The organism is Nocardioides hwasunensis (assembly GCF_014779665.1).
GTDB classification, from domain to species: domain Bacteria; phylum Actinomycetota; class Actinomycetes; order Propionibacteriales; family Nocardioidaceae; genus Nocardioides; species Nocardioides hwasunensis.
The window spans coordinates 165,929-375,706 of the sequence record NZ_JACXYY010000006.1; the positions used below are offsets into that span (position 1 = coordinate 165,929).

209 protein-coding genes, 4 tRNA genes, 1 pseudogene and 1 riboswitch (1 of these 215 running past the window's edge) are annotated in these 209,778 nt (G+C 71.7%); of the genes and pseudogenes, 134 read left to right on the forward strand and 80 right to left on the reverse strand.

Features of this window, described 5'->3' with window-relative positions; translation table 11 throughout:
* The 3 genes from IEZ25_RS15295 to IEZ25_RS22485 all read left to right on the forward strand — a co-directional run.
* Positions 1-69, forward strand: the end of a protein-coding gene (locus tag IEZ25_RS15295) for a sigma-70 family RNA polymerase sigma factor (RefSeq protein WP_191200316.1). 597 nt of this gene lie to the left of the window's left edge; 69 of the gene's 666 nt are visible here — the last part of the coding sequence; its start codon lies off the left edge, out of view; it ends in the stop codon at positions 67-69.
* Positions 66-338, forward strand: coding sequence for a mycothiol system anti-sigma-R factor (gene rsrA, locus IEZ25_RS15300; protein WP_191200317.1), 273 nt, complete (start codon positions 66-68; stop codon positions 336-338). Before IEZ25_RS15295 ends, rsrA begins: the two co-directional genes overlap by 4 nt.
* Positions 339-415: 77 nt before the next feature.
* Positions 416-490 carry a 50S ribosomal protein bL37 gene (locus tag IEZ25_RS22485; protein ID WP_369759046.1) on the forward strand — a complete coding sequence of 25 codons (75 nt, stop codon included), beginning with the start codon at positions 416-418 and terminating at the stop codon, positions 488-490.
* Positions 491-557: 67 nt separating this feature from the next.
* On the opposite strand, the gene IEZ25_RS15305 is transcribed toward IEZ25_RS22485, so the two are convergent.
* Positions 558-932: a thioesterase family protein gene (locus tag IEZ25_RS15305; protein ID WP_191200318.1), complete on the reverse strand. Its 375-nt coding sequence runs from the start codon at positions 930-932 to the stop codon at positions 558-560.
* A gap of 85 nt (positions 933-1,017) precedes the next feature.
* On the opposite strand from IEZ25_RS15305, the gene IEZ25_RS15310 reads away from it, so the two are divergent.
* The 5 genes from IEZ25_RS15310 (at position 1,018) to IEZ25_RS15330 (ending at position 6,110) form a co-directional block, all read left to right on the forward strand.
* On the forward strand, positions 1,018-2,028 hold the full coding sequence (locus IEZ25_RS15310; protein ID WP_191200319.1) for a glycosyltransferase family protein: 1,011 nt from the start codon (positions 1,018-1,020) through the stop codon (positions 2,026-2,028).
* Positions 2,025-3,266, forward strand: a complete 1,242-nt coding sequence (locus tag IEZ25_RS15315; RefSeq protein ID WP_191200320.1) for a glycosyltransferase — start codon at positions 2,025-2,027, stop codon at positions 3,264-3,266. Before IEZ25_RS15310 ends, IEZ25_RS15315 begins: the two co-directional genes overlap by 4 nt.
* A complete protein-coding gene (locus IEZ25_RS15320) occupies positions 3,259-4,134 on the forward strand; it encodes a WcbI family polysaccharide biosynthesis putative acetyltransferase (protein ID WP_191200321.1) in 876 nt (291 codons plus the stop codon). The genes IEZ25_RS15315 and IEZ25_RS15320 overlap by 8 nt, the downstream gene beginning before the upstream one ends.
* A gap of 81 nt (positions 4,135-4,215) precedes the next feature.
* Positions 4,216-4,713 (forward strand): SigE family RNA polymerase sigma factor, encoded by a 498-nt coding sequence (locus tag IEZ25_RS15325; protein ID WP_318152261.1) that lies wholly within the window; start codon positions 4,216-4,218, stop codon positions 4,711-4,713.
* Positions 4,710-6,110, forward strand: coding sequence for a hypothetical protein (locus tag IEZ25_RS15330; RefSeq protein WP_191200323.1), 1,401 nt, complete (start codon positions 4,710-4,712; stop codon positions 6,108-6,110). The genes IEZ25_RS15325 and IEZ25_RS15330 overlap by 4 nt, the downstream gene beginning before the upstream one ends.
* Here the strand turns inward: IEZ25_RS15330 and IEZ25_RS15335 are convergent.
* The 3 genes from IEZ25_RS15335 to IEZ25_RS15345 are packed head-to-tail and all read right to left on the reverse strand — an operon-like array spanning position 6,107 to position 9,152.
* Positions 6,107-6,586, reverse strand: a complete 480-nt coding sequence (locus IEZ25_RS15335; protein ID WP_191200324.1) for a GNAT family N-acetyltransferase — start codon at positions 6,584-6,586, stop codon at positions 6,107-6,109. The two genes, IEZ25_RS15330 and IEZ25_RS15335, sit on opposite strands and share 4 nt — an antisense overlap.
* An 11-nt stretch (positions 6,587-6,597) precedes the next feature.
* On the reverse strand, positions 6,598-8,277 hold the full coding sequence (locus tag IEZ25_RS15340; protein WP_191200325.1) for an acetolactate synthase: 1,680 nt from the start codon (positions 8,275-8,277) through the stop codon (positions 6,598-6,600).
* 20 nt (positions 8,278-8,297) lie between these two features.
* A complete protein-coding gene (locus IEZ25_RS15345) occupies positions 8,298-9,152 on the reverse strand; it encodes a DUF2785 domain-containing protein (RefSeq protein ID WP_191200326.1) in 855 nt (284 codons plus the stop codon).
* A gap of 50 nt (positions 9,153-9,202) precedes the next feature.
* Here IEZ25_RS15345 and IEZ25_RS15350 point away from each other — a divergent pair, with 50 nt between their 5' ends.
* Positions 9,203-10,672, forward strand: a complete 1,470-nt coding sequence (locus IEZ25_RS15350; RefSeq protein ID WP_191200327.1) for a sensor histidine kinase — start codon at positions 9,203-9,205, stop codon at positions 10,670-10,672.
* A gap of 70 nt (positions 10,673-10,742) precedes the next feature.
* Here IEZ25_RS15350 and IEZ25_RS15355 read toward each other — a convergent pair whose 3' ends face one another.
* Positions 10,743-10,994 carry a WhiB family transcriptional regulator gene (locus tag IEZ25_RS15355; RefSeq protein WP_090969765.1) on the reverse strand — a complete coding sequence of 84 codons (252 nt, stop codon included), beginning with the start codon at positions 10,992-10,994 and terminating at the stop codon, positions 10,743-10,745.
* Between the two features lie 235 nt (positions 10,995-11,229).
* Here IEZ25_RS15355 and IEZ25_RS15360 point away from each other — a divergent pair, with 235 nt between their 5' ends.
* On the forward strand, positions 11,230-11,586 hold the full coding sequence (locus IEZ25_RS15360; RefSeq protein WP_191200328.1) for a hypothetical protein: 357 nt from the start codon (positions 11,230-11,232) through the stop codon (positions 11,584-11,586).
* Positions 11,587-11,606: 20 nt separating this feature from the next.
* On the opposite strand, the gene IEZ25_RS15365 is transcribed toward IEZ25_RS15360, so the two are convergent.
* From IEZ25_RS15365 to IEZ25_RS15375, 3 genes are all read right to left on the reverse strand, one after another.
* The gene (locus IEZ25_RS15365) at positions 11,607-12,437 is read right to left on the reverse strand and encodes an RNA polymerase sigma factor SigF (RefSeq protein ID WP_191200329.1); all 831 of its coding nucleotides are present in this window, start codon (positions 12,435-12,437) and stop codon (positions 11,607-11,609) included.
* 1 nt (position 12,438) lies between these two features.
* Positions 12,439-12,855, reverse strand: coding sequence for an ATP-binding protein (locus IEZ25_RS15370; RefSeq protein WP_191200330.1), 417 nt, complete (start codon positions 12,853-12,855; stop codon positions 12,439-12,441).
* A 79-nt stretch (positions 12,856-12,934) separates the two neighbouring features.
* A complete protein-coding gene (locus IEZ25_RS15375; protein WP_191200331.1) occupies positions 12,935-13,531 on the reverse strand; it encodes a TetR/AcrR family transcriptional regulator in 597 nt (198 codons plus the stop codon).
* Between the two features lie 23 nt (positions 13,532-13,554).
* Between IEZ25_RS15375 and IEZ25_RS15380 the strand changes: the two genes are divergently transcribed.
* Entirely contained in the window at positions 13,555-14,403 is an 849-nt protein-coding gene (locus IEZ25_RS15380) for a CPBP family glutamic-type intramembrane protease (RefSeq protein WP_191200332.1), read from the forward strand.
* Positions 14,404-14,473: 70 nt separating this feature from the next.
* Here the strand turns inward: IEZ25_RS15380 and sodN are convergent, their stop codons facing one another.
* The gene (gene sodN / locus IEZ25_RS15385) at positions 14,474-14,875 is read right to left on the reverse strand and encodes a superoxide dismutase, Ni (protein WP_121141370.1); all 402 of its coding nucleotides are present in this window, start codon (positions 14,873-14,875) and stop codon (positions 14,474-14,476) included.
* Positions 14,876-14,924: 49 nt separating this feature from the next.
* Here sodN and IEZ25_RS15390 point away from each other — a divergent pair, with 49 nt between their 5' ends.
* Positions 14,925-15,305, forward strand: coding sequence for a S24/S26 family peptidase (locus IEZ25_RS15390; RefSeq protein WP_318152262.1), 381 nt, complete (start codon positions 14,925-14,927; stop codon positions 15,303-15,305).
* A 20-nt stretch (positions 15,306-15,325) separates the two neighbouring features.
* On the forward strand, positions 15,326-16,498 hold the full coding sequence (locus IEZ25_RS15395; RefSeq protein WP_191200333.1) for an NAD(P)-dependent malic enzyme: 1,173 nt from the start codon (positions 15,326-15,328) through the stop codon (positions 16,496-16,498).
* 5 nt (positions 16,499-16,503) lie between these two features.
* Here IEZ25_RS15395 and IEZ25_RS15400 read toward each other — a convergent pair whose 3' ends face one another.
* Together IEZ25_RS15400 and IEZ25_RS15405 are read right to left on the reverse strand one after the other, a co-directional pair.
* Complete coding sequence (locus IEZ25_RS15400) at positions 16,504-17,967, reverse strand: hypothetical protein (RefSeq protein WP_191200334.1); 1,464 nt, start codon at positions 17,965-17,967, stop codon at positions 16,504-16,506.
* Positions 17,968-18,159: 192 nt separating this feature from the next.
* Complete coding sequence (locus IEZ25_RS15405; RefSeq protein WP_191200335.1) at positions 18,160-18,834, reverse strand: hypothetical protein; 675 nt, start codon at positions 18,832-18,834, stop codon at positions 18,160-18,162.
* Between the two features lie 385 nt (positions 18,835-19,219).
* Here IEZ25_RS15405 and IEZ25_RS15410 point away from each other — a divergent pair, with 385 nt between their 5' ends.
* A complete protein-coding gene (locus IEZ25_RS15410; protein WP_191200336.1) occupies positions 19,220-19,951 on the forward strand; it encodes a hypothetical protein in 732 nt (243 codons plus the stop codon).
* Complete coding sequence (locus tag IEZ25_RS22490) at positions 19,879-20,112, forward strand: phosphotransferase-like protein (protein WP_191200523.1); 234 nt, start codon at positions 19,879-19,881, stop codon at positions 20,110-20,112. The genes IEZ25_RS15410 and IEZ25_RS22490 overlap by 73 nt, the downstream gene beginning before the upstream one ends.
* A gap of 194 nt (positions 20,113-20,306) precedes the next feature.
* On the opposite strand, the gene IEZ25_RS15420 is transcribed toward IEZ25_RS22490, so the two are convergent.
* Entirely contained in the window at positions 20,307-20,996 is a 690-nt protein-coding gene (locus IEZ25_RS15420) for a hypothetical protein (RefSeq protein WP_191200337.1), read from the reverse strand.
* 204 nt (positions 20,997-21,200) lie between these two features.
* Positions 21,201-22,442: a GNAT family N-acetyltransferase gene (locus tag IEZ25_RS15425; RefSeq protein ID WP_191200338.1), complete on the reverse strand. Its 1,242-nt coding sequence runs from the start codon at positions 22,440-22,442 to the stop codon at positions 21,201-21,203.
* Between the two features lie 69 nt (positions 22,443-22,511).
* Here IEZ25_RS15425 and IEZ25_RS15430 point away from each other — a divergent pair, with 69 nt between their 5' ends.
* The gene (locus IEZ25_RS15430) at positions 22,512-23,480 is read left to right on the forward strand and encodes a zinc-binding dehydrogenase (protein ID WP_191200339.1); all 969 of its coding nucleotides are present in this window, start codon (positions 22,512-22,514) and stop codon (positions 23,478-23,480) included.
* Positions 23,477-24,172 carry an SDR family oxidoreductase gene (locus tag IEZ25_RS15435; protein WP_191200340.1) on the forward strand — a complete coding sequence of 232 codons (696 nt, stop codon included), beginning with the start codon at positions 23,477-23,479 and terminating at the stop codon, positions 24,170-24,172. Before IEZ25_RS15430 ends, IEZ25_RS15435 begins: the two co-directional genes overlap by 4 nt.
* A gap of 20 nt (positions 24,173-24,192) precedes the next feature.
* Here the strand turns inward: IEZ25_RS15435 and IEZ25_RS15440 are convergent, their stop codons facing one another.
* The 3 genes from IEZ25_RS15440 to IEZ25_RS15450 are packed head-to-tail and all read right to left on the reverse strand — an operon-like array spanning position 24,193 to position 28,858.
* Positions 24,193-24,822, reverse strand: a complete 630-nt coding sequence (locus IEZ25_RS15440; protein WP_191200341.1) for a TetR family transcriptional regulator — start codon at positions 24,820-24,822, stop codon at positions 24,193-24,195.
* 41 nt (positions 24,823-24,863) lie between these two features.
* A complete protein-coding gene (locus IEZ25_RS15445; protein WP_191195116.1) occupies positions 24,864-25,040 on the reverse strand; it encodes a DUF6104 family protein in 177 nt (58 codons plus the stop codon).
* Positions 25,041-25,048: 8 nt separating this feature from the next.
* Positions 25,049-28,858 (reverse strand): multifunctional oxoglutarate decarboxylase/oxoglutarate dehydrogenase thiamine pyrophosphate-binding subunit/dihydrolipoyllysine-residue succinyltransferase subunit, encoded by a 3,810-nt coding sequence (locus tag IEZ25_RS15450; protein WP_191200342.1) that lies wholly within the window; start codon positions 28,856-28,858, stop codon positions 25,049-25,051.
* Between the two features lie 196 nt (positions 28,859-29,054).
* On the opposite strand from IEZ25_RS15450, the gene IEZ25_RS15455 reads away from it, so the two are divergent.
* Complete coding sequence (locus tag IEZ25_RS15455) at positions 29,055-29,675, forward strand: hypothetical protein (RefSeq protein WP_191200343.1); 621 nt, start codon at positions 29,055-29,057, stop codon at positions 29,673-29,675.
* Positions 29,672-30,595, forward strand: a complete 924-nt coding sequence (locus tag IEZ25_RS15460) for an LCP family protein (protein WP_191200344.1) — start codon at positions 29,672-29,674, stop codon at positions 30,593-30,595. The genes IEZ25_RS15455 and IEZ25_RS15460 overlap by 4 nt, the downstream gene beginning before the upstream one ends.
* Positions 30,596-30,689: 94 nt before the next feature.
* Here the strand turns inward: IEZ25_RS15460 and IEZ25_RS15465 are convergent, their stop codons facing one another.
* The 3 genes from IEZ25_RS15465 to IEZ25_RS15475 all read right to left on the reverse strand — a co-directional run bounded on the left by IEZ25_RS15465 (position 30,690) and on the right by IEZ25_RS15475 (position 32,864).
* On the reverse strand, positions 30,690-32,099 hold the full coding sequence (locus tag IEZ25_RS15465) for a choice-of-anchor P family protein (RefSeq protein WP_191200345.1): 1,410 nt from the start codon (positions 32,097-32,099) through the stop codon (positions 30,690-30,692).
* A gap of 119 nt (positions 32,100-32,218) precedes the next feature.
* Positions 32,219-32,291 (reverse strand) — tRNA-Arg (locus tag IEZ25_RS15470).
* A 75-nt stretch (positions 32,292-32,366) separates the two neighbouring features.
* A complete protein-coding gene (locus IEZ25_RS15475) occupies positions 32,367-32,864 on the reverse strand; it encodes a thioesterase family protein (protein ID WP_191200346.1) in 498 nt (165 codons plus the stop codon).
* Positions 32,865-32,939: 75 nt separating this feature from the next.
* Between IEZ25_RS15475 and argS the strand changes: the two genes are divergently transcribed.
* The 22 genes from argS (at position 32,940) to IEZ25_RS15585 (ending at position 53,977) form a co-directional block, all read left to right on the forward strand.
* Positions 32,940-34,610 (forward strand): arginine--tRNA ligase, encoded by a 1,671-nt coding sequence (gene argS, locus IEZ25_RS15480; protein ID WP_191200347.1) that lies wholly within the window; start codon positions 32,940-32,942, stop codon positions 34,608-34,610.
* A gap of 7 nt (positions 34,611-34,617) precedes the next feature.
* Entirely contained in the window at positions 34,618-36,036 is a 1,419-nt protein-coding gene (gene lysA / locus IEZ25_RS15485) for a diaminopimelate decarboxylase (protein ID WP_191200348.1), read from the forward strand.
* Positions 36,036-37,346, forward strand: coding sequence for a homoserine dehydrogenase (locus IEZ25_RS15490; RefSeq protein ID WP_191200349.1), 1,311 nt, complete (start codon positions 36,036-36,038; stop codon positions 37,344-37,346). The genes lysA and IEZ25_RS15490 overlap by 1 nt, the downstream gene beginning before the upstream one ends.
* Positions 37,343-38,428, forward strand: a complete 1,086-nt coding sequence (gene thrC, locus IEZ25_RS15495; protein WP_191200350.1) for a threonine synthase — start codon at positions 37,343-37,345, stop codon at positions 38,426-38,428. Before IEZ25_RS15490 ends, thrC begins: the two co-directional genes overlap by 4 nt.
* Complete coding sequence (gene thrB, locus IEZ25_RS15500; protein WP_191200351.1) at positions 38,425-39,324, forward strand: homoserine kinase; 900 nt, start codon at positions 38,425-38,427, stop codon at positions 39,322-39,324. The genes thrC and thrB overlap by 4 nt, the downstream gene beginning before the upstream one ends.
* A 137-nt stretch (positions 39,325-39,461) precedes the next feature.
* Entirely contained in the window at positions 39,462-41,312 is a 1,851-nt protein-coding gene (gene rho / locus IEZ25_RS15505; RefSeq protein ID WP_318152263.1) for a transcription termination factor Rho, read from the forward strand.
* Positions 41,313-41,439: 127 nt separating this feature from the next.
* Positions 41,440-41,679, forward strand: a complete 240-nt coding sequence (rpmE, locus tag IEZ25_RS15510) for a 50S ribosomal protein L31 (RefSeq protein WP_191200352.1) — start codon at positions 41,440-41,442, stop codon at positions 41,677-41,679.
* A gap of 95 nt (positions 41,680-41,774) precedes the next feature.
* Complete coding sequence (gene prfA, locus IEZ25_RS15515; protein WP_191200353.1) at positions 41,775-42,848, forward strand: peptide chain release factor 1; 1,074 nt, start codon at positions 41,775-41,777, stop codon at positions 42,846-42,848.
* Complete coding sequence (prmC, locus tag IEZ25_RS15520) at positions 42,845-43,687, forward strand: peptide chain release factor N(5)-glutamine methyltransferase (protein WP_191200354.1); 843 nt, start codon at positions 42,845-42,847, stop codon at positions 43,685-43,687. Before prfA ends, prmC begins: the two co-directional genes overlap by 4 nt.
* Positions 43,684-44,349 (forward strand): L-threonylcarbamoyladenylate synthase, encoded by a 666-nt coding sequence (locus tag IEZ25_RS15525; RefSeq protein ID WP_191200355.1) that lies wholly within the window; start codon positions 43,684-43,686, stop codon positions 44,347-44,349. Before prmC ends, IEZ25_RS15525 begins: the two co-directional genes overlap by 4 nt.
* A gap of 9 nt (positions 44,350-44,358) precedes the next feature.
* Positions 44,359-45,603: an MraY family glycosyltransferase gene (locus IEZ25_RS15530; protein ID WP_191200356.1), complete on the forward strand. Its 1,245-nt coding sequence runs from the start codon at positions 44,359-44,361 to the stop codon at positions 45,601-45,603.
* Between the two features lie 111 nt (positions 45,604-45,714).
* Positions 45,715-46,173: a hypothetical protein gene (locus tag IEZ25_RS15535; RefSeq protein WP_191200357.1), complete on the forward strand. Its 459-nt coding sequence runs from the start codon at positions 45,715-45,717 to the stop codon at positions 46,171-46,173.
* 26 nt (positions 46,174-46,199) lie between these two features.
* Positions 46,200-46,466 carry an AtpZ/AtpI family protein gene (locus IEZ25_RS15540; RefSeq protein WP_191200358.1) on the forward strand — a complete coding sequence of 89 codons (267 nt, stop codon included), beginning with the start codon at positions 46,200-46,202 and terminating at the stop codon, positions 46,464-46,466.
* Positions 46,463-47,251: a F0F1 ATP synthase subunit A gene (atpB, locus tag IEZ25_RS15545; protein WP_318152264.1), complete on the forward strand. Its 789-nt coding sequence runs from the start codon at positions 46,463-46,465 to the stop codon at positions 47,249-47,251. The genes IEZ25_RS15540 and atpB overlap by 4 nt, the downstream gene beginning before the upstream one ends.
* A 69-nt stretch (positions 47,252-47,320) precedes the next feature.
* Positions 47,321-47,530 carry an ATP synthase F0 subunit C gene (gene atpE, locus IEZ25_RS15550; protein ID WP_030482691.1) on the forward strand — a complete coding sequence of 70 codons (210 nt, stop codon included), beginning with the start codon at positions 47,321-47,323 and terminating at the stop codon, positions 47,528-47,530.
* A 41-nt stretch (positions 47,531-47,571) separates the two neighbouring features.
* The gene (locus IEZ25_RS15555) at positions 47,572-48,129 is read left to right on the forward strand and encodes a F0F1 ATP synthase subunit B (RefSeq protein ID WP_191200359.1); all 558 of its coding nucleotides are present in this window, start codon (positions 47,572-47,574) and stop codon (positions 48,127-48,129) included.
* Positions 48,129-48,923 carry a F0F1 ATP synthase subunit delta gene (locus IEZ25_RS15560; protein WP_191200360.1) on the forward strand — a complete coding sequence of 265 codons (795 nt, stop codon included), beginning with the start codon at positions 48,129-48,131 and terminating at the stop codon, positions 48,921-48,923. The genes IEZ25_RS15555 and IEZ25_RS15560 overlap by 1 nt, the downstream gene beginning before the upstream one ends.
* Before the next feature lie 71 nt (positions 48,924-48,994).
* Positions 48,995-50,635 carry a F0F1 ATP synthase subunit alpha gene (atpA, locus tag IEZ25_RS15565; protein WP_191200361.1) on the forward strand — a complete coding sequence of 547 codons (1,641 nt, stop codon included), beginning with the start codon at positions 48,995-48,997 and terminating at the stop codon, positions 50,633-50,635.
* Between the two features lie 3 nt (positions 50,636-50,638).
* The gene (locus IEZ25_RS15570) at positions 50,639-51,556 is read left to right on the forward strand and encodes a F0F1 ATP synthase subunit gamma (RefSeq protein WP_191200362.1); all 918 of its coding nucleotides are present in this window, start codon (positions 50,639-50,641) and stop codon (positions 51,554-51,556) included.
* Positions 51,557-51,558: 2 nt separating this feature from the next.
* On the forward strand, positions 51,559-53,013 hold the full coding sequence (gene atpD, locus IEZ25_RS15575) for a F0F1 ATP synthase subunit beta (RefSeq protein WP_191200363.1): 1,455 nt from the start codon (positions 51,559-51,561) through the stop codon (positions 53,011-53,013).
* Positions 53,013-53,417, forward strand: a complete 405-nt coding sequence (locus IEZ25_RS15580) for a F0F1 ATP synthase subunit epsilon (protein WP_191200364.1) — start codon at positions 53,013-53,015, stop codon at positions 53,415-53,417. Before atpD ends, IEZ25_RS15580 begins: the two co-directional genes overlap by 1 nt.
* A gap of 116 nt (positions 53,418-53,533) precedes the next feature.
* The gene (locus IEZ25_RS15585) at positions 53,534-53,977 is read left to right on the forward strand and encodes a DUF2550 domain-containing protein (RefSeq protein ID WP_191200365.1); all 444 of its coding nucleotides are present in this window, start codon (positions 53,534-53,536) and stop codon (positions 53,975-53,977) included.
* A 128-nt stretch (positions 53,978-54,105) separates the two neighbouring features.
* On the opposite strand, the gene IEZ25_RS15590 is transcribed toward IEZ25_RS15585, so the two are convergent.
* On the reverse strand, positions 54,106-55,095 hold the full coding sequence (locus IEZ25_RS15590; protein WP_191200366.1) for a LacI family DNA-binding transcriptional regulator: 990 nt from the start codon (positions 55,093-55,095) through the stop codon (positions 54,106-54,108).
* An 85-nt stretch (positions 55,096-55,180) separates the two neighbouring features.
* On the opposite strand from IEZ25_RS15590, the gene IEZ25_RS15595 reads away from it, so the two are divergent.
* Entirely contained in the window at positions 55,181-56,350 is a 1,170-nt protein-coding gene (locus IEZ25_RS15595; RefSeq protein ID WP_191200526.1) for an MFS transporter, read from the forward strand.
* A gap of 9 nt (positions 56,351-56,359) precedes the next feature.
* Positions 56,360-56,935 (forward strand): hypothetical protein, encoded by a 576-nt coding sequence (locus IEZ25_RS15600; RefSeq protein ID WP_191200367.1) that lies wholly within the window; start codon positions 56,360-56,362, stop codon positions 56,933-56,935.
* 10 nt (positions 56,936-56,945) lie between these two features.
* On the opposite strand, the gene IEZ25_RS15605 is transcribed toward IEZ25_RS15600, so the two are convergent.
* From IEZ25_RS15605 to IEZ25_RS15615, 3 genes are all read right to left on the reverse strand, one after another.
* A complete protein-coding gene (locus IEZ25_RS15605) occupies positions 56,946-57,758 on the reverse strand; it encodes an ArsR/SmtB family transcription factor (protein WP_191200368.1) in 813 nt (270 codons plus the stop codon).
* A gap of 38 nt (positions 57,759-57,796) precedes the next feature.
* Positions 57,797-60,949, reverse strand: coding sequence for a DEAD/DEAH box helicase (locus IEZ25_RS15610; RefSeq protein WP_191200369.1), 3,153 nt, complete (start codon positions 60,947-60,949; stop codon positions 57,797-57,799).
* A 70-nt stretch (positions 60,950-61,019) separates the two neighbouring features.
* The gene (locus IEZ25_RS15615) at positions 61,020-61,604 is read right to left on the reverse strand and encodes a cob(I)yrinic acid a,c-diamide adenosyltransferase (protein ID WP_191200370.1); all 585 of its coding nucleotides are present in this window, start codon (positions 61,602-61,604) and stop codon (positions 61,020-61,022) included.
* A 132-nt stretch (positions 61,605-61,736) separates the two neighbouring features.
* Here IEZ25_RS15615 and IEZ25_RS15620 point away from each other — a divergent pair, with 132 nt between their 5' ends.
* The 5 genes from IEZ25_RS15620 to IEZ25_RS15640 all read left to right on the forward strand — a co-directional run bounded on the left by IEZ25_RS15620 (position 61,737) and on the right by IEZ25_RS15640 (position 66,002).
* A complete protein-coding gene (locus tag IEZ25_RS15620; RefSeq protein ID WP_191200371.1) occupies positions 61,737-62,045 on the forward strand; it encodes an STAS domain-containing protein in 309 nt (102 codons plus the stop codon).
* Between the two features lie 89 nt (positions 62,046-62,134).
* Entirely contained in the window at positions 62,135-64,165 is a 2,031-nt protein-coding gene (locus IEZ25_RS15625; RefSeq protein WP_191200372.1) for a protein meaA, read from the forward strand.
* Between the two features lie 32 nt (positions 64,166-64,197).
* Complete coding sequence (locus tag IEZ25_RS15630) at positions 64,198-65,127, forward strand: FAD-dependent oxidoreductase (protein WP_191200373.1); 930 nt, start codon at positions 64,198-64,200, stop codon at positions 65,125-65,127.
* Positions 65,120-65,734, forward strand: coding sequence for a histidine phosphatase family protein (locus tag IEZ25_RS15635; protein WP_191200374.1), 615 nt, complete (start codon positions 65,120-65,122; stop codon positions 65,732-65,734). Before IEZ25_RS15630 ends, IEZ25_RS15635 begins: the two co-directional genes overlap by 8 nt.
* 43 nt (positions 65,735-65,777) lie before the next feature.
* A complete protein-coding gene (locus IEZ25_RS15640; RefSeq protein WP_191200536.1) occupies positions 65,778-66,002 on the forward strand; it encodes a hypothetical protein in 225 nt (74 codons plus the stop codon).
* 119 nt (positions 66,003-66,121) lie between these two features.
* Here IEZ25_RS15640 and IEZ25_RS15645 read toward each other — a convergent pair whose 3' ends face one another.
* The 3 genes from IEZ25_RS15645 to nucS form a co-directional block, all read right to left on the reverse strand.
* Complete coding sequence (locus IEZ25_RS15645) at positions 66,122-66,571, reverse strand: DUF952 domain-containing protein (RefSeq protein WP_318152265.1); 450 nt, start codon at positions 66,569-66,571, stop codon at positions 66,122-66,124.
* A 38-nt stretch (positions 66,572-66,609) separates the two neighbouring features.
* Positions 66,610-67,404 carry a chitinase gene (locus IEZ25_RS15650; RefSeq protein WP_191200375.1) on the reverse strand — a complete coding sequence of 265 codons (795 nt, stop codon included), beginning with the start codon at positions 67,402-67,404 and terminating at the stop codon, positions 66,610-66,612.
* A 128-nt stretch (positions 67,405-67,532) separates the two neighbouring features.
* Positions 67,533-68,219, reverse strand: coding sequence for an endonuclease NucS (gene nucS, locus IEZ25_RS15655; protein ID WP_191200376.1), 687 nt, complete (start codon positions 68,217-68,219; stop codon positions 67,533-67,535).
* Positions 68,220-68,243: 24 nt separating this feature from the next.
* Between nucS and IEZ25_RS21560 the strand changes: the two genes are divergently transcribed.
* Both IEZ25_RS21560 and IEZ25_RS15670 read left to right on the forward strand, forming a co-directional pair.
* Entirely contained in the window at positions 68,244-69,338 is a 1,095-nt protein-coding gene (locus tag IEZ25_RS21560; protein ID WP_318152266.1) for a GNAT family N-acetyltransferase, read from the forward strand.
* A gap of 68 nt (positions 69,339-69,406) precedes the next feature.
* Positions 69,407-71,212, forward strand: a complete 1,806-nt coding sequence (locus tag IEZ25_RS15670; protein WP_191200377.1) for a 3-hydroxyacyl-CoA dehydrogenase family protein — start codon at positions 69,407-69,409, stop codon at positions 71,210-71,212.
* 7 nt (positions 71,213-71,219) lie between these two features.
* On the opposite strand, the gene IEZ25_RS15675 is transcribed toward IEZ25_RS15670, so the two are convergent.
* Both IEZ25_RS15675 and IEZ25_RS15680 read right to left on the reverse strand, forming a co-directional pair.
* Positions 71,220-71,681, reverse strand: a complete 462-nt coding sequence (locus IEZ25_RS15675; RefSeq protein ID WP_191200378.1) for a VOC family protein — start codon at positions 71,679-71,681, stop codon at positions 71,220-71,222.
* 55 nt (positions 71,682-71,736) lie between these two features.
* Positions 71,737-74,157, reverse strand: coding sequence for a LuxR C-terminal-related transcriptional regulator (locus IEZ25_RS15680; protein WP_191200379.1), 2,421 nt, complete (start codon positions 74,155-74,157; stop codon positions 71,737-71,739).
* Positions 74,158-74,363: 206 nt separating this feature from the next.
* Between IEZ25_RS15680 and IEZ25_RS15685 the strand changes: the two genes are divergently transcribed.
* A complete protein-coding gene (locus IEZ25_RS15685) occupies positions 74,364-75,164 on the forward strand; it encodes an alpha/beta fold hydrolase (RefSeq protein ID WP_191200380.1) in 801 nt (266 codons plus the stop codon).
* 7 nt (positions 75,165-75,171) lie between these two features.
* Here the strand turns inward: IEZ25_RS15685 and IEZ25_RS15690 are convergent, their stop codons facing one another.
* Complete coding sequence (locus IEZ25_RS15690; RefSeq protein WP_191200381.1) at positions 75,172-75,708, reverse strand: CGNR zinc finger domain-containing protein; 537 nt, start codon at positions 75,706-75,708, stop codon at positions 75,172-75,174.
* 38 nt (positions 75,709-75,746) lie between these two features.
* Here IEZ25_RS15690 and IEZ25_RS15695 point away from each other — a divergent pair, with 38 nt between their 5' ends.
* On the forward strand, positions 75,747-76,730 hold the full coding sequence (locus tag IEZ25_RS15695; protein WP_318152267.1) for an EamA family transporter: 984 nt from the start codon (positions 75,747-75,749) through the stop codon (positions 76,728-76,730).
* Here the strand turns inward: IEZ25_RS15695 and IEZ25_RS15700 are convergent.
* From IEZ25_RS15700 to IEZ25_RS15720, 5 genes are all read right to left on the reverse strand, one after another.
* The gene (locus IEZ25_RS15700) at positions 76,708-77,799 is read right to left on the reverse strand and encodes an AI-2E family transporter (protein ID WP_191200383.1); all 1,092 of its coding nucleotides are present in this window, start codon (positions 77,797-77,799) and stop codon (positions 76,708-76,710) included. The two genes, IEZ25_RS15695 and IEZ25_RS15700, sit on opposite strands and share 23 nt — an antisense overlap.
* 206 nt (positions 77,800-78,005) lie before the next feature.
* Positions 78,006-79,340, reverse strand: coding sequence for a coiled-coil domain-containing protein (locus IEZ25_RS15705; protein WP_191200384.1), 1,335 nt, complete (start codon positions 79,338-79,340; stop codon positions 78,006-78,008).
* Between the two features lie 145 nt (positions 79,341-79,485).
* A complete protein-coding gene (gene ccrA, locus IEZ25_RS15710; protein ID WP_191200385.1) occupies positions 79,486-80,826 on the reverse strand; it encodes a crotonyl-CoA carboxylase/reductase in 1,341 nt (446 codons plus the stop codon).
* Between the two features lie 97 nt (positions 80,827-80,923).
* Positions 80,924-81,379, reverse strand: coding sequence for a methylmalonyl-CoA epimerase (mce, locus tag IEZ25_RS15715; protein WP_191200386.1), 456 nt, complete (start codon positions 81,377-81,379; stop codon positions 80,924-80,926).
* 64 nt (positions 81,380-81,443) lie between these two features.
* Positions 81,444-82,199, reverse strand: a complete 756-nt coding sequence (locus IEZ25_RS15720; RefSeq protein WP_191200387.1) for a LamG domain-containing protein — start codon at positions 82,197-82,199, stop codon at positions 81,444-81,446.
* A 241-nt stretch (positions 82,200-82,440) separates the two neighbouring features.
* On the opposite strand from IEZ25_RS15720, the gene IEZ25_RS15725 reads away from it, so the two are divergent.
* Together IEZ25_RS15725 and meaB are read left to right on the forward strand one after the other, a co-directional pair.
* On the forward strand, positions 82,441-83,622 hold the full coding sequence (locus tag IEZ25_RS15725) for an acetyl-CoA C-acetyltransferase (protein WP_191200388.1): 1,182 nt from the start codon (positions 82,441-82,443) through the stop codon (positions 83,620-83,622).
* 19 nt (positions 83,623-83,641) lie between these two features.
* Positions 83,642-84,601 carry a methylmalonyl Co-A mutase-associated GTPase MeaB gene (meaB, locus tag IEZ25_RS15730; RefSeq protein WP_191200389.1) on the forward strand — a complete coding sequence of 320 codons (960 nt, stop codon included), beginning with the start codon at positions 83,642-83,644 and terminating at the stop codon, positions 84,599-84,601.
* Here meaB and IEZ25_RS15735 read toward each other — a convergent pair.
* The 3 genes from IEZ25_RS15735 to IEZ25_RS15745 all read right to left on the reverse strand — a co-directional run bounded on the left by IEZ25_RS15735 (position 84,592) and on the right by IEZ25_RS15745 (position 86,702).
* A complete protein-coding gene (locus IEZ25_RS15735) occupies positions 84,592-85,104 on the reverse strand; it encodes a hypothetical protein (RefSeq protein ID WP_191200390.1) in 513 nt (170 codons plus the stop codon). The two genes, meaB and IEZ25_RS15735, sit on opposite strands and share 10 nt — an antisense overlap.
* 184 nt (positions 85,105-85,288) lie before the next feature.
* Complete coding sequence (locus IEZ25_RS15740; protein ID WP_191200391.1) at positions 85,289-86,023, reverse strand: SDR family oxidoreductase; 735 nt, start codon at positions 86,021-86,023, stop codon at positions 85,289-85,291.
* A 91-nt stretch (positions 86,024-86,114) separates the two neighbouring features.
* A complete protein-coding gene (locus tag IEZ25_RS15745) occupies positions 86,115-86,702 on the reverse strand; it encodes a GtrA family protein (RefSeq protein WP_191200392.1) in 588 nt (195 codons plus the stop codon).
* A 59-nt stretch (positions 86,703-86,761) separates the two neighbouring features.
* Here IEZ25_RS15745 and IEZ25_RS15750 point away from each other — a divergent pair, with 59 nt between their 5' ends.
* Positions 86,762-87,706, forward strand: coding sequence for a tetratricopeptide repeat protein (locus IEZ25_RS15750; protein WP_191200393.1), 945 nt, complete (start codon positions 86,762-86,764; stop codon positions 87,704-87,706).
* On the opposite strand, the gene ppdK is transcribed toward IEZ25_RS15750, so the two are convergent.
* From ppdK to IEZ25_RS15780, 6 genes are read right to left on the reverse strand one after another with little or no spacing between them, the layout of a single operon-like run.
* Complete coding sequence (gene ppdK, locus IEZ25_RS15755; RefSeq protein ID WP_191200394.1) at positions 87,703-90,381, reverse strand: pyruvate, phosphate dikinase; 2,679 nt, start codon at positions 90,379-90,381, stop codon at positions 87,703-87,705. The two genes, IEZ25_RS15750 and ppdK, sit on opposite strands and share 4 nt — an antisense overlap.
* Before the next feature lie 14 nt (positions 90,382-90,395).
* On the reverse strand, positions 90,396-91,136 hold the full coding sequence (locus IEZ25_RS22315) for an NUDIX domain-containing protein (RefSeq protein ID WP_191200395.1): 741 nt from the start codon (positions 91,134-91,136) through the stop codon (positions 90,396-90,398).
* Between the two features lie 30 nt (positions 91,137-91,166).
* Positions 91,167-93,059 carry a 1,4-alpha-glucan branching protein GlgB gene (gene glgB / locus IEZ25_RS15765; protein WP_224749082.1) on the reverse strand — a complete coding sequence of 631 codons (1,893 nt, stop codon included), beginning with the start codon at positions 93,057-93,059 and terminating at the stop codon, positions 91,167-91,169.
* The gene (locus IEZ25_RS15770) at positions 93,056-94,444 is read right to left on the reverse strand and encodes a maltokinase N-terminal cap-like domain-containing protein (protein ID WP_318152268.1); all 1,389 of its coding nucleotides are present in this window, start codon (positions 94,442-94,444) and stop codon (positions 93,056-93,058) included. Before IEZ25_RS15770 ends, glgB begins: the two co-directional genes overlap by 4 nt.
* Positions 94,441-96,180: a maltose alpha-D-glucosyltransferase gene (treS, locus tag IEZ25_RS15775; RefSeq protein ID WP_191200529.1), complete on the reverse strand. Its 1,740-nt coding sequence runs from the start codon at positions 96,178-96,180 to the stop codon at positions 94,441-94,443. Before treS ends, IEZ25_RS15770 begins: the two co-directional genes overlap by 4 nt.
* Positions 96,181-96,191: 11 nt before the next feature.
* Positions 96,192-98,150, reverse strand: a complete 1,959-nt coding sequence (locus IEZ25_RS15780; RefSeq protein WP_397184127.1) for an alpha-1,4-glucan--maltose-1-phosphate maltosyltransferase — start codon at positions 98,148-98,150, stop codon at positions 96,192-96,194.
* A gap of 131 nt (positions 98,151-98,281) precedes the next feature.
* On the opposite strand from IEZ25_RS15780, the gene glgP reads away from it, so the two are divergent.
* On the forward strand, positions 98,282-100,864 hold the full coding sequence (gene glgP, locus IEZ25_RS15785) for an alpha-glucan family phosphorylase (RefSeq protein WP_191200399.1): 2,583 nt from the start codon (positions 98,282-98,284) through the stop codon (positions 100,862-100,864).
* Between the two features lie 10 nt (positions 100,865-100,874).
* On the opposite strand, the gene IEZ25_RS15790 is transcribed toward glgP, so the two are convergent.
* Positions 100,875-101,243 carry a hypothetical protein gene (locus tag IEZ25_RS15790; protein WP_191200400.1) on the reverse strand — a complete coding sequence of 123 codons (369 nt, stop codon included), beginning with the start codon at positions 101,241-101,243 and terminating at the stop codon, positions 100,875-100,877.
* Here IEZ25_RS15790 and IEZ25_RS15795 point away from each other — a divergent pair.
* Entirely contained in the window at positions 101,242-102,144 is a 903-nt protein-coding gene (locus IEZ25_RS15795; RefSeq protein ID WP_191200401.1) for a helix-turn-helix domain-containing protein, read from the forward strand. The two genes, IEZ25_RS15790 and IEZ25_RS15795, sit on opposite strands and share 2 nt — an antisense overlap.
* 17 nt (positions 102,145-102,161) lie before the next feature.
* Here the strand turns inward: IEZ25_RS15795 and glgX are convergent, their stop codons facing one another.
* A complete protein-coding gene (gene glgX, locus IEZ25_RS15800) occupies positions 102,162-104,342 on the reverse strand; it encodes a glycogen debranching protein GlgX (protein WP_191200402.1) in 2,181 nt (726 codons plus the stop codon).
* A gap of 85 nt (positions 104,343-104,427) precedes the next feature.
* On the opposite strand from glgX, the gene IEZ25_RS15805 reads away from it, so the two are divergent.
* From IEZ25_RS15805 to IEZ25_RS15825, 5 genes are all read left to right on the forward strand, one after another.
* Positions 104,428-105,204: an enoyl-CoA hydratase/isomerase family protein gene (locus IEZ25_RS15805; RefSeq protein ID WP_191200403.1), complete on the forward strand. Its 777-nt coding sequence runs from the start codon at positions 104,428-104,430 to the stop codon at positions 105,202-105,204.
* A 48-nt stretch (positions 105,205-105,252) separates the two neighbouring features.
* A complete protein-coding gene (locus IEZ25_RS15810) occupies positions 105,253-105,555 on the forward strand; it encodes a hypothetical protein (protein ID WP_191200404.1) in 303 nt (100 codons plus the stop codon).
* Entirely contained in the window at positions 105,552-106,226 is a 675-nt protein-coding gene (locus tag IEZ25_RS15815) for an Ig-like domain-containing protein (protein WP_191200405.1), read from the forward strand. The genes IEZ25_RS15810 and IEZ25_RS15815 overlap by 4 nt, the downstream gene beginning before the upstream one ends.
* A gap of 155 nt (positions 106,227-106,381) precedes the next feature.
* The gene (locus tag IEZ25_RS15820; protein WP_425572748.1) at positions 106,382-107,164 is read left to right on the forward strand and encodes an electron transfer flavoprotein subunit beta/FixA family protein; all 783 of its coding nucleotides are present in this window, start codon (positions 106,382-106,384) and stop codon (positions 107,162-107,164) included.
* A 30-nt stretch (positions 107,165-107,194) separates the two neighbouring features.
* Entirely contained in the window at positions 107,195-108,148 is a 954-nt protein-coding gene (locus IEZ25_RS15825; RefSeq protein ID WP_191200407.1) for an electron transfer flavoprotein subunit alpha/FixB family protein, read from the forward strand.
* Positions 108,149-108,282: 134 nt separating this feature from the next.
* Here IEZ25_RS15825 and IEZ25_RS15830 read toward each other — a convergent pair whose 3' ends face one another.
* Positions 108,283-109,782, reverse strand: coding sequence for a lysyl oxidase family protein (locus IEZ25_RS15830; RefSeq protein WP_191200408.1), 1,500 nt, complete (start codon positions 109,780-109,782; stop codon positions 108,283-108,285).
* Positions 109,783-109,838: 56 nt separating this feature from the next.
* Here IEZ25_RS15830 and IEZ25_RS15835 point away from each other — a divergent pair, with 56 nt between their 5' ends.
* The 8 genes from IEZ25_RS15835 (at position 109,839) to rocD (ending at position 114,992) form a co-directional block, all read left to right on the forward strand.
* Positions 109,839-111,089 carry a glutamate-5-semialdehyde dehydrogenase gene (locus tag IEZ25_RS15835; RefSeq protein ID WP_191200409.1) on the forward strand — a complete coding sequence of 417 codons (1,251 nt, stop codon included), beginning with the start codon at positions 109,839-109,841 and terminating at the stop codon, positions 111,087-111,089.
* A 33-nt stretch (positions 111,090-111,122) separates the two neighbouring features.
* Positions 111,123-111,269, forward strand: a complete 147-nt coding sequence (locus IEZ25_RS15840) for a hypothetical protein (protein ID WP_191200410.1) — start codon at positions 111,123-111,125, stop codon at positions 111,267-111,269.
* An 8-nt stretch (positions 111,270-111,277) separates the two neighbouring features.
* On the forward strand, positions 111,278-111,916 hold the full coding sequence (nadD, locus tag IEZ25_RS15845; protein ID WP_397184180.1) for a nicotinate-nucleotide adenylyltransferase: 639 nt from the start codon (positions 111,278-111,280) through the stop codon (positions 111,914-111,916).
* The gene (gene rsfS, locus IEZ25_RS15850; RefSeq protein WP_191200411.1) at positions 111,913-112,272 is read left to right on the forward strand and encodes a ribosome silencing factor; all 360 of its coding nucleotides are present in this window, start codon (positions 111,913-111,915) and stop codon (positions 112,270-112,272) included. The genes nadD and rsfS overlap by 4 nt, the downstream gene beginning before the upstream one ends.
* Positions 112,273-112,279: 7 nt before the next feature.
* Positions 112,280-112,909, forward strand: coding sequence for a histidine phosphatase family protein (locus IEZ25_RS15855; protein WP_191200412.1), 630 nt, complete (start codon positions 112,280-112,282; stop codon positions 112,907-112,909).
* The gene (locus IEZ25_RS15860; RefSeq protein ID WP_318152271.1) at positions 112,906-113,376 is read left to right on the forward strand and encodes a DUF4112 domain-containing protein; all 471 of its coding nucleotides are present in this window, start codon (positions 112,906-112,908) and stop codon (positions 113,374-113,376) included. Before IEZ25_RS15855 ends, IEZ25_RS15860 begins: the two co-directional genes overlap by 4 nt.
* 83 nt (positions 113,377-113,459) lie before the next feature.
* Positions 113,460-113,535: transfer RNA gene (locus IEZ25_RS15865), tRNA-Ala, on the forward strand.
* A gap of 206 nt (positions 113,536-113,741) precedes the next feature.
* Positions 113,742-114,992 carry an ornithine--oxo-acid transaminase gene (gene rocD, locus IEZ25_RS15870; RefSeq protein WP_191200414.1) on the forward strand — a complete coding sequence of 417 codons (1,251 nt, stop codon included), beginning with the start codon at positions 113,742-113,744 and terminating at the stop codon, positions 114,990-114,992.
* On the opposite strand, the gene IEZ25_RS15875 is transcribed toward rocD, so the two are convergent.
* From IEZ25_RS15875 to IEZ25_RS15890, 4 genes are read right to left on the reverse strand one after another with little or no spacing between them, the layout of a single operon-like run.
* Positions 114,979-115,266 (reverse strand): ankyrin repeat domain-containing protein, encoded by a 288-nt coding sequence (locus IEZ25_RS15875; RefSeq protein ID WP_191200415.1) that lies wholly within the window; start codon positions 115,264-115,266, stop codon positions 114,979-114,981. The genes rocD and IEZ25_RS15875 overlap by 14 nt on opposite strands.
* A gap of 3 nt (positions 115,267-115,269) precedes the next feature.
* Positions 115,270-116,031: an SDR family NAD(P)-dependent oxidoreductase gene (locus tag IEZ25_RS15880; RefSeq protein ID WP_191200416.1), complete on the reverse strand. Its 762-nt coding sequence runs from the start codon at positions 116,029-116,031 to the stop codon at positions 115,270-115,272.
* Between the two features lie 9 nt (positions 116,032-116,040).
* Positions 116,041-117,291: an MFS transporter gene (locus IEZ25_RS15885; RefSeq protein WP_191200417.1), complete on the reverse strand. Its 1,251-nt coding sequence runs from the start codon at positions 117,289-117,291 to the stop codon at positions 116,041-116,043.
* On the reverse strand, positions 117,288-117,827 hold the full coding sequence (locus IEZ25_RS15890; protein WP_224749083.1) for an ArsR/SmtB family transcription factor: 540 nt from the start codon (positions 117,825-117,827) through the stop codon (positions 117,288-117,290). The genes IEZ25_RS15885 and IEZ25_RS15890 overlap by 4 nt, the downstream gene beginning before the upstream one ends.
* Positions 117,828-118,030: 203 nt before the next feature.
* Here IEZ25_RS15890 and IEZ25_RS15895 point away from each other — a divergent pair, with 203 nt between their 5' ends.
* From IEZ25_RS15895 to holA, 6 genes are all read left to right on the forward strand, one after another.
* Positions 118,031-118,540, forward strand: a complete 510-nt coding sequence (locus IEZ25_RS15895) for a DUF4870 domain-containing protein (protein ID WP_224749084.1) — start codon at positions 118,031-118,033, stop codon at positions 118,538-118,540.
* Between the two features lie 182 nt (positions 118,541-118,722).
* A complete protein-coding gene (leuS, locus tag IEZ25_RS15900) occupies positions 118,723-121,224 on the forward strand; it encodes a leucine--tRNA ligase (RefSeq protein ID WP_191200418.1) in 2,502 nt (833 codons plus the stop codon).
* A 28-nt stretch (positions 121,225-121,252) separates the two neighbouring features.
* A complete protein-coding gene (locus tag IEZ25_RS15905; protein WP_191200419.1) occupies positions 121,253-122,122 on the forward strand; it encodes a DegV family protein in 870 nt (289 codons plus the stop codon).
* Between the two features lie 91 nt (positions 122,123-122,213).
* Positions 122,214-123,074, forward strand: a complete 861-nt coding sequence (locus IEZ25_RS15910) for a ComEA family DNA-binding protein (RefSeq protein ID WP_191200420.1) — start codon at positions 122,214-122,216, stop codon at positions 123,072-123,074.
* A 12-nt stretch (positions 123,075-123,086) separates the two neighbouring features.
* A complete protein-coding gene (locus IEZ25_RS15915) occupies positions 123,087-125,354 on the forward strand; it encodes a ComEC/Rec2 family competence protein (protein WP_191200421.1) in 2,268 nt (755 codons plus the stop codon).
* A 12-nt stretch (positions 125,355-125,366) separates the two neighbouring features.
* Positions 125,367-126,353 (forward strand): DNA polymerase III subunit delta, encoded by a 987-nt coding sequence (gene holA, locus IEZ25_RS15920; RefSeq protein ID WP_191200422.1) that lies wholly within the window; start codon positions 125,367-125,369, stop codon positions 126,351-126,353.
* 222 nt (positions 126,354-126,575) lie between these two features.
* Here holA and rpsT read toward each other — a convergent pair whose 3' ends face one another.
* The 3 genes from rpsT to IEZ25_RS15935 form a co-directional block, all read right to left on the reverse strand.
* The gene (rpsT, locus tag IEZ25_RS15925) at positions 126,576-126,836 is read right to left on the reverse strand and encodes a 30S ribosomal protein S20 (RefSeq protein WP_191200423.1); all 261 of its coding nucleotides are present in this window, start codon (positions 126,834-126,836) and stop codon (positions 126,576-126,578) included.
* Positions 126,837-127,049: 213 nt separating this feature from the next.
* The gene (locus tag IEZ25_RS15930; RefSeq protein ID WP_191200424.1) at positions 127,050-127,994 is read right to left on the reverse strand and encodes an aminoglycoside phosphotransferase/kinase family protein; all 945 of its coding nucleotides are present in this window, start codon (positions 127,992-127,994) and stop codon (positions 127,050-127,052) included.
* Positions 127,991-128,953, reverse strand: a complete 963-nt coding sequence (locus IEZ25_RS15935; protein WP_191200425.1) for a protein kinase family protein — start codon at positions 128,951-128,953, stop codon at positions 127,991-127,993. The genes IEZ25_RS15930 and IEZ25_RS15935 overlap by 4 nt, the downstream gene beginning before the upstream one ends.
* Before the next feature lie 140 nt (positions 128,954-129,093).
* Between IEZ25_RS15935 and IEZ25_RS15940 the strand changes: the two genes are divergently transcribed.
* Positions 129,094-129,624, forward strand: coding sequence for a GNAT family N-acetyltransferase (locus IEZ25_RS15940; protein WP_191200426.1), 531 nt, complete (start codon positions 129,094-129,096; stop codon positions 129,622-129,624).
* 63 nt (positions 129,625-129,687) lie between these two features.
* Here the strand turns inward: IEZ25_RS15940 and IEZ25_RS15945 are convergent, their stop codons facing one another.
* Positions 129,688-130,611 (reverse strand): DMT family transporter, encoded by a 924-nt coding sequence (locus IEZ25_RS15945; RefSeq protein WP_191200427.1) that lies wholly within the window; start codon positions 130,609-130,611, stop codon positions 129,688-129,690.
* Positions 130,612-130,720: 109 nt separating this feature from the next.
* On the opposite strand from IEZ25_RS15945, the gene lepA reads away from it, so the two are divergent.
* From lepA to IEZ25_RS15960, 3 genes are read left to right on the forward strand one after another with little or no spacing between them, the layout of a single operon-like run.
* Entirely contained in the window at positions 130,721-132,595 is a 1,875-nt protein-coding gene (gene lepA / locus IEZ25_RS15950; protein ID WP_191200428.1) for a translation elongation factor 4, read from the forward strand.
* Entirely contained in the window at positions 132,592-133,086 is a 495-nt protein-coding gene (locus tag IEZ25_RS15955) for a HutD/Ves family protein (RefSeq protein ID WP_191200429.1), read from the forward strand. Before lepA ends, IEZ25_RS15955 begins: the two co-directional genes overlap by 4 nt.
* A 49-nt stretch (positions 133,087-133,135) precedes the next feature.
* Positions 133,136-134,098, forward strand: coding sequence for an alpha/beta hydrolase fold domain-containing protein (locus IEZ25_RS15960; protein ID WP_191200430.1), 963 nt, complete (start codon positions 133,136-133,138; stop codon positions 134,096-134,098).
* Here the strand turns inward: IEZ25_RS15960 and IEZ25_RS15965 are convergent.
* Positions 133,987-134,547, reverse strand: coding sequence for a TIGR03086 family metal-binding protein (locus tag IEZ25_RS15965; RefSeq protein WP_191200431.1), 561 nt, complete (start codon positions 134,545-134,547; stop codon positions 133,987-133,989). The genes IEZ25_RS15960 and IEZ25_RS15965 overlap by 112 nt on opposite strands.
* A 52-nt stretch (positions 134,548-134,599) precedes the next feature.
* Between IEZ25_RS15965 and IEZ25_RS15970 the strand changes: the two genes are divergently transcribed.
* Genes IEZ25_RS15970 through IEZ25_RS15980 form a run of 3 tightly spaced genes read left to right on the forward strand, consistent with a single transcriptional unit; the run spans position 134,600 to position 136,384 of the window.
* Positions 134,600-135,433 carry a helix-turn-helix domain-containing protein gene (locus IEZ25_RS15970; RefSeq protein WP_191200432.1) on the forward strand — a complete coding sequence of 278 codons (834 nt, stop codon included), beginning with the start codon at positions 134,600-134,602 and terminating at the stop codon, positions 135,431-135,433.
* Positions 135,434-135,465: 32 nt separating this feature from the next.
* Positions 135,466-135,813 (forward strand): hypothetical protein, encoded by a 348-nt coding sequence (locus tag IEZ25_RS15975; RefSeq protein ID WP_191200433.1) that lies wholly within the window; start codon positions 135,466-135,468, stop codon positions 135,811-135,813.
* Positions 135,806-136,384 carry a hypothetical protein gene (locus tag IEZ25_RS15980; protein ID WP_191200434.1) on the forward strand — a complete coding sequence of 193 codons (579 nt, stop codon included), beginning with the start codon at positions 135,806-135,808 and terminating at the stop codon, positions 136,382-136,384. Before IEZ25_RS15975 ends, IEZ25_RS15980 begins: the two co-directional genes overlap by 8 nt.
* A gap of 57 nt (positions 136,385-136,441) precedes the next feature.
* On the opposite strand, the gene IEZ25_RS15985 is transcribed toward IEZ25_RS15980, so the two are convergent.
* On the reverse strand, positions 136,442-136,894 hold the full coding sequence (locus IEZ25_RS15985) for an XdhC family protein (protein ID WP_191200435.1): 453 nt from the start codon (positions 136,892-136,894) through the stop codon (positions 136,442-136,444).
* Positions 136,895-136,917: 23 nt separating this feature from the next.
* On the opposite strand from IEZ25_RS15985, the gene IEZ25_RS15990 reads away from it, so the two are divergent.
* From IEZ25_RS15990 to hemW, 4 genes are all read left to right on the forward strand, one after another.
* Positions 136,918-137,850: an aminoglycoside phosphotransferase family protein gene (locus tag IEZ25_RS15990; RefSeq protein WP_191200436.1), complete on the forward strand. Its 933-nt coding sequence runs from the start codon at positions 136,918-136,920 to the stop codon at positions 137,848-137,850.
* 222 nt (positions 137,851-138,072) lie between these two features.
* Complete coding sequence (locus IEZ25_RS15995) at positions 138,073-139,893, forward strand: AMP-dependent synthetase/ligase (protein ID WP_191200437.1); 1,821 nt, start codon at positions 138,073-138,075, stop codon at positions 139,891-139,893.
* A gap of 137 nt (positions 139,894-140,030) precedes the next feature.
* Positions 140,031-140,942 (forward strand): intradiol ring-cleavage dioxygenase, encoded by a 912-nt coding sequence (locus tag IEZ25_RS16000; protein WP_191200438.1) that lies wholly within the window; start codon positions 140,031-140,033, stop codon positions 140,940-140,942.
* Positions 140,943-140,985: 43 nt separating this feature from the next.
* Complete coding sequence (gene hemW / locus IEZ25_RS16005; RefSeq protein WP_191200439.1) at positions 140,986-142,203, forward strand: radical SAM family heme chaperone HemW; 1,218 nt, start codon at positions 140,986-140,988, stop codon at positions 142,201-142,203.
* Between the two features lie 12 nt (positions 142,204-142,215).
* On the opposite strand, the gene IEZ25_RS16010 is transcribed toward hemW, so the two are convergent.
* From IEZ25_RS16010 to IEZ25_RS16025, 4 genes are all read right to left on the reverse strand, one after another.
* Entirely contained in the window at positions 142,216-143,064 is an 849-nt protein-coding gene (locus IEZ25_RS16010) for a DUF3097 domain-containing protein (protein ID WP_191200440.1), read from the reverse strand.
* Between the two features lie 59 nt (positions 143,065-143,123).
* Positions 143,124-143,429 (reverse strand): hypothetical protein, encoded by a 306-nt coding sequence (locus IEZ25_RS16015; RefSeq protein ID WP_191200441.1) that lies wholly within the window; start codon positions 143,427-143,429, stop codon positions 143,124-143,126.
* 68 nt (positions 143,430-143,497) lie between these two features.
* On the reverse strand, positions 143,498-144,181 hold the full coding sequence (locus IEZ25_RS16020; protein ID WP_191200442.1) for a DUF2470 domain-containing protein: 684 nt from the start codon (positions 144,179-144,181) through the stop codon (positions 143,498-143,500).
* Positions 144,182-144,232: 51 nt separating this feature from the next.
* Entirely contained in the window at positions 144,233-145,105 is an 873-nt protein-coding gene (locus IEZ25_RS16025; protein ID WP_191200443.1) for an MBL fold metallo-hydrolase, read from the reverse strand.
* Between the two features lie 78 nt (positions 145,106-145,183).
* On the opposite strand from IEZ25_RS16025, the gene hrcA reads away from it, so the two are divergent.
* From hrcA to IEZ25_RS16040, 3 genes are read left to right on the forward strand one after another with little or no spacing between them, the layout of a single operon-like run.
* Positions 145,184-146,206: a heat-inducible transcriptional repressor HrcA gene (hrcA, locus tag IEZ25_RS16030; protein WP_191200444.1), complete on the forward strand. Its 1,023-nt coding sequence runs from the start codon at positions 145,184-145,186 to the stop codon at positions 146,204-146,206.
* Positions 146,203-147,378 carry a molecular chaperone DnaJ gene (gene dnaJ / locus IEZ25_RS16035; protein ID WP_191200445.1) on the forward strand — a complete coding sequence of 392 codons (1,176 nt, stop codon included), beginning with the start codon at positions 146,203-146,205 and terminating at the stop codon, positions 147,376-147,378. Before hrcA ends, dnaJ begins: the two co-directional genes overlap by 4 nt.
* Positions 147,378-148,118 (forward strand): 16S rRNA (uracil(1498)-N(3))-methyltransferase, encoded by a 741-nt coding sequence (locus IEZ25_RS16040; RefSeq protein ID WP_191200446.1) that lies wholly within the window; start codon positions 147,378-147,380, stop codon positions 148,116-148,118. Before dnaJ ends, IEZ25_RS16040 begins: the two co-directional genes overlap by 1 nt.
* Before the next feature lie 144 nt (positions 148,119-148,262).
* On the opposite strand, the gene IEZ25_RS16045 is transcribed toward IEZ25_RS16040, so the two are convergent.
* From IEZ25_RS16045 to IEZ25_RS16055, 3 genes are all read right to left on the reverse strand, one after another.
* Complete coding sequence (locus IEZ25_RS16045) at positions 148,263-149,279, reverse strand: GerMN domain-containing protein (RefSeq protein ID WP_191200447.1); 1,017 nt, start codon at positions 149,277-149,279, stop codon at positions 148,263-148,265.
* Positions 149,276-149,806 (reverse strand): SigE family RNA polymerase sigma factor, encoded by a 531-nt coding sequence (locus tag IEZ25_RS16050; RefSeq protein WP_318152272.1) that lies wholly within the window; start codon positions 149,804-149,806, stop codon positions 149,276-149,278. The genes IEZ25_RS16045 and IEZ25_RS16050 overlap by 4 nt, the downstream gene beginning before the upstream one ends.
* A gap of 75 nt (positions 149,807-149,881) precedes the next feature.
* On the reverse strand, positions 149,882-150,826 hold the full coding sequence (locus IEZ25_RS16055; RefSeq protein ID WP_191200449.1) for a Gmad2 immunoglobulin-like domain-containing protein: 945 nt from the start codon (positions 150,824-150,826) through the stop codon (positions 149,882-149,884).
* 99 nt (positions 150,827-150,925) lie between these two features.
* Between IEZ25_RS16055 and IEZ25_RS16060 the strand changes: the two genes are divergently transcribed.
* From IEZ25_RS16060 to IEZ25_RS16110, 11 genes are all read left to right on the forward strand, one after another.
* Complete coding sequence (locus IEZ25_RS16060; protein WP_191200450.1) at positions 150,926-151,378, forward strand: DUF2695 domain-containing protein; 453 nt, start codon at positions 150,926-150,928, stop codon at positions 151,376-151,378.
* A gap of 9 nt (positions 151,379-151,387) precedes the next feature.
* Entirely contained in the window at positions 151,388-151,738 is a 351-nt protein-coding gene (locus tag IEZ25_RS16065; protein WP_191200451.1) for an HIT domain-containing protein, read from the forward strand.
* Between the two features lie 260 nt (positions 151,739-151,998).
* Positions 151,999-153,039, forward strand: coding sequence for a PhoH family protein (locus IEZ25_RS16070; RefSeq protein WP_191200452.1), 1,041 nt, complete (start codon positions 151,999-152,001; stop codon positions 153,037-153,039).
* Entirely contained in the window at positions 153,036-153,497 is a 462-nt protein-coding gene (ybeY, locus tag IEZ25_RS16075; RefSeq protein WP_191200453.1) for an rRNA maturation RNase YbeY, read from the forward strand. Before IEZ25_RS16070 ends, ybeY begins: the two co-directional genes overlap by 4 nt.
* A 13-nt stretch (positions 153,498-153,510) precedes the next feature.
* Positions 153,511-154,824 (forward strand): hemolysin family protein, encoded by a 1,314-nt coding sequence (locus IEZ25_RS16080; protein WP_191200454.1) that lies wholly within the window; start codon positions 153,511-153,513, stop codon positions 154,822-154,824.
* 66 nt (positions 154,825-154,890) lie between these two features.
* Positions 154,891-155,244, forward strand: a complete 354-nt coding sequence (locus tag IEZ25_RS16085; RefSeq protein WP_191200455.1) for a cytidine deaminase — start codon at positions 154,891-154,893, stop codon at positions 155,242-155,244.
* Positions 155,245-155,326: 82 nt separating this feature from the next.
* Complete coding sequence (locus IEZ25_RS16090) at positions 155,327-156,691, forward strand: FAD-binding oxidoreductase (RefSeq protein ID WP_318152273.1); 1,365 nt, start codon at positions 155,327-155,329, stop codon at positions 156,689-156,691.
* A complete protein-coding gene (locus IEZ25_RS16095) occupies positions 156,688-157,989 on the forward strand; it encodes a class I SAM-dependent methyltransferase (RefSeq protein ID WP_191200456.1) in 1,302 nt (433 codons plus the stop codon). The genes IEZ25_RS16090 and IEZ25_RS16095 overlap by 4 nt, the downstream gene beginning before the upstream one ends.
* A gap of 19 nt (positions 157,990-158,008) precedes the next feature.
* On the forward strand, positions 158,009-158,797 hold the full coding sequence (locus IEZ25_RS16100) for a siderophore-interacting protein (RefSeq protein ID WP_191200457.1): 789 nt from the start codon (positions 158,009-158,011) through the stop codon (positions 158,795-158,797).
* Positions 158,790-159,869: a GTPase Era gene (gene era / locus IEZ25_RS16105; RefSeq protein ID WP_191200458.1), complete on the forward strand. Its 1,080-nt coding sequence runs from the start codon at positions 158,790-158,792 to the stop codon at positions 159,867-159,869. Before IEZ25_RS16100 ends, era begins: the two co-directional genes overlap by 8 nt.
* Before the next feature lie 58 nt (positions 159,870-159,927).
* Complete coding sequence (locus IEZ25_RS16110) at positions 159,928-161,469, forward strand: alpha/beta hydrolase (protein WP_191200459.1); 1,542 nt, start codon at positions 159,928-159,930, stop codon at positions 161,467-161,469.
* Between the two features lie 21 nt (positions 161,470-161,490).
* On the opposite strand, the gene IEZ25_RS16115 is transcribed toward IEZ25_RS16110, so the two are convergent.
* Positions 161,491-162,312: a septum formation family protein gene (locus IEZ25_RS16115; protein ID WP_191200460.1), complete on the reverse strand. Its 822-nt coding sequence runs from the start codon at positions 162,310-162,312 to the stop codon at positions 161,491-161,493.
* Entirely contained in the window at positions 162,309-162,794 is a 486-nt protein-coding gene (locus IEZ25_RS16120; RefSeq protein ID WP_191200461.1) for a flavodoxin family protein, read from the reverse strand. The genes IEZ25_RS16115 and IEZ25_RS16120 overlap by 4 nt, the downstream gene beginning before the upstream one ends.
* 74 nt (positions 162,795-162,868) lie before the next feature.
* On the opposite strand from IEZ25_RS16120, the pseudogene IEZ25_RS21570 reads away from it, so the two are divergent.
* The 7 genes and pseudogenes from IEZ25_RS21570 to IEZ25_RS16150 form a co-directional block, all read left to right on the forward strand.
* Positions 162,869-163,186: pseudogene (locus tag IEZ25_RS21570) on the forward strand (class I SAM-dependent methyltransferase); the annotation flags it as partial.
* A gap of 70 nt (positions 163,187-163,256) precedes the next feature.
* Entirely contained in the window at positions 163,257-163,589 is a 333-nt protein-coding gene (locus IEZ25_RS21575) for a hypothetical protein (RefSeq protein ID WP_224749171.1), read from the forward strand.
* A 177-nt stretch (positions 163,590-163,766) separates the two neighbouring features.
* A complete protein-coding gene (leuA, locus tag IEZ25_RS16130) occupies positions 163,767-165,494 on the forward strand; it encodes a 2-isopropylmalate synthase (protein WP_191200462.1) in 1,728 nt (575 codons plus the stop codon).
* Positions 165,495-165,581: 87 nt separating this feature from the next.
* Positions 165,582-166,457, forward strand: coding sequence for an alpha/beta fold hydrolase (locus IEZ25_RS16135; protein WP_191200463.1), 876 nt, complete (start codon positions 165,582-165,584; stop codon positions 166,455-166,457).
* A gap of 43 nt (positions 166,458-166,500) precedes the next feature.
* Positions 166,501-167,229 carry a DNA repair protein RecO gene (recO, locus tag IEZ25_RS16140; protein WP_191200464.1) on the forward strand — a complete coding sequence of 243 codons (729 nt, stop codon included), beginning with the start codon at positions 166,501-166,503 and terminating at the stop codon, positions 167,227-167,229.
* A 302-nt stretch (positions 167,230-167,531) separates the two neighbouring features.
* The gene (locus IEZ25_RS16145; RefSeq protein ID WP_191200465.1) at positions 167,532-168,686 is read left to right on the forward strand and encodes an LCP family protein; all 1,155 of its coding nucleotides are present in this window, start codon (positions 167,532-167,534) and stop codon (positions 168,684-168,686) included.
* 35 nt (positions 168,687-168,721) lie between these two features.
* Positions 168,722-169,507, forward strand: a complete 786-nt coding sequence (locus IEZ25_RS16150; RefSeq protein ID WP_191200466.1) for an isoprenyl transferase — start codon at positions 168,722-168,724, stop codon at positions 169,505-169,507.
* A gap of 3 nt (positions 169,508-169,510) precedes the next feature.
* Here IEZ25_RS16150 and IEZ25_RS16155 read toward each other — a convergent pair whose 3' ends face one another.
* From IEZ25_RS16155 to IEZ25_RS16170, 4 genes are read right to left on the reverse strand one after another with little or no spacing between them, the layout of a single operon-like run.
* On the reverse strand, positions 169,511-169,930 hold the full coding sequence (locus IEZ25_RS16155; RefSeq protein ID WP_191200467.1) for a Fur family transcriptional regulator: 420 nt from the start codon (positions 169,928-169,930) through the stop codon (positions 169,511-169,513).
* Positions 169,917-170,921, reverse strand: a complete 1,005-nt coding sequence (locus IEZ25_RS16160; RefSeq protein WP_191200468.1) for a metal ABC transporter permease — start codon at positions 170,919-170,921, stop codon at positions 169,917-169,919. Before IEZ25_RS16160 ends, IEZ25_RS16155 begins: the two co-directional genes overlap by 14 nt.
* The gene (locus tag IEZ25_RS16165) at positions 170,918-171,736 is read right to left on the reverse strand and encodes a metal ABC transporter ATP-binding protein (RefSeq protein WP_191200469.1); all 819 of its coding nucleotides are present in this window, start codon (positions 171,734-171,736) and stop codon (positions 170,918-170,920) included. The genes IEZ25_RS16160 and IEZ25_RS16165 overlap by 4 nt, the downstream gene beginning before the upstream one ends.
* On the reverse strand, positions 171,733-172,701 hold the full coding sequence (locus IEZ25_RS16170; RefSeq protein WP_191200470.1) for a metal ABC transporter substrate-binding protein: 969 nt from the start codon (positions 172,699-172,701) through the stop codon (positions 171,733-171,735). The genes IEZ25_RS16165 and IEZ25_RS16170 overlap by 4 nt, the downstream gene beginning before the upstream one ends.
* A gap of 109 nt (positions 172,702-172,810) precedes the next feature.
* Between IEZ25_RS16170 and IEZ25_RS16175 the strand changes: the two genes are divergently transcribed.
* The 8 genes from IEZ25_RS16175 to IEZ25_RS16210 all read left to right on the forward strand — a co-directional run bounded on the left by IEZ25_RS16175 (position 172,811) and on the right by IEZ25_RS16210 (position 181,231).
* Positions 172,811-173,194: an antibiotic biosynthesis monooxygenase family protein gene (locus IEZ25_RS16175; RefSeq protein WP_191200471.1), complete on the forward strand. Its 384-nt coding sequence runs from the start codon at positions 172,811-172,813 to the stop codon at positions 173,192-173,194.
* 41 nt (positions 173,195-173,235) lie between these two features.
* On the forward strand, positions 173,236-174,636 hold the full coding sequence (locus tag IEZ25_RS16180) for a glycine--tRNA ligase (protein WP_191200472.1): 1,401 nt from the start codon (positions 173,236-173,238) through the stop codon (positions 174,634-174,636).
* A 65-nt stretch (positions 174,637-174,701) separates the two neighbouring features.
* Positions 174,702-175,778, forward strand: coding sequence for a hypothetical protein (locus IEZ25_RS16185; protein ID WP_191200473.1), 1,077 nt, complete (start codon positions 174,702-174,704; stop codon positions 175,776-175,778).
* Between the two features lie 53 nt (positions 175,779-175,831).
* Positions 175,832-176,017: riboswitch (cobalamin riboswitch) on the forward strand.
* A gap of 55 nt (positions 176,018-176,072) precedes the next feature.
* Positions 176,073-177,101 (forward strand): ABC transporter substrate-binding protein, encoded by a 1,029-nt coding sequence (locus IEZ25_RS16190; RefSeq protein WP_191200474.1) that lies wholly within the window; start codon positions 176,073-176,075, stop codon positions 177,099-177,101.
* The gene (locus IEZ25_RS16195) at positions 177,101-178,129 is read left to right on the forward strand and encodes a FecCD family ABC transporter permease (protein ID WP_191200475.1); all 1,029 of its coding nucleotides are present in this window, start codon (positions 177,101-177,103) and stop codon (positions 178,127-178,129) included. Before IEZ25_RS16190 ends, IEZ25_RS16195 begins: the two co-directional genes overlap by 1 nt.
* On the forward strand, positions 178,126-178,896 hold the full coding sequence (locus tag IEZ25_RS16200) for an ABC transporter ATP-binding protein (RefSeq protein WP_318152274.1): 771 nt from the start codon (positions 178,126-178,128) through the stop codon (positions 178,894-178,896). Before IEZ25_RS16195 ends, IEZ25_RS16200 begins: the two co-directional genes overlap by 4 nt.
* Positions 178,897-178,952: 56 nt before the next feature.
* Complete coding sequence (gene dusB / locus IEZ25_RS16205; RefSeq protein WP_191200476.1) at positions 178,953-180,092, forward strand: tRNA dihydrouridine synthase DusB; 1,140 nt, start codon at positions 178,953-178,955, stop codon at positions 180,090-180,092.
* A 281-nt stretch (positions 180,093-180,373) separates the two neighbouring features.
* Positions 180,374-181,231 carry an SH3 domain-containing protein gene (locus IEZ25_RS16210; protein ID WP_191200477.1) on the forward strand — a complete coding sequence of 286 codons (858 nt, stop codon included), beginning with the start codon at positions 180,374-180,376 and terminating at the stop codon, positions 181,229-181,231.
* 25 nt (positions 181,232-181,256) lie between these two features.
* Here the strand turns inward: IEZ25_RS16210 and IEZ25_RS16215 are convergent, their stop codons facing one another.
* A complete protein-coding gene (locus IEZ25_RS16215; RefSeq protein WP_191200478.1) occupies positions 181,257-181,724 on the reverse strand; it encodes a DUF5994 family protein in 468 nt (155 codons plus the stop codon).
* A gap of 116 nt (positions 181,725-181,840) precedes the next feature.
* Here IEZ25_RS16215 and IEZ25_RS16220 point away from each other — a divergent pair, with 116 nt between their 5' ends.
* Positions 181,841-183,121 (forward strand): deoxyguanosinetriphosphate triphosphohydrolase, encoded by a 1,281-nt coding sequence (locus IEZ25_RS16220; RefSeq protein ID WP_191200479.1) that lies wholly within the window; start codon positions 181,841-181,843, stop codon positions 183,119-183,121.
* Between the two features lie 3 nt (positions 183,122-183,124).
* On the opposite strand, the gene IEZ25_RS16225 is transcribed toward IEZ25_RS16220, so the two are convergent.
* Genes IEZ25_RS16225 through IEZ25_RS16235 form a run of 3 tightly spaced genes read right to left on the reverse strand, consistent with a single transcriptional unit; the run spans position 183,125 to position 184,164 of the window.
* The gene (locus IEZ25_RS16225; protein ID WP_191200480.1) at positions 183,125-183,463 is read right to left on the reverse strand and encodes a YtxH domain-containing protein; all 339 of its coding nucleotides are present in this window, start codon (positions 183,461-183,463) and stop codon (positions 183,125-183,127) included.
* A gap of 43 nt (positions 183,464-183,506) precedes the next feature.
* On the reverse strand, positions 183,507-183,764 hold the full coding sequence (locus tag IEZ25_RS16230) for a DUF3618 domain-containing protein (RefSeq protein WP_191200481.1): 258 nt from the start codon (positions 183,762-183,764) through the stop codon (positions 183,507-183,509).
* Positions 183,757-184,164 (reverse strand): phage holin family protein, encoded by a 408-nt coding sequence (locus IEZ25_RS16235; protein ID WP_191200482.1) that lies wholly within the window; start codon positions 184,162-184,164, stop codon positions 183,757-183,759. Before IEZ25_RS16235 ends, IEZ25_RS16230 begins: the two co-directional genes overlap by 8 nt.
* 141 nt (positions 184,165-184,305) lie before the next feature.
* Between IEZ25_RS16235 and dnaG the strand changes: the two genes are divergently transcribed.
* The 3 genes from dnaG (at position 184,306) to IEZ25_RS16250 (ending at position 186,838) form a co-directional block, all read left to right on the forward strand.
* A complete protein-coding gene (gene dnaG / locus IEZ25_RS16240; RefSeq protein ID WP_191200483.1) occupies positions 184,306-186,216 on the forward strand; it encodes a DNA primase in 1,911 nt (636 codons plus the stop codon).
* The gene (locus tag IEZ25_RS16245) at positions 186,213-186,713 is read left to right on the forward strand and encodes a hypothetical protein (protein WP_191200484.1); all 501 of its coding nucleotides are present in this window, start codon (positions 186,213-186,215) and stop codon (positions 186,711-186,713) included. The genes dnaG and IEZ25_RS16245 overlap by 4 nt, the downstream gene beginning before the upstream one ends.
* 52 nt (positions 186,714-186,765) lie before the next feature.
* Positions 186,766-186,838 (forward strand) — tRNA-Asn (locus tag IEZ25_RS16250).
* Between the two features lie 56 nt (positions 186,839-186,894).
* Here the strand turns inward: IEZ25_RS16250 and IEZ25_RS16255 are convergent.
* Positions 186,895-187,641 (reverse strand): hypothetical protein, encoded by a 747-nt coding sequence (locus IEZ25_RS16255; protein WP_191200485.1) that lies wholly within the window; start codon positions 187,639-187,641, stop codon positions 186,895-186,897.
* 262 nt (positions 187,642-187,903) lie between these two features.
* Between IEZ25_RS16255 and IEZ25_RS16260 the strand changes: the two genes are divergently transcribed.
* On the forward strand, positions 187,904-188,749 hold the full coding sequence (locus tag IEZ25_RS16260) for a hypothetical protein (protein ID WP_191200486.1): 846 nt from the start codon (positions 187,904-187,906) through the stop codon (positions 188,747-188,749).
* Between the two features lie 5 nt (positions 188,750-188,754).
* Here IEZ25_RS16260 and IEZ25_RS16265 read toward each other — a convergent pair whose 3' ends face one another.
* Complete coding sequence (locus IEZ25_RS16265) at positions 188,755-189,507, reverse strand: PIG-L deacetylase family protein (RefSeq protein ID WP_191200487.1); 753 nt, start codon at positions 189,505-189,507, stop codon at positions 188,755-188,757.
* Between the two features lie 98 nt (positions 189,508-189,605).
* Between IEZ25_RS16265 and IEZ25_RS16270 the strand changes: the two genes are divergently transcribed.
* Positions 189,606-190,811, forward strand: coding sequence for a molybdopterin-dependent oxidoreductase (locus IEZ25_RS16270; protein ID WP_191200488.1), 1,206 nt, complete (start codon positions 189,606-189,608; stop codon positions 190,809-190,811).
* Between the two features lie 16 nt (positions 190,812-190,827).
* Here the strand turns inward: IEZ25_RS16270 and IEZ25_RS16275 are convergent, their stop codons facing one another.
* Both IEZ25_RS16275 and IEZ25_RS16280 read right to left on the reverse strand, forming a co-directional pair.
* On the reverse strand, positions 190,828-192,117 hold the full coding sequence (locus tag IEZ25_RS16275) for a DUF1501 domain-containing protein (RefSeq protein ID WP_191200489.1): 1,290 nt from the start codon (positions 192,115-192,117) through the stop codon (positions 190,828-190,830).
* A 1-nt stretch (position 192,118) separates the two neighbouring features.
* Positions 192,119-193,567 carry a DUF1800 domain-containing protein gene (locus IEZ25_RS16280; protein WP_191200490.1) on the reverse strand — a complete coding sequence of 483 codons (1,449 nt, stop codon included), beginning with the start codon at positions 193,565-193,567 and terminating at the stop codon, positions 192,119-192,121.
* A 127-nt stretch (positions 193,568-193,694) separates the two neighbouring features.
* On the opposite strand from IEZ25_RS16280, the gene IEZ25_RS16285 reads away from it, so the two are divergent.
* Entirely contained in the window at positions 193,695-194,690 is a 996-nt protein-coding gene (locus tag IEZ25_RS16285; protein WP_191200491.1) for a GNAT family N-acetyltransferase, read from the forward strand.
* Here IEZ25_RS16285 and IEZ25_RS22320 read toward each other — a convergent pair whose 3' ends face one another.
* Entirely contained in the window at positions 194,691-196,415 is a 1,725-nt protein-coding gene (locus IEZ25_RS22320; protein ID WP_191200492.1) for a sensor histidine kinase, read from the reverse strand.
* 139 nt (positions 196,416-196,554) lie between these two features.
* On the opposite strand from IEZ25_RS22320, the gene IEZ25_RS16295 reads away from it, so the two are divergent.
* The 4 genes from IEZ25_RS16295 (at position 196,555) to IEZ25_RS16310 (ending at position 200,765) form a co-directional block, all read left to right on the forward strand.
* Positions 196,555-196,628 (forward strand) — tRNA-Ile (locus tag IEZ25_RS16295).
* A 68-nt stretch (positions 196,629-196,696) separates the two neighbouring features.
* Positions 196,697-197,551 carry an ABC transporter ATP-binding protein gene (locus IEZ25_RS16300; RefSeq protein ID WP_191200493.1) on the forward strand — a complete coding sequence of 285 codons (855 nt, stop codon included), beginning with the start codon at positions 196,697-196,699 and terminating at the stop codon, positions 197,549-197,551.
* A 6-nt stretch (positions 197,552-197,557) separates the two neighbouring features.
* On the forward strand, positions 197,558-198,604 hold the full coding sequence (locus IEZ25_RS16305; protein WP_191200494.1) for an iron-siderophore ABC transporter substrate-binding protein: 1,047 nt from the start codon (positions 197,558-197,560) through the stop codon (positions 198,602-198,604).
* 31 nt (positions 198,605-198,635) lie between these two features.
* Positions 198,636-200,765, forward strand: a complete 2,130-nt coding sequence (locus IEZ25_RS16310; RefSeq protein ID WP_191200495.1) for an iron ABC transporter permease — start codon at positions 198,636-198,638, stop codon at positions 200,763-200,765.
* 16 nt (positions 200,766-200,781) lie between these two features.
* Here the strand turns inward: IEZ25_RS16310 and IEZ25_RS16315 are convergent, their stop codons facing one another.
* On the reverse strand, positions 200,782-202,239 hold the full coding sequence (locus IEZ25_RS16315) for an MFS transporter (protein WP_191200496.1): 1,458 nt from the start codon (positions 202,237-202,239) through the stop codon (positions 200,782-200,784).
* 143 nt (positions 202,240-202,382) lie between these two features.
* On the opposite strand from IEZ25_RS16315, the gene IEZ25_RS16320 reads away from it, so the two are divergent.
* The 6 genes from IEZ25_RS16320 (at position 202,383) to IEZ25_RS16345 (ending at position 206,543) form a co-directional block, all read left to right on the forward strand.
* On the forward strand, positions 202,383-203,084 hold the full coding sequence (locus IEZ25_RS16320) for a TetR/AcrR family transcriptional regulator (protein WP_191200497.1): 702 nt from the start codon (positions 202,383-202,385) through the stop codon (positions 203,082-203,084).
* A gap of 169 nt (positions 203,085-203,253) precedes the next feature.
* Positions 203,254-203,709 carry a hypothetical protein gene (locus IEZ25_RS16325; protein ID WP_191200498.1) on the forward strand — a complete coding sequence of 152 codons (456 nt, stop codon included), beginning with the start codon at positions 203,254-203,256 and terminating at the stop codon, positions 203,707-203,709.
* The gene (locus IEZ25_RS16330; protein ID WP_191200499.1) at positions 203,706-204,032 is read left to right on the forward strand and encodes a transcriptional regulator; all 327 of its coding nucleotides are present in this window, start codon (positions 203,706-203,708) and stop codon (positions 204,030-204,032) included. The genes IEZ25_RS16325 and IEZ25_RS16330 overlap by 4 nt, the downstream gene beginning before the upstream one ends.
* 67 nt (positions 204,033-204,099) lie before the next feature.
* A complete protein-coding gene (locus tag IEZ25_RS16335; RefSeq protein ID WP_191200500.1) occupies positions 204,100-204,582 on the forward strand; it encodes a hypothetical protein in 483 nt (160 codons plus the stop codon).
* A 21-nt stretch (positions 204,583-204,603) separates the two neighbouring features.
* Positions 204,604-205,881 (forward strand): sensor histidine kinase, encoded by a 1,278-nt coding sequence (locus tag IEZ25_RS16340; protein WP_191200501.1) that lies wholly within the window; start codon positions 204,604-204,606, stop codon positions 205,879-205,881.
* On the forward strand, positions 205,878-206,543 hold the full coding sequence (locus IEZ25_RS16345; RefSeq protein ID WP_191200502.1) for a response regulator: 666 nt from the start codon (positions 205,878-205,880) through the stop codon (positions 206,541-206,543). The genes IEZ25_RS16340 and IEZ25_RS16345 overlap by 4 nt, the downstream gene beginning before the upstream one ends.
* Positions 206,544-206,554: 11 nt before the next feature.
* Here IEZ25_RS16345 and IEZ25_RS16350 read toward each other — a convergent pair whose 3' ends face one another.
* Positions 206,555-207,937: a serine/threonine-protein kinase gene (locus IEZ25_RS16350; RefSeq protein ID WP_191200503.1), complete on the reverse strand. Its 1,383-nt coding sequence runs from the start codon at positions 207,935-207,937 to the stop codon at positions 206,555-206,557.
* 72 nt (positions 207,938-208,009) lie between these two features.
* Between IEZ25_RS16350 and tyrS the strand changes: the two genes are divergently transcribed.
* A complete protein-coding gene (tyrS, locus tag IEZ25_RS16355) occupies positions 208,010-209,275 on the forward strand; it encodes a tyrosine--tRNA ligase (protein ID WP_318152275.1) in 1,266 nt (421 codons plus the stop codon).
* Positions 209,276-209,778 lie beyond the last annotated feature (503 nt).

Genomic DNA, 209,778 nt, shown 5'->3' on the forward strand with positions numbered 1-209,778 from the left:
TACGTCCGCGCCAACGACCTCCTGCCCGCCTCGTCCCTCCCGGGCGGTTCCGAGGGGAGCGGGTCGTGAGCGCACACGAGCACGGACGCGACGACTGCGTCGACTACATCGAGCGCATCGTCTACCTCCTCGACAACGAGCTCGACCAGGCCGACTGCGCCGTCGTCGAGATGCACCTGCGCGAGTGCGGGCCCTGCCTCGAGCGCTACGACCTCCAGCGGGCGGTCAAGCAGCTCGTCGCCCGCTCGTGCTCGGAGGCGGCACCGGAGGCGCTGCGCGACCGCGTACGCCTCCAGCTCCGAGAGGTGCGGATCCAGATCGCCGAGGGCGGGGCCTGAGCCGCACCCTCACCCGATTCGCCGCACCCGCGCGAGTTTGAGACACTGCTCCGAGCACCGACTCCAGGAGGACCACCATGGGCAAGACCGGACGCAAGCGCCGCGCGCGCAAGAAGAAGGGCGCGAACCACGGCAAGCGCCCCAACGCCTGATCCGTCTCTGACGCATCACGCCGCCGAAGTCCCCGCCAGAGGCGGGGACTTTTGCATGTCCGGGACCTCAGAGCCGGGACATGAACCGCTCGGCGTCGACCACGACCCGGGTGATCTCACCGGCCGCGAGCACCTTGCCGGAGTCCGTGTCGCGGGCGCTCACCGTGAACCGGTGGAGCCTCCCGTCGACGTACGCGCTGGAGGCGCTCACCTCCACCTCGGCGCCGACCACGCTGGCGGCGAGGTGCTCGACCTGCACGCGGGTGCCGACACTGGTCGATCCGCTGTCCAGCAGCGGCTCGAGGCAGGCGCACGTCGCGGCCTCGAACCAGGCCAGGAGCCGGGGCGTGCCGAGGACGGGCAGCGAGCCACTGCCGACGGCGGCGGCGGTGTCGTCCTCGGTGACGCGGAAGGTCAGGCTGGCCGGCTCGGGACGTTCCATGCGGGGAAGCCTTCCACAGTCCTGTTGGGACGGGCATGCCTTTGGGGGGAGGCTCGACCGGGCCCGGGCCGGGCAGGATGTCGTGGTGACGACCTCCACCACCCGCACCCGGACCGCGACCCAGGTGCCCCAGCACCTGCTGATCGGGCCCGACACGCACGGGGTCACGCGCTATGCCGCTGAGGTGGCGGGGGCGGCCGGCGCGCTGGTCGCCCGCGACGCTCGCCTGCTGACCGACGGTGGGCTCGCGCACCTGCACGTGACCGACCGGCTGATCTCGCCCGACCCCACGGCCGCGGCCGAGCTGGTCGAGCTGCTCGCCCGGCGCGTGCGGCTGACGGTGACGCTGCACGACGTCCCGCAGCCGACCGACGGGCCGCGCTTCCGGGAGCGCACGGCGGCCTACGAGCGCATCGTGCGGGCCAGCCGCGCGTGGGCCACGAACTCGTGGCACGAGCACGCGCTGATCAGGCGGTGGTGCGTCGCCGACGCGCACGGCGCGGTCATCCCGCTGCCGATCCAGGGCTCTGTCGCGCCGGGGCCGGAGGTCCTGGGCGACACGGACGCCCACGTGCTCGGAGTCTTCGGCTTCATCTACCCCGGCAAGGGACACCGCCAGGTGGCGAGGGCTGCCGCAGCACTGCGTCGCGGCGGGCTCCCGGTGTCGGTGCTGGTGCTGGGTGGTGCGGCGACGGGTCACGCGGAGGAGATCGACCAGCTGATGAGCACGAGCCACGACCGCGGTGTCCCCGTCGAGGTCGCGGGACGCGTGCCCGAGGACGAGGTGCGCGGCGCCCTGCGCCGGGTCGGCGTACCCGTCGCCGCCCACCGCAACATCTCGGCGTCGGGGAGCGTGAACTCGTGGATCGCGGCGGGTCGCCGTCCGCTCGTCCGGGACAGCGCGTACGCCCGCGAGATGGCGACGCTCCGGCCCGGGACCCTCACCCTCTTCGACGACTCCACGCTGGTGCCGCGTCTCCAGGAGGCGATCCGCCGCCCCGGGTCCACGTGGATCGAGCCCGGGACCGACCTCGGTCCGCGGCTCGAGGACACTGCCGCCGCCTACCGGTCGTGGTGGGCGTCGGTGGCCGGATGACGACGCCGCCCTTCGGCACCAGCGTCGTCGGCAACCGCTGGGACCTCGCGCCGACCGACGCGCCGCGACGTACGGTGTCCGTCGTCGTGGCCCACTTCGAGCAGCAGGCGCAGCTCGACCGGACGCTCGCAGCCCTGCGGCGCCAGACACGCGCACCCGACGAGGTCGTCGTCGCCGACGACGGCTCCAGGCACGCGCCGGTCGTGCCGGACGGCGTGCGGCTGGTGCGCCAGGAGGACGACGGGTTCCGGGTCGCCGCGGTGCGCAACCTCGGCGTCGCGGCCAGCACCGGTGACGTCCTCGTCCTGCTCGACGCCGACACGACCCCGGAGCCCGAGCTCGTCGAGCGCATCGTCGCGCTGCCCGAGGCGCTGCCGGAGGCGCTGGTCGTCGGCCGCCGGCGCCACGCCGACCTCTCCGGGACGGGGGAGGAGCTGCCCGAGCCGGAGTGGCTGCGCACGGCGTACGCCGAGACCCGCAACCTCCTCGACGTCGACGCGACCGGTCACCGGTTCCTCATCGGGGCGGTCCTCGCGTGCAGCCGGTGGTGGTACGACGAGGTCGGCGGCTTCGACGAGACCTTCCGGGCCTACGGCGGCGAGGACTGGGAGCTCGCGCACCGATCCTGGACGGCCGGTGGTCTGCTGGCCCACCGCGCCGACGCCGTCGCGTGGCACGACGGACCGGACGCGGGCGGTCGGGACCGGAACCCTGCCGCCCGACTGGACGAGACCGTCGCCGTCGCCGACCGGACCTCGGCCGCGGGCACGACGTGGCGCGGGCTGCGCCGCGGGCCGGCCGAGCTCGTCGCGACCCTCGCCCCGACGATGGCACCCACCGAGATGCTGGTGACGCTCGACTCCCTGCTGGCCGCGTTCCCGTGCGCCGTGGTCCGGCTCGGCGAGCAGCACCGGGCGCTGGCCGGCAGCGACCCGCGGGTGCTGCGGTCGGAGGAACCGACACCGACGACTGCACGGACCCACCTCACCGTCCGGCACGGGTTGTACGGCGATCAGCGCGCGTGGACGCGGCTCGTCGCGAGCCTGGACGGAGAGGTCGGCAGCCACGAGGTCGCCGACGGCGCAGCGGTGCTGGAGGACCTGCGCCTCCTGCGCCGCGCCGCCCGATGGGACCGTCCCGAGCTCGCGCCCGTCGGCCGACCGCTCGACACCGACCTGCTGGCGTGGAACGACGACGTGACCCTCGAGTCGTGGCTGGGCGGGTGGTCCGGTGGGTGAGGACCGGCCGCTGCTCGTCGTGGTGGGCAACTGCCAGGCGGAGTCGTTCCGCCTGCTGCTCGATGCCGGCGACGTCCGCACCCAGCGGGTCCCGGCACTGCACGAGCTCACTCCTGCGGACGTCGCGCCGCTGCTCGAGCTGATCGCGCGCACCGACCTGCTGGTGAGCCAGCCGACGGTCGACGACTACCGCGGCCTCCCGGTCGGCACCCGCCAGCTCCATGCGGCACTGCCGGGCAGCGCCCGTGCGGCCCTGGTGCCGAGCCTGCGCTACTCGGGCCTCCACCCGTTCCACCTGCTGGTGCACCCGCCGGGTCTGGACCGCCCCGACCCGCCACTGGTGCCTTACCACGACGTCCGCACCGTGCTGGCCGCCGACGACGAGCGACGGGGTCGGCCCGCCCGGGAGCCGATCGAGCTCACCACGGAGGCCGTCCGGACGGTCGCGGCAGCCTCGGTCGCCGAGCTCGTCAGGCGCGAGCAGCTGCACGACACCGTCGTCGTGAGCGACCTGTTCGACATCCCGACCGCGGATGCGATGCGGACGATCAACCACCCCGGCAACGCCGTGCTGGTACCGGCGGCCGCCCGGCTGCGCCACGCCCTGGGGCTCGAGGCCCGGGCTCCCGGGGTCGACCGTCCGCTCCTGGCGTCGGTCCGGGCGCCACTGCTGCCGGCCGTCGTGGTCGCGCACGGGCTCGACGTCCCTGCGACCCACCACTGGACGATCGACGGCCGGACGGTGACCGCCGAGGAGGTGGCCGCCACCCACCTCGCGTGGTACGCCCGCCGACCCGAGATGCTCGACGCCGCGCTGGAGCGTGCCGCACCCCTTCTCGAAGATCTCGAGGTGGATGGGGCAACCTGAGGGACGCGAGCACGTCTACCAGACATGGGCACGAGGAACGCGGAGGACCGGTTGGCGACGGGGTCGGGCACGGAGCCGGCAGTGGACATCACCGACCTCTACGCCGCCCACCGCCTGCAGCTGGTCCGCATGGCTGTGCTGCTGGTCGACGACTTCGGGGCAGCCGAGGACGTCGTGCAGGACGCGTTCGCCGCGCTCGCCCGTCGTCCCGACGCGGTCCGGGACCCGTCCAAGACGCTGGCCTACCTGCGGGTGTCGGTGCTCAACACCGCACGCTCTGCGCTGCGCCGGCGGCGTACGGCACGGGCGTACGCACCACCCGACGACGTCGCCCCACCCGGGCCGGAGGACGCCGCGGTGCTCGCCGAGGAGCACCGCGAGGTCATCGTCGCGCTGCACACCCTGGCGCCCCGCCAGCGCGAGGTGCTGGTGCTGAGGTACTGGTCGAACCTCTCCGAGGCCGAGATCGCCCGGACGCTCGAGATCAGCACGGGGACCGTGAAGTCGACCGCCAGCCGCGCGCTGGTGGCGCTGGAGAAGGCCATGAGCGGCACGACCGCAGGGAAGGAGGAGCGATGAGCACCCACGAGACCAGCATGATGGAAGAGCGACTCCGTGCCGCCCTGTCGGCCCGCGCCGAGCAGGTGCAGCCCGAGCACCTCGCGCCCCTCGCCCCGGTGGTGCCGCTGCGTCCGCGGTGGCAGTCGCCGTGGGTGCTGCTGGCCACCGCCGCAGTGGTCATGCTGATCCTCGGCGTAGCGTTCCGGGGGATCGGCTCGGACCCGCGGTCCGACGACCTCGCCCCGAAGCCCGACGAGCCGCAGGTCACCCTGCCGGCCGACGTCGGCCGCGACTGGTCGAAGAGCCCCGAGTCGACGCCGGCTCGGGTCGACCTCGATGGCGACGGCACCAAGGAGAAGGTCGAGTTCCTCGCCGAGGAGGCCGAGGAGCACGACGGCCGAGTGCGGTTGCAGACGACACTGAGCAGCACGGGGGAGGAGGCCTGGGGCGTCATGCAGGTGGCTTCGACGAACATCGGGATGACCGCCGAGGGGGTGATCGACGCAGACGACGACGGCGACGAAGAGCTGGTCGTGTTCGACCCGGGCGTCGATCCCTCGGGCGGGTTCCCGGTCGTCTTCGACCTGCGCGACGGTCTGCTGGTCCAGGCCGCGCCCGAGGACCCCGACCTTCTCCTGCGGGGCCAGGTGCAGGTGCCCGGGAGCGAGACCGAGTACTACGACCTGGTGCGTACCTTCCAGTACTGGATCGACGACGGAAGCCTGTTCTCGGGACGCTCGGTGGAGTCGTTCGCGCGAGCCGGGGAGTTCTGGACGTCTCCCCTGGAGGTCGAGCTCGAGGCCTGGGAGTGGCGACTCGGTCCCGACGGCGTCCTGCGCCGCGAGGCCGCCGGCTGCCGGGAGCTGATGTTCGAGGTCCGGGCGTGCGACGACGATTCGAGCGACCGCCTCCCCGTCGTCGGCCCCGCCGCGACGGAGAGCTTCGGGATGGGCGAGGAGTTCACGTGGGACGACGGGTACACGCTCACCGCACGCCTGGAGGCCGGGGCCGACCCCGCACTCGTCGTCGAGGGATCGGACGCACGCACCATCAACCACTCGCTCGAGGTCCGCGATCCGGTTGTCCTCACCACCCGCCCCACCGGTGTCTTCGGCGACGGCGCGTCCTTCGTGGTCCGCTCGGCGTCGGACCCGGGCTACCTTCAGGTGCTGTACCAACGCGGCGACCAGCTCCAGGCGCTCGCACCGGTCGGAGAGGTGCCGCTGACCGACGACGAGACCCACCGCACCTGGCTGACCACGGACGGCTCGCTGGTCACCGTGGTGGCCGCGGACGACGGCAGCTGGCGGGCCTGGTCCTGGCAGATGGTCTCGCGCTCGGAGATGGCCGCCATTCCCGGCGGGATCCTCTGCTTCGACGACGCGACCGACCCGACGACGGGTCGCGCCTGCTAGAGCTGCTTCGAGAAGGCCAGCAGCTCGACGCCGGGCATCGGGGTCCAGTCTCGCTCGTGGTCGCGGACGTAGCCGAGCCGCTCGTAGATGCGGTGTGCCGTGGTCATCTCCGCCAGCGAGGACAGCGCCATCCCGACGGCTCCGTGCTCGCGCGCCCGGTCCTCGCAGAGCCGGGCCAGTGCGGTGCCGACGCCGAGCCCGCGGGCGACGGGGTCGACGGCGAGCATCCGGAACTCGCCCTCGTCGTCACGGCCGATCTCGCGCCACGGCGAGCCCGGCATGCAGGACGTGACCAGGCCGAGCACCCGACCGTCCTCGACCGCTACCCAGACCTCGGCCTCCGCGTCGCGCGTGCCCACGTCGCGCAACCGGTCGCGGTAGTCGTCCTCGGCGCCGCCGAGGAACGGCTCGTACGCCGCCACGCACACGTCACCGGCGGTGGCGTGCTCGGCCGGCCGGATGCGCCGGATGTCCACCTGGTGCCTCCTCAGATGCCGAAGGTGTTGCGTGGGTAGGCCGCCTCGACGTCGGTGATCACGTTGACGAGGTAGGGCACGCCGGAGGCGTAGGCACGGTCCAGCGCCGGGCCGATCTGCTTCGGGTCCGTGACGGTCTCACCGGCTCCGCCGAGCGCCGTGACCACGTCGTCGTACGGCGTGCGCTGGGCGAGGTCGGCGACGACGTCGTAGCCGTAGAGCATCTGCATCGGGCCCTTCTCCAGGCCCCAGGCGGAGTTGTTGCCCATGACCATGACGACCGGCAGGTCGTGGCGGACGAGGGTGTCGACGTCCATCAGCGAGAAGCCGGCGGCACCGTCACCGAGGAGCAGGGTGACCTGGGCGCTGGGCCGGGCGATCCGCGCGGCGATGGCGGCGCCGAGTCCGGCGCCGAGGCAGCCGTAGGGGCCCGGGTCGAGCCAGCCGCCGGGTCGCTGGGGCTCGACGTACTTGCCGGCGAAGGAGACGAAGTCGCCACCGTCGCCGATGACGACCGAGTCGTCGGCCAACCGGGGGACCAGCTCGCCGTAGATGCGGGCCGGGTGAATGGGGTCGGCCTCGGCGGTCAGGAGCTGCGCGTCCCGCTCCACGGCCGCCCGCACGTGGTCGCGGAGCCCGTCTGCCCAGGCACGCCAGTCGGGCTTGTCGCCGCGCTCGATCGCGGCCTGCAGGCCGTCGAGGACGGTCGTCAGGTCACCCGCGACCGACCCGGCGAGATCGGCGTGCCCGGAGACCTGGGCGGGGGAGTCGGCGACGTGGACGACCCGCGCGAACGCGCCGTCGGGGTTCTTGTCCGGTCCGCCGAAGACTCCGTAGCCGAGCCGGAAGTCGAGCGGCGTGCCGACCACCACGACGAGGTCGGCGCCGGACAGCGCAGCGCCCCGGGCCTTGGTGACGAGCGAGGGGTGGCCGCCGGGGATCACGCCACGGCCCATGCCGTTGGTCAGGGTGGGGATGCCGAGGTCCTCCACGAAGCGCAGCGCTGCCACCTCGGCGCCGTCGGCCCACACGTCGGTGCCGAGGATCAGGACCGGCCGCCGGGCCTGGGCGAGCAGCCGGGCGACGGCCTCGATCGCGTCGTGGTCGGGCTCGACACGTGTGCCCGCGCCGGAGCCGACCGTGCCCGAGGACGAGTTGAAGAACTCGTCCATCGGCACGTCCACGAAGACCGGGCCGCGGTGGCTGGAGCGGGCCAGGGTGAACGCCTCGTCCATCCCGGCGGCGACGTCGCCGGCGGTCATCAGCGTCCTCGCCGCCTTGGCGACCGGCGCGATGATCGGCGGCTGGTCGAGCTCCTGCAGCGACCCGGTGCCCCAGCGGTTCTGCGGGGCCCGCCCGCCGACGACGACCATCGGCGACCCGGCGAACTGGGCCTGCGCGATCGCACTGATGCCGTTGGTGACGCCCGGGCCGGCGGTGAGGACCGCGAGGCCGGGGACGCGGGTCAGCTTGCCGGTGGCCTCGGCGGCGAAGGCGGCGGTCTGCTCGTGGCGGACGTCCAGCAGGCGCACCGCCGGTCCCTGGCCCTCCTGCTGCGTCCTCACCGCACCGTCGTACATCGGGAAGACGTGGGCGCCGGAGAGGGTGAACATCGTCTCCACGCCGTGGGCGCGGGCGACGTGCACCGCCAGCTCGCCGCTGTGACCGGTGATCTCGTGAGGCTCGCTCATGTCCCGCAGGCTAGCGGGAATTACCTGCGAGTAGGGGCTTGCAGGTAGGGAGCGTTGGTCATCCGCAGCGCGTCGATGACGACCAGCAGCAGGTCGGGACGGACCGTCGGCGGGTCCGGCGCGAGCGAGAGGTGGACGAAGAGCGCACGGAGGAAGGCCTGCGGCGTCGAGGCCGGACCGAACGGGTCGCCCTGGACGAGGCCGTAGGCGTCGGCGGCCGCGCCGATGCGATGCACCCACGGCTCGAGGGCCTCGACGCTCAGCGTGTTGCGGCGCAGCACGCGCATCGCCGCGGCCGCGATGCGATCGGGCTCGCCCGAGGTGAGCGGGGCCTCGGCGGGCTGCTGCACCACGCGCTCGGCGAGCACGTCGAGCAGCACGGCGTGCTCGGGCCCGGCCAGGTGCGGGGACTCGGCGAGCGCGCCGATCGTGTCGGCGCCGTGGGCGAGGGTGTGCGCCCAGCCCTTGCCGGGCACGAAGCCACGGGTGTCGACCTCGCTGAGGAACCACACCGCGATCCGATCGCCCCAGTCGAGGACCTTGGCGCCCGGCAGCAGGTGGTGCTGGTTGGTGCGCTCGAGGCACTCGGCCACGATCAGCGCGCTGAAGCTGCGCCGGAAGACGGTGTCGGTGCCGCTCTCGCCCAGGCCGACCGACAGCCCGGCGACCATCCCGTCGCCCAGTCCGGCGAGCAGATCGTCGTAGACGCCGCGCTCGATCCAGGTCGCCAGGGCGGGATAGGCCGTTCCGTCGCGCACCTCCGGTCGGGTGGACCCGAGCATCGTCGTGAGCTCGGCCGTGAGGTCGTCGAGCGGGCGGTCCGAGGGGACCTCGAACCCGGCTCTCTGCACCTGGTCCCAGTACCCGAGCGACATGCGACCCATCCTGCCAGCCGCCTCCGACACGCTCTCACTAGGCTGACCGGGTGCCGTCCCTCAGCGAGCTCGTGAGAGCCCACACCGACCTCGTCGAGGACGACGTCACGTGGCTGCAGCTGCTGATGGCGGACTGGCAGATCCTGGCCGACCTCTCCTTCGCCGACCTGGTGCTGTGGCTCCCGGACCGCGAGGGCAAGGGCTACTGGGCCGGTGGCCAGATGCGTCCGACGACCGGTCCCACCGCTCTCGTGGACGACGTGCTGGGCACGTTCATCCCCGTCGGGCGCCGCCGGATGCTCGACACCGCCTTCGAGACCGGGCGGCTGGTGCGCGAGGGCGACCCCGAGTGGCGCGACGACGTGCCGGTGCGGGTCGAGGTCATCCCCGTACGCCGCGCGGGCCGGGTGATCGCCACCATCGCGCGCAACACCAACCTGCTCGGCGTACGCACTCCCAGCAGGCTCGAGCTGAGCTATCTGCAGACCGCCGCCGAGCTCACCCAGATGATCGCCTCGGGCTGGTTCCCACTCCCGGGGCAGCGCAGCGACCACGCCGACTCACCCCGGGTCGGGGACGGCTTCGTCCGTCTCGACCCGGCCGGACGGGTGGTCTACGCCAGCCCCAACGGGCTCTCGGCCTACCGACGTCTCGGGCTCCAGGGAGACCTGGCGGGAGTGGTGCTCACCGACCTCACCCGCGACCTGGTCCCGGCACGCAGGCGTCCCGACGAGGAGACGCTCAGCGCGGTGCTCGGGGGTCGGGACGGTCGCGCCACCGAGGTCGGCACCGAGGAGGTCACCCTCATCGTCCGCAGCATCCCGCTGCGCCTCCAGGGGGACCGCAGCGGCGCGCTGCTGCTGATCCGCGACGTCACCGAGCTGCGCCGGCGCGACCGCGAGCTGGTCACCAAGGACGTGACGATCCGCGAGATCCACCACCGGGTGAAGAACAACCTCCAGACCGTCGCGGCGCTGCTGCGGCTGCAGGCACGGCGCACGCAGGCCGAGGACGCCAAGTCGGCGCTCGAGGAGGCCGTGCGCCGGGTCGGGTCGATCGCGATCGTGCACGAGACCCTGAGCCAGGCGGTCGAGGAGAGCGTGGACTTCGACGACATCGCCGACCGTCTCGGCGCGATGGTCGCGGACGTGAGCGGTGTGGAGGTGCCGGTGCGGGTCGTGCGCGAGGGCTCGTTCGGCAAGCTGCCGTCGGAGGCGGCCACCCCGCTGGCGATGGTGCTCACCGAGGTGCTGCAGAACGCCGTCGAGCACGGCTACGCCGACGCGCCCGAGGCAACGACCGGACGTGTGGTGGTCACCGCGCGCCGCATCGTCGGGCGGCTCCACGTGGTCGTCGAGGATGACGGACGTGGGCTCCCCGACGACTTCGACCTGGACGGCTCGACCCAGCTGGGCCTGTCCATCGTGCGCACGCTCGTCGAGTCGGAGCTGGGCGGCGTGCTGGACATCGGTCCCGGGTCGCACGGCACCCGGGTGCAGGCCGACCTGCCGATCGACTGACCGACCAGGACGCCTCAGGCGGCGCTGATCAGGCGGCGCTGATCAGGCGGCGCTGATCAGGCGGCGCTGATCAGGCGGTGCGGATGCGGGCGCGGGCGTTGCGGCGCTTCAGCGCGCGACGCTCGTCCTCGCTCAGGCCACCCCAGACACCGTGGTCCTGTCCGGCCTCCAAGGCCCAGGCCAGGCACTGCTCGCGCACGTCGCAACGTCGGCACACCTGCTTGGCCTCCTCGATCTGGAGGATCGCGGGCCCGGTGTTGCCGATCGGGAAGAACAGCTCAGGGTCCTCGTCGAGGCAAGCTGAGCGACTGCGCCAATCCATGGGTGGGGGATTCCCTCTTTCTCAGTTCACAGGCGGGTGCTGTTGCGGACGTTCAGCTGGGCCCGGGCGCCGCGCAGTGCTGTGACCGCACGGGCAGCGTCAAGACTCGCAAGACTTGAACGTTCACACAACCCCTCGCGGTGGTCGTGTCGGTCACAACTACTCTTGCCAAGTGCCCGTTACGCCTTCGGTTGATCCCCCGACCAGCAACCCTACCCCGCCACCCCCACTCGTGGTGGCCGCCTCGCTGGTCGCCGTCGAGGCGCTGGTCCTGGTCCTGCTCGGCGTGCTCGAGCTGGCGAACCTGCGCTCGACCCGCCTCACCATGGGCGTGACGACCACCCTGTTCTTCGTCGCCGCGGCAGCCGGGCTCGCGTGGTGCGCCTGGTCGCTGCGGCAGGTACGCCGCTGGGCGCGCGGCCCCGTGGTGATGGCCCAGCTCATCCAGCTCGGGCTGGCCTGGAACTTCCGCGACGTGGGCGGCCTGCTGCTGCCCGTCAGCATGGCGGCGGTGGCCGTCGTGGTCATCGTCGGCCTGGTGCACCCGGCGTCGACGAAGGCGCTCGAGACGGCCGACGGGACCTACGCCTGACCGCGCGCCCCTGCGGATCGCTACTCGGCCTCGAGCGAGGTGCGCAGCTGCGCGAGGGTGCGGGTCAGCAGGCGGGAGACGTGCATCTGCGAGACGCCGATCTCCTCGGCGATCTGCGACTGCGTCATGTTCTTGAAGAAGCGCAGCAGCAGGATGCGCTTCTCACGCTCGCCGAGGCCCTCGAGCAGCGGCTTGATCGACTCCCGGACCTCGACGTGCTCGATGTTGGCGTCCTCGACACCGAGCGTGGCGAGCATCGCCGGCGGACCGTCGTCGCTGTCGTCGGAGGCGTCGAGCGAGAGCGTGGCATAGGCGTGGGAGGACTCGATGCCCTCCATGATCTCCTCCACCGAGCAGCCGATGACCTCGGCGAGCTCGCGGGGCGTGGGGGAGCGGCCCAGCTTCTGGGTCAGCTCGCCGGTCGCACCGCCGATCTGCATCCGCAGCTCCTGGAGCCGGCGGGGCACCCGGATCGCCCAGCCCTTGTCGCGGAAGTGGCGCTTGATCTCGCCGATGACGGTCGGCGTGGCATAGGTCGAGAACTCGACTCCACGGTCGGTCTCGAAGCGGTCCACCGCCTTGATGAGGCCGATCGTGCCGACCTGCACCAGGTCCTCGAACGGCTCCCCGCGGTTGCGGAAGCGCCGGGCGCAGTGCTCGACCAGCGAGAGGTGCAGGTGCACGAGGTCGTCGCGCGCCACCGAGCGGGACGCCTCGGACGCGCTGTCGTCGCGCAACACCCCGAACAGCTCCGCGCTGCGCGCGCGCACCTGCTCCAGGCCCCGGGGTACGTCGTCGTACTCCGTGTCCTCGGCGGTCCCCACCGCCTCGTCCCCCGTGATGTCGCTCATGTCAGAGCTCGGCACCCGTCATTCCCGCAGCGACGGACGACGTCACCGTGAAGCGGACCCGGAAGTGTCCGTCCTCGGAACCCGCCGACGCGTCCTGCGCCATCGTGTCGAGCACCTGCCACGCGAAGCTCTCGGTGTCGAGATCTGGGTCGTCCCTCGCCTCGGTCTCGAGCGCGACCGTCATCGAGCCCTGTCCGATGAAGAAGCCGGCGACGAGGTCGGTGCCGGGGTCCGCGGCCGGGATCGCGAGGGCTGTCGCCTCACCGATCGCGATGCGCAGGTCCTCGATGTCGTCGATCGTGAAGTCCAGTCGCGCGGCCAGGCCGGCGGCGGTGGTGCGCACGACCGTGGCGTACGCGCCCTCCGCGGGCAGCCGGAGCTCGACGTCGGCGCGGGCGCTCCCCGTGTGATCTGCCATCTGCGTCCAAGTCCCGTCCGTCGAGGCCGATGTGCTGGGGCACACACTAACCGGGCCCGGCCGCCGTCGCGCTGTGACCTCAGGGTCGCTCGCCGGCGAGGGCGAGCGCCACGTCCACCTGACGGGCTGCCAGGCGCTCGGCCTGCTCGACCGACACGCGTCCCTGTTCGGAGACGAGTGCCACGGCCAGCCCGTCGAGCGTCGCGAGCAGGAGTGCGGCTGCGTCCGCGCACGCTCGCGCAGGGGCCGACGACCCCACCGCGTCGGAGACGAGGGAGGTGAGCGCCTCCTCGAGCAGGCGCCACGAAGCAGAGTGGGTGCGGCGGATCACCGGGTCCACGGTGGAGCGCGCAGCGACGGCGACCCACACCCGCGCCTCGACGGCACGATCGTCGTCGAGCGGAAGCAGCTGCGCCGCCAGGGCCCTCAGCTGCTCGACGGCCGGTGCCTCGTCGTTGCGGAGCAGGAGGCTCAGGCGCTCGGCGAAGCGGGCGTCCACGCGTTCCATCGCCGCCGTCAGCATCACCTGCTTCGACGCGTAGTAGTGCTGCACCAGCCCCGCGCTGACCCTCGCCCGCTCGGCGACCTTCCGCACGCTCACCGCCTCGAAGCCCTCGTCGGCCACGAGGGAGACGAGCGCATCGGCGATCGCCTCGCGCGGTGTTGAGCTGCTCATGGGTTCACGCTAACGTCGTCGGCATGAGGCAATACAGTCGTATTGGGTCGCTGCGAACCGTCGCGTGTGCCTGGGGTCTTCTCGTCGTCGGCCTCGCTGCTGCCGCCACGGCTGCGGGCGTGGTCAGCGCCGCAGGCGTGGCGGACGGTCTCGGCGCCAAGGTGGCGCCCGCCGTGGTGATGAGCCTCGTCGTGCTTCCCGCACTGCTCTGGTTCGTGCGTCCGGCGCGTCGGCGACTGGCTCTCGTGCGGCCGCTCCAGGGTGTCGCGCTGGGCGGGGCTGTCACCGGGGCCGCCGCAGGAGCCTCGTTCGGCGCGCTCGCGCTGGCGGGCCACCTACAGGTCGACGTCGTCGACGGCGGCCAGCTCGCGCTGTTCCTCGTGGGCAACCTGGTCGTGGCCGCTGCCCTCGAGGCGCTTCCCGAGGAGCTGACCCTGCGCGGCGCGGTCTATGGCGAGCTCGCCACGCGGACCCGGGCGGCTCTCGCCGGAGTGGTGACCACGGTGCTGTTCCTCGCCGCACCCGCGTGCGGGATCTCCCTCGCTGCTCTCGCAGGCGGCGTCGTCGGCCTCGACCTGGGCCGGCCGGGGCTCGCCCCCGAGGGTCAGGATCCGGTGGCCTACCTGGTCCTGCTCGCATGCTTCGGCACGATGCTGGTGAGTGCACGCGCCGCGACCGGGTCGGTGTGGACGTGCGTGGCGGCCCATCTGGTCTTCCTGACGGTCAACCGTGCCCTCGTGTCCTCCGGGAGCTGGCAGACCGGGCTGCAGGTCGACGCAGCGGCCGGGCACGAGCTCCTGGTGCTGGTCTACCTCGGGCTCGCGACGCTGGGGTTCGCGTGGATCGGACGCCGGCGGGCGGGGCGGGCATGACATCGGGCCCGGCCGCCACGTGTGGTGGCAACCGGGCCCGGTCGGGGTGTCGCAGTCGGACTGAGCGTGCTCAGGCCTTCTTCGTCTCCCAGAAGATCTCGGCGATCTCGTCGATCTTGGCGAGCAGCTCGTCGGCCTTCGCCGCGTCGAGCTCGCCCTTGGTGCCGGAGGCGCCGGCCAGCTTGGTGGCCTCGTTGACGAGGGTGTGCAGCTGGGGGTACTTCTCGAAGTGCGGGGGCTTGAAGTAGTCGGTCCACAGCACCCACAGGTGGTGCTTGACCAGCTCCGAGCGCTGCTCCTTGATCAGGATCGCGCGGGTGCGGAAGTCGGGGTCGTCGTTGTCGGCGACCTTGGCGATGACCGCCTTGATCGACTCGGCCTCGATGCGTGCCTGGGCGGGGTCGTAGACACCGCAGGGCAGGTCGCAGTGGGCGGAGACCTCGACAGTCGGGGCAAGCAGGTGGCGAAGCATCGGGTTCCTCTCGATCGGGAAGGTTCGTCCGCCTGCGACACTACTCCGCGTGCAACGGCGTCGACAGCGGGGTCTCGCCCGTCGGGGTGGGCGTCCGGCCGCCCCTTTCGGCACGGCCCGCGTCCGCGGTCGCTCGATGCTCCCGACGCTGCAGGAGGGCGACCTGCTGCTCGTCCGCAACGGCGCCGCGCCCCGGCCCGCAGACCTCGTCGTCGCCCGGTTCGCAGACGGGACGGTGGCGGTCAAGCGCGCCGTCGAGCGACGTCGTACGCGGACCGGTGACGAGGGGTGGTGGCTGCTGAGCGACAACCCCGAGGAGGGCGTCGACTCCCGGCACCGCGGGGTGGTGGCGGACGACCGGGTGCTGGCCGTCGTACGCCTGCGGGTGTGGCCCATGCCACGTCTGGGACGGCGGCTCCGGGCGCGCTGAGCTGTGCCAGTATCGCCCGCATGGCTTCGCACCCGCACTCCGGCGATCCCGTGTTCGACCTGCACGTCGGCGGCAAGATGGAGACCGTCTCGACGGTCGCCCTCACCGGCCCCGACGAGCTCTCGCTCGCCTACACGCCCGGTGTGGCGCGGGTCTGCGAGGCCATCGCGGCCGACCCGTCGATGACGCGGCACTACACGTGGGTGCCCAACACGGTTGCGATCGTCACAGACGGCACCGCGGTCCTCGGCCTCGGTGACATCGGCCCGGCCGCGGCCATGCCGGTCATGGAGGGCAAGTCGGTGCTCTTCAAGCAGTTCGGGGGCGTCGACGCCGTGCCGATCTGCCTCGACACCACCGACGTCGAGGAGATCATCGAGACGGTGGTCCGGTTGGCGCCCAGCTTCGGCGGGATCAACCTCGAGGACATCTCTGCCCCTCGCTGCTTCGAGATCGAGGCGCGGCTCAAGGAGCGCCTCGACATCCCGGTGTTCCACGACGACCAGCACGGCACCGCCGTCGTCGCGCTCGCCGCGCTGACGAACGCGCTCCGGCTCACCGGCCGCGACGCCGCGACCGTCCGCGTCGTGGTCCAGGGGGCCGGTGCCGCCGGCGTCGCCGTCGCCCGGATCCTGCTGGAGGCCGGCGTGCGCGACGTGGCCGTCCTCGATCGCAAGGGAGTGCTCCACTCGTCGCGGTCGGACCTCACGGAGGTCAAGGCGGCGTTGGCCCGCGACACCGCCGACCGCACTGGCCGCAGTGGCAGCCTCGCCGACGTGATGGCGGGGGCGGACGTCTACATCGGCGTCTCCGGCGGCCAGGTGCCCGAGGAGGTCGTGGCCTCGATGGCCGACGACGCCATCATCTTCGGCCTCGCCAACCCGACGCCCGAGGTGCACCCCGACCTCGCGCACAAGTACGCCCGGGTCGTCGCCACAGGTCGCTCGGACTTCCCCAACCAGATCAACAACGTGCTCGCCTTCCCGGGGATCTTCCGCGGTGCCTTCGACGTGCACGCCAGCGCCATCACCGAGGGCATGAAGGTCGCCGCCGCCACGGCGCTCGCCGAGCTCGTGGTCGACGACCTCCGCGAGGACCTCGTCATCCCGTCGCCCTTCGACACCCGCGTGCCGGGTGCGGTGCGGGAGGCGGTCGCTGCCGCCGCTCGCGCCGACGGGGTCGCGCGCGCCTGATCCGCTCAGGCCGGCTCGTAGGCGAGAGAGTGGCCGACGTAGATCTCCACCCCGTCCTGAACGCTGTCGGCCATGGTCTCGGCCTGCTCGGCGTCGATCCTGCTCGTCCCGGTGTGGTCGACGAGGTAGGCGAGCCCTGACGGCGTACGCCAGAGATGACGGCCCGGGCCCACGACGCGCGAGGAATATCCGCCGAACGTCTTGGTGCGGTGGTGCTGGCGTCGAAGCGGGCCGGAGTTGTGCGGGCCGGTCTGGCCGGGTGAGCCGCCGGTGTCGGGAGAGCGGTAGGGGACCGCGTGGTCGAAGTCGACGCCGTCGCGGACCGCGGTGCGCGGGGTGAAGGGGAAGCAGTCGCCCCCGGTCTGGAGCCAGACGTGGTCCTTGACGTCCTCGGGATGCTCGTAGGCGTCGACGCGGCGGCGTCCGCGGAGGTCGAGGACCGGGGTGACGGTGACCTCGGCGTTGCCGAGGACCTCGTGCAGCTGGCGTACGTCGACGGGGCCGACACCCTCGACCCGCGCGACGCCCCGACCGGCGCGGAGGACAGCCTCGGAGACGTGCACGAAGAGCTGGCCGCGGTTGCGGAGCCTGGCGAGTCGTCGGGCGGGGAGGGTGCAGAACCTCTCGACGGTGGCCAAGGCGTCCTCGGGCATCCACGCGGGGCGGACGACCTCGCCGGTCTCGTCGTCGGTGCCGATCTCGGTGTGCTCGAGGAGCAGCTTGAGCAGCTCGACCGGGCGGGCGAGCCAGCCCAGCGCGACCGAGCGGAGCTCGTCGTGGTTGTGGTCTGCGCCGAGCGTGGTGCGGAGGATCTGGGCGACCCGCTCGACCATCGCGTCGATCCACGCGGCATCGCCAGCGGTGACCTTGGCGATCACGCAGCGGTAGCCGTGCTCGTCGGCACGGGAGAGCGTGACGTAGCGGGCGCGGCGCGCCTGCTCGCGTGCGGCCGCGTGGCCCTCGGGGTCTGCCTCGATTGCCTTGGCGCGAGCGATCTCCAGGACGGTGGAGGGGGCGTGACCGCGAATGGCTCGGGACACCGCGCGGTCGACCGTGCCGATCGACTCCGCGGTGACGCCCCGGGTGATGGTCGCGACCTTGCGAGCGACCCACGGCTCGCACTCGCCGGCCCGGACGACCGCCCACGTGAGCGGCAGGCGGTGGGCGAGGTCGAGGCCGTCGGCGATGAGGGCTCGAGTGGTGAGGGGGTGCGTCTCCCGCGCCATGGCCAGCTCGGGGATCGCGTGCTCGCGGAGCGCCGGAGTGCCATTGCCGGCCGGCTCGACCATCGGGTCGCGGTCGTCGCGCGGCTGGCCATGGATCACCGCCCACTGGATCGCGAGCTCGATCTCGGCCACCTCGCCCATGCGGCGCGCCCGCAGCGCCTGCGACGCCAGCTCCAGCAGCTCGCGCGCCGAGGCTCCACCCGCCGCATCGGGCGGCTGGGGGAGTGTGGTGGGTTCGGCCATACCCGATGTTATCGAACTAGTGTTCGAAAGATCTACCAAGGCGATATCAGGGTTCTATCAAGCCTCAGGGCGCAATGGCGGCGAAATGACCCACCCACAGTCGAGCGCCTCTACGCGACGTGGATGCTCGGTCGTTGCCACTTGGCGAAGATCCCGTACGGACACAGGACGGCAGGCACGCCGACTGCCCGATCATGGGGCTCCGCGCACCCTCAACGTGTGGTTGTACTTCCCGAGCCAAATCAGGTCCCATCGACGTTGCGATATGCGCGGCCGACGGCGGGAGCTCGAGGAAGGGAACATCTCCAACCGGCGGGTGAAGCCCGTGCTGCGGAACGTGGCAATCTGCCCACTCTGGTACTCCACGATGTACCCGGCATGTCCCGCTTGGATGAGTTGCAACACCGCTTCACCGGACGGCTGCCCTATCCTCCAGTACTCCAGCAGGTTCCTTAGGTGTGACCACCCGTAGTGCTCCTCTGGCACCCACACTGATGTCACCCTCCAGAGATCTGTCTCAAGATCTTCGGCAGCGATTGCTTCTCGGCTTGCGGCGGTCAGCGCAGCACTCTTTGGATCGTCCATCTCGACGACCGCAGTCATCTTCATGAGCCAGCGGGCAAGCACGTGTGTTTCCTCGGGCGAAAGGACGTCTTCGCGGTGGAACATCTGCCGGCGAAGTAGTGGCTGGACTGCGCCCTCGAGTCGAGACATCCAGCCTGAGTTGCAACTTCTGCACGCTGCCTTCACGACGTGGTCGGCGGCCGACCCGCCCTGGCCTTTGTCGTCGTCCCAGTCGCGAAGCCACTCGAACAGGATCGGCTCGCCGTCCAACTCGAATCCGACGCGGTCGGTGCGCCACCGCATCAGAGGTCGCGTTGGCTCGTCCTTCCTCTCGTGCAACTCTGGGTGTGCGACTTCGCGGGTCAGCCACTGTGGCCAGACGTGTTCTCTCGAAACAGGCGTGGATCCGCAGAAGATGCAAGCGCGCGTTGTCTGGGCTAGGGGCACTTAGGCAGTATCCGCTGAGCTCGCCCCTATGTTCCGGATCTTCACAGAGCGACATGACCGGCGTCCCCGGGCGAAGGCGGCGGAATGCAGCAGTCGTCGCATGCTCGAGCGACGCTTCGTCGGGAGCGTACGCGGTCGGCGAGTCTCTCGAGGTCGCCTCAAGAAATCCAGGTTCTCGTTCTCTGGGTGGTTGTCATCCTCTAGCGTCGGCACTCGTTCCGTTCGAGAAGAGAGACGTCTGATGTTGCGCGCCGGCATTCTCCGTGTGGTCCTTGCCGCTGCGGCGGTCCTCGTAACTTCCCTGGCGGTTTCCGTCAGTCCCGCATCAGCGCTCATCGCCACAACCACCACGGTTGCCGTCGCCCCTCACCCAACCCTCGCCGGCTACTGGACGGCGACTCCGACTATCACCTACGCCGGCGGCCAGATCACCAAGGGTGAGTGCACTACCTACCTCGACGGCGTACGCGTCGGCTTGACCCTGAACTGCAGCGGAGAGTCGTTCCCGACTCCTTCGCCAGGCGCACACACGGTTCGAGTCGAGTACGTACCAGACCCGTACGGCATCCCCAGCGACCGCGAGACCTACGCCTCCAGTGAGGGGTCGACCAGCTTCATCGTGGCTGCTCCTCCTGTGACCACGACTCCGCCCGCCCCTACGCCGGCGAGTCCGGTCACCTCCGTTGCGAAGGTGTCCACCGCCAAGAAGAGCGTGGCGAAGAAGAGGCGGACCTTCACCGTCACCGTGACCGCCACTGACGGCACGCCCCTGTCCGGCACGGTCTTCCTTGTCATCGCCGGGCCACAGAAGATCACACAGAAGTTGTCGGTCAACGCCGGACACATGGTGACCAGCCTCGTCCTGAAGAAGACTGGCAACTACACAGCAACAGTGAAGGTATCGAAGACGACGACGTTCGACTCGTCCACGTCACCTGCCGTGCGATTCAAGGTGGTAGCACCGAAGCGGTAGACGGCTCTCACGTGGCAGGCGGTCGCCGCACGCGAGCCTCGCCCTCGTCAGTCGGGCAGGCGACAGCGGTTCACCATGGTGTCGCCTGCGACCTTGTCGTGGACAGCAGCACCGCCTCACCCAAGGAGTGCGCCTGCCTCATCGCGGCTCGGACGACCTGAACCCCCGGTGGGCTTGTGCCCAGCGATCCGCTCGCACATAGGGATGTCCCGACGTCCCCCGACACGTGGCGGGATCATGTGAGCTCGCGCCGTCCGCTCATTGGCACAGCCGCCGGCCGCGTGCGAAGCGGGGTAGGTCCCGTCGCCGTCACACCCAGATCTCCCGCCCGTGGTCAACAGGAGCCACGTCGCGCTCAACCCTGCACGAGCGCGATCAGGACGATCGCCACGCAGAGGAGAGCGACAGATCCGAAGCCGACCCCCAGCGCGAACGTCAGGGGATGGAGCTCGCGAAAGCTCATCGCACCCGGTATCGCCTCGTTCACCTGCCGCGCCGTGCTCACGACGTCCGAGACCTGACCGTTGGCGGCCTCCGCCACCACCCTGAGGTCGCCCGTTTCCCAGTCACTTCCGGCTATTCGGACCTGACGGGTGCTGTCGGCGATGAACAACTGCAGCGTCTTGGGCGGAAACACTCCTCCGGACGGGAGGGCGGTCGGCTCGACCCACGACAGCAGCGAGGTCAGGGTGGGGTCGCTGCGGTCGAACGTGGTCGACCGGCCACGGCGGTCGACGTGCGTCACGGCCTCGGGCGTCACGGTGAGGGAGCTGTTGGTGAGCAGCATCCGGTTGCGGACCGACAGCACCACGACGATCGGCGCGGCGATCAGGCCGGCCACGGCGAGCAGCCCGCCGTACGCCAGCAGCGCGTCGCTCCGGTCGTCGGCGGACAGCACCCCCGCGGTAGCACCGCCGATCATCAACAGCGAGGGCAGGACCGCGATGTAGCGGAGCCGCGTGTTCTCCTGCTGCTGGCTGGCGCGCGACGGACGGAACGTCACCACGCGGGGTGGCTCATCGTGTCGCCTGCGGCGGAAGAACATCGTGCACCTGGTCAATCGTCGAAGGACGGAAGCATCGTGCCACTCGCCCTCATGTCCTTCAGCGTCTGGGGGTGTCCAGCGCTACCACGTGCGGGCGTTCCCCTGCGTGTGACGTGGGCGGTCGAGAGGACGAGCACGGGACAACCGGGTGATGCTGGCCATCGTCTCCTGCCGCATTCCTCATTCGCGGCGGATCGCCGCACCTCAGAACCCCAGCGACGGCTCTGGCTCCCGAGCCGTCCGGAGCGCACGGGCCAGCTCGGCGTACGCGCCCGGTCGGTGCTCCTGCACGACGCCCGCGCGAAGCAGGTTCACCACGTTGCGGCCGAGGTAACCGGCGCCGAGGACGGCCGTGTCGAGCCTGACCTCGGCCGGCGCGTCGGTGCGTGAGGCCGTGGCGGATCCTCCGGAGGCGACCAGCCGCCAGCGACCAGCGTTCCACGGCGCGTGGCGGTCGGTGACCTCCACGACGACGTCGCAGTCGTCCTCGTAGGCACGCAGGGGCCAGGCCGCGGCGAGGTCCACGACTCGCATCCACGTGCTGTCCCACGTCTTGATGTCACCGGTGGCGCGCGGGCCGCCCGCCCAGGCGAGCACCGGGTCGTCGGGTGCGAACGCCTCGACCCTCGTGGTGGCCATCAGGTCGAGGTCGACGAGGCGGCGGAGCAGTGCGAGGCGGGCCGCGGCACCACCGCAGAGCAGGCCGGCGGTGACCTTGCCCGCTGGGCGCCCGTCGTTCCACGCGTGCTCGCGGCGGAAGGCGACGGCGCCGACGTCGTGCCCGTCGCGGCGGGCGAAGAGGAAGCGGCGCCGCTCCTTGTCGCGGAGCTCGGCGGGGGACTCGGAGCCGTGGAGGCGGAAGAAGTCCGCCGACGCCACGATCGTGCCCGGTGCGTCGGGAGCGGCGTCCGTGAAGCACGCTCGCAACCGGTCGGTCGCACCAGGTGTGTTGCTGTCGACGAGGTGGGTCGTGATGCCGGCGACGTCGTCCTCGAGGTGGGGCGCGGTGAGGGTGGTGCCGCGGCCGAGGTGCACCTGGAGCTGGACGGCCGCGTTGCCATAGCCGAAACGGCCGTAGATCGCCGGCTCGCTCGCGTGCAGCGCCGAGAGCGCGAGCCCAGCCTCGCGCGTCCGCTCGAGGTGGTCGGTCATCATCGCGCCCAGCACGCCGCGCCGACGCACGTCCGGGTGGACGCCGACCCACGTGAGGCCGGCGACCGGGACGACCGCGCGGCCCGGGAGCGACATCTCGAGCGGCCGGACGCCGTAGATCCCGCTGTGCAGGTCGTCGGGGCCGTCCGGCAGGTCCACCGTGAACCGTTGGTCGAGCGGGAGTCCCAGCCGCAGGTGTTCCTCGTCGGCGTCGCCGACCTCGCCGAACCACACCAGCTGGTCGGTGGCCAGGAACCGGGCGGCGTCCTCGGACGGGCGTACGTCGATCGTCATCTCGCCAGCCAAACGTCCGCGGCGAGGACGTGCAACAGGGTTTCGACGACCACTCGCTAGGGTCGATCCATGTTCGCCGTCTACGCCGAGTCCTTCTCCTCCGACGACCCGCTGAGCAGCCTCGTGGTGGGGGAGCGGCCGGACCCGGTGGCCCCCGACGGGTGGGCGACGGTGAGCGTCAAGGCCGCCAGCCTGAACCATCACGACCTGTGGTCCCTGCGCGGCGTCGGCCTGCGCGAGGAAGCGCTGCCGATGATCCTCGGCTGCGATGCGGCGGGTCTCGACGAGGACGGCAACGAGGTCGTCGTGCACGCCGTGATCGGCGACCCGGCGTGGGGTGGCGACGAGACCTACGACCCCCGTCGCTCCCTCCTCTCGGAGAAGCACCAGGGCACGCTCGCCGACCAGGTGATCGTGCCGCGGCGCAACCTGGTCCCGAAGCCGGCGTCGCTGTCGTTCGAGGAGGCCGCGTGCCTGCCGACCGCCTGGCTGACCGCCTATCGCATGCTCTTCACGCAGGGCGGGCTCAAGCCCGGCGAGACCGTGCTCGTGCAGGGCGCGGGCGGTGGCGTGGCGACAGCACTGATCACCCTCGGCCGGGCCGCCGGCCTGAAGGTGCTCGCCACCAGCCGCGACGAGGCCAAGCGCGCGCGGGCGCTCGAGATCGGTGCGCACGAGGTGTTCGAGTCCGGCGCCCGGTTGCCGGTGAAGGTCGACGCCGTCATGGAGACCGTCGGCCGTGCGACCTGGAGCCACTCGATCCGGTCGCTGCGTCCGGGCGGCCGCATCGTCATCAGCGGCACGACCTCGGGCCCGAAGCTCGACGATGCCGAGCTCACCCGCATCTTCTTCCTCCAGCTCGCGGTGATCGGCTCGACGATGGGGACCCGCCACGAGCTCGACGGCCTGGTGAAGTTCCTCGACGCCACCGGCGCCCGCCCGCTGCTGGACCGCACCCTGCCGATGGAGCAGGCCCGCGACGGCTTCGCGGCCATGGCCGAGGGCGACGTGTTCGGCAAGGTGGTCTTCACCCGATGAGGCACGTGATCACCGGTGCCGGGTCGGGCATCGGCCTGACCCTGGCGCACCGGCTCGCGGACCGTGGCGACGACCTGGTCCTGGTGGCGCGCAGCGAGTCACGCGCGACCGACCTGGCCGACACCTTCCCGAGGGCGCAGGTCCTCGTGGCCGATCTCGGCGATCCCGGCACCCTCAACGGCATCGGCCGGCAGGTCGACGGTGGGCTCGACTCGGTGGTCCACGTGGCCGGTGTCGTCGAGCTCGGTCGAGTGGACCGGCTGCGGCTCGCCCAGTGGGAGGAGCAGCTGACCGTCAACCTCACCGCGCCGGCGGTCCTCACCCGCGAGCTCCTGCCGCACGTGCGCACCGGGCGCGGCACGATCCTCTTCGTGAACTCCTCGGCGGGCCTCACCGCCAACGCCGAGTGGTCGGCGTACGCCGCCTCGAAGTTCGGCCTGCGCGGGTTCGCCGACGCGCTCCGTGCCGAGGAGGTCGACCACGGTGTCCGGGTGAGCACCGTCTACCCGAGCCGCACCGCCACCCCGATGCAGGAGAAGGTGCACGAGCAGGAGGGCCGCACCTACGACTCGTCGCGCTGGATCAGCACCGACACGGTCGTCGACACGATCCTCCACGTCATCGACCTGCCGCCCGACGCCACGATCCCCGACGTGACCGTACGCCCGGTGGTGCCGCGGCCCGGCACCTGAGCCGGCCGACGAGAAGCGGGTCAGTCCTCGCGCGAGCGCCAGTTCACCGCGCCGACCAGCAGCATCCGCAGCTGGGTGCGTGCCTCGTCGAGGGTGCGCGCCTCGGCCGCGGGGTCCTCGACGAGCCGCTCGGCCGTGGTCACCACGAAGGAGACGACCAGGTCGGCGAGCAGCCGGATATCGGCGCTGGAGTACTGACCGGCGGCACCGCTGCGGGCGATGTCGGTCGACAGCTCACGGGTGATCAGCTCGATCTCGTGACGGATCGCCTGGCGCACGCGTGGCGGGCCGGCGACCCGCTCGCGGGCGATGAAGGCGTAGTGGGCGCGATCGTCTCGGACGTGCTGGGCCACGATCGGCAACGACCCGTCGATGAAGTCGCGGTACTCCGGCGCGTGGCGCCACACGTCGAGCAACATCGAGCGCAGCGACCGGAAGCTCTCGTCGACGAGTGCGAGCCCGAGCGCCTCGAGCGAGCCGAAGTGCCGGTAGAACGCCGTCGGCACCACGCCGACCTGCCGGGCCACCTGTCGCAACGAGACGGCGACGAGGCTCGAGTCGGCCGCCAGCGCCAGTGCGGCGTCGAGGATCGCGCGGCGTGTGCGCTCCTTGCGATCCGCCCGCGACTCGGCGCCGGGCTCGGTGGCCATCTCGTGATCGTAGGCCCACGAGGTCGACGGCGGGAGCCGGTTCAGTCCTCCGGGTCGTCGAGCCGCGCCAGCCAGGTGGCCAGGCGCTCGACCGGCACCTCGAAGTCGGGGTGCGCGTCGACGAAGGCCTGCAGCTGCTCGGCCAGCCACGCCAGGGTGACCTCCTCGTCACCCCGGCGCCGCTCGAGCTCCTCGATGCCGCGGTCGGTGAAGTACACCGTGCCCCTCAGTAGTCCGTGCCGCGGCCGTCGGGTGAGGCGAAGGCGGCGTCGATGAGTGTCTTCTGCTCCTCGACGTGTCGCTTCACCGTGCCGACCGACGGCGACGCGGACGCCGGCCGGGTGATCGGCTCGACCGGGCGGTCCAGCTCGGGCCACACGTTGAGCTGGTAGTGCGGCCACGGGCCCATGTTGCGGGGCTCGTCCTGCACCCAGCGGATCGCCTTGAGGTTGGGGTACTTCGCGACCTCGGCCCTGATCTCCTCGAGCGGGTTCGGGTAGAGCCGCTCGACGCGACCGATCGCGAACTTCGCCCCGTCCTCCCGCTTGGCACGCTCGACCATCAGGTCCCAGGTGACGCGACCCGAGCACATGATGAGCGTCTCGACCTGCGAGGCGTCCGCGTCGTCGTCACCGATGAACGGGCGGAACGTCGACGACCCGGTGAAGTCGTCGGGCCGCGAGGCCGCCTCCTTGCGCTTGAGCATCGACTTCGGGGTGAAGACGATCAGCGGGCGGTGCTCCTCGCCGAGCGAGTGGCGACGCAGCAGGTGGAAGTACGACGCGGGCGTCGACGGCTGCGCGACGACCATGGCGTCCTCGGCGGACATCGTCAGGAAGCGCTCGATGCGGGCCGAGGAGTGGTCGGGTCCCTGGCCCTCGTAGCCGTGAGGGAGCAGCAGCACGACGCCGGACTGCTGGCGCCACTTCGTCTCGCCGGCGGAGATGAACTCGTCGATCACGGTCTGCGCGCCGTTGACGAAGTCGCCGAACTGGGCCTCCCAGAGGACCAGCGCCTCCGGCCGCGCGACGGAGTAGCCGTACTCGAAGCCGAGCGCGGCGTACTCCGAGAGCAGCGAGTCGTAGACGTGGAACTTGGCCTGGTCCTCGGTGAGGTTGGTCAGCGGAGTCCACTCGTCGGCGTTGACCCGGTCGATGATCGTGGCGAACCGGGAGACGAACGTGCCACGGCGCGAGTCCTGGCCGGCCAGCCGCACCGGTCGGCCGTCCATCAGCAGGGAGCCGAAGGCCAGGATCTCGCCGGTGCCCCAGTCGATCGGGCCCTCGGTGATCGCGGCCGAGCGACGCTGCAGCTGCGGCATCACCTTCGGGTGGACGGTGAAGCCCTCCGGCGGGGTGACGTAGCTGTCGGCGATCCGCTTGAGGACCTCGAGGCTCACCGCGGTCGAGGTGTCGCCGGCGGGCTTGTCCGGGTAGTCGGGGACGGTCGTCCACTCGGTCGGCGCCTCGGAGCTGGCCTCGCGCACCTCGGTGAAGACCCGCTCCAGCTGCTGCTGGTAGTCCTTGAGGACCTGCTCGGCCTCCTCGATCGTGATGTCGCCACGACCGATGAGCGACTCGGTGTAGAGCTTGCGCACCGAGCGCTTCTGCTCGATGAGGTCGTACATGAGGGGCTGGGTGTACGACGGGTCGTCGCCCTCGTTGTGACCGCGGCGGCGGTAGCAGACGAGGTCGATGACGACGTCCTTGTTGAACGCCTGGCGGTAGTCGAACGCGAGCCGGGCCACGCGGATGCAGGCCTCGGGGTCGTCGCCGTTGACGTGGAAGATCGGCGCCTGGACCATCCGAGCCACGTCGGTGGCGTAGAGCGACGAGCGCGACGAGCCGGGCGCGGTGGTGAACCCGACCTGGTTGTTGATGACCACGTGCACGGTGCCGCCGGTGCGGTAGCCGCGCAGCTGGGACAGGTTCAGCGTCTCGGCGACCACGCCCTGGCCGGCGAACGCGGCGTCGCCGTGGACCAGCAGCGGGAGGACCGGGAACTTCTCACCCTGGTCGAGGATGTCCTGCTTGGCGCGGGCGATGCCCTCCAGGACCGGGTTGACCGCCTCGAGGTGCGAGGGGTTCGCGGCCATGGAGACCTTGATCTTGTCGCCCGAACCGGCGAGGAACTCGCCCTCGGCGCCGAGGTGGTACTTCACGTCGCCGGAGCCCTGGACCGTGCGGGGGTCGATGTTGCCCTCGAACTCCCGGAAGATCTGGCTGTACTTCTTGCCCACGATGTTCGCGAGCATGTTGAGGCGGCCGCGGTGGGCCATGCCGATGGTGACCTCGTCGAGGCCGGTCTCGGCGGCGGCCTCGCAGAGCTCGTCGATCAGCGGGACGGTGGTCTCGCCTCCCTCGAGGCTGAACCGCTTCTGGCCGACGAACTTGGTCTGCAGGAAGGTCTCGAACGCCTCGGCCTGGTTGAGCTTGAGCAGGATCCGCAGCTGCTCCTCGCGGGGCGGCTTGACGTGCGGCAGCTCGACGCGCTCCTGGATCCACTTGCGCTGCTCGGGATCCATGATGTGCATGTACTCGATGCCGGTCGTGCGGCAGTAGGAGTCGCGCAGGATCCCGAGGATGTTGCGCAGCTTCATGAAGCGGCGTCCCTCGCCGCCGAAGGAGCCCGTCGCGAACTCGCGGTCGAGGTCCCAGAGGGTGAGGCCGTGCGACTCGATCTCGAGGTCGGGGTGGCTGCGCTGGCGGTACTCGAGCGGGTCGGTGTCGGCCATCAGGTGGCCGCGGACCCGGTAGGCGTGGATCAGCTCGAGGATCCGGGCCTGCTTGACGATGTCGTCGTCGTGGCTGGCGACGACGTCGCGCGCCCAGCGGATCGGCTCGTAGGGGATGCGCAGCGAGCGGAAGATCTCGTCGTAGAAGTCGTTCTCGCCGATCAGCAGGCCGTGCACGCGCTTGAGGAACTCACCCGACTGCGCGCCCTGGATGACCCGGTGGTCGTAGGTCGAGGTCAGCGTCATCGCCTTGCTGATGGCGTTGCGGTTGATGGCCTCCTCGGAGGCGCCCTGCCACTCGGGGGAGTACTCCATGGCGCCGACGCCGATGATCGCGCCCTGGCCGGCCATCAGCCGCGGCACGGAGTGCACGGTGCCGATGCCGCCGGGGTTGGTCAGCGAGATCGTGGTGCCCTGGAAGTCGGTGACGGCGAGCTTGCCGTCGCGGGCCTTGCGGACCATCTCCTCGTAGGCGGTCCAGAAGGCGGCGAAGTCCATCGCCTCCGCACCCTTGATGCTCGGCACGAGCAGCTGGCGGGTGCCGTCGGGCTTCTGCATGTCGATCGCGAGGCCGAGATTGATGTGGGCCGGCGTGATCAGGTTGGGCTTGCCGTCGACGACCTCGAAGCCGACGTTCATCTCCGGCATCGACCGCAGCGCCTTGACCAGCGCGTAGCCGATGATGTGGGTGAACGAGACCTTGCCCCCACGGGCACGGGCGAGGTGGTTGTTGATGACGGTGCGGTTGTCCCACAGCAGCTTGACCGGCACCGAGCGCACCGACGTGGCCGTGGGCACGGACAGCGAGGCGTCCATGTTGGCCGCGGTGCGGGCCGGGGCCCCCCGCAGCACGGTGTACGTCGGCTCGTCGCTCGGCGCCTCGGCGGGCTCGGCGGGCTCGGCGGCCTTGGAGGGCTTCGAGGTCTGGCCGGCAGGCGCGGAGGTCTTGGCCGGGGCGGAGGTCTTGGCCGGCGCGGAGGTCTTGGCCGGGGCGGCGGCGGTCTTGGCGGGCGCGGCGGTGGCCGCTCGGGGTGCGGGCGAGGCGGTCCGGGCGGGCGCCTTCTCCGGTGCCTTCTCCGGTGCCGTGGTCGCGGTCGCGGTGCTGGCGGGGCTGGCCGCCTGCGCAGGAGCGGCCGGGGCCCTGCCGTCACCGAAGTACTTCACCCACTCCGGGCCCACGCTCGCGGGGTCCTTGTCGTACTGCTCCTTCATCTCCTCCACGAGCCACTCGTTGGCTCCCAGGTCAGATGACGGTGCAACCGAGGACTGGTTGCCGGACTTCCCGTTCGGGGACTGCGCCACGCTTCTTTCGCCTCTTCCAGATCTCTTCGCGCAAGGGTTTGACAACGGTGCCTAACTAGGGCGCTGACAAGGCTAGTCGCACACGCACGCAAATGCAGGGGCGGGCTCGCGGTTTGAGGCATGGTGTGGCCCACACGGCCGAAGCGCCGGTCGAGAACGTCGTTCCAACCAGTCCTGCACCCGCCTTGGAGTCGTCATGCCAAGCCCCGCACCGGGCCGCAGCACGTGGGTCATCCGCTGTGCCTCGCTCGTGCTCGCCCTGCTCGTCCCGCTCGTCGCGGGTGGCTGCCGATCCGGCTCCGAGCCGTCCGCCTCGCCGGTGCGGCCGAGCCAGGACGCCGCCCAGGTGAGGCTCACCTCGCATCCGGTGACGACCAAGACCAAGATCCACCGCGTCTTCGGTCGCCTGCCCGAGGCCCGCCGCAAGGCCGTGCGCCGGCAGGTCGGCGAGGTCGTCGACCAGTGGTGGGAGGCCTCCTACCTCGGCGGCTCCTATCCCCGCAGCAGCTTCCCGGCGGCGTTCCCGGGCTTCACGAAGGCGGCGGAGAAGCGGGCGCGTGCCGACAAGGCGCTGCTCACCAACCAGACGCGCGGCTCGCGGATCGACGCGGTGACGGCCCGGCACCGGACGATCTCGCTCGACATCCTCGCCACCGACGGTCGCGCCCGCACGGCGACGGCCGCCTTCGTCCTGAAGTTCGACACCGACGGCGAGCTGGTCGGCACCACGACCGTGCGCGGTCGCCTCTTCCTCGTCCGCCGCGACGGTGCCTGGCGGATCTTCGGCTACGACGTCGCGAAGGGATCCCAGCGATGACCCCTCCCTCCGTACGACGCCTGCGCCGAGCGGCCCGGGCGATCGGCCTCGCGGCCGTGCTGGCCGTCACGGCCCTCGTGGTGCCGCAGTCGGCGGTCCAGTCCACGGAGGTGAGCCTGGTCAAGATCCGGCACGCGCAGGGCGTCGCGGTCGGTCCGAAGGACGTCGTGTGGATCCTCGCCGTCGGCTCGGACGCCCGCCCCGGGGAGTCGATGACCCGTGCCCGCGGCGACGCGCTCCAGATGGTCGGCATCAACACCCGCACGGGGTCGGCGACCGCCATCGGCGTACCCCGCGACTCGTGGGTCGCGATCCCCGGCCACGGCCGTGAGAAGATCAACTCCGCGCTCTACTTCGGCGGTCCGCGCGGCATGGCGGGGGCGATGCGCAACCTGGTCGGCATCGAGCCCGACTACGTCATGGTCACCCGGTTCCCGTTCTTCGAGGACATGATCGACGACATCGGCGGCATCACCGTGACCAACCCGCGCCGGTTCTCCGACCCGAACCTGAAGAAGGAGGGGTTCGCGAAGGGACGGATCCGCCTCCGGGGCTACGACGCGATGGCCTTCTCACGCATCCGCAAGGGCCTCGTCGGCGGTGACTTCGACCGGTCGGCCAACCAGCAGCGCACGCTGCGCGGCATCCACGCCAGCATCCGCGCGCAGGCCGACGAGCCCGGTTTCATCGAGCGCGGCGTGATGACCGTGATGCAGCACACCGACACCAATGCCTCGCCGGCCGAGCTCTTCCAGCTCGCCCAGGCGGTCGCCCAGGTCGACCCGTCGAAGATCAGCACCTGCGTGGTGCAGGGACGGGTGGGCTACGTCGGCGCGGCGAGCGTGGTGTTCCCCGATGTCGCCCAGGCCCGCAGGCTGGGCCGCGACGCACGTCCGGACGCCGCTCTCGAGCGCTGCTGACGAACGCGACGTCGGGCCGAACCCCATGGCCGGCCCGACGTCACTGCCGCGACTGTAACCACGCCGCGCCCCTGGCGGGAGGGGGCAGCGGGTCTCAGTGCGCGTAGATGCGCCCGGACGTCCGGGCGAGGTCGATGACGACGGCCTCGGAGTAGAGCTTGATCCGGAGGCCGATCACCTGTGAGCCGCGGTAGCCCGTGTCGACCAGCTGGCGCTGGATCTCGCCGACCCCGTTGGGCAGCTCGACCACCCCGCCGGGTGCCGGGACCTCGATCGCCTGCCCGCCGACGGTGATGGAGCCGACCGCGGTGGAGACCTTCGACCCCACGCGCTTGCCGGTCTTCTGCCGCATCGCGGCCCGCGAGCTGACGTCGGTGATGACGAGCTGGGCCGAGGGGATGCTCACCGACCGGATCGCGGTGCGGGACCAGCCCTTGGCCACCTTCTTCGCCCGACGCTGGTCGCCATTGACCTGGTAGGTCACGCCCTCGAGCAGGACCGGCACCGGCACGAGCTGGCTCGCACCGGGCACCTGGTAGGTCTGGGTCCTGCCGCGCGAGCCCTGGCACGGGAGCGCCTTGTGCTGCACGCCGCCGAACGTCAGGGCCCCGTCGAGGGCCTGGTAGTCCATCGCGGTGCCGCCGGAGCGGAACACGCCGACGGGCGCCGGTCCGCCCATCCGCACCCGGGCCGTGCCGAGCTCGACGAGCTGGCGGCGGCCGCCGGCGGTGACGTCGATGCGGAGCGCGGACGCCTGCGACTGCGCGTTGTGGGCGTTGGCGCGACCGTTCTCGTAGCCCAGCGCGATGCTGCCCAGGCCGGGGATCTCGATCGGCGCCGTGGCGTCACCGAGGACCTGGAAGACCTGCTGGGCGGCCTGCTGGGTGCCGGTGAAGACGGTGTCGGTCACCTGGTCGAGCGGCGCGAGGAGCTGCTGCAGCTCGGGCGGCAGGTTCTGCGTGACCGTGTCGTCGAGCAGCTCGAGGGAGATGCTCGCGAAGGTGAAGGTCTCCGCGTGGCCGTAGCCCTGCGGCGTGTTGAACGCGTCGGCCGTGGTCTGCAGGCCCTTGATCACCAGCTTCGGCGTGGTCAGGGGGCCGACGGTGCCGCCGATGCTGATGTCGCCGATCGTGTTGGTGCCGCGTACGCCGTGCCGGTCGCCCTCGGCGTAGGTCTCGGTGCGGCTGGTGCTGGCCGAGACGGTGATGAGCGGGTTGTCCGGCACCGACGCGACGCTGCTCCTCTCCACGACCTGCCCGACGGCGCGGGTGCAGAGCTGCTGGGCGTGGGCGTCCTTGAGGTCGAGCGCCTCGACGCTGTCGGTCACCAGCTTCACGCCGTAGACGTCGCCGCGGTAGCCGAAGTTCGTGAGGCCGGCCCGAGCCTGGGCGCTGGAGCCGCCGGCGGCCTGCGCTGGAGCCGCGAGACCGGCCGACAGTGCGAGCGCGGTGCTGAGCGCGAGGCCGACGGCCGTCGAGCGGCGGCGGTGGTGCGTGTGGTGCATCTGATGTCCCTCCCGAGGTCGTTCGTCCTCGGCTCAACGAGACGAGCGCCACATGGTCACGCCGACGATGGTCGACGCGCCGGGCGGATCCTCGGGTGGAGTGACAAGCGGATCGGGGGCGCCTCCGGCAGGATTCGAACCTGCGGCACCTGGTACCGGAAACCAGTGCTCTATCCCCTGAGCTACGGAGGCCAACGCTGTCCCGGGGCGACCCGGGTCAGTGCGCGGTGAAGACTACCGGTCGGCCGACGTGGCCGTGAATCCGCCTCAGCGCAGGGCGAGCGAGCCGGAGGTGTGGGCGGCGAAGGGGAGGCCCGCGTGCTCGGCGATGCGGGCGTCCATCTTCTCCGCGACCTCGGCCGGCCACGGTGCCGTACGCCGCGTGGAGAGGTCGATGTGGAGGAAGATCTCCTCGACCACGCAGGCGACCTCCCGCTCGGTCTCGTCGAGCAGGTAGACGAGTGCGTGTGCCGCGCGCTCCGAGCGCCCCAGCAGCCGCACCCGCGCCGACATGGTGTCGCCGGTGCGCAGCTCGTTGAGGTAGGTGACGTGGTGCTCGGCGGTGAAGCACGCCTGCTGGTGGGTCAGCGGCCACATCTGCGGGATGCCGACCTCGACCAGCGACTCGTCGAGCCCCTCGCTGGCGATGCCGACGTAGTGGCGGACGTTGAGGTGGCCGTTGATGTCCTCGAAGGGCATGGGCACGGGCTGCTCGACGTAGGCAGGCAGGTCGATCAGCTGGTCGTAGGTCGGGTGCGTCGTCACAGGCCGAACCCTAGGGCAGACCCACGGCGTGAAACCGGTTCGGTCGGCGGCACCTGCCGCCGATAGGCTTGGACGGTGAACCCCCAGCAGCTCTCCGAGACCATCGTCGACGCGCTGACGGCCCTCGTGGCCGACGGCGCGATCACGCTTCCTGACGGCGTGCCGACCGAGGTCACGGTGGAGCGACCCCGGCAGAAGGGTCACGGCGACTACGCCACGAACGTCGCGATGCAGCTGGCGAAGAAGGCTGGCACCAACCCGCGCGCGCTCGCCGAGCTCGTCGCCGACAGGCTGCGCGTCTCCGACGGTGTCAGTGGCGTCGAGGTGGCAGGTCCGGGCTTCCTCAACGTGAGCGTCGAGGCCGGCGCCCAGGGCCAGGTCGCGGCCGACATCGTCGCGGCCGGGGCGGCGTACGGATCCGCCACGACCCTGGCTGGGGAGAAGATCAACGTCGAGTTCGTCTCGGCCAACCCCACCGGCCCGCTCCACCTCGGTGGCACCCGCTGGGCCGCCGTCGGCGACGCGCTGGTGCGGATCCTGCAGTTCTCCGGCGCCGAGGTCACCCGGGAGTACTACTTCAACGACCACGGTGCGCAGCTCGATCGCTTCTCGAGCTCCCTGCTGGCCTCGGCCCGCGGTCGCGAGGTCCCCGAGGACGGCTACGGCGGCGACTACATCAGCGAGATCGCCGACCAGGTCGTCACCCAGCGCCCCGACGTCACCGACCTGCCCGACGACGAGGCGCAGGAGGTCTTCCGCCAGGTCGGCGTCGACCTGATGTTCGAGGAGATCAAGTCCGACCTGCACGACTTCGGGGTCGACTTCGACGTCTACTTCCACGAGAAGTCGCTGCACGACTCCGGCGCCGTCGACAAGGCCATCGAGCGGCTCACCGCGATGGGCAACACCTACACCGAGGACGGTGCGCTGTGGCTGCGCACCGAGAAGTACGGCGACGACAAGGACCGCGTGATCGTCCGGTCCAACGGCACCCCGGCCTACATCTCCGGCGACCTCGGCTACTACCTCGACAAGCGCGAGCGCGGCTTCGACCGCTGCTTCATCCTGCTCGGCGCCGACCACCACGGCTACGTCGGCCGGATGATGGCGATGTGCGCGGCCTTCGGTGACGAGCCGGGCAAGAACCTCGAGATCCTCATCGGCCAGATGGTCAACCTGCTGCGTGACGGTCAGCCGCTGCGGATGTCGAAGCGCAACGGCACGGTCATCTCGATGAACGACCTCGTCGAGGCGATCGGCGTGGACGCCTCGCGCTACGTCCTCGCGCGCTACACCAACGACACGACCATCGACATCGACCTCGAGCTGTGGGCCAAGGCGTCCAACGACAACCCGGTCTACTACGTCCAGTACGCCCACGCGCGCACCTGTCGGATGATCGGCAACGCCACCGACCTGGGGATGAAGCTGCCGGGCGACGGATTCGACCCGGCGCTGCTCGCCCACGAGCGCGACGGCGACCTGCTGCGCGCCCTGGCCGAGTTCCCCCGGGTGGTCGCGAGCGCGACCGACCTGCGCGAGCCGCACCGCGTCGCGCGCTACCTCGAGGACACCGCGTCCGTCTTCAACAAGTGGTACGACACCAAGGAGTGCCGCATGCTGCCGCAGGGGGACGAGCCGGTCACGCCGGCCAACGAGGCCCGGCTGGTCCTGGTGCACGCGACGCAGACGGTGATCGCCAACGGCCTGCGCCTGCTCGGCGTCTCCGCCCCCGAGAGGATGTGAGGCAGCCGTGCCGACCGCCCACCCCTCCGGCTGGGCGCACGCCGACGGTGCGCTGCGCTCGACCAGGCCCGGTGGCCCGCACTGGCTGCGTGAGCCGGCCGACCCCAACGCGCTCGTCGCCCACCTCTGGTCGCAGACCGCGGCCAAGGAGGGCGGCGTGCTCAGCGTCGGGGGAGTGCCGCTGCCCGACCTGGTGCGTGAGCACGGCTCGCCGGCGTACGTCCTCGACGAGGCCGACTTCCGCGACCGGGCCCGCGCCTTCCGCGACGCGTTCTCCGACTACGCCGTCTTCTATGCCGGCAAGGCCTTCCTCTGCACCACCGTGGCGCGGTGGCTCGCGGAGGACGGTCTCTCGCTCGACGTGTGCTCGGGCGGCGAGCTGACCGTCGCCGAGCGGGCCGGCTTCCCCATGGAGCGGGTCGGCTTCCACGGCAACAACAAGACCCTGGGCGAGCTCGAGCGGGCCGTCGAGCTCGGCGTCGGGCGGATCATCGTCGACTCCTTCCACGAGATCGAGCGCCTGGCCGCGGTGGCCCGTGAGCTGGGCCGCACCGTCGGCGTGATGGTGCGGGTGACCGCCGGCGTCGAGGCGCACACCCACGAATACATCGCCACCGCCCACGAGGACCAGAAGTTCGGCTTCTCCATCGCCAGCGGCGACGCGCTCGAGGCCGTACGCCGCGTGCACGCCGCCCCGGGCCTGCGCCTGCTGGGCCTGCACTCCCACATCGGCAGCCAGATCTTCGACACCTCCGGATTCGAGGTCGCGGCCCGTCGGGTGCTCGCCCTGCACGCGCAGGTGAGCGAGGAGGTGGGCGTCGAGATGCCCGAGATGGACCTCGGCGGGGGCTTCGGCATCGCCTACACGACCCAGGACGACCCCTCGGACCCCTCCCGGCTGGCCACCGAGATGTCGAAGATCGTCGAGCACGAGTGCCGGGCACTGGGCATCGCGGAGCCGGCGCTGTCCATCGAGCCCGGTCGCGCGATCGTCGGACCGGCCATGTGCACCGTCTACGAGGTGGGCACCGTCAAGGAGGTCGCCCTCGACGGCGGGCTGGTGCGGTCCTACGTCTCGGTCGACGGCGGCATGAGCGACAACATCCGCACCGCCCTCTACGACGCCGACTACTCCGCGACCATCGCCTCGCGCGGGTCCGACGCCGAGCCGACGCTCGCTCGGGTCGTGGGCAAGCACTGCGAGGCCGGCGACATCGTCGTCAAGGACGAGTTCCTGCCCGGCGACGTACGTCCCGGCGACCTCGTCGCGGTGCCTGGGACCGGTGCCTACTGCAGATCCATGGCGTCGAACTACAACCATGCGTTGCGTCCTCCGGTGATCGGAGTTCGGGACGGGAAGACTTTCACCGTGCTGCGACGAGAGACTGTCGCCGACCTGTTGGCGACCGATGTGGGTGTTCTCTGATGAGTGAGGGTGACAAGCGGCTCCGTGTCGCTGTCCTGGGCTGTGGCGCGGTCGGCTCGCAGGTGGTGCGGCTGCTCACCGAGCAGCGCGACGACCTGGCCGCACGGGTGGGTGGCCCGGTCGACCTGGTGGGTGTCGCCGTACGCCGGCTCGACGCCCCGCGCGACGTCGAGGTCCCCGAGGGGCTGCTGACCACCGACGCCTCCGGGCTGGTGGCTCGCGACGACGTCGACGTGGTCGTCGAGGTCATCGGCGGCATCGAGCCCGCGCGCTCGCTGATCCTCTCCGCGCTCGACAACGGCGCCAGCGTCGTCACCGCCAACAAGGCGCTCCTGGCCGAGGACGGGCCGACCCTCTTCGAGGCCGCGGCGAAGGCCGAGCGCGACCTCTACTACGAGGCGGCCGTGGCCGGTGCCATCCCGATCGTGCGACCGCTGCGCGAGTCGCTCGCCGGCGACAAGGTCACCCGGGTGCTCGGCATCGTCAACGGCACCACCAACTTCATCCTCGACAAGATGGACACCGCGGGCAGCGGCTTCTCCGAGGCCCTCGAGGAGGCCCAGGAGCTGGGCTACGCCGAGGCCGACCCGACCGCCGACGTGGAGGGCTTCGACGCCGCCGCCAAGGCCGCGATCCTGGCCAGCCTCGCCTTCCACTCGCGCGTCACGGCCTCCGACGTCTATCGCGAGGGCATCTCCGAGGTCACCGCGGCCGACGTCGCCAGCGCCCGCGACATGGGCGCGGTGGTCAAGCTGCTCGCCATCTGCGAGCTCCGGCCCGGCCCGAACGGCGACCAGGTCGCCGCCCGCGTCCACCCCGCCATGATCCCGCGCTCGCACCCGCTGGCCAGCGTCCGCGAGGCCTACAACGCGGTCTTCGTCGAGTCCGAGGCGGCCGGTCAGCTGATGTTCTACGGCCCCGGAGCCGGTGGGTCCCCGACGGCGAGCGCCGTGCTCGGCGACCTCGTCACCGTGGCCCGCAACCGCCTCGCAGGCACCCGCGGCGCGGGTGAGTCGGCGTACGCCGACCGCGCGGTGCAGCCGATGGGCGAGACCCGCACCCGCTACCACGTCGCGATCGACGTCGACGACCGCGCGGGCGTGCTCGCGGCGGTCGCCAACGCCTTCGCCGACCACGACGTGTCGATCCAGACAGTCAGGCAGGAGGGCCGCGGGGCCGACGCCCAGCTCGTCGTCGTCTCCCACGCCGCCTCCGACGCCGCGCTGAGCGCGACGGTGCAGCAGCTGCGCGAGATGGAGATCGTCCGCGAGGTCACCTCGGTGATGCGCGTCGAGGGAGGCGAGGAGTGAGCACCACGTCCACCACCAACGGCCAGTGGCGCGGCGTCATCGAGGAGTACCGCGACCTGCTGGAGATCCCCGAGGGCCTCGAGGCGGTCACCCTCCGCGAGGGCGGCACCCCGCTGGTGCACTCGGAGTGGCTCACCGGCGTCACCGGCGGCCAGGTGTGGCTCAAGGTCGAGGCCAACAACCCCACCGGGTCGTTCAAGGATCGCGGGATGACCGCGGCGATCTCGGTCGCGAAGCACGAGGGCGCGCAGGCGGTGGTCTGCGCCTCGACCGGCAACACCTCGGCGTCGATGGCGGCCTATGCCGCCAAGGCCGGGCTCAAGCCGCTCGTGCTGATCCCCGAGGGCAAGATCGCCGCCGGCAAGATGGCTCAGGCGGTCGTGCACGGTGCGCAGATCATCATGGTGCGCGGCAACTTCGACCACTGCCTCGACCTCGCGCGCGGGCTGGCCCGGGACTACCCGGTGGCACTGGTGAACTCGGTCAACCCGGTCCGGCTCCAGGGCCAGAAGACCGCCTCCTTCGAGGTGGTCGACTTCCTCGGCGACGCCCCTGACTACCACCTCCTGCCCGTCGGCAACGCCGGCAACATCGCGGCCTACTGGCTCGGCTACCAGCAGTACGCCGAGCTCGGCCGCGCGACGAGGCGTCCGGTCATGCGGGGCTTCCAGGCCGAGGGCGCCGCCCCGCTGGTGACCGGCGAGCCCTTCCCCGACCCCGAGACCAAGGCGACCGCGATCCGCGTCGGCAACCCGGCCTCGTGGCACCTCGCCGAGATGGCGGCCAAGGAGTCCGAGGGCCGCTTCGCGGCGGTCTCCGACGCCCAGATCCTCGCCGCCCAGGTCGAGCTCGCCCGACGTGACGGGGTGTTCGTCGAGCCGGCGTCGGCGGCCGGCGTCGCCGGCCTGCTGGCCGAGCTGGCAGCGGGGGAGAGCTATGCCGGCAGGACGGTCGTCATCACCGTGACGGGCCACGGGCTCAAGGACACCGCCACCGCGCTCGAGTCGTTCACCGACATCGTGGACAACGTCGTGGACGCCGACGTCGAGGCCGCCGCCGCGGCGGCCGGCCTCGTCCGATGACCCAGTTCGTCGACGGCCCGGTCCGGGTCTCGGTCCCGGCGACCTCGGCCAACCTCGGCCCCGGCTTCGACTCCCTCGGCCTGGCCCTCTCGCTGCGGGACGAGCTCGAGGCGGAGGTGCTGCCCGAGGGCCTGGTCGTCGAGGTGACGGGCGCCGGCGCGGACGGCGTGCCCCGCGACGAGTCGCACCTCGTCGTGCGCTCGATGCGTGCGGCCTTCGAGCTGATGGGGGAGCAGCCGCCCGGCCTCCGCGTCTCGTGCGCCAACGTCATCCCGCACGCCCGGGGTCTGGGCTCGTCCTCGGCCGCGATCGTCGCCGGAGTGGTGCTGGCCCGGGCGCTCGTCGCCGGGGGACAGCTGCTCGCCTCCGACGAGGCGCTCTTCGACCTCGCCGCCGACCTCGAGGGACACCCCGACAACGTGGCGCCCGCGTTCTACGGCGGGTTCGTCGTCTCTGGCCGGGAGGACGAGCACTGGTACGCCGTGCGCGTCGGCGTCGACCCGCGGATCACCGCGGTCGCGTTCGTGCCCCCCACCGGTGTCGAGACCAAGGTCGCCCGCGGGCTGCTCCCCGAGGTCGTCCCGCACGCCGACGCCGCGGCCAACGCCGGCCGTGCGGCCCTGCTCGTCGCGGCGCTCGCCGGGCAGCCCGAGCACCTGCTCGCGGCCACGCGCGACTGGCTGCACCAGGAGCAGCGCGAGCCAGCGATGCCCGAGACGCTCGCGCTCGTACGCCGCCTGCGTGCCGACGGCGTCCCGGCCGTGGTCTCCGGCGCCGGGCCCACGGTGCTGGCCTTCGGCTCGAGCGACACCTCCGCGGTGACCTCGGCCTGTCCCGACGCCTGGGTGTGCCACGACCTCGCCATCGAGCCCAGCGGCGCCGTCCTGCTAACCTGACCGCGCGCCGTTCGGCGTACCCCTGCCCGTCCCGGGCCTCGTGCTCCGCTCGAGGCCTGCGTGCCCGGGCCGACCACCATCCGCCTCGTGGGTCGCTCGTTCGGCCTCGCAGGCGACGCAACGTGCGAAGGATCCACGTGACCGAGACTCCCTCGAAGCCTGCCAAGAAGGCCGCCAAGTCGGGCGGCCTGAGCTCGATGCTGCTGGCCGACCTCAAGTCGATGGCCGCCGGCCTCGGCGTCGCCGGCGCCGGCTCGATGAAGAAGGCCCAGCTCGTCGAGGCGATCAAGGCGGTGCAGTCGGGCGCCCCCAAGGCAGAGTCCGCTCCGCAGGCGGAGGCCCCGAGGTCGGAGGCCCCGCAGGCCGAGGCGCCCCGCGCTGCCGCGCCGGCCCCTGAGCGGACCGAGCAGCCCGAGCAGCCCGCGCTGCCGACCGCGGACGACGCGCCTGCCCCCCAGACGACGGTCCGCACCCGCACCCGCAAGCAGCGCCAGGCCGAGAAGGCCGACCAGGCGGGCGAGGGCAAGCAGGACCAGAAGCAGGACCAGAAGCAGCGGTCCGGCAAGCGCGACCAGAGTGCTGGGGCCCAGAACGCAGTCGCCCAGGACGCGCAGGACCGCTCCGACCAGCAGCAGCAGGACAAGCAGCCGTCGGACCAGCAGTCCGGCAAGCAGGACCGCCAGGACCGTCAGGACCGCAAGCAGGCCCAGCAGAACAAGCAGGGCCAGAACCAGCAGGGCGGCCAGCAGAACCAGAACCAGAACCAGAACCAGAACCAGGCCCAGCAGAGCCAGAACCAGCAGGACGACGACGAGGACGGCGAGGGCGGCAGCCGTCGCAACCGTCGTCGGCGTGGTCGCGACCGCACGACCGTGCGCCCGGGCAGCCGCAACGAGCCCGACACCACGATCCTCGAGGACGACGTGCTGGTGCCGGCCGCGGGCATCCTCGACGTGCTCGACAACTGCGCGTTCGTGCGGACGTCGGGCTACCTGCCCGGTCCCGAGGACGTCTACCTGTCGCTGTCGATGGTCCGGAAGTACCACCTGCGCCGCGGGGACGCGGTGGTCGGGCAGGTCCGCCAGCCGCGTGAGGGCGAGCGGCGCGAGAAGTTCAACCCGATGGTCCGCATCGACAGCGTCAACGGCACCGAGGCCGACGGGGCCAAGGAGCGCCCGGAGTTCGCGGACGCGGTGCCGGTGCACCCGCACCAGCGCCTGCGCCTGGCCACGGGCGACGACGACCTGACCGGCAAGATCATCGACATCGCCGCGCCCGTCGGCAAGGGCCAGCGCGGTCTCGTGCTCACCCCGCCGCGCACGGGGGCGACGTCGCTGCTCCAGTCCATCGCCCGCTCGGTGACGACGAACAACCCCGAGTGCCACGTCATGGTGGTGCTCGTGGACGCCCGCCCGGAGGAGGTCACCGACTTCCAGCGCGCGGTCAAGGGCGAGGTCGTCGCCTCGACCTTCGACCGCCAGCCCGCCGACCACACCCTGGTCGCCGAGCTCGCCATCGAGCGCGCCAAGCGACTGGTCGAGCTCGGCCACGACGTGGTCGTGCTGCTCGACTCGCTCACCCGGCTCGGTCGCGCCTACAACCTGGCCGCGCCGGCCAACGGCCGCGTGCTCGCGGGCCTGGTGGACGCCTCCGCGGTGCACCCGACCAAGGAGTTCTTCGGCGCCGCCCGCAAGATCGAGGACGCGGGGTCGCTGACCGTGCTGGCCACGGTCGCGGTCGGCACCGGGTCGGCGACCGACGAGTTCTTCCTCGAGGAGATCGCCGGCACCGAGAACCTCGAGCTGGTCCTCAGCGCGGACCGGGCGGCGAAGGGCATCGTGCCCGCCGTCGACGTGACCTCGTCGGGGACCCGGCACGAGGAGAAGCTGCTCGCGCCCGCCGAGGGCGCGGTGGTCGGCGACCTGCGCAAGCAGCTCGCCGCCGCCGACTCCCCGCAGGCAGTGGCGAAGGTCATCGGCTCCCGCTGAGCCGTCGGCGACCTCCGGGAATCCCCGGATTGGCGCCGTTGTTCAGACCGGTGGCACACTTTGCGCCGGTTCCGGTTCACGTCAGATGCGATCCGCGCAGGCGACCCGGAGCAATCGAGAGGACACCATGAAGAAGGACACGCACCCCGACTACGTCGAGACCGCCGTCACCTGCACCTGCGGCGCGTCGTTCACCACCCGCAGCACCGCGACCTCCGGCTCGATCCACGCCGACGTGTGCTCGCAGTGCCACCCGTTCTACACCGGCAAGCAGAAGATCCTCGACACCGGCGGCCGCGTCGCCCGGTTCGAGTCCCGCTACGGCAAGAAGGCTGCTGCCTCGACCGAGACGGCCGAGAGCAAGTAGTCCACGTCAGGCGCCGGTCGCCCGCTCCGTGCGGGTGGCCGGCGCCTTGTCGTCTGTCCGTGTGGGTGGTGCCGAGAAGCAGCAGGAGAGCCGAGATGTTCGAAGCCGTCGAGGGCATGCGTGCCGAGCACGCCGAGCTCGAGCAGCGACTGGCGCTCCCCGAGACCCACGCCGACCAGCGCCTGGCCAAGCAGCTCAACCAGAGGTACGCCGAGCTGACCGCGGTCGTCACCACGTGGCAGGAGTGGCTGCAGCTGGGCGACGACGTCGAGGCGGCCCGCGAGCTGGCGTCCGACGACCCGGCCTTCGCCGAGGAGGCCGAGGACCTGTCGCACCGCCGCGAGGTCGCGAGCGAGCGCCTGCGCCGGTTGCTCGTGCCGCGAGATGCCGCGGACGGCAAGGACGCGCTGCTGGAGATCAAGTCGGGGGAGGGCGGTGAGGAGTCGGCGCTGTTCGCCGGCGACCTGCTGCGGATGTACTCCCGCTACGCCGAGACGCGGGGCTGGAGCGTCGAGGTCCTCGACGCCACCGAGTCCGACCTCGGCGGCTACAAGTCCGTCACCGCCGCCGTCAAGGCGAAGGGCACCGTCGAGCCCGGCCAGGCGCCGTACGCCCTGCTCAAGTTCGAGGGTGGCGTGCACCGCGTGCAGCGGGTGCCCGTCACCGAGTCCCAGGGGCGCGTGCACACCTCCGCGGCCGGCGTCCTGGTGATGCCGGAGGCCGAGCAGGTCGACGTCGAGATCAACGACAACGACCTGCGCATCGACGTCTACCGCTCCAGCGGCCCCGGCGGCCAGAGCGTCAACACCACCGACTCCGCCGTCCGGATCACCCACCTGCCGACCGGCATGGTGGCAAGCTGCCAGAACGAGAAGAGCCAGCTGCAGAACAAGGAGCAGGCGATGCGCATCCTCCGGGGGCGCCTGCTGCAGGCAGCCCAGGACGCCGCGGACGCCGAGGCCAGCGACGCGCGGAGGTCGCAGGTGCGCACGGTCGACCGCTCCGAGCGGATCCGCACCTACAACTACCCGGAGAACCGCATCTCCGACCACCGCACGGGCTACAAGTCCTACAACCTCGACCAGGTGCTCGACGGCGACCTCCAGCCGGTGCTCGACTCGTGCGTCGAGACCGACATGGCCGCCCGGCTCGAGGCCCTCGAGTCGTGAGCGACCCGCGGACCGCCCGCCGGGCCGCCGCCGACCGGCTGCGTGCCGCAGGCGTCGCCTCCCCGGAGCGCGACGCCGACCTGCTCCTGGCTCACGTCCTCGGCGTGCCCCTCGGCAGGCTGCCGCTGGTCGAGGGCCTGGGGGAGCCCGAGCACGAGCAGTACGCCGACCTGGTGGCGCGCCGCGCGGCCCGTGAGCCGCTGCAGCACCTGACCGGCAGCGCGGCCTTCCGGCACGTCGAGCTGGCCGTGGGCCCCGGCGTGTTCGTGCCGCGGCCCGAGACCGAGCTGCTGGCCGGCTGGGCGATCGAGCAGGCCTCCCGCCTGGCCGCCCCGGTCGTGGTGGACCTCTGCACCGGCTCCGGAGCCATCGCGAGGGCGGTCGTCGACGAGGTGCCGCACGCCGACGTGCACGCGGTCGAGCTCGACGAGGGCGCCCTGGCCTGGGCCGAGCGCAACCTGGCCGGCACCGGCGTCGACCTGCGCCACGGCGACCTGGCCACCGCGTTCGACGACCTCGCCGGCACGGTCGACGTCGTCGTGTGCAATCCGCCCTACATCCCGCTCGAGGCCTGGGAGTCCGTGGCCGCCGAGGCCCGCGACCACGACCCGCACCTGGCGTTGTTCTCCGGACAGGACGGCCTCGACGCGATGCGCGTGCTGGAGCAGCGCGCGGCGCTCCTGCTGCGGCCCGGGGGAGTGGTGGGGGCCGAGCACGCCGACGTCCAGGGGGAGTCGGCGCCGGCCGTCTTCGCCGCGACGGGCCGCTGGCTCGACGTCACCGACCACCGCGACCTCGCGGGTCGGGCGCGCTACCTGACCGCAGGACTGGCACGATGAGCGACGTGGACAGGTTCAGGACCTCGACCGAGGAGGAGCGGGAGGCGGCAGTGACCGCCGCCGCCGGCGCCGTACGACGCGGAGACCTGGTGGTCATCCCCACCGACACCGTCTACGGCATCGCCGCCGACGCGTTCTCTCACGACGCGGTGCGTGCGCTGCTCGAGGCCAAGGGCCGCGGTCGCGACATGCCGCCGCCCGTGCTGGTCTCCGCTGCCACGACCCTCGACGCGCTCGCAGAGGGCGTCCCGCCGTGGGCACGCACCCTGGTCGAGGAGTTCTGGCCGGGCCCGCTCACCCTCGTGTGCCGCCAGCAGACCTCGCTCATGTGGGACCTGGGGGAGACCCGCGGCACGGTCGCGGTCCGGATGCCCGACGACGAGGTCGCCCTCGCCGTCCTCGAGCGCACCGGGCCCCTCGCGGTCAGCTCGGCCAACCTCACCGGTCGCGCAGCAGCGACCGACGCCGACCAGGCCGAGGAGATGCTGGGTGACGCGGTCGCCGTGATCGTCGACGCCGGCACCTCGCCGGGTGGCGAGGCCTCCACGATCATCGACTGCACCGTGCCGGAGGGCCGGCTGCTGCGCCTCGGCGCGCTCTCGCTCGAGACGCTCAACAGTGCCATCGAGGAGCACGGCGTGGTGCTCGAGGACGAGGGCTGACGGCGGCCCGTGCGGGAATACCTGCTCGTCTTCCTCGTCGCGCTGTCGGTGACCTACCTGCTCACCGTCGTCGCCCGGGAGATCGCCCTGCGCACCGGTGCGGTCGCGCAGGTCCGCGACCGCGACGTGCACGCCGAGCCGATCCCGTACCTCGGCGGCCTGGCGATGCTCGGCGGCCTGTCGGCGGCCTACCTGGTCGCCCAGCAGCTCCCGTTCCTCTCCCGCAGCGAGTACTTCGTCTTCGACGACGCGGGGGTGGTGCTCCTGGCCGGTGCGCTCGTCTGCGCGGTGGGCGTCATCGACGACATCTTCGACCTCGACGCCCTCACCAAGCTGGGGGGACAGGTGCTCGCCGCGGGACTGCTCGTCGCCATGGGCGTGCGCTTCTACTACTTCCCGGGCGCCGACGGCACGCAGTTCTCCCTCGACGACGCCCAGGGTGCGCTGCTCACGCTCTTCGTGGTCATCGGCACGATGAACGCCGTCAACTTCGTCGACGGGCTCGACGGCCTCGCGGCCGGCGTCGTGGGGATCGGCGCGGCGGCCTTCTTCTTCTACTGCTACATGGTCTCCGACCAGAACAACCTCACGCTCGCCACGACCGGCGCCCTGCTCAGCGCCGCGCTCGCCGGCGCGTGCGCGGGCTTCCTGCCGCACAACTTCCACCCGGCCCGGCTGTTCATGGGCGACTCGGGCTCCATGCTCATCGGGCTGGTGCTCTCCGCCAGCGCACTGACCCTGACCGGCCAGTTCGCCGGGATGCCCAGCACCGAGGGCAACAGCCTCTTCGTGACCGTGCTGCCGGTGCTGCTGCCGATCTCGTTGCTGATGGTCCCGATCGTCGACCTCGTGCTCGCCGTCGTACGTCGCACGCGTGCCGGCCGCTCGCCGATGAGTGCGGACAAGCAGCACCTCCACCACCGCCTGCTGGAGATCGGGCACTCCCAGCGCCGGGCGGTGCTCATCATGTGGATGTGGGCCTTCACCATCGCCACGGGAGCGGTGATCGTCAGCCTCTTCAGCGACCCCTGGGTGTGGTGGAGCGTCGGCTCGATGCTGGCGCTGACGGTGACCCTCACCTTCGTCCTGCCCAAGGTGCACCGTCCTCGCAAGACCGGGCTGGGCAACACCGGGCTCCCGGAGAACGCCGCGATCGAGGGGCGCGCGGAGGACGAACCCGGCGAGGACTTGACCGGCGCGCCGGAACACGGTGTCGTGGAGCCTGCCGAGGGCACCGGGGAGACGGTCGCCTGACCCCCGGATGGAGGCCCTCGGCGACTTTGTGATAGTTTTCACGAGCAGCGACAGAGGGCCGCCAGCGGCCCTCGCCACCCCCGCAAGCCCCTCCACAGAACGGCCGCCGCCATGACGACCGAGAGCAGCGTGAGCACGCGCCGCAGCCTCGTGCCGGGCGTGCAGGTCGTCGGTCGGGCAGCGGGGCTCACCGCCCTGTCGGGAGTGGTGATGACCGGCGTCGCCGCGCTGGTCCACGGCGCCGAGCCGGCCGCCGCAGCAGCCGTGGGCGCCGCCCTGGTCACGCTGGTCGTCTCCTTCGGCACCGCCTCCCTCCACGTCGTCGCGAGCGCCATGCCGACCGCGTCGTTGCTGGTCGCGCTGGTGACCTACCTGACGCAGCTGGCGATCGTGCTGCTGGTCTTCCTCGCGATCACCCGGGGCGACCTGTTCGCCAGCGTCGCCTCGCGCGGGTGGCTGGCTGCGTCCATGGTCCTCGCGACCCTGGTCTGGACGGCCTCCCACCTGGTCCTGACGGCCCGGCAGCGGGTGCCCTACTTCGACCTCCCCACCGGTGGTGAGGGGCGATGACCACGACTGCTAAAGTCCGCAGCGCCATGGCCGAGTCCGGTGCCTCGCCCTCCAACCCCTCGCGCAGCAGTGCCCCCAGCTACCTGGTGGCCGGAGTGCTGTTCTACGGGTTCGTCGGCTGGCTGCTTGACCAGTGGCTGGGCACCCGCTTCCTGGTGGCGGTGGGGATCCTGGCCGGTGGCGGTCTCGGCACCTACATGATGATCGTGCAGCTCCGGCGTCAGACCGAGGCAGCGGACGCGCGCGACGGCAGCACCAGCAGCAACCAGACGAGCAGCGAGGAGTCGGAGTGAGCATCACCCAGCCTGTGGCAGCAGAGGGCGGTTCGGGCTTCCACCCCCCGGGCCCCGGAAGCTTCGAGCTGCCGCCGATCTTCGGCGACGTCACCAAGCCGATGGTGCTGCTGGTGTTCTCCGCGGTGCTGATCTTCGGCTTCTTCTACCTCGCCTCGCGCAAGGCCGCGTTGGTGCCGGGTCGTCTGCAGTTCGCCGGTGAGATGGTCTACGGCTTCGTGCGCAACGGCATCGCCCGCGACAACATCGGGTCCGAGCACTACATGAAGTTCGTGCCCTACCTCTTCTCGTTGTTCACCTTCATCCTGGTCAACAACTACTACGGCCTCATCCCGTTCCTGCAGTTCCCGAGCTTCTCGCGCATCGGCTTCATCGTGCCCCTGGCGCTGCTCACGTGGCTGGTCTACGTCGGCGCCGGCGTCTGGAAGCACGGCCCGCTCGGCTACCTCAAGCACGCGACGATGCCCAGCGGCGTCAAGGGCCCGATCCTGCTGCTGCTGGTGCCGCTGGAGTTCTTCTCCAACATCATCATCCGGCCCGTCACGCTGACGCTGCGACTGTTCGGCAACATGTTCGCCGGTCACCTGCTGCTGATCCTGTTCGCCACCGGCGGCTGGGCGCTGCTCTCCAGCGGCAACCTGCTCTACGGCGGCGTCGGCGTGCTGTCCTTCGGTCTGGGCATCGGCGTCAGCTTCCTCGAGATGCTGGTGATGTTCCTCCAGGCCTACGTCTTCACCCTCCTGACCTCCATGTACATCGGTGAAGCGCTCGCCGACGAGCACTGATCCGCACCAACCCCACAAGTTTCGCCAAACAGCGGCGCGAGAGACGCGTCGCCGACGAAAGGAAAAGCCGTGGAAGGCTCCATCAACCTGGTCGGTCTCGGCCTGTCCGCCATCGGTCCCGGCGTAGGCATCGGCCTCATCTTCGCCGCGTTCATCTCCGGTGTCGCCCGCCAGCCCGAGGCGCAGAGCCGTCTGCAGTCGATCGCCATCCTTGGCTTCGTCCTTGCCGAGGCGCTCTTCATCATCACCGTCGCGCTCGCGTTCGTCCTGCCTCTCTGACGGCCCGTCGCACCCAGCTCTAGACCGTAGGAGTTCGACTCATGGACCACATCGTCCTGGCGGCGGCGGAGGGCGAGACCCACAGCCCGGTGCTGCCGGTCTGGTCAGAGGTCATCCTCGCCTTCATCGTCTTCGCGATCCTCGCTGTGCTCATCACGAAGTTCGTCGTCCCGATGTTCGAGAAGACGTACGCCGAGCGCACCGCGGCGATCGAGGGCGGCCTCAGCGCGGCCGAGTCCAAGCAGGCCGAGGCCGACGCCAAGCTCGCCGAGCTCGAGAAGCAGCTCGCCGACGCCCGGCACGAGGCCGCGCGCATCCGTGAGGAAGCACGCGAGCAGGGTGCCGCGATCATCGCCGAGATGCGGGAGCAGGCCCAGGCCGAGTCCACCCGCATCGTCGAGCACGGCAAGACGCAGATCGAGGCCGAGCGCCAGCAGGCGGTCACCTCCCTGCGGGCCGAGGTGGGCGCCCTCGCGACCGGCCTGGCCGGTCGCATCGTGGGCGAGAGCCTCGACGACGAGGCTCGTCAGAGCCGCGTCGTCGACCGCTTCCTCTCCGAGCTCGAGGCCAACGGCACCACGTCCGGGAGCGTCAACTGATGTTGCGAGGAGCGTCCGCAGACGCCTACGCCGCAGCCGCCGCGGCCCTCCCGGGCTCCGGCGACCTGGGCGCGGTGGCTCAGGACCTGTTCGGGATCTCCGACCTGGTCCGCTCCGAGCCCGGCCTGCGCCGGGTCGCCACTGACGCGTCCCTGCCCGGCGAGGCCAAGGCGGACCTGCTCCGCGGCGTGCTCGCCGGCAAGGTCACGGCCGAGGCGCTCGACGTGGTGACGGCGGCGGTCTCCCAGCGCTGGAGCGCCGGGCGCGACCTGCCCGACGCACTCGAGGAGCTGGGGGTCGTCGCGGCGGTCCGCTCGACCGGCGGCGACGTCGCCCGCCTCGAGGACGAGATCTTCGCGGTGGGACGTCTCGTGCAGGCCAACCCGGAGCTGCGCGACGCGCTCTCCGACCCGGCCCGCAGCCGCGACGACAAGTCCGGGCTCATCGTCGGCCTGCTCGGCGACAGGGTCCTCCCGGCGACCGTCGCGCTCGTGCAGCAGTCGCTCTCGGGCAGCCACCGCACGGTGACGGTGGCCCTGGCCAGCTACCAGAAGGTGGCCGCGGAGGTCCGTGGGCAGGGTGTGGCGACCGTCCGTGTCGCGCAGCCGCTCGCGCAGCCCGAGCGGGACCGGTTGGCCGCCGCCCTCGAGCGCACCTATGGTCGACAGGTGCACCTGAACGTCATCGTCGACCCCGACGTCATCGGTGGCATCCGCGTCGAGATCGGTGACGACGTCATCGACGGCACCGTCTCGTCCCGCCTCGACGAGGCCGGTCGCAGGCTCGCCGGCTGAGTCGTGACCACCATCCATGAACTTTTCGAGCCCCAGGCAAATGGGCCACAGCAGAGAACAGGTGAGATGAAATGACGGAGCTGTCCATCCGTCCGGACGAGATCCGCGACGCTCTTCAGCGCTTCGTGTCGGACTACAAGCCCGAGTCGGCCAGCAAGGAAGAGGTCGGCACCGTGGCCGAGGCCGCGGACGGCATCGCCCGCGTCAGCGGCCTGCCGTCGGTCATGGCCAACGAGCTGCTCGAGTTCGAGGACGGCACGCTCGGCCTCGCCCTCAACCTCGACACCCGCGAGGTCGGCGTCGTCGTGCTGGGTGACTTCGACAAGATCGAGGAGGGTCAGGTCGTGCGTCGCACGGGCGAGATCCTCTCGGTCCCCGTGGGCGAGGGCTACCTCGGCCGCGTCGTCGACCCGCTCGGCACCCCGATCGACGGCCTGGGCGACATCGCCTCCGACGAGCGTCGTGCCCTCGAGCTCCAGGCGCCCGGCGTGATGGTGCGCAAGTCGGTGCACGAGCCCCTCGCCACCGGCATCAAGGCCATCGACGCCCTGACGCCGATCGGCCGTGGTCAGCGCCAGCTCATCATCGGCGACCGCGCGACCGGCAAGACGACGATCGCGATCGACACGATCATCAACCAGAAGGCCAACTGGGAGTCCGGCGACCCGGACAAGCAGGTGCGCTGCATCTACGTCGCCATCGGCCAGAAGGGCTCGACCATCGCCTCCGTGCGTGGTGCTCTCGAGGAGGCCGGTGCCCTGGAGTACACCACCATCGTGGCCTCCCCGGCGTCCGACTCGGCCGGCTTCAAGTACCTCGCCCCCTACACCGGCTCGGCCATCGGCCAGCACTGGATGTACGACGGCAAGCACGTCCTGATCGTCTTCGACGACCTGACCAAGCAGGCCGAGGCCTACCGCGCCGTGTCCCTGCTGCTGCGCCGCCCGCCGGGTCGCGAGGCCTACCCGGGTGACGTCTTCTACCTGCACAGCCGGCTGCTCGAGCGCTGCGCCAAGCTCTCCGACGACATGGGCAAGGGCTCGATGACCGGCCTGCCGATCATCGAGACCAAGGCCAACGACGTCTCGGCGTTCATCCCGACCAACGTCATCTCGATCACCGACGGCCAGATCTTCCTCCAGTCCGACCTGTTCGCGGCCAACCAGCGCCCCGCCATCGACGTGGGTGTCTCGGTCTCGCGCGTGGGTGGCTCGGCGATGACGAAGGCGATGAAGCAGGTCACGGGCTCGCTGAAGGTTGACCTGGCGCAGTTCCGCGCCATGGAGGCGTTCGCGATGTTCGCCTCCGACCTCGACGCCGCCTCGCGCCAGCAGCTCGACCGCGGCCAGCGCCTGATGGCCCTCCTCAAGCAGCCGCAGTACTCGCCGTACCCGGTCGAGGAGATGACCGTCTCCCTGTGGACCGGCACCTCGGGTCGCCTCGACAAGGTCCCGACCGACGACGTGCTGCGCTTCGAGAACGAGTTCCTCGACTACCTGCGTCGCAGCCACGAGGGCATCCTCGCCGGCATCCGCGAGAGCCTGAAGTTCGAGGACTCCACCGAGGACCAGCTCGCGTCGGCCTACGACTCCTTCCTCGACCAGTTCGAGACCTCCGACGGCCAGAGCATCAAGGCCGGCAAGGAAGAGCACGTCGCCCTCGAGGACGAGGACGTCGAGCAGGAGCAGATCGTCAAGCAGAAGCGGGGCTGACCCATGGCTCTCTCGGTACGCGAGTACCGCGCGCGGATCAGGTCGACGGAGTCGATGAAGAAGATCACGCGTGCCATGGAGCTCATCGCTGCGTCCCGCATCATCAAGGCGCAGCAGCGGGCCCAGGCGGCAGCGCCGTACGCCCGTGAGCTCACCCGCGCGGTGTCGGCGGTGGCGACGTTCTCCAACGTCGACCACGCGCTGACGCTCGAGCCGGAGAACCCGAAGCGGGCCGCGATCCTCATCGTCACCTCCGACCGCGGTCTCGCGGGCGCCTACTCCTCGAGCGTGCTCAAGGAGGCCGAGCGCCTCGTCGAGAAGCTCAAGGGTGAGGGCAAGGACGTCGACCTCTACACCAGCGGTCGCAAGGGCGAGGCCTACTTCAAGTTCCGCCAGCGTGCGGTGGCGCAGTCGTGGACCGGCTTCTCCGACCAGCCGACCTACGACGTGGCGGCCGAGATCGGTGCCACGCTGATCGAGGCCTTCCTCGCCGAGACCGGTGAGGAGGCACGGGCGGTCGACGAGGTCCACGTGGTCTACACGCGGTTCCGCTCGATGCTCAGCCAGGAGCCCACCGCCGTACGACTCCTCCCGCTGGAGGTCGTCGAGGGCACCGAGCCTCCCGAGCAGAACGACCTGCTGCCGCTCTACGAGTTCGAGCCGTCCCCCTCGGAGGTGCTCGACTCCCTGCTCCCGCGCTACGTCCAGAGCCGGATCTTCTTCGCCCTGCTGCAGGCGGCCGCCTCCGAGCTGGCCGCGCGTCAGAAGGCGATGAAGTCCGCGACCGACAACGCCGACGAGCTCATCAAGAAGTACAAGCGCATCGCCAACCAGGCACGCCAGGCTGGCATTACCCAGGAAATCAGCGAGATCGTCGGTGGCGTCAACGCCCTTGCCGACGCACAAGCCGGGAGTGAGTGAACATGACTGCCACTGTTGAAGAGACGACCACCACGGGTGGCGGCGCGGTCGGCCGCATCGCCCGGGTCATCGGCCCCGTCGTGGACATCGAGTTCCCGACCGACTCGATGCCCCCCATCTACAACGCCCTCACCTGCGACTTCGCTCTGAGCGGCGAGACCAAGTCGATCATCCTCGAGGTGGCCCAGCACATCGGTGACGGCATGGTCCGTGCCATCTCGATGAAGCCGACCGACGGCCTGGTCCGCGGCGGCCAGGTCACCGACACGGGTGAGTCCATCACCGTGCCGGTGGGCGACGCGACGCTCGGCAAGGTGTTCAACACGACCGGCGACGTGCTCAACCTCGCCGAGGGCGAGACCTTCGAGCCCGCCGAGCGCTGGGGCATCCACCGCAAGGCGCCGGCGTTCGACCAGCTGGAGTCCAAGACCCAGATGTTCGAGACCGGCATCAAGGTCATCGACCTGCTCACCCCCTACGTCCAGGGCGGCAAGATCGGCCTGTTCGGTGGTGCCGGCGTCGGCAAGACCGTGCTCATCCAGGAGATGATCGCGCGAGTCGCCAAGGACCACGGTGGTGTGTCGGTGTTCGCCGGTGTCGGCGAGCGCACCCGTGAGGGCAACGACCTGATCGTCGAGATGGAGGAGGCCGGCGTCCTCGGCCAGACCGCCCTCGTCTTCGGCCAGATGGACGAGCCGCCGGGCACGCGCCTGCGCGTCGCCTTGTCGGCCCTGACGATGGCGGAGTACTTCCGCGACGTGCAGAAGCAGGACGTGCTGCTCTTCATCGACAACATCTTCCGCTTCACCCAGGCCGGCTCCGAGGTCTCCACGCTGCTCGGCCGCATGCCGTCCGCCGTGGGCTACCAGCCCAACCTGGCCGACGAGATGGGCCAGCTGCAGGAGCGCATCACCTCGACGCGTGGTCACTCCATCACCTCGCTGCAGGCCATCTACGTGCCTGCCGACGACTACACCGACCCGGCCCCGGCCACGACGTTCGCGCACCTCGACGCGACGACGGAGCTGTCGCGCGAGATCGCCTCGCTCGGCATCTACCCGGCCGTGGACCCGCTGACGTCGACGTCGCGGATCCTCGACCCGCAGTACATCGGTGACGAGCACTACCGCTGCGCCGTGCGGATCAAGCAGATCCTGCAACGCAACAAGGAGCTCCAGGACATCATCGCGATCCTCGGTGTCGACGAGCTCTCCGAGGAGGACAAGATCATCGTCTCCCGGGCCCGCCGCATCCAGCGCTTCCTGTCCCAGAACACCTACGTCGCCAAGCAGTTCACCGGCATCGAGGGTTCGACCGTCCCGGTGGCTGACACCATCGAGGCGTTCAACAAGATCGCTGACGGCGAGTACGACCACGTGGCCGAGCAGGCCTTCTTCATGTGCGGCGGTCTGGACGACGTCGAGCAGAAGTGGGCCGAGATCCAGAAGAGCCTCTGATGGCTCAGTCGACCGACAAGGTCCTCCAGGTCGAGCTGGTCGCTGCCGACCGGCTCGTCTGGTCGGGCCAGGCCACCATGGTCATCGCCCGCACGACCGAGGGCGACGTCGGCATCCTGCCGAACCACGCTCCGCTGCTGTCCTCGATCATCGAGGGCGTCGTGGACGTGCAGACGGCGGACGGCGAGACCTGGATCGCGGCGGTCGACGCCGGCTTCCTGTCCGTCGCCGACAACCGCGTCTCGATCCTCGCCGAGCGGGCCGAGATGTCGCACGAGATCGATCTCGAGCACGCCCGCCGGGAGCTCGAGCGCTGCAAGGAGGCGGGGGAGAACGACGACGAGGCGCGGGAGAAGGTACGCCGCGCCGAGGCGCGCGTCCGGGCTGCCGAACGGGCCTCCTGACCGGGCTTCCCACGCGACCGCTAGGGTGTGCGCACGAACCTCCCGGGGTTCGTGCGCACACCTGATTTCAGGGTCATGTTTCGTCGCCGGCGCTCCGCGTCGCAGGGAGGGTGTGGATGCCGGTCTGGGCGTGGGCGCTCGACGGGGTCGGGCTGGTCCTCCTTCTCGCCCTGCTCTACGGCATAGCCCTCATCGTGCGACGTCGTCTGCTCGCCCGCCACGGCGGCACCTTCGAGCTGAGCTACCGAGCACGCTCCGAGCACCCCGGTCGTGGCTGGCTCCTCGGCATCGGCCGCTACTCCGGGCAGTCGCTGGAGTGGTTCCGGATCTTCTCCCTCTCGCCGCGCCCCAAGCGGGTCTGGGCCCGCGACCTGCTGGAGTACTCCGGTCGGCGCGCGCCGGCCGGAGCGGAGGAGATGTCGCTCTACGACGGACACCTCGTGGCCTCGTGCCACTACGCCGGTGAGCCGCTGGAGATCGCGATGAGCGAGGCCTCGCTCACGGGCTTCCAGTCGTGGCTCGAGTCAGGACCGCCCGGCACCGACTGGAACCGGCGCTAGCAGGCCCACGTGTCTGGGATGTCGCCCCCGCGACGCTGGGCGGGGGGCGATCGCTCGGACACGTGTCTGCGGTCTCGCCCGCGCGATGATGAGCGGGGGGCGATTGCTCGGACACGTGTGAGTGCTTGTCAGGTGGAGACCCGGCCGGTCGAGGCGCCCACGTGGAGCGTCACCGGGAGCACCACGTCGTCCACGGCCTCGCCCTCGATGCGGTGCAGGGCAGCCGTCGCGGTGGCGCGGCCCTTCTCGGCGAAGGGCTGGACGACGGTCGTGAGCTCCAGGTCGAGCCAGGGCGTGGGCACACCGTCGAACCCGGCGACGCTCAGGTCGTCGGGCACGGTGAGCCCGCGCCGTCGCGCCTCGATCACCACGGCCGCCGCCTGCACGTCGCTCTGGCACACGACGGCGGTGACGTCGGTCGGCTCGGAGAGGAAGGCCGACGTGAGCTCCTGGGCAGCGGTCAGGTCGCTCACGCACCGGCCGATCCTCACCGCGTCGGGGAACACCTCGCGCAGGCCCGCCTCGCGCTCGCGCTGCGGGTGAGACTCCTGCAGCGTCAAGGTGGCGACCCGTCGGTGACCGAGGTCGTGGAGGTGGGTGGCCACCTCGGCGGCGCCACGGCGGTGGTCGATGTCGATGAACGTCGCGCCGGGCCAGGCGGGGCCCTCGACGACGACGAGCGGCACGCCGCGTGCCACCAGGTCGTCGTACGCCGCCCAGGTCTCCTGGCCGCAGATCTGGTAGATCACCGCGTCGAGGGGGAGCCGGGCGTGCTCGGCGCTGTCGCCCATCAGGAGCAGGCCCAGGCCCTCGTCCTCGAGGACCTGCGAGACCGCGTCCATCATCGGCAGCGCCGCCGGGTCGCGGAACGCCGTGCTCAGCGGGCCGACCGCGATGCCGACCACACCGCTGCGGCCCTGGCGCAGGTTGCGCGCGAGCGGGTTGGGTCCGGTGTAGCCGAGGGACCCGGCCGCCGACAGCACCCTCCCGCGGGTCGCCTCCGAGACCGGCTTGTTGCCGGAGAAGGCGAGGGACGCCGTCGAGAGCGAGACCCCTGCGGCTGCCGCGACGTCGGCCAGCGTCGGGGTGCGACTGGGCTGACGGATTGGACCGGACACAGGGGAGAGGCTACCATCGAATCGATTCGATCGAAACGTTTCGCCTGCCGGGGCGAGACCGTCCGCAAGGAGTGCCGTGGCCACCATGACCGCCGCCCGCAACGCCGTGGGGCTGTCGTTCTTCCTCAACGGCCTGGTCTTCGCCAGCTGGGTGTCGAGGATCCCGGAGGTGCGGTCGAGCTTCGAGCTGAGCAACGGCCAGCTCGGCCTGGTCCTGCTGAGCATCGCGGTCGGTTCGGTCGTCGCCCTGCCGACGACGGGCGCGCTGATCAACGCCTGGGGCACCGTGCGCATCGTGCGCGTCGGTGCCGCCGCGGCCACGCTCGGCATGCTGACCGCTGCGCTCGGACTCGGCCACGTCCTGCCGCTGACGGTGGCGGGCCTGCTGGTCTACGGCCTCGGCATCGGGGTGTGGGACGTCGCGATGAACGTCGAGGGTGCCGAGGTCGAGCGCGGCCTCGCGCGCACGATCATGCCGCGCTTCCACGCCGGCTTCAGCGGCGGCACCGTCGTCGGTGCGTTGCTCGGCGTGCTCCTGATCGAGCTCGGTGTTCCGGCGTCGGCGCACCTCATCGGCATCGTCGCTCTCGCCGTCGTCCTGGTCTGGACGACCTCGCCCTCGTTCTTGCCGGTGGCCGAGGCGCACGAGGAGCAGAAGGTCTCCGCCGCCCGGGCCTGGCTCGAGCCTCGCACCCTGATGATCGGCGTGATGGTGCTGGCGCTCGCGATGACCGAGGGCACCGCCAACGACTGGCTCGCCGTCGCCCTGGTCGACGGGCACGACGTCTCGCACGCGCAGGGGGTCGCCGGGTTCGCGGTCTTCGTGCTGGCCATGACCGCGGGCAGGTTCGCCGGCACGGGCCTCATCGACCGGTTCGGGCGGGTCACGGTGCTGTGGGCGACGATGGCGCTGGCCGGCGCCGGCGTGCTCCTGATCGTCTTCGCCGAGCAGCCCGTGCTCGTCGTGACCGGCATCGTGCTGTGGGGTGTGGGCGCCTCGCTCGGCTTCCCGGTCGGCATGAGCGCCGCTGCGGACGACCCGGTGCGCGCCGCGTCGCGGGTGAGCGTGGTCTCGACGATCGGCTACGCCGCGTTCCTGGCCGGCCCGCCGTTCCTCGGCTTCGTCGGTGACGAGGTCGGCACCCTCAAGGCGCTGCTGGTGGTCGCCGTGCTGCTGATGCCGGCGGCGCTGGTGGTGCCGTCCGCCCGGGAGCAGGGTGCGCGGAAGACGGTCGCAGGACACGCCGCGGGTTAGCGTCACAGGGTGACCACCTCGCGACGAGCCGTCCTCTGCGCACTGCCCGCCCTCGTGCTCGCGGTCGCCGGGTTGTTCCACCCGCACTCGCTGACCCACGCCTCGGCGCCGCGCTGGACGATGCTGCACGTCGCCGGGCTGTTCGTCTTCCCGCTGGTCGGGGTGGCCCTCGCGGCGCTCGTGCGCGGACGGCGGGATCCCGTGGCGTGGTGCGTGGTCCTGACGGCGTACGTCTACGCGACGGCGTACTCCGCACTCGACGTGATCAGCGGGATCGGGGCCGGCTACGTCACCTGGCGGCTGGGGGAGGGTGCTGCGAGGCCCGACGAGGTGCGCTTCCTCTTCGTCATCGGCGGACGGCTCGGCGAGGTGGGCTCGCTGGCGCTGATCGCGTGCGCCGTCGTCGTCGCGGCCGATGCGATCCGACGTCTGGGCATCGCCGCGGCTCCCGGGCTCCTGCTGGTGCCCGGCGCCCTCCTTGTGCACGTCGGGCACATCTTTGCCCCGACCGGCGTCGCGGGGATGGCGATGATCGGGCTGGCGACCGGATGGCTCGCGTGGTGCGCACGTCCCGACCGGGTGTGAGGCCCGCGCGTCAGGTCCGGGAGTACATCAGGGAGCCGGGGGTGTCGAGGCTGTCGCCCGTCTCGAGCAGGGTCTTCAGGCCGGACAGGATCATCGGCCAGCCGCCGTAGAGCTCGGGGTTGGCCTGGTCGGGCAGGCCGTCGTGGATGACGGTCAGTCGGCACGACGTGCCGACGGGCACGATCTGCCAGGTGACCCGCGTGGTGCCCTGGGCCTTCACCTCGTCGCTCCAGAGCGCGTCGAAGCTCTGCACGAGCAGGCGCGGCGGATCGACCTCGATGTTGGTGCCCGACGAGATGTCGACGACTCCGGGGACCCCGGCGGTGTAGTCGGAACCGGGGGTCCAGTCGCTCGAGGTCTGCACGCCGAAGCTGTAGATCGCCCGCTGCTGCGGGTCGGTGATGGCCTCCCACAGCCGCTCGGGCGTGGTCTTGATGTAGACCTCGAACACGGCGGTGCCGGCGGCGACGGGGGCGGTGCCCTCGTGCCAGGAGACGGTCTTCACGTCACTCATGTCCTCATCCTCCAGATAGCTCTTGAGCCCGCTGAGCGTGGCCGCCCAGGGCTCGGCGTACTTGCTCACCCACCGGTCGTGGACGAGGCGGATCGGGACGGGGTTGAGGAAGTGCAGCTTCTCGCGGCCCTGCTTGCGGGTCGTGACCACGCCGGCCTCCTCGAGCACCTTCAGGTGCTTCATGACGCCGAACCGGGTCATCGAGAGCCGCCCCTCGAGAGCTGTGAGGGTCTGGCCGTCCTCCTCGAAGAGCGCGTCCAGCAGTGCCCGACGGGTCGGGTCCGCCAGTGCCTTGAACACCTCGTCCATGGTGCGAAAATAGGTGACCAAATAGTCACATGTCAAGGTCAGTCGTCGAACAGGCTTCGGATGTCGGCAGCCGTGATGCCGGTCGCACTCGCGCCGCCGCCGTCAACCACCTTGGCGAACAGCTCGGCCTTGCGGGCCTTGAGCGCCATCACCTTCTCCTCGATGGTGTCGGTGGCCACCAGCCGGTAGACGTGCACGTGTTTGGTCTGCCCGATGCGGTGGGCGCGGTCGACGGCCTGCGCCTCCGCGGCCGGGTTCCACCAGGGGTCGAGCAGGAAGACGTAGTCGGCCTCGGTGAGGGTGAGCCCGGTGCCGCCGGCCTTGAGGCTGATCAGGAAGACCGGCGCCTCCCCGGCGCGGAACGCCTCGATCACCGCGTCGCGGTCACGGGTCGTGCCGTCGAGGTAGACGGTCGCGATGCCCTCCTCGGTCAGGCGGTCACGCACCCGGCGCAGGAAGCTCGTGAAGGTGCTGAACACCAGCGCACGGTGGCCCTCCGCGGTGATCTCGGCCAGGTGCTCGGTGAGCAGGTCGGTCTTCGCCGAGCCGACCTGCAGGTGGTCACCGTCGACGAGGGCCGGGTCGAGGGCGAGCTGGCGCAGTCGCGTCAGCGCGCTGAAGATCGCGACCCGGTTGCGGTCGAAGTCCTCGACGAGCCCGAGGATCTTCTGTCGCTCCTTGGCCAGGTGGGTGTCGTAGATCCGGCGGTGGCGAGGCGCGAGGTCGACGTCGAGGACCTGCTCCTGGCGCGGTGGGAGCTCGGAGGCGACCAGGTCCTTGGTGCGGCGCAGGAGGAACGGGCGGATCCGGGTGCGCAGACGCTCCAGCGCCAGCTCGTCGCCGTCCTTCTCCACCGGCGTGACCACGACCTCCCGGAACCGCCGGGGGGTGGGGTAGAGGCCCGGCGCGGTCAGGGAGAGCAGCGACCACAGCTCCATCAGCCGGTTCTCGAAGGGGGTGCCCGTCACCGCCAGGCGGAAGTCGGCATCGATGGAGCGCGCCGCGGCGTAGGTCTTGCCCTGGTGGTTCTTCACCTGCTGCGCCTCGTCGAGGACCAGGCCACCCCACCGGCGGGCGGTGAGCTGGTCGCGCTCGAGGCGGAGCATGGCGTAGGTGGTGACCACGACGTCGTGGGACGCGGCGATCGCCGCCACGTCGTCGGTGCGGCGGCGTACGACGCCCACGCGCAGGCCGGGGGTGTGGGTGATCGCCTGCTGGCGCCACGCGGACACGACGCTCGTCGGTGCGACCACCAGGAACGGGTCCGCGGCGCCGCCGGCCCGGGCGTGCTGCACGAGCGCCAGGACCTGCAGCGTCTTGCCGAGCCCCATGTCATCGGCGAGGATCCCGCCCAGCCCGTGCTCGTGGAGGAACGCCAGCCACCAGAACCCGTCGAGCTGGTAGGGGCGCAGGGAGGTGACCAGGCCGACGGGGTCGGGCCGGGGCAGGTCGGTCAGGTCGCGCAGGGCGGTCGCGCGCTCGACCCAGGTGGCGGCCTGTCCGTCGACCACCCCGAGCTCGCCCAGCTCGGCCCACACGCCGAGGTCCGACGTGCCGACGCTGAGGCGGTCGCCGTCGCGCTCGCGCAGCTGGGCGGCCAGCGCCACGAGCTCGTGGAGCCGGGTGAACTCCGCGCGGTCCAGCGAGACGTAGAGCCCGCTGGGCAGGACCAGGAACTCCTCGCCGCGCGTGACCGCCGCCAGCACGGCGGGCAGCGGCACCTGCTCGCCGTCGACGCTGACCTGCACCTCCAGGTCGAGCCAGTCGGTGTGGTCGGGCTGCACCTCGGCGAGCGTGAACGCGACCTCGGGGTCGGAGGTCGACTCCCGGAAGTCGGGGGGCGCGACCTCCTCGACGTCGACGTCGTCGAGCGTGCGGAGGTGGGGGAGGTCGTGCAGGGCCAGGGCGAGCGCGTCCCCTCCGGCGACGGACGTGCTCTCCAGCAGGGCGGCCGGCACGGGTGCCGCGACCTCGCGCTCCCGGTCGAGGTCGCGGAGTCCACCCAGCACGTCGGTGGCGGTGAGGGGGCAGCGCTGGTCGCCGTAGGCCCACCTCCACCCGAGGTCGGCGAGCGTCGAGGAGCGCCACGTGACGACGAGCTCGAGCCGCGGCCGGACCGGGGGCGGCAGCTCCAGCGAGCCGTCGGACGACTCCACCCGCACCCGGCGGGTCAGCGGCGCGACGGCCTCCACGAACGCCTCGCGGTCCTCGGCCTCGGCGACGACCGGGCTCCCGAGCACCAGCTCCAGCACGGACTCCGGACACGGCTCGGACAGCTCCGCCAGCAGCACGTGGTCGCCGTCCACGAGTGCCACGGAGGTGACCGGACGGCCGATCGGGACGACGGTGTCACCGCGGCTGCGACGCTCGCCGAGGCGGATCCAGGCGGCGAGGGTCGGCAGTCCGTCGACCTCGCTGAGGTCCACCACGACCTCGGCCGGCCCGGCGCTGAGCTCGACCGAGGTGATCCCGGCACCGGCGACGAGGGTGACCCCGGCCGCCACCGCTGACCGGAGCGCCGGCACCAGCCGGTCGCCGTAGTCGTCGAGCATCGGAGCCGCTCCCGCCACCAGGTAGGTGTGGCGGGAGACCAGCCCGCGGTGCAGCACCTGCAGCGCCTCGGCCTGCGCGGGCACGAACCGCGACGTCGCGACGGGGCCGGTGAGGTCGCTCCACTCCGCGCCGCTGCGCGCCCAGCCCCGCCGGGCGCCGGGCCGGACCGGCCGCATGGTCAGGTCGCCGGCGGCCCCGCGCGACCACCGGGTGGCGGGTCGCCGGACGAGCTCCAGGCCCAGGCGCTGGCCGGCGAGCGTGGCCCGCGCCCGCGCCTCGAGCTCGTCGCCGAGGCGGTCGAGCCGTCGGCGCCACGGCGACGCCCCGGCCGGCTCGTCGGTGGTGGCGCCGCGCAGGCGGTGGGCCACGGCGGCGCCGTGCTTGCACATCCGTGCGACGGGGCACGTGCACGCGCTGAACACCCAGTCGTCCTCGACGTCGACCTCCGCGTGGAACTGCACGTGGTAGGGCTGCGGAGCGGTGCCGCGGACCAGGGCGGTGGCCGTGAGGCTGCCGTCGGTCTCGTGGACCACGTCGAGCTCCTCCACCGCGTCGGCGTAGTCCCGGGCGCGGACCAGCGTCCCGGCGTCGAAGAACCCGCTCAGGTAGGCGTCGGTGAGTGCGTGTCGGATGTCCATGCCGCGCCCATCGTGGCACCCGACGCCGACAGCCGGCGGGCGTCCTCCACAGGCGTGGCGGGTGTCGGTGTCAGCGCTCGCCGCCGGGCACCCAGAGCACGTCGCCGTCGGCGCGGTTCGCGTGACGGGCGAGGATGAAGAGGAGGTCGGAGAGCCGGTTGAGGTAGGTGATCGCGAGCAGGTTCATCGAGTCCTCGTGCTCGGCCCACGCCGCCCACCCGGCCCGCTCGGCACGGCGCACGACGGTGCGCGCGACGTGGAGGTGGGCGCCACCCAGGGTGCCGCCGTTGAGGATGAAGGAGCGCAGCGCCGGCAGCTCCTCGTTGTAGTGGTCGCACCACGCCTCGAGCCGGTCCACGTAGTCCTGCTCGACGCGCAGCGGCGGGTACTTCGGGTCCGGGACGACGGGGGTGGAGAAGTCGGCGCCGACGTCGAAGAGGTCGTTCTGCACGCGGGTGAGCACCGCGACGACGTCGTCGTCGAGGCTCCCGTCGACCGCCGCATGGGCCAGGGCGACGCCGATGTGGGCGTTGCCCTCGTCGACGCACGCGTAGGCCTCGAGCCGCAGGTCGGTCTTCGAGGTCTCGCTCATGTCGCCGAGCCGGGTCCGACCGGCGTCGCCGGTACGGGTGTAGATGCGCGTCAGGTTGACCATGCTCGGAGCCTACTGGCGAGGACTCGCCGGAAAAGATGAGGCGTGGATGCAACCGTTCGGGGTACAACAACGTCAGTAGGAGTGACAGCAGTCACGCTCGCGGCGTCGGGGGACGTCGGGAAGGGGCACCCGGTGGACATCATCTCGGACGGTCACACCCTGGTCCTGCAGGGCTCCTTCGACGTGCGCAGCACGTGGGAGGTCCGCAACGCGATCTACGAGCGCCTCGAGGCGTTCGACGACGACGTCGTCATCGACATGACCGACGTGACCACCATCGACGCCACCGCCCTGCGCCTGCTCGCCGTCGCCACGCGCGCCGCCTGGCTCTCGGGGCACCACCTCACGGTCCGCAACCCCGGTCCCGCCGTGCGCCGGATGGCCCACCTGACGCGGCTGGCGCACGCGATCGAGGTCGAGCGGGTCGCCGCCACCGCCTGAGGACGGGCGCGCGTCCAGTGGTCGACCCTGAGGTTGTTGTCACACCTCGCACCGGTGACTGATCGTTAACCGCGTCCTACATTGACCCCATGACGGATGCTCCGGCGCAGCACGACCGCCCCGCCAAGGACCGGCCCTGGGTGATGCGCACGTACGCCGGCCACTCCACGGCCGAGGCGTCCAACGCGCTCTACCGCACCAACCTGGCCAAGGGGCAGACCGGCCTCAGCGTGGCCTTCGACCTGCCCACGCAGACCGGCTACGACCCCGACAGCCCGCTCAGTAGGGGCGAGGTCGGCAAGGTCGGCGTACCCGTCCCGCACCTGGGGGAGATGCGCAAGCTGTTCGACGGCATCCCGCTCACCGAGATGAACACCTCGATGACGATCAACGCGGTCGCGATGTGGATGCTGGCGATGTACCAGGTCGTCGCCGAGGAGCAGGCTGGAGCCGTTCCGGGGGGCGACGTCGCCCCCGAGGAGGTCGCCGCCCAGCTGGCCGGGACCACCCAGAACGACATCATCAAGGAGTACCTCTCGCGCGGGACGTACGCCTTCCCGCCCGAGGCGTCGATGCGGCTGATCGCCGACATGATCGCCTACACGGTGCACCAGATCCCGAAGTGGAACCCGATCAACATCTGCAGCTATCACCTGCAGGAGGCCGGGGCGACGCCGACGCAGGAGCTCGCCTACGCGCTGAGCACCGCGATCGCCGTGCTCGACCAGGTCAAGGACGCCGGCCAGGTCTCCGACGACGACTTCGAGAAGGTCGTCGGCCGGATCTCGTTCTTCGTCAACGCCGGCGTCCGCTTCGTGGAGGAGACCTGCAAGATGCGGGCCTTCGTCCGGCTCTGGGACGAGATCACCGCCGAGCGCTACGGCGTCCAGGACGAGAAGATGCGCCGCTTCCGCTACGGCGTGCAGGTGAACTCGCTCGGGCTCACCGAGGCCCAGCCGGAGAACAACGTCCAGCGCATCGTGCTGGAGATGCTCGGCGTGACGTTGTCGAAGAACGCCCGGGCCCGCGCGCTCCAGCTGCCGGCGTGGAACGAGGCCCTCGGCCTCCCGCGACCGTGGGACCAGCAGTGGTCGCTGCGCCTGCAGCAGGTCCTCGCCTTCGAGTCCGACCTGCTGGAGTACGACGACATCTTCGACGGCTCGCACGTGATCGAGGCCAAGGTCGCCGAGCTGGTCGAGGGTGCGCGGGCCGAGATCGACCGGGTGCAGGCGATGGGCGGTGCGATCGCGGCCGTCGACTACATGAAGTCCGAGCTGGTCTCCTCCCACGCCGCTCGCCGGGCCCGCATCGAGTCGGGCGAGGAGGTCATCGTCGGCGTCAACGCCTACGAGACGACCGAGCCCTCTCCGCTCACCGCCGACCTGGACGGCGCGATCATGGCCGCCGACCCCGAGGCGGAGCGGACCGCGCGCACCAGCGTCGAGGCCTGGAAGGCGCAGCGTGACGAGACCGAGGTCGGCGCGGCGCTCGAGGCGCTGGCCGCGGCCGCGAAGACCGACGCCAACCTGATGGCCCCGACCCTCGTCGCGGCTCGCGCCGGCGCGACGACGGGGGAGTGGGCAGCCACCCTGCGCGGCGTCTTCGGGGAGTACCGCGGCCCGACGGGGGTCGCCGGGGCCGTGGTCGCCGAGGCCGGCGCCGAGCTCGCGGCCGTCCGCGAGCGCGTCCGGGCCACCGGTGAGGAGCTCGGCGGGCGGCTGCGGCTGCTGGTCGGCAAGCCGGGCCTCGACGGGCACTCCAACGGTGCCGAGCAGGTCGCGGTCCGGGCCCGCGACGCCGGCTTCGAGGTGATCTACCAGGGCATCCGGCTCACCCCTGACCAGATCGTCGCCGCGGCCGTCGCCGAGGACGTGCACTGCATCGGCCTCTCGATCCTGTCCGGCTCGCACATGGAGCTGGTGCCCGACGTGCTCGACGGGCTGCGCGAGGCAGGCATCGAGGACGTGCCGGTCATCGTCGGCGGGATCATCCCCGACTCCGACGGCAAGCGGCTGCGCGAGCTCGGCGTCGCCGCGGTCTACACGCCCAAGGACTACGGCCTCACCCAGATCATGGACGGCATCGTCGACGTGATCCGCTCGGCCAACGATCTGGACTGAGCCGAGTCGGCGGGACTGGCACACTGCAGCCCATGTCCTCCAGTGCACGACGCGTGATCGTGGTCGGCGCCGGCGTGGTCGGCCTGACGTGCGCGGTGCGCCTGCTCGAGGCGGGGCACCGGGTCGACGTGGTCGCCCGCGACCTGCCGCTCGAGACCACCTCCGCGGTCGCGGCGGCGCTCTGGTACCCCTACCGGGCACTGCCCGAGGACCGCGTGACCGCGTGGTCCGCGACGTCGTACGCCGCGCTGGAGCAGCTGGCCGCCGACGAGGCCTCCGGCGTCCGGATGCTCACCGGCACCGAGGTCCTGGCCGACCCGCAGCCAGACCCGTGGTGGCGCGACGCGGTGCCTGAGCTCGACCGGGAGACCTCGCTGCCGCCGGGGTACGCCGACGGCTGGACGTTCGTCAGCCCGGTGCTCGACATGCCGGTCCACCTGCGCTGGCTCGTCGCCCGGATCGAGGAGCTGGGCGGCACGCTCACCCGGATGAACCTCTCCGCGCTGCCCGACGACGGCAGCCTGGTCGTCAACGCGACCGGACTCGGGGCGCGCCACTTCGGTGCCGACCCGTCGGTCACGCCCGTGCGCGGCCAGGTCGTGGTGCTCGAGCAGGTCGGGCTCGAGCGCTGGACCCTCGACAGCGGCGCGGGCGGTGGCGGCCCGATCTACGTCGTGCCGCGCGGATCCGAGATCGTGGTCGGCGGGACGGACGTCGAGGGGGAGTGGAGCCGTACGCCCGATCCCGCCGTCGCCGACGAGATCCTGCACCGGGCGACCGCGCTCGTGCCCGAGATCGAGGGAGCTCGGGTGGTGCGGCACAAGGTGGGACTGCGACCGGCGCGGCCGTCGGTCCGGCTGGAGCGGGTGGGCGAGGTGATCCACTGCTACGGCCACGGCGGCGCCGGGGTCACGATGGCGTGGGGGTGTGCCGACGACGTCGCGGACCTGGCCGGTGGCTGACCTGCAGTGTGCGGCGCGCGTGCTCGTGGCGCGGCACGGTGCAGCCGACTACGAGACCGAGCTGCTCAGCGACGACGGCGGCTGGCTCAGCACGGTGGGCAGGGAGCAGTCGCGCGAGCTGGGGACGTCGGTCGCCGGAGAGCGGATCGCCGCGGTGTGGTGCAGCTCGATGTCCCGGGCGGTGCAGACGGCCGAGATCGCGGCCGGCGTCCTGGGCGTCGCCGTCGTCGTGCGCGAGGGCCTGCGCGAGATCAGCGTCGGTGACCATGCGGGTGAGACGGGTGACCCCGACCCGTTTCGCGCGGCGTTCGGCTCGTGGCTCGCCGGCGACCTCGAGGCCCGGATCCGTGGCGGCGAGAGCGGCGCGGAGGTGGTCGGCCGGGTGGCCCGGGTGCTCGACGAGATCGCCGACACGCATCGAGGGGAGGCCGTGCTGGTGATCAGCCACGGCGGCGCGATCTGCTCGGCCGTACCGATGCTGGCGACGAATCTGGTGCCGGACCACGCGCTCGACCAGCCGCTCGGCAACTGCGCGGTGGTGGCGCTCGAGGGTCATGAGGGCGGTTGGGTCGCGCGCTCGTGGGCCGGCGCCGATCTCGACCGGTGACGAACAGGTAAGCCTTGCCTAACCGTCGTGTACGCTGCCGGTCGTGGGATCCAAGAGTGCTGCGAAGAAGGGCAAGGCGAAGGTCGCCAAGCTGCCCAAGAAGAAGTGCTGCGTCTCCACCACCCGCTGCAAGCGCTGCCCCATCCGGATGCTCAAGGAGGGCACGCTGCCCTCGGGCTACACCGTGAAGAAGCGCAGGCTGGTGAAGGTCGAGGTCACGACCGGCTCGAAGAAGTCCGGCAAGAAGGGTGCCACGAAGGCTGCTTGAGCCCGGCCCGGCCACGTCCTGGGCGGTGGTCGTCCGTAGGACCGACCGCGCACCATGACGTCACGACGTAGCGTCATGGCGGTCGGTTGCTCGGACGCCCCGTGGCCATGACGTCCCGGTCAGCGCTGGAGAGCGACGGCCCACAGCACGGCCGCGATGACCAGCATGACGGCCAGCGCGATGCCCATGCGGCGGGCCATCCCCTTGATCCACAGCGACATCACCGTCTCGGGCTGCCCGGTGCGGCTCAGCGGCACGGCATCGACCACCGCCCGCGGCTCGATGGGCCCGTAGACGTGCGGATAGGTGTCGTCGCCCACCGGGTCCATCCGCACCTCCGACGTGAGCCGGGTCGGGTCGATCGTGAGCAGCACCAGGTCCTCGGCCAGTGACCGGTAGTAGCGCTCGAACACGCCCGGCACCTGGTCACGCCTGCTGGCGTGGATGAAGCCCTCCTCCTCGAGCGTCCGACCGACGGTCGAGGTGGCGTAGGTGCCGGTGCCGAGCGCGGTCCTCCACTCGGAGGCCGTGGCGATGTGGAAGATGCGCTCGGGCACGGCGTTGCTCACCGGGCGAGACTAGCGCCCGCCCCGACCAGTCCGGGACCTCAGCAGTAGAGGTTGCCGCCCGGGTCGACGCCGAGGATCTGGGCGAACCGGAGGTAGGTGTCGACGCGGCTCTGGACCTGGCCGGGGTTGCCGCCGTCGCACTCGAGGGACCCGTTGATGCTGCGGATCGTGCCGCCGAACCCCTGGGCGCTGATGGCGTCGTGGGCAGGCATGTTGTTGGGTCCGGACTGCGTCATCCAGTACCAGACGCCGGTCTGCCAGGCGACGGACGCGTCGTTCTTGACCAGGTCGGGGTTGTTGAGCAGGTCGATGCCGAGCGCGTCGCCGGCGGCCTTGTAGTTGAAGTTCCAGCTCAGCTGGATCGGCCCGCGACCGTGGTACGCCGATTGGCCGGCGGGGCAGCCGTAGGGCTGGGTGGTGTCGCAGTAGAGCGGCCAGTTGGACTGGTCGATCTCCTCGACGTAGCGCAGCTGACCCGACTCGTGGTCGATGTTGGCGAGGAACGCGGCCGCCTCGCGGAGGCGCTGGGTGTCGTCGCCGGTGCCGGTGAAGGCGGGGAACTTCCCGGCCGCGTCGAGCAGACCGGAGTAGGTGTAGAAGGCGATGCGCGAGGGGAACATCTCGTTGAACTGGGCCTCGCTCACCGGGAACCCGGCCAGCTGCGTGCTGGCGACCGGCGCCGGGGCGGACGCCGCCCCGTCCGGAGCGGCGCTCGAGCTCGACGCTGAAGCGAGGGGTGCGGACAGGGCTGCGGCGAGGGCCAGCGCCGAGAGCACCCCGGTGCGTCGGTGCGGGCGAGAGAGGCGGGTCGTGGGTCGGTCGTGGCGTCGCATGAGCGATCTCGCTTCCGTCAGGTGGTGGACCCGAGATGGCCACCACGTCGACCGTAGCGGGGATCGAGCACGTGCGCGGGACCGATTACTGCAGAGCCCTGACGAACCCCCGGGCGGAGCGAGTGCCGTCAGAAGAGGCGGTGCTCGGCGTCGTCCATGCCGCGCAGCGCGTCGTAGTCGACGAGGGCGCACGCGATGCCGCGGTCGGTGGCCAGCACCCGGGCCTGCGGCTTGATCTCCTGCGCGGCGAAGATCCCGCGGACCGCTCCCTTGCGGGTCAGCGCGGGGTCCCGGTTGAGCAGGTCGAGGTAGCGGGTGAGCTGCTCGACGCCGTCGATCTCGCCCCGCCGCTTGATCTCCACCGCGACCGACAGGCCGCCGGCGTCGCGGCACATCAGGTCGACCGGGCCGATGGCGGTCATGAACTCGCGGCGGACGAGGGTGAGGCCTTCCGCGAGGGTCGCGGGGTGCTCGGCGAGCAGCTCCTGGAGGTGCTTCTCCACCCCGTCCTTCTGCAGGCCGGGGTCGACGCCGAGGTCGTGCGAGGTGTCGTGCAGGACCTCGTCGATGAGGATGCGCAGGGTGTCGTCGGACTTGGTCGCCGAGACCAGCCACTCCGCGCGACCGTCCTCCGCGACACCCTCGCGCACCGTGCACGGTGGCGACATCCAGTTGAGCGGCTTGTAGGAGCCGCCGTCGGAGTGGATCAGCACCGAGCCGTCCGACTTGAGCATCAGGACACGGGTGGCGAGCGGCAGATGGGCCGAGAGCCGTCCGGCGTAGTCCACCTGGCAGCGTGCGACGACGATCCTCACGACGGGCGAATCTACAGTGGCCGTGTGAGCGAGCCCGCGACCCACCACGACGTACGCCCGGCGCGTGCGCGCGACCTGCCGCTGCTGGCCGCGATCGAGGACTCCGGCGTCCCCGTGTTCGAGGCCGTCCTCGGTGACCTCGCCGGCGACCCGCTGGCGGCGCCGGCGAGCAGCGGCGAGGACCGCGCTGCCCAGCCCGGCTTCGTGCTGGTCGCGGGCGATCCGGCGGTCGGGTTCGCCCACGTGCGCTTCCTCGAGTCCCACGCGCACCTCGACCAGCTCTCGGTGCACCCCGACCACGCACGCCGGGGTGTGGGTGCCGCGCTGCTCGAGGCCGCGGCCGAACGGGCGGCCGTGAAGGGGCACGGCTCGCTCACCCTGACGACGTACGCCGACATCGCATGGAACGCGCCCTTCTACGCGCGCCACGGGTTCGTCGAGCTCGCCGACGACGAGCCGCGCACCGCCACCCAGCTCGCCATCTCCGAGGCCGAGGAGCGCCTCGGCCTGGGCCGGCACGGTCGTCGGGTCTGGATGCGCCGCGTGCTGCGCTCGCACCGCACCACCGCCGAGCTGACGGCGTTCCTGCCGGTCCTCGACTCCCGGCCCCGCGACGTCGGGGTGCTGCGCGCGGTGGTCCGACGTCCGGCCACGGGGGAGCGCGAGGTGCTGGAGGTGGGACACCTCGACGTGGCCGACGGTCTCGTCGGGGACAGCTGGGCGGCGCGCGGCAGCCGGCGTACGCCGGACGGCTCGGCGCACCCCGACATGCAGCTCAACGTGATGAGCCACCCGCTCGCGGAGTTCCTCGCCCGCGACCCCGAGCGCGAGCGGCTCGCCGGCGACCAGCTGTTCGTCGACCTCGACCTCTCCCACGACAACCTGCCGGCGTGGACCGAGCTGCGCATCGGTGGAGCCGGCGGCGCGGTGATCGTGGTGACCGACCAGCCGCACAACGGCTGCGCCAAGTTCATCGCGCGCTTCGGCAAGGACGCGATGAGCTTCGTCAACGGCCCCGCGGGCAAGCCGCGGCGCCTGCGCGGGCTCTGCGCCAAGATCGTCCGGTCGGGCTCGATCCGCCCGGGCGACGAGGTCGTGGTGGTGCGTCCGCAGGGCTGATCGCAGCGGCCCGAGACGTGACGGGTACCACATCCCAGGGGGCACGTCAGCGTGGGAGCATGCGGGACATGACTGACGCTACTCGCGAGTTCGGCACTGTCGGCGTGATCGGCCTCGGCACGATGGGCGCCGGCATCGCCGAGGTGTTCGCCCGCAACGGGCACACGGTGATCGGGGTCGAGGTCAACGTCGCCGGGGTGGACCGCGGCCGCCAGCACCTGGAGCACTCGACGGCGCGTGCGGTGAAGCGCGAGAAGATCACTGCGGCCGAGCAGGCCGAGATCCTGGGCCGGATCACGCTCACCACCGAGATGGCCGAGCTCGCGTCGGCCGACCTGGTGGTCGAGGCCGTCGTCGAGTCGCTCGAGGTCAAGAAGTCGATCTTCCGCACGCTCGACGGCATCGTCGGTCCCGACGCGGTCCTCGCGACCAACACCTCCTCGCTCAGCGTCACCGAGATCTCCACCGCCAACTCGAGTCCCGGCCGGGTGGTCGGCGTGCACTTCTTCAACCCCGCGCCCGTGCAGGACCTCGTCGAGATCATCCGCACCGTCGTGACCGAGCCCGACGTGCTGGCCGACGTGCACGCGCTCCTCGTCAGCCTCGGGAAGAATCCCGTGGTCTGCGGCGACAAGGCCGGCTTCATCGCCAACACCCTGCTCTTCGGCTACCTCAACCACGCGGTCTCGATGTACGAGGGCCGGTACGCCTCGCGCGAGGACATCGACGCCGCCATGCGCTTCGGCTGCGGCTACCCGATGGGACCGCTCGCGCTGCTCGACCTGATCGGTCTCGACACGGCCTACGAGATCCTCGACACGATGTACAAGCAGGGACGTGACCGGCTGCACGCACCGGCGCCGATCCTCAAGCAGTACGTCACGGCCGGGCTGCTGGGCCGCAAGTCGGGGCGTGGCTTCTACACCTACGAGGCCCCGGACTCGCCCGTCGTGGTCGCCGACGCCCAGACCCCCGGGGAGGACGACAAGCCGCAGCTGCGCCACGACATCTCGCTCGTGGGTGTCGTCGGCACCGGCACGATGGCCTCGGGCATCGTCGAGGTCTTCGCCAAGGCGGGCTACGACGTGCTCTTCGCCGGTCGGGGCCAGGACAAGGTCGACGGTGTGGTCGCCACGATCACCCGCAGCTTCGACAAGCAGATCCAGCGGGGCCGCGCGACCGAGGAGCAGAAGGCCGAGGTGCTGGGTCGGCTGCGCGGCACGACCTCGCTCGACGACCTCGCCGACGTCGACCTGGTCGTCGAGGCGATCGCCGAGGACCTCGCGATCAAGACGACGCTGTTCGAGAACCTCGACGAGATCTGCACGGGGGGCCGGGGCGGCACCGGCGCGATCCTGGCCACGACCACGTCGTCGCTGCCGATCATCTCGATGGCGACCGCCACCAAGCGGCCCCAGGACGTCATCGGCATGCACTTCTTCAACCCCGCCGCGATCATGAAGCTGGTCGAGGTGGTCTCGACGGTGGCGACGGACGAGTCCGTCACCGAGACCGTGCTCGCCCTCTGCGACCGGGTCGGCAAGGTGGCGGTGCGGTGCGGTGACCGGGCAGGGTTCATCGTCAACGCGCTCCTCTTCCCCTACCTCAACGACGCGGTGAAGATGCTCGAGGCGCACTACGCGACCGCCGACGACATCGACACCGCGATGAAGCAGGGCTGTGCGCTGCCGATGGGCCCCTTCGAGCTGCTCGACGTGGTCGGCAACGACGTCTCGCTGGCCATCCAGAGGGAGCTCTACCTCGAGTTCCGCGAGCCGGGCTTCGCGCCCGCTCCGCTGCTCGAGCACCTGGTCACCGCCGGCTACCTCGGTCGCAAGACCGGCCGCGGCTTCCGGGACTACAGCGCGCGCTGACGGCGCCTCAGTCCAGGCAGAACTCGTTGCCCTCGGGGTCGGCCATCACGAGGTGGCCGTGCGTCATCGGTGGCGCCGGCTCGTGCCGCGCGACGCGGGTGGCCCCGATCGCCACGAGCCGCTCGCTCTCGGCCTCGAGGGCGGCCATCCGCTCCTCGCCCTGGAGCCCGGGCGCGGCGCGCAGGTCGAGGTGGACGCGGTTCTTCGCGACCTTGTCCTCGGCCACCTGCTGGAAGAACAGTCGAGGCCCGACGCCGTCGGGGTCCTCGGCGGCCGAGGCCGAGTTCCACTGCGACTCGGGCACGCCCGCCTCACGGAGGAAGTCGTGCCACGCGTCGAACGGGTCCTGGCCGGCCGCGAGCTCGCGCCCGGGCGGCGGGGGGTTGACGTAGCCCATCGCGTCGGCCCAGAAGCGCGAGAGCCTCTCGGGGTCGTGGGCGTCGAAGGTCACCTGGATGGTCCGGCTCATGCGCTCATCCTGCCGCGACCCCCCGACAGTCGGCCCACGCGAGCGGTGGTCGCGCTCAGCGGTGATCGACGACGAGGGCCGCGAGGCGGGCGCGGGTGTTGATGTCGAGCTTGCGGTAGATGTGGGTGAGGTGGGCATCGACCGTGCGTGGTGACACGAAGAGCTCCTCGGCGATCTGCCGGCTGGTCAGTCCGTGCGCCACTCGCTCGGCGACCTGTCGCTCGGCCGCGGTCAGGGTGTCGAGCACCGACGCGGGCGCAGAGGTCGGACGCGTGAAGACGGCGGTGACGAGCCCGACCGCGTCGGCGGACAGGTCGTCGCCGTCGATCCATGCCTCGGGAGCACGGCTCGCCGCGACGACGTCGAAGTCGGCGGAGTAGCCCCATCGCACGGCCATCCGCGGGGCCCGCAGGGCGAACGCGGCCGCGGCGAGGGAACGGGCCTCGGGGAGCTCGCGCGCCCGGGCGACCGCCGCCAGACCGTCCAGGACGTCGGCCGCACGCAACGGCAGCCTCATGACGCGACAGCTGTCCAGGGCGGTGAGGTACGTCGTGGTCGCCTGGTCGAGGTCGCCGAGCTGCACGAGCGCACGACCGAGCAGCAGCCGAGCCTCGACGGCGTCGCGACCCAGGCGGGCAGAGTCGGCCAACGCCACGACGTCGGCAGCGAGGCCGGCCGCCTGGCGGGCCTCGCCGCGCAGGAGCAGGTCACGCCCGTCCTGCGCCAGCACGGGGAGACGGACCGCCCAGGGCAGCGTCTCGCGCACCACGTCGGACCCCGGCCAGGTCGGGTCGATGCCCCGCAGCAGCGTCTCGGCGAGCAGGCCGACCCGGTCCTCGGCGAGCTCGCGTGCCTCGAGCACCACGGCGCGGGCGCCCGCCACGGCCTCCGCGGTGCGGCCCTGCTCGAGGGCGATCCGCGCCAGGACCGTGCGCGCGGACAGGTCGATCCACCGCTCGTCACGTGAGATGCGCGCCGGCATCGCGTCGGCGGCGGCCTGGGTGGCCTCCGCGAAGCGACCCTGGGACGCATAGAGGTCGGCAAGGGTGCGCGTGGCCTGGCGGCTGATCGATCCCTCGGGATCGAGGCTGATCGCGCGCCGTGCCTCGCTCTCGGCACTCTCCAGGTCGCCCGCGTCGAGGTGCATCTCGGCGCGGATCGACGCGGTCTTGGCGAGCTGCTCCTCGGGGCGCGGCGCGGCGGAGGCGTGCTGGTCGGCGCGGTCGAGCAGCCACAGCCCCTCGTAGGTACCGCGCACCTCCGAGGCCGCGATGCCGGCGCGGCGGGCGACCTGGGCGCCGATGTCCGAGGGACCGTCACCGCTGGCGAGCGCGCCCTCGAGGATCTCGACCGCCTCGCGCGCCCGCATCGAGGTGTAGAGGGAGGAGAAGATCCGGTTGGCCACCGAGTAGCCCTCGGCCCGCGTCTCCGGCCGCGCGCACGCCGTCAGCACCGCGTGCCGCATGGCGGGCAGGTCTCGCAGCCATGCGGCGTCGGCGGCTCCGTAGTTGTCGTGCGCGGGTGCATGGGCCTGCGCCCAGGTGAGCAGCCCGGCGTCGACGCAGGCGCGGTCCTCGGGACGCGCCAGCGCGCGCGCCCGGCCGCGGATGGGGGAGAGCATGTCGAACTGGCCGCGCTGGTCGACCTCGAGCAGGCTGCGGCGGACCAGGTCGCCGGCGAGCTCGGCCGCCTCCGGGACAGGGACGTCGAGCACCCGGGCGAGCACCTCGAGCCCGACGGGGAAGTCGAGCACGCCGATGCGACGCAGGGCGGTCGCGCTCGCGTCGTCGAGCAGGTCGTGCGCGGAGTCGACGGCCTGGTCGAGGCTGACGGTGGACATCGCGTTGCTGAGGCCCACCAGTGCCGACTGCACGGCGACCTGCTCGATCAGCAGCGGCAGGCCACCGGTGGCGCTGAGGAGTCGGTGCACCTCGTGCGCCTGCGTCACCAGGTCGACCCGCTGTCCGCCCGCGGACCGGATCCGGCGCAGGAACAGCTCGACGGCGGGGCCCTCGAGCGGTGCCAGGACGTGCGGCACCGGCAGCGGCCCGACGCGGACGACGGACTCGTGGGGCTGACCGGCGGTCGTGCGCGCGGTCACCACCACACGCGCGTGCGTCGTCCGGTCCAGCATCGCCTGGAGCACCGGGCCGGCGCCGGTCGCGTCGAGGTCGAGCCCGTCGAGGACGAGCAGGCAGTCCTGCCCGTCGACCGCACGGCCGAGCGCCCCGCTGAGGGAGTCACCCGGCGCGGTCTCGGCGTCGAGGCTCGCCAGCGCCGCAGCGAGCACGTCGTCGAGGCCGTGCAGGCTGCGGGCGTCGACCCACGACACGGCCGCCGCACCGGCGATCGCGTGGCGCACGACGAGGGTCTTCCCGCTGCCGGGCGGCCCCACGACGGTGACCCACCGCGACTCCTCCAGGGCCTCGCCCAGCGCGCGCTGGACGTCGTCTCGACCGAGGCACGGGGACAGCACGGAATGAATCTATCCCGCGACGTAGGCCAGATAGGTAGGACTACGGATGCTGTCACCGGTGGTTTCGCGGGAGCCTTCTCGTACGCCGAGGGCGACGGGACCGCACGAGGGGATGGTCCCGCGGCCCACCGGCCGCTTCTCAGAGCAGGCCGCACACCATCGGGGGGTGGTGGGCGGCCTGTTCTTTGCGTCCGTACCCTGTGGCGATGGAGCGACTGCACACCACGGTCCTGGGCGAGCGCGGACCGGTCGTCGCGTTCTGCCACGGTCTGTTCGGCCAGGGGAAGAACTGGACGCAGATCGCCAAGGCGCTGAGCACCGACCACCGGGTGCTGCTCCTCGACATGCCCAACCACGGGCGCTCGCCGTGGACGGAGAGCTTCGACTACCTCGAGCTCGCCGACCTCGTCGCCGCGGAGCTCGAGGCGCAGGCGGACGGGGGCGGGGCCGTCGCCCTCGTCGGGCACTCGATGGGCGGCAAGATCGCGATGTGCCTGGCTCTGCGCCGTCCCGACCTCGTCGAGCGGCTCGCCGTGGTCGACGTCGCGCCCGTGGCCTACGACAGTGGGCGGGAGTTCGTGGGCTACATCGAGACGATGCGCGGGCTGGACCTCACCGCTCTGGAGAGCCGCGGCCAGGCCGAGGAGGCGCTGCGCGAGGCCGTGCCCAACCCGGTCGTGCGCAGCTTCCTCCTGCAGAACCTCCGCCGCACCGACGACGGCTGGCACTGGCAGGTGAACCTCGACCTGCTGGGTGCGCGGATGGACGACCTGGTCGGCTGGCCGCGCGAGGCGCTCGGCGAGGCGACGTACGACGGTCCGGTGCTGTGGGTCGGCGGTGCGCGATCGGACTACATCGACGACGCGCACGCCGGCGAGATGGACCGACGTTTCCCGCGCAACCGACGGGTGCTGGTCAAGGACGCGGGCCACTGGGTGCACTCGGAGCAGCCGGAGGTCTTCCTCGAGGTGCTGCGCCGCTTCCTGCCCCAGTCGTCGCCGTCGTGAGGTCCGCTCAGGCCCGCTGGCGCGCCCGGTAGGCGGCCACCGCCTCGCGGTTGCCGCAGGTCGTCGAGCAGTAGCGACGCGAGCGGTTGCGGGACAGGTCGAGCACCACGTCGTCGCAGTCGTCGGCCGCGCACCAGGCCAGGCGCGACATCTCGTCCGAGCGGATCACGTCGACCATCGCCATCGCCGTCTCGACCACGAGCCGCTGGTCGAGCGGCCGGTCGGGGTCGACGGCGTGCAGGTGCCAGTCCCAGGTGTCGTGGCGGCGCAGCTGGGGGAGGGCCCGCGCCCGGGCGAGCATGTCGTTGACCAGCTCGGCCGCCTCGTCGCGCTCGGCGAGCAGCAGGGTGCGCAGCGCAGGACGCAGGCGGCGTACGGCGTCGAGCTCGGCCGAGGTCCGCTCGTGCCGACCGGTGAACCTCCAGCCCTCCACGAAGGCGGTGAGGTCCTCCACCGAGCCGAGCGGCTGACCGGGCTCGTCGGTGGAGTTGACCACGGCGACCGCTGCCTGCAGCGCCGCATCGGTGTCATCCGTGAAAAGCATGTTGACACATTACACGAACCACGCCTAGCGTCATGACCGTGACGCTCTTGACTCATGACACGGCCCGCTCTCGGACGTCCGTCGGCCTGACCCTGGCCGTGGCGTCGGCGACGTCGTTCGGGCTGTCCGGCGCCCTGGCCCGCGGACTGCTCGACACCGGGTGGAGCGCGGGCGCGACGGTCGGTCTCCGGATCGGCCTGGCGGCTCTCGTGTTGCTGGTTCCGGGGGTGCTGGCCCTGCGCGGGCGGTGGCACCTGGTGCGTGCCAACGCGGGCCTGATCGGGATCTACGGCCTGGGTGCCGTGGCCGGAGCACAGCTGTGCTTCTTCTACGCCGTGACCTACCTGCAGGTGAGCGTCGCGCTGCTGCTCGAGTACACCGCACCGGTCGCCGTCGTGATGTGGCTGTGGCTGCGCCACGGTCACCGCCCCGCCCGCCTCACGGTGGTGGGTGCGGCGATCGCCGCGGCCGGGCTGGTGCTCGTGCTCGACGTCGCCTCTGGCGCGGAGCTCAGCACCGTCGGCGTCCTGTGGGCGCTCGGCGCCATGCTGGGCGTCACGACGTACTTCATCATCTCCGCCGACGAGGACAACGGACTGCCCGGCATCACCCTCGCTGCGGGTGGCCTGCTGGTGGGCGGGGCGATCCTCCTGGCGGCGGGCGCCAGCGGCGTGCTGCCGTTCCACGCCTCGACGGCAGACGCGGTCTACGACGGACGCACCGTCGTGTGGTGGGTCCCCGTGGTGGCGCTCGGCCTGGTGACCGCCGCCTTCTCCTACGTCACCGGGATCGCCGCCGGGCGGCGGCTCGGCAGCAGGCTGGCCTCGTTCGTCGCGCTCGGCGAGGTGCTGGCGGCGGTGGTGTGGGCGTGGCTGCTGCTCGGTGAGCTCCCGCGACCGGTCCAGCTCGCCGGCGGCCTGCTCGTGCTGGCCGGAGTGGTCGTGGTCAAGCTGGGGGAGGGGCGGGCGCCGCTGGCGGTCGAGCCCCTGCCGGAGACCGTCAGCGAGCGTCCTGTCGGGTGAGGAACACCTCGCGGTGCAGCACCAGGAGGGCCGCCGCGACCGGCACCGCCAGCAGCGCTCCGACGATCCCCATCAGCGAGCCGCCGACGAGCGCGGCGATCACCGTGATGGCGCCCGGGATGTCGACCGCCCGCTTCATGATCCGCGGGGAGATGAGGTAGGACTCGAGCTGCTGGTAGGCGATGTAGTAGATGGCGGCGACCACGGCGACGGTGGGGGAGACCGTCAGGGCCAGCAGCGTCATGATCACGCCGCTGACGATGGCGCCCAGGATCGGGATGAGGCTGAGCAGCCCGACGATGAAGGCCAGCGCGAAGCTGTAGTCGCCCAGGCCCACGACCCAGGTGAAGAGCAGCGTGCTGATGCCCGCGCACGTCGCGACGAGGAACGCGCCCGAGACGTAGGCGCCGGTGCTGCGGATGATCTTGTCGCCCAGCTCGCTCACGCGCGGCCGGCGCGAGGCAGGGGCGAGGCTGTAGCCGGCGTGCTTGATGCTCGGCAGCGAGGCCAGGAAGTAGATCATCAGCACCAGCACGATGAAGGTGTTGGTGAGCACCGAGAGGACGGCGAGGCCGAAGCCGAGCGCGCCGCCGAAGACCCGCTGGGTGAAGTCGGCGTCGGTGACGTAGGCCTGCAGCCGGTCGATGACGTCGTAGCGCTCGTCGAGCTGCTGGATGGAGTCGTTGCGCTGGAGCTCGCCGAACCAGCCGGGCGCGTTGCGGGTGATGAGCGCGATCTGCTCGCTGATCACCGGTGCGACGGCGCTGACGAAGAGCCACAGCACGCCGAGGACGACCGACAGCACGAGCACCACCGAGATGCCACGTCGTACGCCGCGGCGCATGAACCACTCGACGACCGGGTTGAGGCCGACTGCCAAGAACATGGCCAGCACCAGCAGCACCAGGATGGAGGAGATGCTGAAGAGCTGGTTCATCAAGAACACCGCGACCAGCACCCCGAGCGCTCCGAAGAAGCCGATGTTGAACGGGGAGTGGCGCAGCAGGGTCACCGCAGGGACCAGGTGCTCCGGGGGCGGGGCGGGGTAGGACGGCGCGGACGGGCTCACCACCAGGTCGGTGGCGTTGTCGATCTGCTCGGCCAGGGCGGCGGCAGACTCGACGGTCTCCTCGGCGGCCTCCTGGGCGATCTCCGCCGCGGTGTCGGCCCGCTCGGCAGCCGACTCCGCGCGCTCCGCGGCCTCGACCGCCTCGGCGGCGACGGCCTCGTCGCCGGCCTCCCCGGCCTCCCCGGCCTCGTCGGGCGGCGCGTCGCTCAGGACTCGTCCTCGCCGAATCCTGCGACGACGTCGCGCAGGGCGCCGAGCTGGGCGGTGATGGCGTCGCGACGCCGGGTGACGCGGTCGACCTCGGCCTGGATGTTGGCCAGCTCGCGCTCGGCCTCGGCTGCCTTCGTGGCGGTGATGGAGTCGGCCTGGGTCCGGGCGGAGGCGACGACCTGCTCGGCCTCGCGGCGGGCCCGGGTGAGCAGGCCCTCGGCCTCGCTCTGCGCCTGCTGACGGTGCGTGTTGGCCTGGGAGGTGGCCTCCCGCGCGCGCTGCTCGGCGGCCGTGGCCCGGCCCTCGGCCTCGGTGACCAGCCGCTGGGTCTCGGCGGTGGCGCTGCTGTGGTGCTCGGCGGCCTCGCGTGCGAGCCGCTCCTTCTCCACGGCGAGGATCCGGCGGGCCTCCTGCACCTCGCGGTCGGCGGCCGCACGGGCCTGCTCGGCCTCGCGGGTCGTGGTCACGCGCAGCTCGTTGGTCTCCTGCTGGGCGGCGAGCCGCAGCTGGTCGGCCTCACGGCGGGCGGAGGCGAGGAGGTCCTCGGCCTCGGCCTTGGCCAGCGAGCGCTCGGTCTCGGCGTCGGCGGTCAGGCGCGCGCGCATCTCGTCGAGCTCCTTGAGCTGCACCAGCCGCATGTCGTCGGCCTCACGGGCGGCATCGGCACGGATGCTGGTCGCGTCGCGATCGGCGCGCTGGCGGATCTCCGCGGCCTCGCGGTGGGAGGCCTCGCGCACGTCGGCGGCCTCGTCCTCGGCCAGCTTGAGCATGGAGGTGGCGCGCCCACCGAGTCCGGCGTACGTCGGGTTGGCGTTCTCGTGCAGCTCGGCGCGCGCCCGCTCCAGCTCGGTCTCGAGCTCGATGACGCGCTGCTCGCTGCTGGCCAGGCTGGTGGCCAGCCCGGACTTCTCGGTCTGCAGCTGGCCGACCCGCTGCTCGACGGCGGCCTTGTCGTAGCCACCGCGGCGCACGACCGGCAGCGGCTCGGCAGGGGCCGGGGTCGCGGCCGGCATCGGCGCCGACGTCGGCCTCGGCGCGGGTGCGGACGTCTGCGTGGACCTCGGGGCGGCAGGCGGGATCACCGGGTTCTTCCGGGTGGCGTCGGCCGGTGCGGCCGGAGCGGGGGCGGCCATCGGCGAGGGGCTCGCGGGGGGTGCGGTCTGCTCGACGGGCCTGGTCGCGGTGTCGGCGCTCGCATCAGCAGGTCTCGCGGCGGGCTGGGCCTGCTGCGGAGCGTCCTGCGGGACCACCGGCAGCACCTGGGTCTCCTCGCCTCCGTCGTCGGAGGACTCCGGCTCGTCGAAGATGGACAGGCCCTTGTCGGAGCTCATGCGGGGCACCCTCTCTCAGGTCGTGCGGACTGCTCGTGCTGTGCAGCCCCAGTGTTGCCGATGCCCCTCAAACATCACACCCCGGCTCGCGGGCACTCGGTGTTTGTTGGCGCGAGCCGGGGTGTGAGGAGGTGTAGCCGGTGGTTCAGACCCCGCGGAACCGGTTGATCGCGGTCTCGTGGCGCGCGCGCATCTCCCCGTCGAGGACACCGAGACCCGGCTCGGGCGCCAGGCACAGCACGCCGACCTTGCCCTGGTGGGCGTTCTGGTGGACGTCGAGCGAGGCCTGCCCGACCTCGTCGAGGGTGTAGGTCCGCGACAGGGTCGGGTGGATCTTGCCCTTGGCGATGAGGCGGTTGGCCTCCCACGACTCCCGGTAGTTGGCGAAGTGGCTGGAGATGATGCGCTTGAGGTTCATCCACAGGTAGCGGTTGTCGTACTCGTGCATGTAGCCCGAGGTGGAGGCGCAGGTGGTGATGGTGCCGCCCTTGCGGGTGACGAAGACCGAGGCGCCGAAGGTCTCGCGGCCCGGGTGCTCGAAGACGATGTCGATGTCCTCGCCGCCGGTGAGCTCACGGATGCGGGCGCCGAAGCGCTTCCACTCCTTCGGGTCCTGCTGCGTGTTGTCGTCGTTCCAGAACTTGTAGCCCTCCTCGGAGCGGTTGATGATCAGCTCCGCGCCCATGCTGCGGGCGATGGCGGCCTTCTCCTCGTTGGAGACCACGCAGACCGGGGTGGCGCCGCCGTTGAGGGCGTACTGGGTGGCGAACCCGCCGAGTCCGCCGGAGGCGCCCCAGATGAGGACGTTGTCGCCCTGCTTCATGTCGCCGCCGTTCTTGCTGACGAGCTGGCGGTACGCCGTGCAGTTCACGAGGCCGGGGGAGGCGGCCTCCTCCCACGTCAGGTGCTCGGGCTTGGGCATCAGCTGGTTGGCCTTGACCATCGCCACGTCGGCCAGGCCGCCGAAGTTGGTCTCGAAGCCCCAGATCCGCTGCTCGGTGTCGAGCATCGTGTCGCCGTGGCCATCGGGACCCTCGAGCTCGACGGAGAGGCAGTGGGCCACGACGCGGTCGCCCGGCTTCCACCTCGTGACGCCGGGGCCGGTCTTGAGGACGACGCCGGACAGGTCGGAGCCGACCACGTGGTAGGGCAGGTCGTGGCGCTTGGTGAGCTCGGAGTTGCGGCCGTAGCGCTCGAGGAATCCGAAGGTGGAGACCGGCTCGAAGATCGAGGTCCACACCGTGTTGTAGTTGATCGCCGAGGCCATCACGGCCACGAACGCCTCGCCCGGTCCGAGCTCGGGCAGCGGGACCTGGTCGACGTGGATCGACCTGCGGGGGTCCTTGTCCTTCGAGGCCACCCCCTCGAACATGTCGACCTCGTCCTTCTTCACGAAGGCCGCGCGATAGGACTCGGGCAGCTCGAGGGACGCGAAGTCCTCCGAGGTGGCGGTGCCGGACTGGATGGCGTCGAGGATGTTCTGCACGGGCGTCTCCTGAAGGGGCAGCGGTCGCGGTGGGCTCAAGTTAGCGGTCACTAACCCCGCGTGGTGCGAGGTGTGACGTACGTCGCCCCCGGCCGGCTCAGTGGCCGTGCCGGGCGGGCTCGACGAGCTCGACCAGCACGCCGCCGGCGTCCTTGGGGTGGATGAAGTTGACCCGGCTCTCGGAGGTGCCGCGCCGCGGGGCGTCGTACAGCAGGCGCAGGCCGCGCCCGCGCAGCACCTCGGCCACGTGCTCGACGTCGTCGACCCGGAAGGCGAGCTGCTGGATGCCCTGGCCGTTACGGTCGAGGAACTTGGCGATGGTCGACTCGGGAGTGAGGGGCGCGAGCAGCTGGATGCACGAGCCGGAGTCGCCGACGCCGACCATCGCCTCGCGGACGCCCTGCTCCTCGTTGACCTCCTCGTGGAGGACGCGCATGCCGTAGGCGTCGCGGTAGAACGCCATCGCCTCGTCGAGGTCGGGCACGGCGATGCCGACGTGGTCGATCGCGGTGAAGAGGTGCTGGAGGTCTTCGGGCAGGTCCGGGGTGCTCATGGCGCACATCGTGCACTCCGGAGTCGCACCGCGCGAGGAGGTGTGACCGCCGCCACTCGAGAGGTCAGAGGACGTTCGGGTTCGACTGGTAGCGCCCGAGGACCGCCGCAGCGTCGATGTCGCCCACGAAGCCGAGCGGGTTCCCGCACGACCCGGCGTAGTCGCCGAGCAGGAGGTCCTGACCGTCGGGCAGGCCGTAGCGGATCGAGATCGACGACGGGACCGGCGCGCCGACCTGACGTCCGTCGACCCACAGCCGGACCGACTGACCGTCGTAGGCGCCGACGATCGTGTGCCACGCCCCGTCCCAGACCTGTGCTCCGACGTCGTTGGACAGGGTGTAGGTGGTGCCGTCGGAGACGTAGAAGCGGGCGCCACCGTCGGCCCCGGTGTAGAGACCGTAGGACGCGGTGTCGCAGGCCAGCGAGCCCTTCGAGGCGATGTAGCGGTACCCACCGCCGGCGGTGCCGCGCACCCGCACGGCCAGCGTGACTCCCGCGGGCTCGAGCGACGGCGCGTTGGGGACCGTGACGCGCTGGGCGCCGGAGAAGCGGAGACCCGCCTGCTTGAGGAAGAGCAGGCGGGGCAGCTGCACCCAGGACGGGTCCGCGGCGTCCACGTCGGGCGTGGACCCGAGCTGGGCCCGGTTGCCGTTGAGCGACCAGTCGTTGGCCACCTGGCCGCTGCCCTCGTCGAACGTCCACAGCCCGGCGAGGCTCGTCGCACGGGCGGAGGCCGGCGGTGCCGTCACCACCACGGCCAGCAGTGCGGTGGTCGCGAGAGCGACGGCGGCGGTCAGGATGCGGCGGGCTGGTGCCATGGAGGTGCTCCTCGGGTCGACGGGCGGCCCCGAGGCCGTGACAGGAGGAGCCCATCACCTGGGCTGCGTCCACCCGGTCCACGCGCCTCACGACTCCCACAATTTGGGGACTCGGGCGGTGCGCTGTGACGTGTGCCTCACAGGTGAATGGACGTTCACCCTGCCGGTCGGATGCCGTCGGTGGGTATCGTCCGAATCGGCAGACAGATGCCGGCCCGACCCCGTACGCCTGGAGGAAACCATGTCCACTTCCGTGATAGTCGCCGGCGCTCGCACCCCGATCGGACGCCTGCTCGGAGGCCTCAAGGACCAGTCCGCCGCCGACCTCGGCGGGGTCGCCATCAAGGGCGCGCTGGACAAGGCCGGTGTCACGGGCGACCAGGTCGACTACCTGATCATGGGTCAGGTCATCCTCGCCGGCGCGGGCCAGAACCCCGCGCGTTCCGCCGGCATCGCCGCGGGCCTGCCGATGAGCCTCCCCTCGATCACCATCAACAAGGTCTGCCTCTCCGGCATCAACGCGATCGCGATGGCGGACCAGCTGATCCGCGCCGGGGAGCACGAGATCGTCGTCGCCGGCGGCATGGAGTCGATGACGCAGGCGCCGCACCTGCTGCCGAAGAGCCGTGAGGGCTTCAAGTACGGCGACACCGCGCTGGTCGACTCGATGGCCTACGACGCCCTGTTCGACCAGTCGACGAAGCAGGCCATGATCAACCTCACCGACGGCACCAACGCCGCGGGCGCCGACCTCAGCCGCGAGGAGCAGGACGCTTTCGCGGCCCAGTCGCACCAGCGCGCTGCGCTCGCGTGGAAGAACGGGCTCTTCGACGACGAGGTCGTGCCGGTCACGATCTCGACCCGCAAGGGCGACGTCACGGTCGCCGAGGACGAGGGGGTGCGCGGCGACACCACCGTCGAGACCCTCGCCGGCCTGCGTCCGGTGTCCCAGGGCGGCACCATCACCGCGGGGTCTGCCTCGCAGATCTCCGACGGTGCGTGCGCGGTCGTCGTGATGAGCAAGGCGAAGGCCGAGGAGCTCGGCCTGACCTGGATCGCCGAGATCGGTGCGCACGGCCAGGTGGCCGGTCCGGACTCCTCGCTCCAGCTCCAGCCGGCCAACGCGATCGCCAAGGCCGCGGAGAAGGAGGGCATCGCCGTCTCCGACATCGATCTCTTCGAGCTCAACGAGGCCTTCGCCGCCGTCGGCATCGAGTCGGCACGCCAGCTCGGCGTCGGCGAGGACAAGGTCAACGTCAACGGCGGAGCGATCGCGCTCGGTCACCCCGTCGGCATGTCCGGTGCTCGCATCGTGCTGACGCTCGCCCTCGAGCTCAAGCGCCGCGGGGGCGGCGTGGGTGCGGCTGCCCTGTGCGGCGGCGGCGGTCAGGGCGACGCTCTGATCATCCGCGTCCCCGCGTGATCACGGGCGCGAGGCACGCATGACCCGTCGGGCCGCCCGCAGGGTCCCCGAGCTGGTCGCGCGTGCCCGCGAGGGCGATCCTGCCTCGGTGGCCCGCCTCATCACGCTCGTCGAGGATGGCTCACCGATGCTGCGCGAGGTGATGACGGCGCTGCGCGAGCACGCCGGGGGCGCTCACGTCCTCGGGATCACCGGACCCCCGGGGGTCGGCAAGTCGACCTCCACCAACGCCCTGGTCGCCGGCATGCGTCGCGCGGGCAAGAGGGTCGGCGTGCTGGCGATCGACCCGTCCTCGCCCTTCTCCGGCGGTGCGCTCCTCGGCGACCGGGTCCGCATGGGCGACCACGCCCTCGACCGCGAGGTCTTCATCCGCTCCATGGGCGCGCGCGGTCACCTGGGCGGCCTCGCCTGGTCGACCCCGCAGGCGGTGCGCGTGCTGGATGCGGCCGGGTGCGACGTGGTGGTCGTCGAGACCGTCGGTGTCGGCCAGAGCGAGGTCGAGGTGGCCGGGCTCGCCGACACGACCCTGGTCCTCGTGGCACCGGGCATGGGCGACGGCATCCAGGCGGCCAAGGCCGGGATCCTCGAGATCGGCGACGTGTACGTCGTCAACAAGGCCGATCGCGACGGCGCCGACCGCACGCGGCGCGAGCTCCGCACCATGCTCGCCATGGCGGAGCGACACGACGGCGTCTGGCTCCCTCCGGTCGTCCGGACGGTCGCCAGCACCGGGGAGGGCATCGACGCCCTGCTGGCCGAGGTGGATCGTCACGCCGACTGGCTCGCCGAGTCGGGAGAGCTGGCCCGCCGTCGGACGCTCCGCGCGCGGCGCGAGGTGGAGGCGATCGCCCTCGCCGCCCTGCGCGAGCGCTGGGACCAGCCGGGTCGCGGGGCCGACCTCGACGACCTGGCCCGCCGCGTCGCGGCGGGCGAGCAGGATCCCTACTCGGCGGCTGAGGAGCTGCTCGCTCAGGACTGAGTCAGCAGCACGGTCCGCAGCTGGTCGGCGGCCTCACGCGTCCAGGCCTCGAGGACGGGCATGCTGACGTCGTCCGCGGCGACCGAGAGCAGGTAGCGGTCCTGCCCCGCGCTGATCGAGGCGATCACGGACTGGGTCGGACCGGTCGTGTGCTCGACCGTCTCGACGCCCGACTCGGCGCCGGCGTGGCGGGGCGACGCGGCGTTGACGTCCTGCCTGCGCTCGAGGAACATCCGGCCGGTGAGCCGGGCGACGTGGACGAGGTCGGCGCGGACGTAGCCGTGGCTGGCCACCGGGAAGCCGTCCAGCGTGCACAGCATCGCCGACGCGGGGGAGTCCAGCGTGCTCAGCACCTCGGTGAGCGAGGCCCAGAGCTCCTGCACGGGCGTTCCGCCGCCGTGGGTGCCGGCCATGACCTGCTGGCGGCGGAGGCGGGATGCCCGTCCGGGCCATGCCGGCTGGGTCGCCCAGCGGCCCGGGTGGGGGATCCGTTCGGTCGTCACGTGGGTGCTTCCTTCCGATTCGGCACGGGAAGCGACGGAGCCCGAGGCGGCGCCGATGTGGCCTTCTGTTGCGATCTTGTTGCTCTGTGTAGGAGAAACGTAGATGACGACCGCGGGATCCGGACGGCTTCCCACGCGGTCCGGCCCAGAACCCCCCAGAAGTACTAGCCCGGGTCGTGCGGCGTCAGCCGAGGCGCAGGGTCTGGCCGGTGATCCGCGACGCCGAGCTGCTGGCCAAGAAGAGCACCGCGTCGGCGACGGCGTCGCTCGTGCGCTGCTGCTGGGTGCGCACGAGCGTCCCGCCGGCCGCGCGGCTCCCGCCGGCCGGCGCCCACGACGGGGCGTACTGACGGGGGAGCACCGAGCGCGGCACCGGAGAGACGGAGTTGACCCGCACGCCCAGCCCTGCCCAGTTCTCGCCCGCGCGTGCCGTGGCGTCCACGAGCTCGGCCTGAGCGGCCTCCGGCGTCGACGAGAGCTCCAGCCACGCACGAACGGCGCCGGTGTTGACGACGCACCCGCCGCCCAGCGCCGGGCTCTGGCCGAGCTTGAGGCGCAGCCGGGTGGTGAGGAACGTCGGGCCGAGGAGGCCGGAGCGAGCGGCTTCGGCGACGAACGCGCGCTCACCGGCAGGCAGGGAGTGGGGGAGGTGGCAGGTCGCGGCCAGCACGAGCACGTCGATGTGGTCGACCATGGCGGCCAGGTGGTCGATGGACTCCTGGCGCGCCAGGTTGACCGACTCGTAGTCGAACGCGGAGAGGTCGGTGTCGTAGAGGGACCGCAGCATCATGGTGCCGGTCACCGTGACGGCGGCTCCGGAGGCCGCGAACGAGGACGCGATCGCGTGACCTTCCCCGCGGGTGCCGCCGACGACGAGCACCTGGTAGCCGGTGAAGTCGTACGACCCCGCTGTCGTCATCGCGCGCCGCCCTCCCGTCGAAGTACGGGGCACTTTCTACCACGCGTCAAGGCAACGATGACAGGCCGGAGGACTCAGGGTTCGGACAAGCTCAGGTGAGGTCCTCGCTCGTCAGGACCTGCTCCTCGCGCAGCGGGTCGGCCAGGTCGGGCCGACCGCCGCGGACCGCCGCGAAGGTCCACAGCTTGTTGAGCACGAACGACAACGGGGTGACCAGGACGATGACGATCAGCTGGGACCAGTAGAGCCGGTTGCGCAGGCCGGTCGAGTCGTCGAAGACGTCGGTGGGCAGGCTCACCGGCGAGTGCGGGTGCATCAGCAGCGTGAGCAGGGCCAGCCCGATCACCTGTCCGCCGAGGCCGACGACGAGGAACGGCCAGTACTCGCGCCACCAGCCGGCCGCTCGTGAGCTCTGGAAGGTCCAGGTGCGGTTCAGCTGGAAGTTGGACAGGTTGGCGACGAGGAAGGCCACGGTCGAGTAGACGTGGTACCACCGGATGTTGAAGTCGGTGGCGACGAGCCCGACGACCGCGTCGTCGAAGTGGGGGCCGACCTTGCGCAGCAGGATCAGCGTCAGCATGTTCACGAGGACACCGGTCGCCCCGACCGCCCCGAACCGTGCCAGCAGCACCAGGTTGCGACGGTGGCGCACCAGGAGTGCGCCGCCGCGAGATGTCATGCAGCCGAGGCTACCGACCCGTGGTGCCGAGCGTGGGAGGTCTCTCTAGGATTGTGCCCATGACGCAGCAGCCGTTCAGCCGTCCAGGTGCCATCGACCTCTCCGGGCTCGGCCAGCCCGCCCCGCAGCAGCCCGCACCCCGACCGGCAGCTCCTGCGGGCGGGGGAGCGGCGAGCGGGTCCTACTCGGTGACGATCACGCAGGAGAACTTCCAGCAGGTCCTGCAGGAGTCGATGACCGCGCCCGTGGTGATCGTGTTCCACTCCGCCCAGCAGGCACCCGGCAGCGAGCAGTACGCCGCCGACGTCGCGGCCGAGGCCGAGCGCCAGGAGGGTCGGCTGCTGGCCGCTCTCGTCGACGTCGACGCCCAGCCCGAGATCGCACAGGCGATGCAGATCCCGCAGGTGCCCCTGATGATGGTCGTCCTCGACGGCCGACCCGCGACCCAGCCGATCCCCGGCGCGCTGTCCGGCGAGGAGCTCTCGACCCTGTTCGCCCAGCTCGCGCAGCAGCTGACGGCGCAGGGAGTCACCGGTCGTCACCAGCCACGCTCGAGCGCCGCGCCTGTCGCGGAGGGCGAGGAGGAGGCCGTCGACCCGCGCTACGCGCCCGCCCAGGACGCACTGGCGTCGGGCGACATCGACGGTGCCGTCGCTGAATACCAGAAGCTCGTCGACGCCAACCCCGCCGACGTCGAGGCCGCCGGTGGTCTGGCCATCGCCAAGGTGATGCAGCGCACCCAGGGTGTGGACCTCAACGAGGCGCGTGCGGCGGCCGCCGCGAGCCCCGACGACGTCGACGCGCAGACGATGGTCGCCGACCTCGACATGCTCGGCGGTCACGTCGAGGACGCGTTCACCCGCCTGGTCAACCTCGTCGCTCGCACGAGCGACAAGGACCGGGACAAGGCGCGCGACCACCTGCTCGCCCTCTTCGCCGCGGTCGGCAACGACGACCCGCGCGTGCTGGCGGGCCGTCGCAACCTGGCCTCGGCACTCTTCTAGCGCTTGCCGAGGACCGAGCGGCCGGCCTCGAGCCGGGCGACCGGCACCCGGAAGGGCGAGCACGAGACGTAGTTCAGCCCGACCTCGTCGAAGAAGTGGACCGACCTCGGGTCGCCGCCGTGCTCGCCGCACACGCCGACCTTGAGGTCGGGCTTGGTCTCGCGCCCCTTCGTCGTACCCATCTCGACCATGCCGCCCACGCCTCGCTGGTCGAGCGACTCGAACGGTGACACGTCGAAGATGCCGTGCTCGAAGTAGCGCGAGAAGAACGACGACTCCACGTCGTCGCGCGAGAAGCCCCACGCCATCTGGGTCAGGTCGTTGGTGCCGAAGGAGAAGAAGTCGGCGTCGCGCGCGATCCGGTCGGCGAGGAACGCTGCTCGCGGCAGCTCGATCATCGTGCCGATCGCGATGTCGAGCTTGATCCCGCGGTCCTCCTCGACCTCGGCGATCTGCTGGTCGAGCTCGGCCCGGACGATCTCGAGCTCCCGGACGCTGGCGACGAGCGGCACCATGATCTCGGGCCGCGGGTTGCCGTGCTCGGCCATCCGGTCGGCCGCTGCCTCGGCGATCGCTCGACCCTGCATGCGGAACAGCCCGGGGATCTGGATGCCGAGGCGGACGCCGCGCAGGCCGAGCATCGGGTTGCTCTCGTGGAGTCGGCGCACGTGGGTCAGCAGCGTGGCCCGGTGCTCGTCGACCTCGCCGCGCTCCTCGGCGAGGGCGACCTCGACGCTCAGGTCGGTGAGGTCGGGGAGGAACTCGTGCAGGGGCGGGTCGAGCAGCCGGATGGTGACGGGCAGGCCGTCCATGGCCTCGAGGATCTCGGTGAAGTCCTGGCGCTGGAGGGGGAGGAGGGCGTCGAGGGCTGCCTCGACACCGGCCTCGTCCTCGGCGACGATCAGCTTCTCGACCAGCTCGCGGCGCTCGCCGAGGAACATGTGCTCGGTGCGGCACAGGCCGATGCCCTGGGCGCCGAAGCGGCGGGCCCGGGCGGCGTCGTCGGGGGTGTCGGCGTTGGTGCGCACCCGCAGCCGGCGCGCGCCGTCGGCGTGGGCCATGATGCGGGAGACCGCGAGAGCGAGGTCGTCGTCGAGCTTCTCGCCCTCGAAGTGGCGTACGACGACGGAGTCGGCGACCGGGACGGCGCCGGAGAAGACCTCGCCCGTGCTGCCGTCGATCGAGATCACGTCGCCCTCGCTGATCGTCTCGCCGTCGCGGACGGTGAACCTCCGGGCCTTGACGTCGACGTCGAGCGACTCGGCGCCGCAGACGCAGGTGCGGCCCATGCCGCGGGCCACGACGGCGGCGTGGGAGGTCTTGCCGCCCCGGCTGGTGAGGATGCCGCGGGCGGCCACCATCCCGCGCAGGTCGTCGGGGTTGGTCTCCTTGCGCACCAGGATGACGTCCTCGCCCCTCGCCGCCCACTCCACGGCAGTGTCGGAGTCGAAGACGGCCTTGCCGACGGCCGCGCCTGGAGAGGCGTTCATGCCCGTGGCGAGCAGGGTGCGCTCGGACTCCTCGTCGAAGCGGGGGAACATGAGCAGGGCGAGCTGCTCACCGGTGACGCGCAGGACGGCCTCGTCCATCTCGATGAGGCCCTCGTCGACCATGTGGACGGCGATGCGGAACGCGGCCTCGGGCGTGCGCTTGCCGACACGGGTCTGGAGCATCCAGAGCTTGCCGCGCTCGACGGTGAACTCGATGTCGCACATGTCGCGGTAGTGCCGCTCGAGCCGCGTCATGATGTCCATCAGGTCGTCGTGCGAGCGACGGTCGATCTCGGCCATGTCGGCGAGGGAGACGGTGTTGCGGATGCCGGCGACGACGTCCTCGCCCTGGGCGTTCTGGAGGTAGTCGCCGTACTGTCCCTGCGAGCCGCTGGCCGGGTCGCGGGTGAAGGCGACGCCCGAGCCGGAGTCCATGCCGAAGTTGCCGAACACCATCGCCTGCACGTTGACCGCGGTCCCGAGGTCCTCCGGGATCCGCTCCTGGCGGCGGTAGAGCCGCGCCCGGTCGGTGTTCCACGAGTCGAAGACCGCGCGGATCGCCAGGTCCATCTGCTCGCGCGGGTCCTGCGGGAAGTCGCGACCGGTCTGGTCCTTGATGATGGTCTTGAAGCTCGCGACGACTCCCTTGAGGTCCTCGGCGTCGAGGTCGAGGTCGTTGTCGGTGCCCTTGGCCCGCTTCACCTCGTCGAGCGCGTCGGAGAACAGGCCGGAGTCGACGTGCAGCACCGTGCCGCCGAACATCTGCAGCAGCCGCCGGTAGGAGTCCTGCGCGAAGCGCTCGGACTCGCTGCGGGCGGCCAGGCCCCCGACGGAGGTGTCGTTGAGGCCGACGTTGAGGACCGTCTCCATCATCCCGGGCATCGAGAACTTGGCGCCCGAGCGCACCGACACCAGGAGCGGGTCGTCGGCGTCGCCGAGCTTCTTGCCCATCGCCTCCTCGAGCGAGGCGAGGTGCTCGGTGACCTCCTCGGCCAGGCCCTCGGGCTCGACGCCCACACCGCCGTCGCCCTCGGCCAGGTAGGCCCGGCAGGTCTCGGTCGAGATCGTGAACCCCGGCGGGACCGGCAGGCCGAGGTTCGTCATCTCGGCGAGGTTGGCGCCCTTGCCGCCGAGCAGGTCCTTCTGGTCCTTGTTGCCTTCTGCGAAGTCGTAGACCCAGGTCATGGAGGCATCCTGCCTCAGCGACCGGACTCCGTATACCGCTGGTCGCCGCCGACGGCCGATCGGACACGTCGGGCGGTGAAGTCGGCTGCGAGCTCGTCGACCTCCTCGAGGCTGCAGAAGCGAACGTCGCGGATCTCCCGCTCCTGCTTGACCACCTGGTCGAGGACGGCAGGATCGAGCGTGCCGCCGTCGAAGACCAGGCACACCGCGTCGTCCCACCCGCCCCACGGGGGCAGCCAGTCGGCGAGGACCAGCTCGCCGGCCGCGACCGTGAGGCCGAGCTCCTCGGTGACCTCGCGCTCGACCGCCAGCCTGGGGGACTCGCCCACCTCGACCACGCCCCCCGGCAGGTCCCAGTCGCGCTTGTAGGTGAGCTGGCACAGCAGCACCCGAGCCTCGGGGTCGCGCACGAGCATCTGCGCGATCGCTCGCTTGCGGGGGAGGAAGGAGTTGAGCAGGGAGCGGAAGCCTCCCGGCTCGGTCACGGGGGCGTCGGTCACGAGGCGTGCGAACACGAACCGGTCCCGCGGCTCCCCGCCGGGCCCGAGCCCGCGACGTACGCCCTCGCGGTGGAGACCTGCCCACGTGGCCGCGCGGTGTCCGGCGGTGTCGTCGACCGCGACCAGCGCCTCGACGCGGGGGTGCTCGGTCAGGGCCGAGGCGACCTCACGCCGCAGCTCGTCGGTGTTGACGTCGCCGTCCCACTCGAGCCGGGCGACGCCGTCGCCGGAGGACACGGAGATCGGGTTGGTCACCCGGCAACCCTAGCGAGCGCTCACACGCCCTCAGGCGTCCTTGCGGAACCAGACGGTCGCCAGGGGCGGTACGACGATGTCGGCGTGGGCCGGCTGCTCGTGGTGGTCGCCCGCCGTGGCGGTGATCGAGCCGAGGTTGCCGACCCCGGATCCGGAGTAGGTCCCCGCGTCGGTGTTGAGCACCTCCGACCACGTGCCTGCCGACGGCAGGCCGAGGCGGTAGCCCTCGTGAGGGGTGCCGGCGAAGTTGGCCACGCAGACCAGGTCGGGGTGGCCGGGAGCCTTGCGGACGAAGGAGAACGTGTTGCGACCGGCGTCGTTGGCGTCGATCCAGGCGAATCCCGCGGGGTCGTTGTCGCGGCCCCAGAGGGCGCCGGTGTCGGTGTAGGCGGCGTTCATGTCGCGCACCATCGCGTGGACGCCGGCGTGCTCGGGGTGCTCGAGGAGCCACCAGTCGAGCTCGCGGCTCTCGGCCCACTCCGACTCCTGACCGAGCTCGCACCCCATGAAGAGCAGCTGCTTGCCGGGGTGGGCCCACATGTAGGCGAGGTAGGCGCGCAGGTTGGCCAGCTGCTGCCAGCGGTCGCCAGGCATCTTGCGCAGCAAGGAGCCCTTGCCGTGCACGACCTCGTCGTGGCTGATGGGCAGGACGTAGTTCTCCGCGAAGGCGTAGACCAGCGAGAAGGTCATCTCGCCGTGGTGGTGGCTGCGGTAGAGCGGGTCCTTGGCGACGTAGTCGAGCGTGTCGTGCATCCAGCCCATGTTCCACTTGAAGCCGAACCCGAGGCCGCCGTCGCTGGTCGGCCCCGTGACGCCCGGCCAGGCGGTGGACTCCTCGGCGATGGTGACGATGCCGGGCACGCGCTTGTAGACGGTGGCGTTCATCTCCTGGAGGAACTGGACGGCCTCGAGGTTCTCGCGACCGCCGTGCTTGTTGGGCGACCACTCGCCCTGCTCACGGGCGTAGTCGAGGTAGATCATCGAGGCGACGCCGTCCACGCGCAGGCCGTCGGCGTGGTACTCCTCGAGCCAGAAGACCGCGTTGGCGTAGAGGAAGTTGCGCACCTCGTGCCGGCCGAAGTTGAAGATGTGGGAGCCCCACTCCTTGTGCCATCCGCGCTGCGGGTTGGGGTCCTCGTAGAGCGGGGTCCCGTCGAAGCGGGCCAGCGCCCACTCGTCGGTGGCGAAGTGGCCGGGCACCCAGTCGAGGATCACACCGACGCCGGCCTGGTGGAGTCGGTCGATCAGCCGCTTCAGGCCGTCGGGGTCGCCGAAGCGGGAGTCGGGGGCGAAGTAGGAGGTCACGTGGTAGCCCCAGGACCCACCGAACGGGTGCTGCATGACGGGCATGAACTCCACGTGGGTGAAGCCCAGGTCGGCGACGTAGGGCACGAGCGCGTCGGCGATCTCGTCCCACGAGTAGAGCTCGCCGGAGTAGTGCTTGCGCCACGAGGCCAGGTGCACCTCGTAGGTCGACATCGCCTCGTCGACCGGCTGCCTGGTCCGGCGGGCCTCGATCCAGGCGTCGTCGCCCCACTCGTGCTCGGACTTCCAGACCACCGACGCCGAGCTCGGCGGCTTCTCGGCGTACTGGGCGAGCGGGTCGGCGCGGTCGGCCCACTGCCCGTCCGCGCCCCGGATGCGGTACTTGTACTGCGCGCCCACGTCGGCGCCCTCGACGTAGGCGTGCCAGACGCCCGAGCCGTCGAGACGGGTCATCGGGTGCGCCGCTCCGTCCCAGCCCGCCCACTCGCCGGCGACCTGGACCTCCATCGCGTTCGGCGCCCAGACGCGGAACGAGGTGCCCCCGTCGCCGGTGACCTGGGCCCCGAGCACCGTCCAGAGCTCCTCGTGCCGGCCCTCGCCGATCAGGTGCAGGTCGAGCTCGCCGGGTGCGTGGTCGGTGCCGGGCTGTGTGCTCATGAGGACTCTTCCAGTGCGGACAGGGGGATGGACAGCCATCCCGGACGGTTGCGCGCCTCGTAGACCGCCTCGTAGACGACCTTGTCCGCGAGGTAGGCGTCGAGCAGCGTGGCGGACGCCGTGCCGACGACCTCGCCGCGCTCCTCGGTGTAGGCGTCGAGGAAGGCGGTGCGGTTGCGCTGCGCCCACTCCGCGGCCCGGTAGGAGCGCTGCTCGGCCTCGGCGTCCAGCTCGAGCGACCCTCCGCTCAGGGCGACCACGCGCGGTGCGTAGTCGAACGAGCGGAGCATGCCGGCGACGTCGCGCCAGACCGAGTCGGGCTCGAGGCGTACGGCGAGGGGCTTGGCCGGCTCGCCCTCGAAGTCGACGATCTTCCAGCCCCGCACGGTGCGCAGCGTCTGGCCCAGGTGCAGGTCGCCGTGGACCTGCTGGACCTCGACGGCGTCGAGGCCGCGGAGCGCGGCGAACCGCTCGCGGAGGCCGTCGGCGTACGGAGCCAGGTCGGGCACCACGACGAGCGCCTCGTCGAGGCGCGCCTCCATCGCCTCGGCGAGGTCGTCGATCGCGGCTGCGTCGCGTCGCTCGACCGGGAAGTGGGCGGCCAGGTCGGCGTGCACCTCGGCCAGCGCGGCGCCGAGGCGAGCCGCCTCGCCGGCGAAGTCGCCGCCGACCTCGTCGGCGTGCAGGTCGGCCTCGGCGAAGAGGTTGCGCACGCTGGCCAGGGCCAGGTCCCACCCGTCGCTGGCGGTGCGCAGGAACTGCTGCAGCATCGCGAGCTGGATGGTCGTGTTGGTCTCCTCGTCGACCAGGTCGAGCCAGCCGTAGAGGGCGGCGACGTGGGTCGAGGCGGCCTCGGTGAGGACCTGGTGGATGGCGATGTCGGGGTTCACCCCGGGGGTCACCTTGCGGAACACCTTCATCAGCGCGTCCTCGCCGAACGCCACCGAGGAGTTCGACTGCTCGCCGGAGAAGAGCGTCGAGTGGGCCTCCAGGTCGAGCTCGTGCCCGGGGAGGGTGTGGAAGTCGAGCAGCCCACGGGCGGTGCTCGACGGGGGAGCGGCGAACGCCCGCAGCCACAGCGCCATCGACTCGCGGTCGTGGAGCGCGTCGTAGACCCACGCCCGGCCGAGGTCGTCGTCGTGCCACTCACCGACCAGGGCGTGCCCGAGCCGGTCCTGCGGCTCGGCGTAGTAGGCGAGTGGCAGCTGGTAGAGCTCGGTCCCTCCGTCGGCGTAGCTGATCTCGGCGAGCTCGATCCTCACGCGGAGGCCGGCGGGGGCGTCGGGCAGCTCGCCCACCCGGCGTACGTCGCCCAGGGTCCACTCGCGCCCCTTGCCGCCGAACCAGCGCGCCTCGCCGACCCAGCGTCGGATGTCGTCGTTCACTGCTGCTCCATCCCGGTCGTCGGGTCGGTCAGCCTCAGCCACAGGAAGCCGTAGCCGCCGAGCGTCAGCAGGTAGGGGAGCTCGCCGATCGCGGGGAACGGGACGCCACCGAGCAGCTCGATCGGCACCATCCCCTCCCACTGGCGCAGGTCGAGCTCGACCGGCTGCGGGAACCGCGAGAGGTTGTTGACGCAGAGGATGATGTCGCGTCCGTCGGCCTCCGCGCCGTCGGGGGAGTGCTCGCGGATGTAGGACAGCACGCTGCCGTTCGACCCGCCGAGGTCGGTGAACTCGCCGAGGCCGAACGCCGGGTGCCGCCGTCGGGCGTGCACGAGCCGGCGGGTCCAGTGCAGCAGGGAGGAGGTGTTCTCCAGCTGCGCCTCCACGTTGACCGACTGGTAGCCGTAGACCGGGTCCTGGATCGCGGGCAGGTGGAGCTTGCCGGGGGTCGCGGCGGAGAACCCCGCGTTGCGGTCGGGCGTCCACTGCATCGGCGTACGCACTCCGTCGCGGTCGCCGAGCCAGATGTTGTCGCCCATCCCGATCTCGTCGCCGTAGTAGAGGACGGGGGAGCCGGGCAGCGAGAGCAGGAGCGCGGTGAACAGCTCCATCCGGTTGACGTCGTTGTCGAGCAGCGGCGCGAGGCGACGGCGGATGCCGATGTTGGCCTTCATGCGGGGGTCGTGGGCGTACTCGGACCACATGTAGTCGCGGTCCTCGTCGGTGACCATCTCGAGGGTGAGCTCGTCGTGGTTGCGCAGGAAGATGCCCCACTGGCAGCCGTCGGGGATCCGCGGGGTCTGCTCGAGGATCTCCGAGATCGGGAAGCGGGACTCCCGGCGCACGGCCATGAAGATGCGCGGCATGACCGGGAAGTGGAAGGCCATGTGGCACTCGGTGCCGACCCAGCGGCCGTCCTCGGTCTGCTCGGGCCCGAAGTACTCGACGACGTCGGCGGGCCACTGGTTCGCCTCGCACAGCAGCACCCGCCCGGGGTAGTTCTCGTCGACGAAGCGGCGGCACTTCTTGAGGAACTCGTGGGTCTCGGGAAGGTTCTCGCCGTTGGTCCCCGGGCGCTCGTAGAGGTAGGGCACGGCGTCGAGGCGGAAGCCGTCGAGGCCCATGTCGAGCCAGAAGGCCATCGCCTCCAGCATCGCGTCGTGGACCAGGGGGTTGTCGAAGTTGAGGTCGGGCTGGTGGTGGAAGAACCGGTGCCAGAAGTACTGCTGGCGCACCGGGTCCCACGTCCAGTTCGACGGCTCGGTGTCGACGAAGATGACCCGCGCGTCCTGGTAGAGCTCGTCGTTGTCGGACCAGACGTAGAAGTCGCCGTAGGGGCCGTCGGGGTCGCTGCGGCTGGCCTGGAACCACGGGTGTGCGTCACTCGTGTGGTTCATGACGAAGTCGATGATCACCCGGATGCCGCGCTGGTGGCAGGCGTCGAGGAACTCATGGAAGTCGTCGACCGTGCCGCACTCGGGAAGGATGTTGTTGTAGTCGGCGACGTCGTAGCCGCCGTCGCGGAGGGGCGAGGTGAAGAACGGCGGCACCCACAGGCAGTCGACGCCGAGCCACTCGAGGTAGTCGAGCTTCTCGATCAGGCCTTGGAAGTCACCGGTGCCGTCGCCGTTGGAGTCGCGGAAGGACCGGACCAGCACCTCGTAGAAGACCGCTGTCCTGAACCAGTCCGGCTCGGCGTTGAGGACCGCCGTGGCGGCTCCGGCGTCCGTCGGCATGGGCTGCTCGGTCAACGGGTGCTCCTCACGGTGATGATGTGGGCGGGTTCGTAGCCCGGGTCGAGCCGGACGTAGTTGTGCTGGCTCCAGCTCCAGTCGGCGCCGGTGATCTCGTCGTGGGCGACGAACGAGTCGTGCCAGCCCAGGCCGAGAGCGGCCATGTCGAGGTGGAGCATCGTCTCCCTGGTGCCGTGCGGATCGAGGTTGATCACGCTGATGACGACGTCGTCGCCCGCCCGCTTGGAGAACACCAGGACGTGGTCGTCTTCGCTCTCGTGGATGGTGATGTTGCGCAGCAGCTGCAGCGCGGGGTGCTGGCGGCGGATCTCGTTGAGGCGGGTGAGGTAGGGCGCCAGGGTGGTGCCGTCCGCGTCGTGCTTCTTCCAGTCGCGGATGCGGATCTGGTACTTCTCCGAGTCGAGGTACTCCTCCGAGCCGGGCTTGACCGCGACGTGCTCGAACAGCTCGTAGCCGGCGTAGACGCCCCAGCTCGGGGACCCGGTCGCGGCGAGCGCGGCACGCACCTTGAAGGCCGCCGGACCGCCGTACTGCAGGTAGGCGTGGAGGATGTCGGGGGTGTTGACGAAGAAGTTCGGTCGCATCAGGTGGTCGGACTCGGACGACACCTCGAGGAGGTAGTCCTCGATCTCGCGCTTGCCGGTGCGCCAGGTGAAGTAGGTGTAGCTCTGGTGGTAGCCGACCGCGCCCAGGCCGTGCATCATCGCCGGCTTGGTGAAGGCCTCGGAGAGGAAGAGGACGTCGGGATCGGTGCGCCGCACCTCGGCGAGCAGCCACTCCCAGAAGGCGAGCGGCTTGGTGTGGGGGTTGTCGACGCGGAAGATCCGCACACCGTGCGACATCCAGAGCCGCACGACCCGCAGCACCTCGCGGCAGATGCCCGCGGGGTCGTTGTCGAAGTTGATCGGGTAGATGTCCTGGTACTTCTTGGGCGGGTTCTCGGCGTAGGCGATCGTGCCGTCGGCGCGCGTGGTGAAGAACTGCGGGTGGGTGGTCACCCACGGGTGGTCGGGCGCGGCCTGCAGGGCGAGGTCGAGGGCGACCTCGAGGCCGAGCTCACCCGCTCGCGCCACGAACGCGTCGAAGTCGTCGAACGTGCCGAGATCGGGATGGATCGCGTCGTGGCCACCGTCCTTGCTGCCGATGGCCCACGGCGAGCCGGTGTCGTCGGGGCCGGGCGTGAGCGTGTTGTTGGGACCCTTGCGGTTGACCTCGCCGATCGGGTGGATCGGGGGCAGGTAGACGACGTCGAACCCCATCTCCGCCACGCGGTCGAGACGCTCGGTCGCGGTGAGGAACGTGCCGGTGGTGACCTTGCCGGTCAGCTCGTCGCGCACGGCGCCCTCGGAGCGCGGGAAGAACTCGTACCAGCTGCCGAACAGCGCCCGCACCCGGTCGGCGCGGAAGCGGAAGGGTCCGCTGGTCGAGGTGAGCTCGCGCAGCGGGTGGGCCAGCAGCACGGCGTCGAGGTCGGGGTCCTGGAGCGCTGCGAGGCGGGCGCCGACGGGGCGCTCGGTGTCGGACGCCGCGGCGACCGCACCGCTCACCAGCGCTGCGGAGGTCTTGTCGAGCTTGTCCTCGCCGGTGCCGGCGGCGACCCGCTCGAGCAGCAGCCGTGCCTCGGTGAACATCAGCTCCACGTCGACACCGGCCGGGATCTTGATGCCCGCGTCGTGCTGCCACGTCGCGACCGGGTCGGACCACGACTGGATCTCGAAGGTCCACTCGCCCTCCACGTCGGGAGTGACGTGCGCGACGTAGCGGTTGGGCTCCTCGCCGTAGGGCTGCATCCGCACCGGCTGCCGCCGCGACCCCCTCGGATCGATCGCCACCACCTCGACCGCGAGCTGGTCGTGGCCCTCCCGGAAGACCGTCGCGCGGACCGGCATGGGCTCGCCCACGGTGGCCTTCGCCGACTGCCGACCGAGGTCGACGACGGGGGAGACGTCCATGACGGGTATGCGTCCAACCATGCACCCACACTTGCGAACACCCGGGGGCGACGCAAGCCGGACGGGGTCTGGTCTCACCCCTGCGACCGAATTGTTGGATCGATCCAAGAAATGCCCTACGGTCGGGAAGCGTGCGAGCGTTCAGACGATTCACGGTCCGTCCCGTCCTGCCCGAGCCGCTGGGAGCGCTATCCGTCCTGGCCGGCAACCTCCGCTGGTCCTGGCACCCGCCCACCCAGGACGTCTTCGCAGCGATCGACCCCGACCTGTGGCGCGAGGTCTCCGGTGACCCGGTGCGCTTCCTCGGCGCGGTCGGTCGCCAGCGGCTCGACGAGCTGGCCGAGGACGGCGACTTCCGCAACCGCCTCGACGCCGCCCACGCCGACCTCCAGCGCTACCTCTCCGAGGACCGCTGGTACGCCCGCAAGGCCGGTGCCGACGCACCCCGCGCGATCGCGTACTTCTCCTCGGAGTTCGGCATCACCTCGGTGCTGCCGCAGTACTCCGGCGGCCTCGGCATCCTCGCCGGCGACCACCTGAAGGCGTCCTCCGACCTCGGCATCCCGCTGGTCGGCGTCGGCCTGTTCTACCGCCACGGCTACTTCAAGCAGGCGCTGGACCGTGACGGGTGGCAGCAGGAGAGCTATCCCGTGCTCGACCCCGACGAGCTGCCGCTGACCGTGCTCCGCGAGGCCGACGGGTCGCGCGCCACCGTGTCGCTCGCCCTGCCCGACGGCCCCGACCTGGTGGCCCGCATCCTCGTGGCCCACGTCGGCCGCGTCCCGCTGCTGCTGCTCGACACCGACATCGAGGAGAACAGCGCCCACTACCGCGACGTGACCGACCGGCTCTACGGCGGGAACTCCGAGCACCGGCTGCGCCAGGAGCTGCTGCTCGGCGTCGGCGGCGTCCGCGCGCTGCGGGTGTGGTCGCGCATCACCGGGGCCCCGGCCCCGGAGGTCTTCCACGCCAACGAGGGTCACGCCGGCTTCCTCGGCATCGAGCGGATCCGCGAGCTCACCGTCGACGAGCAGGGCCCCCGCGTGGACTTCGACACCGCACTCGAGGTCACGCGTGCCGGCACGGTGTTCACCACCCACACCCCGGTGCCTGCGGGCATCGACCGCTTCCCGCGCGAGCTCGTGTCCCAGTACTTCGGTGGGAGCTCGCCGACCCCGGGCGTCCCGGTCGAGCGCGTGCTCGCGCTCGGCGCGGAGGACTACGACGGCGGCGACGCCGGCGTGTTCAACATGGCGGTCATGGGCTTCCGGCTGGCCCAGCGCGCCAACGGCGTCTCCCAGCTGCACGGCCACGTGTCGCGCGGGATGTTCAACGGCCTGTGGCCGGCGTTCGACGAGGCCGAGGTGCCGATCAGCTCGATCACCAACGGCGTCCACGGCCCGACCTGGATCGCGCGCGAGGTCATCGAGCTCGCCGCGAGCCGCGGCGCCGACATCGACGGCGACGACACCGACGCCCTCTGGCCGCTGGTCGACCAGATCGGCGACCGCGAGATCTGGGACCTCAAGCGCACCCTGCGCACGCGCTTCATCGACGACGCACGCGACCGGATGCGCCGCTCGGCGTCGAAGCGCGGCTTCGCGCCCGCCGAGACCACCTGGATCGACACCGCGCTCGACCCCGACGTGCTGACCATCGGCTTCGCGCGTCGCGTGCCGACCTACAAGCGGCTCACGCTCATGCTGCGCGACCCCGACCGCCTCAAGAAGCTGCTGCTCGACCCCGAGCGCCCGATCCAGCTGGTCATCGCCGGCAAGGCGCACCCGGCCGACGAGACCGGCAAGCGGCTGATCCAGGAGATGGTGCGCTTCGCCGACGACCCGGAGATCCGGCACCGCATCGCGTTCCTGCCCAACTACGACATCGCGATGGCGCAGCCGCTCTACCCCGGCTGCGACGTGTGGCTCAACAACCCGCTGCGCCCCTACGAGGCGTGCGGCACGTCCGGCATGAAGGCCGCGCTCAACGGCGGTCTGAACCTCTCGATCCTCGACGGCTGGTGGGACGAGTGGTACGACGGCAACAACGGCTGGGCGATCCCGTCGGCCGACGGCATCGACGACACCGACCGCCGCGACGACCTCGAGGCCAACGCGCTCTACGCCCTTCTCGAGAACGAGGTCGCACCGCGCTTCTACGAGACCAACCACGAGGGCGTGCCGCCGCGCTGGCTGGAGATGGTGCGCCACACGCTGAAGTCGCTGGGCCCGAAGGTGCTCGCCACGCGACAGGTCCGCGACTACGTCCGCGAGCTCTACGCCCCGGCCGCCCACACGGCGCGCGCCCTCAACAGCGACTACGCCGGCGCCCGCCAGCTGTCGGGCTGGAAGCAGACCGTCCGCGCGGCCTGGCCCGGCGTCCGGGTCGAGCACATCGACTCCGAGGGTGTCGGCGACCAGGCCGAGGTCGGCGCCACGCTCGCCGTGCGCGCCTGGGTCGCCCTGGGCTCGCTCTCGCCTGACGACGTCACGGTCCAGGTCGTGCACGGCCGGATCGGGGCGGACGACGTGCTGACCGCCACCGCGGCCACGTCGATGACGGTGGGGGAGTCCTACGACGGCAACCGGCACCGCTTCGACGCCACGGTCTCGCTGCAGAACTCCGGTGCGTTCGGCTACACGGTGCGGGTCGTGCCCCGCAACGACTCGCTCGCCTCGGTCGCCGAGCTGGGCCTGGTGGCCGAGCCCGCCTGACGGGCCCGGCTCAGCCGAAGGTCAGCCAGAGCCCGACCAACGTCGGGAGGACGCCCAGCACCAGCCAGGGCGACAGGACGCGCCTGCCGTGGATCGCGCAGAACGCGGCGACCGCGAAGGAGCCGAAGACCCCCGCGATCACGTTGAGCCCGACCTTCGAGGAGGTCGGTGCGTCGTCCAGCATCACGGCGGCCACGACCAGGCCCACGACGAGGTGCAGGATCGTGGTCACGGCGAGCACGGACATCACCCACCGCTGCACCTGGGCGAGGTCGCGGGCGTCCTTCTCGGGATCCTGGACGATGGTGCGCGGCGCGTTCATGTCGAGGAGGTGGCCGCGACCCTTCTCCTGACGACGGGACGGAACGCTGCTGGCCATGGGGACATGGTCCCAGAGCCGGGCGGCCGACGGCGTCCCGGGTGCAGACTGCGCAGGTGCGATCAAGCGCGCGGAGCGCCTCCACCTCTCCCGCTTCCACCTCGACCGGGTGGTCTCGGCGGTGGGCGGCGAGCCTCCGGAGCGGCTGCGCCGACGGCTGCTGCTGGAGCGGGCGGCGTACCACCTCGTGACGGGCGACCGGCCGGTGGTGGATGTCGCGTTCGCCGCGGGCTACGGCTCGCACGAGGCGTTCACCCGGGCGTTCGCACGGGAGTACGGCGTCGCCCCGAGCCGCTGGCGTCAGCACCCCACCCGGACCCAGATCGAGGGCCCGAGCGGCGTGCACTTCCACCCGCCCGGCAGCCTCCGGCTGCCGACGTCACGAAAGGTGACCCCGATGGACCTGATGACGCGCATGATCGAGCACCACCTCTGGCTGACCGGCGAGATGCTCGAACGGGCCGCCCGACTCCACGACGAGCAGCTCGACGCCCCCATCGAGGTGCCGATCGGCACGATCGACGACGACATGTCGATCCGGTCGGTCCTCGGCCGGCTCGTGGGCCAGCTCGCCCAGTGGAACGCGGCCGTCTCGCAGCGCTCCTACGACTGGGAGCAGGAGCGCGGCAAGTCGATCACGAGCCTGCGCCGCGAGCTGGGCGAGGAAGGCCCGGCGTTCCTCGCCCAGGTGCGTACGACGGTCGACGAGGGCCGCCTCGACGACACCTTCCTCGACGTGACCTGCGACCCGCCGAGGGTCTTCACCTACGGCGGGATGATCGCCCACGTCCTCACCTTCGCCGCCGTACGCCGCCTCGTCGTTCTGGGTGCGTTCGAGAGCCTCGGGATCACCGACCTCGACGCCGGCGACCCGGCGGAGTGGGTCGCCGAGCCCGTCTGAGCAGGGCGACCGGCCGCTCAGGTCTCCCGCAGCACCAGCACCGAGTGCGCCTGGAGCGACATCGTGCCGCCGGCGGCGACCGGGGTGCCCACGGCGACGTCCCGGTTGGTCGACAGCACGACCTCGCCGCTGTGGACCCAGTGGTTCTCGGGCAGCGTCAGCTCGACGTCGTGGCCCCCTGCGTTGAGCCAGATCATGAAGGACGTGTCGCGGACCTGCTCCCCGCGCGGGCCCGGCGAGCGCAGGGGCGCGCCGTTGAGGAACATCCCGACCGTGCGGATGGAGCTGTCGTGCCAGTCGTCGGTCGTCATCTCGCGGCCGTCGGGGTGCACCCAGACGAGGTCCTTGATCCCGCCCTTGATGGTCGGCCGGCCCTCGAACCAGTGCCGCTGGCGCAGTGCCGGGTGCTCGCGACGCAGCCGCAGGGCGGTCTTGGTGATCTCGTAGACGTCGAGCCAGGCGTCGTCGGGACGCCAGTCGATCCACGAGGTCTCGTTGTCCTGGCCGTAGGCGTTGTTGTTGCCACGCTGGGTCCGGCCGCGCTCGTCGCCGGCGGTGAGCATCGGCACGCCGCTGGAGAAGCACAGGGTCGCCATCAGGTTCGCGGCCTGGCGACGGCGTACGGCGATGATGGCCTCGTCGTCGGTCTCGCCCTCGACGCCGTGGTTCCACGACCGGTTGTTGTCGGTGCCGTCGCGGTTGTCCTCGCCGTTGGCCTCGTTGTGCTTCTCGTTGTAGGACACGAGGTCGCGCAGGGTGAAGCCGTCGTGCGCGGTGATGAAGTTGACCGACGCGTAGGGGGAGCGGCCGTCGTCGGCGTAGAGGTCGCTCGACCCGGCCAGCCGCGTGGCGACCGTGCGCACGCCGCCGGAGTGGCCGCGCCAGAAGTCGCGCATCGTGTCGCGGAACTGGTCGTTCCACTCGACCCACGGCGGCGGGAACTCGCCGACGCGGTAGCCGTCCATCGACGCGTCCCAGGGCTCGGCGATCAGCTTCACGTGCCGCAGCACCGGGTCCTGCCCGATGGCGGTGAGCAGGTGGCTGCCCATGTCGACGACCTGGTCGGTGCGGGTGATGGCACTCATCAGGTCGAAGCGGAAGCCGTCGACGTGCATCTCGTTGACCCAGTAGCGCAGCGAGTCGAGGATCAGCCGCAGGCTCTGGGTGTGGGTCGAGTCGACGGTGTTGCCGCAACCGGTGACGTCCCAGTAGGTGACCGGCTCCGGCTCCTCGCCCTCCTCGGGCGCCGGCGGCACGACGCGCTGGTAGTAGCCACGGTCGTCGAGGCCGCGGAAGCACAGCGTCGGGCCGCGCGGGCCGGCCTCGGCGGTGTGGTTGTAGACCACGTCGAGGATCACCTCGAGGCCGGCGGCGTGGAAGGCCTTCACCATCTGCTTGAACTCGGTGACCTGCTGGCCCCGGTCGCCGGCGTGGGAGTAGGCGTTGTGCGGGGCGAAGAAGCCGAGGGAGTTGTAGCCCCAGTAGTTCACCAGCCCCTTCTCGGCCAGCGGCGGCTCGGAGAAGAACTGGTGGATCGGCAGCAGCTCGACCGCCGTGACGCCGAGGTCGCGGAGGTAGTCGGTCACCGCGGGCGTGGCGAGGCCGGCGTACGTGCCGCGGAGTGCCTCGGGCACCCGGTCGTGCAGCGCGGTCATGCCCTTGACGTGCATCTCGTAGATGACCGTGTCACGCCAGCGCCGGGCGGGGGAGGTGTCGCCCTCCCAGTCGAAGTCGTCATGCACGACGACGCTCCGCGGGACGTACGCCGCCGAGTCCAGGTCGCTGATGGTCGCCGGGTCGCCCTTGGTGTAGCCGTAGATCGCGGCGTCGACGACGAGGTCGCCCGAGACGGCCCTCGCATAGGGGTCGAGCAGCAGCTTGGCGGCGTTGAAGCGCAGACCGGCGGCGGGGTCCCACGGTCCGTGGGCGCGGTAGCCGTAGCGGGTCCCCGGGCGCAGGCCCGGCAGCGCACCGTGCCACACGCCCAGCGAGTGCTCGGTGAGCCGGTGGCGGACCTCGGTGCCCTCGTCGTCGAAGACGCAGACCCACACCGCCTCGGCGGCTGGTGCGTAGACGGCGAAGTTCGTCGACTCCTCCGACCACGTCGCACCGAGCGGTTGGTTGCGGCCGGGCCAGACCTCCATGGTCTCGCCGTCGTGCTTCCACACAGTCGTCTCGGGGGGCGTCACGCGGGTCATTGTGGTGGAGGGATCCGCGCACGGCACAATGCGGCACGCAGACCCGTCCAGCCGACCACGCCGCAACCGCCGCTGAGGAGCCACCATGGAGTTCGTCTCGATCGAGGTCACCGACGGAGTCGCCGTCCTGCGCCTGGACCGCCCCAAGATGAACGCGATCAGCGTCCAGGTGCAGGCCGACCTGCGCGAGGCCGCGGCCGAGCTCACCGAGCGCGACGACGTCCGCGCCGTCGTCCTCTGGGGCGGCGAGCGCGTGTTCGCCGCCGGCAACGACGTCAAGGAGATGGCCGACCTCTCCTACGCGGAGATGGTCAAGGTGGCCACGTCCGCCACCTCGGCCACCGCGGCGATCGCCGGGATCCCCAAGCCCGTGGTCGCGGCGATCAACGGGTACGCCCTGGGTGGCGGCTGCGAGCTCGCGCTGGCCGCAGACCTGCGGTTTGCCGCCGAGGACGCGGTCCTCGGCCAGCCCGAGGTGCTGCTCGGGATCATCCCGGGTGCCGGCGGCACCCAGCGCCTCACCCGGCTGGTCGGGGTGCCCACGGCGAAGGACCTGATCTTCACCGGGCGCTTCGTCAAGGCCGACGAGGCGCTGCGCATCGGCCTGGTCGACCGGGTCGTCCCCGCCGACCGGGTGCTCGAGGAGTCGGTGGCCTACGCCGCCCAGTTCAGCGGCGCGGCCGCGCTCGCGATCCGCGCGGCCAAGGAGTGCATCGACCGGGGGAGCGAGGTCGACCTCGCCACCGGTCTGGAGATCGAGCGTCAGCAGTTCGCGGCGGTCTTCGCGACCGAGGACCGTACCCGCGGCATGACCTCGTTCGTTGAGAACGGACCGGGCAAGGCGACCTTCGTCGGTCGCTGAGCCCGCAGGTCCAGGCAACCACCGGAGACGACGAAGGAGAACGGCACTGTGGGAACGAAGATCCGGGCGACCGTGGCCCAGCTCCTGTGGCTGGCGTGCGCGCTCGCCGCGCTGGTGCTGGCGGTCGGTGCCCTGCTGGTCGCCCTGGACGCCAACCGGTCCAACGCCCTGGTCGGCTTCGTCCTCGATGCTGCGAACCTCGCCGACCTCGGTGTGTTCTCCCGGGTCGACGGGATCAAGCAGTTCCGCGGGCAGGGCGCCGACGTGAAGAACGCGCTCTTCAACTGGGGTCTCGGAGCGGTGGCGTGGCTCGTGGTCGGCCGGGTCCTCGACCGGATCATCAAGCCGTGAGCACACGGCGCCTGCTCGCCGGCTCCCTCGTCGTCCTCACGACGGGCGCGGCCGGGCTGGCGCCGCCCGCCGCCGCGGCCGTCTCGACGACGTCGACCTCGCTGGTGCTCAGCAGCACGCGCTCGACCTACGGCCAGACCGTCACCGCCGCGGCCTCGGTGACCTCGACCGCGGAGCCTGCGGTGGGCGCCGTCTACTTCTCGGTCGACGGGGTGGCCTTCCGGGCCAACGTCGCCGCCACGGGCAACGCCACGCTGGTGCTCCCTGCCGCGGACGTCGGGCAGCACACGGTCACCGCCACCTTCGTCCCCCAGCTCCCGGACAGCCAGCAGGGCAGCACCTCGTCCGCGCAGGCGTGGACGGTCGACCGGGTGCGCACCCGGCTCGAGGTGCGGGTCACGGGGCGCGGCGCCCGGATCCCGACCTCGGTCCGGGTGCGGGCCGCCGGCGAGTACGGCAGCCGGCCCACCGGTCGGGTGCGGGTCGTCCTCAAGCGGGCCGGCACCCGCGGCACCACCGTCGACTCGCAGGTGCTGGCCCCGGACGGGGGCGTGGAGACCCGGCTCGGCACGCTCCCCCGTGGCCGCTACCGCGTCACGGTGACGTACGCCGGGGACGGCCGGCACCTGCGCGAGAGGCGCGTCCAGTGGTTCCGGGTGGTCAAGCGGTGACGTCGGGGGACCGCGACCGACCGTGACAGTGTCACTGTGAGCGACCACACCCCGGTCGCCGTTCCGGTCCGGGGTGAGCGACTTGTAACCTCGCCAGCACATCCCAATGCACAGGAGGGGCCGCAAGGCCACACGCCATGAACATTGTTGTCTGTGTGAAGCACGTGCCGGACGCCACGGCCGACCGCAAGTTCGAGGACGACAACACCGTCGACCGCGTCGGGGTCGACGGCCTGTTGTCCGAGCTCGACGAGTACGCCGTGGAGCAGGCGCTCCAGTTCCGCGAGAAGCGCGAGGGTGAGGAGATCACCGTCACCGCGCTGACCGTGGGCCCGGAGAAGGCCGTCGACGCGGTCCGCAAGGCCCTGCAGATGGGTGCCGACTCCGGCGTCCACGTCAGCGACGAGGCCATCGCGGGTTCGGACTACCTCGCGACCTCGCTGGTCCTGGCCAAGGCGATCGAGAAGATCAAGGCCGACGCCGGTGCTGATCTGGTGATCTGCGGCATGGCCTCGACCGACGCCTCCGGGTCGGTCGTGCCGGCCATGGTCGCCGAGCGCCTCGGCCTCCCGCAGGTCACGCTGGCCTCGGTGGTGGAGTCGCAGGGCGACCAGGTCCGCATCAAGCGCGACAACGAGGGGTCGACCGAGGTCATCGGCGCGACCCTGCCGATCGTGCTGAGCGTGACCGACCAGTCGGGCGAGGCCCGCTACCCCTCTTTCAAGGGCATCATGGCCGCGAAGAAGAAGCCGCTGGAGACCTGGTCGCTGTCCGACCTGGGTGTCGACGCCGGCGAGGTCGGTCTGTCGGTCGCCTACTCGCAGGTCGAGTCGACCGAGGCCCGCCCGCCGCGCACCGCCGGCGAGATCGTCACCGACGAGGACGGCTCGGGCGCCGGCGCGCTGGTCGAGTTCCTCGCTTCGAAGAAGTTCATCTGAGCCGGCTGCTGAGACTGGGGAGAAACAGACATGTCTGAGGTTCTTGTTGTCATCGACCACGCCGACGGCGAGGTCAAGAAGCCGACCTTCGAGCTGCTGACGATCGCGCGCCGCCTGGGCGAGCCGTCGGCGGTGTTCTTCGGCTCGCCCGACCAGGGTGACGCCGTGGCGGAGAAGGTGAAGAAGTACGGCGCGGCGAAGGTCTACGTGATCGACGACGCGCAGATCAAGGGATTCCTCGTCGCGCCGAAGGCCGAGGCGCTGCAGCAGCTGGTCGAGAAGACCGGCCCTGCCGCGGTCCTGCTGCCCTCGTCGTTCGAGAACAAGGAGGTCGGCGCCCGCCTCGCGATCAAGATCGGCTCGGGTCTGATCACCGACGCCGTCGACGTCGCGGACGGTGGTGTGACCACGCAGAGCGTGTTCGCGGGCAACTTCACCGTCCAGGCGAAGGTCACCACCGGCACCCCGATCATCACCGTCAAGCCGAACTCTGCCGCTCCGGAGGAGTCCGAGGGTGCCGGTGCGGTCGAGGCGTTCGCCGCGACCGTGTCGGACGCCGCGAAGGGTGCGCAGATCGTGGCCACCCAGCCGCGCCAGTCGACCGGTCGCCCGGACCTGACCGAGGCCGCGATCGTGGTCTCCGGCGGTCGTGGCACCGCTGGGAACTTCGAGCCGGTCGAGGGCTTCGCGGACAGCATCGGTGCGGCCGTGGGCGCCTCGCGTGCCGCGGTCGACTCGGGCTGGATGCCGCACGCGTTCCAGGTCGGCCAGACCGGCAAGACGGTCTCGCCGCAGCTCTACGTCGCCAACGGCATCTCGGGTGCGATCCAGCACCGCGCGGGCATGCAGACCTCGAAGACCATCGTCGCGGTCAACAAGGACCCGGAGGCGCCGATCTTCGAGCTCGTCGACTTCGGGGTGGTCGGCGACCTCCACGCCGTCCTGCCCGCCGCCACCGAGCAGATCACGGCTCGCAAGGGCTGAGCAGCCTCGCACGACCACGACGCCCCGGCAGGATGACCTGCCGGGGCGTCGCGCATCTGGAGCCGGTGGGTGCGCACGCGCGAGAACGCAGGGGACCACGACACGCGGACGCGGTCCCCGACGACCTGGTCGCGTCAGCCCACGTGGGTCCGGTAGAAGCCGTCCGGCTCGACGATGTCACCGACGGGCGCGGCCCTCACCCATCGCTTCGCGCCCTGCCCGCCGATGCGGATCCGGCGGTCGGCCACGTTGTTGGTGGTGTCGGACTCGGTGAGGTTGCGCTCGGGGTTGCCCTCGACGCGGATGTAGTAGACCCCGTTGGGGAGGTCGCCGATCTTGAAGGCCTGCCCGGCGCGGTACTGCGCGTAGGTGTCGCCGGAGCCGGCCGCCAGCACCTCCCGGATCGAAAGGGCGCCCTCGTCGCCGCACGCGGTGGCGAGGTCGGTGTTCTCCGGCTGCCAGTCGGCGCCGGGCACGGTGTAGTCGACCGCGTCGGTGTTGGCGAGGCAGAACGACTGCTTGCGCGACTTGGACACGTAGTTCTTCTGGGCGTCGAGCAGGTCGTAGCGGGCGAAGTCCTCAAAGTGCCAGTGGTTGTGGTTGGCGTGGTGGAACTCCATGGTCCCGACCTGCTGGTAGCCGGTCTGGTTGCCGTCGGTGTCGAAGAAGTACTGGTAGGCGTCCATGATCTCGGCGCCCTTGCGGCGGAAGCCGTCGATCACCAGCGGGCTGTCACCGGCGTTCCACACGGTCGCCGAGAAGCGGAGCGTGGTGCCCTTGCCGTTGAGCTGGATGCCGAAGGCCGGCAGCGAGCGCAGGTCGGGGACCGGTCCGGCCACCCGCCCCGCGGACCGCTGGGTGGGACGGGTGCCGGGCGTACGCGCGTGGTGGCCCGTGGTGGGGGCGGGCCTGCCCTCCATGCCCTCGCACCCCTCGACGCAGGCGTCGGTGACCGTGAGCCGGGTGGTCGCGCTGGCGGTCTCCTCGGTGAGGCCGAAGGCCGGCCAGAACTTGCGCGCGACCCGGCTCTCGACGACGTAGCGGCCCGGGTCGAGGTCGAAGGGCCGCAGCCCGGAGGACTCGAACACGCTGGAGGCCCATCCCTGCTGCACGCCCATCACCGAACCCACCGTGTAGGGGTTGTAGGGGCAGTAGCGGGGGTAGGGCGAGGTCGGTGCGGCCGCCGGCTGCACCCGCTCGCCGGTGCTGTTGAGGCACGTCGTGACCGTGCGGTGCACCAGGGGCTTGCTGCTGCCCGGCTTCCGGATGTCCAGGACGATGAAGCCCTTGAGCCCGGAGAAGTCCTTCAGCGATCCCGCCGGCAGCGGCGTCGTCCCGGCCGAGGTCCGCAGCTCCGACGTGATCGGCTGGTCGTAGGACGCGCGGTGCGACCAGATCTCGACGTCGGAGCCCGTCGCCACCACCCGCAGACCGAGCGAGGGGTAGACCTTGCCGCCCTCCGAGAAGGCCTCGAGGCGGTCGGGGGCGAAGAGCTCGATCGCGCCCTGGGCGGCGGCACGCGGGTGGGAGGCGGCGGGTGCCGACGAGGCGGCGGGAGCCGCGACGGCGGCTGCGAGTCCTGCGGTGGCGAGCCCGAGGCCGGCCAGTGTCGAGATGAGGGCACGAGGGGTCATGTCCACTAGACGCGCACCACGGCGACTTGGTTGCCACCCGGCCTACCCTCATCTGCATGAGCACCGAGGAGTCCGTCCGCGAGGTGGCCGTCCGGGCCAGGGCCGCGAGCCACGAGCTGGCCACGGCGACCCGGGCGACGAAGGACGCAGCCCTGCACGCGATGGCCGACGCCCTGCTGTCCGACGCGTCGGCGATCCTGGCCGCCAACGCCGAGGACGTCGTGCGTGCGGAGTCCGGCGGCACGCCGGCCAACATCGTCGACCGGCTGCGCCTCGACCACGACCGCCTCGAGGGGATGGCGCAGGGGCTGCGCGACGTGGCCGGGCTGCCGGACCCGGTGGGGGAGGTGCTGCGCGGCAGCACGCTCGCCAACGGGCTCGAGCTGCGCCAGGTCCGCGTGCCGTTCGGCGTCGTCGGGATGATCTACGAGGCGCGCCCCAACGTCACCGCCGACGCGGCCGGGATCTGCCTCAAGGCGGGCAACGCCGTGCTCCTGCGCGGCTCGTCCAGCGCACGATCGAGCAACGCCGCGATCGTCGAGACGATGCGCGGCGCGCTGGCGGCCGGCGGACTGCCGGAGGACGTCGTACAGCTCGTGCCCGGCGACACCCACGACAGCGTGAAGGCGCTGATGCGCGCCCGCGGGCTCGTCGACGTGCTCATCCCGCGTGGTGGCGCCGGCCTCATCCGCAGCGTCGTCGAGGAGTCGACGGTGCCGGTGATCGAGACCGGCGTCGGCAACTGCCACGTCTACGTCGACGCCTCGGCCGACCTGCAGCAGGCGCTCGCGATCGTGATGAACTCCAAGACCCACCGCACGAGCGTGTGCAACGCGGCCGAGTCCCTGCTCGTGCACGAGGACGTCGCCGACGAGTTCCTGCCGCTGGTCGTGGAGGCCCTGCAGGCGGCGGGAGTGCTCGTCCACGGAGACAGTGCCTTCGCGGAGTACGACGACGTCGTGCCGGTGACCGACGAGGACCACGCGGCCGAGTTCCTCGGCCTGGAGATCTCCGCGGCCGTCGTGGCCGACGTCGAGGGCGCGATCGACCACATCCGTCGCTTCTCCTCGGGCCACACCGAGGCGATCCTGGCGCGCGACCAGGCCACCATCCGGCGCTTCGTCGCGGCGGTCGACTCGGCGGCGGTCATGGTCAACGCGTCCACCCGCTTCACCGACGGCGGCGAGTTCGGGTTCGGCGCCGAGATCGGCATCTCGACCCAGAAGCTGCACGCCCGGGGGCCGATGGGCCTGCCCGAGATGACCTCGAGCAAGTACGTCGTGGTCGGCGAGGGCCACGTGCGGTGAGGTCTCCCGAGCGCAGGCGATAGGATCGAGCCCATGCTGAACACCCTGACCATCCTGGCCGCCGAGGCGGAAGCCGAGGGCTCTGCCACCCCCTACCTCGTGGGGGGCGGCATGCTGATCCTGCTCCTCGTGCTGCTCATGGCCGTGGTCTCGTTCGGCGGCGGGCGCGAGCACAGCTGAGCCGGCCGATCTCCGTGACTGACCCTGCGGTCGGACGTCGCGTCGGGGTGATGGGTGGCACGTTCGACCCGATCCACCACGGCCACCTCGTCGCCGCCTCCGAGGTCCAGGCCTGGTTCGACCTCGACGAGGTCGTCTTCGTGCCGACGGGCGACCCCTGGCAGAAGAGCGACCGCGACGTCACGGAGGCCGAGCACCGCTACCTGATGACCGTCGTGGCGACGGCGGCCAACCCCCGCTTCAACGTCTCCCGCGTCGACATCGACCGCGAGGGCAAGACCTACACCATCGACACGCTGCGCGACCTCAAGGCCGAGATGCCCGACGCGGAGCTGTTCTTCATCACCGGCGCGGACGCGCTCGCCGACATCTTCACCTGGCGTGACGCCGACGAGCTCTTCGAGCTCGCCAACTTCGTCGGGGTCACCCGGCCGGGCTACGCCATGGACCCCGAGGCCCTGGCGAACATCCCCTCTGACAGGGTCACCATGGTCGAGATCCCGGCGCTCGCGATCTCGTCGACCGACTGTCGCTCACGCAAGCGCCGTGGCGAACCCGTCTGGTACCTCGTGCCCGACGGCGTCGTGCAGTACATCGCCAAGCACGACCTCTACGCATCACCTGCAACCAGCAAGGACACCGCATGACTGCCACCGACCACGCCATCGAGCTCGTCGCCGTCGCGGCGCAGGCCGCCCACGACAAGAAGGCCGAGCAGGTCCTCGCCTTCGACGTCAGCGACCAGCTCGCGATCACCGACGCCTTCGTGCTGGCGAGCGCCAGCAACGAGCGCGCGGTCGGCGCCATCGTCGACGAGGTGGAGGACAAGCTGCGCGAGTCCGGCGCCAAGCCCATCCGTCGCGAGGGCCACAAGGAGGGACGCTGGGTGCTGCTCGACTACGGCGAGATCGTCGTGCACGTCCAGCACGAGGAGGAGCGCTCCTTCTACGCCCTCGAGCGCCTGTGGAGCGACTGCCCGCTCATCCCGCTGACGCTCACGTGAGCCGACGGTGACCCGTCGGCTCGTCCTCCTGCGCCACGGGAGGACGGCGTGGAACCGGTCCCTGCGCGCGCAGGGGCACGCCGACGTCCCGCTCGACGACGAGGGTGAGGCGCAGGCGAAGGCCGTGGCGCCTGCGCTGGCCGCGATGCGGCCGGTCGCACTCTGGTCCTCCGACCTGGCCCGCGCAGCCGGCACCGCACGCCGCGTCGCCGATGAGGCCGGTCTCGACCCGGTGCTCGACGACCGGCTCCGTGAGTTCGCCGTCGGCACCCACCGCACCGGCCTGACGCTGGAGGAGTACGCCGATCAGCACCCCGTCGAGCACGCCGCGCTCGTCGCCGGCGACATCGCGGCCATCCCGGGCCGGGAGTCCGACGCCGACGTGCTGGCGCGCTTCCTGCCCGCCCTGACGTCGTACGCCGAGGGGCTGGCCGACGGCGAGACCGGCATCGTGGTCTCCCACGGTGCCGCGATCCGCGTCGCGGTGCCCGCCTTCCTGGGCTGGCCGCCCGGCGTCGACCAGACGCTGGGGGTGCTCGACAACTGCGGATGGGTCGAGCTCGAGCACGCGGCCGGCACCTGGACGCCGGCCGAGGCGCGCTGGCGGCTGAGGGCCTGGAACCGCGTGACCTCGTGAGCGAGCGCGCCCGCGAGGTCGACGTACGCCTGAGCCGGCAGGTGGCCCGGATCATGGACGACGCGGTCACGGTCCCGGGCACCCGGGTCGGGGTGGGGCTCGACGCGCTGATCGGCCTGGTGCCGGGGATCGGCGACGCGCTCGGCAGCGCACTGTCCGGCATCCTGGTGCGCGACGCCATCCGGGCGCGCGTGCCGATGCCGGTCCTCGCGCTCATGGGCCTCAACCTCGTCGTGGACGCGCTGCTCGGGCTCGTGCCCGGGGTCGGCGACCTCCTCGACGTCGCCCACCGGGCCAACCGCAAGAACTTCCGGCTGCTGGTCCGCGAGCTCGACAAGGAGCCCATGCGCGAGCCGCCGAGCCCGGCGTACGTCGTCGGCGCGGCCGCCCTGATGCTCGTCCCGCTGCTCGCCGGCGTGGCAGCGGCGGTGCTCGGCATCTGGCTCATCTGGCGACTCCTCACCTGACGCCGGACCCCGATTTCACCTCCGCGCGGGCGTCGGCTAGTGTTCTCGGCGTTGTCCTTCCGGCTCCACGGAAGGGCGATGTTGGGGCTGTGGCGCAGCTGGTAGCGCATCTGCATGGCATGCAGAGGGTCAGGGGTTCGAGTCCCCTCAGCTCCACCAACCAGAAGGTCCGGCGCTCTGCGCCGGACCTTCTGTCGTTCTGTCGTTCTGTCGTTCTGTCGCTCCACATGCCACACGTGTCCGAGATGTTGTCCTCGGATCGGCGGTCGAGGGGCGGCATCGCGGACACGTGTCGAAGGACCGCCCGAGAAGGGCTCGGCCCTCGTCGGCTCCACGATTCCGGTGACCGGTGGCACCATGTGCCCATGACCGCGAACGACGTCTCCACCAGCACCGGCTCGGACACCGCGCTCGAGGGCACCGCCGCCCACATCGAGGCCACCGAGCGCTGTGCGGCGCACAACTACCACCCGTTGCCGGTGGTGCTGTCGGAGGGTGAGGGTGCGTGGGTGGTCGATGTGGACGGCAAGCGCTACCTGGACTGTCTGGCGGGGTACTCGGCGTTGAACTTCGGTCATTCCAACGAGCGGTTGGTGGCGGTGGCGCGTGAGCAGCTGGGTCATCTGACGTTGACGAGCCGGGCGTTCTTCAACGACAGGTTGAGCGGTTTCGCGCAGGCGCTGACCCGGTTGACGGGCAAGGACATGATCTTGCCGATGAACTCGGGTGCTGAGGCCGTCGAGACGGCGATCAAGGTGAGCCGCAAGTGGGGCTATGAGGTCAAGGGTGTGCCGGCCGGGCAGGCGTCGATCATCACGATGGAGGGCAACTTCCACGGCCGTACGACGACGATCGTGAGCTTCTCCGACGACGACGTCGCGACCTCTGGCTACGGGCCGTTCACGAGTGGGTTCCGCAGCGTGAAGTACGGCGATGTCTCCTCGGTGGCCGCGGCGATCGACGACACGACGGTGGCGGTGCTGTTCGAGCCGATCCAGGGTGAGGGTGGTGTGGTGATGCCGCCGGAGGGGTTCCTGCGCGACCTGCGGGCGCTGTGCACCGAGCGGAACGTGCTGATGGTGGCTGATGAGATCCAGTCGGGTCTCGCGCGGTCGGGGCGGACGTTCGCGTGTGACCACGAGGACGTGGTGCCTGACATCTACATCCTGGGCAAGGCCCTCGGTGGGGGGATCTACCCGGTGTCGGCGATCGCGGCCGACCGTGACGTGATGGACGTGATCACGCCGGGTTCGCACGGTTCGACCTTCGGGGGGAACCCGCTGGCTGCGGCGATCGGGACCGAGGTCGTCGCGATGCTCGAGGAGGGCACCTTCCAGGCCCGTTCGGCCGAGATCGGTGAGCTGCTGCGGACCGGGTTCGAGCCCCTCATCGGCCGGGGCCTGTCCGACGTACGCGTGCGGGGTGCGTGGGCGGGGATCGACATCGACCCCACGCTGATGTCGGGTCGTGAGATGTCCGAGGCGCTGATGGTGCGGGGGATCCTGGCCAAGGACACCCACGGCTCCACGGTCCGGTTCGCGCCGCCGCTGGTGGCCAGCGACGACGACATCGCCGGCCTGGTCGCCGCGGTCGCCGAGATCCTCAGCGCGGGCTGAGCCGCTCCACCACGCGCTCCAGTCCGGCCGCGCGTGCGGCCTGCAGGGGCGTCATCGCCTCCAGCGGGCTGGGCAGCGTCGGCGACGCACCCCGGTCGAGCAGGAGGAGGGCGACGTCCTCGCGGCCCTCCTCGACAGCCGCGACGAGAGCGGTGGACTGCAGCTCGGGATGGATGAAGTCGACGTCCACGCCGGCGTCGAGGTGGTGCTCGACGAGGTCGACGTCGCCGGCGAACGCGGCGGCGAAGAACGCCTTGTAGTCCCCGTGCGACATGGCTCAGGCGATGGTCAGGCCGCCGTCGACCGGGATCATCTGCCCGGTGACGTAGCCGGCGGCGTCCGAGGCCAGCCAGACCGCGGTCGCGGCCAGCTCGCGCGGGTCGCCCTTGCGCCCCGCGGGCACGCGCGCCATGACCGTGTCGAGGTAGCCGTCGGGGTAGGAGTCGGTCATCTCGGAGGCGAAGAAGCCCGGCGCCAGCGCGTTGACCCGGATGCCCTTGCGGCCGGTCCACTGCTGGGCGAGATCTCGGGTGAGACCACCGAGGCCGGCCTTGGAGGCGGCGTACGCCGCCTGCGGGAGTCCGCCGGTGGTGATGCCGAGGATGGAGGAGATGTTAATGATGCTCGACCCGGGCTGCATCACCCTTCCGCAGGCCTGCGCCATCCAGTAGCAGCCGTTGAGGTTGACGTCCACGACCGAGCGGAACTGGTCCGGGGTCTCGCGCGTGGCCGGCACCGCGGTGCCGACACCGGCGTTGTTGACGAGCACGTCGACCCGGCCGAACTTCGCCATCGCCTCGTCGACGAGCCGCTGGCACTGCTCGGGGTCGGCCACGTCGGTCTCGACCGTGTGCACGCGACGGCCGGTCGATCGCACGGAGTCGGCGACCCGCTCGAGCCTGTCGACGCGCCGCGCACCGAGCACCACGTCTGCCCCCGCCTCGGCGAAGCAGTGGGCGAAGGCGACGCCCAGTCCGCTCGAGGCGCCGGTGACGATGACGACCCTGTCGTCGAGACGGAACTGGTCGAGGACTCCCATGGCGGGACCCTACGGCGTGGCGGTCGTCATGTCCTGCGCCGGGGCGTGGGGGGCTCGCTGGAGGGTGCGCACCGAGCGGGAGCAGAGGACGAGCCCGCAGATGGCGACGTACGCCACCCCGGAGGCGACGAGCACCTCCTCGTTGCCGAGGAGCTCGCCGAGCGGGCCCCACAGCAGCTGGCCGATCGGCATGGCGATGAAGGAGCCGAGCATGTCGTAGGAGTAGGCGCGGGCCAGCATGTCGTCGTCGATGTTCTCCTGCATCGCGAGTGCCCAGCCCATCGAGAACACCTCGATGCCCATCCCGCCGACGAAGGCGGCGGCCACGAGGGCGACGACGACCGGTTCGATGCCGAGCATCAGCATCGGCAGGGCCATCGCCGAGATCGAGGCCATGCCCCACAGCAGGGGGCGCTCGAGCCGGAAGCGCAGCAGGACCACCGCCATCACGAGCAGCCCGAGGGCCTCGGCGGACAGCACGAACCCCCAGGCCTGACGGCCGATCGTGTCCTCGGCCACCACAGGACCGAGCGTGAACAGGGCTCCGTTGTGGATCATGTTGAGACCGCCGAAGCCGAGCACGACGACCCACAGCCAGGTGACGCTGCGGAAGAACGTCCAGCCCTCGCGGAGGTCCTGCCAGGTCGAGGTGGCCTCGGCCTTCGCCGGCTTCGGCGGGATCCTCACCGGCGCGAGCAGGACCGCGGCGGCGACCCAGGTGAGGGCATCGACGGCGAGCGCCCAGCCCGGACCGGAGGTCACCACGATGAAGGCACCGAGGGAGGGGCCGAGGACGGTCAGACCGTTGCGGGTCAGCGACAGCAGGGCGTTGGCCTGCTGGAGGGCCTCGCGCGGGACGAGCTGGGGCACGAGCCCGGCCATCGCGGGCATCGAGACGGCCGAGACGGCACCGTGGGCGGCGGCCAGCACGATGATCATCCAGAGCTCCGCGGTCCCGGTGAGCACCAGCACCGCGATCGCCCCCTGGGAGAGCGCCGAGAGCACGTTGGAGACCTGCAGGACCACCGCGCGCGGGAAGCGGTCCGAGATCACGCCGCCCCACAGCAGCAGCAGGATCATCGGGATCGTGTGCGCGGCCAGCACCTGACCGATCGCGATCGCGCGGCCGTCGATGTCGAGCACGGCGAAGGTCAGCGCGATGTTGGCCATCATCGCGCCGAGGGTGTTGACCAGGCGCGAGGAGAAGTACCAGGCGAAGTTGCGCTCGGCGAGCGGAGCGAGGGAGGCGGACCAGCTCACGAGGTCTCCGTCATGACGAATCCCTGGCTCGAGGCGCTCACGTGGATCGCCCCCTCGGTGCCGGGCGGCACGGCTCGTTCGTGCAGCAGGTTCATCGCGGCCGACACGGCGTCCATGGCCTCGCTCCAGACCTCGGGCGCGACCCAGGTCTCGATGTCCGCCGACGTCCCGGGTCCGCGGGTGGCGCTGGCCAGACGACGGACGATCTCGCTGTGGGTCGCGGTCTGCCACGCGATCCGGTCCTCGGTGGAGGAGCGCGGAGTGCCCGGACGATCGGGATCGCCGCCCACGCGGTAGCGGTAGCGCTTGGCCATCCCGCCGCGGATCTTGTCCTCGCTCTCCACGACCAGCTCGCCGGCCTCGTGCAGCACCCGCAGGTGGTACGACGCGTTGGCGTGCGTGAGCGCGAGGGTGCGGGCCACCTCGGCCGCGCTCATCGCCTCCGCGGTCAGCAGCGACAGGATGCGCAGCCGCACCGGGTGGGCGACCGAGCGCAGCGCGGAGACCGCGCGCGGGTCGGTGAGCTCTCCGGTCAACGTCGTACCTCCCCAAGAGTTCTTGGGGAGTGAGTCTGACGGTCGCGCCGCAGATCGTCAACCAGCTTCGCGAGCCCGCCGTGGTGGCCCGGAAGCACCCCTGACGCGACCCTGGCTCGACCCCGGAACGGGATGAAACGACGGCGGCGACGTGCTTGGCTTGAGGCACACGCAGGGCACCCGGCCCACGAGGAGTGAGTGAGATGTCCGACCAGTACCCGAACTACCCGCAGAACCCGATGGACCCCGCCTACCAGGCCTACGAGGCCGAGCGCGCCCAGCGGGCGCAGGGAGACGGCGGCTACGCCAGGCCCCAGCCGACCGGCGGCGCCGGCATCTCGCCCGACGAGGAGCGCACCTGGGGCGCGCTCAGCCACGCCGGCGCCCTCGCCGCGATGATCTTCTCGGTCGGGTTCCTGGGCTTCGTGGCCTCGATCGTGGTGTTCGTCCTCTACAAGGACCGCGGCCCGTTCGTGCGCGCGCACGCCGCCAACTCGATCAACGTGCAGATCACCATGTTCATCTGGTGGCTGGTCGTCGGCGTCCTCTACGTCGTGCTCGGCGTCCTCACCCTGGGCATCGGCTTCTTCGTGTTCCTGCCGGTGCTCGCCGCGCCGCCGGTGATCGCCGGCGTCATCCACGCGATCGGCGCGTGGAATGCCTACCAGGGCGAGTGGTGGAGCCCGCCGCTCACCGCGCAGTTCGTGAAGTGAGCGTCCTGCTCGGGCCGGACCCCCAGGTCCGGCCCGAGCGCGGTAGCATGTGGCCATGCGGTCGCAGATCCTGCTTCTTCGACAGCCGCGCTGACTCACCGTCCAGGCAGTCACCGCGGCCACCCCTCCATGCGTGAGGGGTTTTTTCATGTCGGGAGCAGGACCTACCAGGAGCGAGAGAGATGAACCCCGAGCAGAGCACCCCCGAGTCCGGCCACGGCGAGACGGCGACGTACGACATCGAGGCCACCGAGGCCAAGTGGCAGCGCGTGTGGGAGGAGCTCCAGCCGTTCCGGGCCGACGACGACAGCCCGCGCGAGAAGCGCTACGCGCTGACGATGTTCCCCTACCCGAGCGGTGACCTGCACATGGGTCACGCCGAGGTCTTCGCGCTGCACGACGTGGTGGCGCGCTACTGGTGGCAGCGCGGCTACGAGGTGCTCAACCCGATGGGCTTCGACTCCTTCGGCCTGCCGGCGGAGAACGCCGCCATCCGCAACGACGAGCACCCCGACACCTACACGCGCGCCAACATCGCGCGCTCGATCGAGTCGTGCCGGAAGTACGCCGCGTCGTTCGACTGGACGCGCACCTTCAACACCAGCGACCCGGAGTACTACCGCTGGACGCAGTGGCTGTTCCTGGAGTTCTTCAAGCGCGGGCTGGCCTATCGCAAGAACAGCCCGGTCAACTGGTGCCCCAACGACCAGACCGTGCTGGCCAACGAGCAGGTCGTCAACGGTGCGTGCGAGCGCTGCGGGGCGGAGGTGACCAAGAAGGAGCTGACCCAGTGGTACTTCAAGATCACCGACTACGCCCAGGAGCTGCTGGACGGCCTGGACGAGCTGGAGTCGACGTGGCCCGACCGCGTCGTCACCGCGCAGCGCAACTGGATCGGCCGCTCGGAGGGCGCCCACGTCACCTTCGCGCTGCACACCGCGTCGGGTGAGCGCGACATCGAGGTCTACACGACCCGGCCCGACACGCTGTACGGCGCCACCTTCATGGTCGTGGCGGCCGACGCCGCGCTGGCCGCCGACATCGTGCACCCCGACCGTGCGCAGGCGCTGGAGGACTACCTGGTCGAGGTCCGCAAGGCCTCCGACATCGACCGCCTGGCCACCGACCGACCCAAGACCGGCGTCGACCTGGGCATCACCGCGACCAACCCGGTCTCCGGCGAGCAGGTCCCGGTCTGGGCGAGCGACTACGTCCTGGCCGACTACGGCACGGGCGCGATCATGGCGGTGCCCGCCCACGACCAGCGCGACCTGGACTTCGCCCGCGAGATGGGCCTGCCGGTGCGGCGCGTCATCGACGTACCCGGCGCGGAGGACCCGGAGGAGTCGGGCGTCGCGACCTCGGGGGACGGGGCGTACGTCAACAGCGGTCCGCTGGACGGGCTGAGCGACAAGGCGTCTGGCATCCGCTCGATCATCGAGCGGCTGGAGGCCGACGGTCGTGGCTCCGGTGCGGTCAACTTCCGCCTGCGCGACTGGCTGCTGAGCCGCCAGCGCTACTGGGGCGCTCCGATCCCGATCATCCACTGCCCGGTGGACGGCGAGGTCCCGGTGCCCGAGGACCAGCTGCCGGTCACGCTGCCGATGCTGAAGGGCGCCGACCTGAAGCCCAAGGGCACCTCTCCACTGGGCGGGGCGACCGACTGGGTCAACGTCGCCTGCCCGACCTGCGGCGGCCCGGCGACGCGCGACACCGACACCATGGACACGTTCGTCGACTCGTCCTGGTACATGTTCCGCTACTGCTCCCCGCACGACGACACCCAGGCGTTCGACAGCGCGAAGGTCAACGCCTGGATGCCGATCAACCTGTACGTCGGTGGGGTCGAGCACGCCGTGCTGCACCTGCTCTACGGCCGGTTCTTCACCAAGGTGCTGAACGACATGGGCCTGGTCGACTTCCGCGAGCCGTGGTCGGCCCAGCTGAACCAGGGCTTCGTGATCAACCAGGGCAAGAAGATGAGCAAGTCGCTGGGCAACGGCGTCGACCTGGGGGACCAGCTCGGCGCCTTCGGCGTGGACGCGGTGCGGCTGACCCTGGTCTTCGCCGGTCCGCCGGAGGACGACATCGACTGGGCCGACATGAGCCCCGCGGGGTCGCTGCGCTTCCTGCAGCGGGCCTGGCGACTGTCGGGCGACGTCACCTCGGCGCCCGACGTGGACGTCACGACCGGCGACGTCGCGCTGCGGCGGACGACCGCACGCACCGTGCACGACGCGGCGGGGCTGGTCGAGACCTACCGCTTCAACGTGGTGGTGGCCCGGGTGATGGAGCTGGTCAACGCGACCCGCAAGGCCATCGACTCCGGGTGCGGTCCGGCCGACCCGGCGGTGCGCGAGGCCACCGAGGCCGTCGCGATCCTGCTGTCGCTGGTCGCGCCCTACACCGCCGAGGAGATGTGGGAGCGGCTGGGCCACCAGCCGACGGTCGCCCGGGCGGGCTGGCCGGTCGTCGACGAGGCGCTGCTGGTCGAGGACACCGTCACCGCGGTCGTCCAGGTCAAGGGCAAGGTCAAGGGCCGGCTGGAGGTGTCGCCCGACATCTCCGAGACCGACCTGGAGGCCGCCGCCCTGGCCGACGAGGCCGTGCAGCGCGCAATCGGCGGCGCGGTCGTGCGCAAGGTGATCGTGCGTGCGCCGAAGCTGGTCAACATCGTCGTGTGACGCTTCCGCCTGCCGTTAGGGTCTCGACATGCCTCGTGTGGTGGTCGTCACCGACTCGACCGCGAGCCTGCCCGCCGAGCTGGCGGAGGCTCGCGGCATCCGCGTCGTGCCGCTGCAGGTGGTGATCGGGGCGCGCGTGCTCGACGAGGGACCTGGTGGCGCGACGCCCGAGGTGGTCGCGGAGGCGCTGCGTGACTTCGTGCCGGTCAGCACCTCACGGCCGGCGCCGGCGCTCTTCGCCGACCTCTACCGCTCCCTCGGGGCCGACGGGGTCGAGGAGATCGTCTCGGTGCACCTGTCCGGCGAGATGAGCGGGACCTTCGAGTCCGCGCAGCTCGCCGCGCTCGAGGTCGACCTGCCGGTGCACGTGGTCGACTCCGGCCAGGTCGGGATCGCGACCGGCTTCGCAGCCCTGACCGCGGCCGACGTGCTGGACGCGGGTGGGTCCGGCGAGGACGCCGCCAATGCGGCCCTGGCCCGCGGCGAGGCCGCCTCGTCGCTGTTCTACGTCGACACCCTGGAGTACCTCCGCCGGGGCGGGCGCATCGGCGCCGCCGCCGCGATCTTCGGCAGTGCGCTCTCGGTGAAGCCGCTCCTGGAGATCGCCGACGGTCGGGTGGTGCCGCGCGAGCGCGTGCGTACGGCCTCGCGTGCCCTCGCCCGGCTGGCCGAGCTCGCGGTCGAGGCCGCCGGCGAGGAGTCGGTCGACGTCAGCGTCGCCCACCTCGCCAACGCCGAGCGCGCCGAGGAGCTCGCGACCGCGCTCACCGAACGCCTCGCCGACGGCCTCGAGGGCCGCGAGGTGATGTGCGGCGAGCTCGGCGCCGTGCTCGGCGCCCACGTGGGCCCGGGCATGGTCGCGGTCTGCGTCTCGCCGCGTCCGCCCGCCTCGCCCTGACGCCCCTGGTGGACCCACACCGGCGCGCGGCTGTCCACAGATGGGCGTTCCGGTCTTTCGGAGGCCCGTAGGACGTTCCTAGCGTGGGGACATGCGCCGATCGCCGTCGTCCTCCGAGCACGCCGAGGCGGTGTCGCGACGGCTGGCGACGCTGAGCGCCGAGCTCGCCGCGGTGTGGGAGGGGAGCACGGCGCCCGACCTCGACGGGCACACCCGGGTCCGACCGCGACCCGACGACGAGGCGCCGGTGCCGCCACCCGTGGTGGTCCCGGTCCCCGGGCGGCACGCCTCGCGGCGGATGCGGATCGGCGGCCTCCGGCTCGGCCCGGTGCACCTCGCGGTCGTCGCGGTGGTGGCGGCCGTCGCCGTGGGACTGGCGTCGTGGTGGGCGGTCCGCGACCAGGCGGAGGTGGTGCCGCTCGACCCCGCAGGCGCGCTCACCTCGCCCGAGGAGTCACCCGAGCCGCTCACGGAGGTGGACCGGGCGGAGCCCGACGGCTCGACGCCCGACCCCACCGGCGAGCTGATCGTCGACGTCGCCGGCGAGGTACGCCGCCCCGGGATCGCGGTGCTGCCGGCGGGGTCACGGGTGGTCGACGCCCTCGAGGCGGCCGGGGGAGCCCGGCGCGGGGTCGACCTCACCGCGCTCAACCTGGCCCGGCCGATCGTCGACGGCGAGCAGATCCTGGTCGGGGTGGCACCCGCCCCCGGCGTCGCAGGCGGCGTCGGCTCGACGCCGGACGCGTCGCCCGCGGGTGGCTCCCTGGTGAACCTCAACACCGCCGACGAGGCGGCGCTGGACACCCTTCCGGGCGTCGGTCCGGTCACCGCTGCCGCGATCTTGTCGTGGCGGGACGCCAACGGCGGTTTCACGTCGGTGGACGAGCTGCTCGAGGTGAAGGGCATCGGCCCGGCCACCCTCGAGGAGATCGCCCCCCTCGTGACGATCTGATCCGACCGAGCCGTGCCCGACCTGCGCGCGGTCGCCCTCGGTGTGGGCGCCTGGATCGGTGCCCTCCTCGTCCTGCTGCTCCCGGGGCGGGTCGCCCTGGCGACGGTGCTGGTGCTGGTCGTCGCCTGCGTCGGGCTGATGCTGGGACGGACGATGGCCCTCGCCTGGCTCGGGCCCCTCGCCGCCCTCGTCGCGGTCGCGGGCGTCGCCGCGCTGCAGCAGACGGTGGTGGCGACCTCGCCGCTCGCGCGCCTGGCCGACGACGGCGCGGTCGTCACGCTGCGGCTCGCGACCACCTCGGACGTACGCGTCGTGGCAGGGCAGTACGGAGACCTGCAGATCGCGCGGGCGACGGTCTCGCGGGTCGAGGGACGCGGCACGGCGTGGACGCTCGACGCGCCGGTGGTGCTGATGGCGGGGGAGGACTGGCCGCGCCTGCCGCTCGGCACGACGCTCGAGACGACGGCCAGGCTCGTCCCGGCCGACGACGGCGTCGCAGCACTGGTCCGACCGATGGGCGACCCGCGGGTGGTGGCCGAGCCCGACGTGTGGTGGGACGCCGCCACAGCCGTACGCCGGTCGGTGCGGGCCGCGGTCGCCGGACGTGACGTGGACGCCCGCGAGCTGGTGCCGGCGCTGGTGGTCGGCGACGACGGCGGGATGGCGAGCGACCTCGCCGACGATTTCCGCACGACCGGCCTGACCCACCTCCTCGCGGTGAGCGGGTCGAACCTGACGATCGTGGTCGGCGCGGTGATCATCCTCGGTCGCTCGCTCGGTGTGCGGGGGCGGCTGCTGCACGTGCTCGCGGCCCTGGGGATCGCCGGCTTCGTGCTGACCGCACGCACCGAGCCCAGCGTCGTACGCGCTGCCGCGATGGGCACCGTGGCCCTCATCGGCATGGGGACCAACGGCCGGTCGCGGGGCACCCGCTGCCTGGGGGTGGCGGTGCTCGTCCTGCTGCTCCTGTGGCCCCGGCTGGCGACCACCGCGGGCTTCGCGCTCTCGGCGATGGCGACGGCCGGCATCCTGCTGCTCGCGCCGGTGTGGCGCGACGCCCTGATGCGGTGGACCCCGCGCTGGGTGGCCGAGGCGGTGTCGGTGCCGCTGGCGGCGCAGGTGGCGTGCACGCCGGTCGTCGCCGGCCTCTCGGGGCAGGTGAGCCTGGTGGCGGTCGGCGCGAACCTGCTGGCGGCGCCTGCCGTGGCCCCGGCCACCGTGCTCGGTCTCTCCGGCGGGCTCATCGGCCTGCTCTGGGCGCCCATCGGTGTCGTGGTGGCGGCACCCGCGGCGTGGTCGGCCGGCTGGATCATCGCGGTCGCGCGCTGGGGCGCGGACATCCCGACCGCGGCGGTCGACTGGGGCACGGGCCCGCTGGCGATGGTCGGACTCACCGCGCTGTGCCTGCTCTCGGTCCCGCTGGCGCCGCGGGTCCTCGGCCGGCCCGGATCGACGCTCGCCTGCACCGGGCTCCTCGTCGTGGTGATGCTGGTCCGCCCGCCCTCGCCGGGATGGCCGCCGGACGGCTGGGCGCTCGCGATGTGCGACGTGGGCCAGGGCGACGGGCTCGTGCTCAGGTCCGGGCCGCGGTCGGCGGTCGTCGTCGACGTCGGCCCGGACCCGGCGCTGATGGACGCCTGCCTCGACCGGCTGCGCGTCACCTCGGTGCCGCTGGTGGTGCTGACGCACTTCCACGCCGATCACGTGGACGGGATGGCCGGGCTGCTCGAGGGTCGCGACGTGGGGGCCATCGAGTCCACCGGCCTGCTCGAGCCGGCCGGTGGCGTCCGGGTGGTCGAGGAGGCAGCCGGACGCGACCCCGGCATCGCGGCGTACGGCGAGACGCGGCGGTTCGGGCAGGTGACCCTGCAGACGGTCTGGCCCCGGCCCGGCGCCGGCGGCGGTGGCGCCGGCGAGAGCGAGCCCAACAACGCCAGCGTCGTGCTGGTGGCGGAGGTCGAGGGGATCCGTGCGCTGCTGACCGGCGACGTCGAGCCGTCGGCCCAGCGCGCGATGTCACGCGACCTGGCCGGGCTGCAGGTCGACGTGCTCAAGGTGCCCCACCACGGCAGCCGGCACCAGGACGTGGACTGGCTCACCTCCCTCGGCGCGCGGCTGGCACTGGTCTCGGTGGGGGAGGACAACGACTACGGCCACCCGGCCGCCGACCTGCTGGCGGCGCTGGCCGGCTCGGGTGCCCGGGTGTGGCGCACGGACCTCTCCGGCGACGTGGCGGTGGTCGTGCGGGACGGCGAGGTCGGTGTCGTCACCCGTCGATAGAGTGGGCGCACCATGGCACGCACCCCCACCGCCGCGCAGGTCCTCGGCCACGTCGTCCTCGTGACGGGCAAGGAGGAATACCTCTCCGCGCGCACGGTGACGTCCGTGCGCGAGGCGGTCCGGGCCCACGACGCCGAGGCGGAGCTCGCCGACTCCCCGGCCTCCGACCTGACCCTGGCCTCGCTGGGCGAGATGTCCGCGCCCTCGCTGTTCTCCTCGATCCGGTGCGTGGTCGTGCGCGGTCTCGAGGACCTGCCCGACGAGTCCGTGGACGGCCTGCTCGCCTACTGTGCGGCTCCGGCCGAGGACGTCGCACTCGTGCTGGTGCACTCCGGCGGCCAGAAGGGCAGTGGGGTGCTGACCAAGCTGCGCAAGCTCGGTCCGGTCACCGAGGTGAAGTCGGAGGAGGTCCGCGCCAGCGAGATGCCGGGCTTCGTGAGCGCCGAGGTCGCCTCGCACGGCGCGAAGATCGACGCCGACGCGGCGACCTTCCTGGTGCAGGCCGTGGGCACCGACCTGCGCTCGCTCGCGGCGGCGGCCGACCAGCTCACCCATGACTTCCACGGCGAGCCGCTGACCGTCGAGAAGGTCCAGCGCTACTTCGGTGGCCGGGCCGAGGCCAAGTCGTTCACCGTCGCCGACGCCGCCTTCGCCGGTCGGCGTGCCGTGGCGCTGGAGGAGCTGCGCTGGGCCCTGGACTCCGGGACCTCGCCGGTCCTGGTGACCTCGGCCATGGCGGCCTCGGCCCGGAGCCTGGCCCGCTACCTCGGCGCCTCCCGCGGAGCGCGCGACGCCGACCTCGCCCGCGACCTCGGCGTACCTCCCTGGAAGGTGCGCACCGTCCGCGACCAGTCACGCTCGTGGAGCACCGAGGGCATCGCGCAAGCCGTGCGAGCGGTCGCCGTGGCCGACGCCGACATCAAGGGGCAGGCTCACGACGCGTCCTACACGCTCGAGCGGCTGGTGCTCACCGTCGCCGGCCTGCGCGAGGCCCGCTGACCCGCTCGGTCGTCGGGCGGCACGGCGACCGCGCCACGACGCCCGCCCGGAGCGTCATGGCCGGTGGTCGTCGGCGCAGCCGGTCGCCATGACGCCAGCTCGGTACGTCATGGGCGCCGGTCGCGGGAGCGGCCGCCCGCCATGACGTCGGCACTGCGGGAACGGCGCCCTGAAATGCGAAACACCCGCCACGTGGGCGGGTGCTCGGCGGGAGGACCGGACTCAGAGAGCGGCGGTCTTCTTGGCGATCGACGACTTGCGGTTCGCGGCCTGGTTGGCGTGGATGACGCCCTTCGAGGCGGCCTTGTCGAGCGCCTTCATGGCGTCGCGGCCGGCGGCGGTCGCCGCGGCCTTGTCGTCGCCCTCGGACAGCTCGCGGAAACGGCGCACGGCGGTCTTCAGGCGCGACTTCACGGCCTGGTTGCGCTGGCGCGCCTTCTCGTTCTGCTTGTTGCGCTTGATCTGGGACTTGATGTTCGCCACGTGTGGATCCTCGGATGCTCGAACTGGTCAGGACAGAAGTCTGTGCTTGTCGGCTGCCTGGCAACCCCCCGCTCGCGAGAGTGAGGGTCGGGTGCCGGACATGCAGGGATGAACACTACCGTCCGGCGCGGCGGGCGCCCAAATCGTGCTGGAGCGGTGAGCGAGGCACGATCTCGGGCCGCGGATCCTGCGCCACGCACCGCTCGCTCACGCTCAGCGGCCGGTGCGGCGGGCGACCGCCCCCAGCATGCGACGCGACTCGGTCCGGCGGAAGTCCCGCAGCGTCGGCAGGTTGACGTCGACGGCGGTGACGGAGCGCTCGGCCAGGTGGGCACCGAAGCCCGCCAGGAACGCGGTGACCACGTCGTCGCCGACCTCGCGAAGCGCGGGGGAGTCGGCGATCGAGGTGTCGAACCACGGCTCCTCCATCCGCTCGAGCCGCACCAGCAGGGGATCGGCCCATGCGGGCCCGCGCGCTGCCATGCCCCAGTCCACGAACACCACGTCGCCACCCGGACGGCGCAGCAGGTTGTCGACACGGATGTCCCAGTGGACGACGTGCTCCATCGGCCGGTCGGCGTGCTCGCGCAGCACCGCCGCCCAGCCGTCGGGGTCGTCGCGCAACCAGTCCGGCACCGGCACCTCCGGCGGCGCGTCGGGCAGCCCCGCCAGCGAGTCCGCCCAGACCCGGAACCGGTGGCCGACGTCGACCAGGTCGACGCCGTCGGGCGCCCCGCGCTCTTGGAGAGCTGCGGAGAGGCGATCGGTCCCGACGAGCACCGCCTCGAGCTCGGCGGGGTCGGTGAAGTCGGGGTGCCGGCCCTCGACGTCCTCGATCAGGAGGGCCACCCAGGCCCCGTCGTCGTACGACGCCAGCAGCCGCGCCCAGAGCCCGTGCTCGCCGAGGTGCTGCAGGACGCCGACCTCGCGGCGCAACAGGTCCGGGGTGTCGGGGTTGAGCTCGGCGCCGACCGCCTTGACGAACGCCCGGGTGCCGTCGGCGCAGGTGAGCCGGGTGGCGCACCCGGGCGACATCCCGCCGACCTGCTCGGCGGTCCCCACCACCGCGGAGCCGAGGGTCCGCTCGACCCAGTCGCGCACGGGGGCGGGCACCTCGTCGTAGGCGAGGCGTACACCGACCGCGCGCGGCGCCGTCACGACCAGCCCCGCCGCTCCGCGAGCCAGTCCCAGCACACCTCGCCCTGCCAGCGCTGGTGGTCGCGGATGTGGGGCGAGGTCGGCGGGACCGGCAGCTCGCACTGGGTGAGGAAGTAGCCGACGTAGAGCGCGAGGTTGATGTCGAGCGCCTCGGCGTCGACGTCGCGCAGCAGGCGGCGCTCCGCGATCACCCGGTCGACGTCGATGCCCTCGCCCCGGGGAGCGATCAGGGCGGCGAACGAGTCGAACCACGCGGCGCCGCGCACCGGCCAGTTCCAGTCGCAGACCACGGCGCGACCGTCGGCGCCGATGAGGACGTTGTCCGAGCGGATGTCGGTGTGCACGAGGGTGTCGCCGCCGACCACCTCGGCGTAGCGCCGGGCGAGCGCCTCGGCCTCGGCGAGGTGGGTCGGGTCGAGGTCGGTCCGGTGGTCGCGAAGCGCGGCCCAGTGCTCCAGGAGCGGCGCGAAGTCGTCCGCGGCGGTGTCGAGCGCGAGACCGGCCGGGGGAGGGGTGAGCGCCTCGGCGGCCTGCTCGAGCGCGTCCAGGACGGCGTCGAGCTCGTCGGCCTGCCACGGACGCTGTGGCGGACGCCCGTCGACGTACTCCGTGCCGAGGACGACCCAGTCGTCGTCGAGGTGCCACAGGAGGCGCGGCGCGGGCACCGACGCGGGGAGGGCGGCGAGCTTGCGCGCCTCCTCGCGGTAGGAGTCGGCGAACACGCGCTGGGCCTTGACCGACGCCGCCTTGGCGAAGTGACGCGACCCGTCCTCGCACACCAGCACGGAGGCGAACCCGGGAGTGAAGCCGGTCGTCTGCGAGATCGCCCTGACCACCGGCGAGCCGCACTTGCGCTCGATCCATGCGCGCAGGTTCGGCGGGAGGAACTCCCACTCCAGGCGCCGGGCGGTCGCGTCGTGCGGGACGGGGTAGGGCGCGATCGGCGGACGGCGAGACATGGCGGCATCCTCCCGCACTGGTCCTGCGGCCCACGAACGGATATCTGGGGACGTGACGTACGTCAACCGGCTCCGATCCCGTCCACCACGTCCTCAGATATCGGGTGGAGGTGCGACCCTGCGCGGGCGAGACTGGCGTCATGCCCGAGCTCGTCCTGCCGACCCCGTCCGTGCGTGAGTCTTTCCTCGAGGCGATGGACGAGTTCGTCGCGGAGGGTGTGGAGCTGAGCCAGACGGCCGCCTGGATCGACGTCAACGCACCGGGCTGGCAGGACCCGGGGGTGTTCGCGACCTTCGTCGGGGCCGTGCGGGTCGACGCGCAGGAGGACAACCCGCGCCCCGAGTGGCACGTGCCCTGCACGACGCTCTGGTGGATCGACGGCGAGACCTACCTGGGCCGGCTCGCGATCCGGCACCGGCTCAACGACTTCCTCCTCGACGTCGGCGGGCACATCGGCTACGACGTACGCCCGACCCGTCGCCGCGAGGGGCACGCGACCGCGATGTTGCGGGCCGCCCTGCCGTGGGCCGTCGGCCTCGGGATCGACCCCGCGCTGGTCACCTGCGACGACGACAACGTCGGCTCGACCAGGGTGATCGAGGCGGCGGGCGGGGAGCTCGAGGACGTGCGGGGGATCAAGCGCCGCTACTGGGTCCCCACCTCGGGGTAGTCCAGTGGCAGATGGTCGTGAGATCGCCGCCGCGACAGCCGCCTGTCACTGGACTACCCCGGCTCAGGCCGGGGGTGGCGGTGCGGCCGCGGGAGCCTCGGGCGTACGACGCGTGCGCGTCGCGGCGCCGACGCCGACCACCGCGACCGCGAGCCCGACCAGCTGGGCCACCGAGAGGGTCTCGTCGAGCACCAGCCAGGCGGGGACCGCGGTCACCGGCGGGCTGAGGAAGAACAGGCTGGCCGCCGCACCCGACCCACCGCGCAGGACGAGCAGCGACAGCAGCACGAGCCCGATGATCGAGTTGACGATCGCGAGGAACAGGACGGCCGCGACCGCCCGCCCGGTGTCGGTGACGGGCCACGCGCCCTCGGTCGTCCACCCCAGCACGAGCATCGGGGGCGCCGACACCGCGAACTGCACCGCCGCCGACCACAGCAGGTCGGGCTGCGCGCCGATCCATCGCTGACCGAGGGTGCCGAGGCTGAGGGTGAGCATGCTGAGGCAGCCGATGCCCACCGCGATCGGGCCGCCGGCGTGGCCGAGGTCGGCGCCGAGGACGAGCAGCACGCCGAGGACGCCGACGACGAACCCGCCCACCTGCAGCGCCGAGATCCGCTCCCCGAGCAGGACCGCGGCGAGGATGGCGGTCAGCACCGGGCTGAGCGCGTGGAACAGCGACGCGAGGGTGGCGCCGAGACCCAGGTCGAAGGCGACGTACATCATCCCGAACATCAGGGCGTTCATCACCAGCCCGACGAGAGCCACACGGCCCAGGACCGCGCGGTCCATCCGCGTCGGACGCCGCAGGGCCAGTGCGAGACCGGCAGCCAGGACCGCGGCGACCACGAAGCGCCAGCCCAGCACGGAGAACGGCGCGGCGGCGTGCACGGCGGCGGGGCCCGAGATGTAGCCCGACGACCAGACCAGGACGAACGCGCCCGCCGGGACCAGCGGCAGTCGCAGCGCATCGGTCCGGGAGGTCACAGAGGCGCACGCTAGCGGGCACGGCGGGCAGGCTCGTCGCCGGTTCGGTGGGGCGTGGTCAGCGTGGAAGAATGATCCGACCCCGCCGTCGTACAGCCGAAAGTAGTCCGTGAGCCTCAAGAACGCGCCGCAGCCAGGCTCGACCGACCCGTCGATCATCCGCAACTTCTGCATCATCGCGCACATCGACCACGGCAAGTCGACCCTGGCCGACCGCATGCTGCAGCTCACCGGCGTCGTGGACGAGCGGGCGTCGCGCGCGCAGTACCTCGACCGGATGGACATCGAGCGCGAGCGCGGCATCACGATCAAGTCCCAGGCGGTGCGGATGCCGTGGACCGTCCCGGCCGACAACGCCGCGGGTGCCGAGCCCGGCACCTACGTGCTCAACATGATCGACACCCCGGGCCACGTCGACTTCACCTACGAGGTCTCCCGCAGCCTCGAGGCCTGCGAGGCCGCCGTCCTGCTGGTCGACGCGGCACAGGGCATCGAGGCGCAGACGCTCGCCAACCTCTACCTCGCGATGGGCGCCGACCTCCACATCATCCCGGTGCTCAACAAGATCGACCTGCCCAGCGCCAACGTCGAGAAGTACGCCGCCGAGCTCGCCGGCCTGGTCGGCTGCGAGCCCGAGGAGGTGCTGCTCACCAGCGCCAAGACGGGCGTCGGGGTCGAGGCACTGCTCAACGAGATCGTGAAGCAGACCCCGGCGCCGGTCGGCGACGCGGACGCGCCGGCGCGCGCGCTGATCTTCGACTCCGTCTACGACACCTACCGCGGCGTGGTGACCTACGTCCGGGTCGTCGACGGCAAGCTCAGCCACCGCGACCGGATCAAGATGATGTCGACCAACGCGGTCCACGAGATGCTCGAGGTGGGCGTGATCAGCCCCGAGCCCGTGAAGGCCGGCGAGATCGGCGTCGGCGAGGTCGGCTACCTGATCACCGGCGTGAAGGACGTCCGCCAGTCGCGCGTCGGTGACACGGTCACCTCGCAGCACCGCGGCGCGACCGAGTCGCTCGGCGGCTACAAGCACCCCAACCCGATGGTCTACGCCGGCCTCTACCCGATCGACGGCGACGACTACCCGACGCTGCGCGACGCCCTGGAGAAGCTCCAGCTCAACGACGCGGCGCTGACCTACGAGCCGGAGACCTCCGGCGCGCTGGGCTTCGGCTTCCGCTGCGGCTTCCTCGGCCTGCTCCACATGGAGATCACCCGCGACCGCCTCGAGCGCGAGTTCAACCTCGACCTCATCTCGACCGCGCCCAACGTGGTCTACGAGGTCGCCCTCGACGACGGCACCGAGGTCGAGGTGACCAACCCGAGCGAGTACCCCGACGGCAAGGTCGCCGAGGTCCGCGAGCCCGTCGTCAAGGCGACGATCCTCGCGCCGTCGGACTACATCGGCACGATCATGGAGCTGTGCCAACTCAAGCGCGGCAACCTGCAGGGCATGGACTACCTCTCCGAGGACCGCGTCGAGATGCGCTACACGCTTCCGATGGGCGAGATCGTCTTCGACTTCTTCGACCAGCTGAAGTCGCGCACCAAGGGCTACGCCTCGCTCGACTACGAGCGCTCCGGGGAGCAGGCCGCCGACCTGGTCAAGGTCGACATCCTGCTCCAGGGCGAGCCCGTCGACGCGTTCAGCGCGATCGTGCACCGCGACGCCGCCTACTCCTACGGCGTGATGATGGCCGGCAAGCTCAAGGACCTCATCCCGCGCCAGCAGTTCGAGGTGCCGATCCAGGCCGCCATCGGAGCGCGCGTCATCGCCCGCGAGACCATCCGCGCGATCCGCAAGGACGTCCTCGCCAAGTGCTACGGCGGTGACATCAGCCGCAAGCGCAAGCTGCTCGAGAAGCAGAAGGCCGGCAAGAAGCGGATGAAGAACATCGGCTCCGTGGAGGTGCCGCCGGAGGCCTTCGTCGCCGCGCTCGCGACCACGCAGCCGGCGGAGAAGTCCGGCAAGAAGTGACGCTCGTCCGCGCGGCCGACGTGACCCCGCAGCCGTGGGCCAACGGAGGCGGTACGACGCGTGAGCTGGCGTGGGCCGACGACGGGGCGTGGCGGATCAGCCTGGCCGAGGTCGCGGGCGACGGACCGTTCTCGACGTTCGCGGGGCGGCACCGGCTGCTCACCGTGGTCGACGGCCCGGTCCTCGACCTGTCCGTCGACGGCGAGTCGCACGTCGTCGAGCCCGCACGCCCGTTCGCCTTCTCCGGCGACGCCGCCGTCCTCGCCTCGGTGCCCGAGGGTGCGGTGGTGGCACTCAACGTGGTCGTCGACCCGATGGTCGTGTCCCCGTTCGTGACCGTCCTCGAGCTCGGTCGGGGCTCGGCCCTGCCGCTCGCCGCCGACCAGGCGGCGTACGTCGTCACGGGCGAGCAGCGCGGCTGCCTGGTCGTGGGTCCTGACGAGGTCGCCGGGCGATGCGCCATCGCCGTCGTCACCCTCGAGCGCGGCTGAGGCGATCCGCCGACCAATCCGGCTGCCGACGCGGCCGCGAAGCCCCGGCATGCGACTGGCTGACCGGCTCCGGGTCGAGGCGATCCGCGCGAGCGCGCCCTTCACCGTGCGCTACGGCGACCACCTGCGCTTCGCCGGCCAGGACCTGGCCGCACCGAGGCGGATCCACGTCCGCACGCGGCACGGGCGGATCCCGGTGCACCTCTACGGACCGACGGGGGAGGCCCGGCCGGTCCACGTGCACCTCCACGGCGGGGCGTGGCTGATGCGCCACCCGCAGATGGACGACTGGTGGTGCCGCTACCTCGCCGCGACCGCCGGTGTCGTGGTCGCGAACGTCGACTTCGAGGTGGCCCCGCGCGTGACCTACCCCGTGGCGCAGCACCAGGCCCACGACGTGGCGGCCGCGCTGGCCGCCGACGGCGCCCCGGTCTCGGTGGGCGGCTTCAGCTCCGGCGGAGGCATGGCCGCCTCGGTCGCCCTGCAGGCCCGCGACACCGGCTCGTTCACCCCGACGCTGCAGGTGCTGGGCATCCCGGCGCTCGACCTGTCGGCGGAGCCACGCGACGGCGACCGCGGCATGATCTCGCCGGACCTGCGCCGGCTGGTGCGCCGCGTCTACCTGCCGGATCCCGTCACCCGGCGCGAGGCGTACGCCTCACCGCTCCTGGCCGCCGACCTCGCCGGGCTGCCACCCGCGGTCGTCCTGACCGCGGAGCGCGACGTGCTCCGCGCCGAGGGCGACGCGTACGCCGGCCGACTGAGCGAGGCCGGCGTACGCGTCGTGCACCACGTCACGCCAGGGGTCGACCACTACTTCCTCACCGAGGACCCGGTGCGCGCCCGCACGACGATGGCGATGGTGGCGGACGAGATCGCTGCCGCCGGTCGGGTGGGAGATCAGGCGGCCGGCGCCCAGCCCGGGTCGCGGCCGAGCCGGGCCAGCAGCCGGTCCGAGGCCGAGGCGTCGTCGGGCACCGGGACCGCCTCCGCGCAGACCCCCTCCGAGTAGAGGGCGTCGCCCCAGCCGTCGGCGGTGGCGTGCAGGGCTGCCGCCTCCTTCTCGCTGACCGACCACTGCTGGCCGGTGGCGCGGGCGATGTCGGAGCCGTGCACGACGAGGTCCCAGCCGTAGAAGTCGGCCATCGTGGCCGCGATCGTGGTGCGGCCGAAGTAGCCGTCGTACTCCCGCTCGGCGACGCCGTCCGCGGAGAGCACCTCGGCCACGGCCGATGCGTGCTTGCGCCACGCGGCAGGTGGGTCGGACTGGTCGGGCGAGGGACCGGGGGAGAGGTCCTGGCGCTCGAGGAACTCCCGCTCGGTCTCGATCGCGTGGACGACGACGTCGCGGACGGTCCAGTCGTCGCACGGTGTGGGTGCGTCCCAGCGCCCCTCGGCTCCGTCGAGGATGGCGGCGAACGCGTCGGCTCGCGCGGTGAAGCTCTCTGCACTCGTGGTCATGACCGTGACTCTCGCAGCGCTCCTGTCGGTGGCGCTTGTGATAATCCGACACATGGCCGGTCCTCGTCCCAGCGATCCGGTGGACCGTGCCCACCTGACCGGGGTCAGTCGGCCCTCGCCGCCGATCCACCGATACTCGCCCAGCGCCCACCTCGCCGACCTCGTCGACCGCTACTGGATCCCGGTCTGGTCGCTGGCCGAGCCGTCCACGCAGAGCACGCTCCAGCACCCGGTCTGCCTCGTCGTGGTCAGCGACACCTACGCCCGCCTCTACGGCGTGACCAGGGGCCGGTCCAGCGTGACCCTCGAGGGGGAGGGGTACGCCGTCGGGACGATGCTCATGCCCGCCGCCGGTCGGCTGCTGCTCGGTCGCCCGGTGGCCGGCCTCACCGACACCTGGACCGACCTCGCCGAGGTGCTGCCCGACGGACGGCTCGTCGACGCCGTGCGCGCCGCGATGGACGCCGGCCCGCACGACCCCGGCTCGCACCTGCGGGCGATCGCGCACCTCGAGGCGTGGTTCACCACGTTCCTCCCGGTCGACGAGCAGGGGCTGCTGGTCAACCGGCTCGTGGCCTGGCTGCGCGAGCATCCCGAGGTGACCCGGGTGGGCGAGATGGCCGCCGAGGTCGGCCTCACCGAGCGCAGCCTGCAGCGGCTCGTGGAGCAGCGGCTCGGGATCAGCCCGAAGTGGTTGGTGCAGCGTCGGCGCCTCCACGACGCTGTCGAGGCGCTCAAGGCCGGCGCGACCAGCCTCGCCCAGATGGCTGGGGACCTCGGCTACACCGACCAGGCGCACTTCACCCACGACTTCCGGACCGTGACCGGCATGACGCCGGGGGAGTACCTCAGGGACCAACCGTCGCGAGCGTCAACCAAAAGTTGACAGACGTCGCCGCGGTGTCGCATCGTGGAGCCATGTCGCCCGTGCTCGGTCACCTGCTCACCGCCGCCGTCATCACGCTCGTCGTGGGGTTCGCCTCCGGGGGAGGCTGGGCCTACTTCGTGGTCGGCGCGGTCCTCGCGCTGTCGCTGTGGGTGATGCTCTTCGCGGGCTCCTACGCGACACCGGGCCCGGCGGAGGGCAACGGCCGCACCTCGTCGCGTCAGTACGCCCTGGCCGGCGCGTGCGCGCTCGTGCTCGGATACGTGATGTACGCCGTGGGCGACGGGGCGGTGTGGTGGTCGGTCGGCTTCATCATGGCCGGTGCGATCATCCCCGCCGCTCGCGCCGCGGGATCCCAGTCCCGGACCGGCGGTGCCTGAGCGGGGTGAGCCGCTCGGACGCCTGCGCACGGCGGCCACGACCTTGGCACTCGCCGAGCGCGCGCTGGCCGACCGGGTGCGTGAGGCACACGCGGCGGGGCACAGCTGGGCCGACATCGGAGGCGTGCTCGGCACCACGCGGCAGGCGGCGTTCAAGAGGTTCGGCTCCGCGAGGGACCCGAGGACGGGGGAGCAGATGAGGTCCGTGGGGACCGAGGACGTCGGGCCGATCACCGAGCGGGTCTTCGCGCTCGTCGACCAGGGCGACTACGACGCTCTCCGCGCGCAGATGCCCGACGACGTGGCCCGGGTGCTGTCCCGCGACGTGGTCCTCGACCTGTGGGCGAGGGTGGTCGCCGACACCGGCAACCTGGTGCGCTGCGAGGACACCGTCGTCGAGATGCCCGGCGGCCGAGAGGTGCCGCGCGACACGGCTCTGGGCACCGTGGTCGGTGTCACCACGCTGGTCTGCGAGGCCGGCGAGTGGCAGGGCCGGGTGGCCGTCGGGCAGGACCGGCAGGTCCTGGGGCTGCTCGTCGTGCCGCCAGGTGCTCGCGACCTGCCGTTCTAGGGCGCTGCTGACTCCAAGTTCACTCGCACCAGCGACGAGCGAGCTTCGACCTACCGATCAGCCCCGCATCGGGCCGCCGGGCCGGCCGTAGGACTCGGCGACGATCTCGGCGACCACGGAGAGCGCGATCTCGCCAGGCGCCTTGCCGCCGAGGTTGTGGCCGGCCGGCACGTGCAGCGTGCCCGTGTCGACGCCCTCTGCGCTCAGCTCCGCGACCAGGCCCTCGGCCCGGCGACGGCTTGCCATCATCGCGACGTAGACGGCCTCGGAGGCGAGTGCGGCGCGCAGCACGGCGGGCGCGTCCGGCGCGTCGTGGTCGCAGAGCACCACCGCGTCCCCCGGCTGCGGCTCCAGGCCTGGCCCGCCGTCGTCGGCCGACTCGACCAGCACGGTGCGGCCGACCGCGGAGGCGATGACCGCGATCGCCCGGGCGATCGGGTTGTCGCTCAGGACCAGGATGCGGCCGGTCTGCTCGGGCTCGGCCACCCACGGCTGCTCGCGCGGAGTCATGTCCGTCACCCTAGGCTCGCCGCGTGCCCGTCACCATCCCTGCAGGACTGCTGGCCCAGCGCGGCCTCGGCGACGACTGGTCGGCCTGGCTCGACCGGCTGCCCCGTCTCGCCGAGGAGCTGCTCGAGGAGTGGCACCTCACCCCGACCGCCGGGTCGCTGCACGGCCACGTCTCGCTGGTCGTGCCGGTGGTGGACGCGGACGGCGTGGCCGGCGGGCTCAAGGTCGGCTTCGACGGGGACGAGGAGTCGCTCCACGAGGCACTCACGTTGCAGCACTGGGGAGGGCGAGGTGCCGTACGGCTGCGGCGGGCCGACCCTCGCCGGCGTGCGCTCCTGCTGGACTGGCTGGCCGGGCCCGACCTCGGCGACCTGTGGGACGTGGAGGCGTGCGAGGTCGTGGGCGGGCTCTACGAGCGGCTGCACATCGCGGCGCTGCCGCAGCTCGCCACGGTCACGTCGTACGTCGAGCAGTGGCTGCGCGACCTCCGTGACCTGGGGCGCGACGTCCCGATCCCGCGGAGGTACGTCGACCAGGCGCTCTCGCTCGGTCGCGACCTGCTCGCCGACGACGTGCCGCCCGTGGTGGTGCACGGCGACCTCCACTACGCCAACGTGATGGCCGACGACGCCGGGGAGTGGCTGGCGATCGACCCCAAGCCGATGGCCGGCGACCGGCACTACGAGCCGGCGCCGATGCTCTGGAACCGGATGGACGAGCTCGACGGGCCGCTGGCGGTCGGGTCGGTCCGCGACGGGCTCCGTCGTCGCTTCCACGCGCTGGTCGACGCCGGCGACCTCGACGAGGACCGGGCGCGCGACTGGGTCGTCGTGCGGATGATCGTCAACGCGTCCTGGACCGCGCAGGACGCGCGGGCGGCCGGTCGCGGTCTCGACGCCGAGGAGCGGGACTGGATCACCCGCTGCATCGCCGTCGCCAAGGCCGTCCAGGACTAGCCAGGACCAGCCAGGACCAGCCAGGACTAGACAGTGTCGGACGAACGAGCCCGGCAGATGGGTCGAAAGTCGCAACCTGCGCGAGTGGAGCGCTCAAAACGCCCGGATTGCTACCACCCGGTAGACCACGTGACCTAGGTTACAGCCCAAGTCTCCGAGCTTCCCGCCACGTGGCGCGCCGCGCCACGCTCCCCGGAACCAGATCGAATGAGTAGGTAACAGATGCCGATCACCGTCGACACCTCCTTCCTCGACACGATGCCGCCCAACGTGGCCGTCCAGTTCTTCGACCGTGTCGCTGCCTCCGCCGACAGCGAGGCCTTCCGCTTCCCGCGCGGCGAGGCGTGGGAGTCCGTCACCTGGAAGCAGGCCGGCGACAAGGTCGAGGCGCTCGCCGCGGGACTGATCGCGCTGGGCGTCGAGCCCGAGCAGCGGGTGGGCATCGCATCCGGGACGCGCTACGAGTGGATCCTGGCCGACCTCGCCATCATGTGTGCCGCCGGTGCCACCACCACGGTCTACCCGACCACCAACGCCGAGGACACGACGTACATCCTCGCCGACTCCGAGAGCCGCGTCGTCTTCGCCGAGGACGACGAGCAGGTCGCCAAGCTGACCGTGCACCGCGCCGAGCTGCCCCACGTGAGCAAGGTCGTCACCTTCACCGGGAAGACCGACGGGGACTGGATCATCTCGCTCGACGACCTCGCCGCGCTGGGGGCGGAGAAGCTGGCTGCGGAGCCCGACGTGGTGCGCACCACCTCGCAGGCGATCGCGCCCGACCAGCTCGCGACCCTGATCTACACCTCCGGGACCACCGGCCGCCCCAAGGGGGTGCGGTTGCGGCACTCGTCGTGGGTCTACGAGGGCGAGGCGATCCGCGTGCAGGGGATCCTCTCCGAGAGCGATCTCGAGTTCCGCTGGCTGCCGATGGCGCACTCCTTCGGCAAGGTGCTGATGTCGACGCAGATGGCGTGCGGGTTCGCCGCGGCGATCGACGGTCGCGTGGACAAGATCGTGGACAACCTCGGCGTGGTGAAGCCGACCTTCATGGGGGCGGCCCCCCGCATCTTCGAGAAGGCCCACGGCCGCATCGTCACCATGCAGGCGGCCGAGGGCGGTGCCAAGGAGAAGATCTTCAAGAACGCCTTCAAGGTCGGCCTGGAGGTCGAGCGCCTCAAGCGCGCGGGGAAGTCGGTCCCGCTGAGCCTCAGGGTGCAGCACGGGCTCTTCGACAAGCTGGTCTTCTCCAAGATCCGCGACCGCTTCGGCGGCAACGTCCGCTTCTTCATCTCCGGCGCCGCGGCGCTCAACAGCGACATCGCCGAGTGGTTCGGCGCCGCCGGCATCACGATCCTGGAGGGCTACGGCCTCACCGAGACGTCGGCGGGCTCCTTCGTCAACCACCCTGACCGCAACAAGTTCGGCACCGTCGGCCCGGTCATCCCGGGCAGCGAGGTCAAGCTCGGCGACAACGACGAGATCATGATCAAGGGTCCCGGTGTGATGGACGGCTACCACAACCTCCCGGAGGAGACGGCCAGGACGCTGACCTCCGACGGCTGGCTGCACACCGGTGACAAGGGCGCCCTCGACGAGGACGGTCACCTGGTCATCACCGGGCGCATCAAGGAGCTCTTCAAGACCTCCGGCGGCAAGTACATCGCCCCGCCCGCGATCGAGTCGAAGTTCAAGGCGGTGTGCCCCTACGCCAGCCAGTTCATGGTGTTCGGTGAGGACCGCAACTACTGCGTCGCCCTCGTCACCCTCGATCCCGATGCGATGGCGGGCTGGGCAGAGGAGAACGGGATGAGCGGCGCGTCCTACACCGAGATCGTGCAGTCCGACGCCGTGCACGCGATGGTCCAGGGCTACGTCGACGACCTCAACAGCCACCTCAACCGGTGGGAGACGGTCAAGAAGTGGAAGCTCCTCGACCACGACCTCACGATCGAGTCCGGCGAGCTGACCCCGTCGATGAAGGTGAAGCGCACCGTGGTCCAGGACAACAACAAGGCGGTCCTCGAGGAGCTCTACGCCTGAGCCGCCAGGCCTGGACGAAGGTCAGATCGAGTTGCTGGGCGGCTCACAGGAGCCGCACAGGACGCACCGGGTGAATGGGTGCCAGTGGGAGACCACTGGCACCCATTCGCATCTCCCGACCCGCCCAGGAGCACGTCATGACCGCAGACGACCACCCCCACCGCCACGCCGCTGACGAGGTGCACGAGCACGACCTCGGCCTCCAGCACGACCTCGGCACCCTCGAGCGCCGCGGCTTCTCCCGGTGGGGCCGGCGCGGCGTGCTCGGGATGCTCGGCGGCCTCGGCGTGGCGACCGTCGCCGGGTGCTCCAGCGACGGCACGTCCGCCAGCGCGAGCGATGCGCAGGGCGGGCCGCCGAGCGGCGGCCCGGGCGGCGCGCCCCCCGGTGGGATGGGCGGTGACTCGTCGGTCGAGGTGGCCGACGGCGAGATCCCCGAGGAGACGGCCGGCCCCTTCCCCGGCGACGGCACCAACGGCCCCGACGTGCTCTCGGAGAGCGGGGTGGTGCGCTCCGACATCACCACCAGCTTCGGCTCGGCCTCCGGGGTCGCCGAGGGCGTGCCCCTCACCCTGCGGCTCAAGGTCTACGACCTGACCGGCGACGACGTCCAGATCCTCTCCGGGGCCGCCATCTATGCCTGGCACTGCGACCGGGCCGGCAGCTACTCGATGTACGACGGCGACGCCGCCGACGAGAACTACCTGCGCGGGGTCCAGGAGACCGACGCGGACGGCTGGGTGGAGTTCACCTCGATCTTCCCCGCCTGCTACTCGGGTCGATGGCCGCACGTGCACTTCGAGGTCTACGAGTCGCTCGACGCCGCGACCAGCGCGTCGAACAAGCTGCGCACCTCGCAGCTGGCCTTCCCGCAGGACGTGTGCGAGGAGGTGTACGCCACCGAGGGCTACGAGGACTCGGTGACCAACCTCGCCCGGGTCAGCCTCGACACCGACGGGATCTTCAGCGACGGCTACTCCCTGCAGATGGCCACCGTGAAGGGCAGCGCGAGCGAGGGCTACACCGCGACGCTCAACGTGCCCATCTGATCGGGCGTCCCGGCCCGCGGGCCACGCGTGGTTGGATACCGGCGTGCCCCCCGCTCAACCCGATGGCGACCTCGCGCCCGAGGACGGACTCCTCCCGGACGAGGCGTGGGCGGAGTTCGGGAGCAGGCCCTTCGGGCTCTACGTCCACGTGCCGTTCTGCACGGTCCGCTGCGGCTACTGCGACTTCAACACCTACACCGCTCACGAGCTCGGCGACGAGGTCGGCGCCAGCCGGTCGTCGTACGCCGAGGCGGCGATCAAGGAGATCCGGTTCGCGCGTGAGGTGCTGGGCCACCGCGACGTGAAGATCGAGACGATCTTCTTCGGCGGCGGCACCCCGACGCTGCTCAGGGCCGCCGACCTCGGCTCGATCGTCGCGAGCGCCGCCGCGGAGTTCGGCCTGGCCGACGACGTCGAGATCACCACCGAGGCCAACCCCGACAGCGTCGCCGCGTGGGACCTCGAAGAGCTGCGCACCGCCGGCTTCAACCGCATCAGCTTCGGCATGCAGTCCGCCGTCGACCACGTGCTGCGCACCCTCGACCGCACGCACGACCCGATGCGCGTGCCCGCGGTCGTCGACTGGGCCCGCCAGGCCGGGTTCGACGACGTCAGCCTGGACCTGATCTACGGCACGCCGGGGGAGTCCCTCGCCGACTGGGAGACCTCCCTCGACGCGGCCCTCGCGTGTGGGCCCGACCACGTGTCGGCGTACTCGCTCATCGTCGAGGAGGGCACCGCCATGGGCCGTCAGGTCAGGCGCGGCGAGCTGGCGATGCCCGACGAGGACGACCTCGCCGACAAGTACCTCCTCGCCGACGAGCGGCTCGGCGCCGCCGGGTTGAGCTGGTACGAGGTCTCCAACTGGGCCACGTCCTCCGAGCACCGGTGCCGCCACAACCTCCTCTACTGGACCGGCGGTCACTGGTGGGGCGTCGGGCCCGGCGCGCACTCCCACGTCGGCGGGGTGCGGTGGTGGAACGTCAAGCACCCCGCGGCCTACGCCGAGCGGATGGCGCGTGGCGTCTCCCCGGCCCAGGCGCGCGAGGTGCTCGGCTACCGCGACCAGCGGGTCGAGCGGATCCTGCTGGAGATCCGGCTCGTCGACGGCCTCCCCGTCACCGCCCTCGAGGCCACCGGTCGCTCCCACGTCGCCCGGATGGTCGCCGACGGGCTGGTCGAGCTCGCCACCGAGCGCCTCGTGCTCACCCAGCGCGGCCGGCTGCTCGCCGACGCGCTCGTGCGCGACCTCGTCGACTGAAGCAGAGGCCCGTCAGGGCGCGGTGGTGAAGTCGATGAGCTCCTCGACCCGGCCGAGGAGCTCGGGCTCGAGGTCGGCAAAGGAGGACACCCGCCCGAGGACGTGCTTCCACGCGCGGGCGATGTCGGCCTGGTTGCGGTGCGGCCAGCCCAGCTGCTGACAGGTGCCGGTCTTCCAGTCGATGCCCTTGGGCACGTGGGGCCACCGGGCGATGCCGAGCCGGTCCGGCTTGACCGCCTGCCAGATGTCGATGAAGGGGTGTCCCACCACCAGCACGTGCTTGCCGATGGGGGAGCGCGCGATCCCCTGGGCGATCCGCGCCTCCTTCGACCCGGGGACCAGGTGGTCGACCAGCACGCCGACGCGGCGCTGCGGGCCGGGCTTGAAGTCGCGCAGGTGCTCGGCGAGGTCGTCGACGCCACCGAGGTACTCCACGACGACGCCCTCGATCCGCAGGTCGTCGCCCCACACCTTCTCGACCAGCTCGGCGTCGTGGCGGCCCTCGACGAAGATCCGACTGGCGCGGGCGACGCGAGCGCGGGCACCGGGCACGGCGACCGACCCGGACGCCGTACGCGTGGGGGCGGCCGGTGCTCCGCCGCGGACGGGTCGGGTGAGGATCACCGGCTTGCCCTCCAGCAGGAAGCCGGGGCCGAGCGGGAACGTACGTCGCTTGCCGCGCCGGTCCTCCAGCGTCAGCGTGTCGATGTCGCGGTCGATCGCGACCACCTCACCGCACCAGTCGGTGGTGACCTCCTCGACGACCATCCCGAGCTCGGTCGGCACCTCCGTGGCACGCCCGTTCCTCGGCGCTCGCCAGTCGGAGTTGAGGACGTCGGTTCCGTAGCGATCCTGGGGCACCGGTCAACGCTAGGTGGCGATGGCGCCGACTCCGGGCTGACGCGCCGGGATCGAGGCGATCAGACCTCGTCCTGGTCGGGGGCCGTGCTGGCGCCGTCGTCGTTGCCCAGGTCCTCCTGGGTGGCGTCCATCTCGAGCTCCTCCTGGCTCTTGGTCTCCTCGTCGTCGGGGTCGAGGGGCTCGGCGAGCGGGTTGTCGTCGCCGGGCTGGAGGTCGTCGGGCAGCTGGTCGTCGGAGATCCCGCTGATGGTCGCGGAGTCGGGAGACGCGGTGTCGCCGGAGTGGTCGGAGTCGGCCTCGCTCGTGCTGCTGCCGGCCTGCGGGGTCTCGCCGTGCTCGGACTGGGACGCGCTGTTGTTGGTCATCCTCCAGTCCTACCCAGTGGGGGAGCCGGCGGCCAGCCCCCTGTGGGTGGGAGTGCGGGCGGACGGGGTCAGCACATGCCGGCGTGGAGGTGCGAGCGGAGTGCGGCGCCGAGCTCCTGGGGCGAGCTGACCGGTCGCACGAAGTCGAGGCGGTGCGGGTGTGCGCCCTCGGCATCGAGCCAGGCCACGTCGACGCCGCACGGGTCGACGCCCATCAGGCTCGCGGCGAGCATCGACTGGAGCGGGATCCCGAAGGTGGAGGCCATCGCACTGCGCAGCTCCGGCTCGTGCGCGGTGTTGGCGTGCTCGACCGTGCGCTGGAGGTAGCCGGGATTGAGCACGTGGCGGTGGTCACGGAACCGCGAGACGTCCACGGTCACGGTGGCGTCGTCACTGAGCAGGTCGACCGAGGTCAGCTCGAGGGCGACGAGCGAGCGCGGGTCGCCGCAGCACCGGCAGCCGGTGTCGCGCTGCGTGAGGGTGCCCTGCAGCACGAGGCTGAGGTCCCGGTGCGCCGAGGTCGGGTCGCCGAGGCCGCTGGCGATCTCGACCATGCCCACGGCCCCGCCGTGCGCCGCGGCGAGCAGGGCCGAGTCGTCGCCAGCGCTGAACACGGGCGCTCCGTGCATGTCGCAGGTGACGTCGTAGACCTCGTCGGCGATCGCCTCGCGTGCCTGGCCCACCCACAGGGTGATCGCCTCGGGGCAGGACAGCACGCTGCGGGCCAGCAGGGCGGCTTCGGCCGGGTTCATCACGCCTCCACGAGTGATTAGGTAAGGCAACCCTAACCCGTCCCGGGCGGATCAGACCAGCGGGAGCCGTTTCTGGGACCGCGGCAGGTGCGCGTAGCCGAGGCGGACCGCGCTGGTCAGCAACGCCGGGTCCCATGGCCACTCGCCCTGCTCCAGCGCCTCGGACTCGGGCACGCCACGGCCGGCGAGGTCGCGGATCGTCTCCGCGATCGTCCCGAGCTCGGTGCGCTGGTCCTGCACGAAGTCCTGGTCGACGACCTGGCCGTGTCCGGGCACCACGACCGTGCGGTCGGTCATCAGCCCGAGCACGAGGTCGAGGGTCATCGGCCACTCCATCGGCCACGAGTCGTCGCCGATGAACGGCGGGTCGGACTCCTCGACCAGGTCGCCGCCGAGCAGCACGTCGGCGTCCGGGACGCGTACGACGAGGTCGCCGGCCGTGTGCCCCCGGCCGGGATGGATGAGCTCGACGGCCCGGTCGCCCAGGTCGATCTGGACGGCCGAGGAGAAGGTGCGGTCGGGGAGGCGCAGCGTGGTCTCGAGGATCTCCTCGCGGCGCGGGTGGTCGCCGGCGCGGTAGAGCTCGTGGGTCCGCGCCGCCGACTCCTCGATGTGGTCGCGCGCCCAGTCGGTGGCGTGGATCGGCATCTCGCCGAACTGCTCGACCATCGTGGCGTTGCCGAAGTGGTGGTCCCAGTGCTCGTGGGTGTTGACGAGTCCGGTGAGCGGCCCCGCGCCCAGGCGGCGTACGTCGTCGGCCACCCGGCGTGCCTCGGCGGCCGAGCCGTGCGTGTCGACCATCAGCAGCCCGTCGGAGCCGCCGATCAGGGTGATGTTGACGTGCATCCACTCGTAGTGCGCCACCCACACCCGCGGCGCGACCTCGGTGAACCGGGGTGGGGAGTCGGGGGACGAGTCGGCCATGTCCGCGACCCTACGGCGAACGAGTAGTCTTGGCACTCGAGGCGAACGAGTGCCAGAGAGACGTGCAGAGGAGGGCTCATGGTCGACGACCGCAAGCTCGACGTGCTGCGCGCGATCGTGGAAGACTACGTCGCCACCGAGGAGCCGGTGGGATCCAAGGCACTGGTCGAGCGCCACGGGCTGGGCGTGTCCCCGGCGACCGTGCGCAACGACATGGCCGCGCTCGAGGACGAGGGCTACATCCACCAGCCCCACACCAGTGCCGGGCGGGTTCCGACGGACAAGGGCTACCGGCTCTTCGTCGACAAGCTCGCCACCCTCAAGCCGATGAGCACGGCCGAGCGCCGGGCCATCTCGACCCTGCTCGACGGGGCCGTCGACCTCGACGACGTCGTGCAGAAGTCGGTGCGGCTGCTCAGCCAGCTCACCCGGCAGGTCGCGATCGTGCAGTACCCCTCGCTCTCGCGCTCCACCGTCCGCCACATCGAGCTGGTGCTGCTGACGCCGACGCGGGTGATGGTGATCCTCATCCTCAGCACCGGGCGGGTCGAGCAGCGGCTCGTCGAGCTCGACGAGGAGATCGCCGACACCGAGCTCGCCGAGGTCCGCGTCGCGGTCAACCAGGCGACCGCGGGCGTCCAGATCGCCGCGGCCACCACGGCGCTCGGCGAGCTGCCCGACGCGGCCCGGCCCGAGCTGGCCGACTGGCTGCGCTCCGTCGTGGGCGTGCTCACCGAGGCGATGTCCGACCACCGCAGCGACGAGCGGCTCGCGGTCGGCGGCACCGCCAACCTGGCCCGCTACGGCGACTTCGACACCGCCGTCCGCCCCCTCCTCGAGGCGCTGGAGGAGCACGTCGTGCTGCTCAAGCTGCTGGGGGAGTCGGGCATCGACGCCCTCACCGTCCGCATCGGGCACGAGGGCCCCTACTCCGAGCTCGCGGCCACCAGCGTGGTGGCCACCGGCTACGGCCCGCAGGAGCTCCACCTCGGCTCCCTCGGCGTGGTCGGACCGACCCGCATGGACTACCCCGGATCCATGGCAGCCGTGCGCGCGGTCGCGCGCTACGTCTCCCGGATCCTCGATGAAGGAAACCAGTGACCCAGGACCCCTACGAGATCCTCGGCGTCTCGCGCGAGGCGAGCGCCGACGAGATCAAGAAGGCCTACCGCAGGTTGGCCCGTCAGCTCCACCCCGACGTCAACCCCGACCCGGAGACCCAGGAGCGCTTCAAGGACGTCTCACGCGCCTACGAGGTGCTGAGCGACCCGGGCAAGAAGGCGGCGTACGACCGTGGCGGCGACGCGTTCAGCCAGGGCTTCGGCGGTGCCGGCCAGGGCTTCTCGTTCACCGACATCATGGACGCCTTCTTCGGGGGCGGCGCCGCCGGTGGCGGGCAGACGCGCGGTCCGCGCTCGCGCGCGCGACGCGGCCAGGACGCGCTGATCCGGCTCGACACGACGCTGGCCGAGGCGGGCTTCGGCGTCACCCGCGACATCAAGGTCGACACCGCCCTGCGGTGCGAGGCGTGCGAGGGCGAGGGCACGGCCCCCGGCACCTCGCCGATGACCTGCGAGACGTGCCACGGGCAGGGCGAGGTCGCGGTGGTCCAGCGCTCGTTCCTGGGCGAGATCCGCACCCTGCGTCCCTGCGCCGCGTGCCGCGGCTACGGCTCGGTCATCCCCGACCCGTGCCGCGAGTGCTCCGGCGACGGTCGCGTGCGCTCGCGCCGCACGCTCACCGTGAAGATCCCGGCCGGCGTCGACCACGGCACCCGCGTGCAGCTCACCGGGCAGGGCGAGGTCGGCGCGGGCGGCGGTCCCGCCGGCGACCTCTACGTCGAGATCCACGTCGAGCCCCACAAGACCTTCACCCGCGACGGCAACGACCTGCACACCACGGTCTCCCTGCCGATGACCGCGGCCGCGCTCGGCACGCACCTGACGCTGCCGCTGCTCGAGGCCGATCTCCCGCAGTCGGCCGACACCGACGCGGCGGAGAAGCCGGTCACGACCTACGACATCGAGGTCCGCCCCGGCACCCAGTCCGGCAGCGAGCAGGTCATCCGCGGGTTCGGCGTGCCGAGCCTGCGCGGCGGTCGCGGCGACCTCATCGTCAGCGTGGTCGTCGACACCCCGACCCGGCTCGACGCGCGCCAGGAGGAGCTGCTGCGCGAGCTCGCCGCGATCCGCGGCGAGGAGCAGCCCGACGGCCAGGTCGAGGCACCCCACAAGGGCATGTTCGGCCGGCTGCGCGACGCCTTCCAGGGCTGATGTCCCTCCCTGTCCACCTGGTCGAGTCGCTGGCCGGCGTGGTGGTCGGCTCGGTCGTCGAGGTGACCGGCGACGAGGCCCACCACGCCGTGGCCGTACGCCGGCTGCGCGAGGGCGAGCACGTCGTGCTGACCGACGGCCGGGGGACCTCCGTCACCGGTGAGGTCGCCTCCACGGGCAAGCGGCTCTTCACCGTGCGCGTCGTCTCGGTCGACGTCTCGGAGCGTCCTCATCCCGCGATCACGGTCGTCCAGGCGCTCCCGAAGGGCGATCGCGGCGAGCTCGCGGTCGAGGTGCTCACCGAGGTCGGGGTGGACCGCATCGTCCCGTGGGCGGCGTCGCGCTCCGTCGCTGTCTGGAAGGGCGAGCGCGCTGCGAAGTCGCTCGCGAAGTGGCAGGCCACCGCCCGCGAGGCGGGCAAGCAGTCGCGCCGCTCGTGGCTGCCCACGGTGACGCCGCTCGCCACGACCGACTCCCTGACCGACGTCGTGCGCGAGGCCGACCTCGCCGTGGTGCTCCACGAGGACGCGACCGCCCCCCTGAGCGCGCTCGACGTGCCCGCCTCCGGTCGGATCGTGGTCGTGGTCGGGCCCGAGGGCGGCATCACCCCCGACGAGCTCGCTCTCCTCGAGGGCGCCGGTGCCCTCACGGTCCGGCTCGGCGACGAGGTGCTGCGGACGTCCACCGCCGGCGTGGTCGCCGTCGCCGCGCTGCTCTCGCGCACCGAGCGCTGGGCCTGACGCCGCTCGCCGGCCTGCGTCCGGCGGCGTCCTCGGCCCCGTCCTCGGCGCGGCTCGAGCGGACCATGGGCCGCCTGACGCACGGCATGCCGTGCGACAAGCGTCCACCGCCGGCCACCAGTCCCGCATCGGTTGCCCGGCGAGTCAGTCCGTCACGGTGATCCGTCGGGTGTCGGAGTCGACGGTCCCGTCGGCGTTGCGCACGCGCGCGATGACGTCGTAGTCGCCGGGCGGCAGGTTCGGGAGGGCGAAGGTCTCCGCGAACGGCGTCAGCCGGTCGGGGGAGAGCGTGCTTCGGATCGTGCGGTCAGCCACCGTCGCGGTGCTCTCCCAGCGCTGCACGAGCACCTGCACGCTGCCGTCCGGGCTCGACCCGCGACCGCGCACCCGGATGGTCTCGTCGCCGGCGACGACGAGACCCTCCGACGGGTCCGAGAGCGAGACGGGTGCGAGCACGTCGGCGTCGGGAGAGCCGGTCAGCGGTGCCGTGGTCCGGACGCCGAGGACGGTGTCGGTCACCTGTCCCTCGACCTGCACGTCGACCGGCACCTTGCCTTGGCCCTGGACGGCCTGCGCCGTGCGGACGAGCTGCTCCAGCGCCAGGCGCGCGTCCCCCTCGCTCATTCCTGCGGGACGCCCGGCGGGGGCGCCGTCGAGGATGACAGTGATGACGTCCGGGCCCGGGATCCACTGTCGCAGGACCACGCCGGCCGGCCAGGCGGAGCGGTAGTCGGGGTCGAGGGAGTCACCCCGGAGGGCGGCATCGATGGCGGACACGGCCGGGGCGGCGGATACGGCCGGTTGGAACTCCCGGTAGAGCCTCGGGCCGTCCGCCGTGTCGCCCACGAAGTAGACCGCCACCGGCTCGGACGGCGCCTCGTCGTCCGTCGCTGTCGTGTCGGAGGTCGTCGGGCCGGCCGGGGCCGGGCCGACCGGCTCCGAGGAGCCACCGGTGGTGAGTGCGAGTGCCGCCACCACGGAGGCGGCGACGAGACCGAAGCCTCCGGCCGCCCACCACCCCCGCCGCGTACGACGTCCGCTCGACGCGGTGGTGGATCGGGGGGCGGATCGGGTGGCGGCCCGGATGGCGTCGAGCCGGTCGTCCGGCTCGATGTCGTCGGCGACGTCGAGGAGGAGGTCACTGATCAGCTGGTCGTTCACGACGGGTCCTCCCACCAGTCGCCGAGCAGCTCGCGCAGGGCGGCGCTGCCTCGGGACGCATGTGACTTCACGGCGCCTCGCGAGACCCCGATCGCCTCGGCGATCTGTGCCTCGGACCAGTCCAGGTAGTAGCGCAGCACGAGCACCTCGCGCTGCCGCTCGGAGAGCTGGCACAAGGCGTCGCGCACCGCGTCGCGCCGGGCCCCGCCCAGGCTCGGTCCGTCGACCACGCCCTCGCCGGGCGGGGTCGTGCGGACGTGCCGCTCGACGACGGCCCGGTGCCGCAACGCCGAGCGCGAGCGGTTCACCACGGCCTGGCGCAGGTAGGCGAGGGCCTTGTCGGGGTCGCGCAGCCGGGTCCACTTGCCGTGCATCGCGACGAACGCGTCCTGGACGACGTCCTCGGCCGCCCCCTGGTCGTGCACGAGCAGCACGGAGAGCCGGACGAGCTGGCGCCAGTGGGCGGCGTACAGCTGCTCGACGGCCTCGTCCGCGTCGGCACCGACGAGGCTGAGGTGCTCGGGCACCGGCACCCTCCCTCGTCGAGGTGTGGTCTGGATGGTCACGCAAGGGGACGCGTGGCGAGGCGACCCGGTTGACACCTAGCGGACGGTGATGGACTTCGTGTCGATCGACGGCCCGTTGCCCTCCGCCCCGCCGCTGGGATCGTCGGTCTCGCACCGGACGACGAGCTCGCCCGTGGCGCCCTTCAGCGGGATCTCGACCTCGAACGGGAAGAGCCGGTCCTCGGTCCAGCCCTCGAGCTGGTAGGGGACGAGGGCGAGCTCGCGATCGCCCTGGAGCAGTCGGCACGGACCGGAGGCCTCGAAGGAGTTGGCCACGCCGGTCACCCTCACCGTCGTGCCGGTGACCGTGTCACCCTCGGCGGGCGAGGTGATGCTGACGTGGTTGAGCGTGCGCAGCGGGCTGGCCGCGGTGAAGTTCCTGGCGGTGGAGAGGCCGAACAGCCGCGCATCGGTGTCGGGTCGCTCGATCCGCACCGGGACGCGCTCCTGCTGGACGCCCTGCAGCGAGTAGACGAGCTGCTGCACCGCGAGCCTGGCCTGCCGCCCCGTCATGCCGTCGGGGCGCTCGGTGAATCCGTCTGACGGCACCTCCACGAGCAGGACGCCGTCGGTGGCGGTCACCGAGGCGATCTCCACCTGGGGCCAGAGCGTGCGGTAGTCGGGGTCGTCGGCCCCGCCGCCTCCGGCGACGATCCTCGCCGCCTCGGTCAGCGGGTCGCCCGTCACGCGCTGGAACTCGCGGAAGAGCATGGGCCGCCCGCCGGGACCGTCCCCGGCGAAGTAGATCGGCACCGTGGTGCCGGCCCGTGCCGACGACGACGGCGACTCCGAGGCGGACGGCGCGTCCGACGTCGGCTCGTCGGTGGGAGCGGGCTCCCCGGACCGCGGGGGCTCGTTCGTCCCACCGGACGCGGGCGTCGGGTCGTCGGAGCTGTCGCTGCACCCGGCGAGGGCGAGGCTGCTCGCGACGACGACGGCGGTCGCGCCCGCCCAGCGTCGTACCGAGAGGGGGAAGGTCATGGCCGTCACGGTAGTGGGGCGGAGGCGGCGATCGGCCGCCTCACACGCCGCCGGCGGGCCTCGAGGGCCGCTGTCGGCGGGGGCCGTCACGATGGCGCCATGTCCTCCATCGACACCGAGGTCGAGTCGTGGCTGCAGGGCCTCGCCACCGACCTCACTGACCCGCGACCGGGTGAGTGCCTGCGGTGCTTCGTGCATCGGATGCTGGCGGAGTTCGGCTGTCGCACGACCCTGCGCTTCGCGACGCGCTATCGCGACGGGTGCGCTCCCCGAGCCCTGGGGCTCGAGTGCCGGCTGGGTGATCGGGGTGGCTTCTGCGACTGCGAGATCTTCGTCAACGGGTGGGAGGTCGACCGGCGCCTGTGGGCTCCCGAGGTCGTGGTCGAGCACGACGGCCGGACGGAGGTCGTGGAGGAGGCCGATCCGCCCGCCTCGTTGCCCGCCTGCGGCGGGGCGCGGCGCGGCTCGACCCAGCCCTGCGCGCTGTGGCGGGTGCGTCGGCGATGGTCACGGACCATGGCGTCCGCTTCCACGCCGGACGTGGCGCCCTAGGCTGGCCCGATGAGCGACTCGTCCGACTGCATCTTCTGCAAGATCGTCGCCGGCGAGGTCCCGGCCGACGTGCTGGCCCGCAACGACCACGCCGTCGCGATCAGGGACCTCAACCCCCAGGCGCCCTTCCACGCGCTGGTGATCCCCGTCGTCCACCACGAGAACGCCGCCGCGTCCGCCGCGGCGGACCCGGCCGTGATCGGCCACCTGGTGGGGCTGGCCGACGAGGTGGCCAAGGCGTCGGGCAACGACGACTACCGCTTGATCGCCAACACCGGCGCCGGCGCCGGGCAGACGGTCTTCCACACCCACCTCCACGTGCTCGGCGGCTCCTCGCGGATGACCGAGTCCCTGATCTGACGCCTCACCCGATCCCGGCCCCCCGGGATCTGCCCGGCCAGGGTGGCGGCGTACGACATGAGATCGGCGTGCGTCGGTGTCGTACGCCGCCAGGGTGGCGGCAGACGGCCCGCTCGCGTCCGCCGGAGCTGCGATGTGCCGCCACCCCCAGGGAGGGGACGGGGGAGAGGCGACGACAACCGGGTGGGCCGCACGCCGACCGCTCGGTAGCATGGAGGGGCTCTGCCACCGACCCGGAAGGCCGCCCGTCACGGGCATCCATGACTGACACCACCACCCCGCAGGAGAAGCCGACCCACACGGTCGTCGTCCCCAACAGCATCGACATGGTCTCGGTCCTGGGGCCGGGCGACGAGCACCTCCGGGTCATCGAGCGGGCCTTCAAGGCAGACGTCCACGTCCGGGGCAACCGCATCACCCTCGCCGGCGACTCCGCCGAGGTCGCGATGGCCGAGCGTCTCCTCGACGAGGTCGTCACGCTCGTGCGCACCGGCCAGGGCGTGACCGGCGAGACGGTCGAGCGGATCGTCCAGATGCTGCAGACCGAGACGCAGGAGCGCCCGGCCGACGTGCTGAGCCTGAACATCCTGTCCAACCGCGGACGCACCATCCGGCCCAAGACGCTGAACCAGAAGCGCTACGTCGAGTCGATCGACAAGTCCACGATCACCTTCGGCATCGGCCCGGCCGGCACCGGCAAGACCTACCTCGCGATGGCGAAGGCGGTGCAGGCGCTCCAGGCCAAGGAGGTCAACCGGATCATCCTGAGCCGCCCGGCCGTCGAGGCGGGGGAGCGGCTCGGCTTCCTGCCCGGCACGCTGAGCGAGAAGATCGACCCCTACCTGCGCCCGCTCTACGACGCGCTGCACGACATGGTCGACCCCGAGACGATCCCCAAGCTGCTGGCGGCCGGCACCATCGAGGTCGCCCCGCTGGCGTTCCTGCGAGGTCGCTCGCTCAACGACTCGTTCATCATCCTCGACGAGGCGCAGAACACCACGCCCGAGCAGATGAAGATGTTCCTCACCCGCCTCGGCTTCGGCTCGCGCATCGTCGTCACCGGTGACACCAGCCAGGTCGACCTGCCGTCGGGCACCAAGTCCGGCCTGCGGGTGGTCGAGGGCATCCTCGACGGCGTCGAGGACATCACCTTCTGCCGCCTCACCGGCACCGACGTCGTACGCCACCGGCTGGTCGGCCGCATCGTCGAGGCCTACGAGGTCTTCGACGCCAGCGCCGAGGCCCCGCAGGCGCAGCGTCCGCGCACCGGTCCGAAGTCGAGCGACCGGGGGCCGCGATGAGCATCGAGGTGCTCAACGAGTCGGGCACCGAGCTCGACGTGCGTCGCCTCTCCCGGCTGGCGCGCTTCGTGATGGACGAGATGCGCGTCCACCCGCAGGCCGAGCTGTGCATCAAGGGCGTCGACGAGGACACCATCGCCGAGCTCAACGGAAAGTGGATGGAGAAGGACGGCCCCACCGACGTCCTCGCCTTCCCGATGGACGAGCTGCGCCCCGGCAGGATCAACGAGGAGCCCGAGGAGGGCGTCCTCGGCGACCTGGTGCTGTCGCCGGCGGTCGCCGAACGGCAGGGCGAGGAGGCAGGTCACGGCCGGGAGGCCGAGATCGACCTGCTCACCGTGCACGGCATCCTCCACCTGCTCGGCTACGACCATGCCGAGCCCGAGGAGCACGCGGTGATGTTCGGCCTCCAGGGCGAGCTGCTCGACAAGTGGCGCGCCGCACCCGAGACCGCCTGATCGGGGCGACGACGTGACCGCCGACATCTGGCAGCTCGGATCGGCCGCGCTGCTGGTCCTCCTGGCCGGCCTCTTCTCCGCCGCCGACGCCGCCCTCAACGGCTTCTCGCGCGCCCGCGCCGAGGAGCTGAAGGCCGAGGGCCGGGCCGGTGCCACCCGCCTGGTGATGATCCTCGACGACCCGCCGCGCTACCTCAACACGGCACTGCTGCTGCGCCTGCTGTGCGAGATCAGCGCGATCGTGCTGGTCAGCACGTGGGCCCGCGACGCCTACCACGACGCGCTCGTGCCCAGCGTGCTCACCACGATCGGCGTGATGCTGGTCGTCTCGTTCGTCGTGATCGGTGTCGCCCCGCGCACCCTCGGCCGTCAGCACGACGTCACCGTGGCCCTCGCGTCCGCGGGACCGCTCTCGCTGGTCACCACGATCCTCGGCCCGATCCCCGCGCTGCTGATCCTGCTCGGCAACGCGATCACCCCCGGCAGGGGATTCAGCGAGGGACCGTTCTCCACCGAGACCGAGCTGCGCGAGCTGGTCGACATGGCCGAGGCCTCCGCCGTCATCGAGTCGGGCGAGCGCCGGATGATCCACTCGGTCTTCGAGCTGGGCGACACCATCACCCGCGAGGTGATGGTGCCGCGTCCCGACGTCGTCTACATCGAGCGCCACAAGAACATCCGCCAGACGCTCTCGCTCTTCCTCCGCAGCGGCTACTCCCGCATCCCGGTGATCGAGGAGAACCTCGACGACATCGTCGGCATGGCCTACCTCAAGGACCTCGTCCGTCGTGACTTCGAGGCGCCCGACGTGGAGTTCACCCAGCGCGTCGACGAGGTCATGCGCCCGGTCCACTACGTCCCCGACTCCAAGCCGGTCGACGCCCTGCTCACCGAGCTCCAGGCCAGGAGGCAGCACATCGCCGTCGTCGTCGACGAGTACGGCGGCACCGCCGGGCTCATCACGATCGAGGACGTGCTGGAGGAGATCGTCGGTGAGATCACCGACGAGTACGACGCCGACGAGGACGAGGTCGAGCACCTCGAGGGCGCGGTGCGGGTGTCCTCGCGCTATCCCGTCGACGACCTCGACGAGATCGTCGGCTTCGCCGTGGAGGACGACGACGTCGACAGCGTCGGCGGGCTGATGGCCAAGCACCTCGGCAAGGTCCCGATCCCGGGCTCCGTCGTGGAGTGCCACGGCCTGCGGCTCGAGGCCGAGCGGGCCACGGGGCGTCGCAACAAGATCGAGACCGTGCTCGTCTCGGTCCTGCAGGCCGAGTCCGAGGATGCCGACGACGGCGCCTCGGTGGGCTCCGCGGGCCGCTGACGACCGCCGTCGATCTCACCCGTCGCGGGAGTTCCGCGCCCTCGGTGAGGCACCTACACTCTCGCCATGACCGACCTGTCAGCCGACCTGACGGCCGAGGACACGAAGCTGGTGACCCTCGCCCGCGCCACCCGCACCCGTGCCCGGGCCCGTGAGGGTGCCGCGGTCCGCGACCTCGACGGTCGGACGTACGCCGCTGCCAGCATCCGCCTGCCCCACCTGAGGCTGTCGGGGCTCGAGGTCTGCGTGGCGATGGCGATCTCGTCGGGCTCCCGCGGCCTCGAGGCGGCGGTGGTGCTCACGGACGGCGACTTCGTCGACGTCAAGGCCACGAGCGACTTCGCCGGCCCGGGTGTGCCCGTGCTGATCGGTGACGTCGAGGGCACCATCCACACCCGGCAGTCGACCCGCACGGTCTGACCACATTGGTTGCCCAGGGCAACCAATGTGACGTACGAGATAGTTCCTCGCGCTCGCCCGCGACACTCGCTAGCGTGGCGATGTGCGAGTGCCGGTCGGTTGGGAGGAGCACGCCGCGGGGGTGGCGAGGCTCGAGAGGTCCTACGCAGCCCTTCCCCCGGGGGCCCCGGTGCGGCTGGCCAAGCGGACCAGCAACCTGTTCCGCGGCCGTGCCCAGCCAGGTCCCGGGCTCGACGTCTCCGGTCTCGCGGGGGTGATCGAGGTCGACGGCGACGTCGCCGAGGTGCAGGGCATGTGCACCTACGAGGACCTCGTCGAGGTGACCCTGGCCCACGGCCGCATCCCGCTGGTCGTGCCCCAGCTCAGGACCATCACCCTGGGCGGCGCGGTGAGCGGGCTCGGCATCGAGTCGACGAGCTTCCGCAGCGGTCTCCCGCACGAGTCGGTCCTCGAGATGGACGTGATGACCGGCTCCGGCGAGATCGTCACGACCAAGCCCGGCGACGAGCTGTTCGACGCCTTCCCCAACTCCTACGGCTCGCTCGGCTACGCCACGCGGCTGCGCATCGAGCTCGAGCCGGTCCCGGCGTACGTCGCCCTGCGGCACGTCCGCTTCGACGACGCCTCGTCGCTGTCCGAGGCCGTCGCCGGGATCATGGAGTCGGGGGAGTGGGACGGCCAGCGGGTCGACGGGCTCGACGGTGTCGCCTTCACTCCCGACGAGCTCTACCTGACGCTCGCGCGCTGGACCGACGAGCCCGGCCCGACGAGCGACTACACCGGTCAGCAGGTCTTCTACCGCTCGCTCCAGCAGCGCACGACCGACCGACTCACCGTCCACGACTACCTCTGGCGCTGGGACACCGACTGGTTCTGGTGCTCGCGCGCGTTCGGTGCCCAGCACCCCCTCGTACGCCGCGTCTGGCCGCGTCGCCTGCGCCGCTCCGACGTCTACTGGAAGCTCGTCGCGCTCGACCGCCGCTTCGGCATCGGCGACCGCCTCGACCGCCGCGCCGGCAGGCCGCAGGGCGAGCGGGTCGTGCAGGACGTCGAGGTCCCGGTGGACCGGCTCCCGGAGTTCCTCGACTGGTTCGACCACGAGGTCGGGATGCGGCCGGTGTGGCTCTGCCCGCTCCGGGTGCGACGCGAGGGCGCCGACCGCCCGTGGCCGGGCTACCCGCTGACCGCCGGCACGACCTACGTCAACGTCGGGTTCTGGGGCGTGGTCAACGTGGGGCCCGACGCGCCCACGTCTCCTCGCAACCGCGCGATCGAGGCGAAGGTCTCCGACCTCGGCGGCCACAAGAGCCTCTACTCCGAGGCGTTCTACGACCGTGACGAGTTCGACCGCCTCTACGACGTCTCGAACCTGACCCGCGTGAAGGCGCTCCACGACCCGGACGACCGACTCACATCCCTCTTCGACAAGGTGGTGCAACGACGATGAGCTTCGGCTCCAGCTTCAACCAGGGCGGCAGGATCTCCATCGCCGAGGCCATGGACCGGCTCGTGAGGGGAGGCCTGCCCGTCCGCTTCACCGCCTACGACGGCAGCAGCGCGGGCCCGCCCGACGCTCCCATCGGCCTCCACCTGCGCACCGAGCGAGGGCTCGCCTACCTGATGACGGCACCCGGCGACCTGGGCCTGGCGCGCGCCTACGTCAGCGGCGACCTCGACCTCGAGGGCGTGCACCCCGCCGACCCCTACGCCGCGATGGTGCTGCTCAAGGACCACACCAAGTTCCGGATGCCCACCCCGGCGGAGGGGATCGCGATCGCCCGCAGCCTCGGCCTGTCGCACCTGCGCCCGCCGGCGCCGCCGCCTCAGGAGCACCTGCCGCGCTGGCGCCGCGCCGTCGAGGGACTGCGGCACTCGCTCGTGCGCGACGCCGAGGTGATCTCGCACCACTACGACGTGTCCAACCGCTTCTACGAGATGGTGCTCGGCCCGTCGATGGCCTACACGTGCGCCCTCTACGAGACGCCCGACGCGACGCTGGAGGAGGCGCAGTTCGCCAAGTTCGACCTGGTCTGCCGCAAGCTCGACCTCAAGCCGGGCATGACACTGCTCGACGTGGGCTGCGGCTGGGGCTCGATGGTCCGGCACGCCGCGCGCGAGTACGGCGTCAAGGCGCTGGGCGTGACCCTGTCGCTCGAGCAGGCCGAGTGGGCCAAGGGGGCCATCGACCGCGAGGGCCTCGGCGACCTCGTCGAGGTGCGCCACAGCGACTACCGCGACGTCGTCGAGACCGGCTTCGACGCGATCAGCTCGATCGGCCTCACCGAGCACATCGGCGTGCGCAACTACCCGTCCTACTTCGGGCACCTGCGCGACCGGCTCGCGCCCGGGGGCCGGCTGCTCAACCACTCGATCACCCGCCGACACAACAGGCAGCAGGAGACCGGCGCGTTCATCGACCGCTACGTCTTCCCCGACGGTGAGCTGATCGGCTCCGGCACGATCATCGCCGCTGCGCAGGACCAGGACCTCGAGGTCCAGCACAGCGAGAACCTGCGCCTGCACTACGCCTCGACGCTGCGCGACTGGAACCGCAACCTCGTCGAGCACTGGGACGAGTGCGTCGCCGAGGTCGGCGAGGGCACCGCCCGGGTGTGGGGCCTCTACATCGCCGGCTCGCGCGTCGGCTTCGAGCGCGACGAGATCGAGCTGCACCAGGTCCTGGCCACGCGCAACCACGACGACGGTCGCTCCGGGTTCCCGATGCGCCCGGACTGGAAGCCCTGACGGCCGATACCGTGGGGTGGTGAGCACCCGCGCAGCGCAGTTCCAGGCGACCGTACGACGCCGGGAGTCGCTGTCGGACCACCTGGTGAGGCTGGTCCTCGACGGGCTCGACGGGTTCGCCTCGACGGGGATCTCCGACGAGTGGGTCGGCCTGGTCGTGCCCGGGCAGTTCCAGAGCCGCTACTACACCGTTCGCGCGTTCTCCGGCGGTGAGCTGACCCTCGACGTGGTGGTGCACGACGTCGGGCTCGTGACCGAGTGGGCGATGCGTGACTGTGTCGGCGACACCGTGACGATCACCGAGCCGAAGGCGTCGTTCCTGCCTCCGGTCGGCGCCACCTGGCTGCTGCTCGTCGGCGACCTGACCGCGATGCCCGCGATGGCGCGCATCGTCGAGGAGCACCCCGACCTGACGACGTACGTCATGGCTGAGGTGCCCGACCAGGACGTGAGGGTCCTGTCCGGCTACCTGCCCGACACGGCGAACATCACCTGGCTCTCGCCACCCGCACCGGGTCAGAGCGCCCTGGCGCAGGTCGTGGAGGGCATCGACTGGCCCGAGGGCGAGGGCTACTTCTGGATGGCCGGCGAGTCCGCGCAGATGCGGGCGATCCGCAAGCACCTGATGCGTGGGGTCGGACTGCCCACGAGCCACTACGACGTGATGGGCTACTGGCGCGCGACGGCCGCGCGACAGCCGCGCGCCGTCGACCCCGGACCGATCTGGCGCGCCGGCAAGGCCGCCGGCAAGAGCGACGAGCAGATCTGGGCCGACTACGACGCGGCACGAGAGGCGAGCGATGACTGAGCATGACGAGCACGGCCGGCACGAGGACGTCGTCGACCAGGACGTCGACGCGGACCTGGACGAGGACCTGGACGAGGACCTGGACGAGGACGACGAGCTCGACGGCGACTTCGACCTGTCCGGCGTCGCCCCCGCCGGCGCGTTCTACCAGGCGCCCGAGGGCTTCCGGAGCGGCTTCGCCTCGTTCGTCGGGCGGCCGAACGCGGGCAAGTCGACGCTGACCAACGCGCTGGTCGGGCAGAAGATCGTCATCACCTCGTCCAAGCCGCAGACCACCCGCAACGTGGTGCGCGGCATCGTCCATCGCGACGACGCGCAGCTGATCCTGGTCGACACCCCGGGACTGCACCGTCCGCGGACCCTGCTGGGGGAGCGGCTCAACGACCTGGTGCGGACCACGTGGGCCGAGGTCGACGTGGTCGCGGTGTGCTTCCCGGCCAACGAGAAGATCGGGCCCGGTGACCGCTTCCTGGTCACGGAGCTGGCCAAGGTGCGGCGCACGGTCCGCATCGCGGTGGCCACCAAGACCGACCTGGTCACCCCCGAGCAGCTGGGCCAGCACCTGCTCGACATCGCCGCGCTCGGCGAGGAGACCTCCACCGAGTGGGCCGAGATCGTGCCCGTCTCGGCGGTGTCCGGCGACCAGGTCCAGCTCCTGGCCGACCTGCTCGTCGGCCAGATGCCGGAGGGCCCTCCGCTCTACCCCGACGGCGACCTCACCGACGCCCCGGAGGAGGCGCTGGCGGCCGACCTGATCCGCGAGGCGGCGTTGGAGGGCGTGCGTGACGAGCTGCCCCACTCGATCGCCGTGGTGGTGGAGGAGATGGGCCTGCGCGAGGGCCGGCCCGACGACAAGCCGCTGCTCGACATCGTCGCCAACCTCTACGTCGAGCGGGACTCGCAGAAGGGGATCATGATCGGCCACAAGGGCTCGCGGCTGCGTGCGGTCGGCACGGCGGCCCGCAAGCAGATCGAGGCGCTGCTGGGCACGCCGGTCTACCTCGACCTCCAGGTGAAGATCGCCAAGGACTGGCAGCGCGACCCGCGCCAGCTGCGCAAGCTGGGGTTCTGAGGCGGGGTCGCCCCTGGGGTGACTCACGAGCCGTCCTGTGGTCGCATGTGCCATGCACATGCGACCGCCTCGCTCCCTCCTCGTCGCGACGGCGCTGTCCCTGGGCGCCGCCCTCCTCGCGGCCCCCCTCGTCACGTCGACGGCGGCGGTCTCGGCCGAGGCGTCGGAGCCCGCGGCGTTCCGGGCCTCGCCGATCGCCTGGGGCAGGTGCCGCGACGCCTTCCTGCGCTCCTCGGGCGCCCGGTGCGGGATGCTCACCGTCCCGCTCGACCATGCCGACCCCACGGGCCCGACGATCCGGCTCGCGGTCTCGCGGGTGGCACACACGGGTCGGACGTACCGGGGCGTGATGTTCACCAACCCCGGAGGACCTGGAGGCAGCGGCACCTTCCTCGCCGCCTACGGCCAGTTCGTCCCGGGCACGGTCGCTCGCACCTACGACTGGATCGGGGTCGACCCGCGCGGCGTCGGCGCGAGCCGGCCGGCCCTGACGTGCGACGTCCGGATCGCCGAGATCGGCACCCGGCCGCCGTCGTACTACCCGACGTCCGACGCGATCCTCGACCAGTGGCTCGCGAAGAGCGAGACGTACGCCGCCGACTGCGGCGCGTCGCGCGCAGCGGCCCTGCTGCCGCACATGAGGACGACCGACACGGTCGCCGACCTCGAGGTGCTGCGCGAGGCCCTCGGCGCGGAGCAGGTCAGCTTCTACGGGTTCTCCTACGGCACCTACCTCGCGCAGGTCTACGCGACGCTGCACCCCGACCGGATCGACAAGCTCGTGCTCGACGGCGTGCTCGACCCCCGGGGCGTCTGGTTCGACTCCCAGCAGCAGCAGAACCGGGCCTTCGAGAAGGCGATGGGGCAGTTCTGGACGTGGGCCGCCCGCGCCAACCGGACCTACCGGCTCGGGCGCACCGGTGCGCGGGTGGAGAAGACCTACTACCGGGTGCTGCAGAGGGTGACGCGGAAGCCGGTCAACGGCGTCGGCGGTCCGGAGGTCGCCGACCTCACGCTCTCCGCGGGCTACTCCCGCTCCTCGTGGCCCGACGTCGCGTCGATGCTGTCCGAGGTGGCCACGAAGGGGACCGCGCGCAGGCTGCGCAAGGCCTACACCTCCGGCTACCCCACGACCCGGCGCGGCGACAACGGCTACGCGACCTACCTGGCCACGCTCTGCACCGATGCGCCCTGGCCGACGGACCTCGACGCGCTGCTGGCCGACTATGCGGGCCAGGACCGCTCGCGCCACTTCTTCACGTGGCCCAACGCCTGGTACAACGGCCCGTGCCGCACCTGGCCGGCCGCGCCCGGCACGCCGGTCGACGTGGCCACCTCGGACCAGCAGGCGCTGCTGATCAGCGAGACCTTCGACGGAGCCACCCCGTTCGCCGGAGCACTGGAGGTGCGACGGCGGTTCGGTGGGGCTTCCCTGATCGAGGGGGTCGGCGGCACCACCCACGCCGGCAGCCTCAGCGGGATCGCCTGCGTCGACGACCGCATCGCCGCCTATCTCGCCAGCGGGCGTCTGCCGAAGCGTCGATCGGGCGATCGCTCCGACGTGAGGTGCCCGGCGATCCCGGCGCCGCCGGCGCGATGAGGGTGGTCGGGTGAGCCCGGCTCAGGCCGGGACCCAGCAGATCCCGTAGCGCTGTCCGGCGTCCCACTGCTCCGCGGTCGGGCTCTCCTGCGACCAGGTGAACTCCAGGGGGTCGTCCGCCTGCGACCTGGCTGCGTCACGGCAGGCGGGGTCCATCCGCTCGGCGATCGCGGCGGCCTTCGGGAGTCTCTCGCCGGGGATGTCGACGGTTGTCGTGGCCCGCCACGTGTGCTTCGAGCCGCAGGTGACCCGCTTGAACGCCCGCGTTCCCGGCGCAGCCGTGGCGCACATCGCGATCGCGGGCGCCTCGCCCCAGTTCTTCGTCCACCGCGGCAGCAGCAGGAGCGTGCGCGGAGCGGCCACGACGACCACGTCGCAGCGGAACCAGTCGGCGCCGTCCGCGGCGTGCTCGGGCGTCGGCGTGAACCACACCGCCTGGGCCATGTTGAGCCGCATCTGCAACGGCGTACGAGCGAGGTGGCGCGGGAGCCGCCGCGTGCAGGCCCGTCGCATCTGACGCTGCGCGGCCTGGGAGTCCACGCGTCGGGTGGATCCGGACTTCGTGGTGAGGTCGAGCCGACCGACGAAGTAGGTCTGGGCCGTGTGGTCCTTGCGGCAGGCGACCGACGACGTACGCCCGACCACGGCGAGCGCCTGGCCGAACGTCAGGTCGTGGCACTCGCCGACCGCGGGCGTCGGACCGGGATCGGGCGGCACGGTCACGGTCGGGGTGGAGGACGGCGACGGCTCGTCGCCGGGCTCGGGACTCGGCGACGCCGTGCACGCGGTCAGCGTCACGAGCAGCGCGCAGGCGGCGGCCGCGGACCGCAGGAGCGCCGTCACGGCATCACCAGGGCGGCGAGCCTCGCACCCAGCTCGTACGCCGACTCCCGGTCCGCCTCGCCCACCTCGCCGAGCACCTCGAGCACCGGTGCGGCTGCGCGCCAGGGCAGCGCGCCGGCGATCGACTCCACCGAGCGCACGGCGCCGGTCGTGTCGTAGCGGCCGTGGACGTAGAGGCCGTAGGGCGTGCGGCCGCCCCCTGCCGCGGAAGCCGCGCCATCGTCGGCGAGGGCACCACCGACCCGGAGGAAGACCGAGTCGAAGAAGTGCTTGAGGGCGCCGCTCATGTAGCCGAAGTTCGCGGGGGTGCCGAGCACGAGGGCGTCCGCGGTCAGCACGTCCTCGGCGTCGGCCTCGAGCGCCGGGCGGACCACGACCGTGACGCCCTCGATCGTGTCGTCGGAGGCACCCGCGACCACGGCGTCGGTCAGCGTGGCGACCGACGCCGTGGGGGAGTGGTGGACCACCAGCACAGTGGGCATGACGAGAGCCTACGAGGCGAGTAGCGTCGTGGGTCGTGACGTTCGAGGTGGCGGGTGAGGCGTACGACCGGTTCATGGGTCGCTACTCAGGTCCGCTCGCGGTCGTCTTCGCCGACTGGCTCGGTCTCGGACCGGGTGCCCGGGCGGTCGACGTCGGCTGCGGTCCGGGCGCCCTGACGGGCGTCCTGGTCGATCGGCTGGGGTCCGACCGGGTCGCGGCGGCCGACCCGACGGCACCGTTCGTCGAGGCATGCCGCGAGCGCCACCCGGGCGTCGACGTACGCCGGGCGCCGGCCGAGGAGCTGCCGTTCGCCGACGACACCTTCGACGTCGCGGCGGCCAACCTGGTCGTGCACTTCATGTCGGACCCGGTCGCCGGGCTCGCCGAGATGGCGCGCGTGACCAGGCCCGGAGGCCGGGTCGCCGCGACGGTGTGGGACCTGCACGGTCGGCGGGCCCCCGATGGAGCCCGTGTGGCGCGGGCTCGACGTCGTCGACCCCACCCGACCCGACGAGGGCGCGTCCGCGGGTGCGCGTCGCGGTGCGACCGAGGAGCTGATGGCGCGCGCCGGGCTCCGCGACGTGGAGGGCACGGAGCTGTCGGTCACCGTCGCCCACCCCAGCTTCGACGAGTGGTGGGAGCCCCACCTCCACGGCGTCGGCCCGGTGGGCGAGGCCGTGGCGGCGCTCGACGACCACCACCGTCGGCGCATGGAGTCGATGCTGCGCGACGACCTCGGAGACGGGCCGTTCGAGCTGACCGCCGTCGCCTTCGGGGTGCGCGCCCGGGTCTGAGCCGTCTCAGTCCGCGGGAGGTGCTGCAGCACAGCCTCCGGGCGAGGGTTACTCTGGTCCCGTCATGATGCGCAGCCTCCTCCTTCGCTGCCGCAACGAGGCCTGACGCCGGCTTCCTCGTTGCGGAGTGTGGCGCGCGCCGGTCGCCCATCGCAGACCGACTCCCCGAGGAACACCATGACCCACCTGAGCAACACCGCCAACCAGCAGGCGACGAGCCCGATGCCGTTCGCCCGCTACACCCCGTTCGTGCCCGTCGACGTGCCCGACCGCACGTGGCCGACGAAGAAGGTCGAGCGCGCACCGCGCTGGCTCTCCACCGACCTGCGCGACGGCAACCAGGCGCTGATCGACCCGATGACGCCCGCCCGCAAGCTCACCATGTTCGACCTGCTGGTGCAGATGGGCTACAAGGAGATCGAGGTCGGCTTCCCCAGCGCCAGCCAGACCGACTTCGACTTCGTGCGCAAGCTCGTCGAGGAGGACCGGATCCCCGACGACGTACAGATCTCGGTGCTGACCCAGGCCCGCGAGGACCTGATCGAGCGCACCGTCGAGTCGTTGGTCGGCGCCCCCCGTGCCACGGTCCACCTCTACAACGCGACGGCGCCCCTCTTCCAGCGCGTGGTCTTCCACGTCACCCCCGACGAGTGCCGCACCATCGCGGTCCGAGGCACCGAGATGGTGATGAAGTACGCCGAGGAGCTGCTCGGCGACATCGTGGGCACCGACGACTTCGGCTACCAGTACAGCCCCGAGATCTTCACCCAGTCCGACACCGACTTCGCGCTCAACGTGTGCGAGGCGGTCTCCGACGTGTGGCAGCCCGAGGCCGGCCGCGAGATCATCCTCAACCTGCCCGCCACGGTCGAGATGTCGACGCCCAACACCTACGCCGACCAGATCGAGTACTTCGGTCGAGGCCTGACCCGTCGCGAGCACTCCGCGATCAGCCTGCACCCGCACAACGACCGCGGCACCGCGGTCGCGGCCACCGAGCTGGGCCTGATGGCCGGCGCAGACCGCGTCGAGGGATGCCTGTTCGGCCACGGCGAGCGCACCGGCAATGTGGACCTGGTGACGCTGGGGATGAACCTCTTCAGCCAGGGCATCGACCCGCAGGTCGACTTCAGCGACATCGACGAGATCCGCCGCACGGTCGAGTACTGCACCAACCTGCCGGTGCACCCGCGCCACCCCTACGCGGGCGACCTGGTCTACACCGCCTTCTCCGGCTCCCACCAGGACGCCATCAAGAAGGGTCTCGAGGACCTCGAGAAGCAGGCGGCCGACCAGGGCATCGACGTGCGCGACATCGCGTGGGAGGCGCCGTACCTCCCCATCGACCCCAAGGACGTCGGCCGCACCTACGAGGCCGTGATCCGGGTGAACAGCCAGTCCGGCAAGGGCGGCGTCGCCTACGTCCTCAAGTCCGAGCACAAGCTCGACCTGCCGCGCCGCGCGCAGATCGAGTTCAGCCGGGTCGTGCAGCAGCACACCGACGCCGAGGGCGGCGAGATCACGCCCGAGCAGATCTGGTCGGTCTTCCGCGCCGAGTACCTCGACCGCGAGGTCCCGCTCAAGCTCAACTCGGTCCACACCTCGAGCGCCGCGGGCGAGAAGGACCAGCTCACCGTCGGGGTCTACGTCGACGGCGAGCGGCGCGAGCTCACCGGTGAGGGCAACGGCCCGATCGCCGCGTTCGTCGACGCGATCGCGACCGTCGGGCACGACGTACGCGTGCTGGACTACGCCGAGCACGCGCTGTCCTCCGGTGGTGACGCCCAGGCCGCGGCCTACGTCGAGTGCGCCGTGGGCGAGAAGGTGCTCTGGGGCGTCGGGGTCGACCCCAACATCGTGACGGCCTCCCTGAAGGCCGTGATCAGCGCCGTCAACCGGGCCTGATCCCTCCCTCCGCTCGGTAGTCCGCATCAGATCTCCGGTCCGAGGACCTGATCCGCCGGAAGATTGATGCGGACTACCCTGAGGGGCATGCTGGTCAGCGAGCGCATCGGACAGCTCTTCGTCGAGTCCGACGGCGGGCGCGACCGGCTCGAGTACACCGAGTACGGCTCGGGCGAGCAGTGGGTCGTGCTGCTGCACGGCCTGCTCATGCCTCGGCGCATGCACCAGCACCTGGCCCGGGCGATGGCCGCGCAGGGGCTGCACGTCGTGACGCTCGACCTGCTCGGGCACGGGCGCTCCGACCAGCCCGCAGATCCGCTCGTCTACTCGACGACCGCGTTCGGCGAGCAGGTCGTCGCGCTGCTCGACCACCTCGGCGCCGAGCAGGCCGTGATCGGCGGACCGTCGCTGGGTGCCAACGTCGCGCTGGAGGTCGCGGTGATCGCACCGGAGCGCGTCCGGGGGCTGATCGTCGAGATGCCGGTGCTCAACAACGCGCTGGTGGCCGGCATCGTCGCGTTCTTCCCGATCATGCTCACCGCGCGCTACCTCCCCTTCACCGCCAACACCCTCCAGCGGGTGGCCCGGTCGGTGCCCCGTGGCCTGGTGCCGTTCTGGGCGGGAGTCGCGCTCGACACCGTCGACCACCGCGCGGACTCGATCGCGGCGACCCTCCACGGGGTGATCTACGGCCGGCTCGCGCCGTCGTCGAGCCAGCGCCGCCGGATCACCGCGCCGGTCTTCATCGTCGGTCACCCGACCGACCCGATCCACCCGTTCGTCGACGCCGACATGCTGGCCGCCGAGCTGCCCCACGCCAGGTTCGAGCGGGCGTCCTCGATCCTGGAGTGGCGCTTCCGACCGGAGCGGCTGACCGTGTCGGCCGTCGACTTCGCGCGCGAGTGCTGGGCGGTGCCGGCCGGTGCCGCCGAGACGGCCCGGGTCCGCGCCCGGAAACGCTGACGGCGTACCGGCCGGGTCGGGGTCGGTGGGGGAGAATGACCACGTGCCCCTCTATCGCGACGAGGCGATCGTGCTGCGCACCCACAAGCTGGGTGAGGCCGACCGCATCATCACCCTGCTGACGCGTCAGCACGGGCGGGTGCGCGCCGTCGCGAAGGGGGTGCGGCGCACGACGTCGCGCTGGGGCTCGCGGGTCGAGCCGTTCACCCACGTCGACCTGCAGCTCGCCGAGGGGCGCAGCCTCGACGTGATCACCCAGGCCGAGACGCTCGATCCGTTCCACGCGCGACTCGGGCTCGACTACGACCGCTACACGGCCGGCACGGTGATGCTCGAGACGGCCGAGCGGCTCGTGACGGAGGAGAAGGAGCCGGCGGTCCAGCAGTTCCTGCTCCTCGTCGGCGGTCTGCGCGCGATGGCGGGTGGTGAGCACCCGGCCAAGCAGGTGCTCGACTCCTACCTGCTGCGCTCGCTGTCGGTCGCCGGCTACGCGCCGTCGTTCGACCACTGCGTGCAGTGCGGCGTCGAGGGACCGCACCGGTTCTTCAACCCGTCCGCCGGCGGTGTGATGTGTGCCGCCGACAAGCTGCCGGGCTCCGCGACGCCCGCGCACGAGACCGTCCGCGTGCTCGGCGCCCTGCTCGTCGGCGACTGGCCCGTCGTGCACGCCGCCGACCCGCGCCACCTGCGCGAGGCCAGCGGCCTGGTCTCGGCCTACCTCGCCTGGCACCTCGAGCGCGGGCTGCGCTCGATGGCCTACGTCGAGCGCTGAGGCGTCTGCCCCGACCGCACCCAGCTTCTCGGCGCCGTCGACGACGAGGGAGCGACGGACGCGCTCAGCCACCAGCGCAACGGGACGGTCGTCCTCCGGCCACGTCGCGCGGTGTCGGCACGGTCCTGCGCCTGCTCGAGCGCCTCGGCTGAGGACGTCATGGCGCATGGTCGCCCGGACGAGCACCGGCCATGACGTCCCGCACGACGGCGGCGGGCTCCGGTCCGCCGAGGCAACAATCCGGGTGCCGGGAGCGTCATAGGGTGCGGAAGCAGCACCTCCCGCCGACGAAGCGAGCCAGCATGACGGACGAGACGACGCCGACGCCTGCGCAGCCGACCCGGCGCACCCGTCGCCGTACGGTCCTCAAGGTCGTGCTGGTCAGCGCACTCGTGCTCGCACTGGTCACCGGCGTGGGCACCTGGCTCTTCGTCCGGCACCTCGACGGGAACATCGAGACGGGCTCGCTCGCGGAGCTGGGGCCGGGCCGTCCCGAGCGGCAGTACACCGGCAACGGCAAGCCGCTCAACATCCTCGTGATGGGCGACGACTCCCGCGACGGCGAGGGCAACCGCATCGATGGCGAGGAGGGCGCCGGCGGGTCGGACACCACGATCCTCGTCCACCTCTCCGCCGACCGCAGCCGGGCGTACGCCGTCTCGATCCCACGCGACTCGATCGTCGACCGGCCCGCCTGCAACGACGGTGACACGCCCGCCGCGACCCGGGTGATGTGGAACGCGGCCTTCACGGTGGGGAAGGAGTACTGCACGGCCGACCAGTTCGAGCAGACGACCGACATCCTGCTCGACCACTATGCCGTCGTCGACTTCAACGGGTTCGGCCAGATGGTCGAGGCCGTCGGCGGGGTCCCGGTGTGCGTGCCCGAGGACATCGTCGACGAGGAGCGCCAGATCTTCGTGCCGGCGGGCGATCCGTCCGTGCTCAGGGGCGACCAGGCGCTGGACTACTTCCGTGCCCGCTACGTCGGCGAGCAGCAGGACCAGAACGACATCTCGCGCATCCGCCGGCAGCAGGAGTTCATCGGTGCGTTGGTGAGCAAGGTGCAGTCGGCCGGCACGCTGGCCCGTCCCGACCGGGTCGTCCGCTTCCTCGACGCCGCGACGAAGTCGTTGCGCACCGACGAGGAGCTCGGCTCGGTGCTCGACATCGCGCGGATCGCCCTCCAGCTGCGCGACATCGGGCTCGACAAGGTCCAGTTCGTCACGCTGCCGACGGACTACTTCCCGGTCGACTCCGAGCTCAGCGGCAAGGTCTTCTGGACGCCCGAGGCGTACGAGATCTGGGACCTGCTCAACCACGACGAGGTGCTCCCGGCCAGCCTCATCGGTGACAGCTCGGTCAGCGCCAAGAAGGCAGGCGGCAAGGGCGGCGGCAAGGGGCACGGCACCGGAGGAGGCGGCGGCTCCGATGAGGTCTTCGGCATCTGTGCCTGACTCCCACGGTCGAGGCACGCCTTAGGCTCTGCACCGTGAAGCGAGAGGTGAAGCCGCCGAGCCCGCACCCGTCCGGTGCCACGCCGCCGCCGGTCCCGAAGGACCTCGTGCCCGAGCACGTCGCGATCATCATGGACGGCAACGGGCGCTGGGCCAAGCAGCGCGGGCTGCCGCGCACCAAGGGCCACGAGGAGGGTGAGAGCACGCTCTTCGACGTGGTCGAGGGGGCCATCGAGATCGGCGTGCAGGCCATCTCCGCCTATGCGTTCTCCACCGAGAACTGGTCGCGCTCGACCGACGAGGTGCGCTTCCTGATGGGCTTCAACCGCGACGTGATCCGTCGCCGACGCGACGAGATGCACGCGCTCGGCGTCCGCGTGCGCTGGGCCGGGCGAGCGCCGCGACTGTGGAAGTCGGTGATCAAGGAGCTCCAGGTCGCCGAGGAGATGACCCGCGACAACGACGTGCTCACCCTGACCATGTGCGTCAACTACGGGGGCCGCGCCGAGCTCGCCGATGCTGCCCGCTCGATCGCGCGCGAGGTGGCCGCGGGCCGGCTCGATCCCGACAAGGTCGACGAGAAGGTCTTCGCCCGCCACCTCTACGTGCCCGAGCTGCCCGACGCGGATCTCGTCTGGCGCACCTCGGGGGAGCAGCGGCTGTCGAACTACATGCTCTGGCAGGCGGCCTACAGCGAGCTGGTCTTCACCGACGTGCTGTGGCCCGACGTCGACCGCCGGCACCTGTGGGCGGCCGTCGAGACCTACGCCAGCCGGGACCGGCGCTACGGCGGCGCGATCCCCAACGTCCCGGCGACCTAGTCGTCACACGCAGCGCGGACAGGTCCCGAAGATCTCCAGGGTGTGGCTGAGGTCGGCGTAGCCGTGCTCCCGGGCTATCGCGCTGGTCCAGCGCTCGACGGCCGGCCCCTCGACCTCCACCGTCGCCCCGCAGGTGCGGCACACGAGGTGGTGGTGGTGCGCGTCGGAGCAGCTGCGCCACACCGCCTCACCGTCCTCGTTGCGCAGCATGTCGACCTCCCCGGCCTCGGCCAGCGCGGCGAGCGTGCGGTAGACCGTGGCCAGCCCGACGGACCCACCCTGCTGCGAGATCAGGTCGTGGATCTCCTGCGCGCTCCGGAAGTCGTCGAGCCCGGCGAGGGCGGCGGCGACCGCCCGTCGCTGTCGCGTGGGTCGAACCGTCGAGCGCGCCGCGGTGTCGTCCTGCGCCTCAGTGCTCGTCATAGTGCTCTCCGTGCGGGGCGTGCCGGTGGCCGTCGTGGACGTAGTCCACGTGGTCGCCGTGCGGCACCGCCGGGTGGCCGCAGTCGTCGCCGTGCGCGTGCGGGTGCTCGACCGGTGAGCGGTGCGGGGTCGCGGTGACCTCGGGGAAGGGGGTCATCAGCCGGCTGCGGCGACGCAGCCACACCCCGAGCGGCCAGGTCGCTGCGAACATCGCCAGCGCGACCATCACGATGGTCGGTCCGGGGTAGACCGAGACCCGGAACGACAGCGCGGCGCTGAGCAGGAGCCCGCCGACCGACGCGAAGCAGCCGACCGCCATCGCGCCGAACAGGGTCACCTTGAACGAGCGGGCGAGCTGCTGGGAGGTCGCCACGGGGACGACCATGAGGGCCGAGACCAGCAGCAGCCCCACCGTGCGCATCGCCACGGTGATGCTGACCGCGGCCAGCACGGCGATGAGCAGGTTGTAGGTCCGGACACGCAGCCCGGCCACTCGCGCGAAGTCCTGGTCGCTGGCCACGGCGAAGAGCTGCGGCGACAGGCCGAGCGCGACCACCAGCACGACCACGGTCAGCGCGGCGGTGAACCACACGTCGGCGGAGGAGATCGCGTTGAGCGAGCCGAAGAGGTAGGCCTGGAGCGTCGCGGCGCCCTGCCCCGCGATGCCGGTGATCAGCACCCCGCCCGCGAGCCCGCCGTAGAAGAGCAGGGCCAGCGCGACGTCGCCGTTGGTGTGCCCGCGCTCGCGGATCAGCTCCATCAGCACCGCGCCCAGCACCGCGACGACGATCGCGGTCCACGTCGGCGAGGTGCCGGTCAGCAGGCCCAGGGCGACACCGGTGACGGCCACGTGCCCGATGCCGTCGCCGAGCAGCGCGAGCCGTCGCTGCACGAGGAAGGTACCGATCGCGGGAGCGGCGAGCCCGGTGAGCAGGGCAGCGACGAGCGCGCGCTGCATGAAGCCGAGGGAGAAGAGGTCGACGAACGTCATCGGTGGTGCCCCCGCTCGAAGTCGAGGGGCGAGGAGACGTGGGGCGCGTGGTCGTGACCGCCGGGCACACCGTGATCGTGGTGGTCGTCGTGGTCGTGGGCGTGGTGGGTGTGCGCGGCGACCTCCTGGGTCAGGGGCGGGCCGTCGTAGGCGACCAGGCCGTCCCGCATCACGACCGACCGGTCGATCAGCCGCATCATCGGACCGATCTCGTGCGCGACCAGCAGGATCGTGGCTCCCTGCGCCTTGAGCCGTCCCAGCGCGTCGGCGAGTGCCTGCTGGTGGGGCAGGTCGACGCCGGCAGTGGGCTCGTCGAGCACCAGCAGCTCCGGCTCGCCCGCCAGCGCCCGCGCGATGAGCACGCGCTGCTGCTGGCCGCCCGAGAGCTGCGAGACGCCGTACGACGACCGGTCGGCGAGGCCGACCACCTCGAGCGCCGACTCGACCGCCCGGCGGTCGGCCCTGCTGGTCGGCCGCAGCAGCTTGCGCCGCCCGACACGACCGGACGCGACGACCTCGCGGACCGTGGCGGGCACGCCCCCGGTGGCGGTCGAGCGCTGCGGCACGAAGCCGATCCGCTGCCAGTCGGTGAAGTCCTGGATCGGCGTGCCGAACAGCCGGACCGTGCCGCGGGTATGGGGGAGCAGGCCGGTGACGGCCCGGACCAGCGTCGACTTGCCCGAACCGTTGGGCCCCAGGAGCGTCACCGTGTCGCCCGTGCCGACGCTCAGGTCGACGTCGCGCAGGATCGGCCGGCCCCCGATCGAGACGGAGACCTGCTCGAGGACGACGGGCGCGGGGTCGGCGGTGCTCACGAGCAGCCGTTGGCCTGCTGCAGGGCGGCGAGGTTCTCACGCATGAGGGAAAGGTAGTCCTCGCCGGACGTGGCGTCCGAGAGCCCCTCGATCGGGTCGAGGACCGCGCTGGTCACGCCCATGTCCTGGGCGAGGGTCTCGGCCATCTTCGGGCTGACCAGCCGCTCGGAGAAGACGGTGGTCACGCCCTCGGTCTCGATGAGCTCCTGGAGGTGGGCCAGGTCGGCCGCCGTGGGCTCGGCGTCGGGGGAGAGCCCGGCGATGGGGTCGAAGTCGAGGCCGTAGCGGGTCAGGTAGGCGAAGGCGTCGTGGCTGACGACGGTCGCGGTGCGCTCGCAGGTCGCGAGGCCGTCGGTGAGCTCCTGGTCGACCGACTCGAGGTCGCTGCGCAGCGACGCCGCGTTGTCGGCGTAGGTCGACGCGCCATCGGGGTCGATCTCGGCGAGCTCGTCGGCCACGGCGTCGGCGAAGTCGGCCACGAGCAGCGGGTCGAGCCAGAAGTGCGGGTCGACGTCCCCGTGGTCGTGGCCCTCCTCGCCCTCGTGGGCGCCCTCGTCGCCGTGGTCGTCCGTGTGGTCGTCGGCGTGCTCGTCCTCGCTGTGGTCGGCCGGCAGCAGGTCGATGACCGACGCCGCGTCGAGGACGGGCGCGTCGGTGTTCTTCGCCGCCGCGTCGACGGCGGGCTGGAAGCCGTCCTCGAGCACGACGAGGTCGGCACTCTCGAGCGCCGCGGTCTGGGCGATGTTGAGGTCGAGGTCGTGGGGCTCCTGGCCCGGCTGGGTCAGGTTCTCGATCGTCCAGCCGTCACCCGCCACCCGCTCGGTCACCCACGCCAGCGGGTAGAACGACGCGACGGCCGAGCGACCATTCCCGGACGAGGCATCGGACTGACCGCATCCGGCAAGGAGGGCGGTGGCGGTCAGGAGGCTGGCGCTGAGGGCGACGGAGCGGGCGACGGACAACATGAGAACGATTCTCATGGCAGTTGAGAATCATTGTCAAATCATCTGGTAGTCCCCTACGTTCTGGGCCGCCTCGACGATCACCACTTCGTAGGGGACTAGCCTCGGGCCTGTGCTCGTCGTCACCCGCCTCCGTACGCCGTCCACCCCGTCCGGAGCCGACCCGGCAGCCGAGGCCGAGCTGCGCGAGGGCCTGCTGCGCGCGCTCGCCATCCTCGAGGCCAAGCCGGGCTTCGTCACCGGCGGCGTCGGCCGCAACGTCGACGACCCGGCGCTGTGGGTGCTCACCACGCGGTGGGAGAACGTCGGCTCCTACCGCCGTGCCCTGGGGTCGTACGAGGGCAAGATGCACATCCAGCCGCTGATGGTCCACGCCCTGGACGAGCCAAGCGCCTACGAGGTCGTCGAGGAGGGGACCGACCTCAACGAGGCCATACCCCGGCGCCGTCCTGAGGAGGGCGAGGGACGAGCCCGTCTCGACGGGTCGATAGGCTGAGCGCTCTCGCTCATCTGCTCGACGCTGAAGGAAACACCACCGTGGCCAAGCCCGCTCCGACCGCTCTCGACAACGTCGTCTCCCTGGCCAAGCGCCGAGGCTTCGTCTACCCGTGCGGCGAGATCTACGGCGGCACGAAGTCCGCCTGGGACTACGGCCCGCTCGGCGTCGAGCTCAAGGAGAACATCAAGCGTCAGTGGTGGCGGTTCATGGTCACCCGGCGCGACGACGTCGTCGGCCTCGACTCCAGCGTCATCCTCCCCACCCGCACGTGGGAGGCGAGCGGCCACCTGAGCACGTTCAGCGACCCGCTCACCGAGTGCCAGTCGTGCCACAAGCGCTTCCGCGAGGACCACCTCCAGGAGGACTACGCGGCCAAGAAGGGCATCGACGACCCCGACACGGTCGACATCAACGAGTCGGTCGCGTGCCCCAACTGCGGCACCCGCAACGCATGGACCGAGCCGCGCAACTTCAACATGATGCTCAAGACCTACCTCGGCGTGATCGAGGACGAGTCCGGCCTGCACTACCTGCGCCCGGAGACCGCGCAGGGCATCTTCCTCAACTTCGCCAACGTGGTGACCTCGAGCCGCCAGAAGCCGCCCTTCGGCATCGCGCAGATGGGCAAGAGCTTCCGCAACGAGATCACGCCGGGCAACTTCATCTTCCGCACCCGCGAGTTCGAGCAGATGGAGATGGAGTTCTTCGTCAAGCCGGGTGAGGACGACGAGTGGTTCCGCTACTGGATCGAGGAGCGCACCCGCTGGTACGTCGACCTCGGCATCAACCCCGACAACCTGCGCCACTACGAGCACCCGCAGGAGAAGCTGTCGCACTACTCCAAGGGCACGACCGACATCGAGTACCGCTTCGGGTTCTCGGGGCGTGACTTCGAGGAGCTCGAGGGCATCGCCAACCGCACCGACTTCGACCTCAAGCAGCACAGCGAGTTCTCCGGCAAGGACCTGTCCTACTACGACCAGGCCGCCGACGAGCGCTACCTGCCCTACGTCATCGAGCCGGCCGCCGGCCTGACCCGCTCGCTGATGGCGTTCCTCATCGACGCCTACACCGAGGACGAGGCGCCCAACACCAAGGGCGGGGTCGACAAGCGCGTCGTGCTCAAGCTCGACCCGCGCCTGGCGCCGGTGAAGGTCGCGGTGCTGCCGCTGAGCCGCAACGCCGACCTCTCGCCCAAGGCCAAGGCGCTCGCCGCCGAGCTGCGCGAGAACTGGAACGTCGACTTCGACGACTCCGGAGCGATCGGTCGCCGCTACCGCCGCCAGGACGAGATCGGCACTCCCTACTGCGTGACGGTCGACTTCGAGACCCTCGACGACGACGCGGTCACCGTCCGCGAGCGCGACACGATGTCGCAGGAGCGCGTCAGCCTCGACGGCATCACCCGCTGGTTCGCCGAGAAGCTCGTCGGCTGCTGAGGCGCCGCCGCCCCTGAGGTGTGGGACTGTGGGCCGGTGGTCCACTTCTCACCTCGGGGGACGTCATGACAGCTCGCGCCCGGCTCCTGGCCCTCACCCTCGTCGCGGGCCTCGCGCTCCCTGCGTGCATCGCCTCGGCGGCGCCCTCGCGTGAGCCAGCGGCGCGCGCCGACGACGCACCACGCACGATCGTCGCGGCGCGTCTGCCGCGCGGTCCTGACGCCCGGATCGACTTCATGCAGGACGGGGTGATCCACCCGGCCGACGGTGGGCGGGTCTCGGTGCGGACCCCGGTCGACCGCGACCAGCGCCAGCTGCTGGGCACGAGCCGCAGTGGATGGCTCGTCGCCGTCCGCAAGGGCTACCTCAGTCGCGTGGTCGCCGTACGTCCCGGGCGGGCGCCGCAGGAGCTCCGCCGGACGCGCACCACGTCCTACGGCGACTCCTCGATCGGCTGGCTGCTCGCCCGCGACGGCAGGCAGCTGCTCGCGACGACGTACGACCGAGGAGGCAGCACCACGTCCGTGCAGACCCTCGCGGGCAAGACGCTGGCGAGTCGCTACAGCGGTTCGTTCTTCACCCCGTTCGACGCCGACGCCGGCCACGTGGCGACCTGGTCGGAGAACAGGTTCGACCGGCTCCGGGTCGTGGACTGGGTGCCGCGCACGTCCCGCACGGAGATCGCCAAGAACGCGACCTGGGTCTCGCTGCGCGACGACCTCGTGTTCGTGCGCACCACCGGTCGGCTCTTCGGGCCCACGTCCATCTCGGCACCGGCCGCGCCGGCGTGGGCGGAGCCGTTCTCGCCGCTGGCCGTCTCACCCGACGGCGCCACCGCGGTCGGGCTCCGGATCTCCCGGTCGAGCTTCGACAGCCCCGCCGTCCTCGACGTACGTCGGATGAGCGACGGCAGGCTGCTCGACTCCATCGCCTACGGCGAGAGGATCACCCAGGACAACTGGTCGCTCGGCACCCGGCACGAGCAGACCGCCGCCTGGCAGGGCAACCGGCGCTTCGTCTTCCAGCTGACCACGCCGCGCGGCGCGGTGCTGGTGCGGTGCGACCTGGACCGGGCCTGCCAGCGCGCCTCCGACGTCGGTGGCGACATCTCCTTCGCTCACGAGTCGTTCATGTGGTGGTGACGCGGGCTCGTCGTCCACGGACAGGACCGTCAGGAAAGGGCTGGACCGCGCGCCGCTAGGCTGCGCGTGCCAGTCGTGCTCCCCACCTGGGGCGCCAGGGAATCCGGTGCGAATCCGGAGCTGACGCGCAGCGGTGAGGGTGACGGGCGGGACATCGATGTCACTGGGCCACGTGCCCGGGAAGGCGTCCCGGCCGGTTGAACCCGAGTCCGAAGACCTGCTGGCAACCGCCGACTCCCGTCGGCGCGTCCACCGGGTCTCGCGAACGGGCCCACGATGCGAAAGGGAGCGCCCATGCGCCCTGCCCACCTCACCACCCTCCTCCTCGCCGCGACCCTGGCCGCGCCGTTCCTCGCCGGCTGCGGGGCCAGCGAGGGCGAGGCCGCGGCCCCCGCGGCCGACGGGTTCCCGCGCACGGTCGAGACCTGCTTCGGCGACGTGACCCTCGAGGACCGGCCCGAGCGGATCGTCTCGCTCAACCAGGGCTCGACCGAGATCCTGCTCTCCCTCGGTCTCGCGGACCGGATGGCCGGCGCGGCGACCTGGACCGACCCCATCCTGCCGTCCCTGGCTGAGGAGAACGACAAGGTCGAGCGCCTCTCCGAGAACTCACCGTCTCTCGAGACCGTGCTGGCCCAGGAGCCGGACCTGGTCACGGCGTCCTTCACCGGCACCCTCGGGGAGGGCGGCGTGGCCACCTCGGCGCAGCTCGAGGACGAGTACGGCCTGCCGTCCTACCTCTCGGCCGCCGAGTGCGGCAAGCAGGAGAGCGGCAACAGCGACGGCGCCCGGGAGGGCACGCTGGAGATGGCCGACATCTACACCGAGATCCGCCAGCTCGCCGAGCTCACCGGCACCGAGGAGGAGGGCGAGGAGCTGGTCGCCGACCTCGGTCGACGGATGGACGAGGCCGCGCTGGACGTGGGAGCCGCCGTCACGGCCGCCTACTGGTTCGCCAACTCCGAGTCGCCCTACCTCGCCGGCTGCTGCGGCGGGCCCGGGATCGTGTCGCGCGCGCTCGGGATCGACAACGTCTTCGTCGACCAGACCGACGAGTGGCCCCAGATCAACTGGGAGGTCGTGGCCTCTGCGGACCCCGACGTGCTGGTGATCGGCGACCTGACGCGCAAGAGCCAGACGGCCGAGACCGCGGCGGCGAAGATCGACTTCCTCGAGTCGCACCCGGTGACCAGCAAGATGACCGCGGTCCGGGAGGGGCGCTACATCCACCTGGCCGGGGCCGAGCTCAACCCGTCGCTGCGCACGGTCGACGCTGTCGAGAAGGTCGCCGCGGGCCTGCGCGACCTCGGACTGACGGACTGATGCGGATCCGGTCGCGCTCCGCGGCCGTCCTCGCGCCGGCTGCCGTCGCGGCGCTCGTGCTGTCCATCGCGGTCGGCACGACGATCGGACCCTCGGACCTCGGCACGCGAGACGCCCTGGCGGTGATGCTCGCCCGCCTCGGTGGACCCGACTCGGGGCTCTCCGCGCTCCGGGAGGGCATCATCTGGGACCTCCGGCTGCCGCGCGCCGTGCTCGCGGCGATCTGCGGCGCCGGGCTGGCGCTGTGCGGGGTCGTGCTCCAGTCGCTGCTGCGCAACCCGCTGGCGGACCCCTTCGTGCTGGGCGTCTCGTCGGGCGCGTCCACGGGCGCCGTGCTGGTCGTGCTGACCGGCGTGGGTGCCGGAGCCGTGGGGCTGGCCGGAGGGGCCTTCATCGGTGCCGTGGTCGCGTTCGGGCTGGTGCTGCTGCTCGCACACCTCACCGGCGGCAGCACCGACCGGATGATCCTGGCCGGCGTGGCCGCGACGCAGCTGTTCGCGGCGCTGACGTCGTTCATCGTCTACACCGCGGCCGACGCGGAGCAGACGCGCGGTGTGCTGTTCTGGCTGCTGGGCTCGCTGAGCACGGCCTCGTGGACCGACGTCGCGGTGTGCGGCAGCGTCGTCGCAGTGGGGGTGGCCGTCTGCCTCGCGGCCGCGGGCACCTTGGACGCGTTCACGTTCGGACAGGACGCCGCGGCGTCGCTGGGCGTCCCGGTCGCCCGGGTGCGCCTGGTCCTGCTCCTGGTGACGGCGCTCATGACGGCGGTCATCGTGTCGACCTCGGGAGCGATCGGGTTCGTCGGCCTGGTGCTGCCGCATGCGGCCCGCGCGGTCGTGGGTTCGCGCCACCGGGTGCTGGTCCCCACGGCCGCGCTGCTCGGCGCGGTCTTCCTGGTGTGGGTCGAGATCGGCTCGCGGGTCGTGATCGCCCCGCAGGAGCTGCCGATCGGGGTCGGCACCGCCCTCGTCGGGGTGCCGGCCTTCGTCCTGCTCCTGCTGCGTCGCCGCCAGCAGGGTGTGTCGTGAGTCGCGGGACGGGCATCGTCACCGACCGGGTGTCCTGGGGCGTGCGTGACCAGGTGATCGTGGACGGCGTCTCGCTCGCCGTGGCGCCGGGCGCCACCGTCGGGCTGCTCGGTCCCAACGGCAGCGGGAAGTCGTCCCTGCTCCGCCTGCTGGCCGGGCTCCGTCCGACCACGACCGGCTGCGTGCTCCTCGACGGGGCCGACATCAGCACGCTGACGCGGCGGGTGGTCGCCCGACGGCTGGCGGTCGTCGACCAGGAGTCGGTCACCGATGCGGACCCGACCGTGCGCGACGTGATCGCCCTCGGCCGGTTGCCGCACCGCGCCCCGTGGTCGCCGGAGTCCGCCCGCGACCGCACGGTGGTGCAGGAGGCGTCGGTCGCGATGCGCACCGACCACCTGCTCGAGCGGCGCTACGCCTCCCTCTCCGGTGGGGAGCGTCAGCGGGTGCAGATCGCCCGTGCGCTCGCGCAGGAGCCGAGCGAGCTGCTGCTGGACGAGCCGACCAACCATCTCGACGTACGCCACCAGCTCGAGCTGCTCGAGCTCGTGGTCGCGGCGCCGACCACGACGGTGATGGCGCTGCACGACCTCAACCTGGCCACCTCCTACTGCGACGAGGTCGTCGTCCTGTCCGGCGGGCGCGTGGTCGAGGCCGGCCCGCCGCAGGAGGTGATCACGGAGGAGGTCGTGCACCGCGTGTACGGCGTCCGCGCCCGGGTCGAGCAGGACGAGCAGGGCGTGCACGTCCGCTTCCTCCGGTCGTGACCTCTCCCCGCCGGTGCGATTTGGGCACGGCTCGGCACGAGATCGACAATGGCGACATGACCGTCGTGCCCGCCTCGCTGAGCCTGGGGTCGCTGCGCGTCGAGACGCCGGTGGTCCTGGCGCCGATGGCGGGCATCACCAACGCCGCCTACCGACGCCTGTGCGCCGAGCAGGGCGCCGGGCTCTACGTCTCCGAGATGATCACGAGCCGCGGCCTCGTGGAGGGTGACGAGGTCACGAAGAAGATGCTCGTCTTCGACGAGCTCGAGACGGTGCGCTCGGTCCAGCTGTACGGCACCGACCCGGTCTACATCGCCAAGGCGGTGGAGATCCTCTGCGCCGACCACGGCGTGGCCCACGTCGACCTCAACTTCGGCTGCCCGGTCCCGAAGGTGACCCGCAAGGGCGGCGGGGGAGCGCTGCCGTGGAAGCGCGGCCTCCTCGGCGAGATCCTCACCTCCGCAGTCGCGGCCGCAGCGCCGTACGACGTGCCGGTGACGATGAAGACCCGCAAGGGCCTCGACGACGAGCACCTGACCTACCTCGACGCGGGCCGGATCGCCCAGGAGACGGGTGTCGCGGCGATCGCCCTGCACGGTCGCACCGTGCAGCAGGCCTATTCCGGCGAGGCCGACTGGGACGCCATCGCCGCGCTCGTCGACCACGTGGACATCCCGGTGCTCGGCAACGGCGACATCTGGGAGGCCTCCGACGCCCTGCGGATGGTCGAGCACACCGGCGCCGCCGGAGTGGTCGTCGGTCGCGGCTGCCTGGGGCGTCCGTGGCTCTTCCGCGACCTCGCGGCGGCCTTCCACGGCGAGGACGTGGCCACGCTGCCCACGCTGGGCGAGGTCAAGGCGATGATGCGTCGTCATGCCGAGCTGCTCTCCGAGCACATGGGGCAGGAGCGGGGCTGCAAGGAGTTCCGCAAGCACATCACCTGGTACCTCAAGGGCTTCCCCGCCGGCGGCGAGCTGCGCCACCAGCTCGCGCTCGTGGACTCGCTGGCGAGCCTCGACGCGCTGCTCGACGGGCTGGACGACGACGCCCCGTTCCCCGAGCGCGAGCTCGGCACCCCGCGCGGGCGCCAGGGCGCACCGCGCAAGAAGGTCGTGCTGCCCGACGGGTGGCTCGACGACACCGACGGTCGGGGAGCCCAGCTGCGCGAGGACGCCGACGAGACCACCGGCGGCTGACGGGCGCCTGACAGGTCGGCCCTGACGTCCGCCGCGTGATCGGTGGCTCGTGAGCCGGAACACGCCTGATTTAACCGTGGACAATTGGGACAGGTCGCAAATCCTGTGCTTCACTCGATGATCGCGCCGGCGTGGGCACGAGCATCCTTCCCCGATTCGCTCGTGGTCCGGCGCAGTCCCCCGACAGCAACCGCAAAGGAATCAGCGCTGTGGCTCAGCATCGCCACAAGCGGGAAACCCCTGCTACCCCCCGTGTCTCACGCATCCCTCGATCCGTCCTGGTGTCCGCCCCGATCGCCGTCGTGGCCACGATGTCCGCGGTGACGATGGGTGTGCTCGCAGCCGAGCCCACCAGCTCCGAGACGAGCCTGCTCGCATCCTCGTCGCCGTCCTCGCCGCCCTCGTCTGCGCTGAAGGCCGACGCCCCCAGCGCCCAGGCGCTGCTGAACGCCACCGCGCTGAGCCGGCGCAGCGACGTCCCGGTCTCGCGCTCCCAGATCCGCACCGCGGCGAAGGCCGAGGCCGCCGCGCGCAAGGACATCGACGTCGACCAACAGGCGCGACGCCTCGCGAAGAAGGTCGACGACCAGCTGTGGACCACCGAGGCGCTCAACCTCTGGTCCGGCCCCGGCGAGAAGGCCGAGAAGCTCGGCGAGATCGCGGCCATCAAGCAGCTGTCCGTCACCGGCCGCGAGCAGGACGGTCGCACGCAGGTCGTCATCGACGGCCAGTCCCGGTGGGTCACCTCCGACTACCTCGCCGCGGACAAGCCCGAGCCGGGCCCCTCGCTCGGCGGCACCTGTGCCAACGGCTCGAGCATCAGCGCCGGCCGCCCCGCGCTCTACGACATCCACGACGTGGTCTGCGCCAACTGGCCCGAGATCACCAGCTACGGTACGTGGCGCGGCGACGGCGAGCACGGCCAGGGACGCGCGATCGACATCATGGTGAGCGGCGAGACCGGCTGGGCGGTGGCTGAGTTCCTCCGCGCCAACTACGCCACGCTGGGCATCGAGTACATCATCTACTCCCAGCAGATCTGGTCCGTCGAGCGGTCCGGCGAGGGCTGGCGCGGCATGTCCAACCGCGGGTCGGTCACGGCCAACCACTACGACCACGTGCACGTCACCGTCTACTGACGAGGCGCTCCGCCGACGTGACGGCTCAGCGGGGCCAGTGGTCCCGCGGATCGACGTCGGGGTGCTCGGTCACGGTGTCGAGCAGCTCCTCGGCCGAGTGCGCGTTGCCGTGGGTCGCGGCCGCCAGCAGGGCCTCCTCGCCCTGGTCGTCGCTCAGGGACGGGGGGACGACCAGCACCCGCAGCAGCTTCCGGTGCGAGGTGGTGAGCAGCACCAGGTGCGTGTCGTCGCGGGGGAACGAGCCCACCTTGACGTAACGCCCCGACACGGCGACCGCGCGTGCGCGCAGGTCCCAGTCCGGGGGCGAGACGAGAGCTCGCGTCACCCGGCCCAGCTCGCTGGGGAAGTGGTCGACCAGGTCGGCCATCTCGACCGGGAGGTCACGACTGCGCGGCCACCAGCCGCCGTCGAGGGTGTCGCGTCCCGGGTGCTGCGACATCCGGAGCCGGAGCGGTCCGCGGGCCGGCTGCGGGGTGGGGTGGGGCGTCGTCATGACGTCCGCCTCTCGGCCGGATCGGCGCACCGACGGTGGACGCGATGACCGGCCTGTTGCCACGAGCGTACGTCGGTCGCCAAGGTGTCCCCGGCGCTCGCTAGGCTGACCGGCCGATGAGCATCGAGGACCTGTACGACGACCCGGCGCGCGAGCGCGTCGTCGCCGAGCCGCCCAAGCGGGTCGACGCGCCCGTGCGGCTCGCGTTCGAGCGCGACCGGGCACGCGTCGTCCACGCGGCCGCCTCCCGCCGCCTGGCCGCCAAGACGCAGGTGGTCGGCCCGCAGACCGACGACTTCGTGCGCAACCGCCTCACCCACAGCCTCGAGGTCGCCCAGATCGCCCGCGACCTGGCCCGCGCGATCGGCACGCACCCCGACATCGCCGAGACCGCCGCGCTGGCCCACGACCTGGGCCACCCGCCGTTCGGCCACAACGGGGAGCGGGTGCTGGCCGAGCTCAGCGCCGACTGCGGGGGGTTCGAGGGCAACGCGCAGACCCTGCGGCTGCTGACGCGGCTGGAGTCGAAGACCTTCGACCACGCGGGCCGGTCCGTGGGACTGAACCTCACCCGGGCCACGCTCGACGCCTGCACCAAGTACCCCTGGCCCCGCTCGGAGGCCACCGGCCCGCACGGCGTGCATGCCGACGGCACGCCGCGGGTCGTGGTGAAGTTCGGCGTCTACGACGACGACCGGCCGGTCTTCGACTGGCTCCGAGCCGGCGTCGAGGGTCGTCGTCGCTGCGTGGAGGCGCAGGTGATGGACCTCGCCGACGACGTGGCCTACTCCGTGCACGACGTCGAGGACGGCATCGTGGCGGGGCGGCTCGACCTGACCCGTCTCGACCGCGACGCGCTCTGGGAGACGGTGCGCTCGTGGTACCTGCCCGGCACCGACGACGACGCGCTCGACACCGCGCTCGCCGGCCTGCGAGCGGTCGGCAGCTGGCCCCAGACTCCCTATGACGGCAGCAGGCGGAGCCTGGCCGCGATCAAGAACCTCACCAGCGACCTCATCGGTCGCTTCTGCGGGAGCGTGCAGCAGGCGACCTTCGCCGCGAGCGGTGACGAGCCGCAGACGCGGCACCGCGCCGACCTGGTCGTCCCGAGCCGGACCGAGGTGGAGATCGGGATCCTCAAGGGCATCGCCGCCCACTACGTCATGCAGGCCGACGACCGGGTCACGCTGATGGCACGCCAGCGCGAGCTGGTCGCCGAGCTCGTCGAGGGCCTCTGGGCGCGCGGTGCCGACGCGCTCGACCCGGTGTTCGTCGGCGACTGGGAGTCCGCAGGCGACGACGGCGAGCGGAGGCGCGTGGTCATCGACCAGGTCGCCTCGCTGACCGACGCCAGTGCGGTCACCCGGCACGCAGCCCTCCGGGTCCGGGGAGGCTGAGGACTAGGGGAGGTCGCCCTGCGGGTAGGGGTTGTCCTGCAGGGCCACGTTGTCCGGGTTCAGCTTGTCCTCGAGGTCGGCTCGGTGATCGCCGTTGCCGGACGGCTTGACCTTGTCCGCCGCGGCGCCGGCTGCGGCCTGCACCTTGTCCTTGACGACCGGGGCGGCCTCGGCTGCCTTCTCCCGGGCCACGTCGGCGGCCTGGTGGGCCTTCTCCTGCACGCGCGGGTCGTCCTTGACGCGCAGGACGGCCTTCTTGATCTGTTCGTAGCGCTCGCGACCGGCGCGGGTGCCGAGCACGTAGCCGGCGCCGGCGGCGATGAGCAGCGTGAGCTTCTTCATGGGGGTCTCCCTGTCCTGGATCCGGGTGGGTCGGTCGTGGCGGTCAGTCGCGGCGGCGCACGCGCCACACGACGAGCACGACGGCCATCGCGACCAGTGACCCGACGGCGGCCAGCACCTCGGGGCGCGGCGAGCCGGAGTCGGTGGTCGCGGAGTCCTTGAGGTCGGCCACCGCCTGCTGGGCGTGCGACTTGACGTCGAGCTTCGCGGTGAGGTCGTCGACGGTCGCGGCGAGCTGCTCGCGGTGCAGCGCGACCTCGGCCTCGAGCTCCTCGGGTGTCTTGCTGCTCTGGTCAGCCACGGTGGTTCCCCTTCACGGTCGCGATGTCTTCCTTGATGCCGTCGATCGCCCGCTCGGGCGCCGGGGGCGTCGCCTCCGCGACCTTGTTCTTGCCCATCAGGCCGGCGACTCCGGCCCCGGCCAGCAGGACGACAGCCACGATCAGGGCCGCCAGCCAGGCGTCGACGACGTGGGCGAGTCCGAGGATCGCCGTGGTCACCAGCGCGGCGACCGCGAAGAAGGCCAGCAGTCCGGCGACGCTGAACATGCCGATCCCGACGCCCACCCGCTTGCCCTTCTGGGCGACCTCGGCCTGGGCGAGCCTGATCTCGGAGCGTACGAGCTCGGGGATCTGCTCCGACAGCTGGTGGACGAGAGCCCCGAGAGTCTGACTCTCCGGCCCGTTGTGCTGAGAGGTCATGCCACGACCCTCCCAAACTCGTCGGACGCACACCAGCCCGGCTAACCCCCAGGGGTGCGCGGACCGATGGCGCCCGGCACGGGTGGGGCGGGTGTGGAGACGGCCGGGCGAGCGTGGGTCCACGCCCGTAGACTCCGGTGCGTGGCAGGCCGGATTCGCGACGACGACATCGCCGAGGTGCGCGAGAAGGCTCGGATCGACGACGTCATCTCCGGCTACGTCACGCTCAAGCGCGCCGGAGGGGGCACGCTCAAGGGGTTGTGCCCCTTCCACGACGAGAAGACCCCGTCGTTCAACGTCAACCCCTCCCGGGCCTTCTTCCACTGCTTCGGGTGCGGAGAGGGCGGCGACGTCATCTCCTTCCTGATGAAGGTCGACGGGCTCACCTTCACCGAGACCGTCGAGCGGCTCGCGGAGAAGTACGGCGTGCAGCTGCGCCGCGAGGACGGCGACGACGAGCCCGTGCGACCTCGCGGGCCGGCGCGGGGGCGGCTCATCGAGGCGCACCGGGTGGCCCAGGAGTTCTACGCCGAGCAGCTCGCGTCCGCCGACGCGGTCGTCGCGCGCCAGTTCCTCCACCAGCGCGGCTTCGACCAGGCTGCCGCAGAGCTGTTCGGCGTCGGCTTCGCGCCACGCGACGGGGAGGCGCTCACCCGGCACCTGCGTGCCCGCCGCATCACCGACGAGGAGTCCGTCGCCGCGGGGCTCGTGGCGCACGGACGCTCCCACTACGACCGGTTCCGCGGCCGGCTCGTCTGGCCGATCCGGGAGGCCAACGGCGACACGATCGGCTTCGGTGCGCGCCGGATCTTCGACGACGACCGCATCGAGGCCAAGTACCTCAACACCTCCGAGACCGCGATCTACAAGAAGAGCCACGTCCTCTACGGCATCGACCTGGCCCGCTCGGCGATGAAGGACAGCCAGCAGGCCGTCGTGGTCGAGGGCTACACCGACGTGATGGCCTGCCACCTCGCCGGTGTGAAGACCGCGGTGGCCTCCTGCGGCACGGCGTTCGGCCAGGACCACGCCAAGGTCCTGCGCCGCTTCATGGGTGACCACGACTCGGCCGGGGGCGAGGTGATCTTCACCTTCGACGGTGACTCGGCCGGGCAGAAGGCGGCCATGAAGGTGCTGGAGACCGACCAGGTGTTCGCGTCCCAGACCTACGTCGCCGTCGCGCCCGACGGCATGGACCCCTGCGACCTCCGGCTCCAGGAGGGCGACGAGGCGGTCCGCGAGCTGGTGGCCAGGCGTCAGCCGCTCTACCGCTTCGCGCTCGACAACATCCTCGCCCGCCACGACCTCGACCGCGCCGACGGCCGCGTCGACGCGCTGCGCGACGCTGCCGGGCTGGTGGCGAGCATCCGCGACAAGACCAAGGTCGAGTCGTTCTCCCGCGAGCTCGCGCACATGGTCGGCGTGGACGTCGACGAGGTGCGCGGCGAGGTGCGGCGCGCGGCGAACCGTCCCGCGCCGCGGCTCGAGGAGCGGCGCACGTCCCGCACCAGCGAGGTGGCCGAGTCGCCGGCCCCGGCACGTCCGGCCCTCCCGAGCCTGTCCGACCCGCGTTTCCTGATCGAGCGCGAGCTGCTGAAGCTGGTCATCCAGCACCCCTCCGGTGTCGGACGCACGACCACCCACGTCACGACGAACGACTTCACCCACCCGACCTTCCAGGGTGTCTGGGAGGCCGTCACGGCCGCCGGCGGTCCGGCGGCCGGTGCCGACGACCCGGGCTGGTCCAACAAGGTCCGCAGCGCCGCCGCCACCATCGACCCGGCCGTCGTCGCCGCGATCACCGAGCTCGGCGTCGAGCCGGTCCGCGGCACCTCCGACCCCAACCCGACGTTCGCCGTGGCCTACGTCTACCGCCTCCAGGAGCTCACCACGTCCCGCCGCATCGCCGACGTCAAGGCCCGCCTCCAGCGCACCAACCCGGTCGAGCACGCCCTCGACTACAACCGGATGTTCGGCGAGCTCGTCACGCTCGAGCAGCACCGGCGCAGGCTGCGCGAGGGCGCGGTCGGCCAGACCGGGGCGCAGGCGTGAGGTGGGGGCGTACGTCCGCGCCGTCCGTCGCGGTCGCGGCGGGCGAGCGGGTGCTGGCCGCTGCCACCGCCGCCGACGGCACCGTCGTCGCCGGCACCCGGGACGCCTTCTACGTCGTCGCGGAGGGCGAGACCAGGCGGGTGCCGTGGGAGCAGGTCGAGGCTGCCCACTGGGATCGCGACACCGACCTGTTCACCCTGTCCGAGGTCGGCTCCTGGGGGGAGCTGCGGCCCGTGCACACCGTGACGCTGGAGGAGCCGGGTCGGCTGCTGGAGCTGGTGCGCGAGCGGGTCACGGCGAGCATCGTCCTCCAGCGGCGCGTCAGCCTCGGCACGCGCCGCGGGATGCGGGTGATCGCCCGCCGGGCGCCCTCCGGCGCGGGCGGTGTGCAGTGGGTCAACGAGTACGACGAGGGCGTCGACCCGGACGACCCAGCCGTCCGCGCAGCGGCGCTCGAGGCCCTCGAGACGATGCAGCGCGACGTGGGTCTGCCCTGATTTCCACCAGCGGCGAGGGGCTTGCTAATGTTGCGCCTCGCTGCTCAAGCGATCCCCTGTAGCTCAATTGGCAGAGCATTCGACTGTTAATCGGAGGGTTGTTGGTTCGAGTCCAACCGGGGGAGCGGCAGAAGGGCCCGAGGCGTCACGCCTCGGGCCCTTCGTCGTCACGGCTGGCGCGTCACGTCACGCGGACCGGCTTGGAGGATCCAGGCGGGACCGGAGTGGTGGAGCCGCCGACGAGGACGTCGCCCGCGCCGTAGAAGACTGCGCGGATCGTGTCGCCCTTCTTCGCACGGAACCGCGCCTTGGCGACACCGGCGGCGTTGGTCGAGCCCTTGCGGAGCGCCTTCCACCTCTTCCCGACCTTCTTCAAGAACGTGACCTTGTTGCCCGCGCCGATCGCCTCGGTGGTGCCCCCGGTGGTGACGCCGACCTTCGCGGTGGCGGTGACCTCGGCTCCCGTGCGCTTCGCCTTGAGGCTGACCTTGGTCGTGGCCCTCCCGACGACGTCGACGGTGCCGGCGACCTGCTTGGTGCCGAAGACCGTCGCGGACGTGCCGACCGTGTAGTCCACCGTCGTGGCGATCGAGTAGGTGCCGGCGGGTTCGTGGACGGAGCAGAGCTGGATGGCACCGGAGCCCGAGGGCGGCGTCTGGTTGAGCGTGCCGAAGCTCTCGCGGTGGTGGTTCGCCCCGCTCGCGTCGAGGAGCTCGATGGTGAGCTGCCAGCTCGTGGTGCCCTCCGGGAGCTCCACCGCGTAGGTGAACGCGTGGTCGACGCAGGACTCCGGCGCCAGCACCACCGTCGGCGCGAAGGTGAGCGTCGCGTCACCGGGTGCTGCCTGCGCCGGCGCGGCGACCGAGACCGACGACAGGGCCAGGGCCGCGACGGCGGCGGCGCCGGTGAGGCGCTCGAGGATCGACATGCGGATGGTTCTCCTTCGTCGCGGCCGGACGGACCCGGCCCTGATGGACAGATGGCCCGTGCGTCACCGCACGCACCCCCGTGGCGCGGGAGGGTCACGCCTCACCGCGCCGTCGCCTTCCTACCCCGCGGGTGTGCGGCTCAACCACCGGATGTCCGGACACGGCGATCCCCGGTTGCCGTCACGTAACGCTTCGTCGTCCGCGTGTGAACTGTGCGTTACGCCGGACGCGACGGCGCCTCGACTGGGACAGGGTGGTCGGATGACCGCAGAGCAGACGAGCAGCGCCGGCCCGTCCGGGTTCGTCGTACGTCCGGACGGCACGGTGGCGGGTGACGACGGTGCCTCGGGTGCGCTCGCCGCCGCGCTTCCCTACACCTGGCGTCTCGCGCGACGCATGGGCGAGCTCGTCGGAGCGGGTGACCTGCGCTCGATGGAGGCGATCGGCCTCCGTCGGCTGACGGTCGGCGTCACCTGGACGCCCGCCGGCGAAGGCACCTACCGGGCGGCCGTCGCACCGCTCGAGCCGCGCACCGTGCCGAGCTTCCTGGTCGTCGGTGCGGTGGACGCCTCCGCCGCGGTCGACCACTGCCTCGACCGGGTCTTGGGCGTCCCAGGTGTGCGCTGGAGCTTTGTGGTGACGGCCGGCGCGCGGGTCGTGGCGGCCGCGGGGGATCGGCAGGACCTGCACCACCTGGCCGAGGTCGGCAACCGGATGCTCGCGATCCTGCGCTCGCTGGAGGACCAGCACACCACCGGCTTCATGCGGCTGCGCTTCGAGCACGGCTCCGTGATCGGGGCCTCCCTGGGCCGGCATGCGCTGCTGGCTTCCGCGACGACGGCAGCGGACGAGGACCTGCTGGCGATCATCGACGAGGTCCGCGCCGTCCTCGCCGGCCACGACCTCTCGTCTGTCACGACGGAGCTCGATCCCGAGGCCGTCGAGCGCGCGCAGGACGAGGTGGACCTGACGCACGAGGTGGCGGACCCGGCACCTCAGCCGCCCCTGGTCGGCGCGCGGTTCGGCGGCGCGACTCGTCAGGAGCGGGGGAAGGGTGACCGGACGAGGACGAAGGGCAGGGCGCGGCGCTCGCTCTTCGGGCGGTAGGCGCGTCAGCCCCAGCCGAGCCCGAAGACCTCGAACGTCGCCGCGTGCGTGACGCCGAGGCCCTGGCCACCGCCACGCAGGATGCCGTCGAGGAACTCCTCCGGGTCCCAGCCCTCCCAGCCGAGTCCCTCGATGTAGGCCCGGTGCTCCTTGAGCGAGGCGACGCCCGCGTCGAAGGTCTCGGTGACGTCGACGGCGTGGGACGACTGCGGTGAACCACCGGCCCAGACGGCTCGCACGCCGCCCCACGGCTCCAGGCCGTCGGCGAGCTGCTCGGGGAAGACCCAGCGGTTGCCCGCGTCGCGTACGCCGTCGAGCAGGGCCTTGCCGACCGCGATGTGGTCGGCCTGGTTGAGGCTGGTGCCACCGAAGGTCTCGCGGAAGTTGATGGTGAGCGCGATGTCGGGACGCTGCTCGCGCACGACCCGCGCGATCGCCCGCCTGAGGGCGACGCCGTACTCCAGGATCCCGTCGGGCAGGCGCAGGAAGACGACCTCGTCGACACCCACAGCGGCCGCGGAGGCGATCTCCTCGGCCTCGCGCAGCGGTCCGCACTCGTCGGGATGGATGCCGTCGATCCCGGCCTCGCCGCTGGTCACCATGCAGTAGACGATCCGCTTGCCCTGCCCGGTCCAGCGAGCCACCGCGGCGGCGGCGCCGTACTCGATGTCGTCGGGGTGGGCGACCACGAACAGCGCGGTCTCCCAGTCCTCCGGGAGCGGTTCGTAGGAAGCAGGCCCCGGCCGGTCGTCGCTCATGACCCGAGCATGGCACCCGACCGCTCACGTGTCTTCCCCGCGCGACAGGGCCGGCATTGTGTAGTGAAATGAATCAGTTACTCATATATGGTCGCTGGATGACGTCCCTCGCTCCCACCCGTCGCGGCCTCCTCGCCGGTGCAGCCGTCGTCGGTGCCTCCGCCCTCGTCCCCGTCGCACCGTGGTCCGCGAGACGTGCGAGCGCCCAGCCGCCGTTCATCCTGAAGCCGACCCCGCCGGAGTGGTTCGTCGACCACGGCACCAACGCCGAGATGTCGTGGAGCTCGGTCGACCCCCGGCGCTACCTCACGCCGCAGGCGCGCCTCTTCGTGCGCAACCACACCCGCACGCCCACCCTCAGTCCGTCGACCTATGCCCTGCGGGTGCACGGCGACGGACTGGCCACGGCGCGCACCGAGAGCGAGGCCCTGAGCCTGACCCTCGACGACCTGCGCCGGCTGCCGCGTCACGAGCTGACGGCCGTGCACGAGTGCACCGGCAACGGTCGACGGTTCTTCACCGAGCAGCAGGGCGAGACCGTCTCCGGGACCCCGTGGGCCCTGGGCTCGGTGGGGACGGTGCGGTGGTCCGGGGTCAGGCTCCGCGACGTGCTCGTCCGTCTCGGGCTGTCCCCGGACGCGGTCTCGGTCCAGGCGACCGGCCTCGACGACCCCTACGTCACAGGCGGTACGGACTACGGTCGCGTGCGTCGCCCGTTCCCCCTCGCCAAGGCGCTCGACGACGCGCTGCTGGCCTGGGGGATGAACGGCGAGGAGCTGCTGCCCGACCACGGGTTCCCGCTGCGACTGGTCCTGCCCGGGTGGGTCGGCATCGCCAGCATCAAGTGGCTGGGGTCGCTCGAGGTCTCCCGCAGCGAGCTCACCTCGCCGTGGAACACCACCTGGTATCGGATGACGGGGCCGCAGTGGCCCGCCGACTCCCCACCGCTGACCGTCAACCCGGTGCGCTCGGCCTGGGAGCTCGCCGCCGGTGCGACGCTGCCGTCACGTCCGACCACGCTGACCGGCCGGTCCTGGAGCGGTGCGGGACGCATCACGCGCGTCTCGGTCAGCCTCGACGACGGTCGGTCGTGGCGTCCCGCCGTGCTGAACCGCAGATCCCACCAGGACCAGGGCTGGACCCAGTGGTCGGTGCGCTGCCCACGCCTGCGCCCGGGAGCACGCCAGCTGCTCGCCCGGGCGAGCGACGAGGCGGGCCGCACCCAGCCCCTCGTCGCGGCAGCGAACAGCCAGGGCTACTTCTTCGACGCCGTGGTCCGCCACCCCGTCCAGGTCGCGGCCTGAGCCCAGTCGGGGTGCGTCAGGCCATCACGCCGACGGACTGCGGCGCGAAGCCCGGGAAGACCTGGGCGACCGAGACGCCGAAACGCTTGGTGACGACCTCGGTGAGCACGCTGCGGTAGTCGGTGGTGACCAGCAGGTCGCCGTCGAGCGTGTTCTGCAGGCCGGGCCACGAGCCGTAGTACCGCCCGCCCCGCACGCCGGCGCCGGCGACGAACATGACGTTGCCGAAGCCGTGGTCGGTGCCGTAGTCGTCGTTCTCCTTCACCCGACGGCCGAACTCGCTCAGCGTCACCAGGGTGACCCGGTCGGCCAGGGGGCCGAGGTCGGCGAAGAAGGCGGCGATCGAGCGCGCCAGGTCGCCGGCGTTGTTCTTCATCTCGCCCCACTCGAGCGTGCCCGCGTCGGTGTGCATGTCCCAGTCACCCTGGTCGACGGTGATCACCTCGGCGCCGACGCCGGAGCGCACGATGCGCGAGACGTCGGAGAGCGCCTTGCCCAGGTCGCTGCCGGGGTACGCCGTGGCGGGCGTGCCCACCGGGGTGTCGCGGGCCGCGCCGAACGTCTCGGCGCCGGCGATCGCGTCACGGACCGCCCTGCTCATCGGGCCGCTGCCCTTCCACGCGTGCTTGAGCGAGGCCAGGCGACGGCCGTCCTCCTCGGCGCCGGCCAGCTTGGCGTTGTCGACGCGGCCGACGACGAAGGCCGGGTTCGTGCCGAAGAGCGACGTCGGGACCTGGTTGCCCATCGCGGTGCCCTGGAGCGGGGAGGCGCCCGGGAGCTCACCGAGGAGCCGGTTGAGCCATCCGTTGCGCTCGTTCGATCCCGGCGCCGCGTCCTCGATGGCCTCCATCGCGGCGAAGTGCGAACGGTTCGGCGTCGCCATGCCGGTGGCGTGCACGGCGGCCAGCGAGCCGGCGTTCCACATCGGCACGAGCGGCTCGAGCGCGGGGTGCAGCCCGAACATCGCGTCCGGGACGAGGAGCGAGGCCTGCGGGATGCCGATGCGCGGACGCGCGGCGTAGTAGCTCGGGTCGGCGTGGGGCACGACCAGCGACAGGCCGTCGGCCGCGCCGCGCAACGAGAGCAGCACGAGCACGGAGCCGAGAGGTGAGGACAGCCGCGTCGAGGCGCGTCCGGTGACGGCGTACGCCCGAGGGCCGGTGCCGCTCAGGCCGGGCCCGAGGGCGAGGGCGCCGCTGGCGAGCGCCGTGCCGCCGAGGAGCGCGCGGCGGCTCAGCGCGAGCCGGGCCTCGTCGTAGTCGGGGCAGCCGCAGGAGCTGGTGGAGACGAACTCGTTGTCGGTCATGTCAGCACGCCAGGTGGTCGGGGGAGTCGAGGACAGCGGCGAGCAACCGGGGAAAGCCCCACTGGTAGAGGTCGTGCTCGCGGTCGATCTTTTCCTTGCTGCGGCAGCCCGTGGCCAGGCTCGCGGTCTGCACGAGGCTCCTGGTCGCGGGCCGGTGGAGCAGGTCGCGGCTGACCTCGTCGACGAGGTCGGCGAAGCGGATCTTCTTCTTGGCCGGCACCCACGCGCTGGGCTTGCGGTAGTGCAGGTCCTTGGTCGGCCACCAGCCACCGGCCATCGACCAGTGCATGCCCATCGAGCCGAGTGCCCGCGCGGGGGAGGCCCAGATGTCGTTGGACACCGGCGTCCCGTCGGGCCGCGGCCAGGCGTGGGGTGAGAGGCCGAGGCCGGATGCCTGCCAGAGCATCGCGTGGACACCGGAGTCCTCGGAGCGGGGCTTGTCGATGCGTACGCCGAGGGCGCGGTACGTCGCCACCACGTCCTCGCTCGGGTCGCGCAGCTTCTTCCCGGCCGAGGCGCGGAACTCCTTGCTGGCGACGAGCGCCCGCAGCACCGGCACGATGGCGGTGTCGTTGCTGAGGTAGACCTTGGCGAGGCGGTTGACCAGCGCCGGTGGCGGGTCGTCGCGGACGAACTTCGTCGCCAGCCGCTCGGCGACGTGGTGCGCGGTCAGCGGGTGGTGGGCCAGGTAGCGGAGGTACTCCCGGGTGACCTCGCGACCGTCACCCTTGCGGTTCTTGTGGGTGAAGCCCTTGACCTTCACCCTGCCGGTCCAGTGGTCCTCCTTGACGTAGGACGCCTTCCAGGTCTCCCACATGTCGACGTGGTAGCCGGTGAGGATCCGGGCGGACGCCTTGACGTCGTCCTCGTTGTAGCTTCCCGTGCCCAGGGTGTGCAGCTCGAGGAGCTCGCGACCGAGGTTCTCGTTCGGCGCCCGCTTGGTCGACTGCGCGGCGGAGAGGAAGATGAGCATCGCCGGGTGCGTGGTGGTCGCGGCCAGCAGCTGGTCGAAGCGGCCGAGGGCGTGCGTGCGGACGGTGTCGCCGTAGTCGACCCGCCAGGTGAACTGCGCGTCGCCGCTGACCGGCACGTGGAGCATGCCCTCCCAGAACTCGGTCATCTTCTCGAGCACGGGCCGGCGGGTGTGGATGCGGCGCACGAGCAGCCAGCGGCCGTAGTCCTCCATGACCTGCCAGCCACCGCGGATCTCCTGCACCTGGCGCTTCCACAGCTCCATCGGCCCACGGTCCAGGTCGGGCCACCAGCGGCGCGTCCGGTCCGCCTCGGCGTCCGGGAAGGAGCCGGGCCGGGTGAGCTGCTGCTCGAACCATGCCTGGGCCCCGCCGGCACGGCGTACGTCCGCGGCGAGGGTGGCGTCGACGCCGTAGCCGAACCGCGTCACGAGGTGACGCTGCGAGGGGGACAGCAGCGCTGCTCTGTTCTTGGCCACCGAAGGGTCCTCCCGTACCACCCGAGCCGATCCGAGACGCCACACTGTTGCATGCCCGGCGCGCAACAGTAAGTCGAAACGGGATTTGCATTTGCGTGGACCCCGACCGGTGGGGTGGCATGCGCAGGTGCAGATCACTGAGCTCGACCCGACCGATCCCGCCGCTCGTCGCGCGTGGCACGAGGCACTGGTCACGGCGGTGCGGGCCGACCGGCCGCACGCGCTGACCACCACCCTGGAGGCGTTCGAGGTGGTCGCCACCGCGCCGAGCCAGCACTTCGCGCGCTCCTGGTTGCAGGCCGTCGTGGACGGCGAGGTGGTGGGCACCGCGGAGCTCGAGCTGCCCCTCAGCGAGAACACCGAGGTGGCCTGGACCGAGGTGGCGGTGCTGCCCGGGCACCGACGTCGGGGGATCGGCCGCGCGCTGTGGGACGCGGTCGTGGTCCGGGCGCGCGACGCGGGTCGGAGCCGGATCGGGGGAGAGGTGACGCTCGACCTCGACGTGGCGGGGCCGGGCCAGGACTTCGCGGGGGCCGTCGGGGCGGTCGAGATGCATCGCGAGGACCACCTGGTCGCGCACCTGCCCGTGGCCGCGGCGCTGGTCGACCCGGCCTACGAGGTGGTCCGCTGGCGCGGGAGGTGCCCGGACGAGCACCGCACGGCCTACCTCGCGATGCGCAACCAGATGAACGCCGACGTCCCGACCGGCGACCTCGACGTCGAGGCCGCGGTGCTCGACGACACCCGGCTCGTCGACTCCGAGGAGCGCCTCATGCGGTCCTACGACGTCCGCGTGGCGGCTGCCCGTCGCCGGACCGACGGCCTGTTCGGCGGCTACTCCCTGATGTTCGTGCCGCACGGTGCCGACTACGGCTGGCAGGACGACACCCTCGTCATGCCCGAGCACCGCGGCCGCCGGCTCGGCGCGGCCCTCAAGGCGGCCAACTACGCCGATCTCCCCGAGCACGTCACCCTCGTCCACACCTGGACGGACCCGGACAACGCCGCCATGCACCGCACCAACACCGGTCTCGGGTTCCGGGTGGTGGAGCGGATGCTCGAGATGGAGGTCGCGCTGGACGCCGATCTGGACGTCGACCCGGACGTCGGTGCTCGGGCGTGATCAGGCGGTCGGGAGCGTCACGGTGACGGTCGTGCCCTCGCCCGGCGTGGAGGTGAGCTCGACGCGACCCGAGTGGCGTCGCACGATCCGCTCCACGATCGCGAGCCCCAGCCCCGTGCCGGGGCGCTCGAGCGCGTCGGGGTTCGTCGAGCGGTAGAACTCGCGGAAGAGCTGGTCCTGGTCCTCCTCGGAGATGCCGATGCCCGTGTCCGTGACGCTCATCGCGACGTCCCCTCCGGACCGCGTCAGGCGTACGTCGACGCGACCGCCGGCGTCGGTGTACTTCACCGCGTTGCTCGAGAGGTTGCTCAACAGCCGCAGCAGCTCGTCCGGCCGACCGGAGACCCCGAACGGCTCCTCCGGGGGGTGGACGACGTAGGAGACGGACTTGGCCCGGGCGACCGGGGCGCAGTCCTCCTCGACCGCGGCGAGGACCTCGACCAGGTTGACCCGCTCCGGCTCGAAGGCGGCGTCCGGGTCGGCGACCCGGGCCATCGTCAGCATGTCGTCGAGCACGCCGCCCAGTCGGTCGACCGCCCGGGAGGCCGAGGTCACCGACGTGCGGTCGCCGCGGTCGAGGTCGGAGTCCCCGAGCATCTCCAGGTTGGCCGACACCGTGAACAGCGGGTTGCGCAGCTCGTGCGCGAGCGTGTTGACCATCTGCGTGCGGTAGGTGTCGATCCGGCGGAGCTGGTCGACCTGTCGCGCGTGCGCCACGGCGTGGCCGAGGTCGTGGCCGATGTCGACCGCGGTGGCCAGCTCGACGGTGGTCCACGGCTTGTTGCGGGACGCCCGGGCGAGCGCGAGGAAGCCGAGGCAGTCCGGACCGACCCCGAGGGGCACCAGGAGCACCGACCCGATGCCGATGCGGCCGAGGAGGTCCAACAGCCGGTCGCGGTCGGCGGCGGGGAGCCCGGACACGTCGGGCCGCGCTGCCGAGAAGGGCACCACCCGGCTGTCGGCCCACGCGCGGTCCGCGATCGCGATCACGACGTCGTCGACCGCGTAGAGCGTCGGCTCCACGCCCTCGTCCGCGCCCTCGGCGTACCACGCCGACGAGGTGCCGCCCTGCGCGTCGAAGGCGGTGAACCACATGCCCACGGCGTCGAAGCAGGTCGTGATCGCCGAGCGTGACGCCTCCACGACGAGGTCGAGCGAGGGCTCACCCAGGGCCCGGCGCACGATGTCGCGCGCCTGGGCCGCGAGTCGTACGCGCTCGGCGAGCTCGAGGCGCTCGAGAGCGGTCAGTGCCGTGCGCCGGGTCACCGCCGCGCAGCTGTCGAGCAGCGCGCGACGTCGCCGGTCGGGTCGGCGTCCGTCGAGCGGCATGTCGACCGACAGCAGTCCGCGCAGCTCGCCGTCGTCGTCGAGCAGCGGTGCGGCCAGGAGGTCGCGTGGGTGCCACGCGTCCGGGCCGACTGCGGTCGCGCTGGCGTGGACGTAGCTGTAGTCGACCATCTCCGGCGTCTCGCGCTCGTGCGGGACGAAGCGCCACGGCCCCCAGTCGTCGGCCTGCGCCAGCTCGGCCTCCAGGACCGCGACCGGCAGACGCTTGCCGACCATGGCACCGGCGACGCCCGGACCGTAGGCAGCGACGACCTCGAGCTCGTCGCCGTCGCGGATGCTGATCGCTGCGAGGTTGAACTGGGCGAGCGCCGCAGCGCCCTGTGCGAGCATCTCGAGGTGCTCGCGCGTGGGCTCGTCGAGGCGCAGCCGACCCGGCACGGGTCGCCCCTCCGCTGCCTGTCCCACGGTGATCCCCCGATCGTCAGTGCTCGCTGATCGCCGACGACACTTCTACTACGTCAAGGCAACCCTGCGTCGCGGAATCCACACATCGGTCCCGCTAGGCTGCGCGGCGCACGGGGCGGTAGCTCAGTCGGTCAGAGCAGAGGACTCATAATCCTTGGGTCGTGGGTTCGAGCCCCACCCGCCCTACTGAGCAGGGTGACCCACCCTCGATGCGGTGTTAGGCAAGCCTTACCTATGTCGTAGAGTGGTCGGCCGTGACCACCACTGCGGCGCCCGCCCTGCACGGCCAGGACCTCGTCCTCGGCTACCGCGACCACCCCGTGGTGCACGAGGTGTCGCTGTCGCTCCGCCCGGGTCGGGTGACGGCGCTGATCGGCCCCAACGGCAGCGGCAAGAGCACGGTGCTGCGGTCCCTCGCGCGCCTGCACCCGATGACCTCGGGATCGGTCCGCCTCGACGGCGACGACGCCGCCCCGCTCAACGCCCGGGCGTTCGCCCGCCGCGTCACGCTGCTCAGCCAGTCGCGCCCCCACCCCTCTGGCCTGAGCGTGCGCGACGTGGTGACCTTCGGACGCCACCCGCACCGCTCCCGCTTCGCCGGCCTCGCCGACGCCGACCGCGACGCGGTGACCCGCGCGATGGAGGCCACCGGCACTGTCGCGATGGCAGACCGCCCGGTCGACGAGCTCTCCGGCGGCGAGCTGCAGCGCGTCTGGCTGGCCACGTGCCTGGCCCAGGACACCGGCGTGCTCCTGCTCGACGAGCCGACCAACCACCTCGACCTGCGCTACCAGGTCGAGATCCTCGACCTGGTGCGCGAGCTGGCTGACGACCTCGGCACCGCCCTCGGTGTCGTCCTCCACGACCTCAACCACGCCGCGTCGGTCGCCGACGACCTCGTCCTGCTCCAGCGCGGCCGGGTCCGTGCCAGCGGGACGCCGATCGAGGTGCTGCGCGACGACGTGCTCACCGAGGTCTACGAGATCGACGTCCGCACCAGCGTCGATCCCGTCAGCGACCGGATCCGCGTCGAGGCCGTCGGCCGCCACGCGTCCCGCGCCCAGCCCAGACCCCAGTCCCCAGTCCCGCGCCAACCGCCCCACCAGTGAGGAAGCATGAAGAAGACGATGAAGCCCGGCCAGCTCACCGCCGCCCTCGCGGCCGTGGCCCTGGCCACCGCCGCCTGCGGCACCTCCGACATCTCCGACGCCGACCGCGGAGCGACGTCCGGGGCTCCGGCCACCACCGCTGCGGCGGGTGACGGGTGCGCCGACGTGGCGCCGGCGGAGGGCCCGGTCTCGGTGACCGACGACCTCGGCCGCACGGTCGACCTCGAGCAGCCCGCGGAGCGGGTGGTCGTGCTCGAGTGGCAGCAGATCGAGGACGTCCTGAGCCTCTGCCTCACCCCCGTCGGCGTCGCCGACGTCGAGGGCTACTCGACCTGGGTCTCGGCCGAGGAGCTGCCGGACGGCGTCGCCGACGTCGGCGTGCGCGGTGAGCCCAACCTCGACGCGATCTTCTCCTCCGACCCCGACCTGGTCATCACCGAGGTCTACACCGAGGACGACCCGGTCCTCAAGAAGCTCGAGAAGTACGACGTCCCGGTCCTGGCCACGATCGGCGCCGACGCCTCCGGGTCGGTGAAGAAGATGAAGGACACCTTCTCGCTGATCGCCGAGGCGACCGGCCGCACCGAGCGCGCCGACGCCGTGCTGGAGGAGTTCGATGCCAAGCTGGCCGAGGGCAAGCAGGCGATGGCCGACGCCGACCTGCCGACCACCGACTTCGTCTACTTCGACGGCTGGGTCGACGGCGGCAACGTCGCCATCCGCCCCTTCGGCAAGGGGTCGCTCGTCGGCGACCTCGGCGAGGAGCTGGGGCTGACCAACGTGTGGACCGGCGACGTCGACGAGTTCTACGGCCTCGGCCAGACCGACATCGAGGGGATGACGAAGGTCGGCGACGCCAACCTGCTGCACACCGGCACCGAGGACTCCTCCGGCGACGTGTTCGACGAGCTGGCCAAGAGCCGTGTGTGGAAGCAGCTCCCGGCCGTCGTGGACGGGCGTTACCGCGCCTTCCCCGAGGGCATCTGGACCTTCGGCGGCCCCCGGTCGTCGATGCAGGTGATCGACGCCTACGTCGACACGCTGGCCGGCTGACGGCGCAGCGGGCGATGGTGACGAGCGAGCGATGAGCCTCGACGAGCGTCGGCCGGCCAGCGCCGGACCCGTCCTCCCGGGGGACGTGCCGGCGAGCGCCGGTGACGTCGTGCCCCGGCTGGGGCTCGGGTCCCGGCTCGGGAGCACCGGCGTCCTCCTCGGGCTCCTCGCCGGGCTGGCGCTCGTCTCCGGGTGGCACCTCACCCAGGGCACGTCGGGGGTAGGCCTGCGCGACCTCGTCGGCCTCCTCGTCGCACCCTCGCCCGACGACGCGGGCACCCGCGACATCCTGATCGGGTCGCGGCTGCCGCGGCTGGCGGCCGGCCTGGCCGTCGGGTTCGCCCTCGGCGTCGCCGGCACGCTGCTGCAGTCGGTCTCGCGCAACGCGCTGGCCTCGCCCGACACCCTCGCGGTGACGGCCGGCGCGTTCTTCGCGGTGACGGCCGTCGCGGCCTTCCGCATCGCGGTGCCGCTGTGGGGATCCACCCTGGTCGCCTTCGCAGGCGGCCTCCTGGCGGCGACCCTCGTGCTCGTCCTCGCCGGCGGCGCCGGGACGTCGACGACACGGCTGATCCTGGCCGGCTCGGCCACGGCGATGGCGCTCGGCTCGGCGACCGCGGCGCTCCTCATCCTGTTCCGCACCGAGACCACGGGCCTGTTCGCCTGGGGCAACGGCTCGCTGAACCAGCTCGACCTGCGAGCCTTCCTCCAGGCCGCGCCGGTGATCGTGCTCGCCACCCTCCTCGCGCTCCTCGCCTCACGGCGGCTCGACCTGCTCGGCCTCGGCGACGACACCGCGTCGGTGCTGGGGGTGCCCGTCCGCACCACCCGGATCGCCGCCGTCCTCCTGGGCGTGCTGCTCGCCGCGACCGCGGTGACGCTCGCCGGCCCCATCGGCTTCGTCGGACTCTGCGCACCCGCGGCGGCTCGTCTCCTGGGCCGCGCGATCCCGGGGGTGCTCCGCCACGGCGTGCTGGTCCTCGCGTCCGGGCTGGTCGGCGCGCTGATGGTGGTCGGCGCCGACCTGGTCATGCGGTCCGCCCTCGGTGCCGACCGGGCGATCGCGATCCCGACCGGCGTCACCACGACGCTCCTCGGCGCCGTCGTCCTCGTGGTGCTGGCCCGCGGCGCGCGTGACTCCGGACCGACACGTCGACCGGCGTCGGCCCGGATCGGGGTGCACGGTCGCGCCCGCTTCGTCATGGTCCTCGTCGTCGTGGCAGCCGTGGTGGTCACCGCGGTCCTGGCCGGACTGATGCTCGGCTACACCCGGCTCCGCAGCGGGGACGTCCTGGTGTGGGCCCGGGGTGATGCGCCGCCACTGCTCGCGTTCGTGATGGACGAGCGCGCACCGCGGGTGGTCGCCGCCGTGCTCGGTGGCGCGGGCCTGGCTGTCGCGGGCTGCCTGGTGCAGGCGACGTGCCGCAACCCGCTGGCCGAGCCCGGCATCCTCGGCATCGCCGGGGGAGCGGGTGTCGGGGCGGTGGTCGTCGTGACGCTGGGCTCCGGCAGCCGTACGGCGCTGGTGGTCGCGGCCGTCGTCGGTGCGCTGATCGCCTTCGCGGTCGTCTACGCCGTCTCGTGGCGCCACGGGCTCGACTCCGACCGTCTCGTGCTCGTCGGGGTCGGCGTCTCGGCGCTCGCCGGGGGCGTGTCCACCTTCCTGCTGCTGCGGGCCAGCCCCTACGACACCCCGGAGATCTTCACCTGGCTGTCCGGGACGACGTACGGCCGGTCCTGGGGCCAGGTGGTGCCGGTGGCCGTCGCGCTCGCGGTCGTGCTGCCCCTGGCGATGGTCGCGCGCCGTGAGCTCGACCTGCTCGCGCTCGACGAGGACACGCCGCGCCTGGTCGGGATCGGGATGGAGAAGGTGCGACTCACGGTGCTGCTTGCCGCCGCGGTCCTCACGGCCCTGAGCGTGACCGCGGTCGGCGTCGTGGGCTTCGTCGGGCTGGTCGCACCGCACGCCGCCCGGGGCCTGGTCGGCGGCCGCAACGCGCGCGTGGTGCCGGTGGCCGTGCTCATCGGGGCTGCCCTGCTCGCCTCGGCCGACGCGATCGGACGTACGGCCCTGGCGCCGGCCGAGCTCCCGGCCGGCCTGGTGGTCGCACTCGTGGGCGGGCCGTACTTCGTCTACCTGCTGGCCCGCTCGCGCGCCTGAGGCACCACCAGTGCGATCAGTGCGCCTCGTCGACGGACCGTGAGTCGGTCAGTGTCAAGGCGCCCGCGCCGGCGACCAGCCCGACGATCACGGCGAGGGCGGCGTACGTCACCCGCTCGCCGTGGAAGAACGACGCGACCAGGTCGCTGCTCCACGTGCCGGCCGGCAGCGTCGCGGTGACGAGGGCGGCAATCAGAGTCCCGACGACGGCGGTGCCGACGCTGGTGCCGACCTCCTGGGCGGTGTCGTTCAGGGCGGCGCCGATCGAGGTGCGGTTGGCGGGCATCGCGTCGACCAGGGCGACGGCGCAGATCGTCATGACGGTGCGCAGGCCGACGGTCATGACCACGACGGAGGCCGCGATGGCGACATAGCCGTGGTCGACACCCCACGAGAGGCCGGCCAGCGAGCCGGCGAGCAGGCCCGCGCCGACGAGGCACGCGATGCGGTGGCCGAAGCGCTTGCCGAGGCCCTCTGAGATCGGGGTCGCGAGGATCATCGTGACGATCAGGGGGAGGTTCGCCAGACCTGCCTTCATCGGGCTCCAGCCGTAGGCGTACTGGTAGTGCAGGATCAGGCCGAACATCACGCCGGCCATCGCGACCGACGTACCGACCTGGGCGATCGCCGCACCGCGGACGGTGCCGTTCGAGAAGAGCTTCAGATCGAGCATCGGCTCGGCCGTACGACGCTCGTGCCGCACGAACGCGGCCAGCGCGAGCAGCGCGCCGACGGCCGACCCGAGGGTGACGAGCGAGAGCCAACCGTGCTCGATGCCGCTGGTGAGCGTGTAGCAGGCGAGGCCGATCGTGGTGATGCTGAAGAAGGCGCCCGGGAGGTCGAGGCGGTCGGTGGTGAGGTCCTCCGGGCGGTCGGCTGCAACACCGATCCGTACGCCGATCCAGGCGATGAGCGCGATCGGGGCGTTGACGACGAGCAGCCACTCCCAGCGCACGTGCGTGAGCACCGAGCCGCCGATCACCGGGCCGAGGATGAAGCCGCTCATCCCGACGACGATCATCAGGGTCATCGCGCGCATCCGCAGCGCCTGGTCGTCGAAGAGCCGGAAGACGAGCGAGTTCGTGATGGGCGCCATGGCCGCCGCGGCCAGGCCGAGTGCCGCGCGCAGCGCGATGAGCTCGCCGGCGCTCTCGACGAGCACCACGGCGAGGCTGATCACGCCGAAGGCGCTCAGGCCCCAGAGCAGGACGCGGCGGCGGCCGATGCGGTCGGCCATCGAGCCGGCGGTCAGCAGCAGGCCGCCGAAGGTGAGCGAGTAGGCGCCGGTCACCCACTGGAGGGCGGTGGTGCCGCTGCCGAGGTCGCGGCCGATGGTCGGCAGCGCGATCGTGAGGATCGTGTTGTCGACCATCTCCACGAAGAAGGCCAGGCAGAGCGCGAAGAGCGGGATCCACGCCGCCCGGAGGGAGGAGTACGTACGGGCCGGCGCGGGCTGGACGGTGAGAGCAGTCATGGCGGGCACCTCCTTGGTGAGTGTCTGGAGTGTCGATCCGAGGATCGAACGCTGTACGGTTGTCGTACAACGTTCGAAACATAGAACACTGTTCGATGATTGCGCAAGAAGTCGACGGATGACGACGTGATGGGATGGGTCACATGGCTGGCGAGAGAGCAGGACGAGGCGGCGGTCGCCGTCGTGCCGCGCACTCCATGGAGGCGGTGATCTCGGAGGCCGTCGCGCTGCTCGACGAGGCGGGCGACTCCGCGCTGACCTTCCGCGCGCTCGCCGCGCGGCTCGGTGGGGGAGCGGCGAGCATCTACTGGTACGTCGCCAACAAGGACGAGCTGTTGGACCGCGCCAGCGACCACGTCGTCGCCCAAGTCCTCGTCGACACCGAGGACTTCCACGGCTCCGAGGACCCGATCGACGATCTCCGCGCGATCGCGGTGGCCCTCTTCGGCGCGATCACCGTCCGGCCCTGGCTCGGCGCCTACTTCATGCGCGACACCGGGGTGCAGCCCAACGCCCTGGCCCTCTACGAACGGCTCGGCCAGCAGGTGCTGCGCCTCGACCTGACCCCGCGCCAGTCGTTCCACGCCGTGTCGGCCGTCATGGGGTTCGTCGTCGGCATCGCCGCCGACCTCGGCCAGAAGCCGCCGCAGGAGGTCGTCGACGGCTCGGTCGAGCGCGACGAGCACATCGAGCGCTTCGCCGACCAGTGGCGCTCGCTGGACCCGGCCGAGTTCCCCTTCGTGCACCACATCGCCGACGAGTTCGCCGGCCACGACGACACGGAACAGTTCCGCGCCGGCCTCGACCTCCTGCTCGCTGGGCTCCGTCTCCAGGCCGACGCCTGAGCTCGCTCGGCGCCGGGCTGGAGTCACCGGATATCCGGTGAGACTCCCGCTTCGTACCCGAGATCTGGTGTGACAAGCGGGGTGGTCACCGGATATCCGGTGACTCCAGAGCCCGTCGCCCGTCACCAGTGACTTGCCGAGACGGAAAGTGACGACTAGTCTTTCCGTCATGGAAAACGTCTCCGGTCACGATGCTCGCCGCTCGCTCGACGCCGTCGCGGAGTCGCGCCGCGAGGTCGCCGCTCGCCTGCGTACACCGCGCTGGTACTACCCCGCCCTGGGGCTCCTCGTCGCGCAGATGGTCGCGGCCCACGGTCTCCTCGCCAGTCCGCTGGCGGTCCTCTCCTCGCTCGCCGTCGCGGTCGGGGCCGGCTGGCTGGTGCACGCCTACGCCAGCCACGCGGGGGTCGTGGCCCGCTTCCCCGACAGCCTCCGCAGCGGCCTGGCCCTCGCGGTCTTCGCCGCGGGCATCATGGTGCCGGTGCTCATCGTGGTGCTCGTCGGCGACCTCGCCGCCACGAGCGTGCTCCTGCTCGCTGCGTCCGCCCTGGTCGCGACCGTCGTGCTCGGACCCGTGTACGACGCCGTGAACCGCGCCGACCTGCGACGACGGGCGGCGGCGTGAGCGTCCCGCGCTTCGACGAGGTCGTGCACGCACCCAACCGCCTGCAGATCTGTGCGCTGCTCGTCGCGGTCGACCGGGCCGAGTTCGCCACCTTGCGGGAGTCGCTCGGGGTGGCCGACTCCGTGCTGAGCAAGCACCTCAAGGTCCTGGTCGACGCCGGCTACGTGGTGCTCGCCAAGCCCGCGGGCCACGGTCGCGTCCGCACCTGGGCCAGCATCACCGGGTCGGGCCGGACAGCGTTCGCTGGCCACGTGGCGGAGCTGCAACGGCTCGCCGCGACCGCGGACCCGAGCAGCGTGGAAGCCGGCACCGAGAGGTACTAGCACCATCGGACATCTGTCCCACCGGGGTCTGGTCGGCCACGCTGGGCCCACCCACCCAGGAGGATCCGTGACCACCACCCGCTCATTCGCCCGCTCGCTCGCGGTCGCCGTCGCCCTCGCCGGCCTGACCACCGGCCTGGTCGGCACCGGTGCCACCGCGGCATCCGCACACCAGGTCGGCGCGGCTGCGCCACGCAGCGGCGGCGACGACGACCCGGCGGGCGACGACCACGGCGGACACGGCGGCGATGACGACGAGGTCGTCCGCACCGGCCGCTGCGGCGCGGGCGCGACCTGGAAGCTCAAGGTCAAGCCTGACGACGGACGCCTCGAGGTCGAGGGGGAGGTGGACAGCAACGTCGCCGGTCAGCGGTGGCGCTGGACCCTGCGTCACAACGGCTCCGTGAGCGACCGCGGTGCCGGCACCACGACCGGCCGCAGCGGCTCCTTCGAGGTCGAGCGCACGGTCGTCGACCTCGCGGGCACGGACACCATCGCCTTCCGTGCGGTGCATCGGGGGAAGGTGTGCCGGGGTGTGGTCAACTACTGACCTCACCGGAGACAGGACCCCATGCGCTGGCTGACGAATCCCGTGGTGCAGTTCCTGGCCACGGGATTCCTCGTGCTCGTGGTGGTGCTCGTCGCGACCAGCGCGCTCAGCCGCTCGGCCGCCGACGAGGAGGCCGTGGGGGACGCCCGGTCGCTCACGTGGGTGCTCGGCCAGTCGGTGGCCCAGCCGGCGATCCCGGCGGGCCTGGTGGACGGCGACCCGGCCGCCATCGACCGGCTCGACCGCACCGCGCTCGACCGCCTGCTGGTGGGCGACGTGCTGCGGGTCAAGGTGTGGGACCGCGACGGCACCGTGCTCTACAGCGACCGCACCGAGCTCATCGGCGCGGTCTACCCGCTCGACGACGACGAGCTCGAGGTCCTGGAGCACGGCGGGACCGACGCGGAGCTGTCCGACCTCGCGAAGCCGGAGAACCGGTTCGAGCGGGAGTTCGGGGGCGACCTGCTCGAGGTCTACACCCGCATCGAGTCGCCCGAGGGCCAGCCGCTGCTCTTCGAGGCCTACCTGGGCGTCGACCAGATCCGCGAGAGCCGTGCGCAGATCCTCGACCGCTTCCTGCCGATCACGATCGCCTCCCTGCTCGCGCTCGTCGCCCTGAGCACCCCGCTCGTGTGGCTCCTGTCCCGTCGCATCGCCCGTGCCGCACGCGAGCGTGAGCGGCTCCTCGAGGCCGCCGTGCGCGCCTCCGACGACGAGCGGCTGCGCATCGCTCGCGACCTGCACGACGGCGTCGTCCAGGACCTGGCCGGGTCGTCGATGGCCCTGTCGACCCTCGCCGCCCGCGCCGAGGGCGACCACCGCGTGGAGCTCGAGGAGGTCGGGCGGTCGCTGCGGGTGAGCATGCGCGCGCTCCGGTCCCTGCTGGTCGAGATCTATCCGCCCGACCTGCACACCGCCGGCATCGAGGCGGCCCTCCACGACCTCGTCGCCCCGCTCGTGGCGAGCGGCGTCGCGGTCGACGTCGACGTCAGCGGGGACGCGGACGCTCCGCGCTCGGCCGTCGCCCTGGTCTGGCGCGTGGCCCAGGAGTCGGTCCGCAACGTGGCGAGGCACGCGGGTGCGGGACGGATGTCCCTCACCGTCCACCGTCAGGGAGCAGCGCTCGTGCTCGAGGTCGTCGACGACGGAGCGGGTTTCGACCCCGGGGCCGTGCCGGGCAACGACCGGTTCGGTCTGCGCGCGGCCGGAAGCCTGGTCCGCGAGCACGGCGGCACGCTCGAGGTCGAGTCCGCACCGGGCTCGGGCACGATGGTGCGGATGGAGGTCCCCCTGACATGACACACCCGATCCGCCCCATCCGAGTGGTGCTGGCCGACGACCACGCTGTCGTACGTCGTGGGCTGGCGGGGCTGCTGGAGTCGACCGACGACCTCGCCGTCGTCGGCGTCGCCCGCGACGGCAGCGAGGCGGTCGAGCTGGTGCGCGAGCACCGACCCGACGTCGCCGTGATGGACCTCCAGATGCCGGTGCTCGACGGCGTCGAGGCGACGAGGTCGATCGTCGCCGAGCAGGTGGGCACCGAGGTCCTCGTGCTGACGTCGTTCTCCGACCACGCCCGCATCGACGCCGCCATCGAGGCGGGCGCGGTGGGCTACCTCCTGAAGGACGCCGAGCCCGAGGTGCTCCTCGACGGCATTCGCGCGGTGGCCCGTGGTGAGTCGCCGCTCGACCCGCGTGCCGCCCGCCGGCTGCTCTCGCGGGGTTCCCGCGGTGGTGAGGGACCGGGCTCGGGTCCCGGTGGCGCGGCTGACCTCTCGCCCCGGGAGGCCGAGGTCCTGCGTCTGGTGGTGGAGGGCCTGCTCAACAAGCAGATCGCCCAGCGCCTGGGCATCACCGAGCGCACGGTGAAGGCGCACCTCACGTCGGTCTACCAGCGCATCGGCGTCGCCGACCGCACCCAGGCCGCACTCTGGGCGCAGCGCCACGAGCTCGGCCGCTGAGACCGGGCGGGTCAGCCCTCGCCGGCGATCAGGTAGCGGTCGTCGAAGCGCTGCAGCTGGAGGCGGATCCGGTCGGTGTTCCGCGCGCCGGACTTCATGACGTAGTCGACCGTGTAGCCCACGGTGAGGTCCGAGGGGTCGCTCGCGACCTGCGTGAGGGTCGCCGAACGGACCTTGCTCCACCAGCTGTTGTAGCCGCCGAAGCCGCCACTGGCCTCCTGGAACTCGGGAGTGAGCTGCTCGAAGCCGGCCCGGGCGTCGCTGGTGACCGTCGCGAGGTAGGAGGTGATGAAGGCGTCCATCTGCTCGCGGGTGTCCTCCGCGGACAGCGGTGGAGGACTGGTGCTGGTCCCGGCCTCCGAGGTCTCCGAGGCCCGGGGACTCTCCGCGCCCCGGTCGGGCGCCGCCTCGGGCGTCCCGCGTCCGGCCCAGACGTACGCCGTCACGATGGCGCCGACCGCGAGCACCGCGAAGGCCGCGATCCACGCCCAGCCGCGTCTGCGCGAGCGTGCCGGTGTGGTCGATGCGGTGGCGACGACCGGCATCGACCCGGTCGGGTCCGGGGGCGGGACCGCGGCGACGGGGACCGCGGTGACCGTCGACCGCTGTCCGCGGGCGATCCTGGCCAGCTCGTCGCGGACCTTCCGCATCGGCCAGCGCTGCTCGGGGTCACGGTTCATCATCACCGTCAGCAGGCCGGCCATCGGGTGCCCGTCGGGAAGCTGCGGCGGGTCTTCGTGGACGATCTTGTAGAGCGCACCGATGAGGTTGTCGCCGACCTCGTACGGCGCGTGGCCGGTGACCGCGTGGAAGAGCGTGGCTCCGAGCGACCAGACGTCGCTCGCCGGCGTGGCGGAGGACCCCGAGGCCACCTCGGGGGCGAGATAGGCGGGGGAGCCGGTGACGAGCCCGGTCTGGGTGAGGGAGGCGTCGTCGGCTGACCGCGCGATGCCGAAGTCCCCGAGCTTGGCGACCCCGTGGGCCACCAGGATGTTGCTCGGCTTCACGTCCCGGTGGACGATGCCGGCGGCGTGGGCGTCGGTCAGCGCGTCCGCCGCCTGCGCGAGCAGCGCGGCAGCCTCGGTGGCCTCCAGCGGCCCCGAGCTGCGGACGGTCTCGCTGAGCGGGTCGCCGTCGACGTACTCCATCACCAGCCAGTGGACCTCGCCCTCCGCGACGAGGTCGAAGACCGAGACCACGTGGGGGTGGTTGAGCGCGGCCGCCAGCCGTGCCTCGCGTCCGACGCGCTCGAGGTGTGCGTTCTCCGAGCCGGGCATCACCCCGATCCGCTTGACGGCCACGGTGCGGCCGAGCACCTCGTCGTGGGCCAGGTGGACGGTGCCCGAACCGCCTCGACCGATCTCCCGTCCGAGGGTGTACCTACCTGCGATCACCGTGCGGTCCTCCTCCGTGCTCGCCCTAGGCTAGTGCGCGACCACCAATCGACCTCACCCGAAGGACCCCACGTGACGACCCCGAACATCCTCGACGAGCTGGAGTGGCGCGGCCTGGTCGCGCACTCCACCGACCGCGACGCGCTCCGGGCGTCGCTGGGCGAGGGGAGCGTCAAGTTCTATGTGGGCTTCGACCCGACTGCGCCGAGCCTGCACATGGGCAACCTGGTGCAGCTGGTCACCGCACGACGGCTCCAGGACGCCGGCCACACGCCCTTCATCCTGGTGGGCGGGGCGACCGGGATGATCGGGGATCCGCGCGACTCCGGCGAGCGCACGCTCAACTCCGCCGACACGGTGAAGGAGTGGACCGAGCGCGTGCGCCAGCAGGTGTCGCGGTTCGTGTCGTTCGAGGGCGACAACGCGGCCACGACCGTGAACAACTACGACTGGACCGCCTCGCTCTCGACGATCGACTTCCTGCGCGACATCGGCAAGCACTTCCCGGTCAACCGGATGCTGGCGCGCGACACGGTGAAGCGACGTCTCGACTCCGGGATCAGCTACACCGAGTTCTCCTACGTGTTGCTCCAGTCCATGGACTACCTCAACCTCTTCCGCGAACGCGGCGTCACGCTCCAGTTCGGTGGCTCCGACCAGTGGGGCAACATCACCGGCGGGGCAGAGCTGGTCCGCCGGGTGACGGGGGAGAACGCCTTCGGGTTCGCCACCCCTCTGATCACCAAGACCGACGGCACGAAGTACGGCAAGACCGAGGGAGGAGCGCTCTGGCTCGACCCGGAGATGCTCTCGCCCTACGCCTTCCACCAGTTCTGGCTCAACGCCGAGGACGAGAAGGTCGGCGAGCTGCTGCGGATCTTCACCTTCCTCACGCGCGAGGAGATCGAGGACCTGGAGGCGCAGACCGCCGAGAAGCCGTTCCTGCGGGCGGGGCAGAAGCGCCTGGCCGACGAGGTGACCGCCCTGGTGCACGGTGCCGACGAGGTCGAGCAGGCCAAGGCCGCCGCGGCCGCCCTCTTCGGCGGAGGGGACCTGGCCTCGATCAAGCCCGACACGTTGGCCTCGGCGCTGCGCGAGGCCGGGGGTACGACGCTGCCCGTCGGCGACCTGCCTGGGATCCTCGACCTGTTGGTGACCTCGGGGCTGGCGAAGAGCAAGGGGGAGGCGCGGCGCACGGTGGCCGAGGGAGGCGCCTACCTCAACAACGTGCGGGTCGAGGACCCCGAGCTCCAGCCCACGGACGACGACCTCGTGGGCGGCTCGTGGCTCGTGCTGCGTCGCGGGAAGAAGAAGTTCGCCGGCGTCGAGGTGTCCTGAACGGGGCCGCTCGATGACCGGCAGATGACCTCGAGGTGGGGCGCCAGGAGCGGGCCGACGCGCCCGTCCCTGACGCCCCACCTGTCACAACAGGCCTCTGACCTGCGAAAACGTCGATGTGCTCGCGGTCACACCATCTCGATTTGCGCGATGTCATGAGTACGCATACTGTTCTCTTTGTCGCCAGGGAGCGGCGGGGAGCAAGACCGGTCAGGTCGGGCTCCCGGCCCCGGGCAGGACAACCCGAAGCGGTCATCGGTCACGGTGACACCACCGGGTCGCAGTGACACAGGCGAGGATTTGCTTCGTCAGAAAGTCACTCGCTAGGTTTCACCAGTTGCCTCACGCAACCGAGATCCTCACCGGATCACGATGTGGGTGCGTCTGATTTTTGAGAACTCAACAGTGTGTTTGATTAGTCGACGAATTAGTTTGTTTTGCCCCGTTGACGTCAACGTGTGTCTGGCCTGGTGCATCTTTGTGGTGTGGGGGTTGGGTTTGTT

What these genes read in the sequence shown, in the direction of transcription:
- IEZ25_RS15790 (WP_191200400.1), bottom strand. Translation starts at nt 101,243, where the DNA reads ATGGCCAGCAGCGTTCCGTCCCGTCGTCAGGAGAAGGGTCGCGGCCAC.
- IEZ25_RS15625 (WP_191200372.1), top strand. Translation starts at nt 62,135, where the DNA reads ATGACGGATGCTCCGGCGCAGCACGACCGCCCCGCCAAGGACCGGCCC.
- IEZ25_RS16320 (WP_191200497.1), top strand. Translation starts at nt 202,383, where the DNA reads ATGGCTGGCGAGAGAGCAGGACGAGGCGGCGGTCGCCGTCGTGCCGCG.
- IEZ25_RS15595 (WP_191200526.1), top strand. Translation starts at nt 55,181, where the DNA reads ATGACCGCCGCCCGCAACGCCGTGGGGCTGTCGTTCTTCCTCAACGGC.
- IEZ25_RS16060 (WP_191200450.1), top strand. Translation starts at nt 150,926, where the DNA reads ATGTCCTCCATCGACACCGAGGTCGAGTCGTGGCTGCAGGGCCTCGCC.
- atpD (WP_191200363.1), top strand. Translation starts at nt 51,559, where the DNA reads ATGACTGCCACTGTTGAAGAGACGACCACCACGGGTGGCGGCGCGGTC.
- IEZ25_RS15910 (WP_191200420.1), top strand. Translation starts at nt 122,214, where the DNA reads ATGCGCCGATCGCCGTCGTCCTCCGAGCACGCCGAGGCGGTGTCGCGA.
- IEZ25_RS15670 (WP_191200377.1), top strand. Translation starts at nt 69,407, where the DNA reads ATGACTGACGCTACTCGCGAGTTCGGCACTGTCGGCGTGATCGGCCTC.
- IEZ25_RS16235 (WP_191200482.1), bottom strand. Translation starts at nt 184,164, where the DNA reads ATGACCTCTCAGCACAACGGGCCGGAGAGTCAGACTCTCGGGGCTCTC.
- IEZ25_RS15540 (WP_191200358.1), top strand. Translation starts at nt 46,200, where the DNA reads ATGGCCGAGTCCGGTGCCTCGCCCTCCAACCCCTCGCGCAGCAGTGCC.
- IEZ25_RS15410 (WP_191200336.1), top strand. Translation starts at nt 19,220, where the DNA reads ATGTTGCGCGCCGGCATTCTCCGTGTGGTCCTTGCCGCTGCGGCGGTC.
- IEZ25_RS15560 (WP_191200360.1), top strand. Translation starts at nt 48,129, where the DNA reads ATGTTGCGAGGAGCGTCCGCAGACGCCTACGCCGCAGCCGCCGCGGCC.
- IEZ25_RS15995 (WP_191200437.1), top strand. Translation starts at nt 138,073, where the DNA reads ATGCCGATCACCGTCGACACCTCCTTCCTCGACACGATGCCGCCCAAC.
- IEZ25_RS15685 (WP_191200380.1), top strand. Translation starts at nt 74,364, where the DNA reads ATGGAGCGACTGCACACCACGGTCCTGGGCGAGCGCGGACCGGTCGTC.
- IEZ25_RS15740 (WP_191200391.1), bottom strand. Translation starts at nt 86,023, where the DNA reads ATGACGACAGCGGGGTCGTACGACTTCACCGGCTACCAGGTGCTCGTC.
- IEZ25_RS16145 (WP_191200465.1), top strand. Translation starts at nt 167,532, where the DNA reads ATGACGGACGAGACGACGCCGACGCCTGCGCAGCCGACCCGGCGCACC.
- IEZ25_RS16225 (WP_191200480.1), bottom strand. Translation starts at nt 183,463, where the DNA reads ATGAAGAAGCTCACGCTGCTCATCGCCGCCGGCGCCGGCTACGTGCTC.
- rpmE (WP_191200352.1), top strand. Translation starts at nt 41,440, where the DNA reads ATGAAGAAGGACACGCACCCCGACTACGTCGAGACCGCCGTCACCTGC.
- IEZ25_RS16135 (WP_191200463.1), top strand. Translation starts at nt 165,582, where the DNA reads ATGCTGGTCAGCGAGCGCATCGGACAGCTCTTCGTCGAGTCCGACGGC.
- IEZ25_RS15840 (WP_191200410.1), top strand. Translation starts at nt 111,123, where the DNA reads ATGCTGAACACCCTGACCATCCTGGCCGCCGAGGCGGAAGCCGAGGGC.
- IEZ25_RS15330 (WP_191200323.1), top strand. Translation starts at nt 4,710, where the DNA reads ATGAGCACCCACGAGACCAGCATGATGGAAGAGCGACTCCGTGCCGCC.
- IEZ25_RS15440 (WP_191200341.1), bottom strand. Translation starts at nt 24,822, where the DNA reads ATGGCCACCGAGCCCGGCGCCGAGTCGCGGGCGGATCGCAAGGAGCGC.
- IEZ25_RS21575 (WP_224749171.1), top strand. Translation starts at nt 163,257, where the DNA reads ATGGAGCCCGTGTGGCGCGGGCTCGACGTCGTCGACCCCACCCGACCC.
- IEZ25_RS16095 (WP_191200456.1), top strand. Translation starts at nt 156,688, where the DNA reads ATGAGCTTCGGCTCCAGCTTCAACCAGGGCGGCAGGATCTCCATCGCC.
- IEZ25_RS15420 (WP_191200337.1), bottom strand. Translation starts at nt 20,996, where the DNA reads ATGTTCTTCCGCCGCAGGCGACACGATGAGCCACCCCGCGTGGTGACG.
- IEZ25_RS15355 (WP_090969765.1), bottom strand. Translation starts at nt 10,994, where the DNA reads ATGGATTGGCGCAGTCGCTCAGCTTGCCTCGACGAGGACCCTGAGCTG.
- IEZ25_RS16345 (WP_191200502.1), top strand. Translation starts at nt 205,878, where the DNA reads ATGACACACCCGATCCGCCCCATCCGAGTGGTGCTGGCCGACGACCAC.
- mce (WP_191200386.1), bottom strand. Translation starts at nt 81,379, where the DNA reads ATGAGCACCCCGGACCTGCCCGAAGACCTCCAGCACCTCTTCACCGCG.
- ppdK (WP_191200394.1), bottom strand. Translation starts at nt 90,381, where the DNA reads ATGACCTGGGTCTACGACTTCGCAGAAGGCAACAAGGACCAGAAGGAC.
- IEZ25_RS15880 (WP_191200416.1), bottom strand. Translation starts at nt 116,031, where the DNA reads ATGGGAGTCCTCGACCAGTTCCGTCTCGACGACAGGGTCGTCATCGTC.
- IEZ25_RS15380 (WP_191200332.1), top strand. Translation starts at nt 13,555, where the DNA reads ATGAGGCAATACAGTCGTATTGGGTCGCTGCGAACCGTCGCGTGTGCC.
- IEZ25_RS15675 (WP_191200378.1), bottom strand. Translation starts at nt 71,681, where the DNA reads ATGAGCCGGACCATCCAGGTGACCTTCGACGCCCACGACCCCGAGAGG.
- leuS (WP_191200418.1), top strand. Translation starts at nt 118,723, where the DNA reads ATGAACCCCGAGCAGAGCACCCCCGAGTCCGGCCACGGCGAGACGGCG.
- IEZ25_RS15555 (WP_191200359.1), top strand. Translation starts at nt 47,572, where the DNA reads ATGGACCACATCGTCCTGGCGGCGGCGGAGGGCGAGACCCACAGCCCG.
- glgB (WP_224749082.1), bottom strand. Translation starts at nt 93,059, where the DNA reads ATGAGCACACAGCCCGGCACCGACCACGCACCCGGCGAGCTCGACCTG.
- IEZ25_RS15720 (WP_191200387.1), bottom strand. Translation starts at nt 82,199, where the DNA reads ATGGCACCAGCCCGCCGCATCCTGACCGCCGCCGTCGCTCTCGCGACC.
- IEZ25_RS16025 (WP_191200443.1), bottom strand. Translation starts at nt 145,105, where the DNA reads ATGGCCGACTCGTCCCCCGACTCCCCACCCCGGTTCACCGAGGTCGCG.
- IEZ25_RS16020 (WP_191200442.1), bottom strand. Translation starts at nt 144,181, where the DNA reads ATGAACCCGGCCGAAGCCGCCCTGCTGGCCCGCAGCGTGCTGTCCTGC.
- hrcA (WP_191200444.1), top strand. Translation starts at nt 145,184, where the DNA reads ATGGTCGACGACCGCAAGCTCGACGTGCTGCGCGCGATCGTGGAAGAC.
- leuA (WP_191200462.1), top strand. Translation starts at nt 163,767, where the DNA reads ATGACCCACCTGAGCAACACCGCCAACCAGCAGGCGACGAGCCCGATG.
- IEZ25_RS15905 (WP_191200419.1), top strand. Translation starts at nt 121,253, where the DNA reads ATGCCTCGTGTGGTGGTCGTCACCGACTCGACCGCGAGCCTGCCCGCC.
- IEZ25_RS16220 (WP_191200479.1), top strand. Translation starts at nt 181,841, where the DNA reads ATGAGCATCGAGGACCTGTACGACGACCCGGCGCGCGAGCGCGTCGTC.
- IEZ25_RS15985 (WP_191200435.1), bottom strand. Translation starts at nt 136,894, where the DNA reads ATGACTCCGCGCGAGCAGCCGTGGGTGGCCGAGCCCGAGCAGACCGGC.
- IEZ25_RS15970 (WP_191200432.1), top strand. Translation starts at nt 134,600, where the DNA reads ATGGCCGGTCCTCGTCCCAGCGATCCGGTGGACCGTGCCCACCTGACC.
- IEZ25_RS16215 (WP_191200478.1), bottom strand. Translation starts at nt 181,724, where the DNA reads ATGACGACGCCCCACCCCACCCCGCAGCCGGCCCGCGGACCGCTCCGG.
- IEZ25_RS15375 (WP_191200331.1), bottom strand. Translation starts at nt 13,531, where the DNA reads ATGAGCAGCTCAACACCGCGCGAGGCGATCGCCGATGCGCTCGTCTCC.
- IEZ25_RS16040 (WP_191200446.1), top strand. Translation starts at nt 147,378, where the DNA reads ATGTCCCTCCCTGTCCACCTGGTCGAGTCGCTGGCCGGCGTGGTGGTC.
- IEZ25_RS16195 (WP_191200475.1), top strand. Translation starts at nt 177,101, where the DNA reads ATGCGGATCCGGTCGCGCTCCGCGGCCGTCCTCGCGCCGGCTGCCGTC.
- IEZ25_RS15455 (WP_191200343.1), top strand. Translation starts at nt 29,055, where the DNA reads ATGCCAAGCCCCGCACCGGGCCGCAGCACGTGGGTCATCCGCTGTGCC.
- IEZ25_RS16085 (WP_191200455.1), top strand. Translation starts at nt 154,891, where the DNA reads ATGACCGACCTGTCAGCCGACCTGACGGCCGAGGACACGAAGCTGGTG.
- IEZ25_RS16015 (WP_191200441.1), bottom strand. Translation starts at nt 143,429, where the DNA reads ATGACCAACAACAGCGCGTCCCAGTCCGAGCACGGCGAGACCCCGCAG.
- IEZ25_RS15365 (WP_191200329.1), bottom strand. Translation starts at nt 12,437, where the DNA reads ATGAGCGACATCACGGGGGACGAGGCGGTGGGGACCGCCGAGGACACG.
- IEZ25_RS16190 (WP_191200474.1), top strand. Translation starts at nt 176,073, where the DNA reads ATGCGCCCTGCCCACCTCACCACCCTCCTCCTCGCCGCGACCCTGGCC.
- IEZ25_RS15610 (WP_191200369.1), bottom strand. Translation starts at nt 60,949, where the DNA reads ATGGACATCCGACACGCACTCACCGACGCCTACCTGAGCGGGTTCTTC.
- meaB (WP_191200389.1), top strand. Translation starts at nt 83,642, where the DNA reads ATGACCCGTCGGGCCGCCCGCAGGGTCCCCGAGCTGGTCGCGCGTGCC.
- IEZ25_RS15835 (WP_191200409.1), top strand. Translation starts at nt 109,839, where the DNA reads ATGAGCACCGAGGAGTCCGTCCGCGAGGTGGCCGTCCGGGCCAGGGCC.
- IEZ25_RS15425 (WP_191200338.1), bottom strand. Translation starts at nt 22,442, where the DNA reads ATGACGATCGACGTACGCCCGTCCGAGGACGCCGCCCGGTTCCTGGCC.
- IEZ25_RS16185 (WP_191200473.1), top strand. Translation starts at nt 174,702, where the DNA reads ATGACAGCTCGCGCCCGGCTCCTGGCCCTCACCCTCGTCGCGGGCCTC.
- IEZ25_RS15935 (WP_191200425.1), bottom strand. Translation starts at nt 128,953, where the DNA reads ATGTCTCGCCGTCCGCCGATCGCGCCCTACCCCGTCCCGCACGACGCG.
- IEZ25_RS15875 (WP_191200415.1), bottom strand. Translation starts at nt 115,266, where the DNA reads ATGTCGCACGGGGACTACAAGGCGTTCTTCGCCGCCGCGTTCGCCGGC.
- IEZ25_RS15465 (WP_191200345.1), bottom strand. Translation starts at nt 32,099, where the DNA reads ATGCACCACACGCACCACCGCCGCCGCTCGACGGCCGTCGGCCTCGCG.
- IEZ25_RS15780 (WP_397184127.1), bottom strand. Translation starts at nt 98,150, where the DNA reads ATGGACGTCTCCCCCGTCGTCGACCTCGGTCGGCAGTCGGCGAAGGCC.
- IEZ25_RS15370 (WP_191200330.1), bottom strand. Translation starts at nt 12,855, where the DNA reads ATGGCAGATCACACGGGGAGCGCCCGCGCCGACGTCGAGCTCCGGCTG.
- thrB (WP_191200351.1), top strand. Translation starts at nt 38,425, where the DNA reads ATGACCCAGTTCGTCGACGGCCCGGTCCGGGTCTCGGTCCCGGCGACC.
- IEZ25_RS15430 (WP_191200339.1), top strand. Translation starts at nt 22,512, where the DNA reads ATGTTCGCCGTCTACGCCGAGTCCTTCTCCTCCGACGACCCGCTGAGC.
- holA (WP_191200422.1), top strand. Translation starts at nt 125,367, where the DNA reads ATGGCACGCACCCCCACCGCCGCGCAGGTCCTCGGCCACGTCGTCCTC.
- ybeY (WP_191200453.1), top strand. Translation starts at nt 153,036, where the DNA reads ATGAGCATCGAGGTGCTCAACGAGTCGGGCACCGAGCTCGACGTGCGT.
- era (WP_191200458.1), top strand. Translation starts at nt 158,790, where the DNA reads ATGACTGAGCATGACGAGCACGGCCGGCACGAGGACGTCGTCGACCAG.
- sodN (WP_121141370.1), bottom strand. Translation starts at nt 14,875, where the DNA reads ATGCTTCGCCACCTGCTTGCCCCGACTGTCGAGGTCTCCGCCCACTGC.
- IEZ25_RS15400 (WP_191200334.1), bottom strand. Translation starts at nt 17,967, where the DNA reads ATGGCCGAACCCACCACACTCCCCCAGCCGCCCGATGCGGCGGGTGGA.
- IEZ25_RS15535 (WP_191200357.1), top strand. Translation starts at nt 45,715, where the DNA reads ATGACGACCGAGAGCAGCGTGAGCACGCGCCGCAGCCTCGTGCCGGGC.
- IEZ25_RS15725 (WP_191200388.1), top strand. Translation starts at nt 82,441, where the DNA reads ATGTCCACTTCCGTGATAGTCGCCGGCGCTCGCACCCCGATCGGACGC.
- prfA (WP_191200353.1), top strand. Translation starts at nt 41,775, where the DNA reads ATGTTCGAAGCCGTCGAGGGCATGCGTGCCGAGCACGCCGAGCTCGAG.
- IEZ25_RS15805 (WP_191200403.1), top strand. Translation starts at nt 104,428, where the DNA reads ATGGAGTTCGTCTCGATCGAGGTCACCGACGGAGTCGCCGTCCTGCGC.
- rsfS (WP_191200411.1), top strand. Translation starts at nt 111,913, where the DNA reads ATGACTGCCACCGACCACGCCATCGAGCTCGTCGCCGTCGCGGCGCAG.
- IEZ25_RS15940 (WP_191200426.1), top strand. Translation starts at nt 129,094, where the DNA reads ATGCCCGAGCTCGTCCTGCCGACCCCGTCCGTGCGTGAGTCTTTCCTC.
- IEZ25_RS15830 (WP_191200408.1), bottom strand. Translation starts at nt 109,782, where the DNA reads ATGACCCCTCGTGCCCTCATCTCGACACTGGCCGGCCTCGGGCTCGCC.
- IEZ25_RS15345 (WP_191200326.1), bottom strand. Translation starts at nt 9,152, where the DNA reads ATGTCGCTCGGGTACTGGGACCAGGTGCAGAGAGCCGGGTTCGAGGTC.
- IEZ25_RS16325 (WP_191200498.1), top strand. Translation starts at nt 203,254, where the DNA reads ATGGAAAACGTCTCCGGTCACGATGCTCGCCGCTCGCTCGACGCCGTC.
- IEZ25_RS15690 (WP_191200381.1), bottom strand. Translation starts at nt 75,708, where the DNA reads ATGCTTTTCACGGATGACACCGATGCGGCGCTGCAGGCAGCGGTCGCC.
- IEZ25_RS16170 (WP_191200470.1), bottom strand. Translation starts at nt 172,701, where the DNA reads ATGTTGTCCGTCGCCCGCTCCGTCGCCCTCAGCGCCAGCCTCCTGACC.
- IEZ25_RS15975 (WP_191200433.1), top strand. Translation starts at nt 135,466, where the DNA reads ATGTCGCCCGTGCTCGGTCACCTGCTCACCGCCGCCGTCATCACGCTC.
- treS (WP_191200529.1), bottom strand. Translation starts at nt 96,180, where the DNA reads ATGCCGACGGACGCCGGAGCCGCCACGGCGGTCCTCAACGCCGAGCCG.
- IEZ25_RS15305 (WP_191200318.1), bottom strand. Translation starts at nt 932, where the DNA reads ATGGAACGTCCCGAGCCGGCCAGCCTGACCTTCCGCGTCACCGAGGAC.
- IEZ25_RS15750 (WP_191200393.1), top strand. Translation starts at nt 86,762, where the DNA reads ATGACGCAGCAGCCGTTCAGCCGTCCAGGTGCCATCGACCTCTCCGGG.
- rocD (WP_191200414.1), top strand. Translation starts at nt 113,742, where the DNA reads ATGACCGCGAACGACGTCTCCACCAGCACCGGCTCGGACACCGCGCTC.
- IEZ25_RS16270 (WP_191200488.1), top strand. Translation starts at nt 189,606, where the DNA reads ATGACGTCCCTCGCTCCCACCCGTCGCGGCCTCCTCGCCGGTGCAGCC.
- atpA (WP_191200361.1), top strand. Translation starts at nt 48,995, where the DNA reads ATGACGGAGCTGTCCATCCGTCCGGACGAGATCCGCGACGCTCTTCAG.
- IEZ25_RS16120 (WP_191200461.1), bottom strand. Translation starts at nt 162,794, where the DNA reads ATGCCCACTGTGCTGGTGGTCCACCACTCCCCCACGGCGTCGGTCGCC.
- IEZ25_RS15490 (WP_191200349.1), top strand. Translation starts at nt 36,036, where the DNA reads ATGAGTGAGGGTGACAAGCGGCTCCGTGTCGCTGTCCTGGGCTGTGGC.
- IEZ25_RS15340 (WP_191200325.1), bottom strand. Translation starts at nt 8,277, where the DNA reads ATGAGCGAGCCTCACGAGATCACCGGTCACAGCGGCGAGCTGGCGGTG.
- IEZ25_RS15570 (WP_191200362.1), top strand. Translation starts at nt 50,639, where the DNA reads ATGGCTCTCTCGGTACGCGAGTACCGCGCGCGGATCAGGTCGACGGAG.
- IEZ25_RS15525 (WP_191200355.1), top strand. Translation starts at nt 43,684, where the DNA reads ATGAGCGACGTGGACAGGTTCAGGACCTCGACCGAGGAGGAGCGGGAG.
- IEZ25_RS16070 (WP_191200452.1), top strand. Translation starts at nt 151,999, where the DNA reads ATGACTGACACCACCACCCCGCAGGAGAAGCCGACCCACACGGTCGTC.
- IEZ25_RS16155 (WP_191200467.1), bottom strand. Translation starts at nt 169,930, where the DNA reads ATGACGAGCACTGAGGCGCAGGACGACACCGCGGCGCGCTCGACGGTT.
- IEZ25_RS16305 (WP_191200494.1), top strand. Translation starts at nt 197,558, where the DNA reads ATGAAGAAGACGATGAAGCCCGGCCAGCTCACCGCCGCCCTCGCGGCC.
- IEZ25_RS15580 (WP_191200364.1), top strand. Translation starts at nt 53,013, where the DNA reads ATGGCTCAGTCGACCGACAAGGTCCTCCAGGTCGAGCTGGTCGCTGCC.
- IEZ25_RS15460 (WP_191200344.1), top strand. Translation starts at nt 29,672, where the DNA reads ATGACCCCTCCCTCCGTACGACGCCTGCGCCGAGCGGCCCGGGCGATC.
- glgX (WP_191200402.1), bottom strand. Translation starts at nt 104,342, where the DNA reads ATGACCCGCGTGACGCCCCCCGAGACGACTGTGTGGAAGCACGACGGC.
- IEZ25_RS16340 (WP_191200501.1), top strand. Translation starts at nt 204,604, where the DNA reads ATGCGCTGGCTGACGAATCCCGTGGTGCAGTTCCTGGCCACGGGATTC.
- IEZ25_RS16000 (WP_191200438.1), top strand. Translation starts at nt 140,031, where the DNA reads ATGACCGCAGACGACCACCCCCACCGCCACGCCGCTGACGAGGTGCAC.
- IEZ25_RS15405 (WP_191200335.1), bottom strand. Translation starts at nt 18,834, where the DNA reads ATGCGGTGGCGCACCGACCGCGTCGGATTCGAGTTGGACGGCGAGCCG.
- IEZ25_RS15585 (WP_191200365.1), top strand. Translation starts at nt 53,534, where the DNA reads ATGCCGGTCTGGGCGTGGGCGCTCGACGGGGTCGGGCTGGTCCTCCTT.
- IEZ25_RS16275 (WP_191200489.1), bottom strand. Translation starts at nt 192,117, where the DNA reads ATGACCGACAACGAGTTCGTCTCCACCAGCTCCTGCGGCTGCCCCGAC.
- dusB (WP_191200476.1), top strand. Translation starts at nt 178,953, where the DNA reads ATGACCGTCGTGCCCGCCTCGCTGAGCCTGGGGTCGCTGCGCGTCGAG.
- IEZ25_RS16260 (WP_191200486.1), top strand. Translation starts at nt 187,904, where the DNA reads ATGACCGCAGAGCAGACGAGCAGCGCCGGCCCGTCCGGGTTCGTCGTA.
- IEZ25_RS16160 (WP_191200468.1), bottom strand. Translation starts at nt 170,921, where the DNA reads ATGACGTTCGTCGACCTCTTCTCCCTCGGCTTCATGCAGCGCGCGCTC.
- IEZ25_RS15315 (WP_191200320.1), top strand. Translation starts at nt 2,025, where the DNA reads ATGACGACGCCGCCCTTCGGCACCAGCGTCGTCGGCAACCGCTGGGAC.
- IEZ25_RS16065 (WP_191200451.1), top strand. Translation starts at nt 151,388, where the DNA reads ATGAGCGACTCGTCCGACTGCATCTTCTGCAAGATCGTCGCCGGCGAG.
- IEZ25_RS16055 (WP_191200449.1), bottom strand. Translation starts at nt 150,826, where the DNA reads ATGACCTTCCCCCTCTCGGTACGACGCTGGGCGGGCGCGACCGCCGTC.
- IEZ25_RS16310 (WP_191200495.1), top strand. Translation starts at nt 198,636, where the DNA reads ATGAGCCTCGACGAGCGTCGGCCGGCCAGCGCCGGACCCGTCCTCCCG.
- IEZ25_RS15435 (WP_191200340.1), top strand. Translation starts at nt 23,477, where the DNA reads ATGAGGCACGTGATCACCGGTGCCGGGTCGGGCATCGGCCTGACCCTG.
- IEZ25_RS16110 (WP_191200459.1), top strand. Translation starts at nt 159,928, where the DNA reads ATGCGACCGCCTCGCTCCCTCCTCGTCGCGACGGCGCTGTCCCTGGGC.
- IEZ25_RS16315 (WP_191200496.1), bottom strand. Translation starts at nt 202,239, where the DNA reads ATGACTGCTCTCACCGTCCAGCCCGCGCCGGCCCGTACGTACTCCTCC.
- IEZ25_RS15745 (WP_191200392.1), bottom strand. Translation starts at nt 86,702, where the DNA reads ATGACATCTCGCGGCGGCGCACTCCTGGTGCGCCACCGTCGCAACCTG.
- IEZ25_RS16255 (WP_191200485.1), bottom strand. Translation starts at nt 187,641, where the DNA reads ATGTCGATCCTCGAGCGCCTCACCGGCGCCGCCGCCGTCGCGGCCCTG.
- IEZ25_RS15630 (WP_191200373.1), top strand. Translation starts at nt 64,198, where the DNA reads ATGTCCTCCAGTGCACGACGCGTGATCGTGGTCGGCGCCGGCGTGGTC.
- IEZ25_RS15965 (WP_191200431.1), bottom strand. Translation starts at nt 134,547, where the DNA reads ATGACCACGAGTGCAGAGAGCTTCACCGCGCGAGCCGACGCGTTCGCC.
- IEZ25_RS15960 (WP_191200430.1), top strand. Translation starts at nt 133,136, where the DNA reads ATGCGACTGGCTGACCGGCTCCGGGTCGAGGCGATCCGCGCGAGCGCG.
- IEZ25_RS15605 (WP_191200368.1), bottom strand. Translation starts at nt 57,758, where the DNA reads ATGGACGAGGTGTTCAAGGCACTGGCGGACCCGACCCGTCGGGCACTG.
- IEZ25_RS15705 (WP_191200384.1), bottom strand. Translation starts at nt 79,340, where the DNA reads ATGAGCTCCGACAAGGGCCTGTCCATCTTCGACGAGCCGGAGTCCTCC.
- IEZ25_RS16265 (WP_191200487.1), bottom strand. Translation starts at nt 189,507, where the DNA reads ATGAGCGACGACCGGCCGGGGCCTGCTTCCTACGAACCGCTCCCGGAG.
- IEZ25_RS15825 (WP_191200407.1), top strand. Translation starts at nt 107,195, where the DNA reads ATGTCTGAGGTTCTTGTTGTCATCGACCACGCCGACGGCGAGGTCAAG.
- IEZ25_RS15615 (WP_191200370.1), bottom strand. Translation starts at nt 61,604, where the DNA reads ATGGTCAACCTGACGCGCATCTACACCCGTACCGGCGACGCCGGTCGG.
- IEZ25_RS15895 (WP_224749084.1), top strand. Translation starts at nt 118,031, where the DNA reads ATGTCCGACCAGTACCCGAACTACCCGCAGAACCCGATGGACCCCGCC.
- IEZ25_RS15795 (WP_191200401.1), top strand. Translation starts at nt 101,242, where the DNA reads ATGGGGACATGGTCCCAGAGCCGGGCGGCCGACGGCGTCCCGGGTGCA.
- IEZ25_RS15395 (WP_191200333.1), top strand. Translation starts at nt 15,326, where the DNA reads ATGGCTTCGCACCCGCACTCCGGCGATCCCGTGTTCGACCTGCACGTC.
- IEZ25_RS15650 (WP_191200375.1), bottom strand. Translation starts at nt 67,404, where the DNA reads ATGCGACGCCACGACCGACCCACGACCCGCCTCTCTCGCCCGCACCGA.